Origin of the sequence: Devosia naphthalenivorans (assembly GCF_003056355.1) — a bacterium.
Taxonomy (GTDB): Bacteria; Pseudomonadota; Alphaproteobacteria; order Rhizobiales; family Devosiaceae; genus Devosia; species Devosia naphthalenivorans.
The window spans coordinates 1-226,935 of sequence record NZ_PYVW01000003.1 but is presented as its reverse complement, the minus strand read 5'-3'; the positions used below and the strand labels follow the sequence as shown (position 1 = coordinate 226,935).

Here is a 226,935-nt window from a genome sequence, read left to right as displayed (position 1 = left end):
GGGTCGGCCACCATCTGGTAGACGATGCGATCGAAATAGGGAAGTTGGGTGCCCTCGGTATCAACCTTGAAATAGTAGGGGTTGCGCGTGGCGATTGCCTGCTCGGTGCTTGAGCCGGGTGCGCTCTCGAACAGCCAGGCATTGAGCGTTGGACGGTTGCCGTTCTGGAAGAACGTGTTGTCATCCAGCATGCCGATCTCGCGCTGGAACAGGGCGATCCAGCTTTCAAGGCCCTCCGCCTTGGCAAGGGCCTCGGCCTCGGGATTGTAGCGGAGATGGAACTGCTCGAGATAGTGCTTGGGCGTGCGGGTCATCTGGTCCTGCTGGGCCCAAGCGAGCTGCTGCACAAAGAAGCCGTTGGGGCCGGGGAAGATGACCTTGAAGGTCTGCTCGTCCACGACTTCGAGCTTGGCCGGCTCGCCATCGACCCGCCACCAGGCATTGCCGCCCAGCGAGGTCTCCTCATCCATGAAGTAGGCGTCGTACCAGAACTGAACGTCGGCCGTGGTGAAGGGATGTCCATCGGACCATTTGTGGCCCTTGCGCAGGGTGAAGGTGTATTCGGTGGCTTCCGGATTGACCGACCAGGATTCGGCGGCGTTTTCCACCAGGCCCGACCACTCGGGATCGAATCGGACCAACGGCTCATAACCCTGATAGCGCACCAGCATCGAAAGCGAGCCGCCGCCCACCAGCGCATGGTTCCAGTCGCCGCCCTGCTGCCCAGGACGCTCCAGAGGCGTGATCACCAGCGGATTGGTAGGTAACCTGTCTGCGACAGGGGGCAGCTCACCCGCGTCGACCTGCGATTTGAGAAAGGCTGACTCCTGAGCCTGAAGCCAGGTTGGCATGGCCAGCGCGCCTGCAAAGGCTGAACTGGCGACGATAAAAGCCCTGCGGCTGATACTTTCCATTTGATCTCCTCCTGCTAACCGCCTGCGACGTTGTTAGCTGAGGTGAGCTTGCGACTCGTATTTCGTTAGGTAAAGCGTTATGTTGATATTGATGTGGATCTGTGGACTACGTTAGCTCTGCTTGCTGGGAAACCGGCGCTGCAGTAAGCGGTTGGGCGTCCCGAGGGTAAAAAATGTCACGCGTGACGCTATCGACGATTGCCAGGCAAACAGGTTTATCAAAGTTCGCCGTTTCGCGTTCCCTCTCTGGCAAGGATGGCGTGAGCGAGGAAACCCGCAAGCGTGTGCTCGACGTGGCGGCGGAACTCGGCTATGCGCGCGCCGCGCCGGAAGTCACCAGCTTGGTGCTGGGCGTGGTGTTCCATGACACCGACCTGATCAATTCCGAGTTGCACCTGCTGATCCAAAGCGGCTTCCAGACGGAGGCGCAGCGCTGCGGCTATCAGGTGCGCATGTGCTGGGCTCATGAGGCCGACGCGGTGGTGGCCTTCGCGCGCGGGTGCAACGGCGTGGCCCTGGTCGGCCCCCATCCGCATGGGAGCATGCAGGCCATCATGGCCCTCGGCGTGCCCGTTGTGCGCAATACATGGATGGACCCGCTGGACCCCTATGACATCGTGTCGGGCACGGACCACGAGGCCGGCTCTGCAGTTGCGGACTTCCTGCTTGGCCTGGGTCACCGCAAGATCGTCTACGTCCAGGGAACGCCGGGCTATCGCGGGCGTATCGAGCGCTTCTATGGATTGCGGGAGGTGCTTGAACGCCATGACGACGTTGTCTTCCGCGAGATGAAATTCCAGGCGGAAATGCGCTTCACCGAACACCTCAAGGAGGTGCACGAGAGCGGCTTTTTCCCCACGGCGTTCTTTTGTGCCCATGACGGCATGGCGCTCACCGTCGTCTCCGAACTCCTGCGCCTGGGCTATCGCATTCCCGAACAGGTTTCGGTGATCGGTTTTGGCGATTATTCAGCGGCGACCCAGATTTCCCCCCAACTCACCACAGTCAAGGTTCACGGCCGCCAGATCGGCAGCGGCCTGGTGCGCATTCTCGATGATCGAATCACCGCGCGTATCGCGCCCGACTTCGCCGTGCGCATGATGTTCGCCTCGCACCTGGTCGTTCGCGACTCGACCGGCCCGGCTCCCGATGATGGACCCAAGCTCACAGCTGCCGGTTAGGACTGCCCATTGGCCTCGCCTGGAACCCTGACGCCCGCGCTGCCGTTCCAGTGCCGCCCACAGAGTACCCAAAATGGATCTTGGCAGTCTGGCGATCTATATCGTCCTTGGCTTCATCGCCCAGCTCATCGATGGCGCTCTGGGGATGGCCTATGGGCTGATATCGACCTCGGCACTGCTTGCTGCGGGAGCGCCTCCGGCAATCGCCAGTGCGAGCGTCCATGCCGCCGAGATGGTGACGACGGGCCTCGCTGCGGGCTCTCACGTCTGGAACAAGAACGTCGATTGGTCGGTGTTCAAGCGGCTGCTGCCGGCAGGCATCGTCGGCGGCGTCATTGGGGCCTATCTGCTCACCGACCTTCCTGAAACGCCGGTCAAGATTTTCGTGGTCGTCTATCTTGCGGCCATGGCACTCCTGATCCTGTGGCGCCTGTTTAGGCAACGGCAACGGCGCAGACGGGCCGGGCGCTTGATCCCGATAGGCGTTGCCGGCGGCTTTCTCGACGCCCTGGGCGGCGGCGGTTGGGGACCCATGGTAACCTCGACGCTCATCGCTCAGGGGGATGAGCCTCGCAGTTCCATCGGGTCGGTCAGTGCATCGGAGTTCTTTGTAACACTGGCCATATCGATCACCTTCATCACTCAGCTCGATCTCGCCAACTATGGTCACATCGTGTTGGGCCTGATCATCGGCGGCGCGATTGCCGCGCCATTTGCGGGCTTCCTTGCCCGTGTGCTGCCGCAAAAGCTGCTGACCGGCATCGTGGCCGTCGTAGTGATCGCCCTCGCCATTTATAATTTCACCCAACTCGGGCTAAATTTCGGCAGCTGAAGCGGTCGTAAACCGGCACTGCACCGTGCCCAAAGCGTCGCAACGGGAACTCCCCGGCAGCGGATGGGATTAACTCCACCATCACAGGAGGACGAAATGCCTGCAAAATCCAAAGCGCAGCAGAAGGCCGCCGGGGCTGCCCTGTCGGCCAAGCACGGCGACACCAAGGTCGGCGATCTGCAGGGTGCGTCGAAATCGATGTACAAGTCGATGAGCGAAAAAGAGCTGCACGACATGGCCTCGACCAAGCGCAAGGGCAAACCCGAACACGCTTCCAAATCTTGAGCGCGTACTCTGCAATTCGGAACGCTCGTGTGAGTGGAAACATCGAAACGGAGCAGGTCTCGCTCCGTTTCGCGTCGAACTGCGCTGTGCGGCGCTGCCCACCTCGGACTTTTTCGGAGCGCTTGTCGATGAGTGAGGCAAAGAACCCCTGGTGGCACACCGCCACCATCTACCAGGTCTACCCACGAAGCTTCTCCGACAGCAATGGTGACGGCATCGGGGACTTGCCCGGCATCATCCATCGGCTCGATTACCTCGCCGATCTGGGGGTCAGCGCCATCTGGCTCTCGCCCATCTTCAAATCGCCGATGGACGACAACGGCTACGACATCTCCGATTACCGCGAAGTTGCGCCGGAATTCGGCACTCTGGCTGATTTCGATCATTTAGTGGCAGAAGCCAAAGCGCGCGGCATCGGCATTATCCTTGACCTTGTGGTCAACCACTCCTCCGACGAACATCCTTGGTTTCTCGACGCTTGCACCGGACGGGACAGCCGCTATCGCGACTTTTACATCTGGCGGGATGCGGCGCCAGGCGGCGGCGTGCCCAACGACATCCCTTCAATTTTTGGTGGTTCCGCATGGAGCTTCCACGAGTCGACCGGTCAGTATTATTTCCACCAGTTCACCCGCCGCCAGCCCGATCTTAACTGGGAAAATCCGGAATTGCGCGCGCAAGTCTACGAGATGATGAACTGGTGGCTCGACCGCGGCATCGCCGGCTTCCGCATGGACGTCATCGACCTGATCGGCAAGGAACCTGATCGCGGCATCACTGCCGAAGGCCCGTACTTGCACCGCTACCTCCAGGAAATGCACGACAAGACGTATGGCGGGCGGGACGTGCTGACCGTGGGCGAAGCGTGGAGTGCCACGCCGAGTTCGGCCTTGCGCTATTCCGGGCGCAACCGGAACGAGCTTTCCATGGTCTTTCAATTTGAACACGTCACCCAGGCGTGGGATCCTGAGCATGGCAAGTGGCGGCCTCGGGACTTTGACCTCGTGGCGCTGAAGAAAGTGCTGGGCAAGTGGCAGCTGGCCTTGGCCGACGATGGCTGGAATTCGCTGTTCTGGGGCAATCACGATCTGCCGCGGGCCGTCTCGAAATATGGCGATATTTCCGGCTATCACACGGAATCTGCGAAGATGCTCGCGACCGTACTCCACCTGCTCAAGGGCACGCCCTATGTCTATCAGGGTGAGGAGATCGGCATGACCAATGTGCCTTTCACCACCATCGAGCAATACAAGGACGTCGAGACCCTCAACATGCACCGCCTTCATCTCGAAGCGGGGCTATCGCCAGACGACTTCATCGCCGGTGCCAATGCGAATGGCCGGGACAACGCCCGCACCCCGATACAGTGGACTGACGCCGAGCATGCCGGCTTCACCACCGGCATTCCTGGATCGAGGTCAATCCGAATTTCCGGCACATCAATGTCGATGCCAGCCTGTCGGATAGCTCATCCATCCTCAACCACTACCGGGCGCTGATCCAGCTTCGCAAGCAGCACCCCGTGATCGTCTACGGCCGCTACCAGAGCTATCTGGATCAGGACCCGCAATTCTTTATCTACACAAGGACTTTGGGCGACCAACGGCTCCTCGTCATTGCCAATTTCAGCGCCAAGGAAGGCACTCTGGAACTTCCCGAGGAACTGCACCTGGCCGGCCAGTGCATCAGCTACAATTATCGACCCTTTGAACGGCTTGGCGCCACATTGCAGCTCAAGCCATACGAAGCCTTCGCGGTTCTCGGCGCCAAGCGCTGAGACTTTGGCGATACAGCTACACAGGTGAGGCATGCACACCGATACCCAGTATTTCATCGACCGACACGATGCGGGCCGCATGCTTGCCGAAGCGCTGGTCGGCAAGGCGCTTGATAACCCCATCGTTTTGGCGCTGCCCCGCGGTGGCGTACCCGTGGCCTTTGAAGTCGCCCGCGCGCTCGGGGCCGAAATGGATTTACTGATCGTGCGCAAGATCGGAGCGCCGAACGCTCCCGAATATGGAATCGGGGCTGTCGTCGGTGGCGCCCACCCGCAAGTGGTGCTGAATCAGGATGCGATGGATAGCGTCCGGCCGTCTCCGGACTATGTTTGGGCGGAAACCGACAGGCAATTTGCCGAGGTCGAACGCCGGCGTGAGGCGTATTTGGGGCAGCGGCCGCCAGCGGAACTGGCTGGACGAACGGTAATCGTTATCGATGATGGCGTGGCAACGGGCGGCAGTGCCAAGGCCGCCTTGCTGGGTATCCGCCAATCGGGTGCCGCCCGCATCATCTTCGCCGTGCCGGTCGGCCCCAGCGACAAGATCGATGAGCTGGCCCAATATGCCGATGAAGTCCTTTGCCTCTATGCGCCCAAGCATTTCCAGGCTGTTGGCCTGCACTACGCCGATTTCAGCCAGACCACCGACGAGCAGGTGAAACACTTGCTCGAAACCGCCCGGCCGACCTCGGCGAAGACACCGCCTCCGCTCTGAGCGCCCTGGTTCAAACCTCCGGCACGCTCAACGGTGCCAGCGCACGCTTTTGCGCTGCGATGCGGAAAGGCGCATTCAGCGCGCCATAGCCGCGATATCCGGCGCCACGTTGCACGATCTCGAAGAAAAATCCTTCGCCCACGTTGGTGGAATAAAGCTGGAAGAATTCGCCTTCCGCATCCCGGTCATAGAGAATGTTGGCGGCGCGCAGCCGGTCCAGCATATCGGCCTCGATGCCAAGCCGGGCCTGCAAATCGTCATAGTAATTGGGTGAAATCTCGAGCGTCTTCATGCCATTGCGGCGCAGCGCATCAGCGGTGGCGAAGATATCGTCACTCGCAAATGCCAGGTGCTGGATGCTCGAGCCGAAGGTTTCCGCAATGAAGCGGCCCGCGAGCGTGCGGTGGCTTTCGGCGCCATTGAGCGTCAGCCGCAAGGACCCAGAGGCATTTTCGATCACTTGGCTGCGCACCAGCCCGGATGGGTCGACGACATCGACCATGGGGCTCTTCTCCGCCACGAATATCGAGCGGTAGAACAGGATCCAGGTCAGCATCTCCTCGTAGTTCATGGTCTGGGCGACATGATCCACGCGCCGCAGTCCGGCGTCACTCCTCTGCTGGGGATCGTCCACCACCTCGAATTCGATATCCCAGACCCGTCCCAGCGGGCTCTTTTCGTCCAGAAAGTAGATAACCCCGCCGCCAATGCCCCGCACCGCGGGAATACTGAGCTGGTCGGGCCCCACGCGCTGGCTGAAGAGCTGGGCCCCCAGCGCCCCCGCGCGTTGCACGGTCGCGGCGGCATCATCCACCATCAGCCCCAGCGCATAGGCCGACGTGCCATGAGTAAGATACGCCGAGTGCGCCAGCCCCTCGCGCTCGGTATTGATGACGATGTTGATATCGCCCTGGCTGAAGCGGTCCACCGCCTTGCTGCGATGCCGGCCGGTGAGCCGGAAACCGAGTTGCCGCAGATGGCCGGCCAGCGTCTCCGCCTCCGCTTCATCGGCCGCAAACTCCACGAACGCGACCCCCTGCACGTCCACGCGCGGCGGCAGTACAGGCACATCGATCGCGATATCGGGCTCCGCGATGCGCACCTGGTCCATCAGGTAAACCAGCGAGCGATGACCATCCGCCGCGATGGTACGCGGCGAGCCGCTGCGGAACTGGTCGTTGAAGATTTCCAGTGAAATCGGCCCGTCATAGCCCGTTGCCGCGACCGCCCGCATGAAGTCGGTTACCGCCAGATCGCCTTCTCCCGGCATGCTGCGGAAATGCCGGCTCCAATAGAGCAGATCCATATCGATCAGTGGCGCATCGGCAAGTTGCACGATGAAGATCTTGTCGCCCGGTATTGACCGGATCGAGTTCGGATCGAGCCCGCGTGACAAGGTGTGGAAGCTATCGAGAATGATCCCGATATTCGCATGATCGGCACGCCGCACGATCTCCCAGGCATCTCGATGGTCGTTCACATGGCGCCCCCACGCCAGGGCTTCATAGCCGACACGCAAACCGTGCCGCGCCGCACGCTCGCCGAGTGCGCGCAGATCGTCGGCAGCCCGATCGATTCCCCCCAGTGCCAGCGGCGACACATTGGAGCAGACCAGCATCAGATCGGTTCCCAATTCGGCCATCAGGTCGAACTTGCGCTCCGCTCGCTCGAACGCCTGACTGCGCTGTGGCTCGGGCAGGCCCTCAAAATCACGGAACGGCTGGAACAGAGTGATGGTGAGGCCGAGATCCGCCACCATGCGCGCCACGTCGCGGGGCGAACGGTCATAGGCCAGGAAATCGTTCTCGAAAATTTCAACGCCATCAAAGCCTGCCGCCGCAATGGCCTCCAGCTTCTCCCGCAGATCGCCGCTGATCGAAACGGTCGCTATCGATGTCCTCACGGTGCTCCCCTCCCATGTTGCATCAAAGAGTACGAACTAGTTAGTACATTTGCAAGCGAGGCTGTGAGGGCGGAGAAAGGGGGCTCCGTCCGAGCTCCGCAATGGTCCTTCTGTTCCCCCTAAGGCAGGACTCTCCAGGTGACACGACCATGCACCACTCACCTCGCCCCTGAGGGGAGAGGTCGGCGCGAAGCGCCGGGTGAGGGGTTCAGCGCCACGGCTCAAGCCGAGAAACCTTCACCCTCCACCTAATTCTTTCCCCAGGAATGCACCTGGCGGGGCAGGGAACACCCCTCAATCATCACTCAGCCGATCCGCCCGCACCATGAACCGCTGCACCATATCTACCGTCTGCCGCCGCAACGACTCCTGATACGCCGCACTACCCACATCCTTGCCAAAGATTTTGGAAAAGGTAGCTCGATTGGAAACGTTGAAAAAACACAGGGCGCTGATCTGCCAATGGATTTCCAGCGGGTCCAGCCCCGGCCGGAACAGTCCTTCAGCCAGCCCCTTGGCATAGATAGCCTCGATATTGGCGATAGCTGTGACATTGAGATCGCGCACAACGCTGGATCTTTCGAGAAATTCGGCATGGTGGATGTTCTCGATCATCACCATGCGGATGAATTCCTCATGCTGGTGATGATGGTCGAACGTGAATTCAACCAGCCGCTGCAACGCTTCGCGCGGCGGCAGGCCCTCGATGTCGAGCTTGGCTTCGCCCTCGCGCACCTGCCTATAGGCATTTTCGAGAGCGCTGACATAAAGGCCCTCCTTGCTGCCGAAATAATAATAAATCATCCGCTTGGACGCGCGGGTCTTCGCCGCAATTTCGTCGATGCGCGCGCCGGAAAGCCCGTTCAGCGCAAATTCCTGCGCCGCCACTTCGATAATGTTCTGCCTGGTTCCTTCCGGGTCCTGCGTACGGGAGGCACCCTCGCGTGCACCGGGCCGTGTTGATGAAACTGAAGTGACCATGCCGTCGCAGCCTTCCCCGGCGGCAATTGACTAAACTAACCAGTTCGTACATTTTGCCGCAAATCGCCTTGCAGCATTTACCGGGTGCCGCGAGGGAAAGACAAGGCCGCTACCGTTTTTCGCGGTATGCGGATGGGAGAGCTGAAGGTGCACATCGCCAGCAACCTGCCGGGGCAACGGCTCCGCACCAGCGTTCTGCACAACCAGCTGCCGCCGCCTGAGGGCATCACCATCGGCTTGGTCGGCCGGGGCATAGCCTCCTCGTTATCGCCACTAATGCACGAGCGGGAGGGTGCCCGGCAGGGTCTCGATTACCGCTACCATTTGATCGACTTCGATCGGCTCGGCCTCGAGGATGCTCACCTGCCTGCCATTCTGGCCGAGGCGCGCGAGCTTGGCTTTGCCGGTCTCAACGTGACTTACCCCTTTAAGCAGGCCGTGCTGCCCCTGCTGGACGATCTGGCGCCCGATGCCGCCGCGATCGGCGCCGTCAACACCGTGGTGCTGAATGGCGCGCGGACCGTTGGCCACAATACCGATTGCTGGGGCTTCTCCGAGAGCTTCCGCCAGGGGCTGCCGGACGTCGCCCGTGGCCGCGTGCTGCAGCTGGGCTCCGGCGGCGCGGGTGCGGCCGTATCGCAGGCATTGTTGCAGTGCGGGGTCAAACACCTCGCCATTTACGATACTGATCCAGAGCGGGCCGTGGCGCTCGCCGCTCGCCTGCACCGGCTGCTCTACGCCGAGGTCGAGGTGGTAACCGAGCTGGCAGCGGAAGCACCATTGGCCGATGGCATCGTCAATGCCACTCCGGTCGGCATGACCAAGATACCCGGTCTACCCCTTGCCACCGAACTGCTCGAATCACGTCACTGGGTGGCCGATGTCGTCTACTTCCCGCTCGAGACCGAACTGATCCAGCTGGCGCGGGGCAGGGGGTGTCCCGTCCTGCCCGGCGGCGGCATGGCCGTTTATCAAGCGGTGCGGGCTTTCGAATTGTTTTCCGCGCGCAAGGCGGACACCGGAGCGATGGCCGCAACCTTCCAGGCGGCAATTGAGGCTAGTGCTGCCGCTCAGTAGTCCCGGCTCCTGCTACCGGCCCCGCTTCTCCTCGATCCGCCCGGTGCCAATTACATGGTCCACGCCACTCCTGATGTGGCTGGTCAGCCTGCTCACGCTGCCCTCGATATCGCGCTGCATGGCCAATTCGAACAGCGCCTTGTGGTCGTGCGTCACCGCGTCGCCCCGAAAACTCTCGGCCAACATGTGGTAACGGATAAAACGGTCGAATACCGACGCATGCAGATTCAGCAGCGTCCGCGAGCCGCAGGCCGAAATCAACGCGTTGTGGAAAGCGAAATCGTAGCGCACCCATTGTGCGGTGCGTTCGATCTCCCCACTCAGCAACTGACCCTCTACGACAGACAGCTTATGGTGGGCGGCCACCACCTTTCCCTCCCAGTCGAGGTCGCCCGCCGCCAGTGACAGCCGCAGCGCGTGGCTCTCGAGCAGCAGGCGTAGATCGGCGACTTCCCGCAGATTGTCAGCAGTGGCGGGCGTCACCTCGAAGCCGCGCTGTCCCTCGGCAACCACGAGATTCTCGCTGGCCAGGCGGTTGAGGATCTCGCGCAAGGTACTGACGCTTGCGCCGTACCGCGTCTTGAGCGTGTCTAGTTTGAGCTTTTTGCGCGGCGGCAACGCGCCGGCAATGATGTCGTCCCGGATGCGGCGGAACGCCAGCTCTGCCACGCCCTCATCGACCGTCGGTTTGTCTTCGCTCAATTTTCGTCTCCGCTTTGCGCCTTGTACCAAAGGGCACCCGAAACGTCAAAGCTACACAAAAGTGTCTGAGGAAAATAAAAACGCATGACGATTTTTGAATGAGCCGCTATTCTGCACTCAATCCGAAACGGTCATTGACTTGAACGAACTGTTTCGTACATTGTGGCGCAAGACGGAAAACGGCAGCAATCAGCTGCGCGTCTAATGAGGATGCCTGCCCCGCAGGCGACATTGGGAGGATTACAATGCGATTTGGTTTTACGCGCCGCGCGGTGCTGCTCGGCGGCTTGATGCTGGCGGCCGCCATGCCCACCATGGCCCAAGATAAGCCGGTGCTGCGGTTTTCCGCCGTGTTCTCGGAACAGGACATCCGCGCCGAGATGATGGATCTGTTCGCCGGCCAGATCGCCGACGAGTTCACGCTTGAGCCGTACTACGGCGGCAATCTGTTTAAGCAGGGCACCGAATTGGTGGCGCTGCAGCGCGGCAACCTCGAAATGGGGAACATCGCCCCGCAGGATATCTCCAACCAGATTCCGGCATGGTCGGCGCTGACCTCGGCCTATCTGTTCCGTGATGCGGCGCATCTGCGTACCTTCTTCGACAGCGATCTCGGCACCGAATTCAAGCAGATGGCCGAGGACCAGTTGGGTGTTCACATCCTTGGGCCGACCTATTTTGGCGCACGTCAGGTTGGCTTGCGTATCGACAAGGAGATCAAGACTCCCGAGGATATGGCTGGCATCAAGCTGCGCATGCCCGGCGGTGACGCATGGCAGTTCCTGGGCACGGCTCTAGGCGCCAACCCGACGCCGATGGCCTATGCCGAGGTCTACACCGGCCTGCAAACCGGCGCCATCGACGGGCAGGACAACCCGCTGCCCAACGTGGAAAACATGAAGTTCTATGAAGTGATGGACCAGATCGTCCTCACCTCGCACCTGGTTGGTTATGACCTGCTGGTGATTTCGAGCGAAACCTTCAACGCGATGACGCCCGAGCAGCAGGAAAAGGTGCAGGCTGCTGCCACCGCCGCCATCGACTTCAGCCAGCAGGCGCATCTGGATCGTGAAGCAGAACTCTTGACCCAATTCGAAGGCGCCGGCCTCAAGATCTATGAGCCCGATCTGGACGCCTTCCGCACCTACGCCCAGCAGATGTATCTGGACTCCGATCTGGCCAAGGATTGGCCCGAAGGCGTAGTCGACAAGATCAACGCGCTCTAGTCTCTTTCGGAATGTGGTGGAGCCGGTCCAACCGGTGCCACCACCCCGGCAAATTCTCCGCCCCGGAGCCGCCCGATGAAGCCTCGACTTGCCGCCCTTGGGGCGTGGCTGCATGCCCGCGCCGAAAACGTTCTTGCAGCCATGCTCGGCGTGATGTTCAGCGTGTTCATCTTGCAGATCGTGTTCCGCTACGTGCTCAACCTGCCGATAGGCTGGACGCATGAAATCAGCGTCATCATGTGGCTCTGGATGGTGTTGTTCGGCACGGCGTTCGTGGTTCGGGACAGCGAGGAAATCCGTTTCGATATCCTCTATGCTTCGGTGAGCGACCGCTGGCGGCGGGCACTCGTGGTGGTCACGGCCATCGCCCTGATCTTCTTTTTCTCCATCTCGCTGCCGGCGGTAGTTGACTACGTCACCTTCATGAAGGTCGAAAAGACCGCCTATCTCAAGATCCGGTTCGACTGGCTCTATTCCATCTACGCCATCTTTGCGGTGGCAGCGATCGTTCGACAATTCTGGCTCGGCTACCAGGCCATCTGGGGCAAGACGCCGGAGGCCTTCGATCCCACCAAGGCAAGTTCCGGCGTATGAACCTTTCCCTCGCTTTCACCCTCGCCCTCGGGCTGATTATCATCCTGTCGGTGTTCGGCCTGCCCATGGGCCTCTCGATGATCTGCGCCTCCGTGCTCTATTTGCTGATGCGCGGGCAGGACATGGGCATCGTTGCCGAGCAGTTCCTAAACGGCATGTATTCCAACTACATCATGTTGGCCGTGCCGCTGTTCATCCTGGCCGCCGAGATCATGAATTCCGGCACGCTTTCCGAGCGCCTGCTGCGCTGGTGCGACGCGGTGGTGGGGCGCTTTCGTGGCGGTCTTGCCCAGGTCAATATCCTCCAATCCATTGTCTTTGCCGGCATGTCCGGCTCGGCCATCGCCGACGCCGCGGGCTCCGGCAAGATGATGCAGCACATGATGACGCAGGATAACAAGTACACGCCCAGCTTCGCGGCTGCGCTGACCGCTGCTACCGCCGTTATCGGCCCCATCATCCCGCCGTCGATCCCGATGGTGCTCTATGCGCTGATTGCCGATGCCTCCATCGGATATCTGTTCCTGGCCGGCGTTGTTCCCGGCCTGCTGATGGCGGGCTTCATGATGATCCAGGTTGGCATTACGGCCCGCACCCGGAACTTCCCGGTCGAAAAGCCGACGCCCCTGCGCGAGCTGCCAAAAATGACCTGGCATGCGCTGCCGGTTCTCTTCATGCCGATCGTCCTGATGTACGGCATCTATGGCGGCATCACCACGCCCACCGAGGCGGCCGCGGTCGCAGCCTTCTATGCGCTGGTGATTTCCGTCGTCGTCTATCGCAGCGTCAGCCTGCCAGCGCTCTATGAAGCACTGTTGACCAGCGCCAAGACCACGGCCTCCATCGGCATGCTGATCGCCGGTGCCCTGGTGTTCAACTATGTCGTGACCGTCGAAAACATCCCCAACAGCCTGAGCGCCCTGCTTCTGGCCTGGGATCTCAACCCGATCACCTTCCTCCTGGCGGTCAATATCCTGCTGCTGGTGCTTGGCTGCCTGCTGGAAGGCACCACCATCCTGCTGGTCATCGTTCCGGTGCTGATTCCGACCGCTCAGGCGCTTGGCATCGACCTGGTGCATTTCGGCGTCGTCGTCGTGGTCAATATCATGCTCGGTCTGATAACTCCGCCCTATGGCATGCTGCTCTTCATCATGACGCGCATCTCCGGTGCCCCGATGCGGGCCATCGTGGGCGATGTCATGCCCTTCCTCTTCGGTCTGGTTCTGGCGCTGATCCTCTTCACCTTCGTGCCCGAAACGGTGTTGTGGCTGCCCAAAATGTTTGGCTATGGAGCCGCGCTATGAAGCCCATCTATGTTTTGAACGGCCCCAATCTCAACCGCCTGGGCAAGCGCGAACCGGCCATCTATGGCACCACGACCCTGGCCGAGGTAGAGCAGATCTGCCGCAGCGCCGCCGGCGACCGACCGGTCGTGTTCCACCAGACCAACAGCGAAGAAAAACTGATCGACTGGGTTCATGAGGCAATCGACGAAGGGGCAGGGATTCTCATCAATCCCGCCGCCTTCACCTTCACTTCGATCGCGCTGCTCGACGCCCTCAAGATGTTCGAGGGCCCGGTCATCGAATTCCACATCTCCAACGTGCACCGGCGCGAAGCGATCTACCACCGCTCCTATGTCTCCATGCGCGCCGACGCCGTCATGGCGGGCCTAGGCGCCACGGGGTATGCGACGGGCATCGCCGCCCTCCTGAACATGATCGAAAGCCGGAGCTAACAAGCTCCGGCCCATTCGCCCTTCGCTATGCCAGCGGGCTATCCACAACCCAACTCGCACCTGAGGTAGAGACCGGCGCGAGGCGGCGGTGAGGGGTTCACCCTCCCGGCTCAAGCCGTACGCCGCCTGACCGCGACATGCTGTAATCAATTACCCGGAGGTTATGTAAACTCCCAACGAATTCATTTCCATCCCGGCCAACGAGTCATCACTATGCGCCGATACGGATGCGAGATCCGGGGAGCAGCGGCATCATGGCCGCTGAGGGAGAACAGAAAACATGTCAAAGCTGCTTCTTGCGAGCCTGACGCTGGCCCTGACCAGCAGTGTTGCCTTTGCTGACACCATAAAGATCGGCGTTGTGGGCCCATTCTCGGGCCCGGCCGCCCTGCAGGGCAAGAATTTCCAGGCCGGTATCGATGCGTGGCTCGCCATCAACGGCAACACGATCGGCGACGATACCATCGAGATCGTCTACCGTGATCTGCCTGCCCCCGATCCGGCTCAGTCCGCCGCGCTGACCCAGGAACTGATCGTCAGCGAGGGCGTGCAATATCTGGCGGGTTATTACTATACCCCGGACGCCATGGCTGCCGCGCCGATCCTTGAGGAAGGCAATGTGCCCATGGTGGTGTTCAACGCCGCCACTTCGGCCATCGTTAATGCCAGCCCTTATGTGGTGCGCACCTCCTTCACCACCTGGCAGACATCGACCCCGATGGCGGCCGTGGCGCGCGAGCGTGGCATCGACAAGGTCATCACCGTGGTGTCCGACTACGGCCCGGGCGTCGACTCCGAAGCCGCGTTCGTTGCCGGCTTCACCGAGGCCGGTGGCGAGATCGTGGAATCGGTCCGCATGCCCATGAACACCAATGATTTCAGCCCCATGATGCAGCGCATCAAGGATTCGGGCGCCGAAGCCGTGTTCGCCTTCCTGCCAGCCGGTCCCGCCACTCTCGGCTTTGTTCAGGCCTATGTCGAAAACGGCCTCAAGGATGCCGGCGTAACGCTGCTGGCGCCGGGCGACCTGACCCAGGAGCCCGATCTGGCCGCTCTTGGCGACAACGCCGTGGGCCTGCTCACCACATTCCACTATGCCGTCAGCCACGACTCGCCCGAAAACGAAGTGTTCGTTGAAGCCGCCTCCAAGGCCATCGGCAGCGCTTCGGAACTGAGCTTCCCCGCCGTCGGCGCTTATGACGGCATGTATGTCATCTCCAAGATGATCGAAGCCACCGGCGGCAACCAGGACGCCGCCGCGGCCGTCGAAGCCGTCAAGGGCCTGTCCTGGGTCAGCCCGCGCGGCCCGGTCTCCATCAACCCCGAAAACCGCCACCTGACGCAAAATATCTACCTGCGCGAAGTCGCCCAGGAGGATGGGCAGTATATAAACCGCGAAATCCAGACCTTCGAAAACCAGGGCGATCCAGGCTGGAAAGCGCCGTAGGGGTATGCAGGCGCAGGCATTTCTGCGCCTGTGCCGCCGCAAACCCCGTGCTGTCCTCGGGCTTGACCCGAGGACCTCGCGTCGCTCGTGCTTGCATTGCAAGTGACCCTCGGATCAAGTCCGAGGGCAGCGCTGCGGCTTAATCACGCGTCTACCTCAAGCCGAAAGGTTTTCCTTGCAAACCATACTCTCCATCGGCGCGGATGCTCTGTCCTACGGCATGGTGCTGTTCATCATCTCCATCGGCCTCAGCGTCACCATGGGCTTGATGAAGGTGGTCAACCTTGCTCATGGCGCCTTCGCCATGATCGGTGGCTATATCGCCTCCTATGCCACCCAGCAGATGGGCTTGCCCTTCGGCGTCGCCATCATTGCCGCCGTCCTCGGCACCATGCTGGTCGCTGTGCCGTTGGAGCGTTTCCTCTATCGCCGCATCTATGGCGCGCCCGAACTTACCCAGGTGCTGATGACCATCGGCATCACCTTTGCCATTATCGGCATTGCCAATTTCGCCATGGGCCCAACGCTCAAGACCATAGCGCTGCCTAGTCAGTTGCAGGGCCCGGTTGACCTGGGGTTCCGCACCATCGCCGCGCACAAGCTGTTTGCCGCCGCCGTTGGTGTCGTCGTGGCAATTGCCCTCTGGTTCATCATCGAGCGCACTCCGTTCGGCGTGCGCCTGCGCGCTTCCGTCGATGACGCTGCCATGGCCGGGGCGCTCGGAATCAGGACCAAGATCATCTATGCCGTCAGCTTCGCGCTGGCCGTGGGCCTTGCCGCGCTGGGCGGCGTCGTCGGGGCCCAATTGCTCCCCATCGAGCCCTATTACGCGCTGCACTACATGGTGACATTCCTTGTCGTGGTTTCGGTCGGCGGGGCAGGGTCCATCACCGGCGCGCTGGTCGCGGCGCTGTTGCTTGGCGCCGTACAAACCACGGGACGCTATCTGATGCCCGAATATGGCGAGTTCTTCTTTTATCTCGCCGTGATCGCCATCGTCTGCGTCTTCCCCAATGGCCTGATGGGCCGTAGCAAATGAGCGAAACGACCTTGAACCCATCCGCTTCGACACCTCTGTGGCGTCGGTCCGTCACGCGCGATCTCGTCGCCGTGCTGATTCTCGCCGCTGTCGCCGTGGCGTTGTTTTTCCTGTTTCCCAGTAATCTGGCGCTCCTGACGCGCATCGTCGCAATGATGCTGCTGGTGCTGTCGCTCGATCTGGTCACCGGCTATTCCGGCGTCGCAACCCTTGGCCATGCCACGCTGTTCGGCGCGGGTGCCTATGCCGCCGGCATTGTCGCGGCCAAGTTCGGCATAACCGATCCACTGCTGATGCTGGCAGTCGGCGCGCTTGCAGGCGCGGCGGCTGGTGCAATCTCCAGCCTCGTTATCCTGCGCGGCCATGGGCTTAGCCAGCTTGTGCTCTCCATTGCCGTCGTGTCGCTTGCCCATGAAGCGGCCAACAAGCTCTCGGGCTGGACCGGCGGCAGCGACGGGCTCTCGGGCATCTCGCCCTCGGCATTGTTCGGCATGTTTCGCTTCGATCTCTTCGGGCGCACCGCCTTTATCATGTCGGTCGTGCTGCTGCTCGTCGTCTTCGTCGTCCTGCGCATCATCGTGCGCTCGCCCTTTGGCATGCTCTGCCGCGGTATCAAGCAGGACCCGGTCCGCATCCGCGCCATGGGTGCGCCGGTTTATTTCACCCTGGTCAAGATGTATGCCATTGCTGGCGCCGTCGCGGGGCTCGGTGGGGCGCTCTCTGCGATCGCCACCAAGGTCGTGGGCCTCGACAGCCTCTCCTTCACCCTGTCGGCCGAGGCACTGGTCATGCTGGTGCTGGGCGGCACGGGCAAGCTGTTCGGCGCCCTGGTCGGCACGCTGGTGTTCGTCTGGTTCGAAGATCGCGTTTCCGCCATTAACCCATTCCACTGGCTCACTATTGTGGGTTGCCTGCTTGTCGCCGTCGTGCTGTTCGCGCCCAAGGGTTTGACCGGCGCTGCCGAGGCAATCTGGAAGCGCATGCGGGGAGCCCGGTCATGAGCCTTTTCGAAGTCAAAAACCTTCGCAAGAATTTTGGCGGCCTCGCCGTTACCGACGATGTCTCGCTGTCCCTGCAGAAGGGTGACCGCATCGCGCTGATCGGCCCAAACGGGGCCGGCAAGACGACGTTCGTCAATCTGGTCACCGGGCACCTGAAGCCGCTTTCGGGCACCGTTCATCTTGATGGCCAAAATGTGACGAAAGCCTCGCCCACGCAGCGCGTGAAGCAGGGGCTGGTTCGCAGTTTTCAGGTCACCCGGCTATTTTCCGAGATGACCCCGGAGGAACATGTGGCCCTCGCGATCCTGCAGAGGCTTGGACGATCTGGACATCTTTTTACAAATTTCAAAACTATGCCGGAGGTGGTGGAGGAGATTGGGTCTATTCTAGCACTGCTGGGGCTTGGGGGGATTGCGCGGACGCCGGTGGCGGAGATCGCGTATGGGCAGCAACGGCTGCTGGAGATTGCGCTGGCGATGGCGTTGCGGCCCAAGGTGTTGCTGCTCGATGAGCCGGCGGCGGGGGTGCCCAGTTCCGATACGGTGCTGATCGAGCGGGCGCTGGCGCAGCTGCCGCCCGGCCTCGCCGTGCTGATGATCGAGCATGACATGGATTTCGTATTCCGCTTTGCGCAGCGCGTTGTCGTGCTGGCGGCTGGAGCGATCATTTTTGACGGCACGCCGGCCGAAGTCGGCAAGGACGCACGCGTGCGCGAAGCCTATCTGGGGAGCTATGCCGATGACCGCAGCGTCGCTTGAGGTCAGGGGCGTCAGCGCTGGTTACGGTCCCACGCGCATCCTTGAAGACGTCAGTTTCGCCGTTCCGGCCGGCGGGCGGCTGGCCATCCTGGGGCGTAACGGCATGGGCAAGACGACCCTGCTTGCCACCATCGCCGGGCAGACCCGGCTTTACGGTGGCGCGATTGGGTTGGGCGATGTCGAGATCAGCGGCCTCGATGGCTCCGCACGGGCGCTTGCGGGGCTGGGCTATGTCCCTCAGAGCCGTTCCGTTTTCAAGTCGCTGACGGTGGAAGAAAACCTCTTTGCCGGCCTCAAGAGCCGCCCGAAATCGGCGATCGAGGAGGCCTATGCCATGTTCCCCCGGCTCAAGGAGCGGCGGGGCAACCTTGGGTCGCAGCTTTCAGGCGGCGAGCAGCAGATGCTGGCGACGGCGCGCACTATTCTCGGCCAACCGAGGATTTTGCTGCTTGATGAGCCGCTCGAAGGGCTGGCGCCGGTGATCTGCGACGAGCTGATGGCGGCGTTTACGGCGCTTGCGTCGAGCAAGACGATGACGATCCTGCTGGTGGAGCAGCGCATCAAGGCCGCGTTGGAATTTGCCGAGAGCGTGATGGTGCTGGAGCGAGGCAGGGTGGCGTGGTCGGGGACGCCGGTGGAGCTGGAGGCGCAGCCGGAGACGGTGGATCGGCTGTTGGGGGTGGGGCACTAGGGGGTGGATTGTGGCACGCCCTCGTGGTTCGACGGGCTCACCATGAGGACTACTGGGGGCTGGGGTTTTACCCACTCACCCCAGTAACCCGACGTAATTCTCCGCCAGGCTCTGCTGCGCGGCGACCGAGCTTGCCAGATAATCGAACTCTGCTCGCTGGATGCGTCGGCCGAAAGCACCGGTGTCGGGAAAGGTATGCAGCAGATTGGTCATCCACCAGCTGAACCGTTCGGCTTTCCAGATCCGGTTGAGGACCTTGGCTGAGTAGCCGTCGATCCCTGCTTGCGATCCCTCGATGAAGTGCTCGATCAAAGCATCGGCCAAAACCGCGACGTCGCTCATGGCAAGGTTCAGCCCCTTGGCGCCGGTGGGCGGGACGATGTGGGCCGCGTCTCCTGCCAGGAACAGCCTGCCAAACCGCAGCGGTTCGGCAACAAAGCTGCGCAGCGGCGCTACGGATTTTTCGATGGAGGGGCCGGTCTGCAGGGCTTCGGCTGTCTCGGGATTGAGCCGGGATCGCAACTCGTCCCAGAAACGATCATCCGACCAGGCGCCGGGGTCTTCATCGGCTGGCACCTGCACATAATAGCGGCTGCGCGTCAGTGAGCGTTGCGAGCACAGCGCAAAACCCCTGCTGTGATGGGCATAGATCAACTCCTCGGCGACTGGCGGCTTGTCGACCAGAATGCCGAGCCAGCCGAACGGGTACACCCGCTCGAAGGTCGTGAGGGCGCTTTGCGGCACGCTGCGGCGGGAGACGCCATGATAGCCGTCGCAGCCCGCGATGAAGTCGCAATCGATGCGGTGGCTGGCGCCGTCCTTGCGGTAGGTGACGTAGGGCTTGCCGTCGAAATCGTGCAGTTCGACATCCTCGGCATCATAAATGCTGGCCAATTGCCGGGCTGCCATCAGGTCGCGGGTGACTTCGGTCTGGCCATAGACCACGACATGCCGGCCAACCAGTGCGGAGAAGTCGATGCGCTGGCGGTCGCCGTCGAAGCTCAGCTCAACGCCGTGGTGAATGTGGCCTTCGCGGTGCATCCGCTCTGCGGCCTGTGCCCGGTCCATCAGCTCCACCGTGCCCTGTTCCAGCACGCCGGCGCGGATGCGGCCCAGCACATAGTCGGGGCTGCGGCGCTCGATGATGATGGCATCGACGCCGGCCAGTTCCAGCAGGCGAGCAAGCATCAATCCTGCTGGCCCTGCGCCTATGATTGCCACGTGCGTGCGCATGTACTGCTCCCATTTAAGGCAAGCATGCTGCGGCTTTGCTTCCTCTTTTCCAATGGACAGGGGGCGCAATCTATTGGACTATCCGAACATGAAAACCATACCGAGCTACGCGCTCTACGGCGAGATCGAGTCCGGCCAGCAGGAGTGGCTGCATTGGGAAACCATCCAGTCCCGCAGCCGCCTGCATGACTACCAGATCGCCCCCCACCGCCATGAGAACTTCTTCCAGATCCTTCACCTCACCGACGGCAGAGGCGAAGTCACTCTCGACGGTACGACGATCGAGCAGTCATCGCCCGCCGTCGCGATAGTGCCGGCGCTGACCGTCCACGCTTACCGGTTCAGCGACGACGTCGACGGCGTGGTGGTAACGCTTATGGAGCGCGATGTCCGTGAGGCGGCGGAATTGCCGGCGCAAGTCATTGCCGATGGCGGCGAGATCGGCGAAGCCATCGACCGGCTGATCGAGGAAGCCGACCGGGCAGGGGCCGCCCATGACATCGCCATGCGGGCGCGGATCGCGCTGCTGGTCGTCGCCATTCAACGGGCACCGCGCGCATCTGGAACGGACGGGACAAGGGCGAGCCGGCGCAGCGTGTTGCATGCACAGGCGTTCCGCTGGCTAGTGGATCAGCGCTTTCGCCAGACGCGGCGGATTGCTGATTATGCAGATGACATCGGCATCAGTCAGACCCACCTCAACCGGGTCTGCCGCGAAGTGCTGGGCATTTCGGCGCTGGCGGTGGTGGAGCGGCGGGTGGCGCTGGAAGCGCGGCGGCAATTGCTGTTTTCCTCGCTGCCGATCAAGCAGATCGGTGCTGAACTGGGCTATGAGGACCCGGCGTATTTCTCTCGGATGCTGAAGCGGGTGCTGGGCCAGCCGCCGGCGGCGCTGCGGCAGGCGGGTGGTTAGGGGGCTAGCGTTCCGGGATCGTTTAGGCGCGGCGTCATTCCCGCGAAAGCGGGAATCCCACTTTTGTGCCGAAGGAAGTGAGGTTCCCGCTTTCGCGGGAATGACGCGGTAGGGATGCGGAAACGACTCGGTGGAGCGCTTCAGCGCAGGGCGCTTGCGGCTTTGCGTACGGCTTCCATGAAGCCGGTGGTGGCCAGCGTCGGCGTGGTGTCGATGCGTGTCGTGAACCCGACCGGTCCTGTGGTCTCGCTGGTGTCGACCGGTAGCAGCGCCAGTTGATGTTCAGCGACGTCGCGGTCGACCACGCCTTGGGATATCAGCCAGATGGCGTCGGTCTGGCGCACGTATGAGCGCCCGAAGGCGTTGGAGACGGTTTCTACCTCGTCGCGGATATTGGTGACGCCCTGGGCGAGCAGCATGCGGTCGACGAGGCGGCGAATGACCGAGTCCGGCGTGGGCATAAGCACCTGATAGCCTTCGATCATGCGCAGGTGGAACTGCCGGATGCCGAGCAGCGGATGGCCGGGGCGGACGACCATGACGACGCGCTCGGAATAGAGATGCTCGAAGGCCAGGCCCAGCATGGCCTCGGGGTCGGTCATGCGGCCGATGACCAGGTCGACCTCGCCCGTGCGCAAGAGGGACAGCAGATAGCCGTTCGGGCCGGTGATGATGCGGGTATGGGCGTTCTGGCCCTCGCTGGTGAAGGCCTCGACGGCAGCGGGGAGGATGCGGGCCGAGACGGTGGGCAGTGCGCCGACCTTGACGATGGTGGCCTCCAGCGCGCCGCCGGCCGCATCGACGCCCTGCTTCAGCGCGGCGAAGCTGGTGGCCGCGTAGCGATAGAAAACTTCGCCGAAGGGGCTCAGGAATAGATTGCGGTGGCTGCGGTCGAACAGTGCCGTGCCCAGGATGTCTTCGAGTTCGCTGATGGTCTTGGAGGCGGCCGGCTGGCTGATATTGAGTTCTTCGGCGGCGCGCACCACGCTCTTGAGCCGCGCCACTTCCAGGAAGCAGCCGATATGGCGCAGCTTTATCCGGGGGTCGATCAAGCGTCTGGCCAATGAAGTCTCCAGTTATGAATTGGCCGTCTGGCGGTGCAAAGTCGGCGAAAACGGACGCTTCTATGAGCCAGCAGTTATATGGCGATTGCAAGTTGTCATTTTACGGATGGTCGGCCGGGCACTACACCGGATGCGATGGCGCGGGGAGGGATCATGGGATTTGTGCGCAACGGCGATGTGGTGCTGCGATATTCGGTAGAGGGGCGAGAGGATGCCCCGGCGCTGGCGCTGGTAAATTCGCTGGGCACCGATGCACGCATCTGGGAGGGGGTGATTGACCGCCTCCTGCCGCATTACCGCGTTGTTTCCTATGACAAGCGCGGGCATGGTCTCAGCGATGCGCCTGCGGGCGCGTACAGCCTTGGCGAGCATGTATCCGATTTGGCCGCGGTGCTGGATCATCTGGGTATCGAGCAACTGGCATTGGCCGGCGTGTCTGTGGGCGGGCTGATTGCCCAAGGCTTTGCGCTGGCGCAGCCACAGCGTCTGAGTGCCTTGATCCTCTGCGATACGGCCGCGCGGATCGGCAGCAAGGATTTGTGGAACGACCGGATAGCAGCGGTGCGAAGTGGCGGCATGGCATCGCTGGCCGATGCGCTGGTGGAGCGCTGGTTCTCGCAAGGCTATCGCGAGGCCAACAGGGACGCGATTGCCGGCTGGCGCAATATGCTGCGGCGGACGGCGGCGGATGGCTATGCCGGCACCTGCGCAACGCTGCGCGACACCGACCTGACTGAGGCAATCGCCGCCATCGATCTGCCGACGCTGGTCGTCGTTGGCGAAGCGGACCTCGCGACGACGCCAGAGCTGGTGCGGGCGACGGCCGAGCGCATTGCGGGTGCGCAGTTCAAGATCATCCCCGGCGTGGGGCACATTCCTTCCATCGAGCAGCCCGAGCTTCTGGCCGGGTTGTTCAACACTTTCCTGAGCGAGGTCGGCCATGGCAGATAGCCCAATCTTTGAACGCGGAATGGCGACGCGCCGATCCGTGCTGGGGGAGAGCCATGTCGACAACGCGACGGCTCGCAAGACGGCGTTCGACGACGATTTCCAGACCTTTATCACCGAAGGCGCCTGGGGCTCGGTGTGGTCGCGGCCAGGCCTGAGCAAGCGCGAGCGCTCGATGTTGACCATCGCGCTGCTGGCGGCGCTGGGGCATGATGAGGAAGTGGCCATGCATGTTCGGGCCACGGTGAATACGGGCACGACGCCCGACGACATCAAGGAGGCATTGTTGCACGTTGCCGTTTATGCCGGCGTCCCCGCCGCAAACCGCGCCTTCAGGATTGCCAAGGAAGAACTGGCCAAGCGGGAGGCGGGCAAATGAGTTCCATCATGCTTCCGGGCGCCGATGGAGCGCTGTATCAGCGCGATCATAGCTGGCACCCTGCGGCGAATACGCCGGGATACAAGAGCACGACGTTTCGCGCGCCGCGCCAGCCGCTGCTGGCCATTGGCGCTACGGCGAGCGAGCTGACGGGGCCGACATTTGGCCACTCCATGCTGGGCGCGCTCGATAACGATTTGATCCGCAACTACAGCCAGGATGGCACCGAGGCCATTGGCCAGCGCATGATCGTTTTCGGCCAGGTGCTGGACGAAAATGCCCGTGCCGTGCCCAATACGCTGGTGGAATTCTGGCAGGCCAATGCCGGTGGGCGGTATCGTCACAAGAAGGAGGGGTATCTGGCGGCGCTGGACCCTAATTTCGGCGGCTGCGGACGCACCATCACCGATGAAAACGGGTTCTATTCCTTCCGCACGGTGAAGCCGGGCGCCTATCCCTGGCCCAATGGCGGCAATGACTGGCGCCCCGCCCATATCCATTTTTCGGTGTTCGGCCACGCCTTTGCGCAGCGGCTGATTACGCAGATGTATTTCGAGGGCGACCCGATGATCTGGCAATGCCCCATCGTGGCGACGGTGCCGGACAAGGCGGGGATCGACCAGTTGATTGCCCGGCTCGACCGCCACAACACGACGCCAATGGATTCGCTGGCCTATCGTTTCGATATCGTGCTGCGCGGACGCCGCTCGACCATGTTTGAAAACAAGCTGGAGGGGAACTGATGTTGCACCCTGTTCCGACCCTGCGGGAAACGCCGTCGCAAACGGCGGGGCCATATGTCCATATCGGCATGACGCCGAATTTTGCCGAAATCCGCGGCATCTATGACGCCGATCCGGGGCTGGCCATGCTGACGCCCGACACGGTGGGCGAGCGGATCGAGATCGTCGGGCGCATCGTCGACGGGGCTGGCTCGCCGGTTGGCGATGCCGTGGTGGAAATCTGGCAGGCCGACGCGGCGGGGGCGTTCGCCGCGCCGATGGGGCCGAATTCCAACTCGGCGCCGGCTTTTAGCGGCTGGGGCCGCCAGCCGGTCAATGGCGATGGTGTCTTTACGTTTCAGACCATCAAGCCGGGGCCGGTGGCTGGGCCGGACGGCAAGCCGATGGCGCCGCATGTGAGCCTGTGGATCGTGGCGCGGGGCATCAATATCGGGCTGCAGACGCGGCTTTACTTCGCCGATGAAACCGAGGCCAATGCGGCCGATTACGTGCTCAACAGGATCGCCGACCCGCGCCGGCGGCAGACGCTGATTGCGCGGCGGGAGGAGGGGGCACTGCCGCGCTATGTGCTGGACATCTACCTGCAAGGCGACAAGGAAACAGTGTTCTTCGACGTCTGAGCTTGGCATAGTGGCTGACATGAACACCTTGCTCCATGCCCTTGCGGGCGATGCCGAAATTTCCCTGCTGCTTTCGGACGAAGCGCAGATCGCGGCGATGCTGGCAGTTGAGCGGGCGTTGGCGGAGGCGAGTGCCGATTGCGGCTGGATCGGGGATGATGCCGCGGCTGCGGTGGCTGCGGCCGTCGAGGAGTTTGCGCCCGATTGGGATGGGCTGGCGGCGGGCATGGCGCAGGATGGCGTCGTGGTGCCGGCGCTGGTGCGGCAATTGCGGGCGCGGGTTGTCGAGCCGCATCGGGTTGCACTGCACAAGGGGGCGACCAGCCAGGACATCATCGATACTGCGCTGATGCTGCAGCTCGTGGGGGTGTTCGACGTTTTCGAAGAGCGGCTCAGCGGCTTGCTGGGGAAACTTGATGGGTTAGCGGAAACTGCGGGCGGGCGTGAGCTGATGGCGCATACCCGGATGCAAATGGCGTTGCCGACCAGCTGGGGTGCCAAGCTGGCGAGCTGGCGGGAGCCATTGCAGCGGCATTTGCGGGCGCTGGGGGCCATGCGCAGGACGCTGCTGGTGGTGCAACTGGGCGGACCGGTGGGCGATCGCGGCAGTTTCGAGGGGCGGGGGGACGCCATTGCTGCGGCGCTTGCGAGGCGGCTGGACCTGGGGCTGGCGCCGCCTTGGCAGGCGACGCGCGACCCCATCGTGGGGTTGGGCAATCTGCTGGCGCTGATCAGCGGCAGCATGGGCAAGATCGGGGCCGATATTGCCTTGCTGGCGCAGAACGAAGTAGCGGCCGTGCGGCTGGAAGGCGGCGGTGGGTCCTCGGCCATGGCGCACAAATCCAACCCGGTGAATGCCGAGGTGCTGGTGGCGCTGGCGCGGGCCAATGCGGGACTGGCGGGTACGCTGCAGCAGGCCATGGTGCATGAATACGAGCGATCCGGCGCGGCGTGGACGCTGGAATGGCTGACGCTGCCGCAGATGGTGGTGAATACGGGGGCGAGCCTGCGGCTGGGTCTGGCGCTGCTCGACCAGCTGGAGCTGCTCTAGCGCAGCATGGACTGCAATTCGCGCTGGATGCGGCGCATGGCGGGGAGGTAGCTCGTCAGGTCCTCGACGCTGCGCTGGGTAGCTGGGACGCCGATGTTCATGGCCGCGACCGTGGTGCCGCGGGCGTTGAGAATGGGTATGGCGATGGAGCGCAGGCCCAGTTCCACCTCCTGGTCGATCAGGGCGTAGCCCTTGGTGCGAACATCGACGAGGGCCGCCATGATGGCTTCGGGGTCGGTGAGGGTGTGGGGTGTTCGTGCCGCCGGGGACGATGCGAGCAGGACTGCCCGGGCCTTTTCAGGTGTCAGGGCGGCGAGCATGACGCGGCCCATGGATGTGCAGAACGCGGGCAGGCGCGAGCCGGGCATCAGGGCGATGGACATGACTTTGCGCTGCGCGGCGCGGGCGACGTAGACGATTTCGGTTTCGTCGAGAATGGAGACCGAGGAGCTCTCGCCCAACTCATCGGATAGCTGATCCAGCAGCGGCTGCACCATCTGCGGCAGCGGCATGGTGGCGAGGCACGCTGTCCCGAGTCGCAGGATGCGCGGGGTGAGGGTGAAGAACTTCCCGTCGTAATCGGCATAGCCAAGATGCGCCAGCGTCAGCAGGCACCGCCGGGCTGTTGCCCGGTCGAGGCCCGAGGTCGCGGACACTTCGGCGATGGACTGGCGTGGCCGCTCGGGGGTGAAGGTTTCGATGGCCGCCAGCCCCTTGGCAAGGCCGCCCATGATGTCGCGCTCAAGCGTGGCCAAAGCAAACTCCTGTTGTGCGATATGTCAACAAAAGCAGCATATCGCACAATCCGGCTTGCGAGCCAAGCGGCGGGTGGTTACCTCGGAAGCACGCCGAAATAGCAGCGGAGCCGAAAGAGGATGGACATGGACAAGACAGTCGCGGATCTCGCCGAAGCGCTGGCGGGCATCGAAGATGGCATGAGCCTGATGATCGGAGGGTTCGGCGGGTCCGGCGCCCCCATCGAGTTGATCCACGCCCTGATCGACCGGTTTCGCAGCACCGGCAGCCCCAAGAATTTGACTATTATCAATAACAATGCCGGCAATGGCCGGGTTGGTATTGCCGCGATGATCGATGCGGGCATGGTCGCCAAGATGATCTGCTCGTTCCCCCGTTCGGCCGATCCGCGTGCTTTCACCGAGAAATACCTGGCCGGCGAAATCGAGCTTGAACTGGTGCCGCAAGGCACGCTTGCCGAGCGCATTCGTGCCGGCGGGGCGGGCATTCCGGCCTTCTACACACCCACGAGCTACGGCACCGACCTTGCCAAGGGCAAGCCGGTGGGGGAGTTCGATGGCCGCAATTATGTGCAGGAACGCTGGCTCAAGGCCGACGTGGCGCTGATCAAGGCGGAACTGGCCGATCGCCACGGCAATCTGACCTATCGCAAAGCCGGCCGCAATTTCTCGCCGCTAATGGCGTCGGCCGCAACGCTGACCATCGTGCAGGCAAGAAGTGTGGTCGAGCCGGGCGAAATCGACCCCGAGCAGGTGGTTACCCCCGGCCTGTTCGTCGACCGGATCATCGAAATTGCCGATGCACAACAGGAAGAGGCGCTGATGCGCGCCGGAGTGGCCTATTCATGACCGAAAAACTCTCCAACGCCCAGATCGCCTGGCGCGCCGCGCAGGACATCCAGGATGATTCCTACGTCAATCTGGGTATCGGCTTCCCCGAAATGGTCGCCAAGTTCCAGCCGCCGGGGCGGCAGGCCATCTTCCACACCGAGAACGGAATTCTGAATTTCGGTGAAAGCCCCGCAGCGGGCGAAGAGGACTGGGACCTGATCAATGCCGGCAAGAAGGCCGTGACGCTGAAGCCCGGCGCCGCGTTTTTCCACCACGCCGACAGCTTCGCCATGGTGCGGGGCGGGCACCTCGACGTCGCCATCCTGGGTGCCTACGAAGTGGCCGAGAATGGCGATCTGGCCAACTGGAGCACGGGGCCAAAGGGCGTGCCCGCAGTGGGCGGGGCGATGGATCTGGTGCATGGCGCCAAGCGCGTCGCTGTTATCACCGACCACGTCACCAAGGATGGCCGGCCCAAGCTGGTCAAGCGCTGCAGCCTGCCACTGACCGGGGTTGGCTGCGTCACGCGGGTTTATACGAGCCTGGCGGTGATCGACATCGAAAACGGGCGTTTCGTGCTGCGTGAGAAGTTGGCCGGCATGAGCCTTGAGCAGTTGCAGGCGCTGACCGGGGCGGAACTGCTGGTTCAGGGCGAAATTCGTGATCTATCCGCGCCGGAGAATTTGCAATGAGTGAAGCTTTTATCTGCGCCTATCGGCGCACTGCGATCGGCCGTTTCGGCGGCGCGCTGTCTTCCGTGCGCCCTGATGATCTGGGCGCGGTGCCGCTCAAGGCGCTAATGGCCGAGCAGGCGGGGGTCGACTGGGACGCCGTCGATGACGTGATTTTCGGCAATGCCAACCAGGCGGGCGAGGACAACCGCAACGTTGCGCGCATGAGCCTGCTGCTGGCGGGGCTGCCGGTAGGGGTTACGGGCACCACGATCAACCGGCTGTGTGGCTCCGGCATGGACGCCGTGCTGATGGCCGCGCGGGCGATCAAGGCGGGCGAGGCCGAACTGGTGATCGCCGGCGGCACGGAATCCATGAGCCGCGCGCCGTTCGTTATGCCCAAGGCCGGGACGGCGTTTTCGCGCAACGCCGAGATCTACGACACCACCATCGGCTGGCGCTTCGTAAACCCCTTGATGAAGCAGATGCATGACGTTGATTCCATGCCTGAAACCGGTGAGAACGTTGCCGGAGACTTTGGCGTCTCGCGTGAGTCACAGGACGCTTTTGCCGTCCGCAGCCAGGAACGCGCCGTCGCCGCCCAGGCCAATGGCCGGCTGGGCCGGGAGATCGTTCCCGTCAGCATCGCCCAGAAAAAGGGCGATCCGATCAGCGTCGACAAGGACGAGCATCCGCGAGCCGGGACAACCATGGAAACGCTCGCCAAGCTGCGGCCGCTTTTTCCCAATGGCACCGTGACGGCGGGCAACGCCTCGGGTGTCAACGATGGCGCGGCAGCGCTGATCGTGGCCAGCGAAGCGGCTGCAAGGAAGCACGGGCTGACGCCTATCGCGCGTATTCTGGGCGGTGCTACGGCCGGTGTCGCTCCGCGCATCATGGGCATGGGGCCGGCTCCTGCAAGCCAGAAACTGCTGGCCCGTCTGGGCCTGAATGCCAGTGATTTCGATATCATCGAACTCAACGAAGCCTTCGCCAGCCAGGGTATTGCCGTGCTGCGCCAATTGGGCATTACCGAAGACGATCCACGCGTGAACCCTAATGGCGGCGCCATCGCGCTGGGGCACCCGCTGGGCATGAGCGGCGCCCGCATCACCGGCACGGCTGCGCTGGAGCTGTCGCTCACCGGCAAGCAGCGGGCTCTTGCCACTATGTGCATCGGGGTGGGGCAGGGCATCGCCGTCGCTCTTGAGCGCGTCTGACACCTGAACGGCGTGAACATTTGCAGATCGCTTGCCACGCCATTGCGCGGAATGGTCCGTTGCATTACCTTGGTTCCTGACACGCAATAATAGTGCGTCGGGCGCGATCCGGTGAGCCGGTTTACGCGACCGCGCACGTCAGGAGCTTACCGTGACCGATTCCGATCGGTCCGCTGCCGTGCTCTCGTCTGTTGACGAGCCGGTAATCCGTGCCCCGTCCGTTTCCGGATTGGCGGGGAGAGCAGGGGACACCATGCCCCGGCTCGAGGCGGACAAGCGGACTTCACCCGCCCCCCATCCGCGCAGGCATCGCGGACCTATCTATGCCGCCCTCGATCTTGGCACCAATAATTGCCGCTTGCTGATCGCCCGCCCCCATGACCATGGCTTTCGCGTGCTGGATGGATTTACCCGCATCGTCCGCCTGGGCGAAGGCGTGTCGGTCACCGGCCGCCTTGGGGAAAGTGCCATGGAGCGGACCATGGAGGCGCTTCGGCACTGCCGCAACAAGCTGCGCGAGCACCAGCCGGCGCGCATGCGCCTGATTGCGACCGAAGCCTGCCGGGCCGCCGAAAATGGCCAGGCGTTCCTGGACCGGGTGAAGGAAGAGCTTGGTATCGAGCTGGAAATCGTCGATCGCCGCACCGAGGCGGAACTGGCCGTCACCGGCTGTGCCGACCTGATCGAAGGCTCGGCCGCCGGTGCCTTGATGTTCGATATCGGTGGCGGATCGTCGGAACTGGCATGGCTCGATTTCCGCGGCGGCCGCCCCAAATCGCAGGGCCGCATGTCGGCTTCGATTCGCTCCTGGCAATCACTGCCGGTTGGCGTTGTGTCCATCGCCGAGAAGTTCGGCGGGGTGAACGTCACGCCGCAAATCTTTGAATCCATGGTCGCTTTCGTGTCCGAGCATCTGCGCCAGTTCCGCGGCCGCGAGAAGCTGCGCCAGATGATCGCCAATCATCCGGTTCACCTGATCGGCACCTCGGGCACGGTGACGACGCTGGCTGGCCTGCATCTTGGCCTTGAGCGCTACGAGCGCCAAAAGGTCGATGGCCTCTGGATGAAGCGTGGCGAAGTCGACGAGACCATGAAGGTTCTGCTCGGCATGTCGTTTGACCGCCGGGTTGCCCATTCCTGCATCGGACGCGATCGGGCCGATTTGGTGTTGCCGGGCTGTGCCATTTTCGAAGCCATAAGGCGCGAATGGCCCACCGAGCGGGTCCGCGTTGCCGACCGGGGCCTGCGCGAAGGTATTCTGATATCACTCATCGACGCCGATCGGGCGTCATCGCGGGCAAGTCGCTATCCCCGGAGGAATGGCAATGGTGGATAAAGCTCTGGGCACCGGCGGACGCAAGTCCGACAAGGACCTCAAGATCCGCGTGAAATCGGCGAAGGGTCGCAAGGTCAGTTCCACCAAATGGCTCGAACGCCAGCTCAACGATCCCTATGTCGCGCGTGCGCGCGCCGAGGGCTATCGCTCCCGGGCGGCGTTCAAGATCAGGGAAATGGACGAAAAGCATAAGCTTTTCCACAAAGGCACGCGGGTGGTCGATCTCGGCGCAGCGCCGGGTGGCTGGAGCCAGGTTGCGGCCAAGGCGGTAGGCTCCACCGACGCCAATCCGCTGGTGGTGGGTATCGATTATCTGGAGATGGACCCTATCCCCGGCGTGATCCTGTTCAAGAAGGATTTCACCGAGGACGACGCGCCGCAAATGCTGATCGATGCCATGGGCGGCAAGAAGGCCGATCTCGTCATGTCCGACATGGCCTGGCCGACGACCGGACACCGTCCCACGGACCACTTACGCATCGTGCAGCTGATCGAGATCGCGGCGGCCTTCGCGCTGGATGTGTTGGCGCCGAATGGCACGTTTGTGGCCAAAGTGTTCCAGGGGGGCACGGAGCATGAGCTGCTGCATATGCTCAAGCGCCATTTCCGCAGCACGTTTCACGCCAAGCCGCCCTCAAGCCGGGCTGATTCTGCCGAGGCGTATTTGATCGCTAAGGGGTTCAAGGGGCGGAATGAGACGGTTCCTGGAGATGGGGAGTATGATCGGTAGGGGGCTACGGCGCGTTGGGTTTGATGGGTGATGAGGTCTACTGGGTCCGCCCGTACTGCCCGAAACATCAGTGACAGTATCGTCGGGCAACCGCCGCCTCACGTCCACCACCGCGTATGTCTCAACCAGAACGTCATTCCCGCGAAAGCGGGAATCCCACTTTCATGGTGCAGCAAGTGAGATTCCCGCTTTCGCGGGAATGACGCTGAGGATGGGGCTAGTCCTCACTCACCCGCCATACGGTGGTGGCGGCGGTGTGAAGCGGAAGCCGGTGGGAGGCTGGGCACCCGGCCTCTATTCCTTCGCCAGCCGAACCGCCCGGTGGCCCGATACATTGCTGCCGGCGTCGGCTGGTAGCCACAGATACGTCAAGCCTGCCATCGTGCTCAGGCCGCCGACCACGAAGAAGGCGATCTGGAAATCGATGACGGCCAGTTCGCCGCCGCGCAGGAGCGTGCTTGCTTCCAGTATTCCGCCTGCCACCGCGACGCCAAAGGCTATGCTGAGCTGCTGGGCTACCGCGACGATGGCGGTGGCCTGGCTCGCCTCGTCGTCGGCGATATCGGCATAGCCCAGGGCGTTGTTGCCTGTAAAGAAAACCGAGCGCAGGACGCCGCCGGCCAGCAGCACTGCCATGATGATTGGCACCGGCGTCTCGGCGTTGAAAATCCCCTGCGCGCCGATCAGCAGGCCGCCGAACAGGGCGCAGAATCCGAGCATGCGCGGAAAGCCGAAGCGGACGAATACCCGTTCGGCGACGAACTTGCTCATGATGGCGCCGATGGCCGAGACGAAGGTTATCGCGCCCGACTGGAAGGGGGTGAGACCAAAGCCGAGTTGCAGCATCAGCGGCAGCAGGAACGGAACCGCGCCGACCCCGATGCGGAACACTGAGCCGCCGACGATCGAGGTCCGGAACAGACGATGGCGGAACAGCGCCGGATCGAGCAGGGGGTAGGTCGTGCGCCTGGCATGGAGCAGATAGAGGATGCCCGCAATGACGCCGACGGCAAGGGTCAGATAGCCATAGATGATGGGCAGCGCCGGCAGGCTCACCACCGACAGGCCGAACACCGTCCCCGAAAAGGCCAGCGCGGCCAGAATGAAACCGACAAAATCGATCGGCCGTGGATTGCGCTCATCGGGCACGTTGAGAAAAATGCCGGCCAGAATGATCCCGGCAATGCCGATGGGAATGTTGATCCAGAATATCCAGTGCCAGCTGAGATAGGTGGTCAGGAATCCCCCGATCAGCGGCCCCGTCATAGGCCCGATCAGCGCCGGTATGGTCAACCAGGCCATTGCCGCCACCAGCTCGTTGCGCGGCGTCGAGCGGACCAGCAGCAGGCGGCCGACCGGGGTCATCATCGAGGAACCGATGCCCTGGAAGAACCGGGACATGACGAAGGTTTCGAGCGAAAACGACACCGAACAGGCAACCGACCCCAGCATGAATACGAATATCGCCAGCCGGAAGATGTTCTTGGCGCCAAACCGGTCGGCCATCCACCCGCTGATGGGAATGAAGATGGCCAGCGCCACGAAATAGGCGGTCAGTGCCAGCTTGAGCGCAATGGGCTCGGTCCCGATATCGGTCGCGATCGCGGGAAGCGAGGTGGCGATGACGGTCGAATCCATCTGCTCCATGAACAGGGCGACAGCCAGGATCAGCGGAGTGACACGAATCTTGAGCATTGAACCGGAGGGGAATCGCAAGCGGCCGCGAATGCGGCGGGGGCACTATGGACCGGGCGGCACACGCGCGAAAGCCTGAACCTTGGTTTCGGTTGCCAGCCACGGTGTCATTCCCGCGAAAGCGGGATTCCTGCATTTGTGCCGAAGGAAGTGAGGTTCCCGCTTTCGCGGGAATGACGCGGTGGGTGCAATTGAAGACGCGGTGGTGCAATTGGAAAGGGCGCAAAGTCAGCGGACCTCAAATCGCCCACCTCCCAAAAGCATGCCCGCCATTCCGTCCGCCCCCTTCCCAAGCCTTTCGCCCGGTGCTATTCACCCTCGCCAACCTGAACCCGGCGATCCCCCGCGACCATCCGGTTCATACCCCAACATTTCTGATCAACTCAGAAGTCCGGAAAGGTCTGGCCTTGGCAAAGATTATCACCACTATCACCGGCGATGCGGCTCTCACTTTCGATGACGTGCTGCTGCAGCCCGCCCGCTCCGATGTCCTGCCCGGCGAAACCGATATTTCCACCTATGTCACCAAGGACATAGCGCTCAATCTTCCCATCATTTCCTCGGCCATGGATACGGTCACCGAAAGCGCGATGGCCATCGCCATGGCGCAGGCCGGCGGGCTCGGCGTGATCCACAAGAACCTGACCGCAGCCGAGCAGGCCGAGCAGGTTCGCATGGTCAAGAGTTTTGAAAGCGGCATGGTGATCAACCCGATCACCATCGGCCCCGATGCAACGCTCGCCGACGCGCTGGCGCTCATGCAGGCCAACCGGATTTCGGGCATTCCGGTGGTCGAGAATGGCGGGGTAGGCGGGCGCGCCATCGGGCGGCTCGTCGGTATCCTGACCAACCGCGACGTGCGGTTTGCGTCCAATCCGGCACAGCCTATCAGCGAGTTGATGACCCACGAAAACCTCATCACCGTCCGCGACGGCGTCAGCAAGGACGAGGCCAAGGTGCTGCTGCACAAGCATCGTATCGAGAAGCTTCTCGTGGTCGATGCCGATGGCCGCTGCACCGGGCTCATCACCGTCAAGGATATCGAAAAGGCCCAGCTCAACCCCCACGCGGTCAAGGATGCACAGGGCCGCCTGCGCGTTGCCGCCGCCTCCACCGTTGGCGATCAGGGGTTCGAGCGCTCGCTGGCGCTGATCGATGCGGGCGTCGACCTGCTGGTCATCGACACTGCCCACGGCCATTCCGTCCGGGTTGCCGAAGCCGTCGAGCGCGTGAAGCGCGAAAGCAATTCCACCCGCATCGTCGCGGGCAATGTCGCCACCGCCGAGGCCACCAAGGCCCTGATCGGGGCGGGTGCCGACTCGGTGAAGATCGGCATCGGCCCGGGGTCCATCTGCACCACCCGCATCGTCGCGGGCGTCGGCGTGCCGCAACTGGCGGCGGTGATGGCCTGTGCCGAAGAAGGCGCCAAGCATGGCGTTCCCGTCATTGCCGATGGCGGAATCAAATTCTCAGGCGACATGGCCAAGGCACTGGCGGGCGGCGCTTCCTGCGTGATGGTCGGCTCACTCCTGGCGGGTACCGACGAGAGCCCCGGCGAGGTCTACCTCTATCAGGGCCGCTCCTATAAATCCTATCGCGGCATGGGCTCGGTGGGTGCAATGGGCTCGGGTTCTGCCGACCGCTACTTCCAGCAGGATGTGCGTGACCAGATGAAACTGGTGCCCGAGGGGATCGAAGGACAGGTGCCCTACAAGGGTGCTGCGGGCGCTGTTCTGCACCAGCTTGCGGGCGGGCTGCGCGCCTCGATGGGCTATACCGGCGCGCATAATCTGCAGGAATTCCGCGACAACTCGGTGTTCGTCAAGATTTCAGGCGCGGCCCTCAATGAGAGCCATGTCCACGACGTGACCATCACGCGCGAAGCGCCGAACTATCGCAGCGCTCGCTAAGTCTCAGACGGCGTAGCTGATCCAGCCGCGGAAGCTTAGCCCCGCATAAAACAGGCTGATGCCGGAGAAACCGGCCTCGGCCAGCATTTCCTCTTCCGGCGGCAAGATCGAATGCCTGGTGGAACCGATTCAGCTACAAGGGCTTAGCCCCGAGCCTTGAATCACCAGTGGAGCTTGCTCTTGCCGTTTACAGCCAGGCTGCTCATTCTCGCCATTGCCGCACAGGTGCTGCTCACCATAGTCATATTGCTGCTGATGGGCCGCGAACGCGTGCCGCGCGTCATGTCCGGCGAGATCGCCGTCAAGGATATCGCCGTCGAACGGACCGCCTATCCCTTGCGGGCGCGGATATTGTCCAACAGCTTCGACAATCAGTTTCAGCTGCCGGTGCTTTTCTATGTTGCCGCGCTACTGGCCCTGTTTGCCAGCGCTCCGGGTTGGGCCGAAGTGGTCTTCGCCTGGCTGTTTGTGGCGCTGCGCTATGTCCATGCGTTCATCCACCTGACGTCCAACGATGTGCGCCAGCGCTTCGCCGCCTATACCGCCGGCCTTGCGGTCCTTGGCCTTCTCTGGCTATGGCTCGTGCTTCGCCTTGTTATTCTAGCCCCGAGTATCTGATGCGCTTGCCAGGCCGCCTTTCTGCAGCAATCGAAGTCCTCACCGATGTGGAGACCCGCAAGCGTCCCGTCTCGGAGGCGCTGAAGGCCTGGGGGCTCAACAACCGCTTCGCCGGGGCAGGGGATCGCGCCGCCATCGGCAATCTGGTCTATGACGCCCTGCGACACCGCGCTTCGCACGCAGCCCTGATGGGCAGTGACAGTCCGCGCGCGCTGGTGCTGGCCGTTGCCGTGCGCGACTGGAACGAGGACCCGGCGGCCCTGAGCGAGAGCTTTGCCGCAGACAACCATGCGCCCGAGCCACTCAGCGATGACGAGAAGGCGCGCCTTGTCGGGCAGCTGCCCGATAGTACGCCGTCGCACATCCTGGCGGATTTACCCGAATGGCTCGCGCCGTCCCTGCAGCGGGCGTTCGATGACAACTGGATCGCCGAAGGGCAGGACATGGCCGGCCGCCCCTCGCTAGACCTGCGCACCAATACGCTGAAGTCGCAGCGCGAGCGCGTGCTCAAGTCGCTGGCTCGTTTCAATCCGAGGGAAACCGCCATCTCGCCGCTCGGCATCACCATGCCGGCCGGTCCCCGCGATGCGCGTACGCCGAACGTCACGACAGACGAGGGTTATCTCAAGGGCTGGTTCGAGGTGCAGGATCAGGGCAGCCAGATAGTGGCTCTCCTTGCCGGGGCCAAGCCGGGCGAGCAGGTGCTCGACCTTTGCGCTGGCGCCGGTGGCAAGACCCTGGCGCTCGCCGCCGCCATGGAGAACAAGGGGCAGATTTTCGCCTTCGACAGCGACCGCAATCGGCTGGCGCCCATCTATGATCGCCTCAAGCGCAACGGGGCTCGCAATGTTCAGGTCCGCGCGCCTAACCCGGGTGCATTGGACGATCTTGCGGGCAAGATCGACCGCGTCATCATCGATGCGCCCTGCACCGGGACCGGCACCTGGCGGCGCCGTCCCGATACCAAATGGAAACTCACGCCCGAACTGCTGCAGCAGCGCATGGGTGAACAGGCCGCGATTCTCGACGACGCGGTGCAGTTTCTGAAGCCCGGTGGCACGCTGGTTTACATCACCTGCTCCATCCTGCCGGAAGAGAACGATGACCAGATCGCGGCCTTCCTGGGCCGGCATGCTGGTTTCGAAGCGATACCGCCGGCTGATCTATGGCAAGCCGCTTTCGGCACGGAGCCGCCAGCGGGTGCGGTGACAGCGCAATCGGGGGTGGCGCTGACCCCGCGGCTGACGCAGACGGATGGGTTCTATCTCAACGCCATGCGGCGCACTGCATAGCCGGATGAACCTCCGAGGCGCGAGCGACGTTCTGGCTGGATAGTTTAACCAGAACGGGCGTTTCCGAGATGACTTCTGCCGTAGCCGACTACCGAACACCCCGTTCCTGGCTGATCCTTGCAGCCTTCATTGTCATCGTGGTCGGCGTCGGCGCATGGATCGGCAGTTTGTCGGCGCCGGGCGAATGGTATCAAAGCCTCGCGAAACCGCCCTTCAACCCACCGGGCTGGGTGTTTGGACCCGTCTGGTTCACGCTTTACGTGTTGATCGGCATTGCCGGCTGGCGCATCTGGATGACCGATCGCTCCGGCACGCCCATGAAGCTGTGGGTTGCGCAGATGCTGCTCAATTGGGCGTGGTCGCCCGTGTGGTTCATCGGCCAGATGCTGTGGGGCGCCTTCGCCATCATCATCGTCCTTCTGGCTGCGATCATCGCCTTCATCATCACCGCACGGCGGCAGGACAGGCTGGCATCCTGGCTGTTCGTGCCCTATGCCGCCTGGGTTGCTTTCGCCACGCTGCTCAATCTCTCGATAGCGCTGTTGAACTAGGCGCCGGCCGGTGCCGCCTCGCGCCTTGAGGGACGAGGCTCCAGCGTGCGCGCCCAACGCACCACGGGGCGCTCGAGGGCATAGAAGCTGACTGTCGCTATCGCAAAGCTGATCAGAACCGTGGCGGCACTCGACCAGAGCCAGATCGTCCAGGCATCGTCGCGTCCCATATCGAAGCTCGGCGGCACCAGCCGCTCCAACAGCCAGATCACGAGAAAGTGCCAGATATAGATGCCGAATGAGATGGCGGCGATGAAACGGCTGATCGGGTTATCCAGCAAGCGGCCCGTCAGCACGGAGGAGGGCAGGGCTACCAGTGTCGTTCCGACCGCCACTGGCATCCACGGGAAAGCATAGGGGATTCCAAACCAGCCATACCCCTCGTTCAGCCCGCCGATATGGGCCGCCATGGTCACGCCGGCGCCGACAATGCCACCAAGCCCGATCACATCGAACAGCCAGTGCCGCATGCCGGCGAATTTGACCTGCACCCCGCTGGCCAATGCGCCCAGCGCAAAGATCGCAAAAAAGCCGAGCGGATTGAACCGGGGCATCCATGCCTTGGCGCCGCCCAGGAGCCCGTGCTTCCAGCCGCGCCCGACCTCGTCGATCGGCGCCCATTGCACCACCATCCAGTGCGCCAGCAGCGCCAGCGCGACGACACCGATCCAGGCAAGGCGGGCCCGCCAGCTTTTCACTCCCAGCGCAAACAGCGCCGCAAGGCAGAACGGCAGCAGCACATAGGAGGTTACCTCGAAACCGATGGACCAAAGCGGCCCATTATTGTCGACGGGAAACAGCGTCATCCAGTGCCAATCGCCTAGCAGCAGGAACCCAGCGAGGAAGCGGATCGCCTGCTGACCATCGAACACCGAATTGCCCAGTGTGATGCTGAACACCAGGCTCACGACGAGCGCGAGCCAGAAGCCCGGCAGGATCCGCGCAGCGCGGCGCAGCGCATAAATCCGCAGATTCGGCATCGGATCGCCCCTGTCCAGCGCCACCCAGAATGGCCGCGCCAGCAGGAACCCGCTCAGCATGAAGAACACCGTCACCCCGAAGCTGCCCATCACCAGAAAGCCCTGCAGCCCCTGGAGCAGTTCGGGCACCTTGTCCGCGGGCATGCGAAACGCCAGGTGATGCAGCAGCACCATCATGCAGGCAGCGGCCCGCAGAAAGTCGGCGCCGAGCAGTTTTTGTTGGTTCACCGCGAATTCCCGCTGCGTGTTGCTTTGGCTGGCATGGCACGCGAAAATACACTGTGCAAGCCGGCCATGTCCTCGTCCCATCTTGCGCAAAAGCTGCGGCAGCGATAAGGCCTCGCCATGCAAAGCCCCGACATCCTCGACCACCCGCAATCCATCCTCATCGTGGACTTCGGTTCGCAAGTCACCCAGTTGATTGCGCGCCGCATCCGCGAGACCGGCGTTTATTGCGAGATACACCCCTTCCAGCAGGCCGCCGCTGCCATGGCCGCGATGCAACCCAAGGGCGTGGTTCTATCAGGCGGCCCAGCATCCACGCTGGACGAGAACGCGCCCACCATCGATCCCTCGATCCTGGCCGCCAATGTTCCGATCCTGGGCATCTGCTATGGTCAGCAGGCCCTGTGCATGGCGCTGGGCGGCAAGGTCGAAGCCGGCCATCACCGCGAGTTCGGCCGCGCGGAACTCACCGTCCAAAAGCCGTCGAGCCTGACCGAAGGCGTGTGGGAGCTGAGCACCGAGCATCAGGTGTGGATGAGCCATGGCGACCGCGTCGTCGCGCTCCCTGAGGGGTTTGAGGTCGTCGGCACTTCGCCCAACGCCCCCTTCGCGATGATCGCCAACGAAGAGCGCCGCATCTGGGCCGTGCAGTTCCACCCCGAGGTGGTTCACACCCCTGACGGCGGCAAGCTCTACGCCAATTTCGTGCACCAGATTTGCGGCATTCCGTCGAACTGGAACATGTCTGCCTATCGCCAGAAGATGATCGAAAAGATCCGCGCCCAGGTTGGCAGCGGCAAGGTCATCTGCGGCCTTTCGGGCGGCGTCGATTCATCGGTCGCGGCCGTGCTGATCCATGAAGCCATTGGCGATCAGTTGACCTGCATCTATGTCGATCACGGCCTGATGCGGCTCAACGAGAGCGAACAGGTCGTCACCATGTTCCGCGACCAGTACAATATTCCGCTGGTCCACGTTGATGCCTCAAAGGTGTTCCTGCGCGAGCTGGAAGGGCAGAGCGACCCCGAGACCAAGCGCAAGATCATCGGGCGGCTGTTCATCGAGACCTTCGAGGAAGAAGCCAAGAAGCTTGGCGGCGCCGAGTTCCTGGCGCAGGGCACGCTTTACCCCGACGTCATCGAATCGGTGTCGTTCACGGGCGGCCCTTCGGTGACCATCAAGAGCCACCACAATGTTGGCGGGCTGCCCGAGCGCATGAACATGCAGCTCGTCGAGCCGCTGCGCGAGCTGTTCAAGGACGAAGTCCGTGCCCTTGGCCGTGAACTCGGGCTGCCCGAAAGCTTTATCGGCCGCCACCCGTTTCCCGGCCCGGGCCTTGCTATTCGCTGCCCCGGCGGCATCAGCCCCGAGAAGCTCGACATCCTCCGCAAGGCCGATGCGATCTATCTCGATGAGATCCGCAAGTCGGGCCAATACGACAAGATCTGGCAGGCTTTCGCGGTGCTGCTCCCCGTGCAGACGGTTGGCGTCATGGGCGATGGCCGCACCTATGAGTTCGTCTGCGCCCTGCGCGCAGTGACCTCTGTGGACGGCATGACGGCGGATTTCTATCAGTTCGACATAAACTTCCTGGGCCGCACGGCCACCCGCATCATCAATGAAGTGCGGGGCATCAACCGCGTCGTCTACGACGTCACCAGCAAGCCGCCGGGTACGATCGAGTGGGAATAGGCTGGCGCGGCCACGCTTGCTGAAGCCCTTCGTTTGCATTCCCCCGGCAGCGTGCTAAACGTGCGCCCATTCAACTTCCGACCTTCAGGCAGGCCATGTCACAGGACAATATTTTTCGCGAAGTCGACGAGGAGCTGCGCAGCGATCGCATGCGCGCCCTGTGGCGTCGTTTCGCGCCCTATGTGATCGGCGCCGCCGTCGGTGTCGTGGCCATCGTTGCATTGAATGAAGGCTGGAGCTGGTATCACTCCAACAATGCCGCTGCGTCTTCGGACGAGCTTTATCAGGCGTTCGACCTGATCGAAGGCGGCGACCTGGCTGCCGCCACGGCCCAACTGGATGCCGTCATCGCCGATGGCTCGGGAAGCTATCCCGTACTGGCAGAATTCCGCAAGGCGGGCGTCCTGGCCCAGGATGGCGACACTGCCGCGGCCGTCGCGGCTTATGACAAGCTGGCCAATGAGCAATCCAATCCGCGGCTGCGCGAACTGGCGCTGGTTCTTGCTGGAACGTTGCTGGTCGATACCGGCAGCCTGGCCGATGTGCAGGCGCGCGTCGGAACTATCGCGACCGAAGGCAATCCGCTGCGCAATGCTGCGCGGGAAGCTCTGGGCCTGGCCCAGTACAAGGCTGGTGATCTTGCTGCCGCCCAGGCCAGCTTTGAAGCGGTGATCAATGATCCGCTGACCATGAGCACTACGCGCAACCGCATGGGCTATTACCTTGCCCAGCTGCTTGCCGAAGGCGCAGCGCCCACAGCTGATGCCAATTCTGCTGCCGAGGGGGCCGCAACTGAAATTGACGAGCTCCTGACCGAGGAAGCTCCAGCGGCGCCAGCCGAAGAGGCTTCTGCCGCAAACACCACCGAAACCGCGCCCGCCGCTCAATAGGCGGCTGTGCCATTGCCTGACTGAAAGAGCCCAAGAGCATGACCGTCACCGTTGCCATTGTCGGTCGTCCCAATGTCGGCAAATCGACGCTTTTCAATCGCCTGGTCGGTCGCAAGATCGCGCTGGTAGATGACACGCCCGGCGTTACGCGCGATCGCCGCGAAGCCGAAGGCCGCATTGCGGACCTGACGTTCCGCATTCTCGACACCGCCGGCTACGAAGACGTCAAGGACGGCAGCCTCGAAGACCGCATGCGCCAGCAGACCGAACTGGCCATCAAGGAAGCCGACGTCATCCTGTTCATGATCGACGCCCGCGCCGGGGTCGTTCCGCTCGACCAGCGCTTCGCGCAGGTGTTGCGCAAGGCCGGCAAGGACGTGCACCTCGTGGGCAACAAGGCCGAGAGCGGCGCTGCCGAAGCGGGGCTCGTCGAAGCCTTCAAACTTGGTTTTGGCGAAGCTATCCCGCTATCCGCCGAACACGGGCTGGGCCTGGCTGAACTCTATTCCATCGTTTCGGCCGCCATCGACAAGGCCGCTGCGGACCGCGAGGGTGAGGACGTTGCCGATCTGGACGTCATGCCAGAAGTCGATGTCGATATCACCGAGGACATGCTGGAAGGCGAGGGGGATGAAGCAACCCTGCGCTGGAACCCCAACCGCTACCTCAACGTCGCCATCGTCGGCCGCCCGAATGCGGGCAAGTCCACCCTGATCAACCGCATGGTTGGCGAAGACCGCGTGCTGGTCGGCCCGGAGGCCGGCATTACCCGCGATTCGATCCTGGTGCCGTGGGAATGGGAAGGGCGCGTGATCAACCTCGTTGATACCGCCGGCATCCGTCGCCGTTCGCGCGTTACCCAAAAGCTCGAAAAGCTCGCCGTTGGGGACAGCCTGCGCTCCATCCAGTACGCCGAAGTGGTCGTGCTGATGCTGGACGCCACCATCCCGTTCGAAAAGCAGGATCTGGCGCTTGCCGATCTGGTCGAGCGGGAAGGCCGCGCCTTGGTCATCGCGCTCAACAAGTGGGATCTGATCGAGGACAAGAACGCGGCTCTGACGGCGCTTCGCGAAGAGTGCGAGCGCTTGCTGCCGCAGCTGCGTGGTGTTCCCCTGGTGACGCTTTCGGGCCTCACCGGCAAGAACATCGACAAGCTGATGGAAGCGATCTTCAAGATCGAGCGCAGCTGGAACTCCCACGTTTCCACGGCGCGCCTTAATCGCTGGCTCACCGGCATGGTCGAGAGCCATCCGCCACCGGCTGTTTCCGGGCGCCGCCTCAAGCTGCGCTACATGACGCAGGCCAAGACGAGGCCACCGAGCTTCATTCTCTTTGCCTCACGGCCTGAAGCGCTGCCGATGGCGTATCAACGCTATCTGGTGAATGGTATCCGCGAAGCCTTTGACATCAAAGGCTCGCCGATCCGCCTTTGGGTGCGTGGCGGCAGCGAGAACCCGTACAACGACAAGCAGAAGCGTCGTCTGGGCTAGGCGGCCATTCTGTCTCGGTTGCGCCTCTCTTCGAGGGGCGAGTGTTCATTTCCGGCACCTAACGGTTTCCCAACTATGACGCTGTGGGCGGAATTGGCGGGGGACGATGAGCCAGAAGTAAACACTTCCCTTCGAGGAGGAGGTGGCAACAGGTCGGTGATGGATCACGCCTCACAGCCCCTGCGACAAATTTCAAACGCCCATGGCGTAACGCATTCACTTGCCCTAACATTGTTCCGTCAAAGCGACCCGATGCTGAGTGCGGGGCCGCATTTTTATGAAAAATAGTGTTCGCTGAAATATTGATCGTCGTCGTTCTGACCGTCATCAACGGCTTGTTGGCAATGTCGGAACTGGCCGTCGTCTCCGCCCGTCCGGCGCGGCTTCGCAGCATGGCCGAGCAGGGCAACAAGGGCGCTGCCACGGCCATCAAGCTGGCTGAAGACCCAGGCAAGTTTCTTTCCTCCGTGCAGATCGGCATTACCCTGGTCGGTATCCTGTCCGGTGCATTCTCGGGTGCAACGCTTGGTCTGCGGCTTACCGCATGGCTGGATTCCATCGGGGTAGCCCGCAACGTCGCCGATGTTCTGGGCGTTGCCGTCGTCGTCGTGTTCATCACCTATATCTCGCTCATCATTGGCGAACTGGTTCCCAAGCAGATCGCCTTGCGCGACGCTGAAGGCGTTGCCGCTCGCGTGGCGCCGGCCATGAAGATACTGGCCAAGATCGGCTCGCCGATCGTCTGGGTGCTCGATGTATCCGGCAAGGGCGTGCTGACCCTTCTGGGGCAGGGCGGAGAGGCCGAGGAAACCGTCACCGAAGAAGAGGTCAAGACCATCATCGCCGAGGCTACGACGGCCGGCGTGATCGAGACGGACGAGCATTCGATGATCTCGGGCGTGATGCGGCTAGCGGATCGCTCTGCCCGCGGGCTGATGACACCGCGGCTCGATGTGGACGTGGTCGATCTGGCCGACGACGGCGACGAAATTCGCCGGACCATCCTCGATACCCACCGCTCACGCCTGCTGGTGCAGGATGGCGACGCCGATTCGATCATCGGCGTCGTGGCCATCAAGGACATCATCGGCGTCTTCGCCAATGGCCAGCCGCTCGACCTGCGCAAATTCGTGCAGCCCGTGCCAGTGGTGATGGATCATGCCGACGCGCTCGATGTGGTGCGGGCAATCCGCAACTCGACCGTGCATATGGCGCTGGTCGTGGACGAATACGGACACTTCGAGGGTATCGTGACCTCGGCCGATATCCTTGAGGTCATCACCGGCGTCTTCCAGGAGGAAACCGGTGACGATCCGGCCATCGTCAGGCGCGAGGACGGGTCCTACTTGGTTGCGGGCTGGATGCCTGTCGATGAATTTGGTGAGAAGCTCAAGGTTGCAATTCCGCGCGATGCCAAGTTCGAGACGGTTGCCGGATATGTGCTGTCGATCATCAACCGCCTGCCCAGCGTCGGCGAAACGTTCGAACACAATGGCTGGAAGTTCGAAGTCGTCGATCTCGATGGCCGTCGCATCGACAAGGTGATGATGACCAAGCTGGATTAGCTTGCCCCCTCTCCCTTTGGGGTGAGGGGTGAAGGCTTCTCGGCTCGAGCCACGACGCCTGAACCCCTCATCCGGCCCTGCGGGCCACCTTCTCCCCTCAGGGGAGAAGGGAAGGACAGGGTTTCGCTAGCGGATACCTGCGTTAGTCGAGCGCCATTCCGAACCAGGCTGTTCGGCCTATGGTCATGAGCGGGGCGAAGCCTGCTTTGGTCCAGAAGGCGATGCCGCCTGCGTTGTTGGCACTGGCGCCCAGGTGAGTGCCCGGAACGCCTGCTTGCCGTGCACCGGCAATCCATTTATGCACCAGCGCCGTACCGACGCCCTGGCCGCGAAGGCGAGGGAGCAGGTTCATGTGGATATGTGCGGGGTATCGTGCCACCAGCTCCGCTGGGTTGACCTCAGGCGTTAATATCGCGGCGATGCGCCCGCGGTCGGCCTCCGTCGGCTCGAAGATGGGTTCAGCGTAGCGCTGCCGCAGGGAAGGCCACCATTCTCGCTCTAGTTTCTGGGCGAAACGATCAGTGTCGTAAGTTCCCACCAGATAACCGGCAACGCCTTGCTCGTCCTCGGCAACCAGTGCTTGCTCCGGCTCGATCACAGCGTAGGGCGCAGCATAGATGTGCCCTATGAGCTGCGGATCGTTGTGCAAGGGGGTGGCGTCTTGGCCGGACGAGCCGGTCACGAGGCAGATGTGATACAACGCCTCCAGATCGTCGGGGCGAACACTGCGCAGGGTGACCACGAGCGGCTCCTAGAGGTCGGAAAAGGCGCCGGTCGTCATATCAAACAGCTTGCCGCTCTCCGTCACCGCAGGGCTCAGCAGATCGACCAGCTTGGGCGCGATTTCGGAAGGTGTTGGCAAGGTATCGGGGTTCTCGCCGGGCATGGCCTTGGCGCGCATGGCGGTGCGCACGGCGCCGGGATAGAACACATTGACCTTGACCTTGGACTGCTCTGTCTCTCCGGCATAGGACTTGACCATGGCATCCAGCGCCGCCTTGCTGGCGGCATGGAGGCCCCAGAAGGGCCGTGCCGATTTTGCCGAGGACGACGAGACGAACACCGCCCGACCGGCATCAGCCTGGCGCAGCAGCAAATCGGTGGAGCGGAGCAGGCGATAATTGGCGGTCACGTTGACGGCCATCACCTTGTCGAAATCCTCGGGCTTCACATGGGGCAGGGGGCTGAGCACACCGAGCTGGCCTGCGTTGGCAATCAAACCGTCCAGCGCACCCCAGCGCTCGAAGATCGCTGCGCCCAACCGGTCGATGGCCTCGCCGTCCCGCAGGTCGAGCGGCACGAGCGTGGCCGAGGAGCCCAGATCCTGGATTTCATCGTCCAGCTCTTCCAGGCCACCGACGGTGCGCGCCACCGCCACGACATGTGCCCCGCGCTTGGCCGCCTCGAGAGCGGCCGCATAGCCGATGCCCCGCGAGGCACCTGTTACCAGGATGACCTTGCCGGCAAGGCCCGTCGTCGATTGCGCCATTAACCGGCTTCCTTGAGAAGAGAGATTTGTTTCGGCTCGTTCTTGGAGCGGCCGTTGCGATCGGTCAACTGCGTCGGGTAGTCGCCCGTAAAATAATGGTCGGTGAACTGGGGCGCGGCATTGTTGCGCGGCTCGCCACCCACTGCATCATAGAGCCCGTCTATCGACAGGAACGCCAGCGAATCTGCGCCGATAAACTTGCACATGGAGTCCAGGTCCAGATGCTGGTTGGCCAGCAGTTTTTCCGGGTCTGGCGTGTCGATGCCGTAATAATCGGAATAATAGATCATCGGGCTCGCCACTCGGATATGCACTTCCGTGGCCCCGGCTTCGCGCATCATCTGCACGATCTTGACCGAAGTGGTGCCGCGCACGATCGAATCATCGATCAGCACGACGCGCTTGCCGGCGATCTCGTGCCGGTTGGCCGAGTGCTTGAGCTTGACGCCAAAGGCGCGGATCGACTGCGTCGGCTCGATAAAGGTGCGCCCAACATAGTGGTTGCGGATGATGCCGAGCTCGAACGGAATGCCGCTGGCCTGGGCAAAGCCGATCGCCGCGGGCGTGCCGCCATCAGGCACCGGCACCACCACGTCGGCTTGCACCGGCGCTTCCTTGGCCAGATTGATGCCCATGCGCTTGCGTGCGCCATAAACACTGCGACCGGCGACCACCGAATCGGGGCGCGCGAAGTACACATATTCGAACAGGCAGGGCCGCTCCGGCGCCGGTCGGGCCGGCTTGCGCGCTTCGATCGTGATCGTGCCATCCGGCTGCAATTCGCAGATGATCACTTCGCCATTTTCGACGTCGCGGATGTATTTCGCACCGATGATGTCGAGCGCGCAGGTCTCCGAGCAGAAGATCGGCTTGCCATCCAGTTCGCCCATGACGAGCGGACGAATACCGATCGGGTCACGCGCCGCAATGAGCTTGGTGCGCGTCATCGCCAGCATGGCATAACCGCCTTCCATCTGCCGGATGGCATCGATGAAGCGGTCGGTGGTGGAGGTGTGGCGCGAGCGCGCGACGAGATGGAGCACCACTTCGGTATCGGAGGTCGACTGGCAGATCGCGCCTGTGGCGATGATCTGGCGGCGCAGCGTCAGCCCGTTTGTGAAATTGCCGTTATGCGCAATGGCGATGCCGCCATCCTCGAGTTCGGCAAACAGCGGCTGCACATTGCGTAGCGCGACTTCTCCAGTGGTCGAATAGCGGGTGTGCCCGATGGAGATCGAACCAGGCAGTTTGGCGAGCAGGGCGGGGTCGGTATAGTGATCGCCCACAAGGCCCATGCGCTTTTCAGCGTAAAACTGCTTGCCGTCAAAGCTGACGATGCCGGCCGCTTCCTGGCCGCGATGCTGTAGCGCGTGCAGCCCGAGTGCCGTCAGCGTCGAAGCGTCGCTATGGCCCAGAATGCCAAACACGCCGCATTCTTCGTGCAGCGTGTCGCCTTCGAGATCGAAAGAGTCATCGTTCGGATGGTTCAACGGGCTCTCCATGCCAATGCTGGCTTAACCGCAGGACGGCGCCGCTTCGTGCGGCCAAGGCCAGGATGTGGGTTGCGCCCCAGCCATAGCCTAAAAAGCATGAGCTAACCATTACCCATCGGGGCGGTCAGCTTTGTGGCCAGCGCTCGGCGCTCACCATTTGGTGATTCAAACCGGCGCCGGCGGCGTCACGTCCGTTGCCGGAGCGGTGCTGTCTTCGGTGGCATCGGTGCCTTCGTCGACGGGCGCGCCGGGAACCTCTGCATCTTCGGTGATGGCCGAGCCGCCGCGAAGAATCTCGGTGACCTGCTCTTCAAGGCCCTCAGGCAGCATGGAAATCAGCGAATTTCCCATGTTCTGAAGGTGTGGCAGGGACTGCGAGTTCGCGGCCCAGGGCGGCAGATTGTTGGGCAGCAGCCAGGTGCCGAAAATGGTGATGACAATGGCGATCAGGATGCCGCGCAACACGCCGAACACGAAGCCCAGCGTGCGGTCGATCGGGCCCACCCGGCTGTCCACGACGAAATCGGCAATGCGCATCGTCAACAGGTGCAGGACAATCAAGGCCACGATGAAGGTAACGACCACGGTGGCGATATCGGCCACCAGCGGCTCGTCGATATATTGGCGCGCAATTTCGGGGTGATACTGCCACATATAGATGGCGATTGCCGCCGAACCGGCCCAGGTGGCCAGGGACAAGACTTCGCGGGTCAGGCCGCGCGCGGTTGCCAGGATTGCTGAAATCAGCACCAGCACACCAACACCAACGTCGAACGCTGTCAGCATATTTGTTCGCTTAGCTCCAATAGCCGCCCCGGCAGTCTGGGGCTTCGTTTAGCGGCTTTGTGCAGCAATGCCAAGGGTAAGCGGCGGTTTGCGACAGGATCTGCCCAGAAAGTGTGAACCCATACCTCACCATTCCTCGCGCTGCGGTTCTCTTGGCTTGCCGTTGGCGGCAATTCGCCCGACCAGTTCGGCAAGAGCGGAAAACTCGGAAACTTCGAGCCCGCTATTACGGTCGGCATTGCCGATGCGGCCCGTCGATACGGATTTGAAACCAAGCTTCTGGGCTTCGCGCAATCTCAGCGAGCCATGCACCACCGGCCGTACGCCACCGGCCAGGGACACTTCGCCGAAATAAACCGAATCCGAAGGCAGAGGTGAACTTGTGAGTGAGGAAATCAGCGCTGCGGCCACGGCCAGATCGGCTGCCGGCTCACTGATGCGCATGCCGCCGGCGACGTTGAGATAGATATCGTTGGCACCAATTCGCACGCCGCACCGAGTCTCCAGCACGGCGAGAATCATCGAGAGGCGCGATGAGTCCCAACCCACCACAGCGCGGCGGGGCGTGCCCAGCGGGGAAGGGGCGACCAGGGCCTGGATCTCGATCAAGATGGGCCGCGTGCCTTCCATGCCCGCAAATACCGCCGAGCCTGCGGCTCCCTCATCGCGCTGGTCGAGGAAGAGGGCGGATGGATTGGCTACCTGTTCGAGGCCAAGTTCGGTCATCGCGAACACCCCGATCTCGTCTGTGGCGCCGTAGCGATTCTTGACGCCGCGCAGAATGCGGAAGGTGTGGCTGGTGTCGCCTTCGAAATAGAGGACGGCATCGACCATGTGCTCAACCACGCGGGGTCCCGCGATCTGGCCGTCCTTGGTGACATGGCCGACCAGCACCACGGCCGCGCCGCTCTTTTTTGCGAAACGCGTCAGGGCCTGCGCCGAAGTGCGCACCTGGGTGACGGTTCCCGGCGCGCTGTCCACCCGGTCTGTCCACAGGGTCTGGATGGAATCGATGATGACGAGGTCGGGTGCGGGGCCGTCCTCCAGGGTGGCGAGGATGATCTCGACATTGGTTTCCGCGGCCAGCAGCACCGGGGCTTCACCCAGGCCCAGTCGCTGCGCGCGCAATCGCACCTGTGCCACGGCTTCTTCGCCCGACACGTAGACGACCCGCTTGCCCTTGTTCGCCAGCGCCGCCGCCGATTGCAGCAGGAGTGTCGACTTGCCAATGCCGGGGTCGCCGCCGACCAGCAGGGCCGATCCCATCACAAAGCCGCCGCCGGTGACGCGATCGAGTTCGGCTATGCCGGTCACCACGCGCGCCGCGCTTTCGGTTTCCCCTGAAAGCGGCACCAGATTAGTCGGCCGGCCACCCGACTTGGCGGATTTGGGACCTGCCCCTACGCCCGAGTCGGTGATCTCTTCGACAATGCTGTTCCACTCTCCGCAGGCGTCGCACCGGCCCTGCCAGCGGCTGGTTACGGCGCCACAGGACTGGCAGACAAATGTCGAGCGGGATTTGGCCAAGTTTAGTGTCCTTGCTTGTTGCGCCTTGCGGTGGCGCGTTCATGCAGCCCGCACAAGGTGTTCCAGTTCCGCGCTGTCGCGGTGCCGGACCGCTTTTCGATGAGGCCGGGCAGCTTCGAATTGGCAACGCCGCCATTGTAGTCGACGATCAGGTGCTTGCCTTCGATCCGGATATTTTCCGGGCCCTGGTAGTCGCCGATCCAGCTAAAGTCAGGTGCGGCGGAGGCAAAGAAATAGACGCCCATCTGGGATGGCCTTGTACTCGCCGCCTCGGGCAGCGGATTGGCTCGAACCAGGGCGGCAAGCTGACCGGGTGACCTGACTATGGCGCGGTTGCCAGCGCCCAGTCCCAGGCCGACGACGATTTCGTTCATCTGCCTGGTGACGCTTGCGAGCGTGCCTGACCCTTCCACGATCATGTTGCCGGTGGCGACATAGGTTTCCGGCGCCTCGAAGCCCGCATCGGCGACGGCCTCACGCCATTGCGCCATCGACATGATCTTGTGGGTTATCGGGCCAATGGCGCGTAGCAGGACGACGAAAATCGCCATGTTCTTGCCTCCTGTTGGCGCCGCTGAGTTCCAGTCATCCCTATATCGGAAGCGATGACTAGGCAAGAACAAATAGAGAACTACGCCTCTGGCTCGGGCGGCAGATTGCCATCGCCGATATAGTTCCGGTTGTAGCGACCCTTGAGGGATGTGAGCACTTCATAGCCGATGGTTCCGGCAGCGTCTGCCTGCTCATCTATGCCGATGATGTTGCCCAGGATCTCGGCGCCTTCACCGGGACTGGGCAAGTCTGGCCCCAGTTCGGTGATGTCGACGGTGAACTGATCCATCGACACGCGCCCGATGACCGGGCAGACCTTGCCACGAATGACGACCTTGCCGCCGGGCCGCGTATTGGTGCCGGAAAGCGAGCGGAAGAACCCGTCGGCATAGCCGTGGCCGATAACGGCGAGACGGCTGTCACGGGAGAGGGAATAACTGGCGCCATAGCCGACGCTTTCCCCGGTGCGAGCTTCCTTGACCTGCAGGATCGGCACATGGAGCGTCACTACGGGCGCCATCGGGTTTTTGCGGCCGCTCACGGCACGTCCGCCGTAAATCGCGATGCCTGGCCGGACCATCTGGAAATGATAGTCGCGCCCCGTCATCAGTCCGGCCGAGTTGGAGAGCGATGCCGGTATACCGGGGAAAAGGTTCATCACCGAGCCGAACAGCGCCAGCTGTGTGCGGTTCTTCTCGTGATTGGGCTGATCGGCACACGCCAGATGGCTCATCACCATCTGCGGTGCATAGCCCAGCGTCTGGATGCGGTCGCGGACCAGGCTCGCTTCGTTCAGCCGGAAACCGAACCGGTTGAGCCCGGTGTCGAAGTGCAGCGCAGCCGGATAGGCTTCATTGCGCTCCACGCACTTGGCCAGCCATTCTTCAAGCATGGCCATGGACGCGATGACCGGCATGAGATTCTGCCGGATGTAGAGATTGGCCGCGCCGGGATAGAGCCCGTTCAACACGAAGATATGCGCCTGCGGCACCGCGGCGCGCACGGCCATGCCTTCATCGGGCGTTGCCACGAAGAAGAAGCGGGCACCGGCGGCATAGAGCGCCTTGCTGGCCATGGTAACGCCCGTGCCGTAGGCATCGGCCTTCACCACGGCAGCCGTCAAGGCGCCGGCGCTGACCTTGTCCAGCGCGCGCCAGTTGCGGGCCATTGCGCCCAGATCGATACTCAACTGCCCGCCAAGGCCCGACGTGAGCGCCATGCCTATTCCATGCGCTCGGGAAGATAGTCGGCGCGTGCAAGATTGCCGAAACGCGTAAACTGCGCTTCAAAGCTGAGCTGCACCGTACCCGTAGGGCCGTGACGCTGCTTGGCGATGATAACTTCGGCCTTGCCGTGCACCTTTTCCATCTCCCCTTGCCAGGCAATATGCTCCGGCGTGCCCTCTTTGGGCTCCTTGTTCTTGAGATAGTACTCTTCGCGGTAAACGAACAGCACCACGTCGGCGTCCTGCTCGATAGAACCCGATTCGCGCAGATCCGCCAGTTGCGGGTGCTTGTCGTCTCGCGATTCCACCTGACGGGACAACTGGCTGAGCGCGATGATCGGAACCTCGAGCTCCTTGGCCAGAGCCTTGAGCGTCGTGGTGATTTCCGTCAGTTCCTGCACGCGGTTCTGGCTCGATGCCTTGCTCGAACCCGACAGCAGCTGGAGATAGTCCACGATCAGGCAATCGAGGCCCTTCTGTCGTTTGAGACGGCGCGCACGAGCGGCCAACTGCGCCACGCTGATGCCGCCAGTGTCGTCGATATAGAGCGGCAGCTTGCTCATCATGTTGGACACATCGACCAGCTTGGAGAACTGCGAATCGTGAATGCGGCCGCGGCGGATGTCGGAGGAGGACACCTCGGCCTGTTCGGCCAGAATACGAGTCGCCAGCTGCTCGGAACTCATTTCGAGGCTGAAGAAGCCCACCACGCCGCCATTGGTGGTTTTGATATTGCCGTCCGCCTGCACTTCGCTTTGCCAGGATTTGGCGACATTGAAGGCGATATTGGTCACCAGCGACGTCTTGCCCATGGCCGGACGGCCGGCGAGAATGATCAAGTCCGAGCGCTGCAAACCGCCCATTTGCCGGTCGAGGTCATCGAGCAGGGTGGCGATGCCGGAAAGTCCGCCGTCGCGCTGATAGGCCTCGCCAGCCATCTGGATGGACGCGCTGAGTGCGCTTGAGAAATTCTGGAAGCCACCATCGTAGCGACCCTTCTCGGCCAGTTGGAACAACTCGCCTTCGACCTTTTCGATCTGCTTGTTCGGCGTCTGCTCGACGTCCGACTCATAGGCAACCTGCACCATCTCCTCGCCCACGAGGATCAGGCTGCGGCGAATCGCCAGGTCGTAGATCGCCTGCCCATAGTCAGCGGCGTTCAGCACGGTGGTGGCTTCCGCCGCCAGCCGCGCCAGGTACTGCGCCATGGTTACATCCGGCAGCAATTGATCGGGCAGGTGGGTCTTGATGGTGGTCGGATCGGCCGATTTGCCAGCCCGGATGATCTTGCCGGCCAGCTCATAAATGTCGCGGTGGATCGGTTCGTAGAAATGTTCCGGGTCGAGAAAGTCCGACACCCGATAGAACGCGTCGTTATTCAGCAGGATAGCGCCAAGAAGCGCCTGTTCCGCCTCCACATTGTGCGGGGCAAGGCGAAATGACTTGTCTTCGACCGGATGGAGCCGTGCAATCTCTGCCATGGTGTGCCTCGGGGGTGCGTTAACCTTTCTTAACCACGTGCAGTGGACAAGAGTCTCGGGCCTAACCTGCAAAGGTTAATGTGCTGAGAACCCGCCTGTGAACACTGTGGACAACGGGGAAAGCCAAAGCTCCTTATTGCATGAGAACAGGCCGTGAACAAGCCGAGTCGGCCCGGGCTTCCGTCTCGTACTCCCGCCGCACAACGCCTCCGCCACTGCGTCATTCCCGCGAAAGCGGGAACCTCCCTTCACTTGCGCATAGAAGTGGGATTCTCGCTTTCGCGGGAATGATGCGGTGGCCAAAAAGCAATACCACCAAAACAAAAGGCCGGGCACATTGCCCGGCCTCTGTAATCGATCTGTGATTCGATCAGACTTCGTCGTCGAAGCGGTCGTCCTGCTGCGCGTCCTTCTGGCCGGCAGCGAAATCGCCTTCTTCGTCTTCTTCGTACTGGGTGACGGTCACGTCTTCACCAGCGGACTGGCGAGTCGCTTCGTCTTCCGAGCGGGCGACGTTGACGTTGATCGACACAGCCACTTCGGCGTGCAGGTTCAGCGCCACGGCATGCACGCCAACCGACTTGATCGGGTCGGCGAGATCGACCTGCGAACGCTGGATGGTGAAGCCGTCGGCGGCAAGTGCCTCGACGACGTCGCGCGAAGCGACCGAACCATAGAGCTGGCCGGTTTCACCAGCCTGGCGGATGATGACGATGGTGCGACCGTTCAAGCCCTCGGCGATGCCGGCAGCGGCATTGCGGCGGTCTTCGTTGCGCTTCTCGATGTTTGCACGCTCGCCTTCGAACTTCTGGCGGTTGGCGGCGGTGGCGCGAAGTGCCTTGCCCTGGGGCAGGAGGAAGTTACGGGCAAAGCCGTCCTTCACCGTGACTTCGTCGCCGATCGAGCCGGTGCGGCCGATACGCTCGAGCAGAATGACTTTCATTTGGGAATTCCTTGTAGCTGTCCCGTCTCGAGGACGGTTAGGAGTCCCGGACCATCCGGAACCCCAACGATATGCCGGTTAGCCGAACTTACTGGACGGCGTAGGGCATGATGCCGATGAAGCGGGCGCGCTTGATCGCCTGGGCGAGTTCGCGCTGCTTCTTGGCTGAAACGGCCGTGATGCGGCTGGGAACGATCTTGCCGCGCTCGGAAACGTAACGCGACAGCAGGCGAACGTCCTTGTAGTCGATCGTCGGTGCGCCTGCGCCCGAGAACGGGCAGGTCTTGCGGCGGCGCTGGAACGGACGGCGGGCCTGGGCGGTGGTAAGGTCTTTGATTGCCATAGCTTATACGGTCCTTCGATTAGAAACGGCGCGGACGGCGTTCGCCGCCGAAGCCACCACGGTCGCCACCAGGACGGCCACCACGTTCACCGTCACGGTCGTCACGGTCACGCTTCTGCATCATTGCAGATGGGCCTTCTTCCAGTTCGTCGACGCGCACGGTCATGAAGCGCAGGATGTCTTCATTGATGCGCATCTGGCGTTCCATCTCGGCAACGGCCTGCGGCGCTGCGTCGATGTTGAGCAGCGTGTAGTGGGCCTTGCGGTTCTTGCGGATGCGGTAGGAGAGACCCTTGAGGCCCCAATATTCATTCTTGGTGACCTTGCCGCCGCCGGTGGCGAGGATTTCGGTCAAGGCAGCGGTCAGTTCTTCAACCTGCTGCTGGGAAACGTCCTGGCGCGCCAGGAAGATATGCTCGTAAAGGGCCATGAATGCGCCTTCCTTCGTGGTTTTCAACACTGCAATCGCTGGCGCGGAGCCTCCTTGAAGCCGGGAAAGGCGTCAAAGCAGTCTTGCAAAGAGCGGGAACACGGGAGGCCGGGCTAAAGCCCTATCTGCCGTTATTGCAAACGGCAAACCCTCCGTTCAGCCCCCGGCCAAACGAATTGCTGGGCGCCATATAGGGGAAAGCAGGGCATGAGGCAAGGCTTATGGGGGCAAGGCCTCGCTTCGCCTTGACTCCGCCACACCCTTTGGGCACACGCCGCGCAACTGGACAGCGCGTGAAGCGGTTGTCAAACTAAGGTAAAAGAGGGGGCTGTTCATGAGCAAGCGCGCATTCACCTTTCCGGGGCAGGGCAGCCAGACTGTCGGCATGGGCAAGGATCTGGCCGCGGCCTATCCGGAGGCCCGCGCCGTGTTCCAGGAGGTCGACGAGGCCCTGGGCCAGCGTCTGTCGGCCATCATGTTCGAAGGACCCGACGATATTCTGCGCCTGACCGAGAACGCACAGCCCGCCCTTATGGCGGTGAGTCTGGCAGTGGTGCGCGTTCTGGAATCAAAAGGCGTTCGCCTAGCCGACCATGCCGCTTATGTCGCCGGGCACTCATTGGGCGAATATTCGGCCCTTTGCGCTGCCGGCACATTCTCCTTGTCCGATACGGCGCGGCTCTTGAAGACGCGCGGTCAGGCGATGCAGAAGGCGGTGCCCGTGGGGCACGGCGCCATGGCTGCGTTGCTGGGGCTTGATCTGGAAACGGCTCAGGAAGTCGCCGCAGAAGCGGCGCAGGGCGAGGTGTGCGACGTCGCCAACGACAATGCGCCGGGGCAGGTCGTTGTCTCTGGAGCCACTGCGGCCATCGAGCGTGCCGTCGAGATTGCCAAGGCCAAGGGCGCCAAGCGCGCGCTGTTATTGCCCGTCAGCGCTCCATTCCATTGTTCGCTCATGCAGCCGGCTGCCGATGCGATGGCGCAGGCGCTGGCGGAAGTCAGCATGCAGGCGCCTGCGGTGCCTCTGGTGGCCAACGTGTTGGCGCAGCCGATTTCCGACCCCGCCGATATTCGCCAGCGCCTTGTCGAGCAGGTGACCGGCGTCGTGCGGTGGACGGAGAGTGTCACCTGGCTGACCGGTCAGGGCGGCGTTACCCATCTGGCCGAACTCGGCACCGGCAAGGTGCTGACCGGCCTGGCCAAGCGCATCAACTCGGAAGCGAGCGCAACCGCTGTCGGCACGCCGGCCGACATCGATGCCTTTGTGGCCGAGCTGACCGCCTGAGCCTTCGCCTACGCCGTTAAGCGCCTGAATCTGTATCTCCGCTGGGAGCACTAAATGTTTGATCTAACTGGTAAGCGTGCCTTGGTAACTGGCGCTAGCGGCGGCATCGGCCGTGAAATCGCCAAGGCACTTGCTGCGGCCGGCGCTATTGTTGCCCTCAGCGGCACGCGCGTCGGCGCGCTGGAAGACACCGCAAAGGAAATTGGCAAGGACAGCCCGATTCTCCCCTGCAATTTGTCTAAGCTCGATGACGTCGACAAACTTGTGCCGTCGGCCGAGGCTGCCATGGGTGGCATCGACATCCTGGTCAACAATGCCGGCATGACGCGCGACAACCTGTTCATGCGCATGAAGGATGAAGAGTGGGACGAGGTCATTGCGGTCAATCTGACAGCTGCCTTCCACCTCAACCGCGCCGTGCTGCGCTCCATGATGAAGCAGCGGTTTGGCCGCATCATCGGCATTTCCTCGGTGGTTGGCGTTATGGGCAATCCGGGGCAGGGCAACTACGCTGCGTCCAAGGCCGGGCTGATCGGCATGAACAAGGCGCTGGCGCACGAGGTCGCATCGCGCGGCATCACGGTCAATTCGATCGCCCCCGGCTTCATCGCTTCGGCCATGACCGATGAACTCAATGACAAGCAGCGCGAGGCGATCCTGGGCACGATTCCAGCCAACCGTTTGGGAACTGCGCAGGAGATCGCGGGTTGTGCCGTTTTCCTCGCCAGTGACGCGGCGGGATACATCACCGGCCATACTTTGAACGTCAACGGTGGCATGGCGATGATTTAAACCCGTTGAAAACCAACGGGTCCGCTTATGGCCATAGGAGTGCAAGTGTGATACTCGCCGCCGCTGTCGGCCTTGGCAGACTGCATTGCGGGCGCCCGAAAGTGCGCCTACATTGGCCCAAAGTCAGCCAACACGGTGCTTGAAGAAATAGTACCGCGCCAATAAGAAACGAAACGAAACCTCGATTTCTAAAAAGGGAAGTCAAATATGAGCGATGTCGCTGATCGGGTCCGCAAGATCGTTGTGGAACACCTTAATGTGGATGCCGAGAAGGTTGTCGAGAAGGCAAGCTTCATCGACGATCTTGGCGCCGACTCCCTCGACCAGGTCGAGCTGGTGATGGCATTCGAAGAAGAATTCTCGGTCGAAATTCCTGACGACGCTGCCGAGCAGATCCAGACCTTCGGCGACGCCGTCTCGTTCCTCACCAAGGCTGTCGGCTAAGAGCCGCAGAGAAACATTGACCATGGAATTACGCCGTGTCGTCGTAACCGGGCTGGGCCTTGTAACGCCCCTCGGCTGCGGAGTTGAAGCCACTTGGTCCAACATTCTGGCTGGAAAGAGTGGCGCCAAACGCATCGATGAATTCCAGGTCGATGATATTGCGTGCCAGATCGCTCATCGCTTGCCGCTCGGCGACTACGTCGACGGCAAGTACAATCCCGATGAGTGGATGGACACCAAGGAACAGCGCAAGGTCGATGACTTCATCGTCTACGCCATGGCCGCGGCCAAACAGGCGATCGACGATGCAGGCGTAGAACCTAAAACCCAGGAAGAGCAGGAACGCACCGGCGTCCTGATCGGGTCGGGCATCGGCGGAATTGGCGGCATTTATGATGCCTCCATAATCCTGCATGAAAAAGGCCCGCGCCGGATCAGCCCGTTCTTCATTCCGGGCCGCCTAATCAATCTCGCCTCCGGCTATGTGTCGATCCGGTTTGGCCTCAAGGGGCCGAACCACTCGGTGGTGACGGCGTGTTCTACGGGCGCGCACGCCATCGGTGATGCCGCGCGCCTGATCGCTCTGGGCGATGCCGACGTGATGGTAGCGGGCGGCGCTGAAAGCTGCGTCAACCGGTTGGCACTCGCCGGCTTCGCAGCGGCACGTGCACTATCGACCGGTTTTAACGACAATCCCGAAGCTGCGTCTCGCCCTTATGACAAGGACCGCGATGGTTTTGTGATGGGCGAGGGCGCCGGTATCGTCGTTCTCGAGGACTATGAACGCGCCAAGGCTCGTGGCGCCAAGATCTATGGCGAAATCATCGGCTATGGCCTCTCGGGTGATGCCTACCACATCACCGCTCCCTCCCCTGATGGCGATGGCGGTTTCCGTGCCATGAGCGCTGCCGTCAAGCGGGCAGGGATCAGCGCTTCGGAAATCGACTACATCAATGCGCACGGCACTTCGACGCCGCTGGGTGACGAGATCGAACTGGGCGCAGTCACCCGCGTTCTGGGCGACGCCGCTTCCAGTGCTGTCATGAGCTCCACCAAGTCGGCCATTGGCCACCTGTTGGGTGCGGCCGGTTCGGTAGAGGCCATCTTCTGCCTGCTGGCCATGCGCGACAGCATCGCGCCGCCCACGCTCAACCTCGACAACCCATCGGTCGACTCCGTGATCAATCTGGTGCCCAAGACGGCATTCAAGAAAGAGATCAATGTCGCGCTGTCCAACAGCTTCGGCTTTGGCGGCACCAATGCGACGCTGGTTATGCGCAAGGTCGGCTGATTTTCCCACGACTTAAAAGGGGCACATCGCGCCGTCGCGCATGTGCCCCTTGTCTTTGCCGCCAGCCATGCAATCAATGCTCGCCGGTGCGTTGCGCCGAGATGATGACAAGATCGGGCGCTAGTCCAGCAGCGAACCGGCTATAGGGATGAACACTGATGAATGATCGCAAGGCCGCCCGGCGTCAGCGCCGCCGTTCCCGCAATGGTTTCATCGATATCCTGAATGGCTTTTTGACGCTGCTCGTGATCGGGCTGCTCGCTGGGGGCGGCCTGCTGCTCTATGGTGCATCCCAGTTCTATGGTGATGGACCGGCAGCCGAAGAGACTGTTTTCCGCGTCGAGTCCGGTTCCGGTTTGGGCTCCATTGCGGCACGGCTCGAAGAGCAGGGGCTCATTACCAACCAGCTTATCTTCAGGGCGGGCGTCCGTGCTCTGGAGCAGCAAGCTACCGTCAAGGCCGGTGATTTCCGCATTCCCGCCGGCGCCAGCATGTCCGACATTGTCCGCGAGCTTACCCAGGGTAATCCGATCCGCTACGCAGTGACGATTCCTGAAGGTTGGACAGCCTGGCAGGTCATCCAGCGCCTTGATGGCACGAGCGACCTGCAGGGCGAAATCACCACGCTCCCTCCGGAAGGCTCGATCCTGCCGGGCAGCTACGACTATGTGCCCGGTGACACCCGCCAGTCGGTGCTCGACAAGATGCAGGAAGCGATGACGACGCAGCTGGCTGCTATCTGGGAAAGCCGCCAGCCCGATCTGCCGATCGAGACGCCAGAGGAAATGCTGGTTCTTGCCTCGATCGTCGAGCGGGAAACGGGCGTCGCAACGGAGCGTCCGCAGGTTGCCGCAGTGTTCGTCAACCGCCTGCGTACCGGCATGCGCCTCCAATCCGATCCCACCATAATCTATGGCATCACCAAGGGCCAGGCGCCGCTCGAGCGTGGGCTGCGGCGCTCCGAGATCGAAGCCAAGACCGATTACAACACCTACCAGATCGACGGATTGCCGCCGACCCCGATTGCCAATCCGGGTGTGGAATCGCTCAAGGCCGTCGCGAACCCCGATGAGCATGAATATCTGTACTTCGTCGCCAAGGGGGCATCGCCGAGCGAAGGGCACGTTTTTGCCGAGACTTACGCCGAGCACCGCGAGAATGTAGCGCGCTACCGCCAGATTGCCGACGAGGCAGAAGCGGAAGCCGCGCGGCAAGCGCTGGAAAACGTTGAGGCTGAAGAGGCGGGTGACCCTGCGGCACAGCCGTGAGTCATCGCGGTGGAGCTAGCGCGATCGGCCTTGACCTCAAGGCGGCGATAGAGCAACTACGCGCACAAGTGCAAAACATCGAATAGGATCAACCGTATGGAGTTTCAGCGCCGCGGTGTCATGCTGGTCATCGCCTCGCCATCGGGCGCTGGCAAGTCATCCATCTCGCGCGCGCTGTTCGGCGCCGATCCCAATATCAAGCTGTCGGTTTCCGTCACCACGCGTGCCCGCCGCACCGATGAAGTCGACGGCAAGCACTACCACTTCATCGACGTGTCGACATTCAAGCAGATGCAGGCTGACGGGGAACTGCTCGAATCGGCTGAAGTGCACGGCAATTTCTACGGTACGCCCCGCGCGCGGGTGGAAGAACAGCTGGCAGCGGGCAACGACATCCTGTTCGACATCGACTACCAGGGCACGCTGCAGCTGTACCGCAATAGCCGCAAGGACATGGTTACCGTCTTCATCCTGCCGCCCTCCATCAAGGAACTGCGCGCCCGGCTCGAACGGCGCGCCCAGGACAGCGTCGGCACCATCGAGAAACGCCTGAGCAATGCTCGGATCGAGATGGAGCACTTCAACGAATACGACTATGTCCTCGTCAATGAGGACCTCGAGGCATCGACCCAACGGGTACGGTCCATCCTGGTTTCGGCTCGCCTGGAGCGTGACCGCCAATTGAACTTGGCCAGCTTTGTCAAGGACTTACAAAGCCAGATCGATTCGATCTGACAAGTGGAGGCGGCGCAACCAGTTGTGATCCGCCGCGGCACTCCGGCCTTCGTTCGGGCCAACATAGCCTTCTTCCTTTCGGCCTTCGCGATCTTCGCTTCGCTCTACTCGGTTCAACCGCTCCTGCCCATTTTTGCCGCTGAATTCGAGCTGGATGCCGGCACGAGTTCGCTGGCCTTGTCGGCCACGACGGGCCCCTTGGCGCTTGCCTTGCTGCTGGCGAGTTGGGTGGCGGATCGCGTCGGGCGCAAGCTTTTGATGGTCTGCGCCATCGTTGCTACGGCCATTCTGGGCCTGCTGCTGCCCATTGCTCCGAACTGGCATTCGCTGATTGCGATAAGGACCCTGATGGGCCTGAGCCTTTCAGGGCTGCCCGCAGTCGCCATGGTCTATCTGGCCGAGGAGATGGACCCGGAGGCCCTTGGGTTTTCCATGGGTTTGTACATCGGCGGCACGGCAATCGGTGGCATGGCCGGGCGTCTGGTGTCGGGCATGCTGGCCGATCTGGTGGGCTGGCGCCTGGCGCTGGGGATACTTGGCGGATTGATCGCCATCGCGGCCGTCATCGTCGTCCTGCTTTTGCCGAAGCCCCGCAATTCGACGCGTTCGCCAATCGGTGGGCGCGAGTTCGTGCGGCTGGTCCGCCTGCAGTTCTCCGATGCCGGATTGCCATGGCTGTTTGCCTCGGCATTCCTGCTCATGGGCAGCTTCGTCACTCTCTACAACTACGCAGGGTTTCGGCTGGCCCGGCCGCCCTTCGAGTTGAGCCACACGGCCATAGCTGCCATCTTCGTGGTCTACCTGTTGGGAAGTGTCAGTTCGGCCTGGGCCGGTGGGCTGGCGCAGCGTCTGGGGAGGCGGAAGGTGTTCTGGACCATGGTGCTCACCATGGCGGCGGGGGTATTCCTGACGCTCGTGCCAAACACCATCGCGATCATCGCGGGCCTCGCCATAACAACGGTCGGTTATTTCGCGGCGCATGGGATTGCCAGCGCCTGGGTTGCCCGACGGGCACCAATTGGACGGGCACAAGCATCGGCGATTTACCTGTTCGCCTATTACCTGGGCTCGTCGATCCTGGGAACGCTGGGTGGCTATGCCTGGGCAGCCTGGGAGTGGAATGGCGTCATGATCGTTAGCGGTGGTGCGATAATTGCCGCGATGCTGGTTGCCTTCCGGCTGTATTACCTGCCACCGCTATCAGCGCCAGAAGAAGTGGCGCAGCCTCCGGCCGGTGTCTAGGACTGCCGCAATCCTGGCAGTGCCCGCGCCATGGCGAGAAAGGCTTCGACGGGCAACTCTTCTGCTCGCTCGTTCCCTTCCAGCCCTGCAGCAGCGAGCAGGGCGTCTACCGGAACTCCAGTGGCTTTCAAGCTCTGCCGCACCATTTTGCGGCGCTGACCGAACGCCGAGCGGGTGACCTGCTCAAGGCTCTTCACCGCCACGTCGCCGGACACTGGCTTTGGCACCAGATGCACAACGGCCGACGTGACATTTGGCGGGGGTACGAAGGCCTGCCGCCCCACGTTGAAGGCAATGCGCGCATCTGTGCGCCAGCCGGCCAGCACGCCGAGCCGCCCATAGGGGTCTTCTCCTGGACGAGCGCAAATCCGTTCGGCAACTTCGCGCTGGAACATCAGTGTCAGGCTTTCGAAGTACGGCGGCCAGGGATCAACCGTGAGCCACCCAGTGAGCAGGGGAGTGGCGATATTGTAGGGCAGGTTGGCGATGATCCGCGTCGGTCCATCGGCCAGCATCCGATAGTCCATGTCCATGGCGTCGCCGCTGATGACCGTCAGGCGGCCCGGATACGCCTGCGCGATCTGGGCCAGCGCGGGGAGTGCGCGGGCGTCGCGTTCGATGGCGATCACTTCCCGCGCACCTTCCGCGAGTAGCGCCCGCGTGAGGCCGCCGGGGCCCGGACCCACTTCGATGACCCGAACGCCTTCCAGCGATCCGCCGACCCGGGCAATCCGCGCCGTAAGGTTCAAATCCAGCAGGAAGTTCTGACCAAGCTCTTTTTTGGCCCGCAGACCGTGCTCGGCAATAACTTCACGAAGCGGCGGCAAGTTATCGATTTGACTCATGAATTGCTCGTCATGGCGTCGGCCATCGCGATGGCTGCCAGAAAACTGCGTGGCGAGGCTCGCCCGGTTCCTGCCAGGTCAAACGCCGTCCCGTGGTCCGGTGAGGTCCGCACGATCGGCAAGCCCAAGGTAACGTTGACAGCATCCTCGAATGCTACGGTCTTGATCGGGATCAGCGCTTGGTCGTGGTACATCGCAATTACCGCGTCGTACTTTGCCCAATGTGTGGGGTAGAACAGCGTGTCGGCGGGCAGGGGACCCACAACGTCCAGGCCCTCGAACTGCAACTGTGCAACGGCGGGCGCGACGATTTCCAGATCCTCACGGCCAATCGCGCCACCTTCGCCGGCATGTGGGTTCAGCCCGGCAATCGCAAGCTGCGGATTGGCTATCCCGAGCCGAATGCCCAGATCGTGCGCGACGACGCGCGCCGTCTCGACGATCAATTCCCTGGTCAGCAGGTTCGGCACATCCTTGATGGGCACGTGAATCGTCACTGGAACGGCCCGCAGGCCGCCATGCGCCAGCATCATCACCGGAAGCCTTGGCGTAGCCCCTTGCGCACACAGCTCAGCAAGAAATTCGGTGTGGCCGGGATGGCTGAAGCCGGCGTGATACAGGGCGCCCTTGTGGATCGGCGCCGTCACAAGCCCGCGGCAGGCTCCGGTCAATGTCGCCTGTACTGCTTGAGTGATGGCGCCAATTACAGCGTTCGCCGAGAGCGGGGAAGTTTGCCCCGGATGATCGGGCACAAGGCCTTCGATGTTGGCAACCGGAAGTGAGCGGTCGAATGACTCGGCCGCGCCTTCCGCGCCTACTGTTGCGAAGTCTATATCAAGAGCCAGCCGCTTGGCCCTGGAACGCAGGAAGTCCACATTGCCGAACAGGCAGAATGGGGGGAGGGCCAGTTCTTTGCGCCGGTCATAGAGCGCGAGGACGATATCGGGCCCAACGCCGGCGGGCTCGCCCATGCTGATCGCCAGCGGTTTGTTCATCTCGGCCCCCGGCGGTCGGCGAAAGGGCCCGTGACCGGGCCCCATTGCTTAGTTGTAGATGACCTTGGCGCTCTTGCGCAGGTTTTCGAGGTAACTTGCCACCTGACCTTCAAGCGCATTGTTGCCGGCTTCGGCGCGCAGGTCGCCCTTGATGAAGGTCAGGTCTTCGGCCTGTGCCTTTTCGCAGACTGCGAGCATCGAGACGCCGTTTTCGACCACGCGCGGCTTGGTGATGCCGCCGACGTTCAACCCGGCCAGTTCCTTGGCAATTGCTTCAGGCAATTGCGTTGCATGGCGGCGGCCGACGTCGATCACCGCTGCGTCCGTGTAGCCGAGCGAAAGGTCGACTGCCGCATCGCAACCGGAGAATTTCGAACGGTAATTGTTCGCCTGACCACTACGGCCGCTGGAGCCCTGGCCGACAAACAGCACCTCTTTGAGGATGTAGTCGAAGTTCTGATAGGCCTGCAGCTGGTTTTCTGCCTGCTGGTCCAGCGCGAGATCCGAGATCTGCACATTCGGAACGATGGCCTGTTCCGTCACCGCGTTCCAGGCAATGGCGACCCGCAGACGGTCCTTGAGCGTCTCCATGTTGATGCCGCCCTGTTGCAGCATCTGCTGCAGCCGCTCCTGGCTCACATTGATGTTGCGCGCGATCTGCAGAAAAGCCTCGTCCACCTGTGAGTTGGACACTGTGATGCCCAGGCGCTTGGCTTCGGCCATCTGGATAGCCTCGGTGATGAGCTGATCAGTTGCACCCTTCTGCCCGCCACTGTTTCCTTCCAGCGCAAACAACTTCACGCGCTGCGAAATCTGAACGTCGGTGATGGGTGTACCATTCACGGTTACACGCACGGTTTGTGCAAAGGCTGGCATTGCAGCACTTACGGTCAGCATGGTGCCGATAATCATGGCGCCAGCAATGCGCCCCCAGAAAGTGTTCGCCATAGCGTAGTGTCCGCTCTGATAGGTTAAAATCGTCGGCCCTCAATGGGGCTGTAAAAGCACTCTGTCAATTGCTCAACAATACGGCCAAAATCCGATAGCGGCGGCTCACGGCTTCAGTAGTCAAAGCCGGCATTGAAACCAGCCGGCGCCTTGATGCGGAAAGAAGCGGTTATTCTTGTATCGTCAGGGCTGGTATGGGTTTCGCCCGTGCGGCTGACATCGGCACTCATGAGTAGATAGCCGTCGTCATACCGTACGCCTGCACCGGCGAGCAGGAAGCTGTTCGCGGTGAGGTCCCAATAGGTTCTGGCGTTGAGGCTCCAGTAGTCTGCGAGCGGCACCCCTGCGCTGACGCCGATCTCCTGTTGGTCGACCAGCTGGCCCAGATCGTCATTCGCTGCGATGTAGTTGTAGTCGAGCCCCGCGCTATAGCCGGCATTGGCATAGTTCACACCCGCGCCAGCGCGCGTTATACGCGCCTCATGCGGGTCCACCTGCAGCTTGCCACCGACCTGAAGCCCCGGCAGGAACGAGCCATAGGCGCCCAGGACTGCGTAGGAGGCCGTTGTCTCCAGCCCTGAACCTACGCCTGTCAGCGCTGGATCGGCACTGGCGAAGGCATTTTCACCGGCAAGATGAAACGACTGGCCGGCGATGATCTCAAGATAGCTGCCATCCACGAAATCGGCCTGGTAGCGCCCGCCGATATTCGCGCGCAGCCCGGTCTCCTGGCGATCCGTGCCCGAGAAGCGATTGAAGCTGAACAAATTCGTGTCATCGAAGACGAAGCTTTGCGCATTGTCATTGGTGATGCCGACGGCGGTCGTCCCCGACCCGCGATAAACCAATTGTCCGATAGGCTCGATCAGGTGAACGGTTGAACCATCGCTCGACGCCATGGGGAAGCGCACGTCCATGGCGGCGATCGGCGTCGCACTCCACAGTGTTGTCTCGCCGGGCGCCTCGGCAAGGGTGCTGGTGCCGTCATAATAGGCAAAGTCCGCGCGCCCACCAAGATACGGGGTCGCTACGAACCCGCCCGCGCCGATGTACTGGTTCTGCCAGCCGGCCTGCAGAGTTGCGTGCTGCTTGTCGCCAGCGTAACCGAACGTATAGGGCACTCCGTTTGGCGCGATGGTATGATCCAGTTCCCGGCGGACGCCGAGCAACCTGCCGCTGATCTCGATCCGTCCGGAACCCGGCGCAAGTTCGAGCATGTGCTCGAACCGCACTGCTGGGAGGGCTTGCCCCTGCCGATCCTGCGTTATGGGCAATACGTCGCCCAATACGTTGAACTGCTGCAGGCGGACGTCAAAAAAAGTGTCTCGGGTCAGATGAGTGGCATAGACTTCGTTGACCGATGAAGTCGCCGCCGAAATATCATAGTCTTCGAGGAACGCTGCATCGCTGAACGCCGTGTAGCTCCAGCCCACGGTCCAGTCTGTGACTGGCCGGAAGCTGCCTGACGTTTGTAGTGCTCCTCGCCAGTCGCGCTGCGCATCGGAGAAAGCGAACGCTTCCTTGTCCAACTGGTAGACACCGGACCCTTTGATCTGGAATGAGCCATTGTCAAACCGCTGCACCCATTCGGCGCTCATCAGCAGACCTTGGCGGCTCATCAGGCGCGGCGACAGGATGATGTCCGTCCATTGGCTGGAATATGCTGTAACTTCAACGCCAATTTGTGCTCCAAGCTCTTCGCTATAAGCGAAGGTAGGCCTCGGAACTTTGGACAGCGCAGAGTCGCTGGTGTCAGGCAGGTATAGAAACGGCAGCCACGCCACAGGAATGCCAAGCAGCGCAAGGCTCGGCTGCTCCAGATAAACCGAACCATCCTCGGCATTGTAGGTGATCCTGTCCGCGCGCATGGACCAGCCGATCCGCCGGCCCTTGTCGTCGATGCAGTCGCCGCACGGTGAATAGGTCGCGTTTTCCAGTAGGGTCTGGAGGGCATCGTCATAATCGGCGCTATCTGCGGTGATGCGCGCGCCGTCGTATGTCGTGATGGTTATGGCTTGCAGAAACGCCTGCTTGAGGCCGCCCGTGAGTTCCAGGTCAACCGTGTCCAGGATGTTCCCGGACGGATCGACAACCCTGACTGCTCCGCTGAACCGCACTTCGTTGCTGGCACGATTATAGATCAGGTTTTCGCCATTGACCGTATAGCCATCTTGCCGAACCACGACACCGCCTGTTGCGGTGATCGTGCTGGTGCTGGCTTCGAAAACGAGGCTATCCGCCTCAACAGCGACTGGTGCGGCCGGATCGATCGGCGCGTTGAACATGTCGACAGGGACCAAGGCCCCCGACTGCGCGACTGCGCCACTTGCCGAAGCGATGGCGATCACGGCGCTGGCACTCGCCAGACGCAGCATCGTCTTCGTCCATGCGCTCCAACTCGTTACTCTCACGCGCGTCCGTCTTCCTTGTGCAGCAAAACCGTCACGCCAATGACGATTGCCACAAACGCTGGTCCGACCGCGGCAAACGTAGGATCGAGAACACCGGTCGATCCGCCACGATCGGCCATCTCTGTGATCACGAACACCACGAACCCAAGCACGACCCCATAGAGGACCGCCGGACCATAATTAGAGCCTCTTCGATAACCCGCGGTAAACGCAAAAGCAATGAACAGGGACCCGGTGAGCACCATGGGCAGGGCCAGCAGTTTCAGGAACCGCATCAGCGCTGCATTCCTGATGACCGGGTCCGACACGCCATCTTGCAGCAGGGTCGCAATCTCGAAGAATGTCATGTCCTCGGTGGAGGACGTTCGGAGTGCCAGCTCCGCCTGGGTCATGCTGGAAGGCAGGGTGTAGCCAGGAACCAAGCGCGGCGGCTCGTCAGTGCTCCGCAACAGAGCGTCGGTAAATCGCCATGTCCCGTTTTCAAGCACGGCACCGGCCGCTTCTACTCGCTCGCTGCGGCCAGGATTGAGCAAAAACACCGTGACATCGAGCAGCGCAGAGCCGCCCGGCTCAAGGCCGGTCGCCATGATCAGATAGTGGTCCGTCTGGCTGCGTTCCTCCAGCCAGATCTCGCCGCCTGGGACGAGGAACGAGCCCTGGCCCGGCGGGCGCGGATCCAGTTGCCGGTTGATCTGCGTGCTGGCCGTTTCAGCCACCAGCGCAATGAGCAGCCCAACGGACAACATTGCCAGGGTCGGCATGCGAACGGCTTTCCAGATTGAAATACCACTGGCATGAATCACCGTCAGCTCGTGGCGCGATTTCAGGTCCATGAAACCCAATATGGCGCCAAGCAGCACCGTGACCGGCAAAGTCTTGATGGTCCATTTGACCGCGCTCATGGCGACCATCAAGATCGCCAGGGGTATTCCCTGGTTGTCGGCAACATAGTTGAACCGCCAGGTGTCCAGCGATTCAACCAGCGCTATCAGCCCGTAGAACACGAACACGGTAACCCCGATCCGGCTGGCCAGCCGGTTCAGCACCAACCAGTCGATCCGGTTCATGTCGTCACCATGGGGAGCGGCCGCCGCGGCCAGGTGCGCTGCAGCAGGACAGCACCGGAAATCACGATCAGCAGGAGGGCCCCTGTGGAGGGACCGAGTGGGCTGTAGGCGCTGGCGCCGCGCTCAACGAATGCCAGCAGCAATACGACTGCCTCCATCGGGACGGCAATCCGCCCCCGCCTCCCGCCCGGAAAGCCCGCCATCGCCAGCACCATCATGCAGATGGCAATGACCCTGAGCCCTTCGATCATACGGTTGAACAACAGCTTGGTCAGTTCGGACGTCCAATTGCCGGAGGCGAACGCTTCCTGAACCAGCGTAACACTGTTGGTTTCCAACATCGGGTTGCCGCCATATCCTTCCTGCGTCAGCAGATCGACATTGATGTCGTAGCGCGCAAAGGAAATTTCGGAAAAACGCCCGTTCGATTCGGTGTACTGCAAGGCGCCATTGCGCAATTCGATGATGTAGTTCTCGCCATCGCTGGAGACCCGGGCGGATTCGGCCACATAGGTCCGCCTGGTATCAGGGTCGCGACGGTCATCCGCGAAAAATTCCTGAATTTCTCCGTTTCCAGAGCGACCACCGATCAGCAGGATCACGCCGGGCGTCACTTGCGTAAATTGTTGCGGCTTCAGGGTGGCACTCACCAGATCGGCCGCGATGCTGGCGGAGAGCAGACTGAGCCGCCGATTCGCAGCCGGCTCGGCGAAGTTGGAAATCAGCAGAATTGTTACGACGCCTGCACCAGCCACCACCGCTGTCGCCGCCCATAGCGAACGCAGGCCATGGCCGGCGTGAATGATATGAAGTTCCTTGTTGGCCTGCAGCGCCTGAAGTGCCCGGGCCAGCCCTATGCCCACGCAGACATAAAAGAATGCGCCAACCAGCGGCGGCATGGTCAGCAAGGCCTGGAACGCCAGGGTCCACAGCCCCTGGCCCTTGACCGCAACCACGTCGAACGAGCGCAGGCAGTTCACCAGCCATAGCAAAACGCAGACGACCCCAAACAGGATAAGGGCATCCGTAACGAACAGGCGTGAAAGATAGGCCGTCAGTCGCTTCATCGTGCCCGGTTATCGGTGCTGTGTCCGGCCGAAACAAGCTGCCAAACGTGCATCCAAGCTTTTGTGCAGAACTTGTTGCGGGATTGACGCGCGGGGCAAACCGACCAATGCTTGGACGAAATCCATCCTGGCGTCCCGCGCCTCCTGCCCACCAAGGCCTTCCATGTCCCAGTCCCTTGATATTCGTACCTCGCCGCTCGGCGCGGTGAACGCTGCCCTGACCGTGTTCTACGTCGCCGAAGGTGCCCGCCCATCGGGCGATGCCCTGCAACATTGGACATCGACCGGCCTCGACTGGGATGAAACGATTACCTCGGCCGGCTTCAAGGGCAAGCAGGGGCAGATTATCGATGTGCTGTCGGCCGGCGGCAAGCGCCTGCTGGTTCTGGGGAGCGGCAGTTCATCCAGGAACACGCCGCTCAACGGTTGGACCGATCGGGGCGGATCGCTCATGGCCAAGCTTCAGGGCATTCGAGCCACCGATATCGCCGTTCTGATCGAAGAATCGGACGCTAGTCCGGCGGCCATTGCCGAACTGGCAGCTGGCCTGAGATTGCGGCACTACAAGTTCGACAAGTACAAGTCTGCGCGCCCGGACGAGGCGCCGGCGCTGATGACCATCACGCTGCACGTTCCGGATTCGGCAGCGGCCGATGTCGCCATCGCCAATCGCGGAGCCACGGTGGAAGGCACCTTGCTGGCTCGCGACCTGGTCAACGAGCCCGCCAACACCTTGGGCACCGTCGAATTCGCCGCTCGTGCGAACGAGCTGGGCGAGCTGGGCGTCGACGTCGAAATCCTTGAACAGGATGCGCTGGAAAAACTCGGCATGGGCTCGCTGCTCTGCGTCGCCAAGGGGTCCGACCGTCCGCCGCGTCTCGTCGTGATGCAGTGGCGCGGCGGCAAGGAAGGGGACAAGCCGCTGGCGTTTGTCGGCAAGGGCGTTGTTTTCGACACCGGCGGCATCTCCATCAAGCCTGCGGGCAGCATGGAAGACATGAAGGGCGACATGGGAGGCGCGGCCGCCGTCACAGGGCTGATGCATGCACTTGCCTCGCGCAAGGCGCCGGTAAACGTCGTCGGCGTCATCGGCCTGGTGGAAAACATGCCGTCGGGCAGCGCGGTGCGCCCCGGCGATATCGTCAAGGCGATGAGCGGCACCACCATCGAAGTCATCAACACCGACGCCGAAGGCCGGCTCGTGCTGGCTGACGCGCTCTGGTATACGCAGGACAGGTTCAAGCCCCGGTTCATGGTCAATCTGGCGACCCTTACCGGCGCCATCGTTGTCGCTCTGGGCCATGAGCATGCAGGGCTTTTTTCCAACAATGATGAATTGGCCATTCAACTGCTCAATGCTGGGCTGAGCGCCAATGAGAAGCTGTGGCGGATGCCGCTTTCACCGGCCTATGACAAGCTGATCGAGTCCAAATTCGCCGACATCCGCAACTCCGTGGGCCGGCCTGCCGGGTCGATCACGGCAGCGCAGTTCCTGCAGCGCTTCGTCAACGACGTGCCATGGGCGCATCTTGATATCGCCGGTACGGCATTCGGCGGAAGCAATAGCGAGGTCAACACATCCTGGTCTCCCGGATTTGGCGTGGCCTTGCTGGATCGGCTGGTGCGGGACTACTACGAGGATTAAGTTGCACCCGCAGATCGCTGGTCCGATGGAGTGAAAGTGCCCGAAGTCCTGTTCTATCATCTCGAAGCACGCCCGCTCGAGGCTGTCATTCCTCAACTGCTTGAGAAGACCCTTGAGCGGGGCTGGCGTGCTGTCGTCGAAGCAGGCTCCAGCGAACGCGCGGAAGCACTGGATGCGCACCTCTGGACCTATCGGGACGACAGTTTCCTTGCTCATGGCATGGACGGGGAGGGTGCCGAGGAGCACCAGCCCATCCTGATCACCACAGGCACTGACAACCGCAACTCCGCGGCGTGCAGGTTTTTTGTCGATCGCGCGGTGCCGCAATCGGCGGAGGGCTACCAGCGCATCGTCTATATGTTCTCCGGCCAGGATCCTGATGCTGTGACCGAGGCTCGCTTGGCCTGGAAAGCACTGCGCGAAGGCAACGCGCTAACCTATTGGCAGCAGGAGCAGGACGGGCGTTGGGTCAAGAAGGCCTGAGGCCGGGTTCATTGCTCCGCTGAAGGCTTTGGCGGTTTGGTCTTGCCGGTCTTTGTTTTTATTGCAGGCTTGGCGGCCAAGCTGCCTGAATAGAGGTCCATGTAATCCTGCATGAGCTCGTAGCAGAAAATGACCTCGACCGTTTCGGGATCATAGAACGCGTTGGCTTCGCCGCATCGCCTCGCATTGAACGCGACCGGCTTCTCCAGACGGTAGTTGTTGCGCAATTCGTCGGCGACCTGATCGAAGACGCCACTGGATTTGAACGCGTCGGCGGCATATTGCAACTCGCGCCCAGCACCATGATAGGTGACGGTCACCTCGGTGCCGCCGCCGCTCTTGTTGTCACGCCCGAGCAGGCCCAGCAGGCTGCGGTTTATGGTGCCGTAATCCCAATTGCAGCTGTCCTGGCGATCTGTGGTTATCCGATATTCATTGGCGATGGGGCGGAACGTCTTCTCGTCCATGCCCACCATCAGGCAGACGATCTGGTAGGCCCGCTGCTTGTCGAGGCTATGATTGGCGGCGTAGTCGCTTTCCTCGCCACCGCTATCATAGGCGATCCCCGAGAGGGCCCAGCCTTCCGCCGCCTGGGCCAGGGCAAGGTCAGCCTCTTTGGTTCGCTTGTTCAGCAGGATCCAGGTGGCGACATTGTCCGCGGCGTCTTCCTCCCGCCCCAGGATCGGCAGTTCAAGCTGGTGGAACAGCAGGTGCCCGATCTCATGGTACAGCACGAAAAGGCTGTTGTTGGCCGCGAACCGGCGAATCTCTGCGCGCTGCGCCTTGCTGAAGTCCTGCGCCTGCGCGGCGGCAGCGACACACAGCAGGCAGAGGAATGCCGAAACAACCAGCTTCAAACCAGGAACGCGCATCATCCACTTTCAGCACTTCACCGTGCGCCCAGAAGAGAGCAGGGGCGGGCGACTGTCAACGAGGCTCAGGCCGACAGGTTAACCACCCTCAGGCGCGTTCCACCTCCTCGAGCTGAGCACTCAGCTCCAGCCATTTCTCCTCGGTAGCCTCCAGTTCGGCGGAATACCGCGCCTTGTCCTTGCCCAGGGCGATCATCCGGTCTGCAGGACCGTTGTAGATCTTGGGGTCTTCCAGTTGCGCATCGATCTTGGCAATTTCCGACTTGAGGCGCGCGATCTTGGTTTCAGCATCCTTGATCGAACTTTTGATGGGCGCAATCTCGGCACGGCGTGCAGCAGCCTCGGCCTTGTTGGCCTTGCGCTCGGCCTTGGTGCCTCCGCCTTTGCCCTCTTTGCTCGACGTGATGCTTCGCTGATAGCTGTCGAGATCTTCATCCAGCTCCCGGATGGTGCCGCCCTCGGCGATCCATAGGGTGTCGCAAGTGGCCTCGATAAGATGCCGGTCGTGGCTGATGATCAGCACGGCGCCTTCATAATCATTGAGCGCATGCACCAGCGCGTCGCGGCTGTCGATATCCAGATGGTTGGTCGGCTCGTCGAGGATCATCATCCCCGGCCCGCCAAAGGTAATCAGGCCCATCAGCAAACGCGCGCGTTCGCCACCTGAAAGGTTCTTGGCCTTGGTGTCCATGCGCGACTTGGTCAGACCCATTTGGCTCAACCGCGAACGACGCTTGGCTTCACTCTCGGTCGGCATCAGGTCGACAACATGCTCGAACGGCGTCCACTCAGGCTTGAGCTTGTCCATCTGATGCTGCGCAAAATGCGCGATCTCGAGCTTCTTGCCCTTGCGCAAACTGCCGCCCATCGGCTCGATATCGCCAGCGAGAAGCTTGGCGAAGGTCGATTTGCCGTTGCCGTTCACGCCGATCAGCGCGATACGGTCATCGGGGTCGATGCGCATATCAATGTTGCGCAAAATGGTCTTATTGCCATAGCCGGCCGAAACGCCGTCCAGTGTCAGCATCGGCGTCGGTGCCTCGACCTTTGGTTGCTGGAAAGTGAATGGCGCCGAATATTCGTCGAACATTGCCGCCGGGGGCTTCAGCTTTTCGATCATCTTCATGCGCGACTGAGCCTGTTTGGCCTTGGTGGCTTTCGCCTTGAAGCGGTCAACGAATTTCTGCAGATGCGCAACCTGGTCGAGCGCCTTGTCGCGGCTCTTGTTGTTGAGCTCCATCTGCATGCGGCGCGTGGTTTCGAAAGTGTCGTAATTGCCCTTGTAGAAGGTGAACTTGCGATGCTCGAGATGAATGATCGAGCTCACGGCCTTGTTGAGCAGGTCACGATCGTGGCTGATCATGAAGACGGTATAGGGATAGGTGGCGAGGTATTTCTCCAGCCAAAGCGTACCTTCAAGGTCGAGATAGTTGGTCGGTTCGTCCAGCAGCAGCAGGTCAGGCTGGCTGAACAGCACGCCGGCCAGGGCCACGCGCATGCGCCAGCCGCCCGACAATTCGTGCGTCGGAGACATCTGCCGGTCCTGTTCGAAGCCCAGCCCCTTCAGAATAGAGGACGCCCGTGCTTCGGCAGTGTGCGCATCGATGTCGGCGAGCCGCATGTAAATTTCGCCGATGCGATCGGGATCGGTCGCGGTTTCGGCCTCAGCCATCAGCGCGGTGCGCTCCTTGTCCGCCGACAGCACAACGTCCAGCACACTTTCGTTTCCGGCCGGTGCTTCCTGCGCAACGGCACCAATGCGCGCCTTCCTGTTAAGCTCGATGCTGCCGGCATCTGGCGCAAGGTGGCCCTGGATCAGGTGGAACAGCGTGGTCTTGCCCGTTCCATTCTTGCCGACGAAACCGGTCTTCGAGCCGGTCGGCAACACCACGGAGGCGTCTTCAAACAGTTCGCGTCCCTGAATGCGATAGGTGAGATTGTTGATGGTCAGCATGATGGGACATTCTTGGAAAAGGAGCAGGAAACAGAGGCAAGCGACGACCGCCGCGCCAGTCCTGCAAAAAACAGTATGCCGTTCGATAAAGTCATGCCGTGCGGATGGCAACCATTTCGCGTCCCGGCCGTGCCGCTTTGTCGCGGCACTTTCCTGGCACCCAGAGCGTTAAGTTGGCCCTGACCTTAGCCGAAGAGGACGCCGATATGAAATTTGCCCCCTTTGCCCTTGCCGCTACACTGGCTCTTGCAAGCGCCGGTTTCGCCCATGGCCAGCAGGCCATGACACTCGATGATCTCGACGCCGACCGGGCTGGTGCCGACCAGATCAAGATTGAATTCGAATATGGGGGAAGCGCCTGCGAAACTGTCGGCGCTGCGCAGATCGGTGAAAACATCGACGGTGTGCTCGCCGTGACATTCCCCACCACCAGCACAGCCGAAGTCTGCACCCAGCAGATCAAGGAAATCGAGGTGGAGCAGCTTGTTGCAGCTGACGCTTCGGTGACAGCAGTTTCCGTGACCCTTCTCGCGCCCGATGGCAGCGTGCTGGCTACGGGAACTGACCGCGTCGACGAAGACTAGGTGCTATGGATGCGGGCTACCTGAAATGGCTGTACCCGCGTCTTGCCTCCGTCAAACTCTGACGCTACAAGGCGCGACCTTACCAACAGACCCACTCAAGGATCGAACCCCATGGCGCTCGAACGCACCTTCTCCATCATCAAGCCGGATGCCGTCCGTCGTAACCTCATCGGCAAGATCATCGCGAAGTTCGAGGAAGCCGGCCTTCGTCCGATCGCGCTGAAGAAGATCCACATGACCCGCGTCCAGGCCGAAGGCTTCTACGCGGTTCACAAGGAACGCCCCTTCTTTGGCGAACTCGTCGAGCAGATGATTGCATCGCCAGTTGTCGTGCAGGTTTTGGAAGGCGAAGGCGCTATCCTCAAGAACCGCGAAGTCATGGGCGCAACCAATCCAGCCAATGCTGCCGAAGGCACCATCCGCAAGGAATTCGCCCTGTCCATTGGCGAAAACTCGGTGCACGGCTCCGACGCCCCCGAAACTGCTGCCGAAGAAATCAAGTTCTTCTTCTCGGACGAAGAACTGGTCGGCTAAGCGCTTCTGCGCCAGACGAATATTGAGGCCGCCCGCGGGGCGGCCTTTTTGCTTACTTGTGCTATTGTGCACGTGAACTCCCGCAGAGGCGGCGCGTTTATCATCGAACCATCCGCAAAAGTGGGCTTCCCGCTTAGCGCGGGTATGACGCCATAGCTTGGTCGGCGTCCAAGAAAGCCACTAATGTCACTGCCTGAAACTATTCTTCCTCCGCTCGCCCGTGCCCTTGCTACCAAAGGCTACGAGACGCTAACGCCGGTGCAAGCCGCTATCATCGAAGATGAAACAAGCGGCCGGGATTTGCTCGTGTCGGCCCAGACGGGCTCCGGCAAAACCGTCGCCTTCGGCATGGCCATCGCGCCGACGCTGCTGGGCGACGCCGAGCGCTTCACCGAAATCGGCGCGCCGCTGGCTCTCGTCATCGCGCCAACGCGCGAGCTGGCCCTGCAGGTACAGCGCGAACTCGAGTGGCTTTATGCCGAAACCGGCGCCAAGACAGCGTCCTGCGTAGGCGGCATGGATGCTCGCACCGAACGCCGGGCGCTCGAGCGCGGGGCGCATATCGTGGTCGGGACGCCCGGTCGCCTGCGTGACCACATCACGCGTGGCGCGCTGGATATGTCGGCGCTACGGGCAGTGGTTCTCGACGAAGCAGACGAAATGCTCGACCTGGGATTCCGCGAAGATCTCGAATTCATTCTGGACGCCGCGCCCGAGGATCGTCGCACGCTGCTGTTCTCGGCGACCGTGCCCAAGCCGATTGCGCAACTGGCCAAGACTTTCCAGCGTGATGCCCTGCGCGTCGCTGCCACCAGCGCCAACGAGCAACATGCCGATATCGACTATAAGCTGATGCTGGTGCCCGCCGCCGAGCGCGAAAACGCCATCATCAACACGCTGCTCTATTTCGAGGCGGTCAACACCATCGTCTTCGCCTCTACTCGTGAAGGCGTGAAGCACCTGTCGGCACGGCTGCACAATCGTGGATTCGATGTTGTGACGCTCTCGGGCGAGCTATCGCAAGCCGAGCGGACCAATGCGTTGCAGTCCATGCGCGATGGCCGTGCCCATATCTGCGTGGCTACAGACGTGGCTGCTCGCGGCATCGACCTGCCCAATCTGGATCTGGTCATCCACGCCGATCTGCCTACCAATCCGGATACGCTGCTGCACCGTTCGGGTCGTACCGGTCGGGCAGGGCGCAAGGGTACCTGCGTCATCATCTCCCCGATGCACCGCCGCAATGTGGCCCAGCGCATTCTCAAGGTCGCCAAACTCGACGTGACTATGATGGCTCCTCCTTCGGCGGAAGCCATCGAGGCGCGTTACCGCGAAAGCATCCTCTCCAACGAGATGCTCAGCAGTCCGGTGGCCGAAGGTGAAGCCGAATTCGTCGCCCAGCTGATGGAGCGCCATTCGGCCGAGGCCATCGCCGCCGCCTATCTGCGCCAGCAACTGGCTGCCCGGCCTGCGCCCGAAGATGTTTCCGACGCGCCGGTCTTCGACAAGCCAGGCGACAAGGACCCACGCACCCGCGAAAAATTCGAGGGCGGCACATGGTTCAAGGTCACGGTGGGCCGCAAGCACAAGGCGGAGCCCCGCTGGCTGCTGCCCATGCTGTGCAAGGCCGGCAATGTCACCAAGACGGCCATCGGCTCGATCCGCATCTTCGACACCGAATCCATCTTTGAAGTTGCCGCGCAGAAGGCCGATGCCTTCGCCCGGAGCATCGAGAAGAACGGCTCCGGTGAGCGCGGTGTTACCATTTCTGCAGTCGATGGTCCCGGCGAGCGCCGGTCCGGCCCGCCGCCCTCACAGCGCCGCCCAGCGGGGCCCATTGAGCGCTTCGACGCCAACGCACCGCGTCCGGAGCGTGCCGATCGCAAGGCGCGCTACGGCTCTGCCGGCCTGCGGCCGGACGATTTCGACGCATCCCCTGCAAGCGGCTGGGATCCGGCTAGTGATGGCGACAAGCCCCGCGCGCCAACGCCGGATTTTGACAAGCCCAAGCCACCCAAGGTCGTGAAGGCTCCGCCAAGCAAGGACAAGGGCAAGCCAAAATGGGCTGGCAAGGCCGCGGATGGCGCCCCACGTGCCGAAAAGAAGAAGCCGAAAGACCACAAGCCGCAGCGCAAGCCGCAGGTTTGAGGCTAGCCTTCCCGCAAGGGGGGAGTGTTTCCTTGGGTGTGACCGGTGGTGGAGGTGCGATGCTTCCTACTCGCCGGGCGGCACCTCCCCCTTGACGGGGGAGGCTGGGAGGGGGTGGCGGTTGGCCCCAATATGGGGGCTAAACGTCCCCCACCCTTGATCCCTCCCCGCAAGGGGGAGGGTGTCGACTGAAATAGCGGCGCAAAGCGCCCGATATGAGCACTCCCGCTTAGAAGGACGATATGTAGGCGGTTTCCTGAACCCCTATCGCCCCAGCTCACGTGCCACTTCGAGCGCGAAATATGTCAGCACCCCGTTGGCACCTGCGCGCTTGAATGCATAGAGGCTTTCCAGGATTGCCCCCTTGCGGTCGATGGCGCCGGCCGCCGCTGCCATCTCGATCATCGCGAATTCGCCACTCACCTGATAGGAGTAGATCGGTACGTTGAAGTTGTCCTTCGCGCGCCGGACTATATCGAGATAGGGCAGGCCTGGTTTGACCATGATGCTGTCCGCGCCTTCGGCGATGTCCTGCTCGATTTCGCGCAGTGCTTCATCGGAGTTGGCGTAATCCATCTGGTAAGTGCGCTTGTCACCCTTGAGCCTGCTGCCCGAACCGACAGCTTCCCTGAACGGTCCATAATAGTAGGACGCGTATTTGGCGGCGTAGGCCATGATCTGGGTCTGCTCGTACCCTTCCTCGTCCAGTGCGTCACGGAGCGCGGCCACGCGGCCGTCCATCATGTCGGAGGGAGCAATGATATCAGCGCCGGCTTTGGTCTGCACCAGAGCCGACTTGACCATGACCCCAACGGTTTCGTCGTTCAGGATTTCGCCGTCGCGGACCAGACCGTCCTGTCCATCGCTGGAATATTCGTCGAGCGCGACATCGGCGATGAGCCCGATCTCCGGTACCGCATCCTTGATGGCGCTGAGAGCGCGGCACATCAGATTGTCCGGATTGAAAGCCTCACGGCCATCCTCGCTGCGCAGATGATCCGGCGTATTGGGAAAGAGGGCCAGGGCAGGGATGCCGGCATCGCGCGCGGCCTTGGCTGCCTCGACACAGAGATCGACGCTCAGCCGCTCTACGCCTGGCATGGTTCGGATCGATGTTTTCTCGTTCTGCCCTTCGATCACGAAAAGCGGCCAGATGAGGTCCGCGGGCGTCAGCACCGTCTCGCGAACCATTGCGCGGCTCCAGGCGGTCCGCCGGGCGCGGCGCAGCCGCCGTCCACCAAGGAAATCCATGTCGTGCTTTTGCCAATCCTGGGACATCGTCGCTCTCCTGTGCTGCGTTTGCTTTAGCAGTGCAGCTTTGACCGTCCAAGGTCTGGCTTGTCGCATGCGCAGTGTCGGTCTAGAAACCCGCATGGCTCTAAACGCTCCGCCTGTCGGCATCTATATTCGCATCGTCGCCATCATCAGCCTCATGCTGGGCCTGAGCGACGCCGGGCGCCTGCTTGGTGTCAATCTCGGCCCGGTCAGCCCGATCTCAACGCTGGGGGTCACCGGCTTTGTCTATCTCGCCATCTTCGCGCTCGCGCGGCTGTCCGCGGCCGTGGGGTTGTGGATCAAGGCAAGCTGGGGTGCAGTTCTGTTGGTGGGCTCCACGGGCGCCGAGCTGGTGCTCTATCTGATGGGCAACCCAGACATTGCCATGTCGGCCTTCGGCTTTGCCGTCCGGGTGGTCCTGCTAGCCTCGATCCTGCTGATCTTTGTGCTGAGCATCAGGTTCAATCGGGCCCGCGCCACCGACTGATCGAACCTTTACGTCTGCGTAAGGTTACAATTTTCTCTACCGGTGTAACGAAGAATAAAGCCAAATTCCCATTGTTTTGCAGTAAGATGCTCTTAATCACGCCGCTTAGGCTGATCTTAGCTTGGGCGCCGTAGTTTGGCCCTATCAGATGCGAAAAATCGCACAGACAGCAAACAGTGAGGCACAAATGGCGATCAAATCCAACGCAGCCGAGGCCATCGTTCCGGAACGTCCCAAGAGCCTGAAGCCGCTCTATCTGGAAGCCGTGTCGCGGGTCGAACGCCTGCACCGTCGCTTGCTCGATCTGATCAAGGACGAGTTCGACCGCATGGGCTGGGATGACATCAATCCGGTCCAGGCGCTGCTGATGTTCAACATCGGCGATGCTGAACTGACCGCTGGTGAGCTGCGCTCTCGCGGTTACTACCTGGGCTCGAACGTCTCCTATAACCTCAAGAAGCTGGTCGAAACCGGCTACATCTTCCAGGAGCGCTCGCGTTCGGACCGCCGTTCGGTCCGCATCAAGCTGACCCCGAAGGGCGAGGAAGTGGCGGAAGTGATCGATGAGCTGTACGATCGTCACCTCAAGTCGATCGACAAGGTCGGTGGCCTGGGCGACGACGAGTTCGACGGCCTGAACAAGGCGCTGGCCCGCCTGGAGCGCTTCTGGGTCGACCAGATCCTCTACAAGCTCTAAGTCTTGCTACGATATCGGTTTCGGGGCGCTTCGGCGCCCCTTGTCGTTTGTTGTAGACCCGCAACAGTGACTGGCCACATTCTTTAGCCAATGAACGACGTTCGCATTTCTGCCGCAAACTAAAGTGATTGCCGTCGTTACGAGGTAGAAACCATTTCCCTTGTACTCATGGTTCCCAAAGTCTGAACAATCTCACTTGCGCTTGAGCGCGTTGTGAGCTGCCGGACGCGATGGTAAAAACCGGCTCTGCTCTATTGGCGAATTTCGGGTGAATTAATGCGGCTGAATCGACGTTCTCTTCTCCGGTACACGGCTCTTGCTGGCGCCACGATGGCGCTGCCAACCGCCCTTCGGGCGCAGGAAAGCCAGTCCATATTCGATATGTTCTCGCACAACCGCGTGTTGCGCGAGGCCGATCAGGGCGGCAACACCATGGCAGCCGAAGCGCTGGTCGCCACCAATGAGCCGATCCTGTCCTTCGATACGGTCTACAATCTGCAGCTGGCCATTTCGCAGTACGAGCCTTTCGTGGCGAACGGCGGCTGGGAAGAAATTCCGCAAGAGGCCTACGGCCTGAAACTTGCCGCGAGTCGCCCGGCGGTCATTCAGCTCAAGCGCCGGCTGATCTCCTCGGGTGACATGCCCCTGGTCGAAAATGTCAACGATGTGTTTGACGCCGATACGGACCGTGGTGTCCGCACATTCCAGGCCCGCCATGGCCTGATCCTGAACGGCCAGATCGACGAGGCAACCTGGTACGCCATGAACGTGCCGGCGCAGCAGCGGCTGCAGCAGCTTTATCTGAACTTCACGCGCGTGCAGAACATGGCCGCCAACCTCAGCCCGCGCTACGTGGTGGTGAATATCCCCGCTGCCACCATTGAAGCGGTCAATGACGGCATGGTTGAACAGCGCCACACCGCCGTGGTGGGCCGCGTCGATCGTGCGACCCCGATCATGGCGAGCAAGGTCAGCCAGATCAATTTCAACCCGTACTGGCACGTGCCGAAGTCCTTGGTGGAACGCGACCTCACCAAGTACATGAAAGAAAATCCGAACTACCTCGCCGAACAGAATATCCACATCTATGACGGCGGCGGTCAGGAAGTCTCGCCTTCAAGCATCAACTGGGACAATCTCGGCAACGCGATCAACTACATGTATCGCCAGGAACCCGGCGCGGCCAACTCCATGGGCCATTGCAAGATCAATTTCTATAACCCCTACGACTGCTACCTGCACGATACGCCCTCAAAGGCGCTGTTTGACGAGAACGCCCGTTTCCACTCTTCGGGTTGCGTGCGCGTCGAAGGCGTGAACCAACTCGTTGCCTGGCTGCTGCGTGACAATGGCGATTGGGACCAGACCAAGGTCGACGCGACCTTCGAGTCGCTCCAGCGCCTGGATGTCGAGTGCAAGGCACGGGTGCCGATCCACACTACGTACATCACGGCCTGGGCCAACCGCCAGGGCACCGTCAGCTTCCGCGATGACGTTTATCAGTTCGATGCCCAAGGCAAGGTTGCCTTCGCCGACGCCTGATTTCATCCAAATGGCCCGTTCAACGCCCTCCCACCGGAGGGCGTTCGCATTTCGGGCTGGAATCATTCACTGTGGACGAGGGGAGGGCATCATGGCCAATGGTGAGGTTCTGTTCGAATTTGTGCAGATGGGGCAGCAGATGCGGGTTGCTGCGATAGACACGAACTCGGGCACTGAGGTGATCGTGATCACTCCGGTGAATGCCAGCAAGACGCAGATGCAGCAACTTGCCTTGGCCAAGTTGCGCAAAAAGCTAAGCGCCGCACAACCGGAGGCTGAGCGGCGTTTGTTTTAAACTGGGCTTAGGCTGCTGCTAGAGGTTGCAGCGGTGACGGTATCCGTCATAACCCAAGAAGGTATCGGTACGCTCGTCATAGGACCGATAGCGGGCATAGCAGGCTTCAACATGGCTACTGTAGCCACGGTCGTAGTCGCGGCCAATGACCCGGTCGCCGCCATAGTTGTTATTGTTCTGGTTCGCGATAGCGCCGCCGACGATGGCGCCGAAGGTGAACCCGAGCAGACCCGAAGAGATACTGTCCAGACCGCCGCGGTTGCGGCGATAGAACCGGTGGTAGTCATTGTCGTTCCAACGGCCACGGCGGAAGTCGCGACAGTCACGGTCGCGAGAATTGCGCTGGCAATAGGTCTGCACCACACGATCTCGATCAGCGCTGCTGCCGCCCTTTGGCGCCAGGATCTGGGCTTGTACCGGCATGACGCTGGTAATTGCCATCAGGCCGGTGATGACGGCCGCGGTAATTCCTTGTGCTCTCTTGCTCATTCTAACTCTCCAATGCCGCCCCGCGGCCAGAAAATCCGGTCTCTGCTCAGATAATGCGGATTCAGCTGTCTGGTTGCTTTCCCCGCGCGCATCTGTAGCACACCAGCGCTTGGATTGCTGCTCGTCTTTGTGCTAGAGGCTGCGCCCATATCATCCTCCCGACACAAGATGTTGGGACTGCCCGGAGAACGCCCCATGAGCGCAGCCACATCCCTTCCGCTGTTTCCCAGGTTCTTCACCAATTCCGTCGGTGAGACCGATCCGGAATTGGCTGCCGCCATTCGCGATGAACTGGGTCGCCAGCAGGGCGAAATCGAACTGATCGCGTCCGAAAACATCGTGTCCCAGGCTGTTCTGGAAGCGCAGGGGTCCGTTCTTACCAATAAGTACGCCGAGGGTTATCCCGGCCGGCGCTACTACGGCGGCTGCCAGTATGTCGACGTTGCCGAAACGCTCGCCATCGAGCGCGCCAAGCAATTGTTCGGCGTCGGCTTTGCCAATGTGCAGCCCAACTCGGGCTCGCAGGCCAACCAGGGCGTCTACCAGGCGCTGATCCAGCCGGGCGATACCATTCTGGGCATGTCGCTGGACGCCGGCGGGCACCTGACGCATGGCGCCAAGCCGAACCAATCGGGCAAGTGGTTCAACGCCATCCAGTATGGCGTGCGCAAGCAGGACGGCCGTGTCGACATGGACCAGGTGCGCAGCCTTGCCCATGAGCACAAGCCCAAGATGCTGGTTGCCGGTTTCTCGGCCTATTCGCGCGTTATGGACTGGGCGGAGTTCCGCGCCATTGCCGACGAGGTCGGGGCGATTCTCTTTGTCGACATGGCTCATGTGGCGGGCCTCGTCGCTGGCGGGGTCTATCCCAGCCCGTTCCCCCACGCCCATGTTGCAACCACCACCACGCACAAGACCCTGCGTGGACCACGTGGCGGCCTGATCCTCACCAATGACGAGGACATCGCCAAGAAGATCAATTCGGCGATCTTCCCCGGCATCCAGGGCGGCCCCCTGATGCACGTCATCGCCGCCAAGGCCGTGGCCTTCAAGGAAGCTCTGCAGCCCGAGTTCAAATCCTACGCCCGTCAGGTCGTCGCCAACGCCAAGATCCTGGCCGAGACCCTGGTCAAGGGCGGTGTGGATATCGTCACCGGTGGCACGGATAATCACCTGATGCTGGTCGATCTGCGTCCGAAGGGGCTGACTGGCAAGGCGACGGAAGCCGCTCTCGGTCGCGCGCATATTACGTGCAATAAGAACGCGGTGCCCTTCGATCCGGAAAGGCCCGCCATCACCTCCGGTGTGCGCCTTGGCACGCCCGCTGGCACTTCGCGCGGCTTTGCCGAGGCTGAGTTCCAGCTGGTAGGTGAACTGATCATCGAAGTGCTCGATGGTCTGAAGGCAAACGGCGAAGAGAACAATGCGGCCGTCGAGGCCCAGGTTCGCGAGAAGGTGAAAACGCTCACCGACCGCTTCCCGATCTACGGCCAATAAGGACGTCTCATGCGCTGTCCCTATTGCGGCAACGACGATACGCAGGTCAAGGACAGCCGCCCGACCGAAGATTCGGGCGCCATCCGCCGCCGCCGCGTCTGCAATGGATGCGGTGGCCGCTTCACGACCTTCGAGCGGGTGCAGTTGCGCGAGCTTACGGTGGTGAAGAAGAGCGGCCGCAAGGTTCCGTTCGATCGCGAGAAGCTTGCGCGCTCGGTCTATACGGCGCTGCGCAAGCGCTCGGTCGAAGCCGACCGCATCGAACGCATGATTTCAGGCATCGTCCGGCAACTGGAAAGCCAGGGTGACGTTGAAGTTACCTCCGACCAGATCGGGGAATACGTGATGGATGGCCTCAAGAGTCTCGACGACGTGGCCTTTGTCCGGTTTGCTTCGGTCTACAAGAACTTCTCTGCCGCAGATGACTTCCGCAATTTCCTAGCGGCGCTGGCGGAAGGGCAGGGATCGCTGCGCGACAAGGACTAACATCGGCACGCATGGCAACCATCAGCGCTAATGTGTTGATGTTCGCTCCCGACCCGACTAAGGGGTTGGCTTTTGCCGCCCATGGTCCCCGTGCCTCGGCTCAATAGAGTGACGACAATGGCTGACGCCCCCAAACGTAATCCACAGGCCGACCGTCCCGCCAACCAGCGCGGCGCCGCAAGGCTGGCGGCCGTACAGGCGCTTTATCAGATGGATATCGGCCGTGCGACGCTCGAGGATACGCTGGCCCAGTTCGGCAGCTTCCATCTCGGCCGCGAGATCGAAGGGGAGCAGTATCTGCCCGCCGATGCCGATTTCTTCCGCCAGATCGTCACCGGTGTAACCAAGCACCAGCTTGCCATCGACCCCGCGGTTGATCGCGCCCTTGCCGAAGGCTGGCCGGTCGAGCGCGTCGACGCGACGCTCCGCGCTATCCTGCGCGCTGCGGCCTTCGAACTGCTCCGCCGCAAGGACATTCCCCCGCGCGTCGTCATCACCGAATATGTCGACATCGCCAAGGCGTTCTACGAGGATGACGCGACGGGCTTGGTGAACGCCTCGCTCGATGCAATCGCGCGTGAGGCGGGAACGAATCTGGAAGAGACCAAGTAGCCGCTTGGGCTAGAGCCTAAAAGAAAAGCCCCGGTCTATCCGGGGCTTTTTGTTGTGAGCATACGATCCCGACAGCGCCGTTCGGCGCTCGTCGCTCCAGATCAGAACGATTGCAAAATCTGATCGACGAACGTGCGGTCCTCGCCGAAGGACGGTGTGCGGCGCGTTTCGATCGCAATCGTCTTGCCGTCCTGCAGGCCGTAAACGGCCTTATCCACGACCTTCTTGTTCTTGTCGAAGTACACGGCCAGCACGGTGCGGGAATCAACCATGGTCATGCCGAAAGACGTTTGGCGGACTTTCGTTTCCACGTAGTACCAGGCGGTCTGGTCGCCGAAGGTGTTCGTGGTCTGGGGCGATCCAAGCACCAGGGTGACGAGTTGCTGGCTCTGACCCGGGCGAATCTGCGCCATCGCGCTATCGGAAATCTCATAACCCTGGGTACGCGCCGTCACCAGCGAGGTGCTGCTGGTACAACCCGCAACTACCAGAGCCAGCAAGGCAGCGGCTGCGAGCGGTGCGACAGAACCGGATACGTTGCGCAGGAGCATGAATTTGACTTTCCCGATGGCTTGCGACTATAGGCACGACAACAAAGCGGCGGCCCTTGCGGGCGCGGAATGTTTAGCTGCCAACATGTCTGTCTGGCAAGCTGCATTGGTTCGGCGAGTCGTTTTGCCCGCCTGTCAGGCCAATCATAGAGCTGAGCGCAACCCCATGATCTTCAACCTGTTCCGCAAGAACACAGCGACCGAACCGGTTTTGGCCGTCTATAGCGCTATTGTGGCGCAATCCCGGCAGCCGGTTTTCTATGCGGAATGGCTGGTGCCAGATACTGTTACTGGCCGATTTGACATGATCAGCCTTCACATGGCGTTACTTTTCCGCAGGTTGCGCAGCGAATCCGGTCCTCAGAAGGAATTTAGCCAGGCGGTGTTCGACCTGTTCTTCAAAGACATGGACCGTTCCTTGCGGGAAATGGGTGTGGGCGACCTTGGCGTCCCCAAGAAGATCCAGAAGATGGGCAACATCTTCTTCGGCTTGCTGGCGGCTTTGAACGAAGCCATGGACGGCAATGACAAGCTGGCCCTTGAAGCCGTGCTTTCCCGCAATATCTTTGATGGTGCCACTGGCCCCCATGTGGCAGCACTTGCCGACTACCTTGTTACCAAGGATCGTGCACTTGCTTCAAGATCCGTCAGCGAAATCGCTGGCGGCGTCATCAATTTCGAGGATGCCCAGTGAACACCACAGCCGCGCCCTTGTTCGATGCAATTGTCCGGATTGATCGCCTGCCGGCGACTGGCCGCGAGCTTAACGTGTCGCTGGATGAGGCGACGCGCGAGGCTCTGGCTGAGGCCCTCAAAATTAGCGCAGTCGAGCGTTTCGAGGCCAGCCTTGTGGTGGCGCCGCTTCGTGGCGGCCTGCGCGCTCAAGGGCGCTTGCTTGCCCGTATCGTGCAGCCATCGGTGGTGAGCTTCGAGCCGGTGACACAGGAGCTCGATGAGCCGGTGGATCGCGTTTTTCTGCCCGAGCCGAGCGCACACAAGCCTACGCCGGGCTCCGAGATTTTCGTCGATCTCGAAGATGATGATTTTCCGGATCATATCGATGGGCCAGAAGTCGATCTGAGTGCCTTGCTGACCGAGACGCTTGCGCTGGCAATCGATCCTTATCCACGGCTGCCGGGCGAAAGTGTGGAAAGCCTGGCTCTGGACACTGGCCCGAAAGAGAGCAGCCCTTTCGCGGCCTTGGCCAAGCTCAAGCCAGAAAACGACCCCGACGCTTGACCGCCACAATATCTACCAATCCCGGTGCCATTGCGCTGGGCCAACGCTACACAGGCGCATTGCATCGCAATAGCCGGGGGTTACACCGACTCCGGCATGGGATATGTTTGCGTTCACCCTTGCACAGGGTAAAGAACGGGCTGAAATGACCGATACGATAACGATATCAGTGGATGCCATGGGTGGCGACAATGCTCCGCGCGCGGTCATTCACGGGGCCCATCTGGCTCTGAAAGAGCACTCCAATACCCGCTTTGTCTTTCATGGCCGCGAAGAGCAGATAGCGCCGCTGCTGGAGGAATTCTCCGACCTCAAGCGCGTATCCACCGTTCGCCATTGCGAAACAGTTATCGCCATGGATGAGAAGCCCAGCCAGGCGCTGCGCAAGGGCCGTGGTACATCCTCCATGTGGATGGCCATCCAGGCCGTCAAGGACGGCGATGCCGATGTTGCGGTGTCCGGCGGTAATACGGGCGCGCTGATGGCCATGGCTACCTTTTGCCTGCGCCCCATGGAGGGTATTGCCCGGCCGGGGATCGCTGCCATCTGGCCGACCCTGCGCAGCGATATCGTCGTGCTCGACATGGGCGCTACGATCGGCGCCGATGCACAGCAACTGGTTGATTACGCCATTCTCGGCTCGGCGCTGGCGCGCTGCCTCTTCGGGCATGATGCACCCACTGTTGGGCTGCTCAATGTCGGCACGGAAGAGGTCAAGGGGCTCGAATCGATCAGGGAAGCAGGCCGCATCCTGACCGAGGCGACCGGCTCGGGCTTTGTTTACCACGGGTTCGTTGAAGGCGACGATATCGGCAAGGGCACTGTCGATGTGGTAGTCACCGAAGGCTTCGTCGGCAATATCGCGCTCAAGACCGCCGAAGGCACGGCCCGGCAGGTCGGCAAATATCTTTCCAATGCGCTCAAGGCCAACCTGATGAGCCGTATCGGCGCGCTGTTCGCCATGTCTGCGCTCAAGACGTTGCAGCGCCGCATGGACCCCCGCACTGTCAATGGCGGCGTCTTCATGGGGCTCAATGGCATTGTGATCAAGTCGCACGGCGGCACTGACGAGGTCGGCTATAAAAGCGCCTTGAACCTTTCGTATGAAATGGCGCATAGCCGATTGATCGACAAGATCGGCGAAACCATGAAGCGTTTTCCAATCAAGGCGGTAACGCCACTTCCAGAATCTCAAACTGAGGCGAAACCGGCGTGACAAAGACGCGTTCAATCATCCGCGGCGTCGGTGGTTATCTGCCCGAAAAGGTGCTGACCAACGCCGAACTGGCCACCATGGTGGAGACCTCCGACGAGTGGATTCAGCAGCGCGTTGGCATCAAGCAGCGCCACATTGCTGCCGAAGGTCAGTTCACCTCGGACCTGGCTCTGGAAGCTGCAAACAAGGCCATGGATGCCGCTGGTGTGGGCCCTGACGATATCGACCTGATCATCGTCGCCACCACCACGCCGGACTATACCTTCCCCGCCACGGCCACCCTGGTGCAGATGAAGCTCGGCATCCACCACGGCATGGCGTTCGACATCCAGGCGGTTTGCTCGGGCTTTGTCTATGCGCTGGTCACTGCCGACAGTTACATCAAGAACGGCCTGGCGACACGCGCGCTGGTCATTGGCGCCGAGACCTTCTCCCGTATCATCGACTGGACCGACCGTACGACCTGCGTGCTGTTCGGCGACGGCGCTGGCGCTGTTGTTGTGGAGAAAGTCGAACTGGCCGACGATGCGCCGGAGCAGGGGGTTCTCGCCTCGGCCCTGCGCTCGGATGGTCATCATTGGGACAAACTCTATGTCGATGGCGGCCCGTCCACCACCGGCACGGCGGGCCATGTCCATATGCAGGGTCCCGAAGTTTTCCGCCATGCGGTCGGCAAGATCACGGACGTGGTCTATTCCACGCTCGACAAGGCTGGCTACACGGTAGACGATCTCGACTGGTTCGTGCCGCATCAGGCGAACAAGCGCATCATCGAGGGCGCCGGCAACAAGCTTGGCCTGCCTCCCGAGAAGGTCGTGATGACGGTGGATATCCACGCCAATACCTCGGCCGCCTCGGTGCCTCTGGCGCTCAGCGCAGCGGTGGCGGACGGGCGTATCAAGCCAGGCGACCTGGTCATGCTCGAAGCCATGGGCGGCGGCTTCACCTGGGGCGCTTCGCTCATTCGCTGGTAACCTGCCCGGACGCATTGACCTTAGCCGGATCAAGGCGTTAGTGTTGATTTCGGGTGGAGGACCTGGCTCCAGACCTTTGCGGCATAATGCGTTTGCGATTGCTCTGGACAGTTTTGGATGGGGGAGAATTTCCCGCGTACGGCTCATCCGCAGTGGATGGGCAGGCATGGATTTCGATCAGCTACGCGCTCCGTGCGGCTGGTTCGGGAAGGGTATCCTTCGGGCATTTTGGGGGTGCGAATGGCGCAGAAGACGGTAACGCGAGCAGATCTTGCTGAAGCAGTCTATGGCACGGTCGGGCTTTCCCGCACGGAATCGGCAGAGCTTGTCGAGCGGGTTCTGGAACTGATCGGCGATGCGCTGATCGAAGGATCCAACGTCAAGCTGTCCTCGTTTGGCTCGTTCCAGGTGCGCTCCAAAAACGAGCGGATCGGGCGCAATCCCAAGACCGGCGAAGAGGTTCCGATCCTGCCGCGGCAGGTTCTTGTGTTCAAACCGTCCAATGTGTTGAAGTCCAAGATCAACAAATCTATGGTTAGCGCTGGAAAATAAGCAATCCCAGCGAGTCTCAGCCTCCGTGGACAAGTCGCCAGACGCATTCCGGACGATTTCAGAAGCTGCCGAGGAGCTTGATCTCCCTCAGCATGTGCTCCGCTTCTGGGAGACCCGATTCAACACCATCAAGCCGCTAAAGCGCGGTGGCGGCCGGCGATACTACCGGCCCGAAGACGTGCTCCTGCTGCGCGGCATCCGACATCTCCTTTACGATCAAGGCTTTACCATCAAGGGGGTGCAGCGCATCCTCAAGGATCAGGGCAGCCGCTACGTCATCGCTGTAGGCGAGGGCAAGCCGCTCGAAGACATCCTTCCCATGATCGAAGAGGCAGAAGAGGCTGGCGACGAGGCGGCAATTGAAGAGGCCGTCATGTTGGCCAGCCCCGCTCTGGACCGTGAGTCGCGGGACAAGCTCTCCGAGGTGCTGCGGGAACTGCTTGAATGCAAGCGCATCCTGGAGCGCGCGCGGGAAACCTGAGCGATCCGGCTGCGGATAGCGCGCTCGGTACAAGCTGTTGTGGAATAAGCGTTCCACATTGACATTCAGCCGGTGCATATGTTGCATCACCAAACCACATCCGGAGATCTCAAATGACCGTTCGTTTCGGCCTGCTCGGCGCTGGCCGCATCGGCAAGGTGCACGCCAAGGCTATTACCTCCAATCCAAAGGCCCAGCTGGTGGCTGTGGCTGACGCTTTCGAGAAAGCTGCGAGTGATCTTGCGGCTCAGTATGGCTGCGATATCCGGACCGTGGATAACATTCTTGGGTCCGCCGACATCGATGCGGTTGTGATCTGCACTCCGACGGATACCCATGCCGATCTGATCGAGCAGTTCTCCCGGGCAGGGAAGGCGATCTTCTGCGAGAAGCCGATCGATCTCGATGTCGAGCGGGTGAAGGCCTGCCTCAAGGTTGTCGACGCTGAGAACGCCACCCTGATGGTCGGCTTCAACCGCCGCTTCGATCCGCATTTCATGGCTATGCGCAAGACCATCGATGAAGGCCAGATCGGCGACGTTGAGATGGTGACCATCGTGTCCCGTGATCCCGGCGCGCCGCCGGTGGACTACATCAAGCGCTCGGGCGGCATCTTCCGCGACATGACCATCCACGATTTCGACATGGCCCGCTTCATGCTGGGCGAAGAGATCGACACCGTCAGCGCGCAGGCATCGGTGCTGGTCGATCCGGCAATCGGGGAAGCTGGCGACTACGACTCGGTTTCGGTCATGCTTTCCACGGCCTCGGGCAAGCACGCCACAATTTCGAACTCGCGCCGCGCCACCTATGGCTACGACCAGCGCATCGAAGTGCACGGCTCCAAAGGGGCTGTGTCGGCCGAGAATCAGCGTCCGGTATCGATCGAAGTCGCCAATGCCTCAGGCTATATCCGCCCGCCGCTGCATGATTTCTTCATGACTCGGTACACCGAAGCTTATGCGCGGGAGATCGGTGAGTTCATCGAGGCGGTGGAGAGCAAGGCACCGGCGCGCCCAAGTGGTCTTGATGGTCTGATTGCGCTGGCGCTGGCTGACGCGGCGGTGAAGTCGGTGAAGGAAGGCCGCGCTGTGAAGGTGAGCGAGATCACTGGCGGGCTGGCAGACAAAAGCGTATTTCAGGGGCGCTGAGCCCCTGACTTCTTCACGCTATCTGCGGATTTCCGTCGTGCAGTAGACCTCATCCTGAGCCGGTCGAAGGACGAGGTCGTGGAACCAGGCCTCCACTCGCTCGACCTCGTGGTTCGACAAGCTCACCATGAGGTCTCTTGGGCGTGGTCTCTACTTCAACAACCACTCATGCTCGGGCGCATTGTGGAATTTCCACACGCGCTTGGGCCCGGCCATCACGTTGAGATAGTAGAGGTCATACCCCGCCGTGGTCGCGACGGGATGATATCCTCGCGGCACCAGCGTTACGTCGCCGTCTTCGATCACCAGCGCCTCATCAAGGCTGCGGTCATCGGTGTAGACACGCTGCATGGCGAAGCCCTGTGGCGGATTGAGGCGGTGGAAATAGGTCTCTTCCAGCTGGCTTTCGTGCGGCAGATTATCCTGGTCGTGCTTGTGCGGCGGATAGGACGAGGTATTGCCCTGCGGGGTGATGACTTCCACCACCAGCAGCGAATTGGCCGCGCCATCGTCCTCGGGCATGATGTTGTAGACGTGGCGCACATTAGCGCCCTTGCCGCGGCTAAGGCGAGGGTGGGTGCCTGGCGGAATGATCCGCGCCGTGTAGTCGCCCCCACCGGGAGCCGCGCACACTGCAAGCTCCAGCGCCGTGGTTGCATCGGCAGCCCATTCGCTGCCCATGGGCACGTATACCGCCCAGGGCGCGCCCTCAAACGGGCTCATGCGCTCGCCAATTTCCCCTAGCTCGATACCATCGACCGAGATGCGCGCCTTGCCGCTGACCAACACGAGGCAAAGCTCGTTTGCGCCCGCTTCGCCGCCCGTGACTTCCCCTTCACTCAGCTTGTGCAGGGCGAAGCCAACATGGCTCCAGCCAGCCGAGGCCGGCGTGACGTTATGGACGAGGCCCGTCTTCGCCTGGGGGCGGAGGCGCAGGTTCTGTTGGTTCGCCATTCTTGGGCTCCTCCTTGGGAAAGGCATAAAAGAAGTTGTAGAGCGAATAGAGCAGGGCCGCGCCCACCAGGAAAGCCCAGAACTGGTCCTGGTTCCACAGCGCTTCCCACGCCAGCCAGATGGCCAGAAACACTGTGATGGAAACGCGGCGCCACATGGGCCGGAACCAGTTTGCGTCGTTGCTCTTCAAAGCCAATCAGCCATCCTCCTTGGTGCCAGACTGGCCTTGTACGGAAAGCTCACCCCTTGGGGAAGCCTTCCGTTTCCACAGTGTAGCCTGCGGCGTTCATCACGCGCATAAGTTCGGCGTGACCCACCTGTGCCATGCGCAGCGGCGGATTGGCCTTCGGGTCCTGCTCGGCTTCCACCACGAACCAGCCTTCATAGCCATGATCGGCCAGCCGCTGCACGATGGCGCCGAAGTCCAGAGAGCCATCGCCCGGAACCGTGAAGGCGCCCAGCGCCACCGCATCGAGGAACGATTGTCGCGTGCGATCCAGCCCATCGACAACCGCGCGGCGGATGTCCTTGACGTGGACGTGGTTGATCCGCGCGTGGTGATTGTCGATGGCGCGCAGGACGCCGCCGCCTGCAAAGGCCAGGTGTCCCGCATCGAGCAGGAGCGGAATGCCTTCGCCGGAGTGCTGCATGAAAGCATCCAGCTCGGCTTCGGTCTCCACGACCGCAGCCATATGATGATGATAGGACAGGGGCATGCCCTGCTCGGCACACCATTCGCCGAACTCGGTCACCTTGCGGGCATAGACCTTCATTTCATCGTCTGAGAGCTTCGGCTTTTGCGCCAGCGGGATCTCGCGCTTGCCCTGAATGGACCGGCCGACTTCGCCATAAACGATGCAGGGTGCGTTGACGGCCTTGAACAGCTTGATCATCGGCGCGATGCGGTCCTTGTTGGCCGAGAGGTCCTCGTCCACCAGCGTGCCGGAGAACCAGCCACCACACAGCGTCACATCCGCTGCCTTGAGGATGGGCAGCATGATTTCGGGATCATCAGGAAAGCGGCGGCCCTTTTCCATGCCGGTAAATCCGGCCGAACGCGACTGGCGCAGGCATTCCTCGAGCGATACGTCGTCGCTCAGTTCCACCAGATCATCGTTCCACCAAGCGATAGGCGACATGCCGAGTTTGGCTTTCAATTCGTTCTCCGTCTTCCGCATGGCGGTTGTTGATAACCCATTCCCCTCCGGGCAGAGGGGGGGTCACCCTGCCTGTTGCGCCTTGAGCGCCTGCACATATGCCTCGCGTGCCGCATTCACCTGCGGCCGTTCGCTGACCTCAGGCACCGCCACATCCCACCAGTGCCCACCCTCGTCGGTGGTAATCAGCGGATCGGTATCGATCACGATCACGGTCGTCCGGTCGTTGCCTTCGCTTTCCTGCAGCGCTGTTTCCAGTTCGGAAATCGAGCCAACCTTGCGCGAAATGGCGCCCATGGACGCGGCATGCGCGGCAAAATCGATTCCTGGCAGCGTGACATGGTGGGTATCCTTCAACAGATTGTTGAAGTTGGCGCCGCCCGTGGCCATCTGCAGCCGATTGATGCAGCCAAAACCTGCATTGTCCAGCAGGACGATGGTCAGCTTGGCGCCGAGCATGATCGAACTCACGATCTCGGAGTTCATCATCAGGTAGCTGCCGTCTCCAACCATGACGACGACATCCGCTTCTGGGCGCGCCAACTTGACGCCGAGGCCGCCGGCGATTTCGTAGCCCATGGTCGAAAAACCATATTCCATATGGTAGCTGCCCGGAGCGCCAGCCTTCCAAAGCTTGTGCAACTCGCCGGGCAAGCCACCCGAGGCGCACACCAGAACGGCGTTTTCACGCGCCCTCTGCACCGCGCCGATCACCTGTGCGTCCGAGGGCAATTCGGCATTGGTGGACGCGGTGGCGCGGTCGGCAGCCGCCAGCCATTCATCCTTGCCGTCCTTTGCCCGGGCGGTCCAGTCCGGCTCGGCCTGCCAGCCGGTAAGAGCACTGTTGAGCGCATCCAGTCCGGCTCTTGCATCGGCAACCAGCGGCAGGGCCTGATGCTTATGGGCGTCGAACGGCTGCACGTTGAGCCCGATGATCTTGAGATCGTCGTTCTTGAACAGGGCCCAGGAGCCGGTGGTGAAATCCTGGAGGCGCGTGCCGACGGCCAGCACCACGTCCGCTTCCTCGGCCAATAGGTTGGAGGCCGACGAACCGGTAACGCCGACCGAACCCATGTTGAGCGGATGGTCGTGCGGCAGGCTGGATTTGCCTGCCTGGGTTTCCATAACCGGCACGCCATAGCGCTCGGCGAAGCGGATCAGGGCAGGGCTCGCTTCAGAATACAGCACGCCACCGCCAGCAATGATCACTGGCTTCTTGGCATGGAGCAACGCGGTCGCCGCAGCGGCAAACTCGTCGGCGTCGGGCATGACGCGGCGAACGTGCCAGATTTTTTCTTCGAAGAAACTCTCGGGGTAGTCGTAGGCTTCCGCCTGTACGTCCTGGCACAGGCTCAGCGTCACCGGGCCGCATTCGGCGGGGTCGGTCAGCACCTGCATGGCGCGGCGCAAGGCCGGGATGATCTGCTCGGGACGCGTCATGCGGTCGAAATAGCGGCTGACCGGGCGGAAGCAATCATTGGCGGAGACGGTACCGTCACCGAAGTTCTCCACCTGCTGCAGAACCGGGTCGGGCAGGCGGTTGGCGAAGACGTCGCCGGGCAGCAGCAGAACCGGTATGCGGTTCACATGGGCGAGCGCCGCGGCGGTGACCATGTTGAGCGCACCAGGGCCGATGGATGTTGTGCAGGCCATGAAGCGGCGGCGGAAGCTGCCTTTGGCATAGGCGATGGCAGCATGGGCCATGCCCTGCTCGTTCTGCCCGCGATAGGTCGGCAACACATCCTTGACGCCATGCAGTGCCTCGCCGATGCCAGCCACGTTGCCATGGCCAAAAATTGCGAACACGCCGCCGAAGATCGGCACGACCTCATCGTCGATCACGGTCTTCTGCATGGTCAGGAACCGCGCCACTGCCTGCGCCATGGTCAATCGAATGGTGTTCTGGCTCATTGGCCTGTTCCTCAAATTCAGTGGGCTGATGCGCGGATTAAGCCGCTTCGGTTTTGCCCAATCGTTCCCAGATATCGACCAGCGTGCCGAACCGGCCAGCCATTTCGGCAACGGCTTCTTCGTCGCTCATGGTCCCGCCCAACCATGCCCTGGCGGCTTCGCCAAAGATGGTGCGACCGACCGCGAACCCCTTGACCGTACGCGAGCTGCGGGCCGCCGCAAAGCCGGCTTCCAGCACATCGAGCGGCGCATCGAGCCCTAGCAGGACCACGCCCCGGCAGAAGGGGTCACGCGTTTCGATCACCCGATCGATGGCATCCCAAGCGGCAGCATTGGCTTGCGCTTCGAGCTTCCACCAATCCGGCTTGATGCCCGCGTCATAGATTTCGGTCAGCGCCTGGGCGATTGTGGTGTCATTCACAGCGCCATGTTTGCCCGCGATAATCTCGATCAGCAGATCGCGCCCAATCTTGCGGGCAGCGTCATAGGCGGTGCGCAGCTTTTCGATCTGGGTGCGCTTGAGGTCGGCGGAATCGTCCGGGCGATAGAAGCACAGCACCTTGATGCAGTGGTCCACCGGCCAGTCGATAGTACGCGACCCCAGATCCTGGGAGAACTCGAACTGGAGCGGCCGCGATCCCGGCAGCTCGATTGGGCGGGCGATCCAGAAGTCCTTCTCGGCGCCTGCCGCAAATAGGGCGTCGCGCCCATATTTGTCATCGAGCAACATGCCGAACCCCGGACGCCCTTTGGCGATCCGTGTGGCGGCTTGGACGGCCAGCGCCTTGAACGCCGGGATGCGTGCCAGCACCTTGGCATCGCCCTGCGCCAGATCTTCCAACTGGCTGCGGTGGTCGATGGCAAGCGCCATCAGGCTTGGTATCTGCTGGCGCCGATTGGTGGCCCAATGGACGTGATTCAGCTCGGGGTCTTTCCGGAGGGCGCGTTCGGGGCTGCCCTTTTCGAGGAAATGGTTCAGCTCGATCCAGCTCGGATATTCCGGCGCGCAAAGAAGGCGCGACACCGCGAAGGCGCCGCAGGCATTTGCCCAGGTGGCGCTCGTCGCGTGCGGTTCACCCTTGAGCCAGCCACGCAGCCAGCCACTCATGAAGGCGTCGCCGGCCCCCAGCACGTTGTAGACTTCGATGGGGAAGCCCTTGCCGACGATGCCGTCTTCAAGGTTCTCCGGGACCGCGCCGTCATAGACGATGCAGCCCATCGGACCGCGCTTGAGCACGATGGTGGCAGGGGAGAGCGAACGAATGGTGCGGAGAGCCGACAGCAGATCGGCTTCACCCGAGGCGATCAGCACTTCTTCCTCGGTTCCCACGATCAGGTCGCAATCGGGCAGGACGGACTTGTATTTCTGCGAGACGATGTCGGAGGCGACATAGCGCTCGAAGCCGGCGTCGTGCCCCGCCAGGCCCCACAGGTTTGGCCGGTAGTCGATATCGAAGGCGACGCGGGCACCGGCGGCCTTGGCGAGGCGTATGGCTTTCTTTTGCGCAGCTTCGCTGTTGGGGCGCGAGAAGTGAGTACCGGTAACCACGACGGCACGCGACGAGGCTACCAGCGCCTCGTCGATGTCATCCTCGGAGAGCGCCATGTCGGCACAATCGGTGCGATAGAAGATCATCGGCGATACGCCTTCGGCCTCGACCGACAGCAGCACCAGGGCAGTCAGCCGGTCGGGGTCGGTGGCAATGCCTGATGTTTCCACACCTTCGCGCTGGAGTTGTTCGCGGATGAAGCGGCCCATCTGCTCGTTGCCAACGCGCGTGATCAGCGCTGATTTGAGGCCGAGGCGCGCAGTGCCGACCGCAATATTGGTAGGGCAGCCGCCGACCGATTTGGCGAAGCTGCCGATGTCTTCCAGCCTTGTGCCGATCTGCTGCCCATAGAGGTCAACGGAGGCCCGGCCGATGGTGATCACGTCGAGCGTCTTGGTCCCGTTTTCAGGCTGCGCAATCGTCACCGCGATCCTCCCCGGCTCTCCGGCCGATCTTCACAATTCCCAGCAGGCTGGTGGGGTTATGAAACATAGGTTCTGCGCACCGTCAACGTAGAACATACATTCCACAGCGGGGTTATTTGCGCCGCCTTGCCTCTGCGATGCTCACCGTCAGGGCCATGGCAAAGGCCATGCTGGCGGACAGGGAGCGGAAACCGGCGTGGTCGGCTTCCACCACTTCGAACCATTCGGCGGAACACTCGGCCAGCGGCGAAAACGCCGAATCGGTGAGGGAAACCACCGGCACGCCGCGCGCCGCCATGGAGCGTGCCTGCGCCGTGCTTTCCGACGCATAAGGCGAAAAGCTGATGGCAAAGGCGGCGTCCCGTGGCGTCGCCATCGCCAGCATGTCGTCGTCGATACCAGCCGATGTGCCCACCAGTTGGAACCGCACCTTCAGCTTGCCAAAGGCGTAGGCCATGTAGCTGCTGATCGGGTAGGACCGGCGCTTGGCAACAAGATAGATCGTTTCGGCACCTGCGAGGATAGAAACTGCACGTTCAAAGCCATCGGGGTCTACGGCGCTGGCGATAGCATCGAGCGATCGGTGCGCCGCCGAGACGAAGCCGTTGAAAATCGTGGTGCTTTCTGCGAGCGCCGCGCCGTTCTGCTCAAGGCTGCGCAGACGATCTTCATAAGAGGAATTGCGCTCCCGCATTCTGGCGCGGAAAAGCAATTGCAGCCCGGAGAATCCGTCGAAGCCGAAATGCTGGGCGAAGCGAACCAGGGTGGACGGTTGCACATTGGCGGAGAGGGCAATGCTTGCCGCCGTGCCGAAGGCGATCTCGTCGGGATTATCCAGCGCATAGGCCGCCACCTGCATCAGCCGCTTGGGCAGTTCATGCTTGCGCTCGAGGATGGCGCTGCGCAGCGCATCGAAATCCTGCGGGGGCAGTTCTGCGGCGGTGGCGTCGGACATGGCTTCTTCTCGCATTCGGGAATCCATAATCCTCAATCCCTTGTCGCAATCAAGTGGCGGCAGAAAGTCCATTCCACCGATGAAATGAATGTCCTATCCATATCGGGGAGGAGAAGCGACATGGATGGATCAATTGGCGTTGGCCTGATCGGCACCGGCTATATGGGCAAGTGCCACGCGCTGGCCTGGAACGGGGTCAAGGCGGTATTTGGCGACTGTGCGCGGCCCAGGCTCGTGCAGCTTGCCGAGGTGACGCAGGATCTGGCGCAGAGGAAGGCCGACGAATTTGGCTTCCAGAGAGGGACGGGTGACTGGCGCGAACTGGTGGCCGACCCGGACGTAGAGGTCGTGTCGATCACCACGCCAAACGCCTTCCATGCCGAAATGGCCATTGCCGCCCTGGAGGCCGGCAAGCACGTCTGGTGCGAAAAGCCGATGGCTGTGGCGCTGGTCGATGCCGAGCGGATGGCGGCGGCGGCGAAAGCCTCGGGCAAGGTGGCGGTGCTCGGCTACAACTATATCCAGAGCCCGCTCATGCGGCAGATCGAGGCTCTTTTACAAGAAGGCGCGATCGGCACGGTCAACCATATCCGCCTCGAGATGGACGAGGATTTCATGGCCGATCCGGAAGCGCTGTTCTACTGGAAAAGCGAGGCCAGCTCCGGCTATGGCGCACCCGATGATTTCGGCGTCCACCCCCTGAGCCTGCTGCAGGTGCTGTTCGGGCCTGTCACCAAAGTCTTTGCCAACCTCTCCAGGCCCTATGCGGACCGTCCGACGGTGGAAGGTACACGCCGGGCGGTCGAAACCTTCGATATCGCCAGTGTACTCTTTGAATTGGGCGAGGGGATAAGTGGTGTTATGGCGCTCAACCGTTCCGCCTGGGGCCGCAAGGGGCGGGTGGCGCTGCAGATCTTTGGCAGCGCAGGAACCATCGTTTTCGATCAGGAACGCTTCAACGAGCTTCAGATTTATTCCGCGGCCGATCGGCAGAGCCTGCAGGGGTTCCGCACGATCCTCGCAGGACCCCAGCACCCGCCCTATGACCGGTTCATTCCGGCGCCCGGACATGGCCTTGGGTTCAACGATCTCAAGATCATCGAATGTCACGAATTGCTGCGCCGCATCGGCGGCGAGGATGCCCGGGTCATCGACTTCCAAACCGGGCTCAACATCGAGCGAGCGGTGCACGCGATGGCGCAAAGCCACCGCGAGCAACGCTGGGTTGTGATCTAGGCGTAGGTCAGTTTCTGCCGCCGCTGCGACTCGCTCCACAGGATGAAGCTGGATGCAGCAAGGATCAGCAGGGCGCCCGGCCAGAACCAGATGGCCGGCACCTGCGACAGTACGATCCAGCCGAGCAGCGTATTGAGCGGCAATTTCAGGTCGTCGAACGGCTGTAGATAGGTGGCGTCGGCCACCTTGTAGGCGAGGCTGAGGAAATATTGCGCGCCGGCTGTGACAGCGCCGAGCAGCAGGATCAGCCACAGTGCGTCCCCGCCCGGCAACACGAAGTCGAAGCCGGTGGCAAGGCTCGCAGGCAGTACGCCTGCCGGCAGAACGGCTACGGCAATGCCCAGGATCAGCCCGATCAGGAAGTGGTTGGGGGTAATCAGCACCAGCATATAGAGCGTGAGCGATTCCGGCGCTTCGTCGCGGGCAAGATATCTGGTGATGACCGAAACCGTGCCCCAGCACGCCGCCGCAAGGATCGGCAGCAGGGAGGCGAGCGTGAACTGCTCGGTGCCCAGTTGGATCACCATCAGCGCGCCGATGAAGCCTACCGTGGTGGCGCCCAGGCGCTGGATGGTGAGTTTTTCACCCAGGAACAGCGTCGCGCCGGTGAGAATGAAAAACGGTCCGGTCATGGACAGCGCCACCATCTGCCACACGGGCACGCCGCTGGCGAAGCCGAAGGCGAAGAATTGCACGCCGAGGGCGGAGAGGAACGCGCGCGCTTCGTGCCAGCCGGCATGGCGGGTCTTGAGCGCGCCCAGCCCGATGCGGAAGATCAGGGGCAGGGCGATGATCGTGGCGATCACATATTGCCAGAAGACCACGGCCGTGGAGGGCACGCCCATCTGCCAGGTGATGATGGGGGTGAGAATATTGGTGATGGCGAAGGTGATGCCTGCGCCGAGCATGAAGAGCGCGCCGAGCACCGGAGCATTTTGGGTAGAGGAAACTTGGTTCATCTAAAGTCCTTTCCGTAACCAGTTTCCTCAGGGTTACGGGAAGTCACCGGGCCAAACGCCCGCCAAGAAAGGCAGGCGCGGGCAAGCCAGCGCTGATCCCGTTCTCTTTCATCCGGACTATACCGTCGGCTCCGGAATCACACCGGATCTGCTGACCTTCGCTTGCGCGAAGCGCTCGCGGGCTTGGCGTTGCCGCCTTACCGCCGGTGGGGAATCACACCCCGCCCTGAGAACAATGTGGGATATATCGTCCCACGCCGATCAAGATAGGGCAGGGGCGGGGAAGGTGCAAGCAGGGACAGGAGTGTAACTGTGCGGCTTTATTGAACGGCGGGCAAAATCTGTTCGTGCCAAAGCGCCGCCCCGGGTGCGGTTTGTCCAGCGTGCAAGTGGCGAGGCAATGCCTCGGGGTAGTTTAGTGTGTGTGAGACAAAGCCTCGCCACCTGCGATGGGATTTTTGGACGAAGCAGACTCTGGTTCCTAGCCTCTCAGAGGCATCGGTGACACTTCCGCTAGCCTACGAGGATCACGAACATCCCCGCCCCATCTGACAACCACACTAGCCGGTTCGCGCGACCCGCTGGGTGATGTGGTTGGTGAAGGGAGGATAGCGGAGGTTGATGGTGGGGGGAGAAGGGGGAGATCGTGGAGAGATTTCCTCCAGTGCTTCCATACCCACCGGGCTTCCCTCGGGCTTGGCCCAAGGGTCTCTCGTCGCTTGTGCCGTGGACAACGCGGTGGGTGGGTGAGGTGGTGCGACACACGGGTGTTGGGCGAGGTAGCCTGTGCCTCTGGCGGTGAATGAGCGGTGTTCCTACACTCTGGATCGTCACCCTCGGGCCCGACCCGAGGGGACTGCACTTGGGTGTGGAGCCGGCAAGTATAGAGCCCTCGGGTCGAGCCCGAGGGTGACGATCGGTGGGGCCGCAGATTGGATCGGATCAGTAGACCTCATGGTGAGCTTGTCGAACCACGAGGGCGTGGCAGTCAAGTCTCCACTCGCCCGGCCTCGTGGTTCGACAGGCTCACCATGAGGCCTTTGGGAGCATTGTGTTTGGCGCCCTTTCATACCGGTGGGATTGGCAGAGATGGCTACCACAAGCACCGGCGGTTCCTCCCCCCTTGCAGGGGGAGGTTAGGTGCCCCGCGGCCTAGCCGTTATCCAGCCACTTCACCTGCTCGGGTGTCAGCTTGATCTCGAAGGCCTTGAGGCTGTCATCCAACTCCCCAAGCGTCCGCGGTCCAATCAGTGGAATGGACGGGAACGGCTGGGCCAGCACGAAGGCCAGGGCGACGTGGATGGGGCTGTAGCCGAGCTTCTGGGCCAGTTCGATTGCGCGATCGCGACGGGCGAAGTTCTTGTCGTTGTACCAGCAGCGGACCAGTTCCTCATTGTCGGTCTTGTCGCGACCGGCGCGGTCGGTGAAGAAGCCGCGGCCCTGGCTGGACCAGGAGAAATTGGTGACCTGGCGGTCATTGAGCCATCGCTTCCAGTCGTCGGTGGACGCAGTCACGCAGCCATCCCAGATCGGCACCAGCATTTCGCTGAGTGCGAAGTTGTTGCTCAGCGCCATGGGCTTGGTCTTGCCGGTGCGTTCGGCGTAAGCGACGGCTTCGTCGAACCGCTCCTTGGTCCAGTTCGAGCCACCGAATGGTCCGCGAACGCGGCCATTCTTCACCTCGGCGTCCATGGCATCGACGAACTCGCCCACGGGCACTTCGAGATTGTCGCGGTGCATGAAGTAGACGTCGACATAATCGGTCTGGAGCCGGTCGAGCGACTGGGTCAGCTGCTTGGCGATCACGTCGGGGTAGACCAGTGGGCTATGCGCGCCCTTGCCGATCAGGACCGAACCTTCGCGGGTGCCCCGATTGGTGTGCCATTCGCCGAACAGTTTTTCGGTATAGCCGGCGCCATAGACGAAGGCGGTGTCGAAGATATTGCCGCCCTTCTCCCAGTACGCGTCGAGCAGAATCGCGCCCGAAGCGAAGCTGCGGAAATCTTCAAAGCCCAGGGCGACGGCCGAGGCTTGCTTGTCGAGGCCGGGGATGGAGCGCTTCGGGATGACGCCCTGGTTTGGTCCGAGCTTGCGATTGTCGAGTGTGTTGACGCGCACGGAAGATTTTTCGACCGAGTATTCGATGCCGGCATCCTTGCGCCAGGCGTCGAGAACGCGGGCATTGCCCAGGCTGTCGGCCCAGCTCATGCCGGGTGCGGCCAGCTCGTTTCGCTTGGCAAAGATCGCTTGCGCCGCGGCGTCGACCTCGAAGGAATAGACGTGGCGCTCTTCGCCTACGCTGATCGTTTCGGTGTGTCCCTTTTTGATGATGTCGATGCGGCCTACGCCCTTGGTGCGGTCGCCGCCTGCGAACCAGAAATCGGGCACTTCGATGCGGCCTTCGGAGCCGTGGATGCGCAACACGTTATCGAGGTTCGCCATCACGGCACAGGAGACCTGCGCGACGATGCCGTTCTCGAAGGTGAGGACCGCTGCGGCCCAGTCGTCGGTGCCTTCGGCATTGAGCTTGGCGGTGCCAGCGACTTTCACCGGATCGGCAAAGGGCTTGCCCATGGCCTGGCCGGCGATGAAGCGGGCCATGGAAACGGGATAGCCGCCCACATCGAGGATGCCGCCGCCGGCAAGGCTGGAGGCGAACAGGCGATGCTGGGGCTGGAATTTGCCCATGGAGAAGCCGAAGCTCGATTGGATCATCCGCACTTCGCCGATGGCGCCAGAGCGGATCAACTCGCCCAGTTTGGCTGTCTGCGGATGGAGGCGATACATGAAGGCTTCGCCCGCGAAGGTGCCGGCCTTGCGATGAGCGTGGAACACGGCGTCCATTTCGAAGGATGACAGCGCCAGCGGCTTTTCGACCAGCACGTGCTTGCCGGCTTCGGCGGCCTTGATCGCCCATTCGGCGTGGCCCGTGTGCGGCACGGCGATATAGACGGCGTCGATCTCGGGGTCTGCGAGCAGGGCGTCATAGCCGTGAACGATGCGGGCGCCGGGGAAATCGGTGGCAAGGTTGGGCTTGTTAGGGTCGCGGGTGGCGATAGCGGCCAGCACGCCATGCTGCGAGCCGGCGACGCCGCCCTGGAAAGCCTTGGCGATGCTGCCTGGCCCGATAATGCCCCAGCGGATTTTTTGGTCAGTCATAGTTTGGTCCTTGAGATTCCCCGTGTGATGGGGCGTTTGATTTGTTCAACACACCGCGCTTTCCCTCGGGCCTGACCCAAGGGCTTCTATCAGCGCGGCACCTGTGGCGAGTGGCCCTCGGGTCAAGCCCGAGGGAACGCCGGATGGGGGCGGCCTGGAAGGTCACCCTGAATGCAGTCAGCGGATGCGCTGGCCCTTGCTGTCGAAAAGGTAGGCCCGCTCGGGGGAGATCGAGACGGTGATGTGTTCCCGGCCGATTTCGTGGCGGGATTCTTCGCGCTCGATGATGAGGGATTCGCCCCCGGCATTGGCGTAGACGTAGCTGGTGGAACCCAGATGTTCGGCCACGTCGACATTGAGGCGAATGTCGGCATTGCCGCTACCGGGCTCGCCGAAATGCTCGGCTCGCACGCCCAGGGCAACTTCCTCGCCCACGGAGCCGCCGGCCACGGGGAGATTGAGGCGAGCGCCCGCATGATTGCGTAACTCGACGGTTACGGAACCCGCTGATTTCTCCACGATGGTGGCCGCAAGGAAATTCATTTTGGGCGAGCCGATGAAGCCGGCGACGAACTGGTTGGCCGGATCGTCGTAAAGGTCGAGCGGGCTGCCGACCTGTTCGATCACGCCATCGCGCAGCACGACGATGGTGTCGGCCAGCGTCATCGCCTCGACCTGATCGTGGGTGACGTAGACGACTGTGGTTTGCAGCTCCTTGTGCAGGCGCGCGATCTCGATGCGCATGTGGACGCGCAGTTCGGCGTCAAGATTGGAGAGCGGCTCGTCGAACAGGAAGACCTCGGGGTTGCGCACGATGGCGCGGCCGATGGCGACGCGCTGGCGCTGGCCGCCTGACAACTCTTTGGGAAGACGGTCCAGCAGGGGCTCCAGCGCCAGGATGCGGGCAGCCTCACCGACCTGGCGGGCGATCTGGTCCTTGGCGATACCGGCGAAGCGCAGGGCGAAGCCCATGTTCTCGCGTACCGTCATGTGCGGGTAGAGCGCGTAGCTCTGGAACACCATGGCGATGCCACGCTTGGATGGATCGACATCGTTCATCCGAGTCCCGCCGATTTCGAGATCGCCGGAGGTAATGTGTTCCAGGCCCGCGATCATCCGCAGCAGGGTGGACTTGCCGCAGCCGGAGGGGCCGACGAACACCACGAATTCCTTGGATTTGATCTCGAGGTCCACACCCTTGATGACTTCGACATGGCCATAGGACTTACGCACGGCCGATAGTTTGAGGCTGCTCATGCTGTATGCACCTTATTTAACCGCGCCCAGCATGCCTTCGACGAAGCGGCGCTGGAGCAGGAAGAAAATGATGAGGGTGGGCAGGGTGGCCAGAACCGTGGCGAACAGGGTCATGCCGTAATCGGGCGTATAGGCCGAAGTCAGCGCCGAGACGATCAGCGTGATGGTCTTGTTCTCGGCGGTCTGCAGCACGATGAGCGGCCAGAGATAATTGTTCCAGTTCGCCATGAAGATGATGATGGTCGCCGCCGCATAGGTGGAGCGCATCACCGGCATGTAGACGAAGAAGAAAATCTGCCATTCCTTGAGCCCGTCGATCTTGGCGGCATCGCGCAACTCGCTGGGGAAGGCCTTGGTCGCCTGGCGGAAGTAGAAGATGATGAAGATGGACGCGACCGTGGGCAGGATCACCGCGGTATAGGTGTTGACCAGCTTGGCCTGCGAAAACATTACGAACAGCGGCACCATCAGCGCGGCGAACGGGATGGACAGCAGCAACAGCAGCAGCGCGAAAAGACGTTCGCGCACCCTGGAGCGGAACATCTCGAAACCGTAACCGGCAAGCGACGAGATCACCAGTGTCAGCGCCGTTCCGACGACCGCGATGAAGGCCGAGTTCCAGAATACGCGCAACGCATCGACCTGGGTGAAAAAGGTCGCGGCGTTGTTGAACAGCTCGGTGCCGAAGCCGTTTTTCCCGCGGATGATATCGGCGGACTTGTTGGTGGCGCCCACGATCATCCAGAAGAACGGAAAGACCGACACGAACGCCGCAATCGATAGCAGCAGGTAGACGAGGGCGCGGCGGATCAGGGCAAGGGGGTTAGCCGGAGCCCCGGAGCGAATTTTTGCGGCGGAGGTGGCGTTTGCCGCTGCGGGCAATGAAGTGTCGGTCATGGCCGCCTCCGGTCACGTGCAACAAGGAACTGCAGGAAGCTCAGTATGCCGACCAGCACGACGATGACCCACGACACGGTGGCCGAATAGCCGAAGCTTGGCATGAACTTGAAGGTTAGGTTGTAGATGTAGAGCGACAGGGTCAGCGTCGAATCCGATGGGCCACCGGTGCCGGCGGTGAAATTGTAGACCTCGTCGAACAGCTGCAGCGTACCGATGGTGGAGATAACGGTGGTGAACAGGATCACTGGCTTGAGCATGGGGATGGTGATGTGGGTGAACCGCGCCCAGGCGGGCACCCCATCGATGCGGGCGGCTTCATAGATCGAGCGGTCCACGTTCTGCAGCGCCGCCAGGTAGAAGATCATGTTGTAGCCGGTCCAGCGCCAGGTGATGGCGAGGATGATGACCACCTTGGCCCAGAACGGATCGCTGAACCAGGCAATCGGCGAGCCTATGATATGGAGCGCCATCAGGCCCTGATTGATGATCCCGTCGGTGGCGAACATCGATTTGAAGATGGTGGAATACGCGATCAGCGAGGTAACGCAGGGCAGGAAGATCGCGGTGCGGAACAGGCCGCGGAAGCGCAGGGTCGAATCGTTCAGCGCCACTGCGAACAGCAGCGCCAGCACGATCATGATCGGCACCTGGATGATGAAGAAGGTGAAGGTGTTGCCCAGCGCGCGCAGGAACACCGGGTCTTTGGTCAACCGCTCTATATTGGCGAGGCCGCCAAAGCTGAGGTTCATCCCCTTGCCGACCTGGAAGCTCATCCAGAGCGACCAGATGATGGGATAGATCATGAAGAGGCCCAGCAAGATCAGGGCCGGGGCGATGAATGCCCAGCCGGTCAGCTGTTCCCTGCGATCAAGTCGCGCCTGTGCCAATATTCACCCTCCCTGGTGCAGCGTCGCTGGTGTGGCCGGTATCGCCTCCACGAGCCCGGCGAAACGAAGCGGGCCGTAACCCGCTTCGTTCGTGCAGTTTACTGCATCTGCTGCTGGGCCTGGTCGTGGATCGCCTGGAGGGCCGCGTCGAGATCGCCACCATCGATGATCGTGGGCAGCTGCGCCTGGACGGCGGAGTCCACTTCGGCGGTGAAGATGCCGTAATCCACGCTTGGAATCTGGCTCAGCCAGGTCGAGAAGTCCTGCCACACGGGAGCGCCGCCGAAGAACTCGTCGGTTGCCTTGTAGGCTTCGCCTTCACGCGCGGCGAGAAGCGAACCAACAGCGCCCTGGTCGACCAGGATTTTCTGGTAGAAGTCGACGTCGCTGCCCCAGACGGTCTTGAGGAAATCGACGGCTTCTTCCTTGTTGTCGGACGAGGCCAGCACGTACCAGCTCGAGCCGCCCTGGTTGGACGCGTTGACCGAGCCTTCGATGTCGAGGCGCGGGATGGGCGCAACGGCCCAGAGGCCGGACTGATCGGCATTGGCCTTGATGGTGCCGGTGATCCAGACGCCGACCGGAACCGAGGCAACTTCGCCCGAGGTGAACGCGCCGGTATATTCGGCCCAGCCGGACACCGGTTTCACCAGATCGGCCTGGTAGAATTTGGCGTAGGTTTCGAGCGCCTTCTTGAGGGGGGCGTTGTCGACGATGTTGAGGCTGCCGTCCTCGTTGAAATACCAGGCGCCGGACTGCTGCATCATCATGCGGATGAGGCCGGAATCGGCCAGGTCCAGATCGAGCAGCAGGTGGCCCGTCTTGGCCTTCACTTCGGTGCCGATTTCGATCAGACGGTCCCAGGTGATGTTGTTGAGATCTTCGGCGGTGAAGCCGGCTTCCTCGAAATAATCGGCGCGGTAGAAGAGGCCGGTGACGCCGGAGTCGAAGGGCAGCGAATAGGATTTCCCGTCGAGCGTTGCGGCGGCGACCTTGTATTCGGCAAAGGCCGACATATCGATGGTGTCGGACAGGGGCTCGAACGCGCCGGGGAAGGACTGCAGGTATTTCTGGGCCACGTCATCCTGGATCAGCACGATATCGGGCAGGCCATCGGTGCTGCCGGCGAGCAGCTGGGTCTGCAGCTTGGCGCGGATGTCGTCCTGGCTGGCCGTGTCATCAACGATGATGTTGGCCTCGGGATTGATGGCGGCGTAGCGGCTGGCGGCTTCCTTCATGGCGGCGCCGTTGAAATTCGGGTCCCAGACCCAAACCGTGACATCGCCGGCCGAAGCCGCCGCGACACTCAGAAAGCTGACGCCGGCCAAGACGGCGCCGAGCATAAGGCCTCGCCGCGAAGCAATGCGGTTCATTGGTAGTCCTCCCTTTTCGTTTGCTCTTACGTTGAGCGCTTTCTAAGCTAGCTCAATGTTGCATGGCTGCCCACCTAAAGGAGCATGCCGACTTGGCGGAAAGTAAGATGGCAGACCGGGTCTACTACGAACCTGCAACCAATGGGGTGGAGCGGCTTCCGACGGAACTGCGCATGTTCCACGCGTCGCCGCTGGTGATGCGCGCGTCCCATTGGCACGCGCAGGTGGAGGTGAATTATATCGTTCAGGGCTGGGCCAGCTACCGGATGAGCGGGCATTCGGTGAAGTTCAGGGCAGGGGAGCTGGCGCTGTTCTGGGGCGGCCTGCCGCACTGTCTCGATGATCGCTCCGACGACCTGGTCTATGCGGGCGGGCATTTGCCGCTGGTGCATTTCTTTCGGCTGCGCCTGCCGCAGGATGTGCAAAGCAAGCTGATGCAGGGAGCGACGCTTGTTACCCGCGCGACGGATGCTTCCGACGCGCTGAATTTTGCCCGATGGAACAATTACGCCCGCTCCGGCGATCCGATGAAAGCCGGCATGGCGGTGGACGAATTGCTGCTGCGCATCGAGCGAGTGCGATTCGACCCCTATGAATTGCTGCTGGGCCCCGCCAGCGTCGCCAACGCGGTCGACGGGCTGGACCACCATTCCTCGCCCATCGTGGTGCGCATCTGCGAGTTCATCGCCGAGAATTTCCGCGAGGACATCGATTCGACCGACATCGCCTCGGCCGCTTCGGTTCATCCGAAATACGCGATGAACGTGTTCAAAAAATCGACGGGCATGACGCTCAACGACTACGTCAACCTGATGCGGCTCTCCTATGCCCAGGCGATGCTGATGCTCGATGATATCAACGTGCTGCAAGTGGCGATGGACAGCGGCTTCGGCTCGCTGAGCGCCTTCAACAAATCTTTCCGCAAGATCTCCGGCATGTCGCCCAGCGACTTCCGGCGCGATGTGCGCGGCCGTGCCCATTCACCTATGCCGGTGCGGGCCCAAATGGCCGGAGCCATGAACTAGGCCGATGTGGAAGCGGCGCCTGGGGGCAATCCTGTTCGGCGCCGCAGTGGTCGCCGGCCTGATTGCGCTGCGGGCTACCGACCCTTACGCGGTACGGGTGGTGCGCGAAACCAATTTCGACGTTTTCCAGCAGCTCAAACCGCGCCAGGCGCCGGCTGACCTGCCGCTGCGGATCATCGATATCGATGAGGCTTCGCTGGCGGCACTTGGCCAATGGCCATGGTCTCGGCAAACCATGGCGGATATCGCGAGGCGCCTGGATGAACTCGGCGCTGCCGTCGTTGCCTTCGACGTCTTGTTCACTGAGCCCGACCGTCTTTCGCCCGTCGGCGGCCCGGACCATGACCGGCAATTCGCGGCAGCGCTTGGGGAGGTCCCGAGCGTGCTGGCCCTCAGCCGCACTGTTCTGGGCGGGACAGCCCCGGCCCCTAAAGCCGGATTTGCGATGACGGGCGCCGACCCCTTGTCCAATCTGCCGCAACTGGACGGCGTGGCGGCGCCGCTGCCTGTGCTGCTCGACGCAGCAAGCGGTCTGGGCGTCGCCAGTCTGGACCGCGACGGGGCAGGGGTGGCCCGGCGCCTGCCGCTGCTGTGGTCCAACGGCACGGCGCCGGTACCGACCCTGTCGCTCGAAGCGCTGCGTCTGGCGCAAGGGGCATCAACGCTCGTCGTACTCGGTGACACTGCGGACGCCGGCACGGTCGAGGGCGTGCGTGTCGGCGATTTCACCGTGCCCACCGGCCCAGATGGGGAAATGTGGCTCTATTACCGCCCACTGCCTCAGGCGACCTACATTCCGGCCAGGGATTTGCTGGCGGATGGCTACGCGGCGCTTGCCCCCCGGCTGGCCGGCCATATCGTTCTCGTGGGTGCCTCGGCCTCCGGGCTGCTCGATATCCGCGCCAGTTCACTGGGCGAAGCTGTTCCGGGCGTCTCCATCCACCTGCAGGCGCTGGAGCAGATGCTGACCGGGACGTTCCTGCACCGCGCCGATTGGGTTGGCGGGCTTGAACTGCTGGTGATCGGCAGCAGCGGCATGGCCGTGGTGCTGGTGCTGCTGCTGACGGGGCCTGTTGTGGGGCTGATGTTCTCGTTGGCGATTGCCGCTGCTGCCACGGCCGCGAGCTGGCTGGCGTTCACCCAATATGGCGTGCTGCTGGACCCCAGCTTCACGCTCTTTGCCGTGCTGGTTTGCTATGCCGCCATGGCGTTCTTCCAGTTTGCGGTGACCGACGCGGACAAGCGCCGCATCCGGCGTGCCTTCGCCCACTATATCGCCCCATCGCTGCTGACGCGTCTCGAAGATGACGCCAGCCTGCTGCGGCTGGGCGGCGACATGCGCGAGGTGAGCGTCATGTTTTCCGATGTGCGCAATTTCACCTCCCTCAGCGAGCGCACGGCACCAGCCGAGCTCGTCGACATCCTCAATCGGCTGTTTGCCGCGCTGGGTGCTGCGATCATCCGGCGTTGCGGCACCATCGACAAGTTCATGGGCGACGCGGTCATGGCCTTCTGGAACGCACCGGCCGATGTGCCGCGCCACGCGCTGCTGGCGTGCGAAGCAGCGCTCGACATGCGCGCGGCCCTGCAGCAGCTGAACGCAGCAGCCACGGCAGCCGAACCAATCGCCATCGGCATCGGTATCGCGACGGGACCCGCGCTGGTGGGCAATGTGGGGTTTGAGGAGCGCTTCAATTATTCCTGCATCGGCGACACCGTGAACATCGCCAGCCGTCTCGAAGCGGCATGCAAAACAGTCTGCTACGACATTCTCGTCACGGCTGAGACCCAGGCCGCCGCGCCGGAACTGGCCTTCCTCGCCGGCGGTTCCGTCGCCCTCAAGGGGCTAAGCGAACCCGAACCCGTCGTCCTTCTGGTTGGCACAGCGGAACTGGCACAGTCCCCAGCGTTCAAGACCTTGGCCGCACACCACGAAAGGCTGCTCGCCGCCTGGGCGCGTGGCGAGACGGCCGAAGCCGAACTTGCCATCTGCACCGCAACTGCCGAGCAGGTTGAACCCGGTTTGTCATCATTCTACGCCGCCTGCGGGGGCAGATTACCGCATTTCAGGGCTAAGCCACTCGGCTCCGCTGCGGCCTAGAAAATATCAAAAGGCAGCGGGCGGAATTTTGGCCCGCCGCCTTCCGTTGGCAATGGTGCAGTCAGCGACTTCAACTGCGAGGTGAGGGTCTAGTCGGTCAGCTCCGCAAGAATTGCGTGTCCCGCCGTCACGCGAGCCGGGTTGGGGTAGTTCTTGTTCGCGAGCATCACTACGCCGACATTTGCCTCTGGCACAAAGGCCACATATGCACCGAACCCGCCCGTTGATCCTGTTTTATTGAACAGCCTCGGCTCGGAGGGGACCAGCGGCGGCGTCAGCTCTGTGGCAGCATTGACCTCCATTGCCATGGTCGCCGAATTTCCGGCCAACAGCCGGTCGAGCGCGATCGGGTAGGGATATTGCTCCCATCCCAGTCCCTGCACCATTTCCCCGATCTTGAAGTAACCGATCTGAGTGCCTTCGATGGTTCGACGCATTGTCTCGTCAAGACCTTCGGGCTGAATATGGGCCTGGACGAGACGGATCAGATCGGCAGCGCTCGATTTGACGCCATAGGCCTCGCCATCGAGAACCCCCGGATTGACCCTGATTGGCTCGTTCTCGCTGTTGTACCCCCAGGCGTATCGCTCCATTGCCTCTTCCGGTACTTCGATAAAGCTGCTTTCAAGGCCCAGCGGGTCAAAGAGCGTCTCCTGGATCAGATCAGCGAACTCGCCTTCCATCGCCAGCGCTGTGATGTGCCCAAACAGACCAATGCTTGGATTGGAGTAGCGCCGGTGCGCACCCGGAGCGGTGTCCGGTTCAAATTGAGCATAGTAGGACGAGACCTCTGCATCGCTTCCAACGGTGTCGGGGAACTGCAATGGCAGATTGCCAGCCGTATAGGTGGCGAAGTTAAGCAGGGTCGCGCGATCCAACGGACTGCCGTCCAGCTCCGGAAGATACTCGCCGGGGTGATCGTTGAGGGACAATTTTCCAACCGTATCGGCGTGCGTTCCCAGCATCGACGTGAAGATTTTGCTCACGGAGCCTATCTCGAACACGGTGTCCTCGGTAACGGGCGTCTGTGCATCCAGCGACGCAACTCCATGGTTGAAGAAGTACTCTTCACCATCGACGGTTACCGCCACCGCCATTCCCGGAATGTCGTATTCTTCCATCAGCGGTTTGATCTGGCGGTCAACGATGTCGGCCACTGCCGCCGGATCGGCGGCCAGGACCGTTGCGATTGGAAACAAACAGGTCGTGGCCGCGGTCAGGGTAAGTCTCGTCGTGCACTTCAATGGTTTGGTCCTCTCAAAACTTGTCGGCGATGCTGAACAGCACCTGGGGAGAGGCAATTCCATTGTGGCGGCACATGGACCGATCAGTTCCAGATCCACTGGTCGGCAGTTGCATGGTTTACGAAAGGTTCAGGGATCGCTTCCTACCCGGTGCTGGCCGACACGGACGGCCAAGGTCAAAGCTATCCTTCGGCAGCCGGATCGCGACCCCGACAGGGGCGAGCGCCTTATTGCTCACAGTTGAGGAAATCAGCACGGGTGGGTGTGACCGCCCGGCCAATGCGACTATGGTCGCGCCAGCCGAACCAAAAAGCAGACTCATGTCCCAACTCGACACCCGCATTGCCGCCCAGATCGCCACCGAAGTCGCCGCTCGTCCCGATCAGGTGCGTGCTGCCGTGGAACTGCTCGATGGCGGGGCAACCGTTCCGTTTATTGCGCGCTACCGCAAGGAGTTGACAGGGGGTCTCGACGACACCCAGCTTCGCCTGCTGGCCGAGCGGCTGACCTATCTGCGAGAGTTGGAATCCCGCCGTACGGCGATCCTCAAGTCCATCGACGAACAGGGCAAGCTGACCGGCGCATTGACGGCCTCCATCAATGGCGCCGCCACAAAAGCGGAGCTTGAGGATTTGTATCTTCCTTTCAAGCCCAAGCGCCGCACCAAGGCTGAGATCGCCCGCGAGCGCGGTCTTGGTCCGCTGGCCGAAGCCATTCTCGCCAATCACAGTGCCGAACCTCTGCTGCTGGCCGAGGGCTACGTCACCGAGGAAGTGCCGGGCACCAAGGAAGCGCTTGAAGGCGCGCGGGACATCGTCATCGAGGGCTTGTCGGAAAACGCCACCCTGCTTGGCCAGCTCCGCGCCTATATGCGCGACAAGGCCATGCTGACCGCCAGGGTGCTCAAGGGTAAGGAAGAAGCGGGCGCCAAGTTCTCCGACTATTTCGCCCATTCCGAACGTTGGAACAAGGTCGCCGGCCACCGTGCCCTCGCCATGATGCGCGGCCGTGACGAGGATTTCCTCAGCCTCGATATCGAGGTGGACGCCGACGTCACCGACCCGGTCAAACCCACTGAGCGCCTCGTCGCCGCTGCGCTCAATGCACAGGGCAATGGCGCGGGCGACAAATGGCTGCGCGAGGTGGCCGGGTGGGCCTGGCGGACGCGTCTGCGCGTCACGCTATCCATCGATCTCATGGTCGAGCTGCGCGAACGCGCGGAAATCGAGGCCATCGGCGTTTTCGCCCGCAATCTCAAAGACCTGTTGCTGGCCGCTCCGGCCGGAGCCCGCAATACGATGGGCATCGACCCCGGCATTCGCACCGGTTGCAAGATCGCGGTGATCGACGCCACCGGCAAGGTTCTCGAAACCGAGACCATCTACCCCTTCCCGCCGCGCAATGACGTCATGGGCTCTCAGGCCGCCATTCAGGCGCTGATCAAGAAGCACGGCGTAGAGTTGATCGCCATCGGCAATGGCACCGGCAGCCGCGAAACCGAAAAGCTGGTGGCCGACCTCATCGAGCGCCTGCCTGCGCCCAAGCCGACCAAGGTTATCGTCTCCGAGGCCGGTGCATCGGTTTATTCCGCATCTGCACTGGCCGCGGCCGAATTCCCCGACCTCGACGTGTCGCTGCGTGGCGCTGTGTCCATTGCGCGCCGTCTGCAGGACCCGCTGGCCGAACTGGTCAAGATCGAACCCAAGGCGATCGGCGTCGGCCAATACCAGCACGACGTCGACCAGTATCGCCTCAACCGCTCGCTCGACGCTGTGGTTGAAGACGCCGTGAATGCCGTGGGCGTGGACCTCAACACGGCCTCCGCCCCATTGCTGGCGCGAATCTCCGGCCTCGGCCCATCCGTCGCCGAAGCCATCGTCACGCACCGCGACGCCAATGGCCCCTTCCGCTCGCGCAAGGCGTTGCTGGAGGTGCCACGTTTGGGCCAACGCACCTTCGAGCAGAGCGCCGGCTTCCTGCGCATCACCGACGGCAGCGAGCCGCTCGATGCGTCTTCAGTGCACCCTGAAGCTTATGGCGTGGCCCGCAAGATCGTCGCTGCCTGTGGCCGTGATCTCCACTCGATCATGGGTGACAAGTCAGCGCTGGCCGGCCTTGACCCCAAGCTTTTCGTCGATGCGCGATTTGGCTTGCCGACCGTGCGCGACATTCTCCTGGAGCTGGAAAAGCCCGGCCGCGACCCCCGGCCTGCGTTCAAGACCGCGACTTTTGCGGAAGGTGTTGACGACATTAAACACCTTAAGCCCGGCATGATGCTGGAGGGCACCGTCACCAACGTCGCTGCCTTCGGCGCGTTCGTCGACATCGGCGTCCATCAGGACGGACTGGTGCACGTCTCCCAACTGTCCGACAAATTCGTCAAGGACCCCCATGAAGTGGTCAAGGCCGGTGACGTGGTCAAGGTACGCGTCGTTGAGGTGGATGTGCCGCGCAAGCGCATCGGCCTGAGCATGCGAAGGGAAGTTGATGCGGCTCTTCCGCGTGAGCGTCCGAACGAACCGCAGCGCCGCAATAGTCAACGCCCACCGCAGGAAGCTGCTCGCAGCACCGGCTCGCTGGGCGACAGGCTCAATGAGGCGATGCGCAATAAGAGGTAGGTGAGATACGGCCACCCTTCCGTCACTCCTTGCCGATCAAAGTTCGAGTGTCGGCGCGGCTTCGGGCGGCGGTCCCAGCAGGCGTGGTGCGTATTCAGCCAGGCGCTGAGAGACGAAGTCGATGAAGAGCCGCACGCGTTTGGTTCGTCGGGTTTCGCCTTGGGAGAGAATCCACAAGGCGCCGTGCGATCCGTTGAGCGTACCGGGCGCACGCACCAGACCCGGCTCCGCGTCCCCCACGAAGCGGGGCAGCAAACCCACGCCCAGTCCCTGGCGAAGGGCCGCAAGGTGGGTGCCCGTTTCCGGCGCCCGGAAATGGCCCTCGATCGGGATTTCGCCGCAGCGGGCCCACTCAGGAACCTGTTCAGTGCCCTTGGTCACCCAGCGCGCGTGATGCAGCGAGCCTGCGGACCATTGCTCGAGCAATGATTTGGACAGATAGGCGCCGATGCGCAGTTCCGGCCCCTGCAAGCCATGCAGGTTAAGCGGCAGCGCGCTCCGGTCGAGCACAACGCGAAGCGCCACGTCGGCCTCGCGGTTGGTCAGGTTCACCTTGGCTTCCGAGGAGAGGATGGTCAACTCGATCTCGGGATGGCGCCGGCAGAATTCGGCAAAGTCGGGCATCAGCAGGTGCGTGGCTATCGTCTGGGCCATCGCGACAACCAAGGGGCCACCAACGCCTTCGTCCCGTCCCCAGACGAGGCCTTCGAGCCGGCTGGAGGATAATTCCATTTCTTCGGCCAGCGCCAGAACGTCGTGACCCGACCCTGTGAGCTGGTAGCCGGCCGGCTTCTTCTCGAACAGACGTGCGCCCAACCGTGCCTCGAGCTGCGAAATCCGGCGCAGTACGGTGGTGTGATTGACCTTGAGCCCATCAGCTGCGGATCGCACCGATCCACTTCGCGCGACGGCCAGAAAAAAGCGCACATCGTCCCAGTCGATCACGGCCGGTTCCTCCGCCAATCACGCAGGCTATCATGAGATCCGATGTGAGTGTGGTGCGTTTTCGCACCACCCCTGTGTGGAGTTTCCCACTGAAGCTGGGCAGTGATCGCACCTAGCTCTGAACCGGACGCGACGACAGGTCCTGTCCATCAACAAGCAGGTTGCACATTATGACCAGACTGAATGGCAAGACCGCCGTGATCACCGGCGGCGCTACCGGCATCGGCCGCGCCGCGGCAAAGCGCTTCATCGAGGAGGGCGCCTTCGTCTTCATCTTCGGCCGCCGGCAGGAAGCGCTCGACGACGCCGTGGCCGAACTCGGACCCAGTGCCCGCGCGGTGAAAGGCTCGGTTTCCGACGAGGCCGACCTCGACCGCCTCTACGCGGCGGTGAAGGCCCAGCGGGGAACTCTCGATATCGTCTTCGCCAATGCCGGCGCGGGAAGCCAGCTCGCGCTGGGCGAGATCACCGCCGAGCACATCGACGAAACCTTCGGCACCAATGTGAAGGGTACGATCTTCACCATCCAGAAGGCGCTGCCGCTGATGGGTAAGGGCGGCTCGATCATCCTGACCGGATCGAGCGCCGGCACCACGGGCGCCCCCGCAATGAGCGCCTACAGTGCGAGCAAGGCGGCAGTGCGCAATCTCGCGCGGACCTGGGCGGAGGACCTGAAGGGCACCGGCATTCGGGTAAACGTGTTGTCGCCTGGTGCCACGGCGACCGAACTCGCCAAGGAGGCGCTGGGCGAGGAGGGGCAGAAGGCCTATGGCGCGATGACTCCGCTCCAGCGCATGGCAGATCCGGCGGAAATCGGGGCCGTGGCTGCCTTCCTCGCCTCGCCGGACAGCAGCTTCATGACCGCCAGCGAAGTCGCAGTCGACGGCGGCCTGGCACAACTCTGACGCACTACGCCCCAAACCGACGCTCCATTCGACTGTCCGGGGCGCCATAGGGTTCGATCAACCAAAGGAGAATTCATATGAGCTACGCAATTATCGGCTTCGGCGAAATCGGCCAGACATTGGCCAAGGCGTTTGCCCGCAAAGGCATCGAAGTATCGGTCGCAACCACGCGCGGCCCGGAAAGCTTTGCATCCGTTGCGGCCGCGATTGGACCCACGATCATTCCCAAGACGCTGGCCGAAGCGGTCAAGGCGGACATCATCTTTTTGGCTGTCCGATACGGCTCCCATCCAGATGTTGCGAAGGTTCTCCCCACCTGGGAGGGAAAGACCATCGTCGATGTGACCAATGCCTACGGCGTGCCGCTTGAGGAATTGGGCGGACAGCCTTCCGCCAAGGTCGTCGCGCAGGCCTTCGCTGACAGTAAAGTGGTCAAGGGCTTCAACCATCTGGTCGCTGCCGTCCTTGAACAGGACCCGGCCGTACATGGTGGCAGGAGAGTGGTGTTCCTGGCGAGCGATGACGACGGCGCCGCAGCGGAGGTCGGCACGCTTGCGGAAAGGCTCGGTTTCGCGCCGATCACGCTCGGCGGGCTTTCGGAAGGTGGATTGCTTGTACAGGCGCACGGAAATAGCTGGGGCCAACTGATCTTCAAGGACCTGGTCAAGTTCAGCTGAACGAAAATTCGTTGCGGCCAGCACGGGGCGGCCAGAACAGCGTTCGCGAGAACTGCTGTACTGCCGCCCTCGGCTTCACCGCGCCGGAAGCCACCAAGCTCAACGCCCAGGTCAATGGTAGCCGAGTGTTCCATCAGTGAGACGCTTTGTCTAAATCCGTCGTCTGCCGCTCGTTGGCAGGACGATCTATCTTGTTCATGTCCTCAGGAGAACCCACATGAGCAACAGCCAAGCGACCGAACCGACCACATTTCCAGCCGATGATCTCAGCCGCACCGCCACCATCGTCCATGCCGATGATCCAGGCCTTACCCATCTGGGCGTGGGGCCTGGCACCTACACGATCCTGATCTCCGGTGAGCAGACGGGCGGTCGTTATACGATGATCGACATGTTGGTGCCCGCCGGCGGTCCGCCGCCGCACCGCCATGATTTCGAGGAGATTTTCCACATCCTTGAAGGCGAGTTGGAAATTACCTTCCGCGGCGAGGTCCATCACGTCGGACCCGGACAGTCCATCAACATCCCGGCAAATGCCCCGCATGGCTTTCGCGTGGTGTCGGCCACTCCGGCCCGTTTCCTCTGCATCTGCCTGCCGGCAGGCCAGGAGGAATTCTTCAAGCTTGTTGGTGAAGTGCTGCCCACCCGCACCACGGCACCGACTCCGCCCACGCCGGAAATCCTGGCCGAGCGGGCCGCTATCATGATGGCCAATGCCGCCCGCTTTCACAGTGAATTTCTGCCGCCTCGCAGCTAGACGGCCTCTCTATAGCCGAACTCCAGGCGGTCGTTGTCATGCGTGCAGCGGCCGCCTGGCTTGTGCGGGAATTTCCCCGCGTGGCCATCACCATGCGACATAGGCCGCCAGCTCGTCCGGCGTACCCTTCGGGAAGGCCAGTCGCAAATGTTCGAGGAAGACAGACACCCGGGCGCTCAGCAGGCGGCGAGACGGATAGAGGGCCCATATCCTGATGTCCGGGGCGTCGATATCGCCCCAATGCACGAGGCGCCCGGCGGCCAGGTCATGGCTGACGAGCGATATCGGCAGCAGCCCGGCGCCGACGCCCGCCCTTACTGCATCGCGCACCATGGGCAGCGATGAGAGCTGGAGGATCGGATCGACCGCCAGGCTGATCGATCCTGCTGCCGAACGCAGGCTCCAGGCCGTTGCCCTATCGCCGGACACCCGGACAACCGCCGGAACCGGCGCGCCATCCGTGGGACGCACCAGGGTCGGGCTCGCGACCGCCACCAGCCGATCACTGAGAACTGCGCGTCCGACCAGAGTTTCATCAGGGCTCGGATTGACGCGGATCACCAAATCATAAGCCTCCTCGATCATGTCGACGGTGCGATCCTCGGTTGTCACCTCGAGCCGGATTTGCGGATATTTCATCGCGAACTCGGCGGCCAGTTTTCCCATCGCCGTCTGGGAGAATAGCAAGGGCGCGCTGATCCGCAGCCGGCCGCGCGGATTTTCGCCGCCCGAGGCAATCGCCGCTGCTGCCTCATCGAGTTCGGTTAGCAAGGCTCCCGTTCGCTCGAACAAGGCGCGCCCTTCTTCCGTGAGCTTCATAGCCCGGCCACCCCGTTCGAACAGGCGCAACTGCAGGCTGGCTTCCAGCTCGCTCACCCGGCGGGACAATGTCGCCTTGGGTCGCCCGGCCGCTCTTGCCGCTTTGCCGAACCCGCCGTGGCGAGCAACCAGATTGAAATCCGCGAGGGCGAGGAGATCCATGTGTTCCACCTGTGAGACATCGGGTCCAGATATAGCGCCTGTTGGATGCTGTGTGGATCACTAAGTTCAGGGTGCCTTCTCACTAACCGGAGTGACCCCAATGACCATCCTCGTAGCCGGTGCCAATGGAGAACGATCATGAGCACCTCTGCCATCCGAAGCCAAAATCACCCGACCAAAATCCTGGTGCTCGGCGCCACTGGCGCCACCGGCCGGCTGATCGTCGATAAGGCAATCGCCCAGGGATACAAAGTCACCGCCCTGGTGCGTTCCGCTGAAAAGGGCCGGGAGCTGGTTGGCACGAAGCTCGCCATTGGCGACGCCCGTGACGAAGCCGCCTTGCGTCAGGCACTCAAGGGGCAGGATGCGGTGATCAGTGCGTTGGGTACGCCGGCGAGCCCTTTCAAGGAGGTCACGCTGCTGTCGACGGCTACGCGGGCCCTGGTCAGCGCCATGAAGGCCGAGCAGGTTTCCCGGCTGGTGGCTATCACCGGCATGGGCGCCGGAGACAGCGTCGGGCATGGCGGTTTTGTCTTTGATCGCCTGATCTTCCCGCTGCTGCTGCGCAGGGTTTATGCCGACAAGAACCGGCAGGAAACCATCGTTCGGGAGAGTGGTCTGGATTGGGTCCTGGTGCGTCCCTCGGTCCTCAATGGCAAGCCAGAACGCGGTGCGTCTCGCGTGCTCGAAAACCTGTCGGAGTTTCAAGGCGGAACCATTGCGCGCGGCGACGTCGCCAGCTTCGTCATCGATCAGGTCAAGAGCGATACCTGGCTGCACCGCTCACCATTGATCACCTGGTGAGCGGCGAACGGTTTGCAGTGGCGCCGATGGCGTCACGCCGGTTGAGCTCGAGCATGCGAGCCATCTCCTTGCTGGCTAAGCTGCCATCACGCCGCTGAATGGCTTCCGCCACGCGTATATGCCCATCGCGCGATACCGGCTCGGATGCTTGCCGAAGCACCCCGTATTCATAGGATACGCGCAGCATCGTCACGATGAGGGGACGCATCTGGCGGAGCATGCCGTTGCCCGTCGCCTCCAGAATAGTGGCGTGAAACCGGCAGTCGGCAGCAAACATCGTCTGGGTATCGTCCTGCTCGGGGTGAAGCGCCATCGCGGCTTCGACGATTGTTTCGATCTGCTCCGGCGTTGCACGCTCGGCCGCCAGTTCTGCCGCGGCAGGCTCCAGGATTATGCGCAGTTCGGTGGTTTCGGCAAAGATGCGCACGAGGCGAGGATGCACAGGCTCGTGCCAGGAGACGACGTCGGCATCAAGCAGGTTCCACTCATCGATCGGGCGAACCCGGGTGCCGTATCGCCTTGCGGTTCGCACCAGGCCCTTGCCTGAGAGCACTTTGATAGCGTCACGGATCGTCGCGCGACTGACGCCAAGCGAGCCGGCCAGCTCCGATTCAGTCGGCATGACTTGTCCGGGCAGATAGGCGTCGTTGGCTATTCGGCGTCCCAGCGTGTCCACTGCCAGCTTGGCCGCGCCCGTCGGCAGTGCGTCACCGAAGCCGGGGACCATCAGCAGCGCCGTCTTATTTTCCGCCGTCAGCATCACGCAAACTCTTTTTGGTTCTTACATCTGATCTAGAATTGTGCAATGTGTTCATGTGCGCCGATCATGTCGTTGAAACATGACGCGCTGGAGGACACTGCCTTGCCGATGAGTTGCGTGGACGGGATAGCCGTTCGTCTGGAGTCGCGTTCGCATGCCGCTGTCGTGGCGTTTCTGGTCTGGCAAGCATGAAGATCGTTTCCATAGATACCTGTGTCGTCAACGCCATCCATCGCAACTGGATTTTCGTCAAGGTGCAGACCGACCAGCCTGGACTGCATGGCTGGGGCGAAGCCACGCTGGAATGGAAGACGAAATCGGTCCTTGGTGCAATAGAGGATCTCGGCGGTTTCGTCATCGGCGAGGATCCTCATCGCGTCGAACACCTCGTGCAGAAGATGCGTCGGTTCAGCTTCTGGCCGTTGGGTGTCATTGGCTTGACCGCATTGTCGGGCATCGAGCAGGCTTTGTGGGACATCAAGGGAAAGGCGCTTGGCGTGCCGGTCTGGCAATTGCTGGGCGGGCAGGTTCGCGACCATGCGCGGGTCTATACCCATCTGCTGCAAGGGCGCCAGGATCGGGCGATCGCTGCCGGCGACGTCGAAGGCTTCTGTGACGCCGTGCAGGAAACCGTCGAGATGGGGTATTCGGCCATCAAGCTCGGTCTCGTCCCATATACCGGCTATGACGCCTCCCTGCCGGCCTTGCGCCAAACCGAAAAGCTTGCCGTCGCCGTGCGCGAGCGGGTCGGGGACAGCGTTGATATCATGAGTGATTTTCATGGCCGGCCAGACTCGGCGCAGGCGGCCAAGGCGTTTATCGATGTCATCGCTCCGATACGGCCGATGTTTATCGAAGAACCCATCCAGCCGGGCGACCCGGAAGCGCTGGCGCAACTGGCCAAAACGGTTGCTTGTCCGCTGGCGACCGGCGAGCGCTTGCTGACCCCGCAGGAATATGCCGAACTGGCCCGGTTGCGTGCTGTCACCTATGTGCAGCCCGATCTTGCTCATTGCGGAGGGATCAGCGGCGGCCGGCGTATTGCCGCTATTGCCGAGGCGGCCTCCATGGGGGTGATGCCGCACAATCCGATGGGCCCGGTCGCGGGCGCTGCGGCCCTGCAGTTTGCTGTCGCCACCCCCAATTTCGTGATCCAGGAAGAAGCGGTGGGCCTGGCGCCCTGGTTCCGCGAGATTTGCGCCACTTTCCCGCTCGATCTGGTGAATGGCGGCTGGGCCGTGCCAACCGCTCCAGGGCTTGGGATCGAGATCGACGAGGCGGCGGCCAGCCGTCACCCTTATGCCCCCGAGATCATCCCCGCGCTGAGCGCCATTTTGCCCGATGGCAGCATCGCCAACTGGTAACCGCTCATTCCAACAGGCGCGGGCAGGGGACCTGCGCCTCAGGTGACAAGATTTAGAGGAAGTACATCATGGATAAAGTGGGTATCGGCATTGTTGGCCTGGGCAATATCTCGGCGGCATATCTCAAGGCTGCACAGAATTTTCCCGTGCTGGATATAAGGGCGGTCGCCGACCTGAACCCGGACGTCAGCAAGGCTCGCGGGCAGGAGTTCGGACTGCGTGCGGTCGCGCTCGATGATATCTTTGGCGATCCTTCGATCGACATCATTTTGAACCTGACCATTCCGCGCGCACACGTCGAGGTGGGCTTGCGTGCCATCGAGGCGGGCAAGCATGTCTACTCCGAGAAGCCGCTGGGGATAGCCTTTGCCGAAGGCAAGCGGCTGGTCGACGCAGCTGCCCAAAAAGGGCTGCGGGTCGGTTCGGCGCCTGATACTTTCCTGGGCGGCTCTCACCAGACCGCCCGCCACGTCGTTGATAGTGGCGCGCTGGGGCAAATAGTGGGCGGCACCGCCTATTTCATGTGTCCCGGCCATGAGCGCTGGCACCCGAACCCGGGCTTTTACTATGACCAGGGGGGCGGCCCCATGCTGGACATGGGACCTTACTACATCACCGATCTGGTCAACCTGCTGGGCCCGGTCAAGCAAGTGCTGGGCGTCGCGACGATGCTGCGCCAGACCCGCACGATCACGGCCAAGGAACGGGCTGGCGAGGTCATTCCGGTTCATGTGCCCACCCATGTTGCCGGCACGCTGATTTTCGCCAGCGGTGCCGTGGTGCAGGTCAGCATGAGCTTCGACGTGGCGGGCCACAGGCATCTGCCGCTCGAGATCTACGGAACGGATGGCTCGCTGATCGTTCCCGACCCGAACCATTTCGGCGGCCAGGTGGAGCTGCTCGAAAAGGGCGGCGAGTGGAAGAACGTCGCAACGGACCAGCCATACTGGGATGGCAATTTCCGCTCGATCGGGCTGGCCGATATGGCCGCCGCGCTGGTGACTGGTCGGGCGCATCGCTGCAATGGCGAGCTGGCCTTGCATGTCCTCGAGGTCATGGAAGCGTTTGGCACATCCGCCGAAACCGGCAAAGCCGTCTCCATGTCCACCACGCTCGACCGGCCGGAGCCGCTCTCGACATCCTTGTCGAACGGCCAATTGGCTTGAACAGCCAAGCCGATTTGCAACGCAAAACAACAGGAAAACCAATGCGCCAGGCACTTATCGTTTGGGGAGGCTGGGAAGGCCATGAGCCGCGTCAGGGCGCGGAAATCATCCAGGCATTTCTCGAGGAGGACGGCTTCGACGTCCGGCTGGAGAATACGACGCGGGCATTCGCGGACCCCGCCATCAGGGATTACAGCCTGATCGTGCCGATTTTCACCATGAGCAAGATCGAAAAGGATGAGGTCAGCAATCTGGAGGAGGCTGTCCGCGGTGGCGTGGGGCTGGCCGGCTATCATGGTGGCATGGCAGATGCGTTCCGCGATGCCGTGGAGTACCAGTTCATGGTGGGCGGCCAGTGGGTCGCCCATCCCGGCAACATCATCGACTACCACGTGGATGTCACCGCGAGCGACGATCCCGTGATGGCCGGAATAGAGCGGTTCCCCTATCGCTCGGAGCAGTACTACATGCACGCCGATCCCAGCAATCAGGTGCTGGCGACGACCACGTTCAACGGCGATCATGCTCCCTGGATCGACGGCGTCGTCATGCCGGTGGTCTGGAAGCGCCAGCACGGTCAGGGACGGGTGTTTTATTCCTCGCTGGGCCATGTGGCGAGCGAGTTCGAGGTGCCTCAGATGAAGACGATCTTGCGGCGCGGGATGAACTGGGCGGCGCGCTGAATGTGCCCCGCCTTTACGTATGCTTTAGTCTTGACTTACGTGCATCAAGGACGCAGGCTCATGAACTACGGGGCGTAGAACCCGGGAGGAGAAGCTCATGTTCATCAATTTTGGCCGCCTTGCGCGGCAGCGGGGGCTTTTTGCCCTCAGCGCTCTGGCGTTGCTGGCTGCAAGTGTGCCGGCGAATGCCCAGACGACCATCAAATGGCTTCATCTGGAAGCCAACCCCGACCGCCTCGCCACCTGGGAGGACATCGCTGCGTCCTACGAGGAAGCCAATCCGGGCGTCGATATCGAGTTCCAGTTCCTGGAAAACGAAGCTTTCAAGGCCAAGCTGCCGACGCTGCTGCAGTCCAGTGAAGCGCCTTCCATGTTCTATTCCTGGGGCGGCGGCGTATTGAAGGCGCAGTCCGAAACCGGTGCTATCCGCGATCTGACCGCTGCAATTGATGCTGACGGCGGCGCGTGGCGCAACGCAGTCAGTCCTGCCGCAATCGATGGCTTGAGCATCGACGGCAAGGTATGGGCTGCCCCGGTGCAATCGGGCCTCGTGTCCTTCTTCTACAACAAGGCGATGTTCGAAGAAGCGGGCGTCGATGCCACTTCGATCCAGACCTGGGATGATTTCCTCGCCGCGGTGCAAAAGCTCAAGGACGCGGGACTGACGCCAATCGCTGGTGGTGGTGGCGACAAATGGCCGATCCATTTCTACTGGAGCTATCTGGCCATGCGCGAGCTGGGCAAGGATGGCTTCGAAGCCGCGAAAGCCGGCGAAGGCTTCCAGGGCGAGGGCTTTGTCAAGGCCAGCCAGCACCTGGCCGATCTTGGCGCTCTCGAGCCATTCCAGGACGGCTATCTCGGCGCCACCTGGCCGGATACCCAAGCCGTTTTCGCCGATGGCCGCGCCGCCATGGTGCTGGGCTTTGAGAACATGGCAACTGCGTCCAACCAGGCCAACTCGGCCACCGATGGCAAGGGCCTGGCACAGGACCAGATCGGGCGTTTCCCCTTCCCATTGGTCGATGGCGGCGCTGGTGTCATCACCGACGATCTGGGCGGCCTCAATGGTTGGGTCGTCACCAAGGATGCACCGGCCGAAACCGAAGACTTCATCCACTACATGACCATCGAAAGCGCGCCGCTGCTGGCGGAACGCAACAATGTTCTGCCCACGGCTGTCGGGTCGGACGCGAATGTGAAGGACCCGAGCCTTGCCGATAGCGCTGCCCAGATGGCCAAGGCCACCTGGCACCAGAACTATCTCGATCAGGATCTGGGACCAAACGTTGGCCGCGTGGTCAATGACATGTCCGTGGAACTGGTCTCGGGTGGCGTGACGCCTGAAGACGCGCTCCAGCAGATCCAGGATGCCTTCTCGATGGAAATGTAAGCTGTGGGGGCGGCTCTCTCCCGGGCCGCCTCCTCCGTTCGTTCGTCAAGCCGATAGGTTTCCATGAGCCAGATTGCGCCCGCTCCGGCCCTCAGCGTACCAGCAGCTACCACGCGCGCCCGGGCTCGCCGCTCCGGGATGCGCGGCAAGTGGCCTGTCATCATCCTGTTCCTGCCGCCCGCTCTCCTTCTATTTACGCTCTTTGTCATCCTGCCGATGGGGGAGGCGGCCTGGTACTCGTTCTTCAACTGGAACGGCTATGGGCTGCCTGACCAATGGGTGGGCTGGAAGAACTACGAGCTGATCTTCAGGCAAAGCGCGTTCCGCAACGCCCTGGTCAACAATGGTTTGATCATCGTCGCTTCGATCTGCATCCAGATCCCGCTGGCGCTTTGGCTCGCGACAATGGTCACCAAGCACATCAAAGGCGCCCTGGTCTTTCGCCTGATCTTCTTTTTACCCTATGTGCTCGCCGACGTTGCCGCCGGCATGATCTGGCGCTTTGTATATGACGGCGAGTTTGGCCTGGTCGCCAACATCGCGGAGTTCTTCGGTCAGGAGCCGCCATTCTGGCTCGCTGACAAGAACGTAGCGTTCTACGCTGTTCTGGGCGTGATCGTCTGGAAGTATTTCGGCTTCCACATGATGCTGTTCATCGCTGGCCTGCAAGCCATCGACAAGAGCGTGCTGGAAGCCGCCGATATCGATGGCGCCACCGGCTGGCAGAAATTCATGAAGGTCACCCTGCCATTGCTGGGGTCGACTGTCCGGTTGTCGGTGTTCTTTGCGGTGGTCGGTTCATTGCAACTGTTCGACATGATCATGCCCCTGACAGGCGGGGGGCCCTCGAACTCAACCCAGACGCTGGTCACCTTCCTCTACAGTTTCGGCGTAATGCGGATGCAGGTCGGCTTCGGCTCGGCGGTTGGCGTCGTGCTGTTCGTGATCTGCGTCACCCTCGCGTTCAGCTACAAGCGGATATTCATGCGCAATGACTGACACCGCCCCACCCATCGACGCCGCTTCCGCGCCCACCAGCGGGCACAGCCTGGGCATTCGCACCAGGACCTATCTCTATGCCGCGCTGTTGATCGTGGCAGCCGTGGTGCTGGTTCCGCTCGTCACCACCGCCTTGGGCGGTTTCAAGACGCTGGGCGATTTGCGCGGCAACGCCTTTGGGTTGCCGCAAACCTGGATGTTTTCCAACTATACCGACATCCTCGTCAGCCAACGCTATTGGCTTCAAATGGGCAATTCGCTCCTGATCGCCGGGCTCACCGTCTTCCTGGTACTGACCCTGGCGGCGATGGCGGCATTCGTCTTTGCCCATGTGAAGTTCTTTGGCTCCCAGCACCTGCTCAACTACTTCCTGATCGGGCTGATGTTCCCGGCAGCCACCGCCATCCTGCCGCTCTTTATCCGCATTCGCGACCTGGGCCTCCTCGATACCTATTGGGGGGTCGTCCTGCCTCAAGCCGCTTTTGGGCTCGGCATGAGTATCCTGCTTTTCCGCAACTACTTCCGCGGCATGCCATTGGAACTGTTCGACGCGGCCTTCGTGGATGGGGCCGGATATTTCCGGTTCTTCTGGCACATAACCCTGCCGCTCAGTCGCCCCATCATCGCAACGGTCGGCATCATTTCCTTCGTGGGAAGCTGGAACAGCTACATCCTGCCGCTGATCCTGCTCAATTCGGAATCCAAATACCCCTGGCCCCTGGGCATCATGGTCTACCGGGGCGAGTTCAGCACCGATTGGCAATTGATCCTGGCGTTCATCACGCTGACCATCACCCCCACCATCATCGTGTTCTTTGTCGCGCAGAAACACATCATTGCCGGCCTGACCGCTGGCGCCGTCAAATAATCGGAGTTCATCATGGCCGGTCTTGAGCTGCGCAACATCTCCAAGAGCTACGGCGCCGTGTCCGTGATCGAGGGGATCAACCTTGAGGTCACTGACGGTGAGTTTGTGGCGCTTGTCGGTCCCTCCGGCTGCGGCAAATCCACGATTTTGCGCATGATCGCCGGCCTGGAGGACATAACGGGCGGCGACATTTCGATCGGGGGTGAGATCGTCAACGACCTCACGCCCAAGGAGCGCAACATCGCCATGGTGTTCCAGAGCTACGCGCTCTATCCACACATGAACGTCTACCGCAACATGGCCTTCAATCTGGAACTGGCGGGCAAGCCAAAGGCCGAAATCGACCGGCGTGTAAGAGCCGCTGCCACCATGCTTGAGCTTGAGCCGCTGCTCGACCGCAAACCAAGTCAACTCTCGGGCGGTCAACGCCAGCGCGTTGCCATGGGCCGCGCATTGGTTCGCGACCCATCCGTGTTCCTGTTCGATGAGCCCTTGTCCAATCTGGATGCGAAACTGCGGGTGCAGATGCGCTCCGAGATCAAGCAATTGCACAAGAAGGTTGGCGTTACCTCGGTCTACGTGACCCATGACCAGGTCGAGGCCATGACGCTGGCCGATCGTGTCGTGGTGCTCAACAAGGGCATCATCCAGCAAGCCGGGTCGCCAATGGAGCTGTATCGGCAGCCGGCAAATACATTTGTAGCCGGCTTCATCGGCTCACCAGCCATGAACTTTTTCGAGGCAACCATCGTCGGTGGCGCGGCCCGAACGGCGCCGGGCGTATCATTCGAGTTCCGGCCCGCGTCCCGCCTGACAGAGGGGCAGCCCGTAACCGTGGGTGTCCGCCCCGAGCACTTCCAGCGCACAGGCCAGGGGCCGGGCCTGACCGGGCCCGTCAGCATTGTTGAGCCCACGGGCGGCCAGACGTTTGTCACCGTTGACCTAGCTGGACAGCCCACTGTCGTGACCGTCAGCGGCGACGACCTGGTCGAGGCGGAAACCAACCTGACGCTCTACACGTCTCCACAGCAGGTCTACGTCTTCGACAGGGAAACCGGCACCCGCTTGAGCGAGAATTGAGGACGGCCAAAGTTCGGTGCCGGCTGAGGTGTGGGCATGAACTCAGCAGTCAGGCAGACCTGAGCGGTGCGTTTTGGGCCCGATTTGAAACCTTAGTCAGTCCGGCGCATCAAGCACCGGCCCGCCTGGGGCGAAGTTGAAAACTTCGAGGCGCATTTCGGTCTCGGCCGGCTTGTTGGCAAGGATGGTCAGGCTCCCCGGTCCCACGGGGATGATGCGCTTCGGTGCGAGCCCCAGCAGGGTTTGAAGTAGCGCCCGAATGACCCCGCCGTGGCAGACCACCAGTAGCCTCTTGGCCGTCCCGGACTCGCTCAGCACAGCATTGGCCGTGCGCAGGGAGAAGTCCTGCCAGTGTTCGCCCCCGGGGGGTGCAAAAGTTCCGGCGCGCCAGCCTCGATAGGCCTCAGCATCCGCAGCGATGATGTCGGCAATCGGAAGGCCGGTCCAATCGCCAACATTGACCTCGCGCAGCCTGGCATCCTGCCGGGCATCTGGGTAGCCCAGCAGGGACGCGGTCTGATGTGCGCGGCGCAGGTCCGAAGTTATGACACGGTCAGGCGCCAGTTGCGCCACTGTCGCTGCCAAGGCAATCGCTTGCGCCTCGCCCTGGGACGACAGCGCAATATCGGCCTGTCCCTGCAGGCGACGAACCGCGTTCCATTCGGATTCGCCGTGGCGGACAAGGAAAAGCCGCCTCATGACAGGCGCTCCCCATTGGGGGCGAACATCGCGGCAGGAGTTTCCGGCAGGCCAAAATGCACCATGTCGCCTATCTGCAGGCGGGGCGCATTGTCGACCACGGCAGTGACGCGTAGCGGACCCTGCGTTCCCGTCAACATGGTGCGGCCCGCGACCGGGCTGGCTTCGGCAAATTCAAACGCCATGCTGTTGGCCGAGGCCTCGGCGCTGCTCGTGATATTCTCGGGCCGATACATGGCCAGGGCGTCGGCCCGCAGGCCCTTGGCGTGCTGCTCCGGTAGCATGGATACGGGCACCAGATTGGCCGGTGGCGTGCCAACGAACGTGGCGACAAAAGCCGTGGCCGGGTCGCGCACCAATTCCTCCGGTGTCCCGAACTGCTCGATCTTGCCGCCATTGAGCACGGCGACATGGCTGGCCATGGTCATGGCCTCGACCTGGTCATGGGTGACATAGACCGAAGTCGCTCCAGTGGCGCGATGCACCCGCAGCAGTTCAGTACGCATCTCCACGCGGAGCTTGGCGTCAAGGTTGGACAAAGGCTCGTCGAACAGCAGGATGGCGGGTCGCGGGGCGATCATGCGGGCGATGGCGACGCGCTGCTGCTGGCCGCCGGAAATCTCGTTGGGATAGCGGGCGGCCAGTGCCTCGATGCCGAGCATGGCCAGCACTTCGCTGACGCGCGCCTGCCGGTCCGGCTTGCTCATGCCCGCGACCTTGAGGGGCCAGTCGACATTCCCCGCCACGGTCATGTGCGGCCAGAGCGCATAGGACTGGAACACGAGGCCCGTATTGCGTTTGGCCGGGTCGATCATCCAGCCCTTGTCGCCGTCCGATACGGTGTCGTCGCCGAACTGCACCGTTCCTCCGCTGGGCAGTTCCAGCCCCGCCAGCATGCGCAGCATGGTGGATTTGCCGCAGCCGGAAGGGCCGACCAGCACCAGAAAGGCGCCTTGCGGTACCTCGAAGGACATGTGGTCGACGGCCTGGAAGGTGTCGAAAGTCTTGGTCAGTTTTTCAATGCGGATCATGATGATGACTTACGATTTGAGCCAGGGCTGCGACTTGGCCTGCAACTGGTTGGCAAGCAGGGTCGCGGCGATCGAGATCACGAGGATCACGACGGTGATGGCATTGGCGAATTGGGTGAAGCCTTCCGAGGCATAGCGGTAGGCCAGAACCGACAAGAGCGGCGTGGTCGGGGTGAACAGCAGCACCACCAGCGACAGATCGCGCATGATCTTGACGAAGACGATCAACCCGCCTGCCGCGAGGCCCCGGCTGGCCAGCGGCACGGTGATGGCGGTGAGCCGCCGCAGGAAGCCGGCGCCGGTCATGCGGGCACTTTCGTCGAGGTCGCCTGACACTTGCTGGATGACGGCGCGACCGGTCTGCACCGAAAAAGGCAGCAGATAGGCCGTGCCGGCGATGAGCAGCAGCCAGAAGGTGCCGTAGAGTGCCGGGAAGGGCCCAATCGGCGCGCCGAACAGCGCGATATAGGCGGCGCCAAAGGCGATGCCAGGCACCAGCAGCGGCAGGAAGCTGACCTGGTTGATGATGCCGGCCAGCGGCCCCTTGCCGTCGCGGGCCAGCACGAAGGCGACGATGAGCCCGATGATGGTCGTCGTGACGGCCACGGTGATGCCCAAGCCGACCGTGAGCCCGGTCGCCGACACGATGAAGGGATTGGACCAGATGCCTGCCTGGCCCTGTGCGATGGAGGGATCGGAGAGCCCGGTCCAGTAGTGCAGCGTCCAGTTGGAGAACAGCGCCGAGGAGGCGGGCGCCAGCGAGGAGGCGATGAGGATTGCCACCGGGACGAGCGTGGTGAGGAGGCAGATCAATCCCGCAACCGAGAGCAGCGGCAGCCGCGCGGCGCGCAGTTCGAACCGCTTGGCCCGGCCGCCCTTGCCGGTGATGGTGGCATAGGACCGGCGGCCGGAAATGACCTTGTTGCCCAGCCACAGGAACAGCGCCGAAACCAGGATCAGCAGGATGGCGACGACATAGCCGCGCTCGGTCTGGCCCACTTCGATGAGGCCATAGAGGCGGGTCGCCATGGTCTGCATGCGCACGGGCAGGCCAAGTAGGGCAGGGGCTGCGAAATTGGATACGGCGCCGGCAAAGGTCAGCGACGCTCCGGCCACGACTGCGGGGAGGGCGACGGGCAACACGATGCCGAGCAGGATACGGCTGCGCTTGGCGCCAGCCATCTGTGCGGCTTCGACCAGGTCGGAATTGACCGTCGCAAGCGCCGCGGCGATGACTGTGAAGGCCAACGAATAATAGTGCGCGATCAGGACGATTAGCGTCGGCACCATGCCCCAGGCCAGCCAGTCGGGAATGGTCAATCCCAAGCCTTCGAGAAAGCCCGTCTGTCCGCCGACCCGCGAATTGCGGAACAGCGAACCCCAGGCGAGCGCCGTGGCAAAGCTGGGGATCATGAAGGGCAGGGTGGCCAGAAGCCCGATGGTACGCCGGAACGGCATGTCGGTCATGACCACGAGCCAAGCGAGAAAGCCCCCGATAAGCACGCAGCCGCAGGCCACCCCGACGCCCAGGATCAGCGTGTTGCCGAGCGGCAGCCAGAGCAGGTTCTTCGATAGCCTGCCATGGGTAACGTCGCTCCAGGCGGTGATGGCGTCAGGCGCCAGCGTTTCGAAGAGGATGCGCAGCAGTGGCGCCGCAACGAGCACGCCCAGGATGGCCAGCACGAAGAGCTTGAGCGCCAGGCGCCCGTTGATCGGGAAAGGTCGCGCCATGGGGCGGGCAGGGGCGATGGACATGGTGGATTGGGCCTTGTTGGCTCCCGGCCTGAGCCGGGAGCCGTTGCAACGACGTCTACTGCAGCGACAGGATCAGATCGCCGACATCCTGGCGAATCTGGGCCGTGGCCGCCGGGTCGATCGACCAGGCGGAGAAATCGGCGAGCGGCACCGCATCGGGATGGCTGGCGATATCGCTGCGGGTGGCATAGTCGCCGGCCACGTAGAACGGCTTGAAGCCTTCGCCGCCGGTTTCGCTGTCGTCACCCATCAGGAAGTCGATGACCAGGCGCGCGGCGGCTGGGTGAGCGGAGGTGGACGATACGGCAAGCACCGCCGGGAAGATGATGCCATTGGCCGGCGTCACGTCGTTGGCCACCTGCAGCGCCCAGCCCTCGTCCTCATTGTCGCGACGATCCGAATAGGAGGTGAAGCCGACCGGTGGATTGTCCTGGCCAAGCGCGCCGATTGCGGCGTTCACGTCGTCGGTCGAGGACACCATGATGACGTCGTTCTCGAACAGGTCGACGATGAACTGCTGGCCGGCATTCTCGATGCCATCGTCGAGCGCGATCGGCTGGCCGAACTCCGCCTCGTAGGCGCTGGCCATCTCGTCCGAACGCAGCACGATCTCGGTCATCAGGTCGAGGTAATCGCCGCGCTGCAGCGGGTCCACCATGATGACGCGGCCGGTCCAGTCCTCCGTGGTCAGCTCCCAGAGATTGCTGACCGGCGTGCCGTCCGGGTTGGCTTCCTCGTTATACATCAGCACCTTGGTCGACAGGCGCTGTGCCAACAGCGGGTTCTTCTCGCTGTTATCGAGCAGCGGCACCACGCGCGGCGGCACGTATTGCGTAACGAGGCCGGGGCCGAGCAGTTCGGCGAATACCACCGGCGCATCGGATATATAAACGACATCGACGCTGGCGATGCCGGCGCTGGCTTCTGCCTTGATGCGGGTGATCTGCTCGGTGGAGCTCATGTCGTGGCTGACCATGTCGATGCCCGGATAGGCAGCCTCGAATGCCGCTTCCACCGCGGCGATGCGGCTGGTGAAGGCGTACACCGTCACCGTGCCCTCGGCCTGTGCCAGCGGCAGCAATTCTTCAGGGGTCATCGCATCCAGCGCGGCCAGCGGCTGCGCGGCGGCGGGGAGCGCCAGCGCCATGAATGCGGTCGAGATCAGCAGCGTCTTCTTGTCCATCAAATCCTCCTCAGGAATAGACACATCATGCGTCCTGTTGGATGCATGGGCATTTGCACGATCTATATGACGTGCATGTGAACTTGCAGCAATCGGTCGTGCACGTTGCCTCCGCTTGCACGGCGCGGTCTTCAGTCGAAGGTATCGATCAGTTGGCCCAGTGTTTCCAGATGCTGCAGCGAAGCCTTCGGATCTTCCTTGGCCATGCTCAGCACCAGGCCATTGCAGATTGCCATCGGAACGGTCAGCGTCTGGAACGCATCCTGAGACCCAGCGCGCGGCGCAAACAGCAGGTGGTCGGCGGCCGGAACCAGCGAGGGTCCGACACTGCCTGAAATGACCACCGATGCAGCACCAACACTACGGGCATGGTTCATCAGTGGCCCATAATGGGTCGGCTGGCGGCGAAAGGCGAAGCCGACGATGGAATCGCTGGCACTCATGCCCAGCACCTGTTCGGCCAGGTCCCGGCCTTCGCCCTCCAACACCACGGTGTCGCGCCCCATGCGGCGCAGGCGACGGTCGATCAGCACGGCCAGCGCCTCGGCATTGCCACGCGCGAAAATGTAGATTCGCCGCGCCTTGAGCAGGACGCGCGCCGCGGCGATGATCTTGCCGTCATCAACATAGCTCTCGAGCCCGGCCAGCGCTTCCATTTCCCGGCCGACGAGGTCGGTCAAAAGGCCTGCCGTGCTGGTCTGCTGCAAGGTGTTGCGCACCCGCGTTGCCGGATCGGTGCGGACGATGAATTCTTCCTGGATTGCGGCGCGAAAGCCGGCATAATTAGGATAGCCCAGTTTCTTGGCGAGCCGCGATGCGGTAGCTTCGTGCACGCCAATGCGGTGGGCCAGATCGCTGGCTGTACCAAGGGCGATGTCGCGGGGGCTCGCAATCACCTGCTTGATCAGCAGTTGCTCTGCCGGCGTCAGGCTGTCGGCCACGTCCTTCACGCGCTCAAGTACAGACATATTCCCTCCGTTCGAGGGAGACTAACGCTATGCAAGTAATCTTGCAAGCCAATTAATCAATGCACGTGACCTTGCATTGCGGCGCCTATGTCCAGGCCGGTTCAGGCACCCACGCGAGTGGGTGCCTGTTTTGGATAGACGGCGATTAGTCGTCGTCACCATCGTCATCGTCTTCCCAGCGATCGTCATCGTCGTCGTCCCAACGGTCGTCGTCGTCATCATCGTCACGGTCATCGTACCAGCGCGGGCCGGACTTGTGCGACCAGGAACGGCGATCGTCATCGTCATCGGCGACAAGGATCGTGACCTTGTCAGCGACAACTGGCTTGCCCGGCAGCGTTTCGACCTCGAGCGCCATGCTGAGGCTGGTGCCGGCCATCAGCAGGGCCAGGGCGGCGGCGGTGGTCTTGAGATATCTGGTCATGGTCTGTCCTTTCGTTGTTCGAGGGCTCAATCGTCACCGTCGGACGAGTTGGACGATGAGTTCGAGCTGGAGTTCGATGAGGAATTGCTGCTCGAATTGGACGATGAGTTGCTGCTCGAATTCGAAGAGCTGTTTGAGTTCGAATTGGATGAGCTATTGGAACTCGAATTGGATGAGCTATTGGAACTCGAATTGGACGAGCCGTTGGAACTCGAATTGCTGTTCGAATTGGAGTTCGAGTTCGAGTTCGAATTGCTTGAACTGCCGGACCAGGTGTTGTTGCGCTGGTCGTAGACCCGCTTGCTCCAACGCGAATCGGCGACGAGCATGGTTTCGCCTGCGACAGCCTGCGGCTGCGGATCGACGACGCCATAGGCCTGGGCAGGCGCGTTGGCAGCCATCATGCCGGCAATCGCCAGTGTGGTTATCGTGATGGTTTTACCCATTGGGCTTTCCTTTCAGCTTGCGGAGCAGTGCCGCTCCACACAGCAAGACGGATGGGGACCAAAACTATTCCGCAGAATTTTTCAGCCTCGCCGAAGGAATAAATCCGGAGCCGGTGCGTCTGCTGCTGACGAGACCCGCTATGGAGATGTCGCCATGTTTGCCCGGCCCAAGCCGATCATCCGCTTTCTTTGTTCACCGGAAGACGAGGGCGTTATCGCGCCGCCCGTGTTGTCAAAGACGCATTTGCCGGACTGGTTTCGCAAACTTCCAGCGGTCGATCCAGCCAAGGTCAGCCCCAACGATACCGGCCTCACCGTCAAGCGCTGCATGCCGTTCCTCGACGCCATGATGACGGGTTACATCATCCCGCTCGCCGCGACCGTGCGGCTCGATATCAGCAATGATGGACAGACGGTGACGGCGGGCTGGGATTTCGACAAGACCATGGTTTCCAACCATGGCAGCCACCAGGTGGCGGGCAATCCCCGCAGCGCACTGCCCCCGTGCAAGTTTCACAATTACTGGTCGATCCGCACCCCCAAGGGCTGGAGTTGCCTTTTCGTGCCGCTGCTCAACCGCACCAATCCGCTGTTCGAGCCGGTCGCCGGCATTGTCGACACCGATAGCTATGTCGCGCCGATCCACTTTCCGTTCTTCGCCCATGGCCCGGACGGATTGCATGAGATCGAAAAGGGCACCCCGTTGGTGCAGGTCATTCCCTTCGAGCGCGCCTCGACCCAAATCGAGGCCCAGATTGGCGCCGAGAATGTGGTTGAAGCGGCCGAACGGCGATCGGTGTTCCGCAACACGCTGGCCAGTCCCGGCTGGTATCGCCGCTTCGCCCGTGCCGCCCGCTAGCGCCGGTCGACATTCACTGATGCTTGGCCTGCAAAATGGTAGTCTTCTGCGCTTCCGGTCCTCACGTACCTAAACGTACGCTGCGGGCCGGTGCTCGAAAACCACCATTTTCGGCTAATCCTGAGATGAATGTCGATTGGCCCTAGCAGGGCGACGGTATCTGCACGAGGCCCCAGCCGAACACTGGATCACGGCCGGGCTCGCCTAGATCCCTGCTGGTTTGGGTCAGCGCATCGAGCGCGTCGGCAACCGGCGCGCCTTGGGCCATGGCCGCAGCCAGGGCGGTGGTGACGAAGGGGACAGCGAACGAAGTTCCTGTCTGCGGCCGAACGCCGGAAATGGAGGCGGCGGTCGAAATCCCGACCCCGGGCGCGGCAAAGCTTACATGTTCGCCCTGCACCGCCCGGCGGTAGATATTGGCGCGTCCATCCACCGCCGTTACCGCCACGACATCGGGATAAGCCGCCGGAAACAGCGGCGCCGCTCGCGGGCCAGCATTGCCCACAGCCGCCACCAATGGAATGCCGGCCGCCTGCAAGCGCTGCACCGCCGCGGCCAGAACTGGATTGTCAGGTCCGGCGAGGCTCAGGTTCGCGACGTCCACGCCGGCCCCGCCCAACCGGTCCAGCGCCTCTGCCAAGGCGAACACATCGCTGCGCTCATCCGTCCCGACCCGTCCAAAAGGATCGACCACCAGCAAGTTGGCTGCCGGCGCCAGGCCCGGAACGCGGCTTGCCGCATCCCCGACAAACAGGGCCACGACCGCCGTACCGTGTTTGAGCTCGGACGGCTCGGTGCCGGCGCTGCCAATGGTTTGGAGCGTCAGCCGGGCATCGGAGAGCATGTCGTGTTCGAGATTGACGCCGGTGTCGACCACCCCGATGGTCGGTTCGAACCGGCACAGCGGTTCGACCGATACAGGTGGCCAGCTGACCGCATCCCAATGGGCGCAGATGGCGCCCTCGCATCCTTCGGGCACGGCCTGGCTGCGATAGTAGCTGTTGGGCCCGGCCAGGGCCGCTGGGGCTGCGAGCCGCACGGCTTCGAGTGCCGCCGGCACGTCCAGATCGTCCGGCAATTGCAGCAGCAGCCGCTCCTCGCTTTCGCCAAGCACCGAGAAGCCTTGAGCGATGAGACTTTGCCGCCCGGCGCCGTCCAACCGCTCCACTACGATCTGGTCATCGGCCTGGTCCGGCAGCACGACAACCGGCACCGGCACCGGCGCTGGCGCACGCCGGCCGAAGACATAACCGCCGGTCCACTCGTCATCATCATCATCGTCACTGTCATCACTGTCGGAGCCGTAATCGTCGTCGTCATCGTCATCGTCGTCATCATCCTGCGCCCAGGCAGTGCCGACGAGCCATGGTGACGAGAGCAATGGCGGCAGGGCGACGAGCCCCATGGCTATGAGCAAAGCGCGCATTGTGGTGCGGGGCCAAGGCGGCATGAAAAGGTCTCCCGTGAATTGTCTCGTGGAGGCAGACGTGTGACGTCAGGAACTATTCCATCTTGCAGAATAAAATGCGACGGCTGGGGAATAGACCACGCACCGGGCCGTCTTACCCTGCATGAGCACGATTGCAACCAGCTTGATTCCCATGCTGCCCCGCCTGCGCCGCTATGCGCTGGCGCTGTGCAAGGTGGCCGACACAGCCGACGACCTGGTCCAGGTCGCCTGTGAAAAGGCACTTTCCAGCCAGCGCCAGACGCTGGATGTCTCCTTTGACGCCTGGATGTTCCGCATCCTGCGCAATAGCTGGATCGACCGTCTGCGCCGCCAGCGGACGCGCGGCGAGGAGATCGACATTGTCGAGCACAGCGAGATCGGCGCCTTTGACGGTACCAGCATCCCCGAAAACCGCCTGATGCTGAAGCAGACCATGCAGGCCATCGGTCGCCTGCCGGCGGAGCAGCGCGAATTGCTGCTGCTGGTTTGCGTCGAGGAGCTTACCTATCGGGACGCCGCCGAAGTGCTCGACCTGCCGATCGGCACGGTGATGAGCCGGTTGGCCCGCGCGCGCCGCAAGCTGGCCGAGGATATCGGCATCGAAGCGGGGCAATTGCTATGAAGGACGAAGGCATGACGGCCCACTATTCCGACGAAACTCTGATGGCCTTTGCCGATGGCATGCTGGATGAGCCGCTGTTTTCGGCGGTCGCCGAGGCTGTCGATGGTGACCCCGCCCTGGCGGCCCGGCTGGAGCAACTGGTCGATGGCGCGGCGCTGGCTCGGCAAGGCTTTGCCCCGCTGCTGCAGCCGGTGTCGCCGGAACTGGAAGCATCGGTCAAGGCCATGATCACGCGCCAGGAGCGCAAGCGCTCTGCGGCCACTCGATGGAACTGGGCCTGGTTGTTTCCGCTAGTTGGCGCCACCGCCGCCGTTGCGGCAGTGGTCGTGGTGCTTCCAGCGCTGCAGACGCCCGCCACCGGCATTCTTGGCGGGCTTGACCAGTCCCAATTGCAGGCGGCCCTCGACACGGTTCCGTCAGGCGCCGACTATGCGCTGACCGATGGGCGTCAGTTGCATGCCGTCGCGACCTTTACCGATCAGTCAGGCATACTATGCCGGGAATTTGAGCTGCCTGGCTATGCCATGGTCGCCTGCCGCGAAGCGACACAGTGGCAGGTCACGATGGCCGTCGCGACCGGGCAGGGCGACGATGGCTATCGCACGGCTTCTGGTCTTGCCGTGCTGGACACCTACCTTGCGGAAATCGGCGCGAGTGCGCCAATTCTTGATGCAGCCGAAATGCAAGCGCTGACCAAACGGTAATACGCTTTCAAGTCTTGTCTGCGGTGGGGCGCAAGGCTGCATGGCTGGAATAGGCGAGGCCGTACAATCCTGCGGAAAGCAGCAGGAATACGGACGAGACACCGGCACCGGCGGCAACGATACCGACAGACATTGGCCGCAAAAACTGCGCCAGGCGATTGCCGGTGAGACGCAACGACAACACCAGTCCGCGGCTCCTCGGCGGCACGACACTGGTGACCCACGACATCGATATGGGTGAGGCCAGCCCAATGCCGATCCCGATCAGTACCATGGCCAGCGCAAGCACCCATTCCGGCGCCGGGATACCAAGTATCGTTAGCCCCAGGCCCGTGGCCAGCAGCGATCCCGTCAGCATGACCCGGCGGCCAAGCCGGGAGAGTAGCCAGCCGAAGCACAGGCGCGACAGCAGCGAAGCCAGTGCGCGCACCATCAGCAGCGCGGCGATGGTGCTGGCTGGAATGATCGCCTGGGCTCCGAGCACCGGCAGGTAGATCACCAGTAAATCGACAGCGCATATGACTCCAACGCCGGCCAGGATAGCCTGGATCACACCCTTTTGCCGAAGCAGGTGCCGGACCGGCAGTTGCGGCGCTGGTTTACTGGTAACCTGCGGCTTTGCGGGAGGGCGCATCAGCAGAACGCAGCCAAGGCTTATCAGTCCGGCGACCGCCGCCACGGCGAACAGGAGCCACGTGTGGGGTACTGCTCCGGGGCCCGCGAACAGTGCAACCACGAGGGGGGCGAGAATCTGTGCGAATGAAATGAGCGCAGTGTAGTGACCGAACATGCGCTCGCGAATGGCATCGGTCGGCTGATCGGCGGCAGTTGCGTGCTGCGACAGCAGGCAGAGCAGATGGCCAATACCCAGGAGACCCGTCCACCCCAGAAGCGCAATGATCGAGTTGCCGGTAGCGAATAAACCCAAGGCCGATATCACGACGCAGCCGGCACCCACCAGGAATGCCCCACGCGCGCCTTTTCGGTCGATCCTGGTGCCCACTTGTGTCGCCAGCAATAGTGGCAGCAGCGAAAAGCTTGCGCCCACCACGCCGATCCAGATGTCCGAAAGCCCCAACTCCACCGCCCGGTATGAGGTTGTCACCCTCGCGACCATGATGACGATTTGATGGAGCACGACGTGGAAAATGAATGCGCTGAGGGATAGGCTGGGCTTCGGCACACGAAACGTCACATTCCGCATCGAGAATGCCTCCCCGGCGACGAGAAACCGGCAAGCGGCGCCTTCACACCGGGTCCCCCGTGGCGGTACGTACGCGCCCAAACACATTCGAGAGGCGCTTCAAGATCTCCGGCGGAAGCGGCTCCGCGTGGATAGCTTCGATATTCTGTTCCAGATGATCGAGGCTTCCCGTTCCGGTCATCACCACATCGATGCCGCTGGTATGCCGGCAGAAGCGGTAAGCTGCCTCGGTGTACGAGCGGGCAACGCTATCCGCCAGCAGGAAGCCCAGCGGCTCATCCGGATCCAGCGCGTCGCCCGCAACTTCCCCTTGCGCTATCAACTTTTCCACCAGCTTGCGCAGGCCATCGGCTGTGGCCAGGGCACCGCGCACAGCATACATGCACATGACGCCGAGCTTCTTGGCTTGGGCCTTGGGCAACACCAATTGCTCGGCCGAGGGATTGATGAAGTTGTGCCCCAACATGAGCACGTCCCAAACCCCGTCCTCCGTGGCCTGCCGCATGACCTCACGCTCTGTATCGACGCCGAAGCTCTCCGTTAACCCGAGAAAGCCGATCTTGCCCTCCTCCTGCAGGAGCAGCAGTTCGGGCACCAGATGCTCGAGGCAATACGCATATTGGTGCGGCCTTACGCCATGGAGATGCAGAATTTCGATCCTGTCGGTGCGCAATGCGGTGAGGCTTGCCTCGACGCTTTCGCGCACCATGGCCGGTTCGATGAACTCGGTGCTTTCATAGGATGAGCCCGGCACCGTCGGGCGGAGCTTGCTCGATAGGACGACCCTATCTCGCAGGCCGGCGAGCGCCGCACCCACGACGGGCTCAGTGCCATAAACCGGCGCTGTATCGATGATGGATATGCCTCGATCCACCGCAGCGCGCAGAAGATCGATCGCCTGTTTCTCGGTGGCCCCGTTTCGCAGGCCGAGGCGACTGGGCCCACCGGCACCGAGAGCCACTACACTAACTTTCAGCTCGGTCCTTCCGAGAACTACTTGGTCCATTCTCTCCCGCCGCTCTAGCTACATTCTGCGCCGCAAGCTGACATCATGCAGCGCGCGTTTCAGCGGTGACAACCCGATTGGAAAGGCAGCCCACCACGCCAATATCCACTTCCACCAGGTCCCCGTCCTGCAGATAGACCGGAGGTTCGCGGCGATCCCCGACCCCTCCTGGCGTGCCGGTGACGATGACGTCACCAGGGGCAAGTGGTGTAAAGGTCGAGCAATAGGCGATGAGTTTCTCGATAGGAAAGATCAGGTCGGAAAGGCTCGCCTCCTGCATGACCTGGCCGTTGAGGCGCAACTGGATCGGAAGCTGCCGGTAATCGCCGACTTCATCGGGTGTGACCAGCGCCGGCCCGAAACCGCCGGTCGCGGGGAAGTTCTTGCCCGGGGTGAACTGGCTGGTATGCCGCTGCCAGTCGCGCACGGAGCCATCATTGTAGCAGGCATAGCCTGCAACAAGATCAAGCGCGTTCTCCTCGCCGACCTGGTGAGCCGCTTTGCCGATGACGATGGCGAGTTCAGCCTCGTAGTCGAACCGGTTCGAGGTGGCCGGTTTGAGAAGGGGCTGGCGATGGCCGGCCTGGGACTCGGCGAAGCGTGTGAAGACCGTAGGATAGTCCGAATCTGGCCGCTTCGTTTCGCTGCGATGGTCTTCGTAATTGAGCCCGATGCACAATATTTTCCCTGGGTCGGGAATGACGGGCAACAACTGCACTTGATCCACCGGAATGCCTGCTGACTCGTCTCGCCACCCTGCAGCCTGCGCGAGCAGTCCGGCAGCGATTGCCTGCTTCAATGTCACCACTGCCGGCGAGAGCTTGCCGGTCAGCTCGACAATGGTATCCCCGGATAAAAGGCCAAACCCATGCCGGCCGTCCTGGTCGAAACTCACAAATCTCATGCTAGAACCCTTGAAATTTTTCTACGCGGCGTAGCCCGCCATTTGGCGCTACGCCGCCGGTTGGTCTTGTCGCCGCTACGCCTCTTCCTCGAAGGCGACCTTCCGGCCCTGACGGATCTGTGGCAGCAGGATGATCAGGCACATGACGGCCGCTATCGAGAGCATCAATACGGAGAGCGGACTGCGGTAGAAGATCGAAACGTCGCCTTCGGACAGCAGAAGTGATCGCCGAAAGTGTTCTTCCATGAGCGGCCCGAGAATGAATCCGAGCAGCAATGGTGCGGCTTCCGCCCGCATACGCCAGAACAGACAGCCCAGGAGTGTGAACCCGGCCGCGAAGTAGATGGCGAGGGTATTATTCTGGATGCTGTAGAGCCCGACGCAGCAGACCACCAGGATGATCGGAAACAGCACCCAATAATGCACCTGGATCAGCCGCACCCAGAGCGGAATGAGCGGCAGGTTCAGCACGACCAGCATGGCGTTGCCGATCCACATCGAGGCGATCAGACCCCAGAAGATTTCCGGATTGGAAACCATGACATAGGGGCCGGGGGAGATGTTGTGCACCATGAGCGCACCAATCATCAGGGCCATCACTCCGTTGCTGGGAATACCCAGCGTCAGCATGGGAATGAATGAGGTCTGGGCGCCAGCGTTATTGGCGGCCTCAGGGCCGGCCAGACCCGCAATGGCGCCATGCCCAAACTCCTCCGGGTGCCTGGAAACGCGCTTCTCGAACGCATAGGAGGCGAAGGACGAGATCATCGCCCCCCCACCGGGGAGCAGGCCGAGCAGCGAGCCAATGCTGGTTCCCCTGATTGCGGGGAATATCGACTGCCTGAACTCTTTACCGGTCATCGTCAGGCTGCGAAGGGAAGGGGCCTTCACTTCGCGTGTCGTCTGGTCGTTGCGCATGTTGGTGACAATGTCGGTAAAGGCGAACAGGCCCATCGCTACGGCGACGAATTCGATGCCCTCGGTCAGCGAAAAAGATCCGAAGGTGAAGCGATAGGTGCCGCTGTTCACATCGGCGCCAACCAAGCCAAGGATGAGCCCCGTCAGCACCATCGCCACGCCCTTGATGAACGAGCCGTGGGCGAGCAGCGTCGCAGCGGTAAGGCCCAGCACCATCATGGCAAAGTATTCGACCGGCCCGAAAAGGAAGGCCACTTCGGCCAGCGCCGGGGAGAATGCCGCGATCAGCAAGGTTGCGACCGTGCCCGCGAAGAACGATCCAAGCGCAGCGATGGCAAGCGCTGCACCGGCGCGACCCTTGCGCGCCATCTGGTGCCCATCGATGCAGGAGACAACCGCCGAGGATTCGCCTGGCAAATTGACGAGGATCGCGGTCGTCGAGCCGCCGTACTGCGCACCATAATAGATGCCCGCAATCATGATCAGGCCCGTGACGGGCTCAAGCGTATAGGTGAGCGGCAGCAACATGGCGATGGTGGCCAGTGGGCCCAGGCCCGGCAGCATGCCGATCGCCGTTCCGACGAGCACCCCGATAAAGCAGAAGACCAGGTTGTTCAGCGACAGTGCCGCGTGGAAACCGATGTCCAGATTACTCAATAGTTCCATTGGTCATATCGCAATCAGTGGCACTGAAATGCCGAGGAAATAGACGAACACGCCGTAGCAAAAGGCCAACAGCCCGGCGCTGAGCAGCAAGGCGCGCTTCCAGGTGAAATGCTCTGAGGCCCACAGCGCGACGACGACTTGTGCGGGGATGGCAAACAGGAGTCCCACCGTCAGCAGCAGCAGCGCGAAAACGATCACGGACGCCGTGATCAAAAGAATGGGCTTGATCGGCAGCGGCTTGGCCTGCTCGCCTTTGCCCATGAACCCCTTGGCCAGGATCACAAGGCCAAGAATGGCGAGAATTACGCCGAGGATCAGGGGGAACATTCCCGGACCCATCATGGCTATGGTGCCGAGACTATATTGGAGTGAGAGGGCAGCGGTCAGGATGCCGAAACCGGCAAAGAATAAGCCGGCCTCGACATCGGCCTGCCCGTTGGATTTGAAAATCACTTTTGAGGGCCTCGCTTAGGTAGGACGCGGTCAGCGGCGCTGGTCCGCGCCGGGAGCAGAGCTCTCGACACGGAATTGGCGGTAGCGATCATTGGGGCTGGAGCCCGATGCTTTCGATAATGGCTTTGCTGGTAGCCATTTCCTGCGTCAGGTAGGTCTTGGCCTCTTCGGCAGTGCTGGCTACGCCTTGGATATTCTGGCTGGCGAGCCGATCCTTCACCTCTTGCTCCGCGAAAATCTGGCTCAGCGCCTCGTTGAGCTTACCGGTGATCTCGGTGGGGGTGCCGGGAGGCGCGACCAGGGCCAGCCAGTTCAAATATTCGTAGCCTTCGACTGTCGCCGCAATCGGCGGAATCTGCTCGGTCCCCAGCGGCTCGGTGCCGGTGTGGGCGAAGAACTTCATCTTTCCGCTTTCCGCGAAGGGGCGCACGGTCTCATAGCCCGAGAACACCATATCGACGAAACCGCCGGCTACGTTGTTCAGGCTTTCTCCGGCGCCCTTGAACGGAATCTCGCGGATCTCGATGCCTGCGGTCTCGTTCAGCAGGCCCAAGGCCAGCTGTGCGGCTGAGCCACGGCCCGAGGTCCCCGCGGTGAGCTCGCCAGGATTGGCCTTTGCGTAGTCGATCAGCTCCTGCATGTTGTTGAACGGCAGGTCGCTGCGCACGCCGAGCACAAAGGGGTACGAGGTCAGGATCGATACGGGAACCAGTTCGTCAGTGTCATATGGCAAATTGGCATAGAGGGACGGGTTGTTGGCGATGGCAGCGGTCACCACCATCAATGTGTGACCGTCCGGCTTTGCTTCGGCAAGCAGTGCCGTGCCGATCACCGAATTGCTGCCCGGATGGTTTTCCTTGACGATCGGTTGGCCGAGAAGTTGCGACAGCCGATCGGAAAACACCGCCGCAGCGGCGTCTGTCCCGCCACCCGGGGCATAGGGTATGATGAACTTGATAGTGTCAGTCGGGTAGTCCTGCGCTGTCGCTGTGCCGGCTGATGCTCCCGCGATCAAGCCTGCTGACAGCGCAATTGCGCGCAAAATCTGTTTCATTCGCTCCTCCGAAGATTGCATGTTTTTATGCAGCAGAGTGGGCACCCACTCGGCGCGTTAAACTCATGGCGGCAGCCCCGACGCTCCCATCGCCGGCTCCCTCCGACAAAAAGACTAACGAAGCAGGACAACGTTGTCTACGCCCTTTCTTGCGGCTATATGTTGACAGCACCGAGCCTGCGAAGCGTTGTCAAACGGTCAGCGAACAGCCGTCTTGATGCATAGTGAATAGATAGGAACGCCCGTGACGGACGAGAGAGACGCAAAGAACCCGACGCTTGTCGACGTAGCCAAAGCCGCCGGCGTGTCGCTTAGCACCGCTGCACGCGTCCTGCGCAATTCCGGCTATCCGGTTGATGACAAGCTCAAGGAAAACGTCCATGCCGCAGCGAAATCGCTCGGCTACGTTCCCAATCTGGTCGCCCGGCGGTTGCGCGGCGGAAAACAGGGCGTTGTTGGCCTCGTTATCGGCGACATGCTTGATGCCCATTATGGCATGATCGCCGAAACGGTGACGGAACGGGCGGAATCTGCCCACTCCACCTTCGCCATCGTCTGCAACATGCAGCGCGATCCGTTGCTCGAGATCAAGTATCTGCGCAAGCTGCTGGAATACCGCGTTGACGGCATCATCATGGCCGGGGGTGGCTTTGATCAGTGGACCCATCATCAGGCCCTTACCGAAACGATCGAAGAGCTGAAACGCGCCGGTACCACGGTGGTGTCGCTCATGCCCAGAAACATCGAAGTCCCTGTTTTTTCATCAGATAATGAGGCTGTGGGGCTCACGCAGGCGCGGTTCATCGTCGAGAATGGCCACACCAAGATCGGGATTCTACTGGGGCCGGCGCGCAACGAAATGACCAAGCTGCGCATGCAGTCCATGACCAGCTACCTGTCCGGGTATTCAGTGGACTACGCCATTGCCAATATCGATTCCACACCCGAGGCGGGGGCCCTTGGGGCCGCAGAAATGCTGGAGCGCAACCCGGACTTCAGCGCGCTCATTTGCGGCTCCGACGCCATCGCATTTGGGGCGGTAAACCATCTCCGAGCCCAAGGCATCGACATTCCGGGCCGTATTTCCGTTATGGGGCTTGGCAATACGCGGCTTGCAACGCTGTGCACACCCCGTCTCACTACCGTGGAAATGAATTTCGACCTGGCGGGCAGGGCGGCTCTCGACTTCATCACGTCTCACGATGCAACCGCCGAAGCCTCCGGAGCAGTGATTCCGCATGACCTGGTGGTCGGGGAGTCCTTTTCCCTGATCGGTAGCGGAGCCGAATAGACCCGGTCCGTCGAGCAGGATCGGTGCGCAAACCCCGACGCGGACGTTATTGACACTCGTTCGCTCAAAGACTAAACGCAAAGACAACGTTGTCTAGAAGCTCTGGAATTTGCAATGCCGTCGAATTTGTCGTCGCCCCATCTCGGAATTCCAGCTCCCAAAGCGATCGCTGTTGCTGGCGCATCGGACATCAACGGCGGCAACTACTATGGGGCCAGAGTGCTGGCAAACCTGGTCGAAGGCGGCACAAAAGCCGAGATTTACCCGGTCAATCCCCGGCTAGCCGGCTCCACGCTGCACAACCTCCCGGTATACGGATCACTGTCCGATCTGCCGTCGACGCCTGACCTGGTTTTTGTCGTTACCCCGACCAAATTCGTCATCCCGACCCTCGAAGAAGCCGCCAAGCTCGGTGTTAGCACCTGTGTGGTGGTGACGGCGGAGGGCGGCAACGAAGACGAACGCCGCGTTTTCCGCGATCGCATTTCCGAACTGGCTCAGGCGTCCGGCATGCGGGTGATCGGGCCCAATTCTATGGGCGTGATGAATGGCACGCTCAGTCTTAACGGCAGCTTCGCCTCCGGCACAGTCGGCGGGCGCGTACCGCCGGGCACCATCGCCTGCCTGTCCCAGAGCGGCGCCACGCTGTCGGCCATGCTGCAGTGGTTTGGTGACTCCAGCGTCGGTTTTTCCTGGCTCATCAGCACAGGCGATGAAAGCGCCACCGGCATCGAGGCGCTGATGCAGGCCATGGTCGACGATCCGGAGGTTCGTTCGATCATGCTTTTCCTCGAAGGGATTGGCGATGGCCCCGCATTCCGGCGCGCAGCGCTGGCCGCGAGAATAGCAGGCAAGCCGGTGACCATGCTGCAGGTCGGCAAATCCGAAAAAGGCCGGGCGGCCGTTGCCTCCCATACGGGACGGGTAGCCGGCACGCGCGAGGTCTTCAACGGGCTTGCACATGAGACCGGCATCATCGAGACGGATAGTTTCGTCGAGTTTTTCGGCACGGCACGGGCGCTGGCACAACGACTGCAACGTCGCGGCGAGCCATCGACCAATCGCCGGGCCGCGATGCTTTCGGTTTCCGGAGGCGCTGCCTCGCTCGGCGCCGACCAGATCTATGCACTCGACTGGGAGTTGCCCGAATTCTCGGCCACGACGGCAGCCGCTCTCGCCGAAACAACTGGCCAGACGAGCGTTCACAACCCCGCCGATCTTGGCGGCGTCTGGCGCAACCCCGAGAAGATGATTCGTGCCATCACCACGATCGCCGAACATGCCGATATCGACACAATTTTCGTGTCGATGGGTGCCGGCGGCGTCTTTGCCGACGCCGTCGCCGAGGCCATCGTCAAAGCTGCTGAAGTGATCCCCCAGGACGTCTTCGTCGCGTGGGTGGGCATGTCGGATTCCGTCCACAGCATCTTCGACAAGGCCGACATTCCGGCCTTCGCTGACCTTCCGCTGGCAGTTCGGGCCGCAGAGGCTTGTGCAAAGTTCGCGCAAAGCCAGGCAGATCTGGCGCAGGCCGAAGAACTGCTGCAATTGCTGTCAGAAGCGTCCCCGACGCCCCACAATGCCGCGCCTGACGCGACGTCCTCCCTGTGGACCGTTGCCGAGGCACTCGAGGATCTCCGCGAGGCGGGCCTGCCTTGCGCCGGCTTCGACGTGGTCGAGGGGCTGGAGGCCGCCGAGATTGCGGCTTGCGCCGAGAAGATCGGCTTCCCCGTAGTGATCAAGCTCAGTTCGCCCGATCTGAACCACAAATCCGATGACGGCGGCGTCGCTGTGGGCCTCAAGGACGCTCAGTCCGTTCGCACCGCAGCGGAGACGTTCCGAGCAATTGCCGCTCGCAAGCACCTGACCAGGGTTTCTGTACTGGTCCAGAAAATGGAGCGCGGCGTAGAACTCCTGGTCGGCATCAAGCGCGATCCATCCTTCGGCCCTGTGCTGGTGGTGGGCCTGGGCGGAACGCTGGCTGAATTGCACAGCGAAGTCGCCGCAACGATCCTGCCGACCACACCGGCCGTGCTCCGCGACCTACTATCCCGAAACACCCGATTGAACATGCTTCTGGATGGCTATCGCGGCCAGCCCGCGGCCAACCGCGAGGCTCTCGTCTCCTTTCTCGCCGATTTTGCCCACTGGGCACAAAACAAGGGCGACACGCTCCAGGAAGTCGATCTCAATCCGGTCATGGTATCCGGCGGGCAGGTTTCCATCGTCGATGCGCGCGCCATCTGGAATTGAACTAAGCCATAACAGGGAGGAAATCAGTTGCTTGGCGGAACCAGTCAGGCCTCGATCACCGGGGTTGGAAATACACGATACAGCAAGAAAGCAGATCGCTCGGCGGAACGGCTGGCGATAGAGGCCGTCCTCGCCGCCGCGGCGGATGCGGGCATCGAACCGACACAGATCGACGGTCTCATCCCTTATCCTGGGCACATCGGCGACGACGTGATCCAGGCCGAACTAGGCATAAACCCACGATTCAGGGTCACGGTGGACATGGGCGGCTGCAGCGCCGTCTCGGCATTGCGGGTCGCCTCCATGGCTGTCATGAGCGGCGCGGCAAAGCATGTGCTGCTGTTTCGAGGGCTCAAGGGCAATTCCGGTGCGCGCAAGGCCGATCGCCCTTCGTTTTTGCCAGGGCAATCCTTTCGCCGCCAGCTGGAACATGTCTACGGCATGAACACGCCAGCCCAGCGCTATGCGGTGCTGTGTCAGCGGTACAAGCATGAATATGGTCTTGATCGCCGTACGCTGGGGGAGATCGCGTTGGCCGCGAGGGCCCACGCCAACCTCAACCCGGACGCCCAGATGTATGGTCGCGAACTGACCATGGAAGACTATTTGGCGGGGCGGTTGATTGCCGATCCGTACACGCTGTTCGACTGCTGCCTCGAAACCGATGGCGCCAGCGCGGTGATCGTTTCCGCCCGAACTGAGTCTCGCGACGTCCAGATCCTGTCGGTCGCCGAAGCCCAAGGCGCTTCGCCCGATGACACCTCCAACCGCGAGCCGTTTCTCGACATCGGTCTCACCCAGGCGGCCAACGATGTCTGGAACGAGCTGGGCGTCGGGCCGCAGGATATGGATGCGGCAATGATCTATGACTGCTTCACCTTCGAGGTGCTGCACCAGATCGAGGAGGCAGGCTTCGCCGGACATGGCGAAGCGGCATCACTGATCGCGGATGGCGGCATTCGCCTCGGGGGGAAATTGCCGATCAACACCCATGGCGGCATGTTGTCGGAAGCCCATCAAGCGGGTCTCAATCACGTCATCGAGGCCGCTCGCCAACTCCGGGGCGAATGCGGCCCGCGTCAGGTTGAAGATGCCAGGCTCATCGCCGTGACCGGATGGGGACAATTGGGCGATGGCAGCTTCGCCGTTCTGGGAGCACGAAATGTTTGATCTCGACCAAATTCCAGTCCCCGACCTGTCGGATCCGAATTTCGCACCTTTCTGGGAGGGCACGCGCGAGAACAAGCTCAAGGTCCAGAGATGCGAAGACTGCGGAACGCACCGCTGGCCGCCGCGCCTCACCTGCAGGAGCTGCCGGTCGGCAAATGTCGAGTGGGTAGAGGTCGTGCCGCGCGGGACGCTCTACACCTATACAACCGTTGGCCGCCCAACCGCCAAGGGGTTTTCCTCCGTACCCTATACCGTCGGCTTCGTTGCCCTAAATACCCCCGCAAACGTTCGGATCATCGGCAATGTGGTCGGCGTCGAGCCATCGCAATTGGCAATCGGCATGGCACTCGAAGGCCGTTTCGTGCCCGCCGGGCCGAACGGCGAAATGACCCTCATTCACTGGGCACCACCAAGCGCCTGAGCGGGCCGTAACACGAGGATTGAATATGGACGGATTGGTCTACAGCAAGGTCGAGGATCGCGGTCATATCCGTATTGTCACCATCAATCGGCCGGAGGTGATGAATGCGCTTAATCGGGAAGCCAGCCATGAGCTCGAAGCGGTATGGAACGACTTCGCCGACAATGACGATCTCTGGGTCGGGATCATCACCGGCGCTGGCGACCGCGCCTTTTCCGCCGGCAATGACCTAAAAGCGCAGGCGGCCGGCAAAAGGGGCCCCAGGCCCCATACCGGCTTTGGCGGACTGGCCATGCGTTTTGGCCTGACAAAGCCGGTTATTGCCGCAGTCAACGGATTGGCACTTGGCGGAGGGTTCGAGCTGGCTCTGGCTTGTGATCTCATCATCGCCACCGAGAATACCTATTTTGGCTTGCCCGAGGGCAAGCTCGGCATGATCGCCTCAGGTGGCGGGGTACAAAGATTGCCACGCATTATCCCCGAAAAGGAAGCGCTCGGCATCATCCTAACGGGGCGTCGGGTGTCGGCCGAGGAGGGGCGCCGCCTTGGATTCGTCAACGAGGTCGTTCCGACCGCCCAAGCACTCGACGCCGCGCTAAAGTGGGCCGATCAGATCTTGGAACAGGCGCCCATAGCCGTCCGCGCCGCCAAGGAGGCGATCTTTGCATCGCTGGACAAGCCCACGCTGGAAGAGGCAATCCGGACGACCTACCCGATCCATTCCACGCTCACCAGCACGGAGGACTTCATCGAGGGCCCCCGGGCATTTGCCGAGAAGCGGAAGCCCGTGTGGAAGAACCGTTAATTGGTGGTGGGCGCTTGGCGGACTTGACCTGTTGCTTGGGGTTCCGGGTATAGTTCAATCCTTGGAAGAGATAATCAGTGTCAGCTTCTCCGGACCTCACCCCTCCTGATACCGCTCGTGTGAGTACGGGGGTGCTTCGTATAACGGCTCCTAACCCTGGACCGGGCACCTTACACGGCACCAACACCTATCTTGTGGAGGAGGACGAGGGGGTCGTCGTGATTGATCCTGGTCCCGAGAGCGACGAGCACCTGTCACGCATCCTGCAGCTTTCATCCCGGCCGATAATCCGTATCGTGCTGACACACGGCCATCCTGACCATTGCACACTGGCCCCCGCGCTCGCAGCCTCAACTGGTTCCCCGATCTGGGGCTACGCTCCCAGCCTGGCTTCATTTCCCCTCGATCAGGTGTTGGGCGATGGTGAAACGATCGGCACGCTCAAGGCCATCTACACGCCCGGTCACAGCCCCGACCATCTGTGCCTCGCCCACCGGGACGGGGTGCTGTTTACCGGCGATCTGGTGATGGGGTGGTCTAGCACGGTCGTCTCTCCACCCAACGGGCGAATGGCCGATTATTTCCGAAGCCTCGAGCGTCTGCTGACCCGCAACGATACGCTGTATCTACCCGGGCACGGGCCGCTCGTGACGAACCCGCGCGAAAGGACTGGGGAACTGCTGGCGCGTAGAATGCGCCGAGAAGCGGAAATTATCGCCCAGTCGTCCACGCCGGTCACCATCGCAACACTGCTTGAATCGTACTACAGCCACATCCCTCCCTCTCTAAGCGGCGCCGCGCGCCGCACGATACATGCGCACCTGCTCAAGCTCGATGAGGAAAAGCGGGTGATGACTACGGACGGCGGAGAGACGTGGGTGGCTGTGCAAAGCACCCAAGCCTAGGGCACAATCGAGCATCACCAAAGCCTCGGACAGCGATAGGACTGCCCGCAGGTTGAGACCGTGATCATGGGCGCAGTGCATTGCACGGGCGCCAAGCAATCCAATCGACCGGACGTCGCGATGATCGGGAAGAGAAGGGTTACTGCGCGGGAATATCGCGCGCACATGGTCTCGGCACTCTGGTCAACAGAACACGCGTAGGGCTTTCCGGTCCACGGTGACCTGCTACATCGAAAAACCTCACTTTGTTCACACCGCCCACCAAATTGAGGGTTGCACCAAATCACCTGTTTCTCTATGTCTCCGCGCAGTCGGGGCGTAGCGCAGCCTGGTAGCGCATTTGTCTGGGGGACAAAGGGTCGTCGGTTCAAATCCGGCCGCTCCGACCATCATTCCACCGCTTGTCTGAAGTCTCGTCCGTGGCACACGCCCCGCGGCGTGCCATGCTGGAGGCTGCCATTCCACTGTCCGAGGCCGATATCCAGCCGGCATTGCAGTTGTGGAGTGGATTGGAAGGGTCGCAGGCGCACCTGATCAATCACTCCGAAAACCAGACCTTCGCCGTGACGGCGCAATCGGGCGAACGCTACAGCCTGCGCGTCCATCGGCCGGCTTATCAATCGCGCCACGCCATCGAGAGCGAACTCGCATGGCTCGCGGCAATTCGCCGGGATACCGATCTTCCCGTGCCGGAACTACTGGTCGGGCGCGATGGCAGCGCGCTGCAGCGCTTCGTTACACCGGGCGGCGAAACGCAGCTTGCCGCGCTGTTCCGGTTCATCCCGGGATCAGAACCTACGCTGGAAGGCGAACCGGCCGGTCTTTTCACCATTCTAGGCCAATACGCCGCCACCCTGCACGGCCACGTCACGCGCTGGTCCCGCCCGTCCGCCTTCGAACGCCCCACCTGGGATGGCTCCACCATTTTGCGCGCCGACGGATTGTGGGGTGACTGGCGCATTGCTCCGGGCGTCGACCGGCACAATGCCCCGATCTTCCAACGGCTCGAACAAGCGATCTATACGCATCTGGCGGACTACGGCACCGGCGCGGAGCGCTTCGGGCTGATTCATGCCGATATGCGCCTGGGCAATCTGCTGGTCGATGCTGACCGCGTGACGCTGATCGATTTCGACGACTGCGGCTTTGGATGGTTCACCTACGACTTTGCCGCCGCCATTTCGTTCCACGAAGCGAGCCCGGTCATACCGGCACTCAAGGCCGCATGGCTTGACGGGTACGGCAGCGTCCGGGCGCTAAATGCGACAGATATCGCTTCGATGGACACCATGGTGATGCTGCGCCGCATGGCGCTGCTGGCGTGGATCGGCTCGCATGCCGAAACCCGGCTGGCCCAGACCCATATGGGAGGCTTTGCCGACGATACCGCGAAGCTGGCCGAGCGCTATCTGGGCGGCGCGCTCTGGCCCTGATTCCGGACGGCAACGCGCGGTCGGGCAGGCTTCTTGACGCTCGCCGCTGGTGGGGTAGGGCGCGTTCCAAGCGTCCGGCTTGCCGCTTTCGGCGTGGCGACGAAATATGCCGCGTTCAAGCCCCACACGAGCCCATAGAGCAACCACATGTGGCGCCAGTGTTCGCCCTCGTGCAGGGACGAGCACATGACGATGCCGACCAGTGAGATCAGCAATGCGATGGTGATCTCGTTTTTCGTCCGCCGGTAATTGCGGATAGAGACGACAACGCTGCCGATCGCCAGCGTAACCCAGGCCAGACCGCCGCCCCAGCCATAGTTGACGAAGGAACTGAGCCAGATGTTATGGATCGGTTCCGGGAAGATCTTTTCGAGCTGGAGCACGCCTAGCCCGATGGGATTCTGCATGATCATCGGCAGCACCAGCATATAGCGGTGGTATCGTCCCTCTTCACCAAGGTCGTAGGACTTGGCGAAGGTCAGCCGATCCAGGAGCTTGGCGGTGAACTCAGCCGAGGTGAGGCTCGCGAAGGCAAAAAGCACGATACCGGTGGCGACGAGCCCGCCAACAATCATCATCAACCGGCGCGGACGCTGGCGGTTGACGAAGAAAACATAGGCGAAAAAGCACAGCAGCGCCGCGACAACAGCGATTCGCGAAAAGGAGAGCAGGATGCCCAGCAGCACCGCCCCCAGCGCGCCGACCATCACCACCTTGCCGCCTTGCGAACGCGACAGGAAATAGGCGCAGAAAACCACCGCCGGAATGAGGAATGAGCCATACATGTTCGGGTCGTCGATGAGGCCCTTGGCCCGTCCGTCCCAGGTCAGCAGTTCCATTTGCAGCAGAAAGCCGACGGTTCCCAGCATCGACGCAATGACGCAGGAGGCGATGTAGAACTTCATGAAGTTCTCGAAGTGCCGGCGGTTCCAGCTCATGGACACAAAGGCGCCGATCATCCCAATCGAGATGGCGAAGCTCTTGGCAATGAGTTCGAACAGGACAAACTCCTGGCCAAGATGTGGCATCGACGCGATGAAGTAGGACAGTGCCCATCCGCCCAGCAACAGGATCAGGTAGATCGCCCTTCGCGTCACCTCCGGCTTCTGGAAAAGCGTCAGATAGAAGAGGGTGACCAGCAGGGACGTGATGTACAGCAGGTCGACCGGGGACGGCCGCATCAGGGTGAAGTTCATCGCCAGCACGGCGATCAGGAAGACCATGTTCCGGGTGGAAAAGACGGCAATTCTCAGACCGTTGAGGCTGACCCCGATATTGCGCGTCTCGCTGCGCGTGTCGACGCCGGTACTCATGGTGCAAGCCCAAAGCCGAGCAGGAATTTCCGGGTGCCGAGACCCTCGCAATCGGGCGCGCTCGACGCGAAATGGGCTCCGGTCTCCGGCTGGATGCAGCGATAAACCGGCACGGCCCCCGGCTGCTCCGCCGCATAGAGCCAGCCTGCCGTTCGCTCCCGGGCGTACCCTTCGGGTGCGCAACTGCCTTCGTCGGCAAGCAAATGATCCAGATGCCCGGACAGGTCGCGGGAACACTCGGCGAACTTGATGCTCGCAATACCTTCCGGCGCGCGCGTCAGCATATAGGCGACAATCTCGTCGCGCTGGAAATCGAGCCTGTCCCCGGTCAATGGCCCGGTAGACGTGACATAGCTTTGCGCCTCGGGATCGCTCCACCGGGTCAGCGCCACGCCGACCTGCGCCGCCGGCGGCTCATCCGCCACCGTAAGCGATACCTCGTGATAGACGAGGTAACGGCTCTCAAACCCCTCACCGGGCGGGACGTAGACATAGCTCACCAGAAAATCCGCATCGACCGCACTGCTCCCGGTCTCGGGGTTCATAAGTGTCCCATAGGCGATCAGATCGGTATCCGCCGGCCGGTTCCAATCCGAACCATCGATCGCCAGCAGCGGTTCATCGAGGTCGACGAACAACACCTTGTCCTCGGACAGCGAAAGCCGCACCCCACCGAACCACGGATCGGTCGCGACGGCAGCCACCCAGCCTTGCTCCTGCAGAAAGCCGGCCCCGGTGCCCACGAAGCCGATGGCCGTCGCCTTGCCGTCCAGACCCGCCTCGCTCCAGCCGCCCTCGAAATATTTGTGCCAGTCCGTCGGTTCGCTCACCGGCGCCCGCGCCACGATGGTCTGCCAGTCCGAATTGCGCAGGCAATAGGCGTAGAGATAGCCATCCAGCCCATCGAGCATCGTGCAGTCACCCTCGCCCGATGTGGTGCCCGGCCGCGGCGCGTCGCTGCCGGTGATGACGGTTCCCAGATCGGTCCAGGTGAGGCCGTCATCGCTGGAAATGGCGATTGCCATGGACTTGTCCGTCTGCCCCTGCGGCCCGTAATCGCAGATGCTCTCCTGATGCACCATCCCGATAAGCGTGCCGCCCGACCGTGTCGTGGAGGTCAGCCAGCGCCCGCACTCGTTGACGCTTCCCGGTGCGCCTGCCTCAAGGACCGTCCGGCGCGGGCCGCCCATGTCCCATAGTGTGGCGCCGTCTATGGCATAGGTCGCCCCGTTGGCGCTGAACCCCCGAAAGCTCCCGTCGGCGAGCTTCAGCACTGAGAACGACGCGTCCAGCTCATCGGGAAACGGCCCCCGGACGACGACCGCCGGACCGACCCGCACAACCAGGCATTCCACGCAGATTTCACTGTTCGCCTGTGCCGGTGCAGCGGCGGCCCCCGAGAGAGCCAGCACAAGAAAACCTGCAGCCTGCAGCCTGAAATCCCTCATCATGCTCAGTATGCGTTCTCGTTCTTGGCCACCAGCGACACCGGCGTCATGGCCACGATGTAGAGATCGAACAGGATCGACCAGTGATCGATGTAGTAGAGGTCGTGGTTCACGCGCTGCATGATCTTGTCGATGGTGTCGGTCTCGCCGCGCCAGCCGTTGATCTGGGCCCAGCCGGTCATGCCGGGCTTGACCCGGTGGCGGGCGAAATAGCCTTCCACGGCATCATAATAGAGCTGGTTTGCGGCCTTGGCCTGCAGCGCATGAGGGCGGGGTCCGACGATGGAGAGTTCACCCTTGAGCACGTTGAACAGCTGCGGCAATTCGTCGATCGAAGTCTTGCGGATGAAGCGGCCAACCCGGGTCACGCGCGGATCGCCCTTGGTCACCAGCTTCGCCGCGCCCGCATCGGCCGAGTCCGTGCGCATCGAGCGGAATTTGTAGATCTTGATCAGCTCATTGTTGAAGCCGTGCCGGTTCTGCATGAAGAACACCGGGCCGCGGCTCTCGAGCGTGATGGCAATGGCCGTGACGATCATGATGGGCGACAGCAGGATCAGCGCGGTCAACGCCACGACCTTGTCGAACAGCCATTTGAAGACCAGGTTCCAGTCCGAAATCGGCCGGTCGGCCATATCGAACACGGCCAGATCGCCCACATAGGAATAGGCCCGGTGGGTGAACTTGAGCTTGCTCATATGCGCCGACAGCCGGATGTCGACGGGCAGCACCCAAAGCTGGGTCAGCATGTCCAGCACGCGTTTTTCAGCCGATAGCGGCATGGAAACGATCACCAGATCCACCGGCGTACGCCGCGCGAATTCGGTGAGATCGGCCACCTTGCCGAGCTTGGGCAGGCCAGAGACCTGTTCGGGCGAGCGGTCATCGAAGCGGTCGTCGAACAGGCCCAGCATGGCAATGTCGTTGCTGGCGCTGGCCCGAATCTGCTCGATCAGCGCTTCGGCGTCCTTGCCCCCGCCGACGATGGCCGTGCGCCGCCGCAACCGGCCCTGCGCGGTCCAGCGCTGTACCAGCGCGCGCAGCGCCAGCCGGTATGCCACCAGCAGCACGGCACCGCCCACAAACCAGCTCGCCAGCCATAGCCGGGAGAACAGGTCGGCGGCCTTGAAAAAGAAGATGCCGACGGCAAGCAGCGCCATCACGATGGTCCAGGCGCCAAGGACGCGACCGAGCTGCACGAACACGGTGCGATAGGCGGCTATGCGGTGGGTGCGGGCGGCATTGAACAGGACATTGGCCAGCAGGCTCGCCGAGAGAATGACCGGCAGGTAGAATTCGGGTGCGCCCAGCGACACATAGTATTTATAGATTCCATAGCCGAGCGCCGCCAGTAGCGCGGCCTCGACGGCCTGCGCAACACCGACGACGACGGCGCCGGATAATGTCGACTCAACCGGCGCTGCAATAATGGCTTCAGCTTCCGGGGAAAGAGCATGTTCTTCCGCCCCCGTTGCCGTCTGCTTGGCGACGTGATCGAGGACAGCCTGCTGGGGATCGACGCGAAACATTGGCGGTTACCGGTACGAAATCGTGCCGGCATTGTCGGGCCAAGGGGTTTACACTCGATGAAGTTGACGTCTCAAGATTTGCCGAGTGCAAGTACAAAAAAGTAAGCACCGGCCTTCCGTAAGTAATCTTGCGGAGCGCATCGCGCGTCGCCACGACAAAGGCGATCAACGATCCAAGGCGATCAACGATCCAAGACGACCAATGATCCAAGCCGGCCAACGACCCACCTATCTCTCACCCCCCACCGTGCTTCCCTCGGGCTCGACCCGAGGGCCACTCTCCCCCCGGCACAAGCGACGAGAGACCCCGGAGCACCTGCCGGAGGAAGCAATTCTGGGTTAGGGTTGCACGCCTTGAAGGTCTCGAAGGGCCCCCAGGCACAAAGCCCGCTATCGCTAAGCCTTCAAACGACCAAGCGCTGCAAAATATAATGCCTCAATGCGGGAGACCATCTGCCCGACCGCAAAGTGCTCGAAAATATACGCAAGCCTCTGCTGCATTTCCGCCTGCGCCGCCTCGGGATTATCCAGCGCCTTTTGCATCGCAGTGCGTAGCGCCACCACGTCGCTTGCCGGCACCAGACCATGCGTCGTCGGCCCGTATATCTCCGGAATTCCACCCACGCGTGTCGAGATCACCGGCAAGCGCGCGGCGGCGGCCTCGAGTACGATATAGGGCAGGGACTCCGCCAGTGACGGCACCACTGCAATTCGCCCCTTGGCAAATGTAGGGCGCGCCGGCTGGGCGCCCAGCAGCCGCACGCGCTCGTTCAGGCCAAGCCGGTTGATCTGATCGGTCAGGGCATCCCTGGCGCCACCATCGCCCGCCATCACCAATGTTGCGCCCGCTCCGTCGCGGCGGCTCACCCCGGCGAGCGCCTCCACCAAAATGTGGATGCCCTTGAGGTCACGCAACTCGCCCACGAAAACGAAATCGGCAGTGTCCTCTCCTGGTGCTACCGGCTCGAATTCCTCCGGCTGCAGGCCATTATAGATGACCTCGGCAGGGCAGGTGGGCGCGCCGATCAGGCTGGCATAGGTCGTCTTGGCATATTGGCTTTCAAAGATGATTGCCGCCGTCTGGACCATCAGCCAGCGCTCAAGCAGGTGAAACACCCGTCCCGAAGCAGACGACTTGCTGAAATGCAGCACGCCGCCATGCGGCGTATAAAGCGCGACGCTCTTGCCGCCGCCCAGGCGCGCCAGGCGGGCATAAAAGCCTCCCTTGGCGCCATGGCCATGCAGTACGTCGATGTCGAGCGAGCGAGCGAGCTTGCGCACAGCCAGGGGGGTAACCAGATCGCCTTTGCCCAGCACACGCGGCATGGCATAGCGGTGAATGCCCAATTGGGCATGCGGCAGCAGGGCGGTCAGCCGGCTTTCGGTTTGTGCGTCATTGGCGAGGCTGTCGACGACAAGCCCCACCTCATGCCCGTGCGCAGCAAGCTCGCGCGTCAGGTCTGCGACGTGGCGGAACAGCCCGCCAACCGGCGACCGCATGACCTGCAGGATGCGAAGCTTGCCGGGCATTGCTTACTCCGTCAGAACCAGCGTTCCTGCACGACGATGGTGTCACCGGGGAAAATGGGGAAGTCGAGATCGACGCTGCCCTTGACCATCTGCTCGCCCTGGCGGCGATAGACGATGGCCTGGTCGCGGTCCGCAGTGTCGGAAAAGCCGCCCGCCACGCTGATGGCGGAGCGCACCGTCATGCCGTGCACATAGGGGAACTGTCCCGAATTGCCGACTTCACCCTGGATGAAGAAGGGGCGATACTCGGCGATCTCGACGGCAACGTCTGGGCTGCGCATATAGCCATTGGCGAGAGCCCCCGCCAGCCGCGACGCGGCCATCTTGGTGGTTGTGCCACGCACCTGAACCGGCCCGACCAGCGGAAACGCAATCGCGCCGCTGTCATCGACCCGATAGGTGTTGCTCAAGTCCTGGTCGCCATAGACGCTGACGCGAACCGTGTCCCCGGTATCGAGCTGGTAGGGCCCCTTGGTTTCGACCAGATAGGTCGCCGGGCGCGTGCTCGCGCAGGCGGCCAGCGGCAAGGTCAGGATGATCGTGAGAATCGGAAACCAGCGCATTGAAATCCCGCGCGTTTGAGAACGTGTGCAGTCTCTCCATCTATGGTTAATAATTCCCTTCCGTGACCGTTGTATTATTGCGCCCGCAACAGGGTTAACGGATTGCTTACCACGCCGCGGCATAAGTCTTCCAAGTAATCGAGGGAAGCCGATGTCATATGAGTCGCCATCCGTGCAGGACACGCGCATCGATATAGGGGCGCTGCTTGGGGCCGTGGTGCGGCGGCTGCCGCGCATCATACTGGTGACGCTGGCTCTGGTGGCGGCGGCGTACGTCCTGCTGATGTTCTCGCCGCGGCTCTATGAATCCACGGCATCGATTCTCGTCGAGCCGCGCGGCAATATCTATACGCGTGGCACCAACGAGCAGGCTCCCACGCTGTCCGGCAACGAGGCCGGTGTCGTTTCCAGCCAGATCGAGCTTATCAAGTCGCGCGATACCCTGTTGCGGGTGATCGACCGGCTCGACCTGCGCTCGGTGTCCGAGTTCAACGGTTCCGGCGATGGTGGCTTTTCGCCTCTCGGCGTACTCAGCCAGATACTGGGCAGGAAGGCCGCGCCCGTCAGCATCGATGAGATCGTCCTCAATAATCTCTATGACGCCATGACGGTTTCGCAGGCGCGCGATTCCCGCATTGTCTCCGTCGTTGTCAGCTCTACCGATCCTCAGCGCGCCGCCGAGATCGCCAACGCCGTCGCCAATGCCCACGTCACCCGCCGCGCAGAGCTGTCGCTTTCCGACACCGCCACAGCCTCGGGTTGGCTGGGTACCGAAATCGAACGGCTGCGCGTCGTGGTCAACGAGGCGGAAACTGCCGTTGCCAATTTCAAGGTCAACAATGACCTCTTTATCGGCTCCAGCAATACCAGCCTGCCCGATCAGCAGATGTCCACCATCGCCTCGCAGATCAGCGCCGCCCAGGAGCGCCAGAACTCTGCGGCTTCTCGCGCGGCCCTGATCCGGGGCATGCTCGAGCGCGGACAATCGATCGAGAGCGTTCCTGATGTGCGCAACTCGGCTGTGATCCAGCGGCTGGGCGAAGACAAGGCACGCCTCCAGGGCGAGAGGGCCCAGCGTTCGGCCACGCTGCTGGCGAACCATCCGACAATCCGCGCCCTCAACGCCCAGATCGCCGAGCTCGATAACCAGATCGCCATCGAAGGCCGCCGCGTCGCCGATGCCCTGGATGCCGAGGCGCAGATCGAGGCCGATCTGCAGGTTTCGCTGCAGGCCAATCTGTCCGACGCCAAGACCACGGCCTCCACGGCAACGCAGGACACTGTGACGCTTGATGGCCTTGAGCGCGAAGCCAAGGCGCAGCGGGACCTGCTCGAAGGCTATCTGCAGCGCTACAACGAAGCTTTCTCCCGCACCGAAACCAATTCGGCGCTGCCGGACGTGCGCGTCGTCAGCGTTGCCGCGCCATCGGTGTCACCCGCGTCCCCCAAGGTCCAGCTGGTGTTGGTGGCCGTGGGCATTGTTTCGATTATGCTCCAGATCGGTCTGATCGCCTTCTCCGAATTGATATCCGGACGTGCCATCGTCACCGCGCGCCAGCCCGAGCGGCCGCAGGATGAACTGGACGAAGTGCCCTTCCTCGAAGAAGAGCTCGAACCCGATCAGCGCTGGGAAGAACCTGCCGTCGAAGCCTCCGTGGCCGAAGAACTTCCTGAACCCAGCTTTGCCGAGCCGGTGATTTTAGCGCCTGTCGTCGACCTGGCTGAATCCCGCTCGCAAGACGAGATGGATATAATCCCGGGCGAAGACTTCGACGCTTCGGATGCACCGGTGCAGTCCTCCCACGTTCAGCCCATTCCGGTGGCGCCGATCGAGGGCGAGACCGGATTGACCACAATGGCCGAACTGTCTTCAGACCTCGTCTATGGCCGCACCCATCTGCTGGTCCTGGCGGCGCACAGCGCCAGCGCCGATTGCGAAGAAGTGGCGGAAGAGCTGATCGGCGAGGCGCTGTCGCGCGGCCTCAGCGTCGCGCTTGTGGATGCGGGCAGCGGCCGGATCGGCGAAGAGCCCGGGCTGAGCGATCTTGGCGCCGGTCGGGCGAGCTTTGGCGATGTGGTGCAGAAATCCGCCGACAACAGCTTTGCCGAAATCGCCTGGGGTCAGCTTGACGCGATACCGGCGGATTCGGACAAGCCACTCACCCTCGTCCAGGCCCTGAGCGACATCTACGAGGTCGTCATCGTGCTGACCGGTGAAGTCGGCTCCAACTCGACACTGCCGATGTTCGAAGGGCTGGACAGCCGCCTAGTGCTTGTTGCTGGCGACAGCGATGATTTCGGGGCAGTGTCCGCCTGCCGTGAGCAGTTGCGCGGCCTTGGCTACAAACACGTCGATATCGCAGCCGTTCCCGCCCGCGTAGCGGCCTGAGGCCGTCATGTCGCTGAAATACACTGCCATAAGGGCCATGTTCGAGGCCCTTTGGCTTTCGCGCCTGCCGGGCCTCGTTCGCGCCTTGTCCAAGTCGCGCGGTGTCATCTTTACGCTGCATCGCGTCCTGCCCGATGATCCCGAGGACTTTGCGCCCAACGCCATCCTTCAGGTGAAACCCGACTTCCTCGAATACGTCATCGAGCGCCTGCGGGATCTGGGTATCGATATCGTTTCGCTCGATGAAGCGCTGGAGCGGCTCGCCGCGCCGGGCAAGGGCAAGCCTTTCGTCGTCCTGACCTTCGACGATGCCTATAAGGACAATCTCGAATACGCTCTGCCAATCCTGCACCGGCAGGAGGCGCCGTTCACGCTCTACGTTCCCACCGCTCTCGTGGATGGGGTAGGGGAGCTGTGGTGGCAGGCCATCGAGGACATCATCACCCACCAGCAGGCGATCGCCCTGACGACCAACGGCGAGAAAGACTACGTCGAAACGCTGACTGTGGCGGAGAAAACCGACGCCTTCAACACGCTCTACTGGCAGATGCGCAAGATGCCGGAGGCCGATCGCGTTCAGCTGGTCCGCAGCTTCGCCGCTGCCTATGGCTACGATCTCGAAAAGCAGTGCCGCGATCTGATCATGGACTGGCAGCAAGTGCGCCTCTTTGCCGAAGATCCGCTGTGCACAATCGGAGCACACACCGTGCATCACTACGAATTATCGAAGCTGTCCCCGGAGCATGCTCGCAGCGAAATGAAGCAATCCGCTGATGTGCTTGTGGCCCAGCTTGGCGAGCGGCCGGCCCATTTCTCCTACCCGCTGGGCGGTCCACTATCGGCCGGCGAGCGCGAATTCGCCCTGGCACGGGAGCTTGGTTTCAAGTCCGCCGTCACCACAAGGCCGGGCGGGCTCTACCCACACCACGCCGCCAATCCGCACGCTCTGCCGCGCGTTTCCCTCAACGGATTGTTTCAGTCCCGCCGCTATGTCGATGTTTTTGCTAGCGGTGCGATCTTCTCGGCCATGGGCAAGCTCACCGGCTGAGTGCGCTATTCCGGCTTGGCCATCCAGCGGATAATCCACATCGCGGGGAACAGCCACCCCATCCCCGCCACCACGAAATAAGGCAGCAGCACCCAAGGCGGCAGGCCCGCGGGCAGAGCCAGGTAAACTGAGGTGAACACCGACACCCAAGCCATGATCGAGCCCAGGATCAGGAAAACACCAATCAACTTGCGGTTACGCTGTGTCATGTGCGGCAACGGGTCTATTGCGGGATAAGGTAAGCGGGCATACCACTCCCCGTCGCCGACCGACACCAGGAAACTGCCGTGACTATCGCCCAAAACGCCGCACTCAGCCAGATCAGCTACGCCACCGACCGGCTTCGCCCCGTCCGCATCTGGCTTTATGCCCTCGCGGCTATGGTGCTCGTGATGGTGATGGTCGGCGGCATGACGCGCCTCACCGGGTCCGGCCTGTCGATCACCACCTGGAAGCCCGTTTCTGGCATCATTCCGCCCCTTTCCCAGGCCGACTGGATTGCCGAATTCGAGGGCTACAAACTCATTCCGCAGTATGAAGTGTACAACCACTGGATGACCCTTGAGGACTTCAAGGGCATTTTCTGGTGGGAATGGGGACACCGCTTCCTGGGCCGCATGATCGGCTTTGCGTTCGCGATTCCCTTCCTCGTATTTCTGTTCCAGCGCCGCCTGTCGCGCGACATGGCCCTGCCGCTGGTGGGCCTGTTCGTGCTGGGTGGCTTTCAGGGGGCACTTGGCTGGTGGATGGTTTCCTCCGGCCTTACCGAGCTGACATCGGTTTCACAATATCGCCTTGCCGCGCACCTGACCGCAGCGCTGCTGCTGCTGCTGGCGCTCGTCTGGGTTGCCCGCCGGATGCGGCCTGATCGCACCGAAGGGCAGGTGACCAAGGGCAATATCTCGTCCGTTACCATCCTGCTGTTGTTGCTGGTGCTGCAGGTCGCGGCCGGCGCCTTCGTAGCCGGGCTCGACGCGGGCATGGGTTTCAACACCTGGCCGCTGATGGAAGGCAAGTTCATCCCCGACGGGCTGGGCGCCTACGAGCCCACCTGGCGCAGTCTCTTCGAACACGGCCTAACGGTGCAGTTCAATCACCGCATGCTCGCGTATATCATCACCATCGTGACCTTCGTGATGCTGTTCCGCCAGATTCGTGGGGCAGGGCTGGGGGGCGTGCACCGCTGGATGGGCGTCATCGCCGTGCTGGTGGTCGGCCAGGTAACGCTGGGCATCGCGACGCTGCTGTCCATGATCAACATAGACCTCGCCGTCGGCCATCAGGGGCTCGCCTTCATCCTGGCCTCCGCCATCTGCGCCTACCTGGCTGATATGACGAAGACAAACGCACTTGGAATTACGGTAAAATAATACCGTATGGATAAGTGTTTGTTTTTGCTGGATAAAATACAGCCACTTGACGGGGTCGAGAATCCCTCATACACGACCGTTCGAACATGCCGCTTTCTCCTCCGATGAAGCTGGCAAGCCCCAAGAATTTTAGGGAATTCTAGCATGAGCACTTACTCGGCAAAACCGAGCGAGATCGAAAAGAAGTGGGTCCTGATCGACGCCGAAGGGCTGGTCGTGGGTCGCGTTGCTTCGATCATTGCCAGCCGCCTGCGCGGCAAGCACAAGCCAACTTTCACGCCTCACATGGACATGGGCGACAACATCGTTGTCATCAATGCCGACAAGGTGAAGCTGACCGGCCGCAAGCTGGACCAGCACAAGTTCTACTGGCACACCGGTTTCCCCGGCGGCATCAAGGACCGTACCGCACGCGAACTGCTGGAAGGTCGTTTCCCCGAGCGCGTACTCGAGAACGCTGTCCGCCGCATGATGCCTGGCGGCCCGCTGACCCGTGCCCAGCTCAAGAACCTCCGCGTCTACTCCGGCGCTGAGCATCCTCACGAAGCGCAGAACCCAGCCAAGCTGGACGTTGCTGCGATGAACCCCAAGAATGCGCGGGTGAAGTAATATGGCTGAAACCATCAACTCCCTCGAAGACCTCGGCACCTCCACCGTCGCTCCGGCCGTCAACACCGCTCCGGTGCACGTCCAGAAGCTCGACGCCCAGGGCCGCGCCTACGCAACCGGCAAGCGCAAGAACGCCGTTGCCCGCGTCTGGATCAAGCCAGGCAAGGGCACAGTGACCGTGAACGGCCGCGAATTCGCGACCTACTTCGCGCGTCCCGTTCTGCAGCTGATCGTCAAGCAGCCTATCGTCGCGACCGAACGCACCGACCAGTACGACGTTGTCGTCACTGTTGCCGGTGGTGGTCTGTCCGGCCAGGCCGGTGCCGTCCGTCACGGCATCTCCAAGGCGCTGAACTTCTTCGAGCCAGCCCTGCGTCCTGTCCTCAAGAAGGGTGGTTTCCTCACCCGCGACAGCCGCGTCGTCGAGCGCAAGAAGTACGGCAAGGCTAAGGCCCGCAAGTCCTTCCAGTTCTCCAAGCGCTAAGCTCTGGATCACGATTTTTGCAAAGGGCCAGGAAACTGGCCCTTTTCTTTTTGCTCCGCCGCACAGATGAGAAGGGGTTGCGATTGGCGCCCCAAGACCAATCTAGAGTTTCATGCAGCTCCTGATCACCCGCTTCCACCTGCTGGTATTGGCCGTCACCATCGCTATTACCGGCGTCGCCTTCCTGCGCGTTCCCGCCGAATACGCCTATCCGGCTCATTGGAGCGGCAGCAGCGCAGACTGGCTCTGGCACCGTGATCTGGCATTGCCCGTTGCGGTGCTCCTGCAGGCCCTGTTGCTGACCGCGTTCTTTCTTCTGGGCCGGGCCCTCACCAAGAACCAATTCGCCAAATCGCAGCATATTCTCGATCCGGTATTGACCCTGCTGATGCTGGTCGTCGCCGCCTCCCAGCTTGGATTGCTGCTGACCGGCATCGGCTCGGATCTGGATTTCATCCGGGTGACCGGCTTCGGGCTCGGCGCGGCCCTGTTCGTGCTGGGCATTGTGCTGTTTGAAGCCGAGCGCCACACTTATGCCGGCCTGCGCATGCCTTGGCCGGTGCCGGGGGACCGCGCCTGGAAGCTTGTGCATCGGGCAGGTGGTCTTGGCTATGGCCTGGCTGGTGCGAGCCTTGTGGCGCTGGCCTGGTTCGACGTCGGAATGGGGTTGCTTACCATTGCCTTTGCCATCGCACTTTTTGTGCCGGCGATCCTGGCCGGCTTCGCAACCCTGGCGACCCGCAGTCCTTCGACAGCATAGCTATTGCCCGGAACTGTATTAAGCCGCAGAAAATTTTTCTAGAGCTCCGTGACAACGCAATTCCGTACGCAGAGAATTCCGCCGGCTCGGCGTAGATTGTGGGTAATTTCGAGGCACTTCGCTTGAATTAAAGGCGTGGGCCTCCCATTCACAGGTACGACATGTCTCCCACCACGATTTCTCCTGCTCGGGTCTCAAGGGCGCCCAAGCCATTCTATCGCAGCTTTGGCTTCCAGGTGCTGGCTGCCATGGTCATCGGCCTTGTCCTCGGCTACATCGCGCGCCAGATGGGCCCCGATGCCGCTGGCAGCGCCAACTGGCTGACCCAGACGCTGTCAACCGTCGGCTCCACCTTCGTTTCGCTGCTGCGGGCACTGGTGCCGGTGCTTGTCTTCACCGCAATCGTTGCTTCCATCGCCAATTTGCGCGAGCTCAACAATGCCGCCAAGCTGGTCTGGCAGACCCTGTTGTGGTTCGCCATCACGGCACTCATCGCCGTTGCCATCGGCATCACGCTTGGCCTGGTCATCCAGCCCGGCATTCACACCGCCGTTGCTGAAACCGCAGCCAAGGCGCCATCGTCCACTGGCTCCTGGCTCGATTTCCTCAAGGGCATCATCCCGGCAAACGTGTTGGGCCTGCAGGCTTCCACGCGGCTGACTGATGGTTCGGCCAGCACCAGCCTCAACTTCAACGTGCTGCAGATCCTCGTCGTATCCATCGCGGTGGGCGTCGCCGCCCTGCGCGTCGGACCGGCTGCCGATCCGTTCCTGGCGTTCAACCGCTCCTTCCTCAAGATCGTGCACAAGATGCTGTGGTGGGTCATTCGCCTGACCCCGATCGGCACCATCGGCCTCCTCGGCAACGCCGTTGCCGTTTATGGCTGGGATGCACTGGCCCAATTGGGCTGGTTCTCGGCCGCTATCTATATCGGGCTGGCGCTCGTGCTGTTCGTTGTCTACCCGGTGCTGCTGCAGGCCCATGGGCTCAACCCCATCCGTTACTTCCAGAGCGCATGGCCTGCCATCCAGCTTGCGTTCGTCTCGCGCTCATCCATCGGCACTTTGCCGCTGACCGAGCGCGTCACCGAGCAGAACCTTGGCGTACCGCGTGAATACGCAGCCTTCGCGGTGCCGCTTGGCGCCACCACCAAGATGGACGGTTGCGCGGCGATCTACCCGGCAATTTCCGCGATCTTCGTGGCGCAGTTCTTCGGCATCCAGCTTGGCCTGCAGGAATACCTGCTGATCGTCTTCGTGTCGGTCATCGGCTCCGCTGCCACCGCCGGCCTGACGGGCGCTACCGTCATGCTGACGCTGACGCTCTCCACGCTTGGCCTGCCGCTCGAAGGCGTGGGCCTGCTACTGGCGGTCGATCCGATCCTCGACATGGGCCGCACGGCGGTCAACGTCGCCGGCCAGGCGCTGGTCCCCACCATCGTGGCAAAGCGCCAGGGCATCCTTGACCAGGCGGTCTATGATCGTGGCGAAAGCATCGAGGCACTCGATGTGAAGGACGCAGTGCCGGCCTGAATAAAGCTGCTGACACGGCCTGTCAGTATCGGGCTCTAGCAGCAGAGGGGCGGACGGTGTTCCGCCCCTTTCCTCGTTCTGGAGATATCCGATGATTGACCACGTTGGCCTGCGCAGCAAGCAATTCGACGTCCTGGTGGCCTTTTATCAGGCGGCTCTTGGCCCGCTCGGCTACAAGATAATGATGCAGTTCGAAGGTGTCGTTGGGCTTGGTAGCGAGCAGCCAGACCTATGGATCAGCGAGGCTGGCGATAGCCCGTGCGGGCAAATTCACCTCGCCTTTGTAGCCGGTGATCGTGCCGCCGTTGACGGCGCCTATGCCGCGGCGGTGGCGAACGGGGCCACCGACAATGGCGCTCCGGGCCTGCGTCCGCACTACACGCCCACCTACTATGCCGCCTTCGTCATCGATCCGGACGGCAATAATCTTGAGTACGTCTGCCACAACGGGTGATGGGGCTGGGCGTATCGATCCTCGCGCGCACCGCCTCTGGCAACATCAGCCCTCGTGGTGAGCCTCAAACCACGGGGGGCATACCGTTACCCGACGAGCTTCAAAGCCGGCTTTACCTTGCGGATCTTCTTTTCCTTGGGAATGCGCGGCACGTAGTTTGCCATCACGCGCTCGATCACCTTGATCGCTCGATCCGTTCCGTCTTCGCCATGCAACTGCTCGGCAATCTCACCAGCATTGCGGCGATAGTTCGGATTGGCGGAGAGGTCCGCCAGCGCCCCGGCGAGAATCTCGGAGGTGAGCTTGCGCAGCCGCACGGGCTTGGGCCCGCAGCCCAACTCGAACACGCGCCGTCCCCAATAAGGCTGGTCCACCGTCTGCGGCACCACGAAGGTCGGGCGGCCCAGATGGAGCCCCGCCGAAGTCGTGCCGGCGCCGCCATGGTGAACCACCGCCGAAACATATTTGAACAGCTTGTCGTGCGGCGCTTTTTCGATGGCGAAAATGGTGTCGGGCAGGTCTTTCGGATTGATCCCGCCCCAGCCGCGCGCGACCACGGCACGGCCGCCCCACATGGCGACGGCCTCCTTGAGGATGCGCGTATTGCGCTCTGCGCCGAATGGCATCGAGCCAAAGCCGATATAGACTGGCGCTTCGCCTTCGGAGAGGAACTTCTGGAACTCGCGTGATGGCTGCCAGTCCGTGCGATCCTTGAGCTGCCAATAACCTGTGACAATCGCGCTCTTGGGCCAATCGCGCGGGCGCGGTGAAACCACCGGCGAATACGCGTAGAGTGTCGTCAGCGAAGTGCCGTCCGTATTGCGGAAGAAGCCACCCTTCTTGCGAGCATCCAGCCCCATCAATTCGCGGCGCAGCTTGTTGCGGGGCAGATTGTAATAGATCTGCTGCACGGTCATCGCCGTATAGGTCAGCTTGTTGAACGCCGGTCCAAAATCCGCGCCGTAATAGATGCAGAGCGGGAATTCGCTGGTGGAATTGAGCGGTTGCAGCGCCACCATGATGGCCGGAATATGCAGCGCTTCGGCAATATCGATGCCGAAGCTCGTGTTCATGTTGAGAATCAGCATGTCCGCGCCCTGGCACATGTTCCAAGCGTGGCGGGCTGCTGTATCAACGATTTGTTGACCCTGCCGCAATAGGGAAGGGCCGTTGATGAGCATGGATTGGCTCATCGCATTCTCGAACCGTTGCTGGGTCAGGAAGCTCTGGATCGAGGGGCCGAGCGTGTGAAACTCGATGCCGTAACCTTCTACCATGTCCTGGAATTCTTCCGATGCGCCAAGGACAACCGAGTAACCGCGGTCCTTCAGGGCAATGGCAAGAGCCAGATAGGGTTGAACGTCGCCTTGCGTGCCGATCGTGACGAGGGCAATGCGCTTCAAAGTTTAAACCTCACTTACGCCGTTCTGATCACGAAGGTTGGCGTCCTTCGGACCATTTACAATACCACTGCCAGGTTTTATGAACGGCCTAATCGTTAGCTGGTTTCCATACAAAATACGCTTCTGAAGGGCAAGAGACATGCCGTCGCTGTACACATTTGCATTGGTTGGAGCCTCGCTCGCCGGCAATTTGGTGTCTGCAGTTTCCTTCGCGGTGGCGCGGGCGAACGCCCGCTAGCTCTTCCCGATGGCCCCAATGGGGCGGGGAAGAGCCGAACATCGATGTAGCGCCCAATTGCCGGCGCTTAACCCGTTCACAACCATAATTCCGCGATAATCGACGCCTCAAAAGAGAGGCTTGGCGCTTCGGACTAAGCGCGTCGTGGTCCAGTTCAGGTCCTCAGAGGACCACCGAGGAAAACATGAGCGAAGAATTCCATCGCATCCGCCGCCTGCCACCCTACGTGTTTGCCCATATTGACCCGATCAAGGCCAAGGCCCGCGCTGAAGGTGTCGATGTCATCGATTTGGGCATGGGCAATCCGGACATGCCGACACCCGCCCATATCGTGGAAAAGCTGCAGGAAACCGTCAAGGATCCGCGCACCCACCGTTATTCCACCTCGCGCGGCATTCCTGGCCTGCGCAAGGCCCAGGCCAGCTATTACGGCCGCCGGTTCGGCGTTAAGCTCAACCCCGATACGCAAGTCGTGGCGACCCTTGGGTCCAAGGAAGGCTTCGCCAACATGGCTTCAGCCATCACTGCGCCGGGCGATGTGGTGCTGGTGCCCAACCCGACTTATCCGATCCACTCCTTCGGCTTCATCATGTCCGGCGGCGTCGTGCGCTCCATGCCGGCCGATCCGAACGAAGATTTCATGCGCTCGCTCGATCGCGCCGTCCGGCACTCGATCCCCAAGCCGATCGCGCTGGTTCTCAACTACCCCGCCAACCCGACCGCCTACACAGCCGACCTCGATTTCTACACCGAGGTCGTCAAGTACTGTAAGGCCAACGACATCTTCATCCTGTCCGATCTCGCCTATTCCGAGATCTATTTCGACGAGGATGCGCCACCACCATCCGTGCTCCAGGTGCCCGGCGCCATCGACATCACTGTCGAATTCACCTCCATGTCCAAGACCTATTCCATGCCCGGCTGGCGCGTCGGCTTTGCCGTGGGCAATGAACGGCTGATCGCGGCCTTGGCGCGCGTCAAATCCTATCTGGACTACGGCGCCTTCACCCCCATCCAGGTTGCCGCAACGGCCGCGCTCAATGGCCGTGACGATGTGATCGAGGAAGTCCGCAAGGTCTACAAGTGCCGCCGCGACGTGATGGTGGAGAGCTTTGCCCGCTCTGGCTGGGACATTCCGGTGCCCAGGGCCACCATGTTTGCCTGGGCGCCCATTCCGGCGCAATTCGCCCATCTCGGCTCGCTGGAATTTGCCAAGCTGCTGATCAAGGAAACCGGTGTTGGTGTCGCCCCCGGCGTGGGCTTCGGCGAATATGGCGATCAATATATTCGCCTCGCTTTTGTCGAAAACGAACAGCGCATCCGCCAGGCCGCCCGCAACATCAAGAAACTGCTCGGCTCCAAGAGTGGGGCGGGGAACGTAGTCCCGCTCGCCGGCTAAGCTGCCCGCTTCCACCAAAAACAATACCCCGGTTCGTTCCGGGGTATTTGCGTTTCTACTCGGCCAGTTCCTTGCGTGTCGCCATCGCAGTGTGTCGCGCTAGTGCCGCGATATCCTCAGCGAACTTCAGCGCGCCCTCGTCGGTATGCTCCGACCAGTGGCCGAACTTGTGCAGCATGGGTACGAATTTGCTGAGCTCCCCAGCGTCCCATCCGCTCAGAAAATCACCCATGATAAGCAGCTTGTATGCCCGCACTGCATCGATCACCGCTTCTCCAGCAGATGTCAGTTCGATGATCGTGCGCCGCGCATCCGCTTGGCTCGCTGCCCTCCTGGCATATCCCGCATCGACCAGTTCGCTCACAAGGCGGCTGGCGCGGGAGGGATCGATCCCCAGCCGCTCGGCAACGCTCGCCACCATGGTTTCCCCGCCAGCCTTGTCGCCAAACTCGTCGACAGGCGCACGAATCGAAACCAGTACGTCTAGCTGCGCCAGATCCAGGTCGATCTTGAGGTCCTGGAGCGCGCGGTGACCCAGCTCGCGCCGCATGGCCCGGCGCCGCCAATTTTGCAGCAGCGCATCGATAGCGACAGCCGCCTCGGCAGTCTGGGGCGCAATTCCGGCTTTATGAAGCAGGGCGCTGATAGCGGTTTCGCCGCCGGAATGGGGCATGGCTGTTATCCTGAAATTGCGTGCGTAGAGCAATTGCGTGCTGTTGACATGCAAATGTGTCCGACACATATATGGTGCGAAACAATATACCGCAAGCGCGCATTCTGTTCACGCTGCCTGCTGGTCAAAGGATTCTCCCATGCCTGCAACGACCCAATCCGCTGATGCGCCAGAGGCGCAATCGGTGGGCCTCATCATCGGCGCTGTCGCCGTCACCCTGTTGCTGGCCTCGCTCGGCCAGACCATCGTGTCCACGGCACTGCCCACCATCGTCAGCGAACTCGGCGGGCTCGACCACCTGACCTGGGTCGTAATCGCTTATCTTCTCAGTTCGACGGTCGTCGCCCCGATTTATGGCAAGCTGGGCGACCTTTATGGCCGCAAGATCGTGCTGCAGACCGCCATCGTGATCTTCCTCGGCGGTGCTTTGCTATCGGCCTTCGCCAACTCGATGACCTTCCTGATCATCGCGCGCGCCGTGCAAGGTCTGGGAGGCGGTGGCCTCATGGTCGTCGCGATGACGGTGGTAGCCGACATCATTCCTCCGCGGCAACGCGGCAAGATCCAGGGTATTTTCGGGGCCGTGTTCGGCGTGTCCACCGTGGTTGGACCATTGCTCGGTGGCTTTATCGTCGAGCATCTCAGCTGGCAGTGGATTTTCCTGATCAATCTGCCGCTCGGCGTACTCGCTCTGGTGGTGATCGGCTTCGCGCTCAAGCCCAAGCCGGACCGTGTCGCGCACAAGATCGACTATATGGGCTTCGTGCTGCTCACCTCGACCCTTTCGGCCTTCGTCCTCGCTACCAGTCTTGGCGGCAATACCTTCCCGTGGCTATCGGCGCAGATCATCGGCCTGGTTGTCCTTGCGGCCGCTGCACTTGCGGCGTTCATCTGGGTTGAACACCGCGCCGAAGAACCGGTGCTGCCGCTGCAACTGTTCCGCAACAATGTGTTCCTGGTGTCCAACGCCGTGGGGTTTCTGGTCGGCATGGCGATGTTCGGCTCGATCACCTTCCTGCCGATGTTCCTGCAAATCGCCAAGGGTGTGTCGCCCACGGCGTCGGCCATGCAATTAGTGCCCATGATGGTGGGCCTGATCGGCGCATCGACGCTCTCGGGCTTCATCATGAGCAAGACCGGCCGTTACAAGATCCTGCCCACTATCTCCACTGCGCTGCTAACGGTGGCTCTGGTTATGCTGGGTACCATGCAACTGGGCACGCCTGATTGGCAGGTCAGCATCTATATGCTGTTCGTGGGCATCGGCATTGGGCCGGTCAACAGCGTTGGCGTCACCGCGACCCAGAATGCGGTCTCGCAGTCTCTGGTCGGCGTCGCCACGGCGGGCAACACGCTGTTCCGCCAGATCGGCGGCTCCATCGGCGTGTCCGTGTTCGGGGCGATCTTCTCTGCCGGCATAGCCGCCCGCATCGGCGAGGCCCTGCCGGAGGGCAGCGGGGCCTTCAATGCCCAGGCCATTGCAGCACTCCCTGACTCGGTGCGTGACCAGGTTCTGGAAGGTTTCACCGCCTCTCTGCACCCGGTCTTTCTCACCGCAGCCGCAGCCGCACTGCTTGCCTTCGGCCTCAGCTTCCTGCTCCGCGAAATCCCGCTCGCCACCACGCTCCGCAAGGAGCCACAGGCCGAGATCGACGGCGAGGAGCAGGGGGCCGCCGCCGCCTCAGGCGCGCCTATTGCGGTTTTGAGGTAGGGTCTCGCGCTCCTGGCCTTGAGACCTCATGGTGAGCCTGTCGAACCACGAGAGCCTGCCCCGGGCCTGACCCAGGGTCGAGCGAGTGGGGGCTTGGGTGCCACAACCTCGTCCTTCGACAAGCTCAGGATGAGGTCTACTTGGTGCATCCCAATTCTATGCGACTTGCGCTAGGGTTGCTTTACCCGAGGAGCGCGCCCCAGGCAGGGTTCCATTCCACGCCATCATCCAGATCCACAACCACCCGGTCGGCGTCAAGATGATCGAGCAGGAATTGCGCATAGGGCAGTGCCTGGCCGGGTGCGTCGGGGTCTGATCGCGTGGGGTTGAAGGTGCGCAGTCCAGGTTGCGGCAGGAGCCAGCTCACCACGCAGCGCCACCCCTCGGGCAGTTCGGATATTTTCGCCAGAACGACGTTATCGAGGGGCTCGTTGACGGCGGCGCGGTAATAATCAGGCACTGCAACTTACTCTGGTTCGCGCGTAGCTACGAACCGGAGTCCGAAAAGTTTCACGGCCTAGTGATGCAAACGGGGACCATCGGTTTTGCCTTCGGGACACTTCACCTTCCAGGCGCGTCAGCCTATATATCTCCTGCGCATGGACGACCTTGCGGCTTTCATCCACATCGGCTGGGACGACCCACCACAAGGAGAATTCCATGGCATGGGTTTATCTCGCTATTGCCGGCTTGTTCGAAATGGGCTGGGCTATCGGCCTCAAATATACCGAAGGGTTCACCCGACCAGTTCCGACTGTACTGACAGTCATCGCGATGATCATCAGCGTGATCCTGCTGGGCCTTGCGCTGCGTGATTTGCCTGTTGGCACCGGCTACGCCGTTTGGACGGGCATCGGGACAGTCGGCACGGCACTCCTCGGCATGTATCTGTTCGGTGATCCCGCAACGGCCGGGCGCCTCGCCTGCATCGGCCTTATCGTCGCCGGCATCGCGGGTCTCAAGATTCTTTCCTGAATAATATCCAGGTTTGTCAGCAGCTTGTCTGGCAAACCTGAATCTTCTTGGGAGCAATGCCGCCCGCCGTTGGTGTGGCAAAAAAGCATGGGTTCCACCTCTCTGCGCCCGCTCGCCAAATTGTTAATGGTGAAATCCGGCTCGGCTGCTAGATTCCGGTTCATGTAACCCGCCGAACCGCGTCACCGGCCCCCAGAATTCATTGGAGAGCAATAGTGCCCTTGCGCTGGCAGGAAGTGGCTGTGCCACTATTCGTTATCATAGCCCTTCTGGTGCTCAAGCACGTTCCCTGGACGGAAAGCCTGCCCTTGGCGAGAGCCGCCGGCGTCGTTGCATTTGGCTACGCCGCCTTCCTGGCCCTGCGCCTGATCCAGGGCGAGGAAGCCGTGCAGATCGACGGCTGGTCCGAACTGCGGCCGTCCATGGTTGAATATTTCGCCTGCTACGGTGCCGCTGCCCTCTCGGTCGTGCTGATGTCCGCAGTGATTTTCATCGGGGGCACCAAGCATGTCGAGCCGACCCAGATGATCGCCACCTTTACCGCATCGCTCCTGCTCGGCGCGGGCGCCTTCGGCATCGGCCTGTGCGGCCTCTTCACCAAGGTGCGCTGGAACAACACCATCCTTGAGCATAGAACCGCGTTCGGTCGCGAGACCCGTCTCGCATGGTCCGACGTTCGCTCGGTTCGCCCGAACTGGCGCGGCATCACAATCGCCACGCAGGGCGCCGAGAAGGTGACCTTCTCGCAGTTCCACTCCGGCGCTGCCCAACTGGCCATCCACGCTACCAACCGCGCGCGCCGCAACGCCGAGACTTCAACCAAGGCGTTCGCTACGCTGTAGATCCGACGTGGGTTTGGGAGCATGATCCGCCCACCACCGCATCCCACCACCGCGCGTAACCCTCGGGCCTGACCCGAGGGTTCAGTACTTTTCTGTTGGCTCGATAAGGCAGTACCCTTGGAGCAAGCCCAAGGTTGACGATCCAGCATGTGCTGTCATCCCGAAGTCGCCCCCATCGCCCGCATGAATGTCAGCCATCACGCCAATTCGTTTGAGTGGCGGCCTTGGCTCCGATAGTCTTGGCCCATGAACAAGCCCGTCGTCCTGCGCACAGTCCGCTCCGTTTGTCCGCATGATTGTCCCTCCGCGTGTGCGCTGGATGTCGACATCATTGACGAACGCACCATTGGCCGCGTGCGGGGTGCTAAGGACGATCCCTATACGGCCGGCGTCATCTGCGAGAAGGTCGCCCGCTATGCAGAGCGTGTGCACCATCCCGACCGCCTGACCCAGCCGCTGCGACGCTCCGGCCCCAAAGGCTCGGGCCTATTCGTCCCCATCAGCTGGGACGAAGCCCTCGACGAGATCGCTGCCCGCTTCAAAGAGATTGAGGCTGAGCACGGCGCCGAAGCCATCTGGCCCTATTACTATGCAGGCACCATGGGCCATGTGCAGCGCGATGGGATCGATCGCCTGCGCGCCGCCATGGGATATTCCCGGCAATACGAGACGATCTGCACCGGCACCTCCTGGCCGGGCTACATCGCCGGCACCGGCATGCTCGGCGGCGTCAATCCCGAGCAGATGGCTGAAAGCGATTGCGTCGTGATCTGGGGTACCAATGCGGTGCACACTCAGGTCAACGTCATGACCCACGCCATGCGCGCCCGAAAGGAGCGCGGCGCCAAGATCGTCGTCATCGACATCTACGAAACCGCCACCATGGCGCAGGCCGATATGGGCCTCATCCTGCGTCCCGGCACCGATGGAGCGCTTGCCGTCGCCGTTATGCACGTGCTGCTGCGCGATGGTCTGGCCGACCGCGCCTATATGGCGAGGTATACCGATTTCGGCCCCGAGTTCGAAGCGCATCTTGCCAGCCGCACCCCCGAATGGGCTGCCGAAATCACCGGCCTCACGGTCGAGCAGATCACCGCCTTCGCTCATCTGGTCGGCACCACGCCGCGCTCTTATTTCCGGCTGGGGTATGGCTTTACGCGTCAGCGTAATGGCTCCACCGCCATTCACGCCGCCTTGTGCATCCCAGCCATGACCGGCGCCTGGCAGCATCGCGGCGGCGGTGCTTTCCACTCCAACTCGGGCACCTGGGCGCTCGACAAGTCGCGTATCGTCGGCAACGCCCTCCAAAAGGGCGATCCGCGCTGGCTCGACATGTCCGAGATCGGCCCGGTCCTGACCGGCGATGCCAATGCCCTCAAGGGTGGTGGGCCCGTCAAGGCGATGATCATCCAGAACACCAATCCGGCAGCGGTCGCGCCGGACCAGACGCTGACCCATCGCGGTTTCGCGCGCGAGGACCTGTTCCTCGTCGTCCATGAGCAATTCATGACCGAAACGGCCGAGTTCGCCGATATCGTCCTGCCGGCAACCATGTTCCTGGAGCACAACGATTATTACACACGCGGCGGCCACACCCGCGTCCTCTATGGCCCCGCCGTTATCCAGCGCCCCGGCCAGACTTGGTCTAACCACGAAGTCATCAACGCCCTGGCTCTGCGCCTCGGGCTCGAAGACGATATTTTCAAGACCCGCGATCGCGAGGTAGTGGCCGAAACCTTCCGCCGCTCGAACTATCCGCCGATCGAGGAGGTGGAAAAGACCGGCTTCGTGGACCGCGAACGGCCCGACCACATTGCCCGCTTTGCGGACGGCTTCGCCTGGCCTGACAAACGCTTCCGCTTCCAGCCCGATTGGCAGACGGTCGCCGACAAGAAGGGCTATCTCTGGGTCTGCGACCCCGCTGAGGTGCCTCGCTTTGCCGATCACTGGGCAATCAACGAGCCCACCGACGAGGCGCATCCGTTCCGTCTGGCGACCAGTCCGGCGCGCGGTTTCCTGAACTCGACGTTCAACGAAACGCCCGGGAGTCAGAAGCGCGAGGGTGTACCCTCTGTCTTTATTCATCCCGAAGACGCGCAGCGGCTCGGCATTGAGGAAGGTCAGTTCGTGACGCTCGGCAATCGCCGTGGCTCGGTTGACCTAACCGCCCGCATCCGCCCCGGCCTGCCCACAGGCGTTCTGATCGCCGAAGGTTTGCACCAGAACAAGGCCCATCGCGGGGGCAAGGGCATCAACACCCTCACCAACGCCACCCCCGCGCCCCCCTTCGGCGGCGCCACCTTCCACGATGCAGCGGTGTGGATCAGGCGGGCGGATCAGTAGCGCTGAGCCTACCCAGCACCGGCCGTCACCCTCGGGCTTGATCCGAGGGCTCTATACTTCCATCAAGCTCTGGCAAATGCAGTGCGCTCGGGTCAGCCCGAGGGTGACGATCCGATGCGCAACGCCATAAAGCGCCCGCCGCCATGCGTTCGGATGTGCCGGCCTACCCGCCATACGCTCCCCAAAAGAAATACGCGGTCATGATCACCCCGTAGACAATCACGGCCCAGCGGATCCACAGGGTTGGTATCAGATGGGCGTTCTTCGCAGCCACATAGCCGCCGATCACCACGCCCACCAAGGCTATCGAGCCGTGATACCAGTCGATCGAATTGTTGAACGCAAACCGGGCTACGGCTACCAGCGCCACGATGGCTGACACATAGAGCTTCAGCCCGTTCATCGCATGGATGTCGCTCAACCCGGCGGTGGCCAGAAATGCCAGCAGCAAAATCCCAAGCCCGGCGTTGAAGAACCCGCCATAAACGCAAGCGCCGGCGAGAAACGCCATCAGCAGCACCGTTCCCGCCATCTTCATGCCGCGCCGCCCGCCACCCCGCGCGGCAACGAAACCGTTGATCTGGTTGCCGAAGGCAAACAGCAGCACCGCAAACAGCATCAGCCAAGGCACTACCAGCGAGAACTGTTCGTCGGACACCACGAGCAGCAGCTCCGCGCCAATATAGCCGAATACGGCCGCCACGATCCCATAGAGAACCAGCCGGTCCTTGTACTTCGCCATGGCCTGCCAGTAGCCGAACGCTCCGCTGGCGTAGCCGGGCAGGGCGGCATAGGTGTTCGAGGCATTGGCGACCACCGGCGTCACCCCCACGAACAACAGCGCGGGAAAAACAATGAACGAGCCACCGCCCGCCAGCGAATTGACCGCCCCGCCCAACAGGCCGGCCAGGAACAGGAACAGAGTTTCAACCATCACGGCTTCCTCAACCACCGCGTCATTCCGGCAAATGCGGGAATCCACGCCCAAGTGCACCCAAGCCCATAGCCTCAGATGCAGCCTACGCCCAACACATTTGTCTAATCGGGCCATCACCCCAATTGATCGCGACATTGACAAATTGTGCCCACGAGGGCATATGGCGCTTCAGGTTACTGGCACCCGCCGCTCGCCGGAAGCAATTCCGATGGTGAAGTCCAGTCCAGGCGAAAGAAGCGAACCACGGTTCATCTTTGCAAGGCGCGTCATGGCAAAGCGAGCTCCCATGTTTTGAGGCGTCTCATGCAAATGAGAGACCCGTTATGTCGTTTTCCCTCGATACCCAATCTATCCAGACCCTGAAATCCGAAGCCAAGGCCTTGCGCGTTGAGCGTTCCGGCACTGGCGAAGCCGTGAGCCATGCACAAGCCCTTGAGGCTGTCGCGCGAGCACACGGCTTTCGCGATTGGAATACGGCTCGCGCGAGCCTGCCCGACCGCGCTCTCGCGCCGTTCCAGGTCGGCCAACACGTGCATGGCACCTATCTTGAGCAGCCCTTCGAGGGCACTCTGATTGGCGTGCAATTGCTGGGCGATCAGCAGCACTTCAAGATCACCGTGAACTTTGACGAGCCAGTCAATGTTACGCCCACCTTCATGTTCGCCGCCTACCGGCACCGCGTGGTCGCAACCGTTGATGCCCGAGGCATCTCGCCAGCCCTGCGGGGCAATGGCAAGCCGCAAATGGTTGTGCATCGCCGCTGACAAAAAAGGGCAAGGCACTCGCCTTGCCCTTCATCGTTAAAGCCCGATATAGTTGGCGAAGTCACAGCAACGGGACGACGTCATGACCACCCAGACCAAGCCGATCGAAGCCTATTCCCTGCCCACGCCAAACGGGCAGAAAGTGCACATCATGCTCGAAGAGCTCGGTGTTCCGTGGAATTACCATCGCATCGATATCGGCAAGGGCGAGCAGTTCACGCCTGAGTTTCTCGCTATCTCTCCCAACAATAAGATCCCGGCTATCGTTGATCCGGAAGGTCCGGGGGGCGAGGCGATCTCGATTTTCGAGTCGGGGGCGATTCTCAAATATCTCGGCCTCAAGTTCGGTGAGTTCTATCCCACCGACGCACGGGCCCAGGTCAAGGTCGACGAGTGGCTGTTCTGGCAGGTGGGCGGCTTCGGCCCCATGCTGGGTCAGAACAACCACTTCAACGTTTATGCGCCCGAAAAAATTCCCTACGCCCAGAAACGCTATACCGATGAAACCCATCGCCTGTTCCGCGTGCTGAACACCCAGCTTGCGGGCAAGGAGTTCATCGCCGGCGACTATTCTATCGCCGACATCGCGTCCATCGGCTGGGCACAATCCTGGGAGCGCTACGGCATCACCCGGGAAGAATACCCCCATGCCCTGGCCTGGATCGAGCGCCTCAACGCCCGTCCGGCCGTCGCTCGCGGTCTTGCCCTGGGCAAGGAAACGCCCTCGTCCGATCTCAGCAAGGACAAGGACGCCCAAAAGATCCTGTTTAATCAGCGCTGATTATTCGGCTTCGCGCTGGGTTCGGGGGACTCCCCAGACCCCAGCAGCGCTCCATCGGTCCGCCACACGTTTGCGCGTGGCCGGACACGCGAAAGTGCCCGGCCTGCTTGGTAGCTATGCGCGTCTGCCTGATACAGCCCTACCGATAGCGATGAGAATGCAGGCGCCGATGAAGCCGGCGATCAAGTAACCGATCCAGCCACCGAATGAGACGCCAAGGATGCCGAGCAGGATGCTGGCAACGATGGCGCCGACAATGCCCAGAATGATGTTCATGAGCACGCCAGTACTGGTATTCATGACCTTGCCAGCGAGCCAGCCAGCAATGCCTCCAATAATGATCGCTCCAATTATTCCGACGCCGTCAAATCCCATGGTTTCCTCCTGATGTGGGAATCGTAGCAGGAACAGCGTGACACATCTCTAATGACTGGCCAAATTGTTCGAAGCTGCTAGGGCAACGTCGTTATCTGCGCAGTATGCAGGAAGACTGGGGCTATCAGGTGCGCGGGAGAGGTCAACCGCAAGTTGCGCGCACCAAATTCCCGGATCCGTCGGTTTCAAGATTAAGACGTGACTCGCTGTAGTTCTGGATCACAGCTTGGCCGGGGGCAATCACCCGCACGTCGCCTTTGGACTGGACCGGAACGCCACCTACAGTTGCATCTGCCGCCGAGCTGCCGGCGACAGGCTCGCCGACCTTGTCCTGAAGTAGAGACGCGCCACAATCCGCCGGGGGAGGCTGTTGAGCTACGGGCGGGGCAGTGTTGGTGCATCCGGAGATTACGAGTGCCACGCCGACGGCTAAGATCGGAAAGAAGTGAGGTGTCATCGGCTGCTCCTAACGTGCGATAACCGATGTATCCGATGCGTTCATGGTCAAAGGAAGGCTGTTGGATTGTACCAGGGCCAGTAAGTCGAAATGGCTGGCCTTAGCGCGTACTGCAAGGTGCGCAGGTGTTTTGTTCATAGATCCGGATCGCAGCGCGTCCGCAAGGATGGCTAACTTCGAAATGGATTGGCGAAAGAGCATCGGAAAATGCAGGGGATCAATGCCCAACAGGGGTGATTGGTGGTGGCACGGGTTCGCACCACCTGTTAAGCGCGGCCCAGGAACATAAGAGCACGGGTCTGTACGGGATTTGTACGCAGCTCATCGCATGTGGATGGTTCGTTCGTCCAAGGTTCTGCAGGGCACCGCACGGGTGATTTCCGGGGAAATTTCACGGGCAGCGAAATAAGCCTTGAACACAGGGCACTTCACAGCTATCCACCCGGTGCCGGAGAGGTGGCCGAGTGGTCGAAGGCACGCCCCTGCTAAGGGCGCAGATGGGAAACTGTCTCGAGGGTTCGAATCCCTTCCTCTCCGCCATCCTACACCCGCCATGTTCGCTCGCGCCGGAAGAGCCGGCGAGGTAGGTTAATAGCGGTGCCTCGATTCGTGCTCGTACGCCTCGCAACAACGCCTTCTCGCCCCGGATGAAAAGTGCGGGCTGCGCCGTTTCCTGGTGGGCCCTATCGCGTATTGTGCAGCATGCCTTGAAACGCGCGATAGCTGGCTTTCGGCGTGCGCTGCTGGGTTTCATAGTCCACATGCACGATGCCGAAGCGCTTGTTGTAGCCCTCGGCCCATTCGTAATTGTCGAGCAGGGACCAGGCGAAATAGCCGCGCACGTCGGCTCCCTGTGCGCGAGCCGATAGCACCGCCTTCAGGTGATCGTCGTAATAGTGGACGCGGCGAGGATCGTCGTCGCCTTCCACTTCGGCCATGCCGTTCTCGGTGACGTAGAGCGGGATCTTTGTGTATTCGTTAGAGACGCGAACCAGCAGGTCGCTGAGCCCCTTGGGGTAGATTTCCCAACCCATATCGGTCTTTTCCAGATCGCCCTTGATCTGTTCGAACGGACGGCTGCCATCCGTGCTGGCGCGGTAGATGCCGCGGGTGTAGTAATTAATACCCAGCCAGTCGAGTGGCCGCGATACCACCTCCATGTCCCTCTGGTAGTCCCTGGGCAGATTATCGCCCAACCAGGTCGTGACGTCTTCGGGATATTGCCCCTTAAGGATCCCGCCCAGATACCAGCGGTTGAAAACGGCGTCGCCCATGTTCATGGCCGCGAGATCTTCAGGATTGTCGCTGGCCGCCTCGGCCTTCTCCAGATTGAGCACGATGCCCAGGTTCTTGGCGCCATTCGCACGCAGTGCATCGATGGCGGTTCCGTGGGCGAACAGCACGTGATGCATCGCACGGGCAGCGGCGCGGACGTCGCGATAGCCGGGTGCATGGATGCCCAGATAGTGGCTGAGAAAGGCGACGCACCAAGGTTCGTTGATTGTGGCGGTGGCCTGCAGGCGGTCACCGAATTTCTGTGCAACCAGGGCAGCATAGTCGGCAAACCAGCCGGCGATGTCCCGGTTCATCCAGCCGCCCTTGTCCTGCAGGGCCGACGGCAGGTCCCAGTGATAGAGCGTGGCATAAGGCTTGATGCCGCGCGCCAGCATGCCGTCGATCAGCCGATCGTAGAAGTCCACCCCCGCCGGGTTGATGGCACCCGTGCCTTCGGGAATCAAACGCGGCCAGGAAAACGAAAACCGATAGCCATCGAAGCCACCATCGCGAATGAGATCAAGGTCTTGCGGCCAAAGTTCGTAGTGGTTGCACGCCACGGCGCCCGTATCGCCATTGTGGACGTTCCCCGGCGTCGAAGAGAAGCTGTCCCAGATGGATGCTCCGCGACCATCGTCTTGTCCACCCTCGATCTGGTAGGCCGCCGTAGCAACGCCGAACGTAAATCCAGGGCCAAAATCCTTGCGGTCAACTGAGAACATGAAGGCTCCTCTGGCCGTCCATTCGGCCGTTTCCGACCAGCCAGATAACGCAGGCAAAATGCTTGTGCAATCGATTGCACTGGCGCTACCGTTCGCATAGCGACAAGTGGCGGAACAGATTTGCCTTGTCGAGGCGATGTGTAGAACCTAGTAGTTCCCAAACGCTACAATCCGGATCAGATTGCTAGGCAGAACCACGGCCACACAGGCCAGTCCAGCATTCCCCGGGCGCCGATCTTGGAAGTACGGTCAATCATGAGCATTGCTCCCGAGCCACGTTCAATCACCATTATTGGCGGCGGCGCCAGCGGCGTTTTGCTCGCTGCTCACCTGCTGCGCGACCAGTCACGCGACGTGCATGTCACCTTGATCGAACGTCGGGGAGAAGTGGGGCAGGGGCTCGCGTATTCGGCAACCAGCCGCGACCACCGGGTCAATGTGCCTGCGCGGGGGATGAGTGCCTTTGCCGACGAGCCGGATCATTTCTGGCGCTGGCTGCAGGCGCGCGACTATCCGAGCCCGCAGGGCTCCTGGGTGTTCGTGCCGAGGCGGCTTTACGGCGTCTATCTGGAAGACGTCTTGCAGACTGCGGGGCAGGCGCGTCCCGGCCGCCTCGTGGTGCGTTCGGATGAAGCTATTGCTGTCCGCCAAGGAGTCGACGGAATCGAGACAGTCCTGGGCGATGGCACCAGCATTCCCAGCAACCGTGTAGTGCTCGCCGTCGGTCACGAAACCCAGGCCGCGCGCAGTCGCGGCATCGCTGTTCGCGTCGGCTCGGAGCAGGACACGCCGCTGCCGACTGATGCCGAGGTCATGATTCTGGGGTCGGGCCTCAGCATGGTTGATGCATGGATTTCCCTTGCCGAGGCGGATCACCGTGGTCCCATCATGGTGGTGTCGCGCAATGGACTGCTGCCTAAGGGTCATCGCGACGTGCAGCCCCTCGTCATTGATCCCAGCGAAGTGCCTCTCGGCGCCAGCCTGACGAAAATCACGCGTTGGGCACGCAATCTGGTGCGGAAGACGGAAGCCGAGGGCGGTGATTGGCGCAGCGTTGTGGATGGCCTGCGGCCCTACAATCAACGCATCTGGCAGAGCTGGCCGGAACACACCCGCCGCCAGTTTCTCCGCCACCTGCGGCCGTGGTGGAACATTCTCCGTCATCGTCTTCCGCCTGAATTGCACAACCGTTTGAGCGATGCGATAGCCAGGGGCCAGGTTCGGCTTGTGGCCGCCGAGTTTCTCGGCGTCGCGAGCGCGGGTACGGGGGCGCAGGCCACCATCCGCCGCCGCGGCACGTCAGGGCGCGAGACTGTTGATATCGCCCGGGTCTATGATTGCGGCGGCGTCAGCGTCAATGTCGAGACAAGCTCCAACGCCGTCGTGCGCGATCTCGTCGGACGCGGAATCGCCCGTCCGGATGCGCTCCACATTGGTCTCGATGTTTCGCCGGACTGCCAATTGGTGGACCGCGACGGCTCTCCGTCCGTGGACTTGCTGGCCGTAGGTCCGCTGACCCGGGGCCAATTCTTCGAGATCGAAGCCATCCCGGATATTCGGATTCAATGTGCCAAAGTCGCTGAACGGCTGTTGAGTCTCTGACTGCTGATCGGCCGGTGAATCCGGCCGCAGCAGAATTTCACTGGCCCAACCTGCTGCTGAAATCCCCATTCCACCCTCCGCAATGCCGCGCCGACGCACCTGAGATCGCTCGGTGCGCGAGTGGCCGTAACCCCCTATGAAACCAGTCTTCGTGGCTGTTTGGATGGAAGATGATGCGGTCCTTCCGGGTGTCCAAAAGTCCAGAAATTGCCACAATGGGTTGATCTCGGCCGTCGTACGTAATAGGCTGCGCCAAAATCAGGACGATCGGGACGCGTTGCATGCGCATTGCTGTTGGGCAAGTGCGCCTGTTCTATTTGCGCGCCAACTATAACACAAAAGAACTATGGGCTTTCGTTCAGTTATAAGCCCAGAACCATATTTGCGAGTACATGACAGCCAAGTTAAAGATACAAAACCTCACCAAGATCTTTGGACCCAACGCCCGGGAAGGGCTCGATCGACTCCAGGCGGGGGACAGCAAGGCGGCAATCTTCGAAGCTACCGGCAATACGGTCGGTATCGACAACGCCAGCTTCGATGTGGAGCAAGGCCAGATTTTCGTGGTCATGGGCCTTTCGGGCTCAGGAAAGTCCACCCTCGTGCGCACCCTGAACGGGCTGATTGCGCCGACAAGTGGCAGCATCCTCATCGACGGGGAAGACATCGCATCGTGTTCGCCGGCAACCCTGCGCGAAGTGCGCCGCAACAAGGTCGCCATGGTGTTTCAGCATTTCGCGCTGTTCCCCCATATGAGCGTTGCCGACAATGTTGCCTATGGCCTCAAGATCAAGGGCATTGCTGCCGCCGAGCGCCGCCGGCGCGCTGAACTGGCGCTGGAGCAGGTCGGATTGGCCGCTTATGCCGATAGCACGCCCGCGGAGCTTTCCGGCGGTATGCAGCAGCGAGTAGGCCTTGCCCGTGGGCTGGCAACCGATCCTGAGATTTTGCTCATGGACGAGCCGTTCGGGGCACTCGATCCGCTGATCCGCCGCGACGTTCAGGATGAATTGCTGCGCCTGCAGAAAAAGCTGCGCAAGACCATCATCTTCATCACCCATGATCTGAACGAGGCCCTTCTGCTGGGCGACCGCATCGCCATCATGAAGGATGGCGCGATTGTCCAGATCGGCACGGCGCAGGAAATCGTCGACACGCCTGCCGATGACTATGTCCGCGCTTTCGTGGCGGACATCGACCGCGGCCGCGTCTTCACAGCCGAATCCGTATCCTCCGCGGACCCGGTCGTGTTGCAACTGGGCACGGACACCTCGGAAACGGCCATGCAGAGCATGGAAGATGCCAACTGCAATGCCCTCTACGTGCTCGATGGCGAGGAGATTGCCGGTGTCGTGACCTACCAGGACGCCATGGCCGCTTCGCGCGACGATGACGCGACCCTTGCCGACGCCATCCAGTCCGATTTTCCCACCGCAGATAGAGGCTCCGCGCTTCACGAGCTCTACGGTGCCGCGAGTTCTGGGCTCCCCATCGCCGTAACCGACGACAACAACCGCCTAGTGGGTGTCGTGGAGCCGGAAGCATTGCTTGCCCAGTTGTCGGGCGACACTTCCGCCGATCCTGCCCCTGCGGCCAAACCATAAGGAGCGGCCATGTTCAGCCCATCCGACGTTCTGCTGATCCCGTTCGATGACTGGGTCAATATCCTGGTGCGCGAATGGATCGTGCCCAATTTCCGCCCGCTGTTCCGTGCCTTGCAGGTGCCGGTCAGCATGGTTCTCGACTGGCTAGACACGTTCTTTAATGCCGTGCCCATGCTGGTCTTCACTGCCGCCCTGGCGCTACTCACCTGGCGCACGGCCGGTCGTGGCATGGCGATCTTCACGGTGATCTCCCTGATCTTCATTGACATGATCGGGCTCTGGCCCGAGACCATGACCACCCTGTCCATGATCGTCACCTCGGTGTTGTTCTGCGTGGTTCTGGGCGTGCCGCTTGGCATTCTCGCCGCGCGCAATGATCGCGTGCTGGCGGTGATCCGGCCGGTGCTCGATATCATGCAGACGGTCCCGTCGTTTGTGTACCTCGTACCGATCGTGATGTTGTTTGGCGTTGGCATGGCCCCTGGCATCATCGCCACGATCATCTTTGCCCTGCCGCCAATCGTGCGGCTGACCAATCTGGGCATCCGCAATGTGCGGGGCGATCTGATCGAGGCCGCCGAGGCGTTCGGTTCAACGAGCTGGCAGATGCTGTGGAACATCCAGCTTCCGCTGGCGATGCGCACCATCATGGCTGGCCTCAACCAGACGCTGATGCTGGCCCTCTCGATGGTGGTCATCACGTCGATGATTGGGGCAGGCGGGCTTGGCCTCACCGTTTATACCGGCCTTGGCCGGCTGGATGTGGGCGGTGCTACCGCTGGTGGCGTGGGCATCGTGCTGCTTGCCATCATTCTGGACCGCATCACCCAGGCTCTGGGCGAGGCCAATGGGGTCCGCACCGTCCCGCTTCGCCAGACCGTACTCAGCTTTTTCCGCCGGGGGGCGCCCGCGTCCACCGCGGAAATACGAAGGGCCGCTTGAGGCCTGTCTAGCGCGTATTCGCGCAATCGAGCGGACGTTGGCGCGTCCGCATTGTCTTCTCACGCCAAAACAAAAGGAGAGCTGATCTTATGCTCAGACTCGCCCGGACACTGACTGCCGTCTCACTTGCCGCTCTTGTTGCTGCATCGCCCGTGATTGCTCAAGACAATCCAGGTGAAGGCAAGACCATCAACATGGCTCAGGCCACCTGGGACACCGGCTGGTTCCACGCCCAGATCTACAAGCAATTGTTCGAGGAACTGGGTTACACGGTCGAAGGCCCAACCACGCTCGATAACCCGCCATTCTACCAGGCCGTTGCCCAGGGCGATGTCGATCTTTGGGTCAATGGCTGGTTCCCGTTGCACAACACTTATCAGCCTGCCTTCGAAGGCCAGGCCGAGATCATCGGTGCCGTTGCCAAGGGCGGCGCACTCGAGGGCTATCTCGTCGACAAGGCTTCGGTCGAAGAGTTCGGCATCAAGACGCTGGAAGACTTCAAGCGCCCCGAGGTGCAGGAAGCTTTTGACCGTAACGGTGACGGCAAGGCCGACCTCGTCGCGTGCCCGCCGGGCTGGGGCTGCGAGATCAACATCGAGCATCACATGGATGCCTATGGCCTGCGCGATCACATCAACCCGATCAAGGCGGCATATTCAGCCTCGATGGCCGACGCAGTCGCCGCCTATGAGGCCGGCGAGCCGATCCTGTTCTACACTTGGACGCCGAACTGGACCGTCAATGCGCTGGTTCCGGGTGAGGATGTGATGTGGATCGAGGTGCCCGAGGTCAATCTTCCAGAAGAGTTGGCCGATCTCGCCGACGCTGCGGTGTTGCCTGGCGTGGAAGGCTGCGTGGCCGATCCATGCACCCTTGGCTTCCCGGCCAACGACATTGTTCCGGTCGCCAATTCGGCATTCCTGCAGGACAACCCGGCCGCTGCAAAGCTGCTCGAAAGCGCCTCCATCCCTCTGCCGGCAATCTTCGAGCAGAACGCTCTGATGAACGAGGGCGCTGGTAGCACCGAAGACATTCAGCAGCAGGCAGCAGACTGGATCGCAGAAAACCGCGACCTGGTCGACGGCTGGCTCGAAGCAGCCCGCGCCGCTCAGTCCTGATCATTTTTGCGGGAGCCGGCGCAAGTCGGCTCCCGCCCACGGTTGTGGACCCGGCGCAAAGCTTGAACCGCCGATCTCCGACGCCTAATATGAACTCTATCGTTCGCTCAGCTATGGGCGCGAACGACTGGGAGTTCCGATTTGCTCTTGCCCCAAGTGGAGAGCAAAATGTCCCCCCGAAAGTCCGATATCCGTAATAACCTGCTCGCCCTGTTGAGTGACGCCGACTTCGAGCGGTTCTCGCCTCATCTGGAGCCGCAAGATCTACCTCGCGGCCTGCAACTTGCGACGCCAAACGAGAGCGTGACGCACTATTATTTTCACGAGGCGGGTATCGCCTCCACCGTCTCCAGATCGCCAGAAGGCCACAGCGTCGAAGTCGGGCTGGTAGGGCGCGATGGCCTCGCACCCACAGCCGCTATACTTCACTGCGATACCTCCCCGCATGCAACGTTTGTACAGGTTGCGGGATACGGCCACCGCATCGAAGCTTGTGCTTTCAGCCAGCTTCTCGAGAGCAGCGCGGATTGCTCTGGGTTATTCCGTCGCTACGTTCACACGCTGTGGACGCAATCCACCTACACGGCGCTGTCCAACGCCATGCATCATGTAGAGGAGCGCCTCGCCCGCTGGATATTGATGTGCCATGACCGTGTGGATGGCGACCGGATTGAACTGACCCATGATTTCATTGCCGTCATGCTTGGCGTGCGGCGCCCCAGTGTAACCACGGCGCTGCACCTGCTGGAGGGCAACAAGCTCATCTATTCTGAACGCGGCATCGTGACTGTACGTGATCGGCGAGAGCTGGAAGTTTTTGCCGCCGACGCTTACGGCATCCCCGAACGTGAATATGCGCGCGTGATTGGACAGCTAAATCGTTGATTGCGGTCCCTTTGGCGGCGATCACAAATTGGAACGATGCGGACCTCCGTGCTTTCTTGCTAACGCCTACCGACCACATTGGGCAGATGCGCTGAAGTGGAATATGTGGCTGGCGCAGACGCTGTCCCAAGAGGTGCGTTTAATGCCGAGGTTTTACTTCGACTATTTTGACCGTGGTATCGAGGCGACCCACGACACCGAAGGGACCGACCTGAAGGACGCCAACGCCGCCCTGGAAGAAGCAAGTGCCGCGCTGGGTGAAATGACCAAGGAAGTGCTTCGCCACGCGGAGCCGGAACGCATCCTGCAGATACGGGTGCGGGATCAGGATGACCAGCCCGTGGGTGTTTGCTCGGTTCTCTTCACCGCCAACCTGGTAGGTCCGGACAACTGATTGTCGCTCTTCACTCCTGCGATGCCAGAACCGGCGCCGTGTCGGCTCCCACCGATACGGCATGAGCGTGCCGGACTGTACTGTCATTCGCCAAACTGTCATGAACTTGGTCTAGCGCATGGCAGGCAACGACATGAACGTAGAAGCGGCCGCAATGAACACCATCGCCCTGGGAGAACTCGTCCTTACCAACGCCAGGATCGTGCTTGCCAACGAGGTATTCGAGGGTTCGGTACGCGTGGATGGTGGCGTGATCACCGATATCGGCGCGCCTTCGCGAACCGGTATTGACCTGGAGGGTGATTACCTGATCCCAGGTCTAGTCGAATTGCACACCGATCACCTGGAAACCCACTATGCGCCGCGCCCTAAGGTGCGCTGGAACCCGGTCGCGGCCGTGCAAGCCCATGACGCACAGATCGCCGCTTCCGGCATCACCACAGTGCTAGATGCGATTCGCACTGGCCTCGATGAGGACACCGATATCAGCGCGGAGGACATGCGCACCCTGGCCAGCGCCATTGGCGCGGGAATGCTAGCCGGCCGCTTGCGGGCAGAGCACCATATCCACCTGCGCTGCGAGGTGTCGGCACCCGATTGCCTGGATAGTTTCCTCGCCATCAAGGACAATCCATTGGTGCGCCTCGCGTCCCTGATGGACCACGCCCCCGGCCAGCGGCAGTTCGCCAGTCTTGACGCCTACAAGGTCTACTACCAGGGCAAGACCAAAATGAGCGATGCCGAGCTGGACGCCTTTACCCAGCGCCGCAACGCACAGTCGCAGCTATTCGCGGGCAAGCACCGCCGGGCTATTGCCGAGATGTGCCATGACAACGGCATCGTTCTGGCCAGCCATGATGATGCCACGCGCGACCATGTCGAAGAAGCGGTGGCCCTGGGCATCCATGTTGCTGAATTTCCGACCACAATCGAAGCCGCCAAGGCCTCGCGGCAGGCCGGCATGGCCATCCTGATGGGCGGACCCAATGTGGTGCGTGGTGGATCTCATTCGGGCAATGTGTCTGCGCGCGCGCTCGCCGAGGCGGATCTGCTCGATATCCTGTCCTCCGATTACATTCCCTTTTCCATGCTGCAGTCCGCATTTGCGCTTGTTGGCGCGGTGGAGGGGATAAGTTTGTCCAAAGCCGTGCAGTTGGTCACCAAGCGCCCCGCCGAAGCTGCCGGTTTCAAAGATCGTGGCGAGATCGCCATCGGCAAGCGCGCCGACTTCGTCCACCTGCGGCTGGAGGAGGGGATTCCGATCGTATCTACCGTATGGCGACAGGGCCGCCGCGTCATATGAGGGGCAGGTTCGTCGCCATTGTGGGCCCGAGTGGCGTGGGCAAGGACAGCCTCATCGGCTATGCCCGCGCACGCCTCGAAACTTCAGGCCGCGTGACCTTCGTGCGCCGGGTGGTGACGCGTGAAGCCGACGGCGGCAGCGAAGACCACGATAGTCTCGATAGCGCGGCGTTCCTCGACGCCGAGAGCCGTGGAGCGTTCGCCCTGAGCTGGCAGGCTCATGGTCTACGGTACGGCTTGCCGATCGAGTTTGAGCAGGACCTGGCCGCTGGCCGGATCGTCGTGGCGAACCTCTCTCGTGGCGTGATTCCGGCTTTGGTCAGAAAATACCACGAAACGCTGGTAGTTTCCGTTACCGCCCAGCGCGACGTCATCGCCCGCCGGCTCGCCGGCCGCGGACGGGAAACCGCCGCCTCCATCCAGCAAAGACTGCAACGCAGCGTTGCCGAAAAACTGCCGCCGGACACCATTGAGATCGATAATTCTGCAGACTTGGCGATCGCAGGCGAGCAATTCGTACGGCTGTTGTCTGAGGTGGCAGGAATGGTGCGCGCCTAGAAGGGGGCTAAACCACCAGTTCCATCCGCTCCGCCGGAAACCGGCTCAGCGCATAGGAAATCGGCACCCCCTCCGCGTCCACGTCGACTGCCTCCGACACCAGCAGAATCGCGCCCGGTCTCAACCCCAGCAGCTTGGTTTCCTCGACATCGGCATGTCGCGCGGAAATGCGGGTGCTCGAGCGGGAATAGTCGGCAATGCCGTAGCTGGCGAACACCGCAGTGAACGATAGCCGCTCGACGATGCGCCCGGCGAAGTCGGGAAAACGACGATAGGGCAGCCACGTCGTGGTACGCGAGAGCGGCAGGCCATCAGCCAGCGAAACGCCTTCGATGCGCACCACCCTGTTGCCTGGCTTGATGCCCAGGGCGGCTGCGACGGCCGCGTTGGCGTTCTCGACTCTGCTGCCCAGATGCTGCGTGGTGAGGGTCCGCGCCTGTCCGGCCAGACCTTCGGAAAACCGAGTGCGCTTCCCGATAGGATAGCTCAGCCGCCTGGCGCTGCGGACGAATGTGCCGCGACCCTGCTCGGCGCCGACCACGCCCTCGTCGGCCAGTACGGAAAGCGCCCGGCGCACGGTATGCCTATTGGCGGAAAACCGTTGGGCCAGAGCAGCTTCGGTCGGCAATCTATCACCGGTAGCGAGCTTGCCACCGACGATGTCGAGCCGGATGGCATCGGCGATCTGGCGCCATAGCGCGATACCGCCTGTCATATCTTTTGCGATTGTCATTGCATTTTCACATGAGGAGCGTAAGCCCAAAAGAAGGACAGTAGTTGTCTAGTTTATTAGACAAATAGAGGCAAGCATGCAAACAGCATCTTCCAATCAAAATCAGCCGCGAAAGGCGGCGCTTGACACCCTGGCCGTCGCGCCATCTCGCGCCTTGGCCGATCTATGGGACCGCTGGGCCGACAAGCCGGACTACGCCAAAGTGCGGGGGCCGGAAGTCGGGTTGGTGATGGTACGCGGCCGGGCAGGGGGCGGCGGTGCGCCTTTCAACCTCGGTGAGGCCAGCGTGAGCCGTGCCAGCGTGCGCATCGCGAGCGGGCAGGTCGGGCACGGGTACTGCCTGGGCCGCGATCTCGCAAAGGCCGAGGTCATCGCCATCATCGATGCACTGTGGCAGCGCGAGGCAGCTGCTGTAGAGGCAGAAATTATCGCGCCGTTGCAAGAGCTTACGCGCGTTTCAACACTCAAGAAGCAAGCCGAGGCAGCAGCCACCAAGGTCGACTTTTTCACCATGGTGCGGGGAGATAACTGAGATGGATACAATTCTCGAAGGAGGATTTTCCTCGCCCGTGCTGAATTCCCAAACGGCATTTCGCGCCGTGATGGACGCGCTGGCCAACCCCGGAACGGTGCAAAAACTCGTCGCGCCCCTATCCACACATAGGCGTCTGGGCCCTGAATTGGTTAGCATACTGCTAACGTTGAGCGATCACGACACCCCCATCTGGCTCGACGACACCCTGCGCAGTGACCCGGCCGTGACCGAGTTCATCGCGTTCCACACCGGGGCGCCCGTCGTGGCCGAACCGGGCCGGGCTATGTTTGCCTTCGCGTCGGCCGCTGCGGCGCTGCCTCGGCTCGATCAATTCAACCTCGGGACGCAGGAATATCCCGATCGCTCGACCACGATTGTGCTGGCGGTCGAGGCGTTGACCGGCGGCGAGCAACTGGTCGTCCGCGGCCCCGGCATCAAGGATCACGGTCATATCAACCTGGTGGGGCTGCCCGAGGATTTCTTCGCTCAATGGTCAGCCAATCGCGAGCTGTTTCCGCGCGGTATCGACCTGCTGCTGGTAGCCGACGGCGCCGTGATGGGCCTGCCGCGCACCACCCGCATTTCGGAAGGACACTGAGATGTATGTAGCCGTCAAAGGCGGGGAAGCCGCCATCAGCAATGCTCATGCTCTTCTTGCAGATCGCAGGCGCGGTGATCGCACGGTGCCGGCACTGCGGCTCGACCAGATCATCGAGCAACTTGGCCTGGCCGTCGACCGCGCCATGGGCGAAGGTTCGCTCTACGACAAGGAGCTTGCGGCGCTCGCTCTGGTGCAGGCGCGGGGTGATCTGATCGAGGCGATCTTTCTGGTGCGCGCCTATCGCACCACGCTACCGCGCTTTGGCTATTCGCGCCCCATCGAAACCGGCACCATGCTGATCGAGCGGCGCATTTCGGCGACGTTCAAGGATCTGCCGGGGGGCCAGGTGTTGGGGCCGACCTTCGACTACACCCATCGCCTGCTCGATCCTTCCATCGTCGATGGTGACGTGCCTGCGCCCGTCACCCGCGACGCCGAAGCCGAACCGGCACCGCGCGTCACCGATCTGCTGGGCCGCCAGGGGCTGATGGAGCCCGACGGCCCGACCGATCCCGAACGCGAGGTGGGGGACCTCACGCGCGAACCGCTGGAATTCCCCCTCAATCGGGATCTGCGTCTGCAGGCGCTGGCGCGCGGCGATGAAGGCTTCCTGCTGGCGCTGGGCTATTCCACCCAGCGCGGCTATGGCCGCACCCATCCGTTCGTCGGCGAAATTCGCATTGGCGAGGTGGATGTGGAATTCGAAGTGCCCGAGCTTGGCTTCGCGGTGAACCTGGGACGCATCCGGGTCACCGAGTGCCAGATGGTCAACCAGTTCAAGGGCAGCGCAAAGATCCCGCCGCAATTCACCCGCGGCTATGGCCTGGTGTTCGGCCAGGCCGAGCGCAAGGCCATGGCCATGTCCCTCTGCGATCGTGCCCTGCGGGCGCGGGAATTCGGCGAGGATATCGTCGCGCCGGCGCAGGACGAGGAATTCGTCATCGCGCATTCCGACAACGTCCAGGCCACCGGCTTCGTCGAGCACCTCAAGCTGCCGCACTATGTGGATTTCCAGGCCGAACTGGACCTGATCCGGCGCATGCGAGCCGAGCACGAGGGCAAGCAGGAGGCGGCGGAGTGAGCCCACCTTTCCCGCAACCGCCATCACAACCACCGCTCGTCACCCTCGGGCTTGACCCGAGGGGCCTTCACTTAACGAGCGCACCGCAAGTGCAGAGCCCTCGGGTCAAGCCCGAGGGTGACAATCTGGGGTGGGGAGGCATCGTGCCTCTCGTCATCTGCATAGGGAGTGTCCAATGACCACCACCGCCCAATACAACTTCGCCTATCTCGACGAGCAGACCAAGCGGATGATCCGTCGGGCGATCCTTAAGGCCATTGCCATCCCCGGCTATCAGGTGCCGTTCTCGTCCCGCGAAATGCCCATGCCCTATGGCTGGGGCACTGGCGGGGTGCAGGTCACGGCGTCGATCATCGGCCCGGACGATGTGCTCAAGGTCATCGACCAGGGCGCCGACGATACCACCAACGCTGTTTCGATCCGCGCCTTCTTCGCCAAGGTGGCGCAAGTGCAGACCACCACCCGCACCGCCGAGGCGACCATCATTCAGACCCGCCACCGCATTCCCGAAAGGGCGCTGCAGGCGGGTCAGATCCTCGTTTACCAGGTACCAATTCCCGAGCCGCTGCGCTTCCTCGAGCCGCGCGAAACCGAAACGCGCAAGATGCACGCGCTGGAAGAGTATGGGCTGATGCACGTCAAGCTATATGAGGACATCGCCCGGCACGGACGCATCGCGACGACTTACGCCTATCCGGTCAAGGTGGAGGGCCGCTACGTGATGGACCCTTCCCCGACGCCCAAGTTCGACAATCCGAAAATGCACATGAGCGAGGCGCTGCAATTGTTCGGCGCCGGGCGCGAGCACCGCATCTACGCCGTGCCGCCGCATACCGAAGTGGTGAGCCTGGATTTCGAGGACCATCCATTCGAGATCCAGCATTTCGAGCAGCCCTGTGCCTTGTGCGGCGCGGAGCAGGTCTATCTGGACGAGGTGATCCTGGACGATGCCGGCGGCCACATGTTCGTCTGCTCCGATACGGACAATTGCGAGGAACGCCGGAATGCCGGCTTCGTGGGCAGCCTTGGCGTCCAGGAGGCGGCAGAATGATGGCGCAAATCTTCCACCATCACCGCGCTGTCCTCGGGCTCGACCCGAGGACCATCCGCCACGCGTGCCGGGCTGATAGTGGCCCTCGGATCAAGTCCGAGGGCAACGCGATGGGTGCTGTGGGATCGAGGATGCCAGGAGAGCAAAATGAGCACTGAACCACTACTGCGCGTCGAAAACCTGACCAAATACTACGGCACTCGCCTCGGCTGCGCCGATGTGAGCTTCGAACTCTGGCCGGGCGAAGTGCTGGCCATCGTGGGCGAAAGCGGCTCCGGCAAGACGACGCTGCTCAATTCCCTCTCGGCGACCCTCGAACCAAATTCCGGCCACACGCTCTACCGCATGCGCGACGAGCAATGGCGCAACATCTACGATCTCAGCGAAGCAGAGCGGCGCTTCCTCGTGCGCACCGACTGGGGCTTCGTCCACCAGAATCCCGCCGACGGTCTGCGCATGACGGTATCGGCCGGTGCCAATGTCGGCGAACGGCTGATGGCGGTTGGCGACCGGCACTATGGGCATATTCGAGACACCGCCCTGGATTGGCTGGGTCGGGTCGAGATCGCGGCCGACCGCATCGATGATCAGCCGCGCTCATTCTCGGGCGGCATGCGCCAGCGCCTGCAGATTGCGCGCAATCTGGTGGCCGGCCCGCGGCTGGTGTTCATGGACGAACCGACCGGCGGGCTGGACGTGTCCGTGCAGGCGCGCCTGCTCGATCTGCTGCGCGGCCTTGTCGGCGAACTCGGCCTTGCCGCCATCGTCGTCACCCACGACCTCGCCGTAGCGCGCCTCCTCAGTCACCGCATGATGGTGATGAAGGACGGCCGCGTCATCGAGGCGGGCCTGACCGATCGCGTCCTCGACGACCCGCGCGAGCCCTATACCCAGCTGCTCGTCAGCTCGATTTTGCAGGTGTGAGGATGATGCGGGCCGCCCTGTCTAACCTTCACAATCACCGTGCTGCCCCCGGACTTGATCCGAGGGCCACTCCCAACTCGGCACTCGTGGCGGGTGGTCCTCGGGTCAAGCCCGAGGACAGCGCGGGTTTTTGTACGATCATCGAAGCAACCAAGCTCATTTCCGGAGCCATCGCATGACCGCCCTATCCGTACAGAACCTCTCCAAGACCTTCACCATGCACTTGCGCGATGGCGTCGTGCTGCCGGTGGTGGACAATGTGAATTTCCATGTTCAGCCCGGCGAGTGCGTCGTACTCGGCGGTCCGTCGGGGGCCGGCAAGAGTTCGATCCTCAAGATGGTCTATGGCAATTATGGCGTCGACGCCGGATCAATCGTGATCCAGCATCATGGCCAGCCGGTCGACTTGGCGACGGCCGATCCACGAACCGTCCTCACCCTGCGCCGCGACAGCATCGGCTATGTCAGCCAGTTCCTGCGCACGGTTCCCCGCGTCTCGGCGCTCGATGTCGTAGCGGAGCCGCTGGTGATCCGCGGCGTTGACAAGGCCGAAGCGCAGGGCAGGGCGCGGGCGCTATTGGCCCGGCTCAATCTGCCCGAACGGCTATGGAGCCTGCCGCCGGCCACGTTTTCGGGCGGCGAACAGCAGCGGGTGAACATCGCGCGCGGCTTCATCACCGATCATCCGGTGCTGCTGCTGGACGAACCCACCGCATCGCTCGACGCCACCAACCGCGCCGTAGTGGTAGCGATGATCAGCGAAAAAAAGACCGCCGGCGTAGCGCTGCTGGGCATTTTCCACGACGAGGACGTACGCGAACAAGTGGCGGACCGCATCATCGACGTAACGGCATTTGCACCAAGGATCGCCGCATGAGCAAGCTGAGCGAAAGCCCGACCATCCACCCAACCGCGCGTGTGGCGCATTCGACCTTGGGCCGTTACACCGAGGTGGGCGCCGGTTGCACCGTTTCCCGTTCCACGATGGGTGACTATTCCTACTGCGTGGGCAACACCCAGATCGCCTATTCGACGATTGGCAAGTTCGCCAACATTGCTGCCAATGTGCGCATCTATGCCTCCATGCACCCCATGCATCGCCCGTCGCTGCATCACTTCACCTATCGCTCCGCGTGGTACTTCGAGGGCGAGGAGGACGACGCGGAGTTCTTCGAATGGCGCGAGAGCAATGCCATCACCATCGGCCATGACACCTGGATCGGCCATGGTGCCGTCATCATGCCGGGCGTGACCATCGGCAACGGAGCGATCATCGGCTCCAATGCCGTGGTGACCAAGGATGTCGCCGATTTCGCCATCGCCGTGGGCGTGCCCGCGCGCACGATCAGGCAGCGGTTCAACGACGATGTGGCCGGGCGCCTCGACGCGCTGGCGTGGTGGGACTGGAGCCACGAAAAGCTGCACCAGGCGCTACCCGATTTCAGGAAACTGCCGATCGAGGCCTTCCTGGAAAAATACCAAAGCTAACCAAAACGCGATGTCATTCCGGCCTTGAGCCGGGATCTAGCCCGAGATCAAGCCGCTCCCGCAAGGTGGCGGCTTTCGTCACCAACAAGGCGTCTGAGGATGTCCCCGGCTCAAGGATGGCGGGTCTGGTGCCACCCATTATCACCCCATGTCACCAACCCGGTGTACAGTCACCGAACCGTCATCCAAGTGTTATCTAGCCGTCACCACATCGCCCTAGGTCTGCCGCAGTTCAACGGCGAGGGCGCCCGGATGCTCAAGATCTCCAACGTTTCGCGACGCTTCGGCGACAAACTTGCCGTCAGCGATGTGAGCCTGGAAATCCCGCACGGGCAGATGGTCGGGATCATCGGCCGCTCTGGCGCCGGCAAGTCGACGCTGCTCCGCATGATCAACCTGCTGGCCGACGTATCCACCGGCTACATCGAATATGACGGTGTGCGCACGTCCGAACTGCGCGGGCAGGCCCTGCGCAATTGGCAGCGCGACTGCGCCATGATCTTCCAGCAGTTCAACCTGGTGCCGCGGCTCGATGTCATCACCAACGTAATGCTGGGCCGGCTCAACGGCCGCAACAGCCTGCTTAATCTGCTGCAGATATTTTCCACCAGCGAGCAGCTCGAAGCCCTCAAGGCTCTGGAGCGCCTCGATATCGCTGCTACCGCAATGCAGTGGGCGCAAACCCTGTCCGGTGGACAGCAGCAGCGCGTGGCCATCGCCCGCGCCCTGATGCAGAAGCCGCGCGTGATCCTGGCCGACGAGCCGATCGCTTCGCTCGACCCGCGCAATGCTCAGATCGTGATGGACTCGTTGCGCGACATCAACGCCGAAGGCATCACCGTCATCACCAATCTGCACACGCTCGATACGGCGCGCGCCTATTGCGAGCGCATCATCGGCATGGCCGCGGGCAAGGTCGTGTTCGACGGCACGCCGGACGAGCTGACCACGGACGTCGCCCGCACCATTTATGGCGCCGACGGGCTCAAGGAAGCTTTCTCCGAAGCCATGACGTCCACCGCCATCGCCCCGATCCATCCGCCCCAAGCGGCCGCCGCGTCCTGACATAAATTCAAGTTTCGCGCTGCCTCAAGGCAGGCTGCCGAAAAACCAAGCGTCACCAAAGGAGACCTCCCGTGATCCGCAAACTGCTTCTGGCTTCCGTCGCCCTTTCCATGTCTTCCGCCGCTTTCGCCCAGGACACTGCCGTCCTGCGCATCGGCCTCGATGGCGGCGAGAACGAGAGCGACCAACTGCGTCGTTCCGAATGTATCGCCGAACCGATGAAGGCCGCGACCGGCGCCTCCGAAGTGCAGTTCTTTCCTTCGCCGGATTATAACGGCGTGATCCAGGGCCTGCTCGGCGGCACCATCGACATCGCCATCATGGGCGCCTCTTCCTATGCCTCGATCTACCTGTCGGACCCCGAAGCCGTGGAGCCCGTGCTGACCACGCAGCAGGCCGACGGCTCGACCGGCTACCACTCGATCATGGTGGCTCGCGCCGATAGCGGCATTACCGACCTGGCCTCCACCGAGGGCAAGAAGCTCGGCTTTGCCGATCCGGATTCGACCTCCGGCTACCTCGTCCCGAACGTTTCGCTTCCGAACGACATCGGCGCGCCAATTGACGAATTCTATGTCGAAACCGGCTTCGGTGGCGGCCACGAAAACCTGGTTCTCGGCGTACTCGACGGCAACTGGGACGTCGGCACGACCTTTGGTTCGGGCCAGGGTGAATGGAGCGAAGGCTATACGTCGGGCAACCTGCGCATCATGGTCGACAAGGGCATGCTCGACATGGACGATCTGGTGGAAGTCTGGCAGTCGCCGATCATCCCCAACGGTCCGCTGATGGTGTCCAACAAGCTTTCCGACGAGATGAAGGAAAAGGTCACCGCCTTCTTCACCGCGCTGCCCGAGACTGATTTCGAGTGCTTCGACGCCTTCACCGCCGGCGGCTACACCAATTTCGTGCCCGCCGGACAGGAAATGTACCAGACCATCATCGACGCCCGCAAGTCGGTGATCGGCGGCTAAAGCCACAACCACGGAACGGCACCTCCCCCTTGACGGGGGAGGCTGGGAGGGGGTGTCGGTTCGCCCCGATTTCGAGGCCAGACACCCCCCACCCTTGATCCCTCCCCGCACGGGGGAGGGTGTCGACTGCTACTTCAGCGCAAGTCACGACTACAACCGAGGCGCTTCATGGCCGACATCGCCCACACGTCCGAGCTCAGCCCCGCATCCGCAACTCTACTGCAGCATTACCGCGGGCAGGTGATGACGCGGCGGGTCTATTCGGTGTTGATCGTTCTGGGCGTGCTGGCAGCGCTGGTTCTGGCGATGAACTATGCCAATGCCGCCAATTCGGGCAAGTTCATCGAACGGCTGCCCTATCTGTTCGATTTCCTGAAGAGCTTCGTGCCGAACGATCCCTTCGAGATCGTGCGTGCCATGTTCGATCTTCCCTCGCCCTACGACGATGGCTCGCTCAAATTCGACTACACGTCAGACCGGTACTATATCGGGGACACGTTCTACATCCCCCATTTCATCTACCAGCTGATCATCACGGTCAATATCGCCATCGTCTCCACGATCATCGGCGGGACCCTGGCGTTTTGCCTGTGCTTTTTCGCGGCCACCAATCTGGTCGGCGCGGGCGCGGTGCGCTGGTTCGTGCGGCGCAGCATGGAGGTAATGCGCGCCTTTCCCGAGATCGTCATCGCGGGGCTTTTGACTGCCGTGCTTTCCATCGGCCCGATCGCGGCCATTGCCGCCATTTCGTTCCACACCATTGGCGCGCTCGGCAAGCTCTTCTTCGAGGTCGTGGAAAACGCTGATATGAAGCCCGAGGAAGGGCTGCGGTCGGTGGGCGCTAACTGGTTCGAGCGGGTACGGTTCGGCATCGTGCCACAGGTGCTGCCCAATTTCGTGAGCTACACGCTGCTGCGCGCCGAGATCAACGTGCGCGCCTCCACCATCATCGGCGCTGTCGGTGGCGGCGGCATCGGCGAGGTATTCCGGCTTTCCATCGGCCGCGACCATGCGGCAAAAACCTATGCCATCGTCATCCTGCTGCTGGTGACCATCGTCATCATCGATCAATTCTCGGGCTATCTGCGCCGCAGGCTCGTGGGCAATCCAAGTTTCGAGTTGGGCCGGGGAGCGGCATGATGATCACGATCAGCATGGCCGAGCGCACCCGGCTCGAAAAGAAATACCCCGAAGTATTCCAGCCCAATTTCCTCCGCCGCTGGGGCCTGCTGGTCGGGGCAGGGCTGGCCTTGCTCTACCTGATCTTCTGCTGGTTCTTCTTTTCCGTCGGGCCGGCGCTGAAGAACGGCAGATGGGATCGCGCGGCGATCTATGTCCAGGACTGGTACTCCTGGCGCGCCCAACCCCGCCTGCGCTTCCAGGACGACGCCGTGGTGCCACAATGGTCGAGCCGCGGCCAATATGCCGAAGGCGCCACGATTGACTGGCTGACCCCGCACGCAAATGGCAGCATGACCGCCACTTTCGGCAGCGAGAGCAATCGGCTGGAGATTTCCACGGCACAGGTCGACGTCTATCTCGATGGCGTACCCTATGCCATCGCGATCACCGATGATGCCGCACTTGCACCTGAAAACGCGCCGCCCGAAATCGAACAGGACGGCCGCAAGGTACTGGTCAACTATGGCTTTGCCGGCCAGGCCGAAATTCGCGACAACCAGGTCGCCGTGCAGCGCCGCTTCCTTGGCTGGGCCAATTTCCTCTACGACCCGAGTTCGCCGCTCTGGGGGAATGACCTTTTCTCCACCATCGGGCTGGTCTTCAGCAGTGATCGCGTTGTTGCGGAAAAATCCAATGCGCAACTGGTGCTCGACGAATGGTTGGGCAACCGCGCCTGGCAGCACGGCGACATCCTGGCCAAGCTGATGCAGACGCTGGTGATGGCCTTTGTGGGTACGCTGTTCGCGACCTTGGTGGCGTTCCCGCTGGCCTTCATTGCGGCCCGCAACATCACCGCCAGCAGGCCCGCCAACTGGCTGATGAAGCGCAGCTTCGACTTCCTGCGCTCCATCGACATGCTGATCTGGGCGCTGTTCTTCACGCGTGGCTTCGGCCCCGGACCGATCCCCGGCATCGCCGCGATTTTCTTCGCCGACACCGGCGCGCTGGGCAAGGTCTATGCCGAGGCGCTGGAAAATCTCGACGACAAGCAACGCGAAGGCATCAAGTCCGTCGGCGCTTCGCCAGCGGCGGTCAACCGCTTCGGTGTCGTGCCGCAGGTGCTGCCGGTATTCATTTCGCAATCGCTGTATTTCTGGGAAAGCAACACCCGCTCGGCCACGGTGATCGGCGCCGTGGGAGCCGGGGGCATAGGGCTCAAGCTGCTCGAAGCCATGGGCACCAATTCGGACTGGGACAAGGTTGCCTATATGGTGCTGCTGATCCTGCTCGTGGTCTTCCTGTTCGACAACGTTTCGAACGCGATACGGAGCCGCCTCATCGGTACGACGCACTAGCTAGACGTCTACCGTAAAATCATCGCTCTCGCCGGCAACCAGTTCCAACGGCCAGATCCGACGGACCAGTCCTTGCGGATAAACCTCCGCATAGGCCGGCATCGACGCCAACAGCGATTCGCCCAGCGCAATTCCAAGGTCACGCAGGGACATGCGGAAACAGGTCAGCGTCGGCGACAAAAATCGTGACTGCGGCGACTCGCGAAATCCGATCACGGCAATATCCCGCCCCGGCCGCAATCCGGCCTCGTTGAAGCGTCGGTAAAGACCCACCGCCATCAACTCATAAATCAGCACCACCGCTGTGGGCCGGTCGGGCAGGGCCAGCAGTTCGTGGGCGATCTGGTAGCCGCCCTGGTCGGTCGACTTGGCGCGGATGACCAGCGCCGGATCGAACGGGATGCCGTGCCGCTCCAGCGCGGCCTTGTAGCCATCAAGGAATATGAACCCCAGATTGATGTCATTGCTCGGCACGCCCACGGCGATCCGCCGGTGTCCCTTGGCCACCAGCCGGTCCACCGCCCGGTTCGCCACCCCCTCGAAATCGAGGTCGATCCACGGGTGCGGTCCCGACGTGCCGGATCGGCCCAGGGCAATGAAGGGCAGCCGCGCGGAGCTCAGCAATTCGATACGCTCGTCGCGCCGGTGCGTCGCCGAAATGATGAGGCCATCCACCATTCCCCGAGCCACCATGCGCTGCAAATACTGCGTCGGATCTTCCTCGGTAGAGCAGGGCAGCACCACCAGATCCAGATGGTGACGGCTGAACACCGCCTGCACCCCGTCGAACACGCCGAGGAAGAAGTTGTCGCTGTTTCCCGCCGTGTCGGAGCCCGATTCCATCATGAACCCGATGGCGTTGGTGCTCCCCTGGCGCAGGCTGCGGCCAGCCTGGTTGGCCACGTAGCCCATCGCGGCGGCTGCCTCCAGCACACGCTGGCGCGTCTTTTCGTTCACGTCCGGCTTGCCGTTGAGCGCACGCGAAACCGTGCCAATGGAAATCTCAAGTTCCTGCGCCAAGCGCCGGATACCCTTCACGATTTCACCATCCGGAAATTCTCCCCGCAGCAATTCCCCTTCACTGTCATGAACGCAGATCGGGGGCATTGCAAGCAAAGCTATCCACAGGTTGGGTCGAGTTCCAGAAACGTTTACGATCCATCTTGACAGCCTGCAGAGATCGCCCCTAGTCTCGTAAACGTTTACGGAATTGCGTCCGAGCCGCCCACGTAAAGATGGGCCAGACGCTGCAGTCCAGGGAGGTTCCACTTTGGCTTTTACGGCCGTTCTCGCGGGTTGCGGAGGTATGTCCAAGGGCTGGTTGTCGGCATTGACCGAACATCCATTGCTCAAGGGCCGAGTGCGCATCGTCGGGCTCGTGGATCTCCACCTGCCGACGGCCCAGGACCGTGCCGCTGAATTCGACCTCTCCGACATCGTCACGGGCGGCGACCTTGATGCCGTGCTGGCGCAAACCAGGCCGGACCTGCTGTTCGACGTGGTCATTCCTGCGGCCCGCGAAGGCGTAGTCGAAATCGGCCTGCGGCACGACTGCCACGTACTCAGCGAAAAGCCGATGGCCACGAGCCTCGCCGCCGCCCGCGCGCTTATTGATCAAGCCGCCGCCGCAGGGCGCATCCACGCAGTAGTGCAGAACCGCCGGTTCATTTCTGGCGTGCGCCGCATCCGGCATCTGCTCGAAAGCGGCGCACTGGGCGAACTCACCGCGCTCCATTGCGACTTCTTCGTCGGCGCCCATTTCGGCGGCTTCCGCGAAGAGATGGAAAACGTGCTGCTGCTCGACATGGCCATCCACACGCTCGACGCCGCCCGCTTCATGGCCGGCAAAGCGCCAAGGGCCGTCTATTGTCTCGAAATCAACCCGCGCGGCTCCTGGTACAGCCATGGCGCCGCCGCCAATGCCATCTTCGAATTCGAGGACGATGTCGTCTTCAATTATCGCGGCAGCTGGTCTGCCGAAGGCGCCAACACCTCCTGGGAAAGCGCCTGGCGCATCATTGGCACCAAGGGCACGCTTCTCTGGGACGGAGGTGACCAGTTCGAGGCCAAGATTGTAGCTGGCGACTCCGGCTTCTTCCGCGATCTGGCGCCCGTCGAAATCCCCGAACCCGCCAACCCCGACCACACCCACGGCCATGCCAGCGTAATCGCCGAATTTCTCGACGCCATCGAAGCGGGGCGCCAGCCGGAAACCGCCGGCAGCGACAACATCAAGAGCCTCGCCATGGTCTTTGCGGCCATCGAGAGCGCCCGCACCCACCAGCGCGTCGCCATCGCAGTTTAAGGAACAAGTTTCGTGACCAACCCCGCCAAAGCCATCCGCATCGGCACCATGATCCAGGCGACAGCCGGCAAGGCGCCGGAGAACATCGCGGCCATTGTCGATCTCGGCTTTGAAAGCTTTGAGCCCTTCTTCTGGCAGACCACCAACGGGCAGGACATTGCCGAGCTGGGCAAGCGCTCGCTCGACGCGATCGGCGATCGCGACATCACCATTTCCACCATCGGCATGTTCGGCAATCCGCTCGAAGAGGGCGACATGGACCGCCAGACCCTGCAGGGCTGGAAGGACTGCATCGACAACGCCCACCATTTCGGCGCCACCTGCGTCGCTGGCTTCACCGGCCGCATCCGTAACCAGACGCTGACCGATAGCCTGCCGCGCTATCGCGAGGTCTGGAGCGAATTGGCTAAGCGCGCCGCTGACAAGGGCGTCAAGATCGCCTTCGAAAATTGCGCCATGGACGGCAATTGGGCGACTGGCGACTGGAACATCGCGCACAATCCCGACGCATGGGAGCTGATGTTCAACGAAACACCAGACGACAATATCGGGCTCGAATGGGAGCCCTGCCACCAACTGGTCTACCTGATCGATCCGCTGCCGCAGATCCGCAAATGGGCACACAAATTCTTCCACGTGCACGGCAAGGACGCGACCATCCGCTGGGAAGTGATCCGCGAGCACGGCATTTTCGGTAAGGAGCCGTTCGTGTGGATGCGCACGCCCGGCTTCGGCGACAGCAACTGGACCGACATCATCTCCGAGTTGCGCCTCGCGGGCTACACCGGCTCCATCGATATCGAAGGCTGGCACGACCCCGTTTATCGCGGTGACCTGGAAATGACCGGCCAGGTTCGCGGGCTCAACTATCTCAAGGAGTGCCGCGGCGGAGACTTCGTCGCCGGCTAGACGCGGGGCAGGGCCGGGGAGGGCACTGCACCATTTTTCAACGGCAGCCCAATGCTGCAAAAGGGAGGAACGACAATGAAGCTGAGAACACTTGGTCTTATGGCCGGCATCGCACTGGGCGCCCTTGGCATGGCTGTGCCAGCCATGGCGCAAACCGTCATCAAGGTCTGGTCCATCGACGGCGCCAACGCGCCCGGTGTCGGCGACACCTTGAGCAAGGAATTCAACGATGCCAACACTGATATCCAGATCGACTATCGCATCATCCAGTTCGACGACATCGTCAACGAAGCCCTGCGCGCCTTCGCCACCGGCAATGCGCCGGACATCATCTCGCTCGACAATCCCGATTTCGCGCTGTTCTCCTCGCGTGGCGCCTTCCTGGACATCACCGATCGCGTGGCCGCTTCCAGCGTCATCAAGACGGACAACTATTTCGAAGGTCCGCTCAATTCGGTGATGTGGGACGGCAAGCTCTATGGCGTGCCGAAATACACCGACACCATCGCCCTGTTTTACAACAAGGACCTGTTTGAAAAGGCCGGCATTGCCGAGCCGCCCAAGACCTGGGGCGAACTGGTCGATACCGCAGCCAAGCTGACCGATCCATCAACCAACACCTATGGCATCACCTTCTCGGCCCGCGCCGGTGAAGAAGGCACGTTCCAGTTCCTGCCCTGGATCCAGATGGCGGGCGGAGGCTACGAAAACGTCAACGTCCCCGGCGCCGTCGAGGCACTGGATTACTGGAAGGCCATGGTCGATTCCAAATCGGCCAGCCAGGACGTGCTGAGCCTTGGCCAGTGGGACTCCACCGGCACATTCAACTCCGGCAACGCCGCCATGGCCGTGTCTGGCCCGTGGGAGCTCGACCGCATGGTTGAAGATGCCAAGTTCGATTGGGGCGTAGCGCTGCTGCCGACCCAGACCGAAGGCGGCCCGCGCTCGTCGGCTTTGGGTGGTTTCAACTACGGGATTTTTGCCAACTCCAAGAACCCCGATGAAGCCTTCAAAGTCCTCGAATTCTTCATCAGCCAGGACGAGCGCCTGTTCCCCGATTTCTCGAGCCTTCCGGCCCGCAACGACATCGCGCTCCCTGAAACCGGCATTGCCCTCAAGGACGCTGCGCTCAAGGTGTTCCAGGAACAGTTGCAATATGCCCAGCCGCGCGGTCCCCACCCCGAATGGCAGAAAATCTCCAAGGCCATCTACGACGCCATGCAAGCAGCCCTGACCGGCCAGATGTCGGCCAAGGATGCGCTCGACCAGGCCCAGGCGACCATCCAGGGCATCGTCGGCTAATCAGTTCTCCCAGACTGGGCCGGCCGGAGCAATCTGGCCGGTCATTTTGATCAGCAGAGCGGCGGTGTCATGTCCCGAATTCTCAACAGCATGCGCGACGGTGTCGGATTCGACCTGATCCTGGTCGGCGCGGCCATGGTTTTTCTCGTGGCCTTGGCGGGTTTGCCGCTGGTCTATAATGTGGTGATGAGCTTCCAGCAGGTGGATATGTTCACCCTGGGCTCGCTCGTTCGCCCCTTTGCCGGCTTCACCAATTACGTCGCCGTGGTGCAGCAGCCCGAATTCTGGCTGGTGACGAAAAACACGCTGATCTTCGTTTTTGCCTCCATGGCTGGCCAGTTCATCATCGGCTTCGCGCTGGCGCTGTTCTTCGCGCAGAACTTCCCCGGCGCCGCCACCATTCGCGGCCTGTTCCTCGTCAGTTGGGTCATGCCAGGCCTCGTTGTCGGCGGCATCTGGAGCTTCATTCTGGCCGGTGATTATGGCGTGCTCAACGCCATCCTCAAGGGGCTGGGCCTCACCCAGGCCACCATCTTCTGGAAGTCGGACCCCAATTTCTCGCTTTGGTCCGTGGTCATCGCCAATATCTGGCTGGGCCTCGCCTTCAACATGCTGCTCCTCTCGGTCGGCCTCGCCGCCATCCCCCGCGATCTCTACGAAGCCGCCGAACTCGATGGCGCCAACGCTTTCCAGCGCTTCTGGACTATCACCCTGCCCATGATGCGCCCGACCATCGGCGCCGTGCTCTCGCTGGGGCTGATCGGCACGCTGCAGCAGTTCGATCTCTTTCCCGCACTAACCGAAGGCGGTCCGGCCAACACATCGAACGTCGCCGGCTACTGGGCCTGGCAGATGAGCTTCCAGCTCTATGATTTCGCCAAGGGCGCGACGATTTCCGTGATGATGTTCGTGCTGGTGCTGTTCGCCTCCGTAGTCTACGTGCGCTCCACCCGCCACGAGGTGCGGGGATGAACCGGCCCTTTGTTCCCTGGCTGCTGCTTGCCCTCGCATTGGCACTAGCCGCGATCTACCTGTTCCCGCTCTACTGGATGTATGTGACGAGCCTCAAGACCGGCTCGGAAATCTTCGCAAACCCGCCCAGTTTCTGGCCCGCCGCTCCCGATCCCAGCATCTATCCCAATACCTGGGTGCGGCGCACCATGGGCACCTTCCTGTGGAACTCGGTGGTCATCGCCTCCGGCGTCACCGCCATCACCGTGATCCTGGGTACCGGATGCGCCTATGTGCTGGCCCGCTATCGCAGCGCCTGGATCGACATCGGCCTTTTCGCCATACTAATGCTGCAGGTGCTGCCCGCATCGGTGATGATCACGCCGCTGTTCGTCGGCTTCAACCAGATCGGCCTGCTCAATTGGCCCCGCACCGCCGTGGTGCTCGCAGCGGCCGCCAAATCCATGCCGTTCTTCGTGGTGCTGGTGCGCGCAACCTTCATGAGCGTGCCGCGGGAACTTGAGGAGGCGGCGCTCGTCGATGGCAATTCCCGCGTCGGAGCCTTCTTCTCCATCGTGCTGCCGCTGGCGCGCAACGGCATTCTGGTCTGCGCCATCCTCACCTTCATGTCCTCGTTCGGCGAGTATATCTATTCCAAGTCGATCATCCAGGACACCGCCCTGCAACCGGCCAGCGTCGGTCTCTCCGGGTTCCTGGGTCCCAACTCCACGGACTGGAACTCCATCATGGCTTACTCGGCCATCTATGTGACGCCGATCCTGGCCGTTTTCGTCCTGCTGCAACGCCGCATCGTCTCCGGCCTCACCTCGGGAGCTCTCAAATGACCACGCAAATCGAGCTGAGCAATATCGACAAGCACTATGGCGCCTTCCATGCCCTCAAGAACGTCAGCCTCTCCATCGCCAAGGGCAGCTTCGTGGCGCTGGTCGGGCCCTCGGGCTGCGGCAAGTCAACGCTTCTGCGCTCCATTGCGGGGCTTGAAACCATCACCTCCGGCACGCTCCGGATCGCTGGCGAAACCATGACCGGGGTTCCCCCGCGCAAGCGCGACGTCGCCATGGTCTTCCAGAGCTACGCGCTCTACCCGCACATGACGGTGGAGGAAAACCTCACCTATTCGCTGCGCCTCCATGGCGTGAACAAGGCCGAAGCGCGACAGAAGGCCGCCGAAGTCGCCGCAACCACCGGCCTATCCGCCTTGCTCAAGCGCTACCCTCGCGAACTCTCGGGCGGCCAGCGCCAGCGCGTCGCCATGGGCCGCGCCATCATCCGCAACCCCAAGGCCTTCCTGTTCGACGAACCGCTGTCCAATCTGGACGCGGCTCTTCGCGTCCACATGCGCAAGGAAATCCGCGCCCTCCACGATCGCCTCGGCGCCACTTCGGTCTATGTGACGCACGATCAGATCGAGGCCATGACCATGGCAGACCACGTCGTTGTCATGCGCGACGGCGTTATCGAACAACAAGGCTCGCCGCTCGACCTCTACGACCGCCCTGTGAGCAAATTCGTTGCCGGCTTCATCGGCTCCCCTGCCATGAACTTCGTCCCCGGCACCATCGCCCCGGACGGCCGCAGCGTCGCCCTCGAAATCGCCGATAGCCTGTCACTGCCCCTGAGCCGCACCGTCGAACCCGGACGCTCCGTCATCGTCGGGCTGCGCCCCGAACACCTCGTGGTCACAGACGCCGAAACCGCAACGCTTCGTTTGCCAGTATCCGTGGTCGAATCCACCGGCTCCATGACCTACGTCACCACCAACACGACGCCCGAACTAACCGTCGTCGAAAGCCGCCGCATGAACACCCGCGCCGGCGACAATATTGACGTCAGCATCAGCCCCGAACACGTGCACCTGTTCGATCCCGCGACCGAGCGCGCGGTCTAACCAACTCTCACTGGCCCATCAGTCTGCTCTCCCTCCCCCTTGACGAGAGGGCCGGGGTAAGGGCGCGTTCTGCGGCAACGGAACCCCGCCCACGCTTCCCCAGTTCCAAAGAAGGAAGCAAAATTACCCTGGACCTCTCGCTGGGGAGAGGGTGAGATCGGCGGAATGCCTTTGGGCGAAAGGCCCAGGGTAGCTCGTATCAGCCCAACGGCCGAAAACTCAGATCGCCAGATATTCCTGGCGCAATTCGGCGTTATCGAGCACTTCCTGCGCTGTGCCCGCAAACGCCACTTCGCCCGTGTCGAGGATCACCGCCCGGTCGGCCAGTTTCAGCGCCGCCACGGCATTCTGTTCGACGATAATCGTGGTAATTCCCAGCGGCTTGATCGAATGCAGGATTCGTTCGATTTCCTGCACGATCACCGGCGCCAGCCCTTCATAGGGCTCGTCCAGCAATAGCAGCTTCAAATCCCGCGCCAGTGCCCTCGCAATCGCCAGCATCTGCTGTTCGCCACCGGACAGCGTCACGCCCTCCTGCTTGCGCCGTTCGGCTAGCCTCGGAAAGCTCTGGTAGATCTGCTCCAGGCTCCAGCCGTTCCCGGGCGCCACCTTGGACAGCGCGATGTTCTCCTCCACCGTCAGCCCTGCGATGATGCGGCGGTCTTCCGGCACCAACTGAATGCCGGCCCGCGCGGCCTCAAAGCTCTTCATCTTGTGGATGGGCTGGCCATCGAGCCAGATTTCGCCCTGCCGCATCTGCGGATCGTCGGTGCGGGCGATGGTGCGCAGCATCGAGGTCTTGCCCGCGCCATTGCGCCCCAGCAGTGCCAGGATCTCGCCTTTACGCACATCCAGCGACACACCCTGAACGATATAGCTTTCCCCGTAATAGGCATGCACATCGCGCACCGAGAAAAACGGGCGCGTCGTCTCCACCGAGGCAGCCTGGCTGTGGCCCAGAACCTGTGTTTGCATGGTGATAGCGCTCATCAATGCGCTCCTCCGAGATAGGCTTCCTGCACTTTGGGGTTGCCGCGCACCTGGTCCGGTGTGCCGTCAGCGATGATGCGCCCCTGCGCCAGAACCGAAATCTTGTCGGCTAGCGAAAACACCACATGCATGTCGTGCTCGATGATGACCTTGGTCATGCCGCGGCTCTTGATCTTCTTGAGCAGCTCGATCGTGGTGTTGGTGTCGTGGCGGCTCATGCCGGCGGTAGGCTCGTCCAGCAGCAGCAGGCGCGGATGCTGGATCAGGCACATGGCTAGTTCCATTCGCCGCTTGTCGCCCCGGCTGAGGCTGCCCGCTGCCATGTCGCGCCGGCCCAGCATGCCAACATCCTCCAGCATGTCTTCGGCTTCCTGACGGATGCCGATCTCGCTTTCGAGTGAGCGGAACATGTTGAGCTTGAACGCACCGTCACGCTTGGCCAGCGCGGGGATCATCACATTGTGCAGCACGCTGAGTTCCGCAAAAATCTCCGGCGTCTGGAACACCCGGGCGATCCCGAGCTGGTTGATCTGGTATGGCTTGCGTCCGGTCAGACTCGCGCCATCGAACACCACCTGGCCGCTGGACGGCGCCAGCTTCCCGATGATGACATTGAGCAGGGTGGATTTGCCCGCGCCATTGGGCCCGATGATGGCGTGAGTCTGGCCTTCTTCCACCTGCAGGTCGATATCGGCGAGGGCATGCAGCCCTCCGAAGCGCTTGTGGACATCGGCAACATGCAGGACGACATTGGGCTGAGACATTGGTTTCGTCCTATTCGGCAGGTTGCGGCTGCGGATTGGCTTTGCCCGGCGCTTTTGGCGCGCGGTTGAAGAGGTGCGCTATGCGCCGCACACCCTCCATGATGCCGCCCGGCAGGAAGATCACGATGATGACGAACACCAGCCCAAGGGTCAGGAACCAGCCTTCACCCACGAACTTGCTGGCGACCGTGACCATTGCGCTATCGACGCCATCGGGCAGGAAGTCGAAGAACCGGCGCAGGATCGAGTCGTTGATGGCCGAGAAGATGTTCTCGAAATACTTGATCAGCCAGGCCCCGATAACCGGGCCAACGAGCGTGCCCGCGCCACCCAGGATGGTCATCAGCACCACTTCGCCCGAAGCCGTCCACTGCATGCGCTCGGCGCCGGCTAGCGGATCGGTCACCGCCAGCAGCGCGCCGGCAAGGCCCGCATACATCCCCGAGATCACGAACGCCGCCAGCGTATAAGGCTTGGTGTTGAACCCGGTATAGTGCATGCGCGTCTGGTTGGTCTTGATGCCCTTGAGCATCATGCCGAAGGGCGAACCGGTAATCCGCTGGGCGATGAAGAACGCGATGATCAGGAAACCCGCGCAGAAGTAAAAGCCCGCAAAGCCGCCCAGCGATTGCCCGAGCAGGGTCGGCACCGGCTGGCCGGGCACGGCTTCGAAAATGGCCCGGTCGAGATAGCGCGGATCGCTTAGCGTCAGCTGCAGGCCTGTTTCGCCATTGGTGATGGGCGTCAGCACTGAATAGGCCATGTTGTAGCTCATCTGCGCAAAGGCGAGCGTCAGGATGGAGAAGTAGATGCCCGAGCGGCGCAGGCTGATGAAGCCAATGACCAGCGCGAATACCCCAGACACCACGATTGCAAAGATCAGTGCCGGAATGACGTCCAGGCTCAGCAGCTTGAACGACCAGACGGCGGCGTAGGAGCCGACGCCGAAAAAAGCGGCGTGACCAAAGCTCAGATAGCCGGTCAACCCGAACAGGATATTGAAGCCCACAGCAAAGATGCCAAAAATCATGAAGCGCTGCAGCAGATCGGGATAGGCGGCGCCAAAAGGCTGCAGCCAGATCGGCATGGCGAGAACCACCAGTGTGAAGCCGAGAAACAGCAGCAGATCGTTGCGAGGCATGGCAGCCATATCAGGCCTCCATCACGCCGCGCCGGCCGAAAAGGCCGCGCGGGCGAACCAGAAGAATAACCACGGCGACCAGGTAGATGATGATCTGGTCGATGCCGGGAATGAGGTCCTTCACCTGGGTCATCGAGGCGAAGGACTGCAGGATGCCGAGCAGGAACCCGGCCGCCACGGCACCGGGCAGCGAGCCCATGCCGCCGACCACGACCACGACGAAGCTGAGCACCAGGAAGTCCATGCCGATATGGTAGTTTGGTGGCAGGAGCGGCGTGTACATGACACCGGCCATCCCCGCCACGACGGCGGCCAGGCCGAACATGATGGTGAAGCGCCGGTCGATATTGATGCCGAGCAGGCCCACGGTTTCCCGGTCGGCCATGCCAGCGCGGACCACCATGCCGAACGTGGTGAACTGCAGGAAGGCGAAGACGGCGCCGATGATCGCGGCCGAAAACAGGAAGTAGACCAGCCGCCAGATCGGATAGGTGATCACACCGGCCTGCATGCCCAGCCACGCGCCGATGTCAGCGGCGCCACGCAGATCCGTCGGCATGGGCTGCGGGATGGGATTAGGTCCGAAGAAGGCTTTGATGAGCTCCTGCGCCACGATGGCGAGGCCGAAAGTCACAAGGATTTGTTCGGCATGCGGGCGCTTGTAGAAGTGCTTGATGATGCCGCGTTCAAGCGCAATGCCGACGATAAGCATGATCGGAATGGTGATGATGATCGACGCCGGTACGGAATAATTGACCAGCACCGCACCGAAATCGCCGAACCAGGCCTGCACCAGCGGTTCGCGTATTTCCAGTGGCGAACCCCACGGCGAGAGCTTTTCGGGGTCGATCGTGATGGTTTCCATGGTCAGGAACTGCCGGAACATCACCGCACAGAACGCCCCGAGCATGAACAGCGCCCCATGGGCGAAGTTGACGACGCCCAGCGTGCCGAACACCAGCGTTAGCCCAAGCGCAATCAGCGCATAGGCCGCGCCCTTATCCAGGCCATTGAGGAATTGCAGGAAGATCACGTCGAACATGCTGAGGTCCCAAAGCAAAAGTCATCAGTAGCCCATATGACGGGCCTGCCGAACCACGAGAGCGTGGCAAGCGGCCGGTCATGAAGCCAACACCTCGTCCGTCGACAGGCTCAGGATGAGGTCTACTGAAAGGTGCCCGCCCCGGATGAACGGGGCGGGCAATTCGTGATCAGGCACACATCGGTACTGGCTCTGCCGGTCCGAGCTCGCCGCCGAACATTGCCGGATCGTAGGCCACGTCTTCGCGCGGGATTTCCTGCACGATGTTGAGCACGTCGAACTCACTCGTCGGGGACTCATTGCCCTGCACGACCAGCACGTTCTTGATGCACTGGTGGTCTTCGGCGCGGTAAAGCGTCGGACCATTGCCCATGCCGTCGAACTCGAAGCCTTCCAGCGCCTTGATCACCTCGGGCGGATAGAAAGTGCCGGCGCGTTCCACGGCGTCCGCGTAAAGCAGGGCCTGCACGTAAGCGGTGTGGGCGGCCTGTGACGGCGGGGAACCATAGGCAGCGCCAAAGGACTTGGTGAAGGCGATCGTGCCGGGGTCCTGCAGGTTCCAATGCCAGTTGGACGTGCCATAGACGCCCTTGACGTTTTCGCCCGCGCCCTTGGCCATCAGTTCGGAAATGAGCGGGGTGACGATCTGGAAGTCCTTGCCATTGGCCTGGCGGTCACGCATGCCGAACTGCACTGCCTGCGTCAGCGAATTCACCATATCGGTGCCGTAGTGGTTGAGGATCAGCACGTCGGCGCCGGAATTCAGGATTGGCGTCAGATACTGGCTGAAATCGGCGGCGCCAAGCGGCGTGCGCACGGCTTCCACGGTCTGCCAGCCGAGTGCTTCGGTGGCGTTCTTGATCGATTCTTCCTGTGTCCAGCCCCAGGTGTAGTCGGCAGTGAGATGGTAGGCACGGCGATCTGCGCCATAGGCCTCGGCCAGCACTGGAGCAAGACCGACGCCTGATTGATAGGCGTTGAAGAAATGGCGAAAGCCGTAGCGGCGCTTGTCCTTGCCGGTGGTGTCGTTGGAGTGGGTCAGGCCGGCCATGAAAATCACGCCCAGTTCCTGGCACAGGCCCTGCACGGCGATAGCTTCACCCGAGGATGAACCGCCGGTGATCATGATGGCGCCATCGCGCTCGATCATGCGGGTCGCGCCAGCGCGGGCTACGTCGGACTTGGTCTGGCTGTCCGAGGTCACGAAGGTGACCTTCTTGCCCAGAACGCCATTGCCCTTCAGCGCCGTCGGTGTCAGCACGCTGATCAGGCCGCCATCGCCTTCACCATTGAGGTGCTTGATGGCCAGCTCATAGGCCTTCTGCTCGTCAGCGCCTTCTTCCGCATAGGCGCCGGTCAGCGGCAGGTTGAGGCCGAACGTTACGGTGTCGCCGGTCGGGTTGTTGCAGAATTCCTGCGCCCAGGCACCACGGGAAAAGATCATGGGCGAGATGCCGGTGCCGATGATGCCGGCCAAGCCTGTCTGCAACACCCGGCGACGGCTTAAGCCGCGCTTCAAAATTGTCATCGATTTCCTCCTTTTGGCGCGGGGCTTCTGGTGCATAGCCAGCCACTCACCGCATCCCTGATATTCGCCATAGGTGAAAATGAGAGCAATAGTGCATTGTTATTACACGCACATTCTGTAAATACTTGTTCTGTTCGCCGGAATAACAAGTCAAATCATTGACAAGCGGCGCTCAGGGGAGGGGAAAGATCATGCGTGCGCCGATTGGCTTTCGCATCAGCAACAGGCGGAAATCGCTCAAGATTTCCCAGGTCGCCCTGGCGCGGCTGGTCGGCATTTCGCCCAGCTATCTGAACCTCATTGAAAACAACAAACGCGACATCGGCGGAGCGTTGCTAAACCGGGTCGCGACCCAACTTGATATCGACATCGATGAACTGGCCGGCCGCACTGAACAGAAGCTGCTGCAGGACCTCGAGGAAGCCTTCGCCGATCCCATGACCGAGTCGCTGCCGTTCCGCCCCGATGAGCGGCGGGAACTGGTGGCGCAATATCCCGCCAGCGCCGCAGCCCTGGCGCGCATGCACCGCGCCTATGTTACGGCCGTCGCCAATGCCGACGCCTATGCCGACCGGCTACGGTCCGATCCGTTGCTCGGCCAGTTGTTGCATCAGATCCTCTCCGGCGTCACCGCCATCCGTTCCAGCGCCGAAATTCTGGAAGACGTTCCCGATCTCGATGAAGCCGAACGCCAGCGCTTCCTTGCCGCCATTGGCCGGGAAACCCGCGCGCTTTCAGACGTCGCGCGCAACCTGATCGGCCAGTTCGAAACCGCCAGCGCCAGCCAGCGCAGCGCATCGCCCGCGCGCGAAATCGACGATCTGCTGATCGAGAACCAGAACTATTTCCCCGCCCTCGAAGAAGCCTCCGAAACCCTGCGCGCCGAACTCGACGCCAGCGGCCGCTTCGGCGTTCCGACCCTCAGCGATATGCTGGAGCAGCGATTTGCGGTGCGCGTAATTGTCGGCGGAGCACCCAAAGATCCCGGCTACCCCGGACAATACCGCTACGACGCTGATGAGCGCACCATGTGGTTCCAGGGCGCGACCACGCTCGCCACCCGCCAGTTCCAGTTGGCCCGCCTGTTTGGCGAACTCGCTGCCGGCGACGTCATCGCCCAAACTTTGGCCGGAGCCCCGCTCACCACGCCCACCGCCAGGCGTCTCGCCGCCCGCGCCGTGGGCTCCTACCTTGCCGGGGCGATTGTCTTCCCCTATGCGCGCTTTCTCACCGACGCCGAAGCCAGCGCCTACGACATCGATCACCTTCGGCAAAACTACAATGCCAGCTTCGAGCAAGTCGCACACCGTCTCGTTTCCCTGCGCCGCCCCGGCGCGGAAGGCGTGCCCTTCGGCTTCCTGCGCTCTGATCCGGCCGGCCGGCTGACCAAGCACTTCCCGCTCCCAGGGCTGCTCCTGCCCAATAGTGGTCACGCCTGTCCGCTCTGGGCCATCTATGGCGCCTTCCGCACGCCCGACACCCCGCTGCGCCAAATCGTGCGCTTTTCTGATGGCTCCCGCTACCTGTTCCTCGCCCGCACCGTGCAGCGTCGGCTGGCATCCTTCCGCGAGCAGCCGACGCTCTCTTCCGTCATGCTGGCCTGCGACGTGCTCCATGCCGACCGCACCGTGTACGGCCGTGGCCTCGCCCTCTCCGACACATCCGCCGATGTCCCCGTCGGACCAAGCTGCCGCCTCTGCACCCGCCGCGATTGCTCCAGCCGCCAGGAAGAAGCGCTTTCGCCGGGCGGCCCACGCTCGTTCACCCGAACGCCGCTGGTGATCCCCGTAATAGAGCTTGGCGATGCGCAATGATTGCGCTTTACTGTATATGCCGGCGGAGGGGAGGCCGATTGCTTCGGAGGGACTTCGCCCAAGTTTTTGAGACCTCATGGTGAGCCTGCCGAACCACGAGGTCGGGCATTTCGATCGCACTACGACCCCTTCCTTCGACAGGCTCTGGATGAGGTCTACTGACCAGTCGAACACGCAAGAATGTTCGGTGGTCCAAGGGGGGAAATTGGCAACCGATATACTTATCGCCGAGGATGAGCCGAGCATTCTGGAATCGCTCGATTTCATCCTGCGGCGCGCCGGCTGGTCTATTCACACGGTCACCGATGGTGATGCGGCGCTGGAGGCCGTGCGGCGCCTGCGCCCGCGCGTCGTGGTGCTTGATGTCATGCTGCCCAGGCGCAGCGGCTTCGATGTGCTCAAGCAAATCAGGGCCGATCTTCAGATGCGCGCGACGCCCGTCCTGATCCTCACCGCCAAGGGTCAGCAGCAGGATCGGCGCATCGCCGAGGAACTGGGTGCCGATGCCTTCGTCACCAAGCCATACGCCAATGCCGAGGTGGTCGGCGCTGTGCGGCAATTGCTGGGCGGTAGTGGTGGATCGGCGTAAACTCGCAAGCGCCTTGCTGGTGCTGACGCTGTCGGGCGCCTTGCTGATGCTGCCGCCCTTCGTGATGGTGTTCAACCAGCCGATCAGCCATTTCGGTGTGCCGCAGATCGTCATCTACCTGTTCGTGGTCTGGCTGTTGCTGATCGGCGGCACGGCGCTGCTCACCCATCTTCTGCCGCGCGAGCAGCCGCCCAACAGCGGCGAGAGCGACTGATGCTCTCCGCCGATTTTGTCATCGCAACCGCCGTCGGCTATGTTTGCCTGCTCTTCGTGATCGCCTATTTCGGTGACCGGCGCGCGCGCACGCATCAAAAATCCTTCCTTCATTCGCCCGCCGTCTACACCCTCTCCATTTCGGTTTATTGCACCAGCTGGACTTTCTATGGCGCTGTCGGCAACGCCGCGCGCAGCGGGCTTGAGTTCCTCACCATCTATCTGGGCCCGACGCTTGTTTTCGTCGGCTGGTGGTTCCTGCTCCGCCGGCTCGTGCGCATCAGCCACCAGCAACGCATCACCTCGCTCGCCGACCTCCTGTCCTCGCGCTTTGGCAAATCCAACCGGCTTGCGGTGCTGGTCACCTGCATCGCCGTGATCGGTATCGCCCCCTACATAGCGCTGCAGCTCAAGGCCGTGACCTCCTCCATTCAGGCCGTCGCCGGTTCATCGGAGTTCGGGCAGGGCAGCCTCAAGGGCATCGACGATGTCGGCCTGGCCCTTGGCGTAGCAGCGGGCATGGCGCTGTTCACCATCCTGTTCGGCACCCGCCATGTCGACGCCAAGGAGCAGCACCATGGCGTCGTCGCGGCCATCGCCTTCGAAGCCGTTGTGAAGCTGACCGCATTGGTGGCGGTCGGGGTATTCATCGTCTTCATCGGCGGGGGGCTGGAGCAAATCTTCAGCGACGCCGCCGCTGCCGGCATTTCGGTGCAGTCAGAAAACACCTTTGATGCCCGCTGGATGACCACCCTGGCACTATCCACGGCGGCCATTGTTTGCCTGCCGCGGCAGTTTCAGGTGACCGTCGTCGAGAATTCCGACGAAAACCATCTGCGCGTCGCCTCCTGGGCTTTCCCTGCCTACATGCTGCTGATGAGCCTGTTCATCCTGCCCATTGCCGTGTTCGGGCTCACCAAGATGCCTGCCGGCTCTAATCCGGACATGTTCGCGCTGACCCTGCCTTTGGCTCAAGGCCAGGACGCGCTGGCGTTGCTCGCGTTCATTGGCGGGTTCTCCTCGGCCACGTCCATGATCATCCTTGAGTCCATCGCGCTCTCAATCATGGTTTCCAACCACATCATCATGCCGCTGATCTTGCGCTTCGGCTCGCCCAGCAGTGGCGGGCAGGGCGTCACGAACCTGCTGCTGTTCGCGCGCCGGCTGTCCATCGTGTTGATCCTGTCGCTGGGCTTTTTCTATTTCTTCTTCACTCGCGATTCCAACGCACTGGCGCCCATCGGCTTGATTTCCTTCACCGCCATTGCCCAGTTCTTTCCCGCCGTCATTGCCGCCTTGTTCTGGCGCGATGCTTCCCGCAAGGCCGTGACGGCGGCGATCGGGGCAGGGTTCGTGTTCTGGGTGTGGTGCAGCTTCCTGCCGTCATTTTCCTCGGTTTCCCCGCAGGTGGCCCTGCTGCTCGATCAAGGTCCGTGGGGCATCGGCTGGCTGCGGCCCGAAGCGATGTTCGGACTGGCGGGTTGGGACTCCCTCACCCATGCCGCATTCTGGAGCCTGTCGGCAAACATCGTCATCCTGACCGTCGGCTCCCTGGTCACCAGCCCCTCGGCGCTTGAGCGGCTGCAAGCCAGCGTTTTCATCGATGTCTTCCGGCAGGGCCATACAACGCGCGGTAATTTCGTGCCGGGCTCGGCCACGGCCAATGATCTGTTCTTTGTCGCGGAGCGCGTGCTGGGCGATCGCCGCGCCGCCGCCCTGTTCGAAACCGAAGCGCGCGATGCGGGTGTCGACCCCGACATGCTGGAGCCGTCGGCGGACTTCATCGGCCGGCTCGAACGCGAGCTGGCCGGCTCCATCGGGGCGGCCTCCGCGCATGTGATGCTGTCCAAGGTTGTCTCGGGCAGCGACGTGTCGCTCGAAGAGATGATGCAGATGGCCGACGAAACCCAGCAGGTCATCGAATATTCCCAACAGCTCGAAAAAACTTCGGCCGAGCTGCGTTCCACCGCTCAAAAGCTCGAGGAAGCCAACACGCAGCTGCGCGAACTCGATTCGCAGAAGGATGAATTCTTGAGCCAGGTGAGCCATGAAGTGCGCACGCCGATGACCTCGATCCGCTCCTTCTCCGAAATCCTGCTCGATGCGGACGACATCGATCACGGCCAGCGCCGACAGTTCGTCTGCACCATTCATCAGGAATCGCTGCGCCTGACCAAATTGCTCGATGAAATCCTCGATCTGTCCGCGCTCGAACGTGGCGAGCGGACCTGGCAGAATGCACCGATTAATCCCGAACTGGCGCTGGATCGGGCGCTCAACGTCTGCGAGGCGCTATTGCGTCAACGCAATGTTTCGGTAGAACGCGGCAAGCGCGCCGCATCCGCGCTGGTGGAAGGCGACGTGGACCGGCTCTGCCAAGTCTACATCAACCTCATTTCCAACGCGGTGAAATACAACGACGCCAGCCATCCCGTCATCAGCGTATCGTCTCGCATGCGGACCGGTCATCATCTGGTGGAAATTGCCGATAACGGTCCCGGCATAGCCACCGGCGAACGAAAGCTGATCTTCGAAAAATTCTCGCGCGGACAGCGCGCTGCCGCCGACCAGAGCGGGGCAGGGCTCGGCCTCGCCATTTCCCGCCAGATCATCACCCGCATGAACGGCACGCTGGAGCTTGTACAGGGGCCGCTTCCCGGCGCCTGCTTCCGCGTCCGCCTACCGGTGCTGACTGGCGCATAGTCAGCAGTCCCACGGGAACGACGCCGTGGAGGCAAAGTGGTGTTGTGGGGTGACGAGATTTGTACGTCACCGAATAACGCAGCAAGAGCCAACCTCCGGTTGCATGCGCGCCGACTATTGTGCATCACTTCCAACTGTCTAACCCCGGAGTCTCCGATGAATTATGAAGCGGTCCTGACGGACATGGTGGCCGTTGCCCGTGAGGCCGGCGCATTGACGATGGGCTATTTCAATCGCTTCCGCGAGCTTGAAATCGGCATCAAGGGGCCGGCCGATTTCGTGTCGGAAGCGGACAAGGAAAGCGAACTGCTGATCCGCAAATTCCTGTTCGAACGCTATCCCGGCTGGAGCTTCACCGGCGAGGAATTTGCCCCCGTCGATCAGGACAGTGAACATCGCTGGCTGGTCGACCCCATCGACGGCACCACCAATTTCATCAATGGCATGCACTACACCATCTCCATCGCGCTGCGGCGCGGCAACGAGACGGTCTGTGGCGCGCTCTACAATCCCGTCGCAGACGAGATGTTCACCGTCATCAAGGGGCAGGGCGCCTTCATGAATGGCGAGCCGCTCAAGGTGAGCGAACAGACCGAAACCGGCCTTCTCAATGTCGGCACCGGACTCGCCACCCCGGGCCTGTTCACCCATGCCGGCTTCTACCAGCGCCTCGACGCCATCCGCGCTCCCATCAGTTCTGTGCGCATCGTCGGCAGCTCCGCCAATTCCTGCGCCTATGTCGCCCTCGGCCGCCTCACCGGCTATTTCGAGGAATCAGGGCTGGTCGACTGGGCCGTCGGCGTCTTGCTGGTCGAAGAAGCCGGCGGCATCGTCACCGACTGGTGGGGGCGCGGCCCCGAATTCTACGAAAAAACCGGCTGCGTCCTCGTCGCCAACAAAGCCACCCACGCCTACCTTTTGGAAAAACTAAAAGACGCCCCCCGCAAGGACCCCAAGGACGGTTCGCACTGAGGCCCAAGTGAACCCGATCGTCACCCTCGGGCGAAGACCCGAGGGTTCTTTGCTTGCTCGGCAGCTCCGCAAGTGTAGCGCCCTCGGGTCAAGCCCGAGGGTGACGATCGAGAATATTCGCACCAGCCTAGCGGCGGGCGCCAGCCCACCTCGCCCCTGAGGGGAGAGGTCGACGGCGAAGCCGGCGGGTGAGGGGTTCAGAGGTCGGAACGCCCCCAATGCCCACCCGAGCTCCACCTCACCCCACCAATGCCAACAACCCCTCCGGATCATCCGTTGTAATCTGATCCACCCTCAGCCCCAACAACGCCTCAACCTTGTCCCGTGAGACCGCATCCGCCTTGTTGATCGTATAGGCATCGATCCGCCGCCCCTCCGCATGGAACGCCGCAACGAGGTCAAACCCCAGCCGATGCGCCTCCAGCACCAGCGGATATGCCAGATAAATCATCTCAGCGTGCGGCGAAGCCGCCACCGCATCGCGCACAAACCCCGCAAAATCCCGCGTCTCCGCCAACCGCTCCAGCGCCCCGTCATGGCACGGATCATACCCGATCCTGAGCCCCGGCACGTCCTTGGTCAAAATCCGTACCGCCTCGGCATCGCCCGACGACAGGATCATGTGCCTGGCCACCGGCCCGACGGCCTGCCGGAAAACCGCCAGCGCCACCTCGTCCAGCACGCGCCAATCTTCCTTGTAGTCCAGTTGCAGCAGCGCCTCAGGATGCAACTCGCCCTGCGCCAGCAACACGCACAAATCCTCCAGCAGCATCACATGCTCACCAAGCGGCGTCCCGTCCTGCCCGCGCAAATAAAACCCGCGCAGCGCAGCCGCGCTCAGTTCTGCTATCCGGCCCCGGCCCGTCGTTTCCCGATCAGCCGTCAGGTCATGCAGGACCGCAAAGCCGCGGTCGCCATGCACCACCAGATCCACCTCGACACTCGCCCCCAGCCGCATCCCCTCAAGAATGCGCTGCCCGGTGAACGCCGGATCACTGCCGCGCCGCCGCGCCCGGTGCCATTTGAGCCAGGTGCGATGGCCGTCGCGCTCGATGAAGATGGGGGCAGCTATCACCGGGTCATTCCCGCGAAAGCGGGAACCTCCGTTTGCGGGTCTTCCAAGATAACCGAGGTTCCCGCTTTCGCGGGAATGACCCGGTGGCAACAAACATGACTGCTGGAGCGGTCGGCCAACTAAGCCCGGTGAATAACCGCATTGCCCCGATACGCCGCAATAGCCCTCGGCGCTAAGGTGACACCCTGACCAGCCCGGAACAGGTCCGGATGGGACACCATCGCCTTGATCCGCGTTGAGTCCAGCAGTTCCAGATCCACCAGCCCATGCGAGCCATAGTCGGTCACGCGGTGCACCTTGCCCTGGCTGTTTTCAGTGACCACCGAAAGGTCCAGCGCCTCGGGCCGCACGGCGAGGATCGCCGGCCCATCGCTGACGGGCAGGGGCGTCGAATACCCCGCCTTGCTGAAAATGCCGTTCGACACTGTCCCCTCGATCAAGTTCATCGTGCCGATAAAACCCGCCACGAACGGCGTCTGCGGTTCGCGATAAACGATGTCCGGGCGGTCGATCTGCTCCGTCTTGCCATCGCGCATCACCACGATCCGGTCTGCCATCGACAGCGCCTCGTCCTGACCATGCGTCACGAACAGCGTCGTGATCTTGAGGCGCTGCTGAATATCCCGAACCTCTTCGCGAAGTCTTTCGCGCAAGTGCTGGTCAAGACTCGCAAAAGGCTCGTCCAACAGCAGGATTTTCGGCTCCAGCACCAGCGAACGCGCCAGCGCCACGCGCTGCTGCTGCCCGCCCGAAAGCTGGGCCACATGCCGCGTGCCGTAGCCATTAAGCCCCACCAGGTCGAGTACGCCATCGACGCGCCGCTTGATCTCGTCCGGCGCCACCTTGCGCAACTTCAGCCCGAACGCCAAATTCTTGAATACGTTCATATGCGTCCACAGCGCGTGGCTCTGGAACACCATGCCGGTGGGGCGCTTCTCCGGCGGCACATGCGTAATGTCCTCGCCATCGATGGTCATCACACCCGAAGTGGGCGTCTCGAACCCACCCACCATGCGCAACAGCGTCGATTTGCCGGACCCGGATGGCCCGAGCAGGCACACCAGTTCCCCGTCAGCGACATCGAGCGAGAAATTATCGACCGCACGCACCGGGCCGGCGAAAATCTTGGATATTTCTTTGATTTTTAGAACGGACATTGATTTTCCTAGCCGCCGAAGCCGCGGGCGAACGAACCCGAGTTCACCACTCGGCGCGCAAACATCAGCGCAATGAAACTTGGCACCCACAGCAGCACGGATAGCACCGCGCCATACTGGATCACCGGCTGGTTGTTGATGAACGAGATCATCAGCACCGGCAGCGTCCGCACCTGCGGCGCCCCAATCAGCCAGGCGCCTTCGGTTTCGTAGAAGGTGCCCACAAAGCTCAGCAGCACCGCCGCCGCAATGGTCGGCCCAGCCTGCGGCAAGGTAATCGACCAGAACACCCGGAACGGCCCTGCGCCCACATCGCGTGCCGCTTCCTCCATGCGCCGGTCAACCGACTGGAACGCCGCGACGGGAATCCAGATCATGAACAACAGCGTGCCCACCAACTGGATCAACACCACGCCCCAGAACGTGCCGATTAGGTTGAGCTGCAGGAAAATGCCCGCAATCGCCACCAGCAGCCCGAATTTCGGAAAGGCATGTCCCGCCAGAAACGAGAAGAACAGGATGTTCCGCCCCGGAAACTCCATCCGTGCGAACGCATAGGCCGCAGGCAGGCAGATGGCTGCCGAGAGCGCCGTCACGGTCAGCGACAGCGTCAGGCTGGTGCCGATGGAGGTCCACACATCGGCCCGAGCCAGTGTCTGGTACCAGAAGCGCAGCCCGAATTCCTGCGGGATGACGGATGGATAGCGCCACACATTGGCGAAAGCCCAGGTCCCGACCACGATCAGGGGGAGGACGATGACCAGCGTCAGGACGACGGCCATGATGATGCCGGTCCAGTCGGCTCTGCGATGCACAAGGGTGTTCATGCTAAGGCGCCCTGTTCTTGGCGACGGAGCGCACATAGAAGAGACCGAACACGATGCAGAAACCGAACGTGATGACTGCTTGGGTGATGGCGTTGATAGGATCATAGAGATCGCGGAAGGTGCGTTGCATGAACGGTCCTATCAACTCTGGCGCCGCCGGCCCGAGAATGTAGGGCAGGGTGAACGCCGAGAAGATGCCAAGCACGGCGAAAGAGATCGCCACGAGGATGGAATTGACGATGCGCGGCAGGATGATGTGCCATAAGACGGCCAGCTTGCCTGCGCCCACGTCCCGCGCCGCCTCGATGGCCTGGTTCGATACGCTGCCCAGGCCGGCAAGCAGGATAAGTACGGTCAACGGAATATTGTCCCACACCAGACCGATCACCGGCCCCCATGGTGTCAGATAAGGCGAGCGCATCTTGGGCAGGCTCGCCGCATTCAGCAGCAGGTCCACAGTCCCGTTGGGACCCAGAACGCGGATAAACGCGAAGCTGAGGATGATCGAGGGCACGAACATCGGGAAAATAGCCAGACCCTGCACATAGGCTGCAACCTTGCTGGTCGAGAAGCGCAGGTAGAGCGCGATTGGCAGACACACCAGCAGCAGCAGGAGCGCGCATACACAAGTGGTCCACAGTGTCAGCGACAGATTGGACAGGCTATACGGATCGGAAAAGAAAAACTGGTAGGTCTCGGTAGAAAACCGCTTCTCACCGGTTTCGGACGTCAGCCACAGCGTCCGCATGACGGCGGAGATGATTGGCCAGATTACCAGCCAGCACACCAGAAAGACTGGAAGGGCAACGAGCAGGAGGCCAATTGGCCCCCCGCGATTTTCGTTGGTTCCGGTGGAACCCTCGGCAACAATGGTCACGAATTGGGATCCACGTTCGGGGCAACGGTGCGATACCAGCCATCGCTGATGGCGCGCTCCCAGTCACCGCTCGGGAAGACCGGGATGGAAGAGGGGATAATGTCGGCAAAGCGCTCGCGCAGAGCCGGATCGACATGCTCCCACGAAACGCCGGGAAAGCCGCCGAGCTCAGTCAGCACTGCCGACTGGATTTCCTCGCTCAGCACGAAGTCCGCCAGCTTCATGGCTGCTGCATTGTTGACGCCGTTGGTATTGATGGTGAGGCGCGAGAAACCGCCCGGCAGGCCCAGATCCTGCAATTGTACCAAGCCTGTCGTCTCGGGCAGCACGCCCTGTTCAATAGCCGACAGCGCCTGATCCGACCAGGCCGGGATCATGGTCACGGCAGATTGGCCGAGCAGCTGCAGGGACTGGGTATTGCCAGAAGTGTAGGCGCCACCGTCGAACAGGGATGGGGCGATATCGTTCAGAATTTCCCAGGCACCGGGCAACATCGCTTCGGTATTTTCCGGTGTGGCATTGTCCACCGTGAACTTGCTGATGTCCCGGCCATTGGCTTCCAGCACCGAGCGGCGCACGAAGTTCAGCCCCGAGCCGCCCTTGTTCGGACGGTTGTAGATGAACTGCCCGGGGTTTGCCTTGATCCAGGCAATAAGGTCGTCCCATGTCTTGGGCGCGTTTGCGGGGTCCAGCTTGGTGGTATCGTAGGCCAGAAGTACCTGAGAACCGCGATAGGGCATGTTCTGCGGGATATCGAGCGCCAGCGGGTTGATCTTGGAATAGTTCGAAAGCCCGGCTTCTTCGAAGTTCACCCACAGGCCTTCATCGATTGCGCCAACGGGCTGGCGCGCATCGAAGCCCTCGAAGAAGTCTGCCTGCGGATCGGCATCGGAGCCAAGGGCCGCCAAAGCACGCTCGGCAATCGACTGCAGACCGGCATTGTCGCCGCCGTCCACCAGATTGATGGTGATTCCCGGATTGGCGGCTTCGAACTTCGGCTTCACCACATTGGTCCAGAAGTCCATGATGTTCTGGTCAGAACTGGTGTACCAATCAATGATGCCTTCCGCGCCGAAAGACATGCGAGGCATCATAAACACGCCAGCGGTTGCGCCGGCAGCGAGCATAAAATCACGCCGTTTCATTGTAATCTCCCTTGGCCGTTCCGTGGAACGGATATTCCGCCTTCCGCCAATGCGGCCGGCAGGTTCCATCGATCTTCCGTCGAGCTCTCCCAAACCAAAGCTAACTACTGGCTGGGAAAATATGCAAGTGGAAAGCCGGGCCGCGATGCGATCCCGGTTGGCGCGTACAAATCACAGCTTTGCGACACTCGTGTAACGACATGGGCAAGCACAGCCCGCGCTTGGTCCCTAGGGTGCATCACTGGCAATATATGACAGCTCAAAACGCTGTAGAATCAAGGAAATCGACATTTTTCCGAATGGCTTCTGACGCCGCGAAAACGGAGTCTTGCCCGGGAACGTTCGGGCGCCAGCAGCCGGGACAATATCGAAAGCTTCTGAAACTTCGCCCAAGTACAGGCAACATTTAGATGGAGTGGAACGATGTCGGATTCTGATCGAGCAGATGAAATACCCGTTCCAAAAATGGGGCGGCACCCATGGCAGGCGCCGCCCCGATTCTCATCATAGATTTGGCAATCCTGCCGGCATCGGTGGCGTGTCGCCGTCAGTTGCATTTTCTGACGTATCCAGGTCGCCATCATTGGCCAGTTGGCGTTCCGCATCGTGCCAGAAACGCTGATCTTCCCCCTCCGGCGATCCTGCTTCAACCCACAACGCATAGGCCCGGTCGCGAATGGCCTCCTCACTCTGCTTTTCCATGCCGTTGCTCCTTGGCCCCAAAGCGGGGCAACAGGACGCCGGGTTCGGCGCCCTGCGCGAACAACGTGCACCGCCAACAGCAGTTGCGCAGGTCCGATCCTCCGGCCCGCACAACTTGTTGCTCAAGCCAGATTGTCGTCCCCAACGATGTCGTCCCGACATCCTCACCCACGATGTCATCCCTGCTTGAGCCGGGAGGTGGACTCACGTTTGAAGTGCAACACGGTTAGAGAAACTGGAGAAGACCTCATTTGGGGTTTGGAAGTCGAGACATTTTCGCGGGGTGTTGTTGTAGAGGGCGACAATGGTTTGCAGGTGCTCGTCGGTGATGGTTGCCAGGTCGGATTTTCGCGGCAGCCTGC

General features: G+C 61.9%; 217 protein-coding genes, 2 tRNA genes, 1 pseudogene and 1 riboswitch (1 of these 221 only partly in view). Of the genes and pseudogenes, 134 read left to right on the top strand and 86 right to left on the bottom strand.

Going from position 1 to position 226,935, the window contains the following annotated elements; all coding sequences use genetic code 11:
• A protein-coding gene (locus C8264_RS06725) for an ABC transporter substrate-binding protein (protein ID WP_108460197.1) crosses the window boundary here: on the bottom strand, nucleotides 1–914 show its start. 1,006 nt of this gene lie to the left of the window's left edge; the window shows 914 of its 1,920 coding nt (coding positions 1–914); its start codon is at nucleotides 912–914; its stop codon lies beyond the left edge, outside the window.
• A 173-nt stretch (nucleotides 915–1,087) separates the two neighbouring features.
• On the opposite strand from C8264_RS06725, the gene C8264_RS06720 reads away from it, so the two are divergent.
• The 6 genes and pseudogenes from C8264_RS06720 (at nucleotide 1,088) to C8264_RS06700 (ending at nucleotide 5,704) form a co-directional block, all read left to right on the top strand.
• Nucleotides 1,088–2,095 (top strand): LacI family DNA-binding transcriptional regulator, encoded by a 1,008-nt coding sequence (locus C8264_RS06720; protein WP_108460196.1) that lies wholly within the window; start codon nucleotides 1,088–1,090, stop codon nucleotides 2,093–2,095.
• 73 nt (nucleotides 2,096–2,168) lie between these two features.
• On the top strand, nucleotides 2,169–2,927 hold the full coding sequence (locus C8264_RS06715) for a sulfite exporter TauE/SafE family protein (RefSeq protein ID WP_108460195.1): 759 nt from the start codon (nucleotides 2,169–2,171) through the stop codon (nucleotides 2,925–2,927).
• A gap of 96 nt (nucleotides 2,928–3,023) precedes the next feature.
• Complete coding sequence (locus tag C8264_RS06710; protein ID WP_108460194.1) at nucleotides 3,024–3,212, top strand: DUF3008 family protein; 189 nt, start codon at nucleotides 3,024–3,026, stop codon at nucleotides 3,210–3,212.
• 128 nt (nucleotides 3,213–3,340) lie between these two features.
• Nucleotides 3,341–4,689, top strand: a pseudogene (locus C8264_RS06705) (alpha-glucosidase); the annotation flags it as partial.
• A gap of 45 nt (nucleotides 4,690–4,734) precedes the next feature.
• Entirely contained in the window at nucleotides 4,735–4,989 is a 255-nt protein-coding gene (locus tag C8264_RS22480) for an alpha-glucosidase C-terminal domain-containing protein (protein ID WP_245892967.1), read from the top strand.
• A gap of 31 nt (nucleotides 4,990–5,020) precedes the next feature.
• On the top strand, nucleotides 5,021–5,704 hold the full coding sequence (locus C8264_RS06700) for a phosphoribosyltransferase (RefSeq protein WP_108460193.1): 684 nt from the start codon (nucleotides 5,021–5,023) through the stop codon (nucleotides 5,702–5,704).
• Nucleotides 5,705–5,714: 10 nt separating this feature from the next.
• On the opposite strand, the gene C8264_RS06695 is transcribed toward C8264_RS06700, so the two are convergent.
• Complete coding sequence (locus C8264_RS06695) at nucleotides 5,715–7,607, bottom strand: bifunctional sugar phosphate isomerase/epimerase/4-hydroxyphenylpyruvate dioxygenase family protein (protein WP_108460192.1); 1,893 nt, start codon at nucleotides 7,605–7,607, stop codon at nucleotides 5,715–5,717.
• Nucleotides 7,608–7,901: 294 nt separating this feature from the next.
• Nucleotides 7,902–8,588: a TetR/AcrR family transcriptional regulator gene (locus C8264_RS06690; protein WP_108460191.1), complete on the bottom strand. Its 687-nt coding sequence runs from the start codon at nucleotides 8,586–8,588 to the stop codon at nucleotides 7,902–7,904.
• Nucleotides 8,589–8,735: 147 nt separating this feature from the next.
• Here C8264_RS06690 and C8264_RS06685 point away from each other — a divergent pair, with 147 nt between their 5' ends.
• The gene (locus C8264_RS06685; protein WP_342748684.1) at nucleotides 8,736–9,665 is read left to right on the top strand and encodes a shikimate dehydrogenase; all 930 of its coding nucleotides are present in this window, start codon (nucleotides 8,736–8,738) and stop codon (nucleotides 9,663–9,665) included.
• A 12-nt stretch (nucleotides 9,666–9,677) separates the two neighbouring features.
• Here C8264_RS06685 and C8264_RS06680 read toward each other — a convergent pair whose 3' ends face one another.
• Nucleotides 9,678–10,367 (bottom strand): GntR family transcriptional regulator, encoded by a 690-nt coding sequence (locus tag C8264_RS06680; protein ID WP_108460189.1) that lies wholly within the window; start codon nucleotides 10,365–10,367, stop codon nucleotides 9,678–9,680.
• A 245-nt stretch (nucleotides 10,368–10,612) separates the two neighbouring features.
• Between C8264_RS06680 and dctP the strand changes: the two genes are divergently transcribed.
• From dctP to C8264_RS06635, 9 genes are all read left to right on the top strand, one after another.
• The gene (dctP, locus tag C8264_RS06675) at nucleotides 10,613–11,593 is read left to right on the top strand and encodes a TRAP transporter substrate-binding protein DctP (protein ID WP_108460188.1); all 981 of its coding nucleotides are present in this window, start codon (nucleotides 10,613–10,615) and stop codon (nucleotides 11,591–11,593) included.
• A gap of 75 nt (nucleotides 11,594–11,668) precedes the next feature.
• Complete coding sequence (locus C8264_RS06670) at nucleotides 11,669–12,187, top strand: TRAP transporter small permease (RefSeq protein ID WP_108460187.1); 519 nt, start codon at nucleotides 11,669–11,671, stop codon at nucleotides 12,185–12,187.
• Nucleotides 12,184–13,491, top strand: coding sequence for a TRAP transporter large permease (locus tag C8264_RS06665; RefSeq protein ID WP_108460186.1), 1,308 nt, complete (start codon nucleotides 12,184–12,186; stop codon nucleotides 13,489–13,491). The genes C8264_RS06670 and C8264_RS06665 overlap by 4 nt, the downstream gene beginning before the upstream one ends.
• A complete protein-coding gene (locus C8264_RS06660) occupies nucleotides 13,488–13,925 on the top strand; it encodes a type II 3-dehydroquinate dehydratase (RefSeq protein WP_108460185.1) in 438 nt (145 codons plus the stop codon). Before C8264_RS06665 ends, C8264_RS06660 begins: the two co-directional genes overlap by 4 nt.
• A gap of 280 nt (nucleotides 13,926–14,205) precedes the next feature.
• The gene (locus C8264_RS06655) at nucleotides 14,206–15,372 is read left to right on the top strand and encodes an ABC transporter substrate-binding protein (RefSeq protein ID WP_108460184.1); all 1,167 of its coding nucleotides are present in this window, start codon (nucleotides 14,206–14,208) and stop codon (nucleotides 15,370–15,372) included.
• A 175-nt stretch (nucleotides 15,373–15,547) separates the two neighbouring features.
• Nucleotides 15,548–16,411 carry a branched-chain amino acid ABC transporter permease gene (locus C8264_RS06650; protein ID WP_108460183.1) on the top strand — a complete coding sequence of 288 codons (864 nt, stop codon included), beginning with the start codon at nucleotides 15,548–15,550 and terminating at the stop codon, nucleotides 16,409–16,411.
• Nucleotides 16,408–17,412: a branched-chain amino acid ABC transporter permease gene (locus C8264_RS06645; protein WP_108460182.1), complete on the top strand. Its 1,005-nt coding sequence runs from the start codon at nucleotides 16,408–16,410 to the stop codon at nucleotides 17,410–17,412. The genes C8264_RS06650 and C8264_RS06645 overlap by 4 nt, the downstream gene beginning before the upstream one ends.
• Nucleotides 17,409–18,170, top strand: coding sequence for an ABC transporter ATP-binding protein (locus C8264_RS06640; protein ID WP_108460181.1), 762 nt, complete (start codon nucleotides 17,409–17,411; stop codon nucleotides 18,168–18,170). The genes C8264_RS06645 and C8264_RS06640 overlap by 4 nt, the downstream gene beginning before the upstream one ends.
• On the top strand, nucleotides 18,151–18,861 hold the full coding sequence (locus C8264_RS06635) for an ABC transporter ATP-binding protein (RefSeq protein ID WP_108460180.1): 711 nt from the start codon (nucleotides 18,151–18,153) through the stop codon (nucleotides 18,859–18,861). Before C8264_RS06640 ends, C8264_RS06635 begins: the two co-directional genes overlap by 20 nt.
• Nucleotides 18,862–18,936: 75 nt before the next feature.
• On the opposite strand, the gene pobA is transcribed toward C8264_RS06635, so the two are convergent.
• Complete coding sequence (gene pobA, locus C8264_RS06630) at nucleotides 18,937–20,094, bottom strand: 4-hydroxybenzoate 3-monooxygenase (protein ID WP_108460179.1); 1,158 nt, start codon at nucleotides 20,092–20,094, stop codon at nucleotides 18,937–18,939.
• Nucleotides 20,095–20,182: 88 nt separating this feature from the next.
• On the opposite strand from pobA, the gene C8264_RS06625 reads away from it, so the two are divergent.
• Nucleotides 20,183–21,007 (top strand): helix-turn-helix domain-containing protein, encoded by an 825-nt coding sequence (locus C8264_RS06625; protein ID WP_108460315.1) that lies wholly within the window; start codon nucleotides 20,183–20,185, stop codon nucleotides 21,005–21,007.
• Nucleotides 21,008–21,147: 140 nt separating this feature from the next.
• On the opposite strand, the gene pcaQ is transcribed toward C8264_RS06625, so the two are convergent.
• Nucleotides 21,148–22,059 (bottom strand): pca operon transcription factor PcaQ, encoded by a 912-nt coding sequence (pcaQ, locus tag C8264_RS06620; RefSeq protein ID WP_162783502.1) that lies wholly within the window; start codon nucleotides 22,057–22,059, stop codon nucleotides 21,148–21,150.
• A 165-nt stretch (nucleotides 22,060–22,224) separates the two neighbouring features.
• Here pcaQ and pcaD point away from each other — a divergent pair, with 165 nt between their 5' ends.
• Genes pcaD through C8264_RS06595 form a run of 5 tightly spaced genes read left to right on the top strand, consistent with a single transcriptional unit; the run spans nucleotide 22,225 to nucleotide 25,812 of the window.
• Nucleotides 22,225–23,022, top strand: a complete 798-nt coding sequence (gene pcaD, locus C8264_RS06615) for a 3-oxoadipate enol-lactonase (RefSeq protein WP_108460177.1) — start codon at nucleotides 22,225–22,227, stop codon at nucleotides 23,020–23,022.
• Nucleotides 23,012–23,398 (top strand): 4-carboxymuconolactone decarboxylase, encoded by a 387-nt coding sequence (pcaC, locus tag C8264_RS06610; protein ID WP_108460176.1) that lies wholly within the window; start codon nucleotides 23,012–23,014, stop codon nucleotides 23,396–23,398. The genes pcaD and pcaC overlap by 11 nt, the downstream gene beginning before the upstream one ends.
• On the top strand, nucleotides 23,395–24,141 hold the full coding sequence (gene pcaH / locus C8264_RS06605) for a protocatechuate 3,4-dioxygenase subunit beta (protein WP_108460175.1): 747 nt from the start codon (nucleotides 23,395–23,397) through the stop codon (nucleotides 24,139–24,141). Before pcaC ends, pcaH begins: the two co-directional genes overlap by 4 nt.
• A complete protein-coding gene (gene pcaG / locus C8264_RS06600) occupies nucleotides 24,141–24,761 on the top strand; it encodes a protocatechuate 3,4-dioxygenase subunit alpha (RefSeq protein WP_108460174.1) in 621 nt (206 codons plus the stop codon). The genes pcaH and pcaG overlap by 1 nt, the downstream gene beginning before the upstream one ends.
• Nucleotides 24,762–24,780: 19 nt before the next feature.
• On the top strand, nucleotides 24,781–25,812 hold the full coding sequence (locus C8264_RS06595; protein ID WP_108460173.1) for a 3-carboxy-cis,cis-muconate cycloisomerase: 1,032 nt from the start codon (nucleotides 24,781–24,783) through the stop codon (nucleotides 25,810–25,812).
• Here the strand turns inward: C8264_RS06595 and C8264_RS06590 are convergent.
• Nucleotides 25,809–26,543: an IclR family transcriptional regulator domain-containing protein gene (locus tag C8264_RS06590; protein ID WP_205245636.1), complete on the bottom strand. Its 735-nt coding sequence runs from the start codon at nucleotides 26,541–26,543 to the stop codon at nucleotides 25,809–25,811. The two genes, C8264_RS06595 and C8264_RS06590, sit on opposite strands and share 4 nt — an antisense overlap.
• A 150-nt stretch (nucleotides 26,544–26,693) precedes the next feature.
• Between C8264_RS06590 and C8264_RS06585 the strand changes: the two genes are divergently transcribed.
• From C8264_RS06585 to C8264_RS06565, 5 genes are all read left to right on the top strand, one after another.
• Nucleotides 26,694–27,416: a 3-oxoacid CoA-transferase subunit A gene (locus C8264_RS06585; RefSeq protein WP_108460314.1), complete on the top strand. Its 723-nt coding sequence runs from the start codon at nucleotides 26,694–26,696 to the stop codon at nucleotides 27,414–27,416.
• On the top strand, nucleotides 27,413–28,090 hold the full coding sequence (locus C8264_RS06580) for a 3-oxoacid CoA-transferase subunit B (protein WP_108460171.1): 678 nt from the start codon (nucleotides 27,413–27,415) through the stop codon (nucleotides 28,088–28,090). The genes C8264_RS06585 and C8264_RS06580 overlap by 4 nt, the downstream gene beginning before the upstream one ends.
• A complete protein-coding gene (gene pcaF / locus C8264_RS06575; RefSeq protein WP_108460170.1) occupies nucleotides 28,087–29,289 on the top strand; it encodes a 3-oxoadipyl-CoA thiolase in 1,203 nt (400 codons plus the stop codon). The genes C8264_RS06580 and pcaF overlap by 4 nt, the downstream gene beginning before the upstream one ends.
• A 151-nt stretch (nucleotides 29,290–29,440) precedes the next feature.
• Complete coding sequence (locus C8264_RS06570; protein ID WP_245892966.1) at nucleotides 29,441–30,625, top strand: Ppx/GppA phosphatase family protein; 1,185 nt, start codon at nucleotides 29,441–29,443, stop codon at nucleotides 30,623–30,625.
• Nucleotides 30,615–31,355 carry an RlmE family RNA methyltransferase gene (locus C8264_RS06565; RefSeq protein WP_108460168.1) on the top strand — a complete coding sequence of 247 codons (741 nt, stop codon included), beginning with the start codon at nucleotides 30,615–30,617 and terminating at the stop codon, nucleotides 31,353–31,355. Before C8264_RS06570 ends, C8264_RS06565 begins: the two co-directional genes overlap by 11 nt.
• A gap of 294 nt (nucleotides 31,356–31,649) precedes the next feature.
• Here the strand turns inward: C8264_RS06565 and C8264_RS06560 are convergent, their stop codons facing one another.
• Nucleotides 31,650–33,026, bottom strand: coding sequence for an MFS transporter (locus tag C8264_RS06560; protein ID WP_108460313.1), 1,377 nt, complete (start codon nucleotides 33,024–33,026; stop codon nucleotides 31,650–31,652).
• A gap of 431 nt (nucleotides 33,027–33,457) precedes the next feature.
• Between C8264_RS06560 and guaB the strand changes: the two genes are divergently transcribed.
• The 4 genes from guaB to C8264_RS06535 all read left to right on the top strand — a co-directional run bounded on the left by guaB (nucleotide 33,458) and on the right by C8264_RS06535 (nucleotide 37,421).
• Complete coding sequence (gene guaB, locus C8264_RS06555; protein ID WP_108460167.1) at nucleotides 33,458–34,960, top strand: IMP dehydrogenase; 1,503 nt, start codon at nucleotides 33,458–33,460, stop codon at nucleotides 34,958–34,960.
• Between the two features lie 180 nt (nucleotides 34,961–35,140).
• Nucleotides 35,141–35,578: an MAPEG family protein gene (locus C8264_RS06545; RefSeq protein ID WP_162783491.1), complete on the top strand. Its 438-nt coding sequence runs from the start codon at nucleotides 35,141–35,143 to the stop codon at nucleotides 35,576–35,578.
• The gene (locus C8264_RS06540) at nucleotides 35,578–36,870 is read left to right on the top strand and encodes an RsmB/NOP family class I SAM-dependent RNA methyltransferase (protein WP_108460165.1); all 1,293 of its coding nucleotides are present in this window, start codon (nucleotides 35,578–35,580) and stop codon (nucleotides 36,868–36,870) included. Before C8264_RS06545 ends, C8264_RS06540 begins: the two co-directional genes overlap by 1 nt.
• Before the next feature lie 68 nt (nucleotides 36,871–36,938).
• The gene (locus C8264_RS06535) at nucleotides 36,939–37,421 is read left to right on the top strand and encodes a TspO/MBR family protein (RefSeq protein ID WP_108460164.1); all 483 of its coding nucleotides are present in this window, start codon (nucleotides 36,939–36,941) and stop codon (nucleotides 37,419–37,421) included.
• On the opposite strand, the gene C8264_RS06530 is transcribed toward C8264_RS06535, so the two are convergent.
• Complete coding sequence (locus C8264_RS06530) at nucleotides 37,418–38,629, bottom strand: acyltransferase family protein (protein WP_245892964.1); 1,212 nt, start codon at nucleotides 38,627–38,629, stop codon at nucleotides 37,418–37,420. The genes C8264_RS06535 and C8264_RS06530 overlap by 4 nt on opposite strands.
• Before the next feature lie 117 nt (nucleotides 38,630–38,746).
• Between C8264_RS06530 and guaA the strand changes: the two genes are divergently transcribed.
• The 4 genes from guaA (at nucleotide 38,747) to C8264_RS06510 (ending at nucleotide 44,263) form a co-directional block, all read left to right on the top strand.
• Nucleotides 38,747–40,318, top strand: coding sequence for a glutamine-hydrolyzing GMP synthase (gene guaA, locus C8264_RS06525; RefSeq protein ID WP_108460163.1), 1,572 nt, complete (start codon nucleotides 38,747–38,749; stop codon nucleotides 40,316–40,318).
• A 95-nt stretch (nucleotides 40,319–40,413) separates the two neighbouring features.
• Nucleotides 40,414–41,208 (top strand): tetratricopeptide repeat protein, encoded by a 795-nt coding sequence (locus tag C8264_RS06520; RefSeq protein WP_108460162.1) that lies wholly within the window; start codon nucleotides 40,414–40,416, stop codon nucleotides 41,206–41,208.
• 38 nt (nucleotides 41,209–41,246) lie between these two features.
• Nucleotides 41,247–42,698 (top strand): ribosome biogenesis GTPase Der, encoded by a 1,452-nt coding sequence (der, locus tag C8264_RS06515; RefSeq protein WP_108460161.1) that lies wholly within the window; start codon nucleotides 41,247–41,249, stop codon nucleotides 42,696–42,698.
• Nucleotides 42,699–43,000: 302 nt separating this feature from the next.
• Nucleotides 43,001–44,263, top strand: a complete 1,263-nt coding sequence (locus tag C8264_RS06510) for a hemolysin family protein (protein ID WP_162783501.1) — start codon at nucleotides 43,001–43,003, stop codon at nucleotides 44,261–44,263.
• A gap of 142 nt (nucleotides 44,264–44,405) precedes the next feature.
• On the opposite strand, the gene C8264_RS06505 is transcribed toward C8264_RS06510, so the two are convergent.
• From C8264_RS06505 to rpsF, 11 genes are all read right to left on the bottom strand, one after another.
• Nucleotides 44,406–45,005 carry a GNAT family N-acetyltransferase gene (locus C8264_RS06505; RefSeq protein WP_108460159.1) on the bottom strand — a complete coding sequence of 200 codons (600 nt, stop codon included), beginning with the start codon at nucleotides 45,003–45,005 and terminating at the stop codon, nucleotides 44,406–44,408.
• Between the two features lie 9 nt (nucleotides 45,006–45,014).
• A complete protein-coding gene (locus C8264_RS06500; RefSeq protein WP_108460158.1) occupies nucleotides 45,015–45,752 on the bottom strand; it encodes an SDR family NAD(P)-dependent oxidoreductase in 738 nt (245 codons plus the stop codon).
• A complete protein-coding gene (gene purF, locus C8264_RS06495) occupies nucleotides 45,752–47,254 on the bottom strand; it encodes an amidophosphoribosyltransferase (RefSeq protein WP_108460157.1) in 1,503 nt (500 codons plus the stop codon). Before purF ends, C8264_RS06500 begins: the two co-directional genes overlap by 1 nt.
• A 156-nt stretch (nucleotides 47,255–47,410) precedes the next feature.
• Nucleotides 47,411–48,031: a CvpA family protein gene (locus C8264_RS06490; protein ID WP_108460156.1), complete on the bottom strand. Its 621-nt coding sequence runs from the start codon at nucleotides 48,029–48,031 to the stop codon at nucleotides 47,411–47,413.
• Between the two features lie 126 nt (nucleotides 48,032–48,157).
• On the bottom strand, nucleotides 48,158–49,558 hold the full coding sequence (radA, locus tag C8264_RS06485) for a DNA repair protein RadA (RefSeq protein ID WP_108460155.1): 1,401 nt from the start codon (nucleotides 49,556–49,558) through the stop codon (nucleotides 48,158–48,160).
• A 2-nt stretch (nucleotides 49,559–49,560) separates the two neighbouring features.
• The gene (locus C8264_RS06480) at nucleotides 49,561–50,109 is read right to left on the bottom strand and encodes a DUF1697 domain-containing protein (protein ID WP_108460154.1); all 549 of its coding nucleotides are present in this window, start codon (nucleotides 50,107–50,109) and stop codon (nucleotides 49,561–49,563) included.
• 80 nt (nucleotides 50,110–50,189) lie between these two features.
• Complete coding sequence (gene alr / locus C8264_RS06475) at nucleotides 50,190–51,329, bottom strand: alanine racemase (protein ID WP_108460153.1); 1,140 nt, start codon at nucleotides 51,327–51,329, stop codon at nucleotides 50,190–50,192.
• Between the two features lie 2 nt (nucleotides 51,330–51,331).
• Nucleotides 51,332–52,816, bottom strand: coding sequence for a replicative DNA helicase (locus C8264_RS06470; protein WP_108460152.1), 1,485 nt, complete (start codon nucleotides 52,814–52,816; stop codon nucleotides 51,332–51,334).
• Between the two features lie 370 nt (nucleotides 52,817–53,186).
• Entirely contained in the window at nucleotides 53,187–53,759 is a 573-nt protein-coding gene (gene rplI, locus C8264_RS06465; protein ID WP_108460151.1) for a 50S ribosomal protein L9, read from the bottom strand.
• Between the two features lie 88 nt (nucleotides 53,760–53,847).
• Nucleotides 53,848–54,102 (bottom strand): 30S ribosomal protein S18, encoded by a 255-nt coding sequence (gene rpsR / locus C8264_RS06460; protein WP_162783490.1) that lies wholly within the window; start codon nucleotides 54,100–54,102, stop codon nucleotides 53,848–53,850.
• A gap of 19 nt (nucleotides 54,103–54,121) precedes the next feature.
• Nucleotides 54,122–54,532 (bottom strand): 30S ribosomal protein S6, encoded by a 411-nt coding sequence (rpsF, locus tag C8264_RS06455; RefSeq protein WP_108460310.1) that lies wholly within the window; start codon nucleotides 54,530–54,532, stop codon nucleotides 54,122–54,124.
• A gap of 334 nt (nucleotides 54,533–54,866) precedes the next feature.
• Here rpsF and fabD point away from each other — a divergent pair, with 334 nt between their 5' ends.
• The 7 genes from fabD to C8264_RS06420 all read left to right on the top strand — a co-directional run bounded on the left by fabD (nucleotide 54,867) and on the right by C8264_RS06420 (nucleotide 61,589).
• Entirely contained in the window at nucleotides 54,867–55,817 is a 951-nt protein-coding gene (gene fabD, locus C8264_RS06450; protein WP_108460150.1) for an ACP S-malonyltransferase, read from the top strand.
• Nucleotides 55,818–55,871: 54 nt separating this feature from the next.
• Nucleotides 55,872–56,609, top strand: a complete 738-nt coding sequence (gene fabG, locus C8264_RS06445) for a 3-oxoacyl-[acyl-carrier-protein] reductase (RefSeq protein WP_108460149.1) — start codon at nucleotides 55,872–55,874, stop codon at nucleotides 56,607–56,609.
• 207 nt (nucleotides 56,610–56,816) lie between these two features.
• Entirely contained in the window at nucleotides 56,817–57,053 is a 237-nt protein-coding gene (locus tag C8264_RS06440) for an acyl carrier protein (protein ID WP_108397792.1), read from the top strand.
• Nucleotides 57,054–57,075: 22 nt separating this feature from the next.
• Complete coding sequence (gene fabF, locus C8264_RS06435; RefSeq protein WP_108460309.1) at nucleotides 57,076–58,344, top strand: beta-ketoacyl-ACP synthase II; 1,269 nt, start codon at nucleotides 57,076–57,078, stop codon at nucleotides 58,342–58,344.
• Between the two features lie 158 nt (nucleotides 58,345–58,502).
• Nucleotides 58,503–59,612 carry an endolytic transglycosylase MltG gene (mltG, locus tag C8264_RS06430; RefSeq protein WP_108460148.1) on the top strand — a complete coding sequence of 370 codons (1,110 nt, stop codon included), beginning with the start codon at nucleotides 58,503–58,505 and terminating at the stop codon, nucleotides 59,610–59,612.
• Between the two features lie 96 nt (nucleotides 59,613–59,708).
• Complete coding sequence (gene gmk, locus C8264_RS06425; protein WP_245892962.1) at nucleotides 59,709–60,347, top strand: guanylate kinase; 639 nt, start codon at nucleotides 59,709–59,711, stop codon at nucleotides 60,345–60,347.
• A gap of 24 nt (nucleotides 60,348–60,371) precedes the next feature.
• Nucleotides 60,372–61,589 carry an MFS transporter gene (locus C8264_RS06420; RefSeq protein WP_245892961.1) on the top strand — a complete coding sequence of 406 codons (1,218 nt, stop codon included), beginning with the start codon at nucleotides 60,372–60,374 and terminating at the stop codon, nucleotides 61,587–61,589.
• Here C8264_RS06420 and rsmA read toward each other — a convergent pair.
• From rsmA to C8264_RS06390, 6 genes are all read right to left on the bottom strand, one after another.
• Nucleotides 61,586–62,434 (bottom strand): 16S rRNA (adenine(1518)-N(6)/adenine(1519)-N(6))-dimethyltransferase RsmA, encoded by an 849-nt coding sequence (gene rsmA / locus C8264_RS06415; RefSeq protein WP_108460146.1) that lies wholly within the window; start codon nucleotides 62,432–62,434, stop codon nucleotides 61,586–61,588. The two genes, C8264_RS06420 and rsmA, sit on opposite strands and share 4 nt — an antisense overlap.
• Nucleotides 62,431–63,429, bottom strand: coding sequence for a 4-hydroxythreonine-4-phosphate dehydrogenase PdxA (gene pdxA, locus C8264_RS06410; protein WP_108460145.1), 999 nt, complete (start codon nucleotides 63,427–63,429; stop codon nucleotides 62,431–62,433). Before pdxA ends, rsmA begins: the two co-directional genes overlap by 4 nt.
• A 48-nt stretch (nucleotides 63,430–63,477) precedes the next feature.
• A complete protein-coding gene (locus C8264_RS06405; RefSeq protein WP_108460144.1) occupies nucleotides 63,478–64,377 on the bottom strand; it encodes a peptidylprolyl isomerase in 900 nt (299 codons plus the stop codon).
• A 113-nt stretch (nucleotides 64,378–64,490) separates the two neighbouring features.
• Nucleotides 64,491–66,752, bottom strand: coding sequence for an LPS-assembly protein LptD (locus C8264_RS06400; RefSeq protein ID WP_108460143.1), 2,262 nt, complete (start codon nucleotides 66,750–66,752; stop codon nucleotides 64,491–64,493).
• A gap of 32 nt (nucleotides 66,753–66,784) precedes the next feature.
• The gene (locus tag C8264_RS06395; RefSeq protein ID WP_108460142.1) at nucleotides 66,785–67,855 is read right to left on the bottom strand and encodes an LptF/LptG family permease; all 1,071 of its coding nucleotides are present in this window, start codon (nucleotides 67,853–67,855) and stop codon (nucleotides 66,785–66,787) included.
• A complete protein-coding gene (locus tag C8264_RS06390; RefSeq protein WP_108460141.1) occupies nucleotides 67,852–68,922 on the bottom strand; it encodes an LptF/LptG family permease in 1,071 nt (356 codons plus the stop codon). The genes C8264_RS06395 and C8264_RS06390 overlap by 4 nt, the downstream gene beginning before the upstream one ends.
• Nucleotides 68,923–69,085: 163 nt before the next feature.
• Between C8264_RS06390 and C8264_RS06385 the strand changes: the two genes are divergently transcribed.
• Both C8264_RS06385 and C8264_RS06380 read left to right on the top strand, forming a co-directional pair.
• Nucleotides 69,086–70,567: a leucyl aminopeptidase gene (locus C8264_RS06385; protein WP_108460140.1), complete on the top strand. Its 1,482-nt coding sequence runs from the start codon at nucleotides 69,086–69,088 to the stop codon at nucleotides 70,565–70,567.
• 36 nt (nucleotides 70,568–70,603) lie between these two features.
• Nucleotides 70,604–71,050, top strand: a complete 447-nt coding sequence (locus C8264_RS06380; protein WP_108460139.1) for a DNA polymerase III subunit chi — start codon at nucleotides 70,604–70,606, stop codon at nucleotides 71,048–71,050.
• An 8-nt stretch (nucleotides 71,051–71,058) separates the two neighbouring features.
• On the opposite strand, the gene C8264_RS06375 is transcribed toward C8264_RS06380, so the two are convergent.
• The gene (locus C8264_RS06375) at nucleotides 71,059–71,925 is read right to left on the bottom strand and encodes a DUF4344 domain-containing metallopeptidase (protein ID WP_108460138.1); all 867 of its coding nucleotides are present in this window, start codon (nucleotides 71,923–71,925) and stop codon (nucleotides 71,059–71,061) included.
• An 85-nt stretch (nucleotides 71,926–72,010) separates the two neighbouring features.
• Nucleotides 72,011–73,876: an ABC-F family ATP-binding cassette domain-containing protein gene (locus C8264_RS06370; protein ID WP_108460137.1), complete on the bottom strand. Its 1,866-nt coding sequence runs from the start codon at nucleotides 73,874–73,876 to the stop codon at nucleotides 72,011–72,013.
• 206 nt (nucleotides 73,877–74,082) lie between these two features.
• Here C8264_RS06370 and C8264_RS06365 point away from each other — a divergent pair, with 206 nt between their 5' ends.
• The 3 genes from C8264_RS06365 (at nucleotide 74,083) to C8264_RS06355 (ending at nucleotide 77,142) form a co-directional block, all read left to right on the top strand.
• Entirely contained in the window at nucleotides 74,083–74,460 is a 378-nt protein-coding gene (locus C8264_RS06365; protein ID WP_162783489.1) for a hypothetical protein, read from the top strand.
• A 111-nt stretch (nucleotides 74,461–74,571) separates the two neighbouring features.
• Nucleotides 74,572–74,994, top strand: coding sequence for a nucleoside-diphosphate kinase (gene ndk / locus C8264_RS06360; protein WP_108460135.1), 423 nt, complete (start codon nucleotides 74,572–74,574; stop codon nucleotides 74,992–74,994).
• A gap of 183 nt (nucleotides 74,995–75,177) precedes the next feature.
• Nucleotides 75,178–77,142, top strand: coding sequence for a DEAD/DEAH box helicase (locus C8264_RS06355; RefSeq protein WP_108460134.1), 1,965 nt, complete (start codon nucleotides 75,178–75,180; stop codon nucleotides 77,140–77,142).
• Between the two features lie 264 nt (nucleotides 77,143–77,406).
• On the opposite strand, the gene hemB is transcribed toward C8264_RS06355, so the two are convergent.
• Complete coding sequence (gene hemB, locus C8264_RS06350) at nucleotides 77,407–78,420, bottom strand: porphobilinogen synthase (RefSeq protein ID WP_205245628.1); 1,014 nt, start codon at nucleotides 78,418–78,420, stop codon at nucleotides 77,407–77,409.
• A gap of 94 nt (nucleotides 78,421–78,514) precedes the next feature.
• Between hemB and C8264_RS06345 the strand changes: the two genes are divergently transcribed.
• The 4 genes from C8264_RS06345 (at nucleotide 78,515) to C8264_RS06330 (ending at nucleotide 81,438) form a co-directional block, all read left to right on the top strand.
• The gene (locus C8264_RS06345) at nucleotides 78,515–78,904 is read left to right on the top strand and encodes a DUF6163 family protein (protein ID WP_108460133.1); all 390 of its coding nucleotides are present in this window, start codon (nucleotides 78,515–78,517) and stop codon (nucleotides 78,902–78,904) included.
• A 187-nt stretch (nucleotides 78,905–79,091) separates the two neighbouring features.
• Complete coding sequence (gene ldtR, locus C8264_RS06340; protein ID WP_108460132.1) at nucleotides 79,092–79,601, top strand: transcriptional regulator LdtR; 510 nt, start codon at nucleotides 79,092–79,094, stop codon at nucleotides 79,599–79,601.
• A gap of 330 nt (nucleotides 79,602–79,931) precedes the next feature.
• Nucleotides 79,932–81,143: a L,D-transpeptidase family protein gene (locus C8264_RS06335; RefSeq protein WP_162783488.1), complete on the top strand. Its 1,212-nt coding sequence runs from the start codon at nucleotides 79,932–79,934 to the stop codon at nucleotides 81,141–81,143.
• A gap of 91 nt (nucleotides 81,144–81,234) precedes the next feature.
• Nucleotides 81,235–81,438 carry a DUF6898 family protein gene (locus C8264_RS06330; protein ID WP_108460130.1) on the top strand — a complete coding sequence of 68 codons (204 nt, stop codon included), beginning with the start codon at nucleotides 81,235–81,237 and terminating at the stop codon, nucleotides 81,436–81,438.
• 18 nt (nucleotides 81,439–81,456) lie between these two features.
• Here C8264_RS06330 and C8264_RS22475 read toward each other — a convergent pair whose 3' ends face one another.
• The gene (locus C8264_RS22475) at nucleotides 81,457–81,927 is read right to left on the bottom strand and encodes a BA14K family protein (RefSeq protein WP_245892960.1); all 471 of its coding nucleotides are present in this window, start codon (nucleotides 81,925–81,927) and stop codon (nucleotides 81,457–81,459) included.
• 195 nt (nucleotides 81,928–82,122) lie between these two features.
• Between C8264_RS22475 and glyA the strand changes: the two genes are divergently transcribed.
• The 3 genes from glyA to nusB all read left to right on the top strand — a co-directional run bounded on the left by glyA (nucleotide 82,123) and on the right by nusB (nucleotide 84,522).
• Nucleotides 82,123–83,424, top strand: a complete 1,302-nt coding sequence (gene glyA / locus C8264_RS06320; RefSeq protein ID WP_108460129.1) for a serine hydroxymethyltransferase — start codon at nucleotides 82,123–82,125, stop codon at nucleotides 83,422–83,424.
• Nucleotides 83,425–83,433: 9 nt separating this feature from the next.
• On the top strand, nucleotides 83,434–83,910 hold the full coding sequence (gene nrdR / locus C8264_RS06315; protein WP_108460128.1) for a transcriptional regulator NrdR: 477 nt from the start codon (nucleotides 83,434–83,436) through the stop codon (nucleotides 83,908–83,910).
• Nucleotides 83,911–84,027: 117 nt separating this feature from the next.
• Nucleotides 84,028–84,522: a transcription antitermination factor NusB gene (gene nusB / locus C8264_RS06310; protein ID WP_108460127.1), complete on the top strand. Its 495-nt coding sequence runs from the start codon at nucleotides 84,028–84,030 to the stop codon at nucleotides 84,520–84,522.
• Nucleotides 84,523–84,623: 101 nt separating this feature from the next.
• Here the strand turns inward: nusB and C8264_RS06305 are convergent, their stop codons facing one another.
• On the bottom strand, nucleotides 84,624–85,073 hold the full coding sequence (locus C8264_RS06305) for an outer membrane protein assembly factor BamE (RefSeq protein ID WP_108460126.1): 450 nt from the start codon (nucleotides 85,071–85,073) through the stop codon (nucleotides 84,624–84,626).
• On the opposite strand from C8264_RS06305, the gene C8264_RS06300 reads away from it, so the two are divergent.
• From C8264_RS06300 to iolG, 7 genes are all read left to right on the top strand, one after another.
• Nucleotides 85,072–85,767, top strand: a complete 696-nt coding sequence (locus C8264_RS06300) for a ubiquinol-cytochrome C chaperone family protein (RefSeq protein WP_245892959.1) — start codon at nucleotides 85,072–85,074, stop codon at nucleotides 85,765–85,767. The genes C8264_RS06305 and C8264_RS06300 overlap by 2 nt on opposite strands.
• Nucleotides 85,764–86,312, top strand: a complete 549-nt coding sequence (locus C8264_RS06295; RefSeq protein ID WP_162783487.1) for a YceD family protein — start codon at nucleotides 85,764–85,766, stop codon at nucleotides 86,310–86,312. Before C8264_RS06300 ends, C8264_RS06295 begins: the two co-directional genes overlap by 4 nt.
• 145 nt (nucleotides 86,313–86,457) lie before the next feature.
• The gene (gene plsX / locus C8264_RS06290; protein ID WP_108460306.1) at nucleotides 86,458–87,528 is read left to right on the top strand and encodes a phosphate acyltransferase PlsX; all 1,071 of its coding nucleotides are present in this window, start codon (nucleotides 86,458–86,460) and stop codon (nucleotides 87,526–87,528) included.
• A complete protein-coding gene (locus tag C8264_RS06285; RefSeq protein WP_108460123.1) occupies nucleotides 87,525–88,502 on the top strand; it encodes a beta-ketoacyl-ACP synthase III in 978 nt (325 codons plus the stop codon). Before plsX ends, C8264_RS06285 begins: the two co-directional genes overlap by 4 nt.
• A gap of 240 nt (nucleotides 88,503–88,742) precedes the next feature.
• The gene (locus C8264_RS06280; protein WP_108460122.1) at nucleotides 88,743–89,054 is read left to right on the top strand and encodes an integration host factor subunit alpha; all 312 of its coding nucleotides are present in this window, start codon (nucleotides 88,743–88,745) and stop codon (nucleotides 89,052–89,054) included.
• A 25-nt stretch (nucleotides 89,055–89,079) separates the two neighbouring features.
• Nucleotides 89,080–89,535, top strand: a complete 456-nt coding sequence (locus C8264_RS06275; RefSeq protein WP_108460121.1) for a MerR family transcriptional regulator — start codon at nucleotides 89,080–89,082, stop codon at nucleotides 89,533–89,535.
• A 113-nt stretch (nucleotides 89,536–89,648) separates the two neighbouring features.
• Nucleotides 89,649–90,686, top strand: coding sequence for an inositol 2-dehydrogenase (gene iolG, locus C8264_RS06270; protein ID WP_108460120.1), 1,038 nt, complete (start codon nucleotides 89,649–89,651; stop codon nucleotides 90,684–90,686).
• Nucleotides 90,687–90,836: 150 nt separating this feature from the next.
• On the opposite strand, the gene iolB is transcribed toward iolG, so the two are convergent.
• The 6 genes from iolB to C8264_RS06240 all read right to left on the bottom strand — a co-directional run bounded on the left by iolB (nucleotide 90,837) and on the right by C8264_RS06240 (nucleotide 97,638).
• Entirely contained in the window at nucleotides 90,837–91,640 is an 804-nt protein-coding gene (gene iolB / locus C8264_RS06265) for a 5-deoxy-glucuronate isomerase (protein ID WP_108460119.1), read from the bottom strand.
• On the bottom strand, nucleotides 91,582–91,836 hold the full coding sequence (locus C8264_RS06260; RefSeq protein ID WP_108460118.1) for a hypothetical protein: 255 nt from the start codon (nucleotides 91,834–91,836) through the stop codon (nucleotides 91,582–91,584). Before C8264_RS06260 ends, iolB begins: the two co-directional genes overlap by 59 nt.
• 43 nt (nucleotides 91,837–91,879) lie before the next feature.
• Nucleotides 91,880–92,797 (bottom strand): myo-inosose-2 dehydratase, encoded by a 918-nt coding sequence (gene iolE / locus C8264_RS06255; protein WP_108460305.1) that lies wholly within the window; start codon nucleotides 92,795–92,797, stop codon nucleotides 91,880–91,882.
• Between the two features lie 63 nt (nucleotides 92,798–92,860).
• Entirely contained in the window at nucleotides 92,861–94,708 is a 1,848-nt protein-coding gene (gene iolD / locus C8264_RS06250; RefSeq protein ID WP_108460117.1) for a 3D-(3,5/4)-trihydroxycyclohexane-1,2-dione acylhydrolase (decyclizing), read from the bottom strand.
• A gap of 37 nt (nucleotides 94,709–94,745) precedes the next feature.
• Complete coding sequence (locus C8264_RS06245; protein WP_162783500.1) at nucleotides 94,746–96,677, bottom strand: bifunctional 5-dehydro-2-deoxygluconokinase/5-dehydro-2-deoxyphosphogluconate aldolase; 1,932 nt, start codon at nucleotides 96,675–96,677, stop codon at nucleotides 94,746–94,748.
• Between the two features lie 118 nt (nucleotides 96,678–96,795).
• Nucleotides 96,796–97,638, bottom strand: coding sequence for a MurR/RpiR family transcriptional regulator (locus C8264_RS06240; protein ID WP_108460304.1), 843 nt, complete (start codon nucleotides 97,636–97,638; stop codon nucleotides 96,796–96,798).
• A gap of 120 nt (nucleotides 97,639–97,758) precedes the next feature.
• On the opposite strand from C8264_RS06240, the gene C8264_RS06235 reads away from it, so the two are divergent.
• The gene (locus C8264_RS06235; RefSeq protein WP_108460115.1) at nucleotides 97,759–98,874 is read left to right on the top strand and encodes a Gfo/Idh/MocA family protein; all 1,116 of its coding nucleotides are present in this window, start codon (nucleotides 97,759–97,761) and stop codon (nucleotides 98,872–98,874) included.
• Here C8264_RS06235 and C8264_RS06230 read toward each other — a convergent pair.
• From C8264_RS06230 to C8264_RS06205, 6 genes are all read right to left on the bottom strand, one after another.
• A complete protein-coding gene (locus tag C8264_RS06230) occupies nucleotides 98,871–99,833 on the bottom strand; it encodes a DMT family transporter (RefSeq protein ID WP_108460114.1) in 963 nt (320 codons plus the stop codon). The genes C8264_RS06235 and C8264_RS06230 overlap by 4 nt on opposite strands.
• A gap of 96 nt (nucleotides 99,834–99,929) precedes the next feature.
• Nucleotides 99,930–100,071: riboswitch (FMN riboswitch) on the bottom strand.
• A 914-nt stretch (nucleotides 100,072–100,985) separates the two neighbouring features.
• The gene (locus C8264_RS06225) at nucleotides 100,986–102,992 is read right to left on the bottom strand and encodes an aldo/keto reductase (RefSeq protein ID WP_108460113.1); all 2,007 of its coding nucleotides are present in this window, start codon (nucleotides 102,990–102,992) and stop codon (nucleotides 100,986–100,988) included.
• A gap of 177 nt (nucleotides 102,993–103,169) precedes the next feature.
• Entirely contained in the window at nucleotides 103,170–104,249 is a 1,080-nt protein-coding gene (locus C8264_RS06220) for an ABC transporter ATP-binding protein (protein WP_108460112.1), read from the bottom strand.
• A gap of 12 nt (nucleotides 104,250–104,261) precedes the next feature.
• Nucleotides 104,262–105,146 carry a carbohydrate ABC transporter permease gene (locus tag C8264_RS06215; protein WP_108460111.1) on the bottom strand — a complete coding sequence of 295 codons (885 nt, stop codon included), beginning with the start codon at nucleotides 105,144–105,146 and terminating at the stop codon, nucleotides 104,262–104,264.
• A complete protein-coding gene (locus tag C8264_RS06210; protein WP_425430666.1) occupies nucleotides 105,143–106,036 on the bottom strand; it encodes a carbohydrate ABC transporter permease in 894 nt (297 codons plus the stop codon). The genes C8264_RS06215 and C8264_RS06210 overlap by 4 nt, the downstream gene beginning before the upstream one ends.
• Nucleotides 106,037–106,134: 98 nt before the next feature.
• Nucleotides 106,135–107,409, bottom strand: coding sequence for an ABC transporter substrate-binding protein (locus C8264_RS06205; RefSeq protein WP_108460110.1), 1,275 nt, complete (start codon nucleotides 107,407–107,409; stop codon nucleotides 106,135–106,137).
• Nucleotides 107,410–107,516: 107 nt separating this feature from the next.
• Between C8264_RS06205 and C8264_RS06200 the strand changes: the two genes are divergently transcribed.
• The gene (locus tag C8264_RS06200) at nucleotides 107,517–108,434 is read left to right on the top strand and encodes a helix-turn-helix domain-containing protein (RefSeq protein WP_108460109.1); all 918 of its coding nucleotides are present in this window, start codon (nucleotides 107,517–107,519) and stop codon (nucleotides 108,432–108,434) included.
• 4 nt (nucleotides 108,435–108,438) lie between these two features.
• Nucleotides 108,439–110,535 (top strand): CHASE2 domain-containing protein, encoded by a 2,097-nt coding sequence (locus tag C8264_RS06195; RefSeq protein WP_108460108.1) that lies wholly within the window; start codon nucleotides 108,439–108,441, stop codon nucleotides 110,533–110,535.
• A gap of 89 nt (nucleotides 110,536–110,624) precedes the next feature.
• Here the strand turns inward: C8264_RS06195 and ampC are convergent, their stop codons facing one another.
• Nucleotides 110,625–111,779, bottom strand: a complete 1,155-nt coding sequence (ampC, locus tag C8264_RS06190; protein ID WP_425430668.1) for a class C beta-lactamase — start codon at nucleotides 111,777–111,779, stop codon at nucleotides 110,625–110,627.
• A gap of 320 nt (nucleotides 111,780–112,099) precedes the next feature.
• Here ampC and C8264_RS06185 point away from each other — a divergent pair, with 320 nt between their 5' ends.
• On the top strand, nucleotides 112,100–114,397 hold the full coding sequence (locus C8264_RS06185) for a Tex family protein (protein ID WP_108460106.1): 2,298 nt from the start codon (nucleotides 112,100–112,102) through the stop codon (nucleotides 114,395–114,397).
• A 36-nt stretch (nucleotides 114,398–114,433) separates the two neighbouring features.
• On the opposite strand, the gene C8264_RS06180 is transcribed toward C8264_RS06185, so the two are convergent.
• Complete coding sequence (locus C8264_RS06180; RefSeq protein WP_108460105.1) at nucleotides 114,434–115,342, bottom strand: LysR family transcriptional regulator; 909 nt, start codon at nucleotides 115,340–115,342, stop codon at nucleotides 114,434–114,436.
• A gap of 170 nt (nucleotides 115,343–115,512) precedes the next feature.
• On the opposite strand from C8264_RS06180, the gene C8264_RS06175 reads away from it, so the two are divergent.
• The 3 genes from C8264_RS06175 (at nucleotide 115,513) to C8264_RS06165 (ending at nucleotide 117,681) form a co-directional block, all read left to right on the top strand.
• On the top strand, nucleotides 115,513–116,247 hold the full coding sequence (locus tag C8264_RS06175; RefSeq protein WP_108460104.1) for an SDR family NAD(P)-dependent oxidoreductase: 735 nt from the start codon (nucleotides 115,513–115,515) through the stop codon (nucleotides 116,245–116,247).
• A gap of 77 nt (nucleotides 116,248–116,324) precedes the next feature.
• Entirely contained in the window at nucleotides 116,325–116,924 is a 600-nt protein-coding gene (locus C8264_RS06170) for an NADPH-dependent F420 reductase (protein ID WP_108460103.1), read from the top strand.
• Between the two features lie 217 nt (nucleotides 116,925–117,141).
• The gene (locus C8264_RS06165) at nucleotides 117,142–117,681 is read left to right on the top strand and encodes a cupin domain-containing protein (RefSeq protein WP_108460102.1); all 540 of its coding nucleotides are present in this window, start codon (nucleotides 117,142–117,144) and stop codon (nucleotides 117,679–117,681) included.
• An 87-nt stretch (nucleotides 117,682–117,768) separates the two neighbouring features.
• Here the strand turns inward: C8264_RS06165 and C8264_RS06160 are convergent, their stop codons facing one another.
• Nucleotides 117,769–118,662 carry a LysR family transcriptional regulator gene (locus C8264_RS06160; RefSeq protein WP_108460101.1) on the bottom strand — a complete coding sequence of 298 codons (894 nt, stop codon included), beginning with the start codon at nucleotides 118,660–118,662 and terminating at the stop codon, nucleotides 117,769–117,771.
• 138 nt (nucleotides 118,663–118,800) lie between these two features.
• On the opposite strand from C8264_RS06160, the gene C8264_RS06155 reads away from it, so the two are divergent.
• Nucleotides 118,801–119,466 carry an NAD(P)-dependent oxidoreductase gene (locus tag C8264_RS06155; protein WP_108460100.1) on the top strand — a complete coding sequence of 222 codons (666 nt, stop codon included), beginning with the start codon at nucleotides 118,801–118,803 and terminating at the stop codon, nucleotides 119,464–119,466.
• Here the strand turns inward: C8264_RS06155 and C8264_RS06150 are convergent.
• Nucleotides 119,456–120,226 carry a FadR/GntR family transcriptional regulator gene (locus C8264_RS06150; RefSeq protein WP_108460099.1) on the bottom strand — a complete coding sequence of 257 codons (771 nt, stop codon included), beginning with the start codon at nucleotides 120,224–120,226 and terminating at the stop codon, nucleotides 119,456–119,458. The genes C8264_RS06155 and C8264_RS06150 overlap by 11 nt on opposite strands.
• 188 nt (nucleotides 120,227–120,414) lie before the next feature.
• Here C8264_RS06150 and C8264_RS06145 point away from each other — a divergent pair, with 188 nt between their 5' ends.
• The 7 genes from C8264_RS06145 to C8264_RS06115 all read left to right on the top strand — a co-directional run bounded on the left by C8264_RS06145 (nucleotide 120,415) and on the right by C8264_RS06115 (nucleotide 127,776).
• Nucleotides 120,415–121,590 carry an enolase C-terminal domain-like protein gene (locus C8264_RS06145; RefSeq protein ID WP_108460098.1) on the top strand — a complete coding sequence of 392 codons (1,176 nt, stop codon included), beginning with the start codon at nucleotides 120,415–120,417 and terminating at the stop codon, nucleotides 121,588–121,590.
• Nucleotides 121,591–121,658: 68 nt separating this feature from the next.
• The gene (locus tag C8264_RS06140; RefSeq protein WP_108460097.1) at nucleotides 121,659–122,756 is read left to right on the top strand and encodes a Gfo/Idh/MocA family protein; all 1,098 of its coding nucleotides are present in this window, start codon (nucleotides 121,659–121,661) and stop codon (nucleotides 122,754–122,756) included.
• A 41-nt stretch (nucleotides 122,757–122,797) separates the two neighbouring features.
• Nucleotides 122,798–123,439 carry a ThuA domain-containing protein gene (locus tag C8264_RS06135; protein WP_108460096.1) on the top strand — a complete coding sequence of 214 codons (642 nt, stop codon included), beginning with the start codon at nucleotides 122,798–122,800 and terminating at the stop codon, nucleotides 123,437–123,439.
• A gap of 97 nt (nucleotides 123,440–123,536) precedes the next feature.
• A complete protein-coding gene (locus tag C8264_RS06130; RefSeq protein WP_108460095.1) occupies nucleotides 123,537–124,829 on the top strand; it encodes an extracellular solute-binding protein in 1,293 nt (430 codons plus the stop codon).
• A 138-nt stretch (nucleotides 124,830–124,967) separates the two neighbouring features.
• Nucleotides 124,968–125,828, top strand: a complete 861-nt coding sequence (locus C8264_RS06125; RefSeq protein WP_245892976.1) for a carbohydrate ABC transporter permease — start codon at nucleotides 124,968–124,970, stop codon at nucleotides 125,826–125,828.
• Nucleotides 125,821–126,696 (top strand): carbohydrate ABC transporter permease, encoded by an 876-nt coding sequence (locus C8264_RS06120; protein WP_108460093.1) that lies wholly within the window; start codon nucleotides 125,821–125,823, stop codon nucleotides 126,694–126,696. The genes C8264_RS06125 and C8264_RS06120 overlap by 8 nt, the downstream gene beginning before the upstream one ends.
• Nucleotides 126,697–126,708: 12 nt before the next feature.
• Complete coding sequence (locus tag C8264_RS06115) at nucleotides 126,709–127,776, top strand: ABC transporter ATP-binding protein (RefSeq protein WP_108460092.1); 1,068 nt, start codon at nucleotides 126,709–126,711, stop codon at nucleotides 127,774–127,776.
• A gap of 96 nt (nucleotides 127,777–127,872) precedes the next feature.
• Here C8264_RS06115 and C8264_RS06110 read toward each other — a convergent pair whose 3' ends face one another.
• From C8264_RS06110 to C8264_RS06085, 6 genes are all read right to left on the bottom strand, one after another.
• Nucleotides 127,873–128,475 carry a histidine phosphatase family protein gene (locus C8264_RS06110; RefSeq protein WP_108460091.1) on the bottom strand — a complete coding sequence of 201 codons (603 nt, stop codon included), beginning with the start codon at nucleotides 128,473–128,475 and terminating at the stop codon, nucleotides 127,873–127,875.
• Nucleotides 128,472–129,506, bottom strand: coding sequence for an ABC transporter ATP-binding protein (locus tag C8264_RS06105; protein WP_108460090.1), 1,035 nt, complete (start codon nucleotides 129,504–129,506; stop codon nucleotides 128,472–128,474). Before C8264_RS06105 ends, C8264_RS06110 begins: the two co-directional genes overlap by 4 nt.
• Before the next feature lie 9 nt (nucleotides 129,507–129,515).
• Nucleotides 129,516–131,261 carry an ABC transporter permease gene (locus tag C8264_RS06100; protein WP_108460089.1) on the bottom strand — a complete coding sequence of 582 codons (1,746 nt, stop codon included), beginning with the start codon at nucleotides 131,259–131,261 and terminating at the stop codon, nucleotides 129,516–129,518.
• A 55-nt stretch (nucleotides 131,262–131,316) separates the two neighbouring features.
• A complete protein-coding gene (locus C8264_RS06095) occupies nucleotides 131,317–132,444 on the bottom strand; it encodes an ABC transporter substrate-binding protein (protein WP_108460088.1) in 1,128 nt (375 codons plus the stop codon).
• A 131-nt stretch (nucleotides 132,445–132,575) separates the two neighbouring features.
• Nucleotides 132,576–133,412: a MurR/RpiR family transcriptional regulator gene (locus C8264_RS06090; protein WP_108460087.1), complete on the bottom strand. Its 837-nt coding sequence runs from the start codon at nucleotides 133,410–133,412 to the stop codon at nucleotides 132,576–132,578.
• Between the two features lie 145 nt (nucleotides 133,413–133,557).
• Nucleotides 133,558–133,836: a hypothetical protein gene (locus C8264_RS06085; RefSeq protein ID WP_108460086.1), complete on the bottom strand. Its 279-nt coding sequence runs from the start codon at nucleotides 133,834–133,836 to the stop codon at nucleotides 133,558–133,560.
• A 48-nt stretch (nucleotides 133,837–133,884) separates the two neighbouring features.
• Here C8264_RS06085 and C8264_RS06080 point away from each other — a divergent pair, with 48 nt between their 5' ends.
• Nucleotides 133,885–134,130 carry a hypothetical protein gene (locus C8264_RS06080; protein WP_205245627.1) on the top strand — a complete coding sequence of 82 codons (246 nt, stop codon included), beginning with the start codon at nucleotides 133,885–133,887 and terminating at the stop codon, nucleotides 134,128–134,130.
• A gap of 306 nt (nucleotides 134,131–134,436) precedes the next feature.
• Complete coding sequence (locus C8264_RS06075) at nucleotides 134,437–135,141, top strand: hypothetical protein (RefSeq protein ID WP_108460085.1); 705 nt, start codon at nucleotides 134,437–134,439, stop codon at nucleotides 135,139–135,141.
• Between the two features lie 142 nt (nucleotides 135,142–135,283).
• On the opposite strand, the gene C8264_RS06070 is transcribed toward C8264_RS06075, so the two are convergent.
• Nucleotides 135,284–136,591, bottom strand: a complete 1,308-nt coding sequence (locus C8264_RS06070; protein WP_108460084.1) for a S8 family serine peptidase — start codon at nucleotides 136,589–136,591, stop codon at nucleotides 135,284–135,286.
• A 121-nt stretch (nucleotides 136,592–136,712) separates the two neighbouring features.
• On the opposite strand from C8264_RS06070, the gene C8264_RS06065 reads away from it, so the two are divergent.
• A complete protein-coding gene (locus C8264_RS06065; protein WP_108460083.1) occupies nucleotides 136,713–137,213 on the top strand; it encodes an RNA polymerase sigma factor in 501 nt (166 codons plus the stop codon).
• 11 nt (nucleotides 137,214–137,224) lie between these two features.
• Nucleotides 137,225–137,917, top strand: coding sequence for an anti-sigma factor family protein (locus C8264_RS06060; RefSeq protein ID WP_162783486.1), 693 nt, complete (start codon nucleotides 137,225–137,227; stop codon nucleotides 137,915–137,917).
• A gap of 7 nt (nucleotides 137,918–137,924) precedes the next feature.
• On the opposite strand, the gene C8264_RS06055 is transcribed toward C8264_RS06060, so the two are convergent.
• From C8264_RS06055 to C8264_RS06030, 6 genes are all read right to left on the bottom strand, one after another.
• Complete coding sequence (locus C8264_RS06055) at nucleotides 137,925–139,034, bottom strand: MFS transporter (protein WP_342748685.1); 1,110 nt, start codon at nucleotides 139,032–139,034, stop codon at nucleotides 137,925–137,927.
• Between the two features lie 130 nt (nucleotides 139,035–139,164).
• Nucleotides 139,165–140,127, bottom strand: a complete 963-nt coding sequence (locus C8264_RS06050; RefSeq protein WP_108460080.1) for an aldo/keto reductase — start codon at nucleotides 140,125–140,127, stop codon at nucleotides 139,165–139,167.
• 43 nt (nucleotides 140,128–140,170) lie between these two features.
• Nucleotides 140,171–141,031, bottom strand: coding sequence for a fumarylacetoacetate hydrolase family protein (locus C8264_RS06045; RefSeq protein WP_108460079.1), 861 nt, complete (start codon nucleotides 141,029–141,031; stop codon nucleotides 140,171–140,173).
• A gap of 75 nt (nucleotides 141,032–141,106) precedes the next feature.
• The gene (locus tag C8264_RS06040; RefSeq protein WP_108460078.1) at nucleotides 141,107–142,615 is read right to left on the bottom strand and encodes a tripartite tricarboxylate transporter permease; all 1,509 of its coding nucleotides are present in this window, start codon (nucleotides 142,613–142,615) and stop codon (nucleotides 141,107–141,109) included.
• Nucleotides 142,616–142,618: 3 nt separating this feature from the next.
• Complete coding sequence (locus C8264_RS06035; RefSeq protein ID WP_108460077.1) at nucleotides 142,619–143,068, bottom strand: tripartite tricarboxylate transporter TctB family protein; 450 nt, start codon at nucleotides 143,066–143,068, stop codon at nucleotides 142,619–142,621.
• An 88-nt stretch (nucleotides 143,069–143,156) separates the two neighbouring features.
• Nucleotides 143,157–144,122, bottom strand: a complete 966-nt coding sequence (locus tag C8264_RS06030) for a Bug family tripartite tricarboxylate transporter substrate binding protein (protein ID WP_162783484.1) — start codon at nucleotides 144,120–144,122, stop codon at nucleotides 143,157–143,159.
• A 244-nt stretch (nucleotides 144,123–144,366) separates the two neighbouring features.
• Here C8264_RS06030 and C8264_RS06025 point away from each other — a divergent pair, with 244 nt between their 5' ends.
• The 8 genes from C8264_RS06025 (at nucleotide 144,367) to C8264_RS05990 (ending at nucleotide 152,400) form a co-directional block, all read left to right on the top strand.
• Nucleotides 144,367–145,413 carry a LacI family DNA-binding transcriptional regulator gene (locus tag C8264_RS06025; RefSeq protein WP_108460075.1) on the top strand — a complete coding sequence of 349 codons (1,047 nt, stop codon included), beginning with the start codon at nucleotides 144,367–144,369 and terminating at the stop codon, nucleotides 145,411–145,413.
• 114 nt (nucleotides 145,414–145,527) lie between these two features.
• Complete coding sequence (locus C8264_RS06020; protein ID WP_108460074.1) at nucleotides 145,528–147,666, top strand: acetate--CoA ligase family protein; 2,139 nt, start codon at nucleotides 145,528–145,530, stop codon at nucleotides 147,664–147,666.
• A 27-nt stretch (nucleotides 147,667–147,693) separates the two neighbouring features.
• Nucleotides 147,694–148,836 (top strand): thiolase C-terminal domain-containing protein, encoded by a 1,143-nt coding sequence (locus C8264_RS06015; RefSeq protein WP_108460073.1) that lies wholly within the window; start codon nucleotides 147,694–147,696, stop codon nucleotides 148,834–148,836.
• Nucleotides 148,829–149,257, top strand: a complete 429-nt coding sequence (locus C8264_RS06010; protein WP_162783483.1) for a Zn-ribbon domain-containing OB-fold protein — start codon at nucleotides 148,829–148,831, stop codon at nucleotides 149,255–149,257. Before C8264_RS06015 ends, C8264_RS06010 begins: the two co-directional genes overlap by 8 nt.
• A gap of 25 nt (nucleotides 149,258–149,282) precedes the next feature.
• On the top strand, nucleotides 149,283–150,062 hold the full coding sequence (locus C8264_RS06005; protein WP_108460071.1) for an enoyl-CoA hydratase-related protein: 780 nt from the start codon (nucleotides 149,283–149,285) through the stop codon (nucleotides 150,060–150,062).
• 77 nt (nucleotides 150,063–150,139) lie between these two features.
• On the top strand, nucleotides 150,140–150,967 hold the full coding sequence (locus C8264_RS06000) for an MBL fold metallo-hydrolase (RefSeq protein WP_108460070.1): 828 nt from the start codon (nucleotides 150,140–150,142) through the stop codon (nucleotides 150,965–150,967).
• 312 nt (nucleotides 150,968–151,279) lie between these two features.
• Nucleotides 151,280–151,356 (top strand) — tRNA-Pro (locus C8264_RS05995).
• 30 nt (nucleotides 151,357–151,386) lie between these two features.
• Nucleotides 151,387–152,400 (top strand): phosphotransferase enzyme family protein, encoded by a 1,014-nt coding sequence (locus C8264_RS05990; protein WP_162783481.1) that lies wholly within the window; start codon nucleotides 151,387–151,389, stop codon nucleotides 152,398–152,400.
• Here the strand turns inward: C8264_RS05990 and C8264_RS05985 are convergent.
• The 5 genes from C8264_RS05985 to C8264_RS22070 all read right to left on the bottom strand — a co-directional run bounded on the left by C8264_RS05985 (nucleotide 152,373) and on the right by C8264_RS22070 (nucleotide 158,783).
• Nucleotides 152,373–153,713, bottom strand: a complete 1,341-nt coding sequence (locus C8264_RS05985; protein WP_108460068.1) for an O-antigen ligase family protein — start codon at nucleotides 153,711–153,713, stop codon at nucleotides 152,373–152,375. The genes C8264_RS05990 and C8264_RS05985 overlap by 28 nt on opposite strands.
• The gene (locus tag C8264_RS05980) at nucleotides 153,710–155,164 is read right to left on the bottom strand and encodes a hypothetical protein (RefSeq protein ID WP_108460067.1); all 1,455 of its coding nucleotides are present in this window, start codon (nucleotides 155,162–155,164) and stop codon (nucleotides 153,710–153,712) included. Before C8264_RS05980 ends, C8264_RS05985 begins: the two co-directional genes overlap by 4 nt.
• 2 nt (nucleotides 155,165–155,166) lie before the next feature.
• Nucleotides 155,167–156,690, bottom strand: coding sequence for an undecaprenyl-phosphate glucose phosphotransferase (locus C8264_RS05975; protein ID WP_108460066.1), 1,524 nt, complete (start codon nucleotides 156,688–156,690; stop codon nucleotides 155,167–155,169).
• 396 nt (nucleotides 156,691–157,086) lie between these two features.
• Nucleotides 157,087–158,220 carry a glycosyltransferase family 4 protein gene (locus C8264_RS05970; RefSeq protein WP_108460065.1) on the bottom strand — a complete coding sequence of 378 codons (1,134 nt, stop codon included), beginning with the start codon at nucleotides 158,218–158,220 and terminating at the stop codon, nucleotides 157,087–157,089.
• An 11-nt stretch (nucleotides 158,221–158,231) separates the two neighbouring features.
• Complete coding sequence (locus C8264_RS22070) at nucleotides 158,232–158,783, bottom strand: polysaccharide biosynthesis/export family protein (RefSeq protein WP_162783480.1); 552 nt, start codon at nucleotides 158,781–158,783, stop codon at nucleotides 158,232–158,234.
• Nucleotides 158,784–158,934: 151 nt separating this feature from the next.
• On the opposite strand from C8264_RS22070, the gene C8264_RS05960 reads away from it, so the two are divergent.
• Complete coding sequence (locus C8264_RS05960) at nucleotides 158,935–161,172, top strand: GumC family protein (protein WP_108460064.1); 2,238 nt, start codon at nucleotides 158,935–158,937, stop codon at nucleotides 161,170–161,172.
• A gap of 7 nt (nucleotides 161,173–161,179) precedes the next feature.
• Entirely contained in the window at nucleotides 161,180–162,220 is a 1,041-nt protein-coding gene (locus C8264_RS05955) for a polysaccharide deacetylase family protein (protein ID WP_108460063.1), read from the top strand.
• Nucleotides 162,221–162,225: 5 nt separating this feature from the next.
• On the opposite strand, the gene C8264_RS05950 is transcribed toward C8264_RS05955, so the two are convergent.
• On the bottom strand, nucleotides 162,226–162,495 hold the full coding sequence (locus C8264_RS05950) for a DUF2842 domain-containing protein (protein WP_162783479.1): 270 nt from the start codon (nucleotides 162,493–162,495) through the stop codon (nucleotides 162,226–162,228).
• Nucleotides 162,496–162,507: 12 nt separating this feature from the next.
• Here C8264_RS05950 and C8264_RS05945 point away from each other — a divergent pair, with 12 nt between their 5' ends.
• The 6 genes from C8264_RS05945 to C8264_RS05920 all read left to right on the top strand — a co-directional run bounded on the left by C8264_RS05945 (nucleotide 162,508) and on the right by C8264_RS05920 (nucleotide 167,429).
• Nucleotides 162,508–163,590 carry a COX15/CtaA family protein gene (locus C8264_RS05945; protein WP_108460061.1) on the top strand — a complete coding sequence of 361 codons (1,083 nt, stop codon included), beginning with the start codon at nucleotides 162,508–162,510 and terminating at the stop codon, nucleotides 163,588–163,590.
• 144 nt (nucleotides 163,591–163,734) lie between these two features.
• Nucleotides 163,735–164,199, top strand: coding sequence for a 50S ribosomal protein L13 (gene rplM, locus C8264_RS05940; protein WP_108460060.1), 465 nt, complete (start codon nucleotides 163,735–163,737; stop codon nucleotides 164,197–164,199).
• 1 nt (nucleotide 164,200) lies between these two features.
• A complete protein-coding gene (gene rpsI, locus C8264_RS05935) occupies nucleotides 164,201–164,683 on the top strand; it encodes a 30S ribosomal protein S9 (RefSeq protein WP_108460059.1) in 483 nt (160 codons plus the stop codon).
• Between the two features lie 112 nt (nucleotides 164,684–164,795).
• Entirely contained in the window at nucleotides 164,796–165,443 is a 648-nt protein-coding gene (locus C8264_RS05930; protein ID WP_108460058.1) for a hypothetical protein, read from the top strand.
• A gap of 161 nt (nucleotides 165,444–165,604) precedes the next feature.
• Entirely contained in the window at nucleotides 165,605–166,975 is a 1,371-nt protein-coding gene (locus tag C8264_RS05925; RefSeq protein ID WP_108460057.1) for a dicarboxylate/amino acid:cation symporter, read from the top strand.
• A gap of 91 nt (nucleotides 166,976–167,066) precedes the next feature.
• Complete coding sequence (locus tag C8264_RS05920) at nucleotides 167,067–167,429, top strand: VOC family protein (RefSeq protein ID WP_108460056.1); 363 nt, start codon at nucleotides 167,067–167,069, stop codon at nucleotides 167,427–167,429.
• Nucleotides 167,430–167,515: 86 nt separating this feature from the next.
• Here C8264_RS05920 and C8264_RS05915 read toward each other — a convergent pair whose 3' ends face one another.
• Complete coding sequence (locus C8264_RS05915) at nucleotides 167,516–168,832, bottom strand: glycosyltransferase (protein WP_108460055.1); 1,317 nt, start codon at nucleotides 168,830–168,832, stop codon at nucleotides 167,516–167,518.
• A gap of 422 nt (nucleotides 168,833–169,254) precedes the next feature.
• On the opposite strand from C8264_RS05915, the gene C8264_RS05910 reads away from it, so the two are divergent.
• Nucleotides 169,255–170,469, top strand: coding sequence for an LL-diaminopimelate aminotransferase (locus tag C8264_RS05910; protein ID WP_108460054.1), 1,215 nt, complete (start codon nucleotides 169,255–169,257; stop codon nucleotides 170,467–170,469).
• Nucleotides 170,470–170,524: 55 nt separating this feature from the next.
• Here the strand turns inward: C8264_RS05910 and C8264_RS05905 are convergent, their stop codons facing one another.
• The gene (locus tag C8264_RS05905; RefSeq protein ID WP_162783478.1) at nucleotides 170,525–171,142 is read right to left on the bottom strand and encodes a MarR family winged helix-turn-helix transcriptional regulator; all 618 of its coding nucleotides are present in this window, start codon (nucleotides 171,140–171,142) and stop codon (nucleotides 170,525–170,527) included.
• A gap of 139 nt (nucleotides 171,143–171,281) precedes the next feature.
• Here C8264_RS05905 and C8264_RS05900 point away from each other — a divergent pair, with 139 nt between their 5' ends.
• Nucleotides 171,282–172,853, top strand: coding sequence for an MDR family MFS transporter (locus C8264_RS05900; RefSeq protein ID WP_108460052.1), 1,572 nt, complete (start codon nucleotides 171,282–171,284; stop codon nucleotides 172,851–172,853).
• A 181-nt stretch (nucleotides 172,854–173,034) separates the two neighbouring features.
• On the opposite strand, the gene C8264_RS05895 is transcribed toward C8264_RS05900, so the two are convergent.
• A complete protein-coding gene (locus C8264_RS05895; protein WP_108460051.1) occupies nucleotides 173,035–173,313 on the bottom strand; it encodes a hypothetical protein in 279 nt (92 codons plus the stop codon).
• Between the two features lie 200 nt (nucleotides 173,314–173,513).
• Here C8264_RS05895 and sugE point away from each other — a divergent pair, with 200 nt between their 5' ends.
• The 3 genes from sugE (at nucleotide 173,514) to C8264_RS05880 (ending at nucleotide 177,013) form a co-directional block, all read left to right on the top strand.
• Nucleotides 173,514–173,828, top strand: a complete 315-nt coding sequence (gene sugE / locus C8264_RS05890; protein ID WP_108460050.1) for a quaternary ammonium compound efflux SMR transporter SugE — start codon at nucleotides 173,514–173,516, stop codon at nucleotides 173,826–173,828.
• Nucleotides 173,829–174,043: 215 nt separating this feature from the next.
• Complete coding sequence (locus C8264_RS05885) at nucleotides 174,044–174,670, top strand: hypothetical protein (protein WP_108460049.1); 627 nt, start codon at nucleotides 174,044–174,046, stop codon at nucleotides 174,668–174,670.
• 246 nt (nucleotides 174,671–174,916) lie between these two features.
• The gene (locus C8264_RS05880) at nucleotides 174,917–177,013 is read left to right on the top strand and encodes a molybdopterin-containing oxidoreductase family protein (protein WP_108460048.1); all 2,097 of its coding nucleotides are present in this window, start codon (nucleotides 174,917–174,919) and stop codon (nucleotides 177,011–177,013) included.
• Nucleotides 177,014–177,176: 163 nt separating this feature from the next.
• On the opposite strand, the gene C8264_RS05875 is transcribed toward C8264_RS05880, so the two are convergent.
• Nucleotides 177,177–177,947, bottom strand: coding sequence for a sulfite exporter TauE/SafE family protein (locus C8264_RS05875; protein ID WP_108460301.1), 771 nt, complete (start codon nucleotides 177,945–177,947; stop codon nucleotides 177,177–177,179).
• A gap of 326 nt (nucleotides 177,948–178,273) precedes the next feature.
• On the opposite strand from C8264_RS05875, the gene C8264_RS05870 reads away from it, so the two are divergent.
• On the top strand, nucleotides 178,274–178,714 hold the full coding sequence (locus tag C8264_RS05870; RefSeq protein ID WP_108460047.1) for a glyoxalase superfamily protein: 441 nt from the start codon (nucleotides 178,274–178,276) through the stop codon (nucleotides 178,712–178,714).
• Nucleotides 178,715–178,796: 82 nt separating this feature from the next.
• Nucleotides 178,797–179,495, top strand: a complete 699-nt coding sequence (locus C8264_RS05865) for a glutathione S-transferase N-terminal domain-containing protein (RefSeq protein WP_108460046.1) — start codon at nucleotides 178,797–178,799, stop codon at nucleotides 179,493–179,495.
• 114 nt (nucleotides 179,496–179,609) lie between these two features.
• Here the strand turns inward: C8264_RS05865 and C8264_RS05860 are convergent, their stop codons facing one another.
• The gene (locus C8264_RS05860) at nucleotides 179,610–179,870 is read right to left on the bottom strand and encodes a GlsB/YeaQ/YmgE family stress response membrane protein (protein ID WP_108460045.1); all 261 of its coding nucleotides are present in this window, start codon (nucleotides 179,868–179,870) and stop codon (nucleotides 179,610–179,612) included.
• A 142-nt stretch (nucleotides 179,871–180,012) separates the two neighbouring features.
• Nucleotides 180,013–180,327: an I78 family peptidase inhibitor gene (locus tag C8264_RS22895; RefSeq protein ID WP_108460044.1), complete on the bottom strand. Its 315-nt coding sequence runs from the start codon at nucleotides 180,325–180,327 to the stop codon at nucleotides 180,013–180,015.
• Between the two features lie 450 nt (nucleotides 180,328–180,777).
• Here C8264_RS22895 and C8264_RS05850 point away from each other — a divergent pair.
• Nucleotides 180,778–180,867 (top strand) — tRNA-Ser (locus C8264_RS05850).
• A gap of 143 nt (nucleotides 180,868–181,010) precedes the next feature.
• Here the strand turns inward: C8264_RS05850 and C8264_RS05845 are convergent.
• Nucleotides 181,011–182,324 carry a GH1 family beta-glucosidase gene (locus C8264_RS05845; protein WP_108460043.1) on the bottom strand — a complete coding sequence of 438 codons (1,314 nt, stop codon included), beginning with the start codon at nucleotides 182,322–182,324 and terminating at the stop codon, nucleotides 181,011–181,013.
• A 255-nt stretch (nucleotides 182,325–182,579) separates the two neighbouring features.
• Between C8264_RS05845 and C8264_RS05840 the strand changes: the two genes are divergently transcribed.
• The 8 genes from C8264_RS05840 to phnN all read left to right on the top strand — a co-directional run bounded on the left by C8264_RS05840 (nucleotide 182,580) and on the right by phnN (nucleotide 190,729).
• Nucleotides 182,580–183,926, top strand: coding sequence for an FAD/NAD(P)-binding protein (locus tag C8264_RS05840; protein WP_108460042.1), 1,347 nt, complete (start codon nucleotides 182,580–182,582; stop codon nucleotides 183,924–183,926).
• A gap of 392 nt (nucleotides 183,927–184,318) precedes the next feature.
• Nucleotides 184,319–185,530 (top strand): quaternary amine ABC transporter ATP-binding protein, encoded by a 1,212-nt coding sequence (locus C8264_RS05835; RefSeq protein ID WP_108460041.1) that lies wholly within the window; start codon nucleotides 184,319–184,321, stop codon nucleotides 185,528–185,530.
• A 9-nt stretch (nucleotides 185,531–185,539) separates the two neighbouring features.
• A complete protein-coding gene (locus C8264_RS05830) occupies nucleotides 185,540–186,472 on the top strand; it encodes an ABC transporter permease (protein WP_108460040.1) in 933 nt (310 codons plus the stop codon).
• Between the two features lie 89 nt (nucleotides 186,473–186,561).
• Nucleotides 186,562–187,590 (top strand): glycine betaine/L-proline ABC transporter substrate-binding protein ProX, encoded by a 1,029-nt coding sequence (proX, locus tag C8264_RS05825; RefSeq protein ID WP_108460039.1) that lies wholly within the window; start codon nucleotides 186,562–186,564, stop codon nucleotides 187,588–187,590.
• Nucleotides 187,591–187,758: 168 nt separating this feature from the next.
• Entirely contained in the window at nucleotides 187,759–188,475 is a 717-nt protein-coding gene (locus C8264_RS05820) for a Crp/Fnr family transcriptional regulator (protein WP_108460038.1), read from the top strand.
• A 103-nt stretch (nucleotides 188,476–188,578) separates the two neighbouring features.
• Complete coding sequence (locus C8264_RS05815) at nucleotides 188,579–188,869, top strand: DUF6894 family protein (protein WP_108460037.1); 291 nt, start codon at nucleotides 188,579–188,581, stop codon at nucleotides 188,867–188,869.
• A gap of 118 nt (nucleotides 188,870–188,987) precedes the next feature.
• Complete coding sequence (locus C8264_RS05810; RefSeq protein ID WP_245892957.1) at nucleotides 188,988–190,172, top strand: alpha-D-ribose 1-methylphosphonate 5-triphosphate diphosphatase; 1,185 nt, start codon at nucleotides 188,988–188,990, stop codon at nucleotides 190,170–190,172.
• Nucleotides 190,169–190,729 (top strand): phosphonate metabolism protein/1,5-bisphosphokinase (PRPP-forming) PhnN, encoded by a 561-nt coding sequence (gene phnN / locus C8264_RS05805; protein ID WP_245892956.1) that lies wholly within the window; start codon nucleotides 190,169–190,171, stop codon nucleotides 190,727–190,729. Before C8264_RS05810 ends, phnN begins: the two co-directional genes overlap by 4 nt.
• A 7-nt stretch (nucleotides 190,730–190,736) precedes the next feature.
• Here the strand turns inward: phnN and phnF are convergent, their stop codons facing one another.
• A complete protein-coding gene (phnF, locus tag C8264_RS05800; protein ID WP_108460035.1) occupies nucleotides 190,737–191,462 on the bottom strand; it encodes a phosphonate metabolism transcriptional regulator PhnF in 726 nt (241 codons plus the stop codon).
• Nucleotides 191,463–191,538: 76 nt separating this feature from the next.
• Here phnF and phnG point away from each other — a divergent pair, with 76 nt between their 5' ends.
• The 11 genes from phnG (at nucleotide 191,539) to phnE (C8264_RS05745) (ending at nucleotide 201,658) form a co-directional block, all read left to right on the top strand.
• A complete protein-coding gene (phnG, locus tag C8264_RS05795; RefSeq protein WP_108460034.1) occupies nucleotides 191,539–191,994 on the top strand; it encodes a phosphonate C-P lyase system protein PhnG in 456 nt (151 codons plus the stop codon).
• 1 nt (nucleotide 191,995) lies between these two features.
• Complete coding sequence (gene phnH, locus C8264_RS05790) at nucleotides 191,996–192,595, top strand: phosphonate C-P lyase system protein PhnH (RefSeq protein WP_108460033.1); 600 nt, start codon at nucleotides 191,996–191,998, stop codon at nucleotides 192,593–192,595.
• Nucleotide 192,596: 1 nt separating this feature from the next.
• Nucleotides 192,597–193,679 (top strand): carbon-phosphorus lyase complex subunit, encoded by a 1,083-nt coding sequence (locus C8264_RS05785; protein WP_108460032.1) that lies wholly within the window; start codon nucleotides 192,597–192,599, stop codon nucleotides 193,677–193,679.
• Nucleotides 193,680–193,854: 175 nt separating this feature from the next.
• Nucleotides 193,855–194,730, top strand: a complete 876-nt coding sequence (locus C8264_RS05780) for an alpha-D-ribose 1-methylphosphonate 5-phosphate C-P-lyase PhnJ (RefSeq protein WP_108460031.1) — start codon at nucleotides 193,855–193,857, stop codon at nucleotides 194,728–194,730.
• Between the two features lie 147 nt (nucleotides 194,731–194,877).
• A complete protein-coding gene (gene phnK, locus C8264_RS05775; RefSeq protein WP_108460030.1) occupies nucleotides 194,878–195,654 on the top strand; it encodes a phosphonate C-P lyase system protein PhnK in 777 nt (258 codons plus the stop codon).
• Between the two features lie 175 nt (nucleotides 195,655–195,829).
• Entirely contained in the window at nucleotides 195,830–196,531 is a 702-nt protein-coding gene (phnL, locus tag C8264_RS05770; protein WP_108460029.1) for a phosphonate C-P lyase system protein PhnL, read from the top strand.
• Nucleotides 196,528–197,142: a DapH/DapD/GlmU-related protein gene (locus C8264_RS05765; protein WP_108460028.1), complete on the top strand. Its 615-nt coding sequence runs from the start codon at nucleotides 196,528–196,530 to the stop codon at nucleotides 197,140–197,142. The genes phnL and C8264_RS05765 overlap by 4 nt, the downstream gene beginning before the upstream one ends.
• A 252-nt stretch (nucleotides 197,143–197,394) precedes the next feature.
• A complete protein-coding gene (gene phnC, locus C8264_RS05760; RefSeq protein ID WP_108460027.1) occupies nucleotides 197,395–198,207 on the top strand; it encodes a phosphonate ABC transporter ATP-binding protein in 813 nt (270 codons plus the stop codon).
• 71 nt (nucleotides 198,208–198,278) lie between these two features.
• On the top strand, nucleotides 198,279–199,181 hold the full coding sequence (phnD, locus tag C8264_RS05755) for a phosphonate ABC transporter substrate-binding protein (protein ID WP_108460026.1): 903 nt from the start codon (nucleotides 198,279–198,281) through the stop codon (nucleotides 199,179–199,181).
• 168 nt (nucleotides 199,182–199,349) lie between these two features.
• Nucleotides 199,350–200,321 (top strand): phosphonate ABC transporter, permease protein PhnE, encoded by a 972-nt coding sequence (gene phnE / locus C8264_RS05750; RefSeq protein ID WP_108460025.1) that lies wholly within the window; start codon nucleotides 199,350–199,352, stop codon nucleotides 200,319–200,321.
• Entirely contained in the window at nucleotides 200,321–201,658 is a 1,338-nt protein-coding gene (gene phnE, locus C8264_RS05745; RefSeq protein WP_108460024.1) for a phosphonate ABC transporter, permease protein PhnE, read from the top strand. Before phnE (C8264_RS05750) ends, phnE (C8264_RS05745) begins: the two co-directional genes overlap by 1 nt.
• On the opposite strand, the gene C8264_RS05740 is transcribed toward phnE (C8264_RS05745), so the two are convergent.
• A complete protein-coding gene (locus C8264_RS05740) occupies nucleotides 201,659–202,696 on the bottom strand; it encodes a LacI family DNA-binding transcriptional regulator (RefSeq protein ID WP_108460299.1) in 1,038 nt (345 codons plus the stop codon).
• A gap of 232 nt (nucleotides 202,697–202,928) precedes the next feature.
• Between C8264_RS05740 and C8264_RS05735 the strand changes: the two genes are divergently transcribed.
• The 6 genes from C8264_RS05735 (at nucleotide 202,929) to C8264_RS05710 (ending at nucleotide 209,034) form a co-directional block, all read left to right on the top strand.
• The gene (locus tag C8264_RS05735; RefSeq protein ID WP_108460023.1) at nucleotides 202,929–203,963 is read left to right on the top strand and encodes a Gfo/Idh/MocA family protein; all 1,035 of its coding nucleotides are present in this window, start codon (nucleotides 202,929–202,931) and stop codon (nucleotides 203,961–203,963) included.
• A 12-nt stretch (nucleotides 203,964–203,975) separates the two neighbouring features.
• Nucleotides 203,976–204,872, top strand: coding sequence for a sugar phosphate isomerase/epimerase family protein (locus tag C8264_RS05730; RefSeq protein WP_108460022.1), 897 nt, complete (start codon nucleotides 203,976–203,978; stop codon nucleotides 204,870–204,872).
• A gap of 75 nt (nucleotides 204,873–204,947) precedes the next feature.
• Nucleotides 204,948–206,174 carry an ABC transporter substrate-binding protein gene (locus C8264_RS05725; RefSeq protein ID WP_108460021.1) on the top strand — a complete coding sequence of 409 codons (1,227 nt, stop codon included), beginning with the start codon at nucleotides 204,948–204,950 and terminating at the stop codon, nucleotides 206,172–206,174.
• 69 nt (nucleotides 206,175–206,243) lie between these two features.
• Nucleotides 206,244–207,146, top strand: a complete 903-nt coding sequence (locus C8264_RS05720) for a carbohydrate ABC transporter permease (protein WP_108460020.1) — start codon at nucleotides 206,244–206,246, stop codon at nucleotides 207,144–207,146.
• On the top strand, nucleotides 207,143–207,970 hold the full coding sequence (locus C8264_RS05715; RefSeq protein WP_108460019.1) for a carbohydrate ABC transporter permease: 828 nt from the start codon (nucleotides 207,143–207,145) through the stop codon (nucleotides 207,968–207,970). Before C8264_RS05720 ends, C8264_RS05715 begins: the two co-directional genes overlap by 4 nt.
• Nucleotides 207,967–209,034 carry an ABC transporter ATP-binding protein gene (locus C8264_RS05710; RefSeq protein ID WP_108460018.1) on the top strand — a complete coding sequence of 356 codons (1,068 nt, stop codon included), beginning with the start codon at nucleotides 207,967–207,969 and terminating at the stop codon, nucleotides 209,032–209,034. Before C8264_RS05715 ends, C8264_RS05710 begins: the two co-directional genes overlap by 4 nt.
• Nucleotides 209,035–209,253: 219 nt before the next feature.
• On the opposite strand, the gene C8264_RS05705 is transcribed toward C8264_RS05710, so the two are convergent.
• From C8264_RS05705 to C8264_RS05685, 5 genes are all read right to left on the bottom strand, one after another.
• Nucleotides 209,254–210,009: an ABC transporter ATP-binding protein gene (locus C8264_RS05705; RefSeq protein WP_245892974.1), complete on the bottom strand. Its 756-nt coding sequence runs from the start codon at nucleotides 210,007–210,009 to the stop codon at nucleotides 209,254–209,256.
• A gap of 14 nt (nucleotides 210,010–210,023) precedes the next feature.
• Entirely contained in the window at nucleotides 210,024–210,788 is a 765-nt protein-coding gene (locus C8264_RS05700) for an ABC transporter ATP-binding protein (protein WP_108460016.1), read from the bottom strand.
• A gap of 10 nt (nucleotides 210,789–210,798) precedes the next feature.
• Nucleotides 210,799–211,938, bottom strand: a complete 1,140-nt coding sequence (locus C8264_RS05695) for a branched-chain amino acid ABC transporter permease (protein WP_108460015.1) — start codon at nucleotides 211,936–211,938, stop codon at nucleotides 210,799–210,801.
• Between the two features lies 1 nt (nucleotide 211,939).
• A complete protein-coding gene (locus tag C8264_RS05690; RefSeq protein WP_108460298.1) occupies nucleotides 211,940–212,971 on the bottom strand; it encodes a branched-chain amino acid ABC transporter permease in 1,032 nt (343 codons plus the stop codon).
• Nucleotides 212,972–213,140: 169 nt separating this feature from the next.
• On the bottom strand, nucleotides 213,141–214,499 hold the full coding sequence (locus C8264_RS05685; protein ID WP_108460014.1) for a substrate-binding protein: 1,359 nt from the start codon (nucleotides 214,497–214,499) through the stop codon (nucleotides 213,141–213,143).
• A gap of 191 nt (nucleotides 214,500–214,690) precedes the next feature.
• On the opposite strand from C8264_RS05685, the gene C8264_RS05680 reads away from it, so the two are divergent.
• The 5 genes from C8264_RS05680 (at nucleotide 214,691) to C8264_RS05660 (ending at nucleotide 220,790) form a co-directional block, all read left to right on the top strand.
• Entirely contained in the window at nucleotides 214,691–216,313 is a 1,623-nt protein-coding gene (locus C8264_RS05680; RefSeq protein WP_108460013.1) for a helix-turn-helix domain-containing protein, read from the top strand.
• Between the two features lie 205 nt (nucleotides 216,314–216,518).
• Nucleotides 216,519–216,902 carry a response regulator transcription factor gene (locus C8264_RS05675; protein WP_108460012.1) on the top strand — a complete coding sequence of 128 codons (384 nt, stop codon included), beginning with the start codon at nucleotides 216,519–216,521 and terminating at the stop codon, nucleotides 216,900–216,902.
• Nucleotides 216,889–217,116, top strand: coding sequence for a hypothetical protein (locus C8264_RS05670; protein ID WP_108460011.1), 228 nt, complete (start codon nucleotides 216,889–216,891; stop codon nucleotides 217,114–217,116). The genes C8264_RS05675 and C8264_RS05670 overlap by 14 nt, the downstream gene beginning before the upstream one ends.
• On the top strand, nucleotides 217,116–219,818 hold the full coding sequence (locus C8264_RS05665; protein WP_108460010.1) for a sensor histidine kinase: 2,703 nt from the start codon (nucleotides 217,116–217,118) through the stop codon (nucleotides 219,816–219,818). The genes C8264_RS05670 and C8264_RS05665 overlap by 1 nt, the downstream gene beginning before the upstream one ends.
• Nucleotides 219,819–219,974: 156 nt before the next feature.
• Complete coding sequence (locus C8264_RS05660; RefSeq protein WP_108460009.1) at nucleotides 219,975–220,790, top strand: inositol monophosphatase family protein; 816 nt, start codon at nucleotides 219,975–219,977, stop codon at nucleotides 220,788–220,790.
• Between the two features lie 238 nt (nucleotides 220,791–221,028).
• Here C8264_RS05660 and C8264_RS05655 read toward each other — a convergent pair whose 3' ends face one another.
• From C8264_RS05655 to C8264_RS05630, 6 genes are all read right to left on the bottom strand, one after another.
• The gene (locus C8264_RS05655; protein WP_108460297.1) at nucleotides 221,029–221,862 is read right to left on the bottom strand and encodes a glycerophosphodiester phosphodiesterase; all 834 of its coding nucleotides are present in this window, start codon (nucleotides 221,860–221,862) and stop codon (nucleotides 221,029–221,031) included.
• A 122-nt stretch (nucleotides 221,863–221,984) separates the two neighbouring features.
• Complete coding sequence (locus tag C8264_RS05650; protein WP_108460008.1) at nucleotides 221,985–223,022, bottom strand: ABC transporter ATP-binding protein; 1,038 nt, start codon at nucleotides 223,020–223,022, stop codon at nucleotides 221,985–221,987.
• A gap of 8 nt (nucleotides 223,023–223,030) precedes the next feature.
• Nucleotides 223,031–223,849: an ABC transporter permease gene (locus tag C8264_RS05645; protein ID WP_108460007.1), complete on the bottom strand. Its 819-nt coding sequence runs from the start codon at nucleotides 223,847–223,849 to the stop codon at nucleotides 223,031–223,033.
• A gap of 1 nt (nucleotide 223,850) precedes the next feature.
• Nucleotides 223,851–224,726: an ABC transporter permease gene (locus tag C8264_RS05640; RefSeq protein ID WP_108460006.1), complete on the bottom strand. Its 876-nt coding sequence runs from the start codon at nucleotides 224,724–224,726 to the stop codon at nucleotides 223,851–223,853.
• A complete protein-coding gene (locus C8264_RS05635; protein WP_108460005.1) occupies nucleotides 224,723–225,871 on the bottom strand; it encodes an extracellular solute-binding protein in 1,149 nt (382 codons plus the stop codon). Before C8264_RS05635 ends, C8264_RS05640 begins: the two co-directional genes overlap by 4 nt.
• A 504-nt stretch (nucleotides 225,872–226,375) precedes the next feature.
• Nucleotides 226,376–226,573, bottom strand: a complete 198-nt coding sequence (locus tag C8264_RS05630; RefSeq protein ID WP_108460004.1) for a DUF2934 domain-containing protein — start codon at nucleotides 226,571–226,573, stop codon at nucleotides 226,376–226,378.
• Nucleotides 226,574–226,935 lie beyond the last annotated feature (362 nt).

Excerpts from the sequence above, each read along its gene's own strand:
- C8264_RS06720 (WP_108460196.1), top strand. The coding sequence starts at position 1,088 with ATGTCACGCGTGACGCTATCGACGATTGCCAGGCAAACAGGTTTATCA.
- C8264_RS06715 (WP_108460195.1), top strand. The coding sequence starts at position 2,169 with ATGGATCTTGGCAGTCTGGCGATCTATATCGTCCTTGGCTTCATCGCC.
- C8264_RS06710 (WP_108460194.1), top strand. The coding sequence starts at position 3,024 with ATGCCTGCAAAATCCAAAGCGCAGCAGAAGGCCGCCGGGGCTGCCCTG.
- C8264_RS06700 (WP_108460193.1), top strand. The coding sequence starts at position 5,021 with ATGCACACCGATACCCAGTATTTCATCGACCGACACGATGCGGGCCGC.
- C8264_RS06690 (WP_108460191.1), bottom strand. The coding sequence starts at position 8,588 with ATGGTCACTTCAGTTTCATCAACACGGCCCGGTGCACGCGAGGGTGCC.
- dctP (WP_108460188.1), top strand. The coding sequence starts at position 10,613 with ATGCGATTTGGTTTTACGCGCCGCGCGGTGCTGCTCGGCGGCTTGATG.
- C8264_RS06670 (WP_108460187.1), top strand. The coding sequence starts at position 11,669 with ATGAAGCCTCGACTTGCCGCCCTTGGGGCGTGGCTGCATGCCCGCGCC.
- C8264_RS06665 (WP_108460186.1), top strand. The coding sequence starts at position 12,184 with ATGAACCTTTCCCTCGCTTTCACCCTCGCCCTCGGGCTGATTATCATC.
- C8264_RS06660 (WP_108460185.1), top strand. The coding sequence starts at position 13,488 with ATGAAGCCCATCTATGTTTTGAACGGCCCCAATCTCAACCGCCTGGGC.
- C8264_RS06655 (WP_108460184.1), top strand. The coding sequence starts at position 14,206 with ATGTCAAAGCTGCTTCTTGCGAGCCTGACGCTGGCCCTGACCAGCAGT.
- C8264_RS06645 (WP_108460182.1), top strand. The coding sequence starts at position 16,408 with ATGAGCGAAACGACCTTGAACCCATCCGCTTCGACACCTCTGTGGCGT.
- C8264_RS06640 (WP_108460181.1), top strand. The coding sequence starts at position 17,409 with ATGAGCCTTTTCGAAGTCAAAAACCTTCGCAAGAATTTTGGCGGCCTC.
- C8264_RS06635 (WP_108460180.1), top strand. The coding sequence starts at position 18,151 with ATGACCGCAGCGTCGCTTGAGGTCAGGGGCGTCAGCGCTGGTTACGGT.
- pobA (WP_108460179.1), bottom strand. The coding sequence starts at position 20,094 with ATGCGCACGCACGTGGCAATCATAGGCGCAGGGCCAGCAGGATTGATG.
- C8264_RS06625 (WP_108460315.1), top strand. The coding sequence starts at position 20,183 with ATGAAAACCATACCGAGCTACGCGCTCTACGGCGAGATCGAGTCCGGC.
- pcaD (WP_108460177.1), top strand. The coding sequence starts at position 22,225 with ATGGGATTTGTGCGCAACGGCGATGTGGTGCTGCGATATTCGGTAGAG.
- pcaC (WP_108460176.1), top strand. The coding sequence starts at position 23,012 with ATGGCAGATAGCCCAATCTTTGAACGCGGAATGGCGACGCGCCGATCC.
- pcaH (WP_108460175.1), top strand. The coding sequence starts at position 23,395 with ATGAGTTCCATCATGCTTCCGGGCGCCGATGGAGCGCTGTATCAGCGC.
- pcaG (WP_108460174.1), top strand. The coding sequence starts at position 24,141 with ATGTTGCACCCTGTTCCGACCCTGCGGGAAACGCCGTCGCAAACGGCG.
- C8264_RS06595 (WP_108460173.1), top strand. The coding sequence starts at position 24,781 with ATGAACACCTTGCTCCATGCCCTTGCGGGCGATGCCGAAATTTCCCTG.
- C8264_RS06590 (WP_205245636.1), bottom strand. The coding sequence starts at position 26,543 with ATGGGCGGCCTTGCCAAGGGGCTGGCGGCCATCGAAACCTTCACCCCC.
- C8264_RS06585 (WP_108460314.1), top strand. The coding sequence starts at position 26,694 with ATGGACAAGACAGTCGCGGATCTCGCCGAAGCGCTGGCGGGCATCGAA.
- C8264_RS06580 (WP_108460171.1), top strand. The coding sequence starts at position 27,413 with ATGACCGAAAAACTCTCCAACGCCCAGATCGCCTGGCGCGCCGCGCAG.
- pcaF (WP_108460170.1), top strand. The coding sequence starts at position 28,087 with ATGAGTGAAGCTTTTATCTGCGCCTATCGGCGCACTGCGATCGGCCGT.
- C8264_RS06565 (WP_108460168.1), top strand. The coding sequence starts at position 30,615 with ATGGTGGATAAAGCTCTGGGCACCGGCGGACGCAAGTCCGACAAGGAC.
- C8264_RS06540 (WP_108460165.1), top strand. The coding sequence starts at position 35,578 with ATGCGCTTGCCAGGCCGCCTTTCTGCAGCAATCGAAGTCCTCACCGAT.
- C8264_RS06535 (WP_108460164.1), top strand. The coding sequence starts at position 36,939 with ATGACTTCTGCCGTAGCCGACTACCGAACACCCCGTTCCTGGCTGATC.
- guaA (WP_108460163.1), top strand. The coding sequence starts at position 38,747 with ATGCAAAGCCCCGACATCCTCGACCACCCGCAATCCATCCTCATCGTG.
- C8264_RS06520 (WP_108460162.1), top strand. The coding sequence starts at position 40,414 with ATGTCACAGGACAATATTTTTCGCGAAGTCGACGAGGAGCTGCGCAGC.
- der (WP_108460161.1), top strand. The coding sequence starts at position 41,247 with ATGACCGTCACCGTTGCCATTGTCGGTCGTCCCAATGTCGGCAAATCG.
- C8264_RS06500 (WP_108460158.1), bottom strand. The coding sequence starts at position 45,752 with ATGGCGCAATCGACGACGGGCCTTGCCGGCAAGGTCATCCTGGTAACA.
- purF (WP_108460157.1), bottom strand. The coding sequence starts at position 47,254 with ATGGAGAGCCCGTTGAACCATCCGAACGATGACTCTTTCGATCTCGAA.
- C8264_RS06490 (WP_108460156.1), bottom strand. The coding sequence starts at position 48,031 with ATGCTGACAGCGTTCGACGTTGGTGTTGGTGTGCTGGTGCTGATTTCA.
- C8264_RS06480 (WP_108460154.1), bottom strand. The coding sequence starts at position 50,109 with ATGGCGATTTTCGTCGTCCTGCTACGCGCCATTGGCCCGATAACCCAC.
- alr (WP_108460153.1), bottom strand. The coding sequence starts at position 51,329 with ATGGCGCTCACGTCGGGCCTTGGCGGGCAGTTGAGTATCGATCTGGGC.
- C8264_RS06470 (WP_108460152.1), bottom strand. The coding sequence starts at position 52,816 with ATGGCAGAGATTGCACGGCTCCATCCGGTCGAAGACAAGTCATTTCGC.
- rplI (WP_108460151.1), bottom strand. The coding sequence starts at position 53,759 with ATGAAAGTCATTCTGCTCGAGCGTATCGGCCGCACCGGCTCGATCGGC.
- rpsR (WP_162783490.1), bottom strand. The coding sequence starts at position 54,102 with ATGGCAATCAAAGACCTTACCACCGCCCAGGCCCGCCGTCCGTTCCAG.
- rpsF (WP_108460310.1), bottom strand. The coding sequence starts at position 54,532 with ATGGCCCTTTACGAGCATATCTTCCTGGCGCGCCAGGACGTTTCCCAG.
- fabD (WP_108460150.1), top strand. The coding sequence starts at position 54,867 with ATGAGCAAGCGCGCATTCACCTTTCCGGGGCAGGGCAGCCAGACTGTC.
- fabG (WP_108460149.1), top strand. The coding sequence starts at position 55,872 with ATGTTTGATCTAACTGGTAAGCGTGCCTTGGTAACTGGCGCTAGCGGC.
- C8264_RS06440 (WP_108397792.1), top strand. The coding sequence starts at position 56,817 with ATGAGCGATGTCGCTGATCGGGTCCGCAAGATCGTTGTGGAACACCTT.
- fabF (WP_108460309.1), top strand. The coding sequence starts at position 57,076 with ATGGAATTACGCCGTGTCGTCGTAACCGGGCTGGGCCTTGTAACGCCC.
- mltG (WP_108460148.1), top strand. The coding sequence starts at position 58,503 with ATGAATGATCGCAAGGCCGCCCGGCGTCAGCGCCGCCGTTCCCGCAAT.
- gmk (WP_245892962.1), top strand. The coding sequence starts at position 59,709 with ATGGAGTTTCAGCGCCGCGGTGTCATGCTGGTCATCGCCTCGCCATCG.
- rsmA (WP_108460146.1), bottom strand. The coding sequence starts at position 62,434 with ATGAGTCAAATCGATAACTTGCCGCCGCTTCGTGAAGTTATTGCCGAG.
- pdxA (WP_108460145.1), bottom strand. The coding sequence starts at position 63,429 with ATGAACAAACCGCTGGCGATCAGCATGGGCGAGCCCGCCGGCGTTGGG.
- C8264_RS06405 (WP_108460144.1), bottom strand. The coding sequence starts at position 64,377 with ATGGCGAACACTTTCTGGGGGCGCATTGCTGGCGCCATGATTATCGGC.
- C8264_RS06400 (WP_108460143.1), bottom strand. The coding sequence starts at position 66,752 with ATGCTGCGTCTGGCGAGTGCCAGCGCCGTGATCGCCATCGCTTCGGCA.
- C8264_RS06395 (WP_108460142.1), bottom strand. The coding sequence starts at position 67,855 with ATGAACCGGATCGACTGGTTGGTGCTGAACCGGCTGGCCAGCCGGATC.
- C8264_RS06390 (WP_108460141.1), bottom strand. The coding sequence starts at position 68,922 with ATGAAGCGACTGACGGCCTATCTTTCACGCCTGTTCGTTACGGATGCC.
- C8264_RS06385 (WP_108460140.1), top strand. The coding sequence starts at position 69,086 with ATGTCCCAGTCCCTTGATATTCGTACCTCGCCGCTCGGCGCGGTGAAC.
- C8264_RS06375 (WP_108460138.1), bottom strand. The coding sequence starts at position 71,925 with ATGATGCGCGTTCCTGGTTTGAAGCTGGTTGTTTCGGCATTCCTCTGC.
- C8264_RS06370 (WP_108460137.1), bottom strand. The coding sequence starts at position 73,876 with ATGCTGACCATCAACAATCTCACCTATCGCATTCAGGGACGCGAACTG.
- C8264_RS06365 (WP_162783489.1), top strand. The coding sequence starts at position 74,083 with ATGAAATTTGCCCCCTTTGCCCTTGCCGCTACACTGGCTCTTGCAAGC.
- ndk (WP_108460135.1), top strand. The coding sequence starts at position 74,572 with ATGGCGCTCGAACGCACCTTCTCCATCATCAAGCCGGATGCCGTCCGT.
- C8264_RS06355 (WP_108460134.1), top strand. The coding sequence starts at position 75,178 with ATGTCACTGCCTGAAACTATTCTTCCTCCGCTCGCCCGTGCCCTTGCT.
- hemB (WP_205245628.1), bottom strand. The coding sequence starts at position 78,420 with ATGTCCCAGGATTGGCAAAAGCACGACATGGATTTCCTTGGTGGACGG.
- C8264_RS06345 (WP_108460133.1), top strand. The coding sequence starts at position 78,515 with ATGGCTCTAAACGCTCCGCCTGTCGGCATCTATATTCGCATCGTCGCC.
- ldtR (WP_108460132.1), top strand. The coding sequence starts at position 79,092 with ATGGCGATCAAATCCAACGCAGCCGAGGCCATCGTTCCGGAACGTCCC.
- C8264_RS06335 (WP_162783488.1), top strand. The coding sequence starts at position 79,932 with ATGGCGCTGCCAACCGCCCTTCGGGCGCAGGAAAGCCAGTCCATATTC.
- C8264_RS06330 (WP_108460130.1), top strand. The coding sequence starts at position 81,235 with ATGGCCAATGGTGAGGTTCTGTTCGAATTTGTGCAGATGGGGCAGCAG.
- C8264_RS22475 (WP_245892960.1), bottom strand. The coding sequence starts at position 81,927 with ATGAGCAAGAGAGCACAAGGAATTACCGCGGCCGTCATCACCGGCCTG.
- glyA (WP_108460129.1), top strand. The coding sequence starts at position 82,123 with ATGAGCGCAGCCACATCCCTTCCGCTGTTTCCCAGGTTCTTCACCAAT.
- nrdR (WP_108460128.1), top strand. The coding sequence starts at position 83,434 with ATGCGCTGTCCCTATTGCGGCAACGACGATACGCAGGTCAAGGACAGC.
- nusB (WP_108460127.1), top strand. The coding sequence starts at position 84,028 with ATGGCTGACGCCCCCAAACGTAATCCACAGGCCGACCGTCCCGCCAAC.
- C8264_RS06300 (WP_245892959.1), top strand. The coding sequence starts at position 85,072 with ATGAATTTGACTTTCCCGATGGCTTGCGACTATAGGCACGACAACAAA.
- C8264_RS06305 (WP_108460126.1), bottom strand. The coding sequence starts at position 85,073 with ATGCTCCTGCGCAACGTATCCGGTTCTGTCGCACCGCTCGCAGCCGCT.
- plsX (WP_108460306.1), top strand. The coding sequence starts at position 86,458 with ATGACCGATACGATAACGATATCAGTGGATGCCATGGGTGGCGACAAT.
- C8264_RS06280 (WP_108460122.1), top strand. The coding sequence starts at position 88,743 with ATGGCGCAGAAGACGGTAACGCGAGCAGATCTTGCTGAAGCAGTCTAT.
- iolG (WP_108460120.1), top strand. The coding sequence starts at position 89,649 with ATGACCGTTCGTTTCGGCCTGCTCGGCGCTGGCCGCATCGGCAAGGTG.
- iolB (WP_108460119.1), bottom strand. The coding sequence starts at position 91,640 with ATGGCGAACCAACAGAACCTGCGCCTCCGCCCCCAGGCGAAGACGGGC.
- iolD (WP_108460117.1), bottom strand. The coding sequence starts at position 94,708 with ATGAGCCAGAACACCATTCGATTGACCATGGCGCAGGCAGTGGCGCGG.
- C8264_RS06240 (WP_108460304.1), bottom strand. The coding sequence starts at position 97,638 with ATGTCCGACGCCACCGCCGCAGAACTGCCCCCGCAGGATTTCGATGCG.
- C8264_RS06235 (WP_108460115.1), top strand. The coding sequence starts at position 97,759 with ATGGATGGATCAATTGGCGTTGGCCTGATCGGCACCGGCTATATGGGC.
- C8264_RS06230 (WP_108460114.1), bottom strand. The coding sequence starts at position 99,833 with ATGAACCAAGTTTCCTCTACCCAAAATGCTCCGGTGCTCGGCGCGCTC.
- C8264_RS06225 (WP_108460113.1), bottom strand. The coding sequence starts at position 102,992 with ATGACTGACCAAAAAATCCGCTGGGGCATTATCGGGCCAGGCAGCATC.
- C8264_RS06220 (WP_108460112.1), bottom strand. The coding sequence starts at position 104,249 with ATGAGCAGCCTCAAACTATCGGCCGTGCGTAAGTCCTATGGCCATGTC.
- C8264_RS06215 (WP_108460111.1), bottom strand. The coding sequence starts at position 105,146 with ATGACCGACACTTCATTGCCCGCAGCGGCAAACGCCACCTCCGCCGCA.
- C8264_RS06205 (WP_108460110.1), bottom strand. The coding sequence starts at position 107,409 with ATGAACCGCATTGCTTCGCGGCGAGGCCTTATGCTCGGCGCCGTCTTG.
- C8264_RS06200 (WP_108460109.1), top strand. The coding sequence starts at position 107,517 with ATGGCAGACCGGGTCTACTACGAACCTGCAACCAATGGGGTGGAGCGG.
- C8264_RS06195 (WP_108460108.1), top strand. The coding sequence starts at position 108,439 with ATGTGGAAGCGGCGCCTGGGGGCAATCCTGTTCGGCGCCGCAGTGGTC.
- C8264_RS06185 (WP_108460106.1), top strand. The coding sequence starts at position 112,100 with ATGTCCCAACTCGACACCCGCATTGCCGCCCAGATCGCCACCGAAGTC.
- C8264_RS06175 (WP_108460104.1), top strand. The coding sequence starts at position 115,513 with ATGACCAGACTGAATGGCAAGACCGCCGTGATCACCGGCGGCGCTACC.
- C8264_RS06170 (WP_108460103.1), top strand. The coding sequence starts at position 116,325 with ATGAGCTACGCAATTATCGGCTTCGGCGAAATCGGCCAGACATTGGCC.
- C8264_RS06165 (WP_108460102.1), top strand. The coding sequence starts at position 117,142 with ATGAGCAACAGCCAAGCGACCGAACCGACCACATTTCCAGCCGATGAT.
- C8264_RS06160 (WP_108460101.1), bottom strand. The coding sequence starts at position 118,662 with ATGGATCTCCTCGCCCTCGCGGATTTCAATCTGGTTGCTCGCCACGGC.
- C8264_RS06155 (WP_108460100.1), top strand. The coding sequence starts at position 118,801 with ATGAGCACCTCTGCCATCCGAAGCCAAAATCACCCGACCAAAATCCTG.
- C8264_RS06150 (WP_108460099.1), bottom strand. The coding sequence starts at position 120,226 with ATGCTGACGGCGGAAAATAAGACGGCGCTGCTGATGGTCCCCGGCTTC.
- C8264_RS06145 (WP_108460098.1), top strand. The coding sequence starts at position 120,415 with ATGAAGATCGTTTCCATAGATACCTGTGTCGTCAACGCCATCCATCGC.
- C8264_RS06140 (WP_108460097.1), top strand. The coding sequence starts at position 121,659 with ATGGATAAAGTGGGTATCGGCATTGTTGGCCTGGGCAATATCTCGGCG.
- C8264_RS06135 (WP_108460096.1), top strand. The coding sequence starts at position 122,798 with ATGCGCCAGGCACTTATCGTTTGGGGAGGCTGGGAAGGCCATGAGCCG.
- C8264_RS06130 (WP_108460095.1), top strand. The coding sequence starts at position 123,537 with ATGTTCATCAATTTTGGCCGCCTTGCGCGGCAGCGGGGGCTTTTTGCC.
- C8264_RS06125 (WP_245892976.1), top strand. The coding sequence starts at position 124,968 with ATGCGCGGCAAGTGGCCTGTCATCATCCTGTTCCTGCCGCCCGCTCTC.
- C8264_RS06120 (WP_108460093.1), top strand. The coding sequence starts at position 125,821 with ATGACTGACACCGCCCCACCCATCGACGCCGCTTCCGCGCCCACCAGC.
- C8264_RS06115 (WP_108460092.1), top strand. The coding sequence starts at position 126,709 with ATGGCCGGTCTTGAGCTGCGCAACATCTCCAAGAGCTACGGCGCCGTG.
- C8264_RS06110 (WP_108460091.1), bottom strand. The coding sequence starts at position 128,475 with ATGAGGCGGCTTTTCCTTGTCCGCCACGGCGAATCCGAATGGAACGCG.
- C8264_RS06105 (WP_108460090.1), bottom strand. The coding sequence starts at position 129,506 with ATGATCCGCATTGAAAAACTGACCAAGACTTTCGACACCTTCCAGGCC.
- C8264_RS06100 (WP_108460089.1), bottom strand. The coding sequence starts at position 131,261 with ATGTCCATCGCCCCTGCCCGCCCCATGGCGCGACCTTTCCCGATCAAC.
- C8264_RS06095 (WP_108460088.1), bottom strand. The coding sequence starts at position 132,444 with ATGGACAAGAAGACGCTGCTGATCTCGACCGCATTCATGGCGCTGGCG.
- C8264_RS06090 (WP_108460087.1), bottom strand. The coding sequence starts at position 133,412 with ATGTCTGTACTTGAGCGCGTGAAGGACGTGGCCGACAGCCTGACGCCG.
- C8264_RS06085 (WP_108460086.1), bottom strand. The coding sequence starts at position 133,836 with ATGACCAGATATCTCAAGACCACCGCCGCCGCCCTGGCCCTGCTGATG.
- C8264_RS06075 (WP_108460085.1), top strand. The coding sequence starts at position 134,437 with ATGTTTGCCCGGCCCAAGCCGATCATCCGCTTTCTTTGTTCACCGGAA.
- C8264_RS06070 (WP_108460084.1), bottom strand. The coding sequence starts at position 136,591 with ATGCCGCCTTGGCCCCGCACCACAATGCGCGCTTTGCTCATAGCCATG.
- C8264_RS06065 (WP_108460083.1), top strand. The coding sequence starts at position 136,713 with ATGAGCACGATTGCAACCAGCTTGATTCCCATGCTGCCCCGCCTGCGC.
- C8264_RS06060 (WP_162783486.1), top strand. The coding sequence starts at position 137,225 with ATGACGGCCCACTATTCCGACGAAACTCTGATGGCCTTTGCCGATGGC.
- C8264_RS06055 (WP_342748685.1), bottom strand. The coding sequence starts at position 139,034 with ATGGTCGCGAGGGTGACAACCTCATACCGGGCGGTGGAGTTGGGGCTT.
- C8264_RS06050 (WP_108460080.1), bottom strand. The coding sequence starts at position 140,127 with ATGGACCAAGTAGTTCTCGGAAGGACCGAGCTGAAAGTTAGTGTAGTG.
- C8264_RS06045 (WP_108460079.1), bottom strand. The coding sequence starts at position 141,031 with ATGAGATTTGTGAGTTTCGACCAGGACGGCCGGCATGGGTTTGGCCTT.
- C8264_RS06040 (WP_108460078.1), bottom strand. The coding sequence starts at position 142,615 with ATGGAACTATTGAGTAATCTGGACATCGGTTTCCACGCGGCACTGTCG.
- C8264_RS06030 (WP_162783484.1), bottom strand. The coding sequence starts at position 144,122 with ATGAAACAGATTTTGCGCGCAATTGCGCTGTCAGCAGGCTTGATCGCG.
- C8264_RS06020 (WP_108460074.1), top strand. The coding sequence starts at position 145,528 with ATGCCGTCGAATTTGTCGTCGCCCCATCTCGGAATTCCAGCTCCCAAA.
- C8264_RS06010 (WP_162783483.1), top strand. The coding sequence starts at position 148,829 with ATGTTTGATCTCGACCAAATTCCAGTCCCCGACCTGTCGGATCCGAAT.
- C8264_RS06005 (WP_108460071.1), top strand. The coding sequence starts at position 149,283 with ATGGACGGATTGGTCTACAGCAAGGTCGAGGATCGCGGTCATATCCGT.
- C8264_RS05985 (WP_108460068.1), bottom strand. The coding sequence starts at position 153,713 with ATGAGTACCGGCGTCGACACGCGCAGCGAGACGCGCAATATCGGGGTC.
- C8264_RS05980 (WP_108460067.1), bottom strand. The coding sequence starts at position 155,164 with ATGATGAGGGATTTCAGGCTGCAGGCTGCAGGTTTTCTTGTGCTGGCT.
- C8264_RS05975 (WP_108460066.1), bottom strand. The coding sequence starts at position 156,690 with ATGTTTCGCGTCGATCCCCAGCAGGCTGTCCTCGATCACGTCGCCAAG.
- C8264_RS05970 (WP_108460065.1), bottom strand. The coding sequence starts at position 158,220 with ATGCCCGGCAAGCTTCGCATCCTGCAGGTCATGCGGTCGCCGGTTGGC.
- C8264_RS22070 (WP_162783480.1), bottom strand. The coding sequence starts at position 158,783 with ATGCGCTGGTTTCCGATTCTCACGATCATCCTGACCTTGCCGCTGGCC.
- C8264_RS05960 (WP_108460064.1), top strand. The coding sequence starts at position 158,935 with ATGTCATATGAGTCGCCATCCGTGCAGGACACGCGCATCGATATAGGG.
- C8264_RS05955 (WP_108460063.1), top strand. The coding sequence starts at position 161,180 with ATGTCGCTGAAATACACTGCCATAAGGGCCATGTTCGAGGCCCTTTGG.
- rplM (WP_108460060.1), top strand. The coding sequence starts at position 163,735 with ATGAGCACTTACTCGGCAAAACCGAGCGAGATCGAAAAGAAGTGGGTC.
- rpsI (WP_108460059.1), top strand. The coding sequence starts at position 164,201 with ATGGCTGAAACCATCAACTCCCTCGAAGACCTCGGCACCTCCACCGTC.
- C8264_RS05930 (WP_108460058.1), top strand. The coding sequence starts at position 164,796 with ATGCAGCTCCTGATCACCCGCTTCCACCTGCTGGTATTGGCCGTCACC.
- C8264_RS05925 (WP_108460057.1), top strand. The coding sequence starts at position 165,605 with ATGTCTCCCACCACGATTTCTCCTGCTCGGGTCTCAAGGGCGCCCAAG.
- C8264_RS05920 (WP_108460056.1), top strand. The coding sequence starts at position 167,067 with ATGATTGACCACGTTGGCCTGCGCAGCAAGCAATTCGACGTCCTGGTG.
- C8264_RS05910 (WP_108460054.1), top strand. The coding sequence starts at position 169,255 with ATGAGCGAAGAATTCCATCGCATCCGCCGCCTGCCACCCTACGTGTTT.
- C8264_RS05905 (WP_162783478.1), bottom strand. The coding sequence starts at position 171,142 with ATGCCCCATTCCGGCGGCGAAACCGCTATCAGCGCCCTGCTTCATAAA.
- C8264_RS05900 (WP_108460052.1), top strand. The coding sequence starts at position 171,282 with ATGCCTGCAACGACCCAATCCGCTGATGCGCCAGAGGCGCAATCGGTG.
- sugE (WP_108460050.1), top strand. The coding sequence starts at position 173,514 with ATGGCATGGGTTTATCTCGCTATTGCCGGCTTGTTCGAAATGGGCTGG.
- C8264_RS05880 (WP_108460048.1), top strand. The coding sequence starts at position 174,917 with ATGAACAAGCCCGTCGTCCTGCGCACAGTCCGCTCCGTTTGTCCGCAT.
- C8264_RS05875 (WP_108460301.1), bottom strand. The coding sequence starts at position 177,947 with ATGGTTGAAACTCTGTTCCTGTTCCTGGCCGGCCTGTTGGGCGGGGCG.
- C8264_RS05870 (WP_108460047.1), top strand. The coding sequence starts at position 178,274 with ATGTCGTTTTCCCTCGATACCCAATCTATCCAGACCCTGAAATCCGAA.
- C8264_RS05865 (WP_108460046.1), top strand. The coding sequence starts at position 178,797 with ATGACCACCCAGACCAAGCCGATCGAAGCCTATTCCCTGCCCACGCCA.
- C8264_RS05860 (WP_108460045.1), bottom strand. The coding sequence starts at position 179,870 with ATGGGATTTGACGGCGTCGGAATAATTGGAGCGATCATTATTGGAGGC.
- C8264_RS22895 (WP_108460044.1), bottom strand. The coding sequence starts at position 180,327 with ATGACACCTCACTTCTTTCCGATCTTAGCCGTCGGCGTGGCACTCGTA.
- C8264_RS05845 (WP_108460043.1), bottom strand. The coding sequence starts at position 182,324 with ATGTTCTCAGTTGACCGCAAGGATTTTGGCCCTGGATTTACGTTCGGC.
- C8264_RS05840 (WP_108460042.1), top strand. The coding sequence starts at position 182,580 with ATGAGCATTGCTCCCGAGCCACGTTCAATCACCATTATTGGCGGCGGC.
- C8264_RS05835 (WP_108460041.1), top strand. The coding sequence starts at position 184,319 with ATGACAGCCAAGTTAAAGATACAAAACCTCACCAAGATCTTTGGACCC.
- C8264_RS05830 (WP_108460040.1), top strand. The coding sequence starts at position 185,540 with ATGTTCAGCCCATCCGACGTTCTGCTGATCCCGTTCGATGACTGGGTC.
- proX (WP_108460039.1), top strand. The coding sequence starts at position 186,562 with ATGCTCAGACTCGCCCGGACACTGACTGCCGTCTCACTTGCCGCTCTT.
- C8264_RS05820 (WP_108460038.1), top strand. The coding sequence starts at position 187,759 with ATGTCCCCCCGAAAGTCCGATATCCGTAATAACCTGCTCGCCCTGTTG.
- C8264_RS05815 (WP_108460037.1), top strand. The coding sequence starts at position 188,579 with ATGTGGCTGGCGCAGACGCTGTCCCAAGAGGTGCGTTTAATGCCGAGG.
- C8264_RS05810 (WP_245892957.1), top strand. The coding sequence starts at position 188,988 with ATGGCAGGCAACGACATGAACGTAGAAGCGGCCGCAATGAACACCATC.
- phnN (WP_245892956.1), top strand. The coding sequence starts at position 190,169 with ATGAGGGGCAGGTTCGTCGCCATTGTGGGCCCGAGTGGCGTGGGCAAG.
- phnF (WP_108460035.1), bottom strand. The coding sequence starts at position 191,462 with ATGACAATCGCAAAAGATATGACAGGCGGTATCGCGCTATGGCGCCAG.
- phnG (WP_108460034.1), top strand. The coding sequence starts at position 191,539 with ATGCAAACAGCATCTTCCAATCAAAATCAGCCGCGAAAGGCGGCGCTT.
- phnH (WP_108460033.1), top strand. The coding sequence starts at position 191,996 with ATGGATACAATTCTCGAAGGAGGATTTTCCTCGCCCGTGCTGAATTCC.
- C8264_RS05785 (WP_108460032.1), top strand. The coding sequence starts at position 192,597 with ATGTATGTAGCCGTCAAAGGCGGGGAAGCCGCCATCAGCAATGCTCAT.
- C8264_RS05780 (WP_108460031.1), top strand. The coding sequence starts at position 193,855 with ATGACCACCACCGCCCAATACAACTTCGCCTATCTCGACGAGCAGACC.
- phnK (WP_108460030.1), top strand. The coding sequence starts at position 194,878 with ATGAGCACTGAACCACTACTGCGCGTCGAAAACCTGACCAAATACTAC.
- phnL (WP_108460029.1), top strand. The coding sequence starts at position 195,830 with ATGACCGCCCTATCCGTACAGAACCTCTCCAAGACCTTCACCATGCAC.
- C8264_RS05765 (WP_108460028.1), top strand. The coding sequence starts at position 196,528 with ATGAGCAAGCTGAGCGAAAGCCCGACCATCCACCCAACCGCGCGTGTG.
- phnC (WP_108460027.1), top strand. The coding sequence starts at position 197,395 with ATGCTCAAGATCTCCAACGTTTCGCGACGCTTCGGCGACAAACTTGCC.
- phnE (WP_108460025.1), top strand. The coding sequence starts at position 199,350 with ATGGCCGACATCGCCCACACGTCCGAGCTCAGCCCCGCATCCGCAACT.
- phnE (WP_108460024.1), top strand. The coding sequence starts at position 200,321 with ATGATCACGATCAGCATGGCCGAGCGCACCCGGCTCGAAAAGAAATAC.
- C8264_RS05725 (WP_108460021.1), top strand. The coding sequence starts at position 204,948 with ATGAAGCTGAGAACACTTGGTCTTATGGCCGGCATCGCACTGGGCGCC.
- C8264_RS05720 (WP_108460020.1), top strand. The coding sequence starts at position 206,244 with ATGTCCCGAATTCTCAACAGCATGCGCGACGGTGTCGGATTCGACCTG.
- C8264_RS05715 (WP_108460019.1), top strand. The coding sequence starts at position 207,143 with ATGAACCGGCCCTTTGTTCCCTGGCTGCTGCTTGCCCTCGCATTGGCA.
- C8264_RS05710 (WP_108460018.1), top strand. The coding sequence starts at position 207,967 with ATGACCACGCAAATCGAGCTGAGCAATATCGACAAGCACTATGGCGCC.
- C8264_RS05705 (WP_245892974.1), bottom strand. The coding sequence starts at position 210,009 with ATGCAAACACAGGTTCTGGGCCACAGCCAGGCTGCCTCGGTGGAGACG.
- C8264_RS05700 (WP_108460016.1), bottom strand. The coding sequence starts at position 210,788 with ATGTCTCAGCCCAATGTCGTCCTGCATGTTGCCGATGTCCACAAGCGC.
- C8264_RS05695 (WP_108460015.1), bottom strand. The coding sequence starts at position 211,938 with ATGGCTGCCATGCCTCGCAACGATCTGCTGCTGTTTCTCGGCTTCACA.
- C8264_RS05690 (WP_108460298.1), bottom strand. The coding sequence starts at position 212,971 with ATGTTCGACGTGATCTTCCTGCAATTCCTCAATGGCCTGGATAAGGGC.
- C8264_RS05685 (WP_108460014.1), bottom strand. The coding sequence starts at position 214,499 with ATGACAATTTTGAAGCGCGGCTTAAGCCGTCGCCGGGTGTTGCAGACA.
- C8264_RS05680 (WP_108460013.1), top strand. The coding sequence starts at position 214,691 with ATGCGTGCGCCGATTGGCTTTCGCATCAGCAACAGGCGGAAATCGCTC.
- C8264_RS05665 (WP_108460010.1), top strand. The coding sequence starts at position 217,116 with ATGCTCTCCGCCGATTTTGTCATCGCAACCGCCGTCGGCTATGTTTGC.
- C8264_RS05660 (WP_108460009.1), top strand. The coding sequence starts at position 219,975 with ATGAATTATGAAGCGGTCCTGACGGACATGGTGGCCGTTGCCCGTGAG.
- C8264_RS05650 (WP_108460008.1), bottom strand. The coding sequence starts at position 223,022 with ATGTCCGTTCTAAAAATCAAAGAAATATCCAAGATTTTCGCCGGCCCG.
- C8264_RS05645 (WP_108460007.1), bottom strand. The coding sequence starts at position 223,849 with ATGAACACCCTTGTGCATCGCAGAGCCGACTGGACCGGCATCATCATG.
- C8264_RS05635 (WP_108460005.1), bottom strand. The coding sequence starts at position 225,871 with ATGAAACGGCGTGATTTTATGCTCGCTGCCGGCGCAACCGCTGGCGTG.
- C8264_RS05630 (WP_108460004.1), bottom strand. The coding sequence starts at position 226,573 with ATGGAAAAGCAGAGTGAGGAGGCCATTCGCGACCGGGCCTATGCGTTG.